This is a genomic window from Brevundimonas sp. (assembly GCF_029945885.1).
In the GTDB taxonomy this organism is placed as follows: domain Bacteria; phylum Pseudomonadota; class Alphaproteobacteria; order Caulobacterales; family Caulobacteraceae; genus Brevundimonas.
This window is the reverse complement of record NZ_JAQSDK010000026.1, coordinates 1-174,790: the sequence shown is the minus strand read 5'-3', so window position 1 is coordinate 174,790 and position 174,790 is coordinate 1. Positions and strand designations below refer to the sequence as shown.

General features: G+C 66.8%; 149 protein-coding genes, 1 tRNA gene, 9 pseudogenes and 1 other annotated feature. Of the genes and pseudogenes, 80 read left to right on the top strand and 79 right to left on the bottom strand.

Going from position 1 to position 174,790, the window contains the following annotated elements; genetic code table 11:
• A pseudogene (locus PSV00_RS10645) lies at positions 1 to 1,900 on the bottom strand (hypothetical protein); the annotation flags it as partial.
• Positions 1,901 to 2,166: 266 nt separating this feature from the next.
• On the opposite strand from PSV00_RS10645, the gene PSV00_RS10640 reads away from it, so the two are divergent.
• Positions 2,167 to 3,708 (top strand): tryptophan 7-halogenase, encoded by a 1,542-nt coding sequence (locus tag PSV00_RS10640; RefSeq protein ID WP_300446904.1) that lies wholly within the window; start codon positions 2,167 to 2,169, stop codon positions 3,706 to 3,708.
• 10 nt (positions 3,709 to 3,718) lie between these two features.
• Here PSV00_RS10640 and PSV00_RS10635 read toward each other — a convergent pair whose 3' ends face one another.
• From PSV00_RS10635 to PSV00_RS10585, 11 genes are all read right to left on the bottom strand, one after another.
• On the bottom strand, positions 3,719 to 4,420 hold the full coding sequence (locus PSV00_RS10635) for a DUF6445 family protein (protein WP_300446903.1): 702 nt from the start codon (positions 4,418 to 4,420) through the stop codon (positions 3,719 to 3,721).
• A 460-nt stretch (positions 4,421 to 4,880) separates the two neighbouring features.
• A complete protein-coding gene (locus tag PSV00_RS10630; RefSeq protein ID WP_300446901.1) occupies positions 4,881 to 5,009 on the bottom strand; it encodes a hypothetical protein in 129 nt (42 codons plus the stop codon).
• The gene (locus PSV00_RS10625; RefSeq protein ID WP_300446899.1) at positions 5,006 to 5,542 is read right to left on the bottom strand and encodes a sigma-70 family RNA polymerase sigma factor; all 537 of its coding nucleotides are present in this window, start codon (positions 5,540 to 5,542) and stop codon (positions 5,006 to 5,008) included. Before PSV00_RS10625 ends, PSV00_RS10630 begins: the two co-directional genes overlap by 4 nt.
• 35 nt (positions 5,543 to 5,577) lie before the next feature.
• Entirely contained in the window at positions 5,578 to 7,074 is a 1,497-nt protein-coding gene (locus PSV00_RS10620; RefSeq protein ID WP_300446897.1) for an NAD-dependent succinate-semialdehyde dehydrogenase, read from the bottom strand.
• Positions 7,074 to 8,357 carry a 4-aminobutyrate--2-oxoglutarate transaminase gene (gene gabT, locus PSV00_RS10615; protein WP_300446895.1) on the bottom strand — a complete coding sequence of 428 codons (1,284 nt, stop codon included), beginning with the start codon at positions 8,355 to 8,357 and terminating at the stop codon, positions 7,074 to 7,076. Before gabT ends, PSV00_RS10620 begins: the two co-directional genes overlap by 1 nt.
• A gap of 65 nt (positions 8,358 to 8,422) precedes the next feature.
• Positions 8,423 to 9,619, bottom strand: a complete 1,197-nt coding sequence (locus PSV00_RS10610; RefSeq protein WP_300446893.1) for a hypothetical protein — start codon at positions 9,617 to 9,619, stop codon at positions 8,423 to 8,425.
• Positions 9,616 to 11,784, bottom strand: a complete 2,169-nt coding sequence (locus PSV00_RS10605) for a hypothetical protein (RefSeq protein WP_300446891.1) — start codon at positions 11,782 to 11,784, stop codon at positions 9,616 to 9,618. The genes PSV00_RS10610 and PSV00_RS10605 overlap by 4 nt, the downstream gene beginning before the upstream one ends.
• The gene (locus tag PSV00_RS10600) at positions 11,784 to 13,157 is read right to left on the bottom strand and encodes a sulfotransferase (RefSeq protein ID WP_300446889.1); all 1,374 of its coding nucleotides are present in this window, start codon (positions 13,155 to 13,157) and stop codon (positions 11,784 to 11,786) included. The genes PSV00_RS10605 and PSV00_RS10600 overlap by 1 nt, the downstream gene beginning before the upstream one ends.
• Positions 13,158 to 13,173: 16 nt before the next feature.
• Positions 13,174 to 15,522, bottom strand: a complete 2,349-nt coding sequence (locus tag PSV00_RS10595; protein WP_300446887.1) for a TonB-dependent receptor — start codon at positions 15,520 to 15,522, stop codon at positions 13,174 to 13,176.
• A 61-nt stretch (positions 15,523 to 15,583) separates the two neighbouring features.
• Positions 15,584 to 16,471, bottom strand: coding sequence for a carbon-nitrogen hydrolase family protein (locus PSV00_RS10590; RefSeq protein ID WP_300446885.1), 888 nt, complete (start codon positions 16,469 to 16,471; stop codon positions 15,584 to 15,586).
• A gap of 140 nt (positions 16,472 to 16,611) precedes the next feature.
• The gene (locus PSV00_RS10585; RefSeq protein ID WP_300446883.1) at positions 16,612 to 18,432 is read right to left on the bottom strand and encodes a PLP-dependent aminotransferase family protein; all 1,821 of its coding nucleotides are present in this window, start codon (positions 18,430 to 18,432) and stop codon (positions 16,612 to 16,614) included.
• Between the two features lie 278 nt (positions 18,433 to 18,710).
• Between PSV00_RS10585 and cysD the strand changes: the two genes are divergently transcribed.
• The 5 genes from cysD (at position 18,711) to PSV00_RS10560 (ending at position 25,356) form a co-directional block, all read left to right on the top strand.
• On the top strand, positions 18,711 to 19,616 hold the full coding sequence (gene cysD / locus PSV00_RS10580) for a sulfate adenylyltransferase subunit CysD (RefSeq protein WP_300446881.1): 906 nt from the start codon (positions 18,711 to 18,713) through the stop codon (positions 19,614 to 19,616).
• A complete protein-coding gene (cysC, locus tag PSV00_RS10575; protein ID WP_300446879.1) occupies positions 19,616 to 21,445 on the top strand; it encodes an adenylyl-sulfate kinase in 1,830 nt (609 codons plus the stop codon). The genes cysD and cysC overlap by 1 nt, the downstream gene beginning before the upstream one ends.
• Before the next feature lie 224 nt (positions 21,446 to 21,669).
• Positions 21,670 to 22,557, top strand: coding sequence for a glycosyltransferase family A protein (locus PSV00_RS10570; protein WP_300446877.1), 888 nt, complete (start codon positions 21,670 to 21,672; stop codon positions 22,555 to 22,557).
• 99 nt (positions 22,558 to 22,656) lie between these two features.
• Positions 22,657 to 23,601: a class I SAM-dependent methyltransferase gene (locus PSV00_RS10565; RefSeq protein ID WP_300446874.1), complete on the top strand. Its 945-nt coding sequence runs from the start codon at positions 22,657 to 22,659 to the stop codon at positions 23,599 to 23,601.
• 15 nt (positions 23,602 to 23,616) lie between these two features.
• On the top strand, positions 23,617 to 25,356 hold the full coding sequence (locus PSV00_RS10560; RefSeq protein ID WP_300446872.1) for an ABC transporter ATP-binding protein: 1,740 nt from the start codon (positions 23,617 to 23,619) through the stop codon (positions 25,354 to 25,356).
• Here the strand turns inward: PSV00_RS10560 and PSV00_RS10555 are convergent.
• The 5 genes from PSV00_RS10555 to PSV00_RS10535 all read right to left on the bottom strand — a co-directional run bounded on the left by PSV00_RS10555 (position 25,308) and on the right by PSV00_RS10535 (position 29,862).
• Positions 25,308 to 26,402, bottom strand: coding sequence for a glycosyltransferase family A protein (locus tag PSV00_RS10555; RefSeq protein ID WP_300446870.1), 1,095 nt, complete (start codon positions 26,400 to 26,402; stop codon positions 25,308 to 25,310). The genes PSV00_RS10560 and PSV00_RS10555 overlap by 49 nt on opposite strands.
• A gap of 93 nt (positions 26,403 to 26,495) precedes the next feature.
• Positions 26,496 to 27,236, bottom strand: coding sequence for a hypothetical protein (locus PSV00_RS10550; RefSeq protein ID WP_300446868.1), 741 nt, complete (start codon positions 27,234 to 27,236; stop codon positions 26,496 to 26,498).
• 163 nt (positions 27,237 to 27,399) lie between these two features.
• Positions 27,400 to 27,687 carry a helix-turn-helix transcriptional regulator gene (locus PSV00_RS10545; protein WP_300446866.1) on the bottom strand — a complete coding sequence of 96 codons (288 nt, stop codon included), beginning with the start codon at positions 27,685 to 27,687 and terminating at the stop codon, positions 27,400 to 27,402.
• A 107-nt stretch (positions 27,688 to 27,794) separates the two neighbouring features.
• Positions 27,795 to 28,424 carry a response regulator gene (locus tag PSV00_RS10540; protein ID WP_300446864.1) on the bottom strand — a complete coding sequence of 210 codons (630 nt, stop codon included), beginning with the start codon at positions 28,422 to 28,424 and terminating at the stop codon, positions 27,795 to 27,797.
• The gene (locus tag PSV00_RS10535) at positions 28,402 to 29,862 is read right to left on the bottom strand and encodes an ATP-binding protein (RefSeq protein WP_300446915.1); all 1,461 of its coding nucleotides are present in this window, start codon (positions 29,860 to 29,862) and stop codon (positions 28,402 to 28,404) included. Before PSV00_RS10535 ends, PSV00_RS10540 begins: the two co-directional genes overlap by 23 nt.
• Positions 29,863 to 30,192: 330 nt before the next feature.
• On the opposite strand from PSV00_RS10535, the gene PSV00_RS10530 reads away from it, so the two are divergent.
• On the top strand, positions 30,193 to 31,320 hold the full coding sequence (locus tag PSV00_RS10530) for a chemotaxis response regulator protein-glutamate methylesterase (RefSeq protein WP_300446863.1): 1,128 nt from the start codon (positions 30,193 to 30,195) through the stop codon (positions 31,318 to 31,320).
• Entirely contained in the window at positions 31,317 to 32,150 is an 834-nt protein-coding gene (locus PSV00_RS10525; RefSeq protein ID WP_300446861.1) for a protein-glutamate O-methyltransferase CheR, read from the top strand. The genes PSV00_RS10530 and PSV00_RS10525 overlap by 4 nt, the downstream gene beginning before the upstream one ends.
• A 236-nt stretch (positions 32,151 to 32,386) precedes the next feature.
• Here the strand turns inward: PSV00_RS10525 and PSV00_RS10520 are convergent, their stop codons facing one another.
• The 3 genes from PSV00_RS10520 to PSV00_RS10510 form a co-directional block, all read right to left on the bottom strand.
• On the bottom strand, positions 32,387 to 33,991 hold the full coding sequence (locus tag PSV00_RS10520; RefSeq protein WP_300446859.1) for a PAS domain-containing methyl-accepting chemotaxis protein: 1,605 nt from the start codon (positions 33,989 to 33,991) through the stop codon (positions 32,387 to 32,389).
• A 62-nt stretch (positions 33,992 to 34,053) separates the two neighbouring features.
• On the bottom strand, positions 34,054 to 34,536 hold the full coding sequence (locus PSV00_RS10515; RefSeq protein WP_300446857.1) for a chemotaxis protein CheW: 483 nt from the start codon (positions 34,534 to 34,536) through the stop codon (positions 34,054 to 34,056).
• Positions 34,533 to 37,619 (bottom strand): chemotaxis protein CheW, encoded by a 3,087-nt coding sequence (locus tag PSV00_RS10510; protein ID WP_300446855.1) that lies wholly within the window; start codon positions 37,617 to 37,619, stop codon positions 34,533 to 34,535. Before PSV00_RS10510 ends, PSV00_RS10515 begins: the two co-directional genes overlap by 4 nt.
• Positions 37,620 to 37,942: 323 nt before the next feature.
• Here PSV00_RS10510 and PSV00_RS10505 point away from each other — a divergent pair, with 323 nt between their 5' ends.
• The 7 genes from PSV00_RS10505 to PSV00_RS10475 all read left to right on the top strand — a co-directional run bounded on the left by PSV00_RS10505 (position 37,943) and on the right by PSV00_RS10475 (position 45,009).
• A complete protein-coding gene (locus PSV00_RS10505; RefSeq protein ID WP_300446853.1) occupies positions 37,943 to 38,329 on the top strand; it encodes a response regulator in 387 nt (128 codons plus the stop codon).
• A 1-nt stretch (position 38,330) separates the two neighbouring features.
• Positions 38,331 to 38,699, top strand: a complete 369-nt coding sequence (locus PSV00_RS10500) for a hypothetical protein (protein WP_300446851.1) — start codon at positions 38,331 to 38,333, stop codon at positions 38,697 to 38,699.
• A gap of 7 nt (positions 38,700 to 38,706) precedes the next feature.
• Positions 38,707 to 39,276 carry a response regulator gene (locus PSV00_RS10495; RefSeq protein WP_300446849.1) on the top strand — a complete coding sequence of 190 codons (570 nt, stop codon included), beginning with the start codon at positions 38,707 to 38,709 and terminating at the stop codon, positions 39,274 to 39,276.
• A gap of 9 nt (positions 39,277 to 39,285) precedes the next feature.
• Entirely contained in the window at positions 39,286 to 39,753 is a 468-nt protein-coding gene (locus PSV00_RS10490) for a hypothetical protein (RefSeq protein ID WP_300446847.1), read from the top strand.
• Between the two features lie 389 nt (positions 39,754 to 40,142).
• Complete coding sequence (locus PSV00_RS10485) at positions 40,143 to 41,003, top strand: BLUF domain-containing protein (RefSeq protein ID WP_300446845.1); 861 nt, start codon at positions 40,143 to 40,145, stop codon at positions 41,001 to 41,003.
• A gap of 267 nt (positions 41,004 to 41,270) precedes the next feature.
• Positions 41,271 to 43,175 (top strand): ATP-binding protein, encoded by a 1,905-nt coding sequence (locus PSV00_RS10480; protein ID WP_300446842.1) that lies wholly within the window; start codon positions 41,271 to 41,273, stop codon positions 43,173 to 43,175.
• Between the two features lie 259 nt (positions 43,176 to 43,434).
• Positions 43,435 to 45,009 carry a radical SAM protein gene (locus PSV00_RS10475; protein WP_300446840.1) on the top strand — a complete coding sequence of 525 codons (1,575 nt, stop codon included), beginning with the start codon at positions 43,435 to 43,437 and terminating at the stop codon, positions 45,007 to 45,009.
• On the opposite strand, the gene PSV00_RS10470 is transcribed toward PSV00_RS10475, so the two are convergent.
• From PSV00_RS10470 to PSV00_RS10455, 4 genes are all read right to left on the bottom strand, one after another.
• Positions 44,993 to 46,069, bottom strand: a complete 1,077-nt coding sequence (locus PSV00_RS10470; protein ID WP_300446838.1) for a hypothetical protein — start codon at positions 46,067 to 46,069, stop codon at positions 44,993 to 44,995. The two genes, PSV00_RS10475 and PSV00_RS10470, sit on opposite strands and share 17 nt — an antisense overlap.
• Positions 46,070 to 46,218: 149 nt before the next feature.
• Positions 46,219 to 47,244: a hypothetical protein gene (locus tag PSV00_RS10465; RefSeq protein WP_300446835.1), complete on the bottom strand. Its 1,026-nt coding sequence runs from the start codon at positions 47,242 to 47,244 to the stop codon at positions 46,219 to 46,221.
• Positions 47,245 to 47,256: 12 nt separating this feature from the next.
• Positions 47,257 to 48,726 carry an MBOAT family O-acyltransferase gene (locus PSV00_RS10460; protein ID WP_300446833.1) on the bottom strand — a complete coding sequence of 490 codons (1,470 nt, stop codon included), beginning with the start codon at positions 48,724 to 48,726 and terminating at the stop codon, positions 47,257 to 47,259.
• The gene (locus PSV00_RS10455) at positions 48,723 to 50,000 is read right to left on the bottom strand and encodes a cytochrome P450 (RefSeq protein WP_300446831.1); all 1,278 of its coding nucleotides are present in this window, start codon (positions 49,998 to 50,000) and stop codon (positions 48,723 to 48,725) included. The genes PSV00_RS10460 and PSV00_RS10455 overlap by 4 nt, the downstream gene beginning before the upstream one ends.
• A 250-nt stretch (positions 50,001 to 50,250) precedes the next feature.
• Between PSV00_RS10455 and PSV00_RS10450 the strand changes: the two genes are divergently transcribed.
• The gene (locus tag PSV00_RS10450; protein ID WP_300446829.1) at positions 50,251 to 50,949 is read left to right on the top strand and encodes a hypothetical protein; all 699 of its coding nucleotides are present in this window, start codon (positions 50,251 to 50,253) and stop codon (positions 50,947 to 50,949) included.
• A gap of 58 nt (positions 50,950 to 51,007) precedes the next feature.
• On the opposite strand, the gene PSV00_RS10445 is transcribed toward PSV00_RS10450, so the two are convergent.
• On the bottom strand, positions 51,008 to 52,507 hold the full coding sequence (locus PSV00_RS10445) for an amidase (protein ID WP_300446827.1): 1,500 nt from the start codon (positions 52,505 to 52,507) through the stop codon (positions 51,008 to 51,010).
• Positions 52,441 to 54,774 (bottom strand): S9 family peptidase, encoded by a 2,334-nt coding sequence (locus PSV00_RS10440; RefSeq protein ID WP_300446825.1) that lies wholly within the window; start codon positions 54,772 to 54,774, stop codon positions 52,441 to 52,443. The genes PSV00_RS10445 and PSV00_RS10440 overlap by 67 nt, the downstream gene beginning before the upstream one ends.
• A 114-nt stretch (positions 54,775 to 54,888) precedes the next feature.
• Between PSV00_RS10440 and PSV00_RS10435 the strand changes: the two genes are divergently transcribed.
• Both PSV00_RS10435 and PSV00_RS10430 read left to right on the top strand, forming a co-directional pair.
• Positions 54,889 to 55,716, top strand: coding sequence for a ferredoxin--NADP reductase (locus PSV00_RS10435; RefSeq protein WP_300446823.1), 828 nt, complete (start codon positions 54,889 to 54,891; stop codon positions 55,714 to 55,716).
• Entirely contained in the window at positions 55,688 to 56,032 is a 345-nt protein-coding gene (locus tag PSV00_RS10430) for a chorismate mutase (protein ID WP_300446821.1), read from the top strand. The genes PSV00_RS10435 and PSV00_RS10430 overlap by 29 nt, the downstream gene beginning before the upstream one ends.
• Here PSV00_RS10430 and PSV00_RS10425 read toward each other — a convergent pair.
• A complete protein-coding gene (locus PSV00_RS10425) occupies positions 56,029 to 56,382 on the bottom strand; it encodes an Hpt domain-containing protein (RefSeq protein WP_300446819.1) in 354 nt (117 codons plus the stop codon). The two genes, PSV00_RS10430 and PSV00_RS10425, sit on opposite strands and share 4 nt — an antisense overlap.
• 193 nt (positions 56,383 to 56,575) lie before the next feature.
• Between PSV00_RS10425 and PSV00_RS10420 the strand changes: the two genes are divergently transcribed.
• The 3 genes from PSV00_RS10420 (at position 56,576) to PSV00_RS10410 (ending at position 57,983) form a co-directional block, all read left to right on the top strand.
• Positions 56,576 to 56,651: transfer RNA gene (locus PSV00_RS10420), tRNA-Lys, on the top strand.
• A 235-nt stretch (positions 56,652 to 56,886) separates the two neighbouring features.
• Positions 56,887 to 57,132 carry a DNA-binding protein gene (locus PSV00_RS10415; protein WP_300446817.1) on the top strand — a complete coding sequence of 82 codons (246 nt, stop codon included), beginning with the start codon at positions 56,887 to 56,889 and terminating at the stop codon, positions 57,130 to 57,132.
• A 215-nt stretch (positions 57,133 to 57,347) separates the two neighbouring features.
• Positions 57,348 to 57,983: a type IV secretory system conjugative DNA transfer family protein gene (locus tag PSV00_RS10410; RefSeq protein ID WP_300446816.1), complete on the top strand. Its 636-nt coding sequence runs from the start codon at positions 57,348 to 57,350 to the stop codon at positions 57,981 to 57,983.
• A 106-nt stretch (positions 57,984 to 58,089) separates the two neighbouring features.
• Here PSV00_RS10410 and PSV00_RS10405 read toward each other — a convergent pair.
• The 3 pseudogenes from PSV00_RS10405 to PSV00_RS10395 all read right to left on the bottom strand — a co-directional run.
• Positions 58,090 to 58,586 (bottom strand): annotated as a pseudogene (locus PSV00_RS10405) (ATP-binding protein); the annotation flags it as partial.
• Positions 58,583 to 59,043 (bottom strand): annotated as a pseudogene (locus tag PSV00_RS10400) (IS21 family transposase); the annotation flags it as partial. The pseudogenes PSV00_RS10405 and PSV00_RS10400, both read right to left, overlap by 4 nt.
• A 117-nt stretch (positions 59,044 to 59,160) precedes the next feature.
• Positions 59,161 to 59,580, bottom strand: a pseudogene (locus tag PSV00_RS10395) (IS110 family transposase); the annotation flags it as partial.
• Here PSV00_RS10395 and PSV00_RS10390 point away from each other — a divergent pair.
• Positions 59,564 to 60,516, top strand: a pseudogene (locus tag PSV00_RS10390) (IS5 family transposase). The pseudogenes PSV00_RS10395 and PSV00_RS10390 sit on opposite strands and share 17 nt — an antisense overlap.
• Here PSV00_RS10390 and PSV00_RS10385 read toward each other — a convergent pair.
• From PSV00_RS10385 to PSV00_RS10375, 3 genes are all read right to left on the bottom strand, one after another.
• Positions 60,484 to 63,000: a LuxR C-terminal-related transcriptional regulator gene (locus PSV00_RS10385; protein WP_300446814.1), complete on the bottom strand. Its 2,517-nt coding sequence runs from the start codon at positions 62,998 to 63,000 to the stop codon at positions 60,484 to 60,486. The pseudogene PSV00_RS10390 and the gene PSV00_RS10385 sit on opposite strands and share 33 nt — an antisense overlap.
• A gap of 370 nt (positions 63,001 to 63,370) precedes the next feature.
• Positions 63,371 to 63,793, bottom strand: coding sequence for a DUF2147 domain-containing protein (locus PSV00_RS10380; protein WP_300446812.1), 423 nt, complete (start codon positions 63,791 to 63,793; stop codon positions 63,371 to 63,373).
• A gap of 98 nt (positions 63,794 to 63,891) precedes the next feature.
• Entirely contained in the window at positions 63,892 to 65,121 is a 1,230-nt protein-coding gene (locus tag PSV00_RS10375; protein WP_300446914.1) for an FAD-dependent oxidoreductase, read from the bottom strand.
• A 227-nt stretch (positions 65,122 to 65,348) separates the two neighbouring features.
• On the opposite strand from PSV00_RS10375, the gene PSV00_RS10370 reads away from it, so the two are divergent.
• The 8 genes and pseudogenes from PSV00_RS10370 to PSV00_RS10335 all read left to right on the top strand — a co-directional run.
• Positions 65,349 to 66,557 carry an alkane 1-monooxygenase gene (locus PSV00_RS10370; protein WP_300446810.1) on the top strand — a complete coding sequence of 403 codons (1,209 nt, stop codon included), beginning with the start codon at positions 65,349 to 65,351 and terminating at the stop codon, positions 66,555 to 66,557.
• A 74-nt stretch (positions 66,558 to 66,631) separates the two neighbouring features.
• Positions 66,632 to 66,862, top strand: a pseudogene (locus PSV00_RS15315) (rubredoxin); the annotation flags it as partial.
• Between the two features lie 66 nt (positions 66,863 to 66,928).
• Entirely contained in the window at positions 66,929 to 67,105 is a 177-nt protein-coding gene (locus tag PSV00_RS10360) for a rubredoxin (RefSeq protein WP_300446913.1), read from the top strand.
• Between the two features lie 63 nt (positions 67,106 to 67,168).
• The gene (locus PSV00_RS10355) at positions 67,169 to 68,623 is read left to right on the top strand and encodes an aldehyde dehydrogenase family protein (protein WP_300446808.1); all 1,455 of its coding nucleotides are present in this window, start codon (positions 67,169 to 67,171) and stop codon (positions 68,621 to 68,623) included.
• Positions 68,624 to 68,666: 43 nt separating this feature from the next.
• Positions 68,667 to 70,295 carry a choline dehydrogenase gene (locus PSV00_RS10350; RefSeq protein ID WP_300446806.1) on the top strand — a complete coding sequence of 543 codons (1,629 nt, stop codon included), beginning with the start codon at positions 68,667 to 68,669 and terminating at the stop codon, positions 70,293 to 70,295.
• Between the two features lie 133 nt (positions 70,296 to 70,428).
• Entirely contained in the window at positions 70,429 to 71,115 is a 687-nt protein-coding gene (locus tag PSV00_RS10345; protein ID WP_300446804.1) for an OmpW family outer membrane protein, read from the top strand.
• 54 nt (positions 71,116 to 71,169) lie between these two features.
• Positions 71,170 to 72,795 (top strand): 3-(methylthio)propionyl-CoA ligase, encoded by a 1,626-nt coding sequence (locus PSV00_RS10340; RefSeq protein WP_300446802.1) that lies wholly within the window; start codon positions 71,170 to 71,172, stop codon positions 72,793 to 72,795.
• A gap of 118 nt (positions 72,796 to 72,913) precedes the next feature.
• Positions 72,914 to 73,380, top strand: a pseudogene (locus PSV00_RS10335) (IS3 family transposase); the annotation flags it as partial.
• Positions 73,153 to 73,267, top strand: a sequence feature (AL1L pseudoknot). Its footprint overlaps the pseudogene before it by 115 nt.
• 67 nt (positions 73,381 to 73,447) lie before the next feature.
• On the opposite strand, the gene PSV00_RS10330 reads toward PSV00_RS10335, so the two are convergent.
• From PSV00_RS10330 to PSV00_RS10300, 7 genes are read right to left on the bottom strand one after another with little or no spacing between them, the layout of a single operon-like run.
• Positions 73,448 to 75,031, bottom strand: a complete 1,584-nt coding sequence (locus PSV00_RS10330; protein ID WP_300446800.1) for an AMP-binding protein — start codon at positions 75,029 to 75,031, stop codon at positions 73,448 to 73,450.
• A 34-nt stretch (positions 75,032 to 75,065) separates the two neighbouring features.
• Positions 75,066 to 76,208 (bottom strand): acyl-CoA dehydrogenase family protein, encoded by a 1,143-nt coding sequence (locus PSV00_RS10325; RefSeq protein WP_300446798.1) that lies wholly within the window; start codon positions 76,206 to 76,208, stop codon positions 75,066 to 75,068.
• On the bottom strand, positions 76,205 to 78,004 hold the full coding sequence (locus PSV00_RS10320) for an acyclic terpene utilization AtuA family protein (protein ID WP_300446795.1): 1,800 nt from the start codon (positions 78,002 to 78,004) through the stop codon (positions 76,205 to 76,207). Before PSV00_RS10320 ends, PSV00_RS10325 begins: the two co-directional genes overlap by 4 nt.
• Complete coding sequence (locus PSV00_RS10315) at positions 78,001 to 79,965, bottom strand: biotin carboxylase N-terminal domain-containing protein (RefSeq protein WP_300446793.1); 1,965 nt, start codon at positions 79,963 to 79,965, stop codon at positions 78,001 to 78,003. Before PSV00_RS10315 ends, PSV00_RS10320 begins: the two co-directional genes overlap by 4 nt.
• Positions 79,962 to 80,786 carry an enoyl-CoA hydratase-related protein gene (locus PSV00_RS10310; RefSeq protein ID WP_300446791.1) on the bottom strand — a complete coding sequence of 275 codons (825 nt, stop codon included), beginning with the start codon at positions 80,784 to 80,786 and terminating at the stop codon, positions 79,962 to 79,964. Before PSV00_RS10310 ends, PSV00_RS10315 begins: the two co-directional genes overlap by 4 nt.
• A complete protein-coding gene (locus PSV00_RS10305; protein ID WP_300446788.1) occupies positions 80,783 to 81,955 on the bottom strand; it encodes an acyl-CoA dehydrogenase family protein in 1,173 nt (390 codons plus the stop codon). Before PSV00_RS10305 ends, PSV00_RS10310 begins: the two co-directional genes overlap by 4 nt.
• A gap of 19 nt (positions 81,956 to 81,974) precedes the next feature.
• Complete coding sequence (locus tag PSV00_RS10300; RefSeq protein ID WP_300446786.1) at positions 81,975 to 83,591, bottom strand: carboxyl transferase domain-containing protein; 1,617 nt, start codon at positions 83,589 to 83,591, stop codon at positions 81,975 to 81,977.
• Between the two features lie 102 nt (positions 83,592 to 83,693).
• On the opposite strand from PSV00_RS10300, the gene PSV00_RS10295 reads away from it, so the two are divergent.
• Positions 83,694 to 84,320, top strand: a complete 627-nt coding sequence (locus tag PSV00_RS10295) for a helix-turn-helix domain-containing protein (RefSeq protein WP_300446784.1) — start codon at positions 83,694 to 83,696, stop codon at positions 84,318 to 84,320.
• Here the strand turns inward: PSV00_RS10295 and PSV00_RS10290 are convergent.
• From PSV00_RS10290 to PSV00_RS10270, 5 genes and pseudogenes are all read right to left on the bottom strand, one after another.
• Positions 84,303 to 84,941 carry a glutathione S-transferase family protein gene (locus tag PSV00_RS10290; RefSeq protein WP_300446781.1) on the bottom strand — a complete coding sequence of 213 codons (639 nt, stop codon included), beginning with the start codon at positions 84,939 to 84,941 and terminating at the stop codon, positions 84,303 to 84,305. The genes PSV00_RS10295 and PSV00_RS10290 overlap by 18 nt on opposite strands.
• Positions 84,938 to 85,837 carry an alpha/beta hydrolase gene (locus PSV00_RS10285; RefSeq protein WP_300446762.1) on the bottom strand — a complete coding sequence of 300 codons (900 nt, stop codon included), beginning with the start codon at positions 85,835 to 85,837 and terminating at the stop codon, positions 84,938 to 84,940. Before PSV00_RS10285 ends, PSV00_RS10290 begins: the two co-directional genes overlap by 4 nt.
• On the bottom strand, positions 85,824 to 86,711 hold the full coding sequence (locus PSV00_RS10280; protein ID WP_300446760.1) for an alpha/beta hydrolase: 888 nt from the start codon (positions 86,709 to 86,711) through the stop codon (positions 85,824 to 85,826). The genes PSV00_RS10285 and PSV00_RS10280 overlap by 14 nt, the downstream gene beginning before the upstream one ends.
• A 321-nt stretch (positions 86,712 to 87,032) precedes the next feature.
• Positions 87,033 to 87,619 (bottom strand): annotated as a pseudogene (locus tag PSV00_RS10275) (IS5 family transposase); the annotation flags it as partial.
• 80 nt (positions 87,620 to 87,699) lie between these two features.
• The gene (locus PSV00_RS10270) at positions 87,700 to 88,557 is read right to left on the bottom strand and encodes an SDR family oxidoreductase (RefSeq protein WP_300446758.1); all 858 of its coding nucleotides are present in this window, start codon (positions 88,555 to 88,557) and stop codon (positions 87,700 to 87,702) included.
• Positions 88,558 to 88,695: 138 nt separating this feature from the next.
• On the opposite strand from PSV00_RS10270, the gene PSV00_RS10265 reads away from it, so the two are divergent.
• Both PSV00_RS10265 and PSV00_RS10260 read left to right on the top strand, forming a co-directional pair.
• Entirely contained in the window at positions 88,696 to 89,061 is a 366-nt protein-coding gene (locus PSV00_RS10265) for a helix-turn-helix domain-containing protein (RefSeq protein ID WP_300446756.1), read from the top strand.
• A gap of 138 nt (positions 89,062 to 89,199) precedes the next feature.
• Complete coding sequence (locus tag PSV00_RS10260; RefSeq protein WP_300446754.1) at positions 89,200 to 90,261, top strand: IS481 family transposase; 1,062 nt, start codon at positions 89,200 to 89,202, stop codon at positions 90,259 to 90,261.
• Positions 90,262 to 90,263: 2 nt separating this feature from the next.
• Here the strand turns inward: PSV00_RS10260 and PSV00_RS10255 are convergent, their stop codons facing one another.
• The 5 genes from PSV00_RS10255 to PSV00_RS10235 form a co-directional block, all read right to left on the bottom strand.
• Positions 90,264 to 90,743 (bottom strand): DUF883 family protein, encoded by a 480-nt coding sequence (locus PSV00_RS10255; protein ID WP_300446752.1) that lies wholly within the window; start codon positions 90,741 to 90,743, stop codon positions 90,264 to 90,266.
• Positions 90,744 to 90,798: 55 nt separating this feature from the next.
• Positions 90,799 to 91,404 carry a hypothetical protein gene (locus PSV00_RS10250; protein WP_300446750.1) on the bottom strand — a complete coding sequence of 202 codons (606 nt, stop codon included), beginning with the start codon at positions 91,402 to 91,404 and terminating at the stop codon, positions 90,799 to 90,801.
• Positions 91,405 to 91,511: 107 nt separating this feature from the next.
• Positions 91,512 to 94,799 carry an efflux RND transporter permease subunit gene (locus PSV00_RS10245; RefSeq protein WP_300446748.1) on the bottom strand — a complete coding sequence of 1,096 codons (3,288 nt, stop codon included), beginning with the start codon at positions 94,797 to 94,799 and terminating at the stop codon, positions 91,512 to 91,514.
• Complete coding sequence (locus PSV00_RS10240; RefSeq protein WP_300446746.1) at positions 94,796 to 95,890, bottom strand: efflux RND transporter periplasmic adaptor subunit; 1,095 nt, start codon at positions 95,888 to 95,890, stop codon at positions 94,796 to 94,798. Before PSV00_RS10240 ends, PSV00_RS10245 begins: the two co-directional genes overlap by 4 nt.
• Complete coding sequence (locus tag PSV00_RS10235; protein ID WP_300446744.1) at positions 95,880 to 96,473, bottom strand: helix-turn-helix domain-containing protein; 594 nt, start codon at positions 96,471 to 96,473, stop codon at positions 95,880 to 95,882. Before PSV00_RS10235 ends, PSV00_RS10240 begins: the two co-directional genes overlap by 11 nt.
• A 183-nt stretch (positions 96,474 to 96,656) precedes the next feature.
• Here PSV00_RS10235 and PSV00_RS10230 point away from each other — a divergent pair, with 183 nt between their 5' ends.
• The gene (locus tag PSV00_RS10230; RefSeq protein ID WP_300446742.1) at positions 96,657 to 98,075 is read left to right on the top strand and encodes an efflux transporter outer membrane subunit; all 1,419 of its coding nucleotides are present in this window, start codon (positions 96,657 to 96,659) and stop codon (positions 98,073 to 98,075) included.
• Positions 98,076 to 98,230: 155 nt separating this feature from the next.
• On the opposite strand, the pseudogene PSV00_RS10225 reads toward PSV00_RS10230, so the two are convergent.
• The 5 genes and pseudogenes from PSV00_RS10225 to PSV00_RS10205 form a co-directional block, all read right to left on the bottom strand.
• Positions 98,231 to 98,696: pseudogene (locus PSV00_RS10225) on the bottom strand (tryptophan 7-halogenase); the annotation flags it as partial.
• Between the two features lie 318 nt (positions 98,697 to 99,014).
• Entirely contained in the window at positions 99,015 to 100,055 is a 1,041-nt protein-coding gene (locus PSV00_RS10220; RefSeq protein ID WP_300446739.1) for a hypothetical protein, read from the bottom strand.
• 15 nt (positions 100,056 to 100,070) lie between these two features.
• Entirely contained in the window at positions 100,071 to 100,910 is an 840-nt protein-coding gene (locus tag PSV00_RS10215; RefSeq protein WP_300446737.1) for a sterol desaturase family protein, read from the bottom strand.
• Positions 100,911 to 100,912: 2 nt separating this feature from the next.
• Positions 100,913 to 101,353 (bottom strand): EF-hand domain-containing protein, encoded by a 441-nt coding sequence (locus PSV00_RS10210; protein ID WP_300446734.1) that lies wholly within the window; start codon positions 101,351 to 101,353, stop codon positions 100,913 to 100,915.
• 95 nt (positions 101,354 to 101,448) lie between these two features.
• Entirely contained in the window at positions 101,449 to 101,973 is a 525-nt protein-coding gene (locus PSV00_RS10205) for a hypothetical protein (protein WP_300446732.1), read from the bottom strand.
• Between the two features lie 87 nt (positions 101,974 to 102,060).
• Here PSV00_RS10205 and PSV00_RS10200 point away from each other — a divergent pair, with 87 nt between their 5' ends.
• The 4 genes from PSV00_RS10200 to PSV00_RS10185 all read left to right on the top strand — a co-directional run bounded on the left by PSV00_RS10200 (position 102,061) and on the right by PSV00_RS10185 (position 105,267).
• Positions 102,061 to 102,834: a response regulator gene (locus PSV00_RS10200; RefSeq protein ID WP_366944651.1), complete on the top strand. Its 774-nt coding sequence runs from the start codon at positions 102,061 to 102,063 to the stop codon at positions 102,832 to 102,834.
• Complete coding sequence (locus tag PSV00_RS10195) at positions 102,831 to 104,180, top strand: HAMP domain-containing sensor histidine kinase (protein ID WP_300446730.1); 1,350 nt, start codon at positions 102,831 to 102,833, stop codon at positions 104,178 to 104,180. Before PSV00_RS10200 ends, PSV00_RS10195 begins: the two co-directional genes overlap by 4 nt.
• Positions 104,181 to 104,348: 168 nt before the next feature.
• Positions 104,349 to 104,810, top strand: coding sequence for a MarR family transcriptional regulator (locus PSV00_RS10190; RefSeq protein WP_300446729.1), 462 nt, complete (start codon positions 104,349 to 104,351; stop codon positions 104,808 to 104,810).
• A 1-nt stretch (position 104,811) separates the two neighbouring features.
• Complete coding sequence (locus PSV00_RS10185) at positions 104,812 to 105,267, top strand: DUF1772 domain-containing protein (RefSeq protein WP_300446728.1); 456 nt, start codon at positions 104,812 to 104,814, stop codon at positions 105,265 to 105,267.
• A 135-nt stretch (positions 105,268 to 105,402) separates the two neighbouring features.
• On the opposite strand, the gene PSV00_RS10180 is transcribed toward PSV00_RS10185, so the two are convergent.
• Positions 105,403 to 105,702, bottom strand: coding sequence for a toxin-antitoxin system, antitoxin component (locus tag PSV00_RS10180; RefSeq protein WP_300446726.1), 300 nt, complete (start codon positions 105,700 to 105,702; stop codon positions 105,403 to 105,405).
• A gap of 194 nt (positions 105,703 to 105,896) precedes the next feature.
• Positions 105,897 to 106,139 carry a helix-turn-helix transcriptional regulator gene (locus PSV00_RS10175; RefSeq protein WP_300446724.1) on the bottom strand — a complete coding sequence of 81 codons (243 nt, stop codon included), beginning with the start codon at positions 106,137 to 106,139 and terminating at the stop codon, positions 105,897 to 105,899.
• A 482-nt stretch (positions 106,140 to 106,621) separates the two neighbouring features.
• Between PSV00_RS10175 and PSV00_RS10170 the strand changes: the two genes are divergently transcribed.
• The 8 genes from PSV00_RS10170 (at position 106,622) to PSV00_RS10135 (ending at position 118,363) form a co-directional block, all read left to right on the top strand.
• Entirely contained in the window at positions 106,622 to 107,104 is a 483-nt protein-coding gene (locus PSV00_RS10170) for an RNA polymerase sigma factor (protein WP_300446722.1), read from the top strand.
• A 10-nt stretch (positions 107,105 to 107,114) separates the two neighbouring features.
• On the top strand, positions 107,115 to 108,098 hold the full coding sequence (locus PSV00_RS10165; RefSeq protein WP_300446720.1) for a FecR domain-containing protein: 984 nt from the start codon (positions 107,115 to 107,117) through the stop codon (positions 108,096 to 108,098).
• Positions 108,099 to 108,245: 147 nt separating this feature from the next.
• Positions 108,246 to 111,137: a TonB-dependent receptor gene (locus tag PSV00_RS10160; protein WP_300446718.1), complete on the top strand. Its 2,892-nt coding sequence runs from the start codon at positions 108,246 to 108,248 to the stop codon at positions 111,135 to 111,137.
• Positions 111,137 to 113,587, top strand: a complete 2,451-nt coding sequence (locus tag PSV00_RS10155) for a prolyl oligopeptidase family serine peptidase (protein WP_300446717.1) — start codon at positions 111,137 to 111,139, stop codon at positions 113,585 to 113,587. Before PSV00_RS10160 ends, PSV00_RS10155 begins: the two co-directional genes overlap by 1 nt.
• Positions 113,588 to 114,709: 1,122 nt before the next feature.
• Complete coding sequence (locus PSV00_RS10150) at positions 114,710 to 115,336, top strand: TetR/AcrR family transcriptional regulator (protein ID WP_300446715.1); 627 nt, start codon at positions 114,710 to 114,712, stop codon at positions 115,334 to 115,336.
• Entirely contained in the window at positions 115,333 to 116,316 is a 984-nt protein-coding gene (locus PSV00_RS10145) for an HlyD family efflux transporter periplasmic adaptor subunit (RefSeq protein ID WP_300446714.1), read from the top strand. The genes PSV00_RS10150 and PSV00_RS10145 overlap by 4 nt, the downstream gene beginning before the upstream one ends.
• Positions 116,313 to 117,239 (top strand): ABC transporter ATP-binding protein, encoded by a 927-nt coding sequence (locus PSV00_RS10140; RefSeq protein WP_300446712.1) that lies wholly within the window; start codon positions 116,313 to 116,315, stop codon positions 117,237 to 117,239. The genes PSV00_RS10145 and PSV00_RS10140 overlap by 4 nt, the downstream gene beginning before the upstream one ends.
• The gene (locus PSV00_RS10135) at positions 117,239 to 118,363 is read left to right on the top strand and encodes an ABC transporter permease (protein WP_300446710.1); all 1,125 of its coding nucleotides are present in this window, start codon (positions 117,239 to 117,241) and stop codon (positions 118,361 to 118,363) included. The genes PSV00_RS10140 and PSV00_RS10135 overlap by 1 nt, the downstream gene beginning before the upstream one ends.
• A gap of 129 nt (positions 118,364 to 118,492) precedes the next feature.
• Here the strand turns inward: PSV00_RS10135 and PSV00_RS10130 are convergent, their stop codons facing one another.
• Together PSV00_RS10130 and PSV00_RS10125 are read right to left on the bottom strand one after the other, a co-directional pair.
• A complete protein-coding gene (locus PSV00_RS10130; protein WP_300446708.1) occupies positions 118,493 to 118,975 on the bottom strand; it encodes an MmcQ/YjbR family DNA-binding protein in 483 nt (160 codons plus the stop codon).
• 119 nt (positions 118,976 to 119,094) lie between these two features.
• Entirely contained in the window at positions 119,095 to 119,391 is a 297-nt protein-coding gene (locus PSV00_RS10125) for a VOC family protein (protein ID WP_300446706.1), read from the bottom strand.
• Positions 119,392 to 119,448: 57 nt separating this feature from the next.
• Between PSV00_RS10125 and PSV00_RS10120 the strand changes: the two genes are divergently transcribed.
• Complete coding sequence (locus PSV00_RS10120; protein WP_300446704.1) at positions 119,449 to 120,231, top strand: helix-turn-helix domain-containing protein; 783 nt, start codon at positions 119,449 to 119,451, stop codon at positions 120,229 to 120,231.
• Here PSV00_RS10120 and PSV00_RS10115 read toward each other — a convergent pair.
• A complete protein-coding gene (locus tag PSV00_RS10115; protein ID WP_300446702.1) occupies positions 120,206 to 120,484 on the bottom strand; it encodes a hypothetical protein in 279 nt (92 codons plus the stop codon). The genes PSV00_RS10120 and PSV00_RS10115 overlap by 26 nt on opposite strands.
• A 495-nt stretch (positions 120,485 to 120,979) precedes the next feature.
• Here PSV00_RS10115 and PSV00_RS10110 point away from each other — a divergent pair, with 495 nt between their 5' ends.
• Genes PSV00_RS10110 through PSV00_RS10100 form a run of 3 tightly spaced genes read left to right on the top strand, consistent with a single transcriptional unit; the run spans position 120,980 to position 124,189 of the window.
• Positions 120,980 to 121,414, top strand: coding sequence for a MarR family transcriptional regulator (locus tag PSV00_RS10110; protein WP_300446701.1), 435 nt, complete (start codon positions 120,980 to 120,982; stop codon positions 121,412 to 121,414).
• Positions 121,411 to 122,535 (top strand): HlyD family secretion protein, encoded by a 1,125-nt coding sequence (locus PSV00_RS10105; protein WP_300446699.1) that lies wholly within the window; start codon positions 121,411 to 121,413, stop codon positions 122,533 to 122,535. Before PSV00_RS10110 ends, PSV00_RS10105 begins: the two co-directional genes overlap by 4 nt.
• A complete protein-coding gene (locus PSV00_RS10100; protein ID WP_300446697.1) occupies positions 122,522 to 124,189 on the top strand; it encodes a DHA2 family efflux MFS transporter permease subunit in 1,668 nt (555 codons plus the stop codon). Before PSV00_RS10105 ends, PSV00_RS10100 begins: the two co-directional genes overlap by 14 nt.
• Before the next feature lie 17 nt (positions 124,190 to 124,206).
• Here the strand turns inward: PSV00_RS10100 and PSV00_RS10095 are convergent, their stop codons facing one another.
• Positions 124,207 to 124,887 (bottom strand): TetR/AcrR family transcriptional regulator, encoded by a 681-nt coding sequence (locus PSV00_RS10095; RefSeq protein WP_300446909.1) that lies wholly within the window; start codon positions 124,885 to 124,887, stop codon positions 124,207 to 124,209.
• A gap of 86 nt (positions 124,888 to 124,973) precedes the next feature.
• Here PSV00_RS10095 and PSV00_RS10090 point away from each other — a divergent pair, with 86 nt between their 5' ends.
• The 4 genes from PSV00_RS10090 to PSV00_RS10075 all read left to right on the top strand — a co-directional run bounded on the left by PSV00_RS10090 (position 124,974) and on the right by PSV00_RS10075 (position 128,923).
• Positions 124,974 to 126,176 (top strand): patatin-like phospholipase family protein, encoded by a 1,203-nt coding sequence (locus PSV00_RS10090; RefSeq protein ID WP_300446695.1) that lies wholly within the window; start codon positions 124,974 to 124,976, stop codon positions 126,174 to 126,176.
• 79 nt (positions 126,177 to 126,255) lie between these two features.
• A complete protein-coding gene (locus PSV00_RS10085) occupies positions 126,256 to 126,774 on the top strand; it encodes an acyloxyacyl hydrolase (RefSeq protein WP_300446693.1) in 519 nt (172 codons plus the stop codon).
• Between the two features lie 201 nt (positions 126,775 to 126,975).
• Positions 126,976 to 127,593, top strand: coding sequence for a TetR/AcrR family transcriptional regulator (locus tag PSV00_RS10080; protein WP_300446691.1), 618 nt, complete (start codon positions 126,976 to 126,978; stop codon positions 127,591 to 127,593).
• 847 nt (positions 127,594 to 128,440) lie between these two features.
• Complete coding sequence (locus PSV00_RS10075; protein ID WP_300446689.1) at positions 128,441 to 128,923, top strand: DUF4142 domain-containing protein; 483 nt, start codon at positions 128,441 to 128,443, stop codon at positions 128,921 to 128,923.
• A gap of 611 nt (positions 128,924 to 129,534) precedes the next feature.
• Here PSV00_RS10075 and PSV00_RS10070 read toward each other — a convergent pair.
• Positions 129,535 to 130,104: a helix-turn-helix domain-containing protein gene (locus PSV00_RS10070; RefSeq protein WP_300446686.1), complete on the bottom strand. Its 570-nt coding sequence runs from the start codon at positions 130,102 to 130,104 to the stop codon at positions 129,535 to 129,537.
• Between the two features lie 167 nt (positions 130,105 to 130,271).
• Here PSV00_RS10070 and PSV00_RS10065 point away from each other — a divergent pair, with 167 nt between their 5' ends.
• From PSV00_RS10065 to PSV00_RS10055, 3 genes are read left to right on the top strand one after another with little or no spacing between them, the layout of a single operon-like run.
• Complete coding sequence (locus PSV00_RS10065; RefSeq protein ID WP_300446684.1) at positions 130,272 to 131,480, top strand: efflux RND transporter periplasmic adaptor subunit; 1,209 nt, start codon at positions 130,272 to 130,274, stop codon at positions 131,478 to 131,480.
• Positions 131,481 to 131,484: 4 nt separating this feature from the next.
• Positions 131,485 to 134,736 (top strand): multidrug efflux RND transporter permease subunit, encoded by a 3,252-nt coding sequence (locus PSV00_RS10060; RefSeq protein WP_300446682.1) that lies wholly within the window; start codon positions 131,485 to 131,487, stop codon positions 134,734 to 134,736.
• The gene (locus PSV00_RS10055) at positions 134,736 to 136,199 is read left to right on the top strand and encodes a TolC family protein (protein WP_300446680.1); all 1,464 of its coding nucleotides are present in this window, start codon (positions 134,736 to 134,738) and stop codon (positions 136,197 to 136,199) included. The genes PSV00_RS10060 and PSV00_RS10055 overlap by 1 nt, the downstream gene beginning before the upstream one ends.
• A 368-nt stretch (positions 136,200 to 136,567) precedes the next feature.
• Here PSV00_RS10055 and PSV00_RS10050 read toward each other — a convergent pair whose 3' ends face one another.
• The 6 genes from PSV00_RS10050 to PSV00_RS10025 all read right to left on the bottom strand — a co-directional run bounded on the left by PSV00_RS10050 (position 136,568) and on the right by PSV00_RS10025 (position 142,783).
• Complete coding sequence (locus PSV00_RS10050) at positions 136,568 to 138,346, bottom strand: response regulator (protein ID WP_300446678.1); 1,779 nt, start codon at positions 138,344 to 138,346, stop codon at positions 136,568 to 136,570.
• 268 nt (positions 138,347 to 138,614) lie between these two features.
• On the bottom strand, positions 138,615 to 139,133 hold the full coding sequence (locus PSV00_RS10045) for a hypothetical protein (protein WP_300446676.1): 519 nt from the start codon (positions 139,131 to 139,133) through the stop codon (positions 138,615 to 138,617).
• Positions 139,134 to 139,372: 239 nt separating this feature from the next.
• Positions 139,373 to 141,166, bottom strand: coding sequence for an asparagine synthase C-terminal domain-containing protein (locus PSV00_RS10040; protein ID WP_300446674.1), 1,794 nt, complete (start codon positions 141,164 to 141,166; stop codon positions 139,373 to 139,375).
• Positions 141,163 to 141,798: a lasso peptide biosynthesis B2 protein gene (locus PSV00_RS10035; protein WP_300446672.1), complete on the bottom strand. Its 636-nt coding sequence runs from the start codon at positions 141,796 to 141,798 to the stop codon at positions 141,163 to 141,165. Before PSV00_RS10035 ends, PSV00_RS10040 begins: the two co-directional genes overlap by 4 nt.
• A 55-nt stretch (positions 141,799 to 141,853) precedes the next feature.
• Complete coding sequence (locus tag PSV00_RS10030) at positions 141,854 to 142,081, bottom strand: hypothetical protein (RefSeq protein WP_300446670.1); 228 nt, start codon at positions 142,079 to 142,081, stop codon at positions 141,854 to 141,856.
• A 72-nt stretch (positions 142,082 to 142,153) separates the two neighbouring features.
• Positions 142,154 to 142,783, bottom strand: coding sequence for a GntR family transcriptional regulator (locus PSV00_RS10025; protein ID WP_300446668.1), 630 nt, complete (start codon positions 142,781 to 142,783; stop codon positions 142,154 to 142,156).
• A gap of 233 nt (positions 142,784 to 143,016) precedes the next feature.
• Between PSV00_RS10025 and PSV00_RS10020 the strand changes: the two genes are divergently transcribed.
• From PSV00_RS10020 to PSV00_RS09930, 19 genes are all read left to right on the top strand, one after another.
• Positions 143,017 to 143,523, top strand: coding sequence for a helix-turn-helix transcriptional regulator (locus PSV00_RS10020; RefSeq protein WP_300446666.1), 507 nt, complete (start codon positions 143,017 to 143,019; stop codon positions 143,521 to 143,523).
• A gap of 59 nt (positions 143,524 to 143,582) precedes the next feature.
• Entirely contained in the window at positions 143,583 to 143,849 is a 267-nt protein-coding gene (locus PSV00_RS10015) for a helix-turn-helix transcriptional regulator (RefSeq protein ID WP_300446664.1), read from the top strand.
• 76 nt (positions 143,850 to 143,925) lie between these two features.
• On the top strand, positions 143,926 to 144,573 hold the full coding sequence (locus tag PSV00_RS10010) for a lytic transglycosylase domain-containing protein (protein ID WP_300446662.1): 648 nt from the start codon (positions 143,926 to 143,928) through the stop codon (positions 144,571 to 144,573).
• Entirely contained in the window at positions 144,570 to 144,872 is a 303-nt protein-coding gene (locus PSV00_RS10005; protein ID WP_292029749.1) for a TrbC/VirB2 family protein, read from the top strand. The genes PSV00_RS10010 and PSV00_RS10005 overlap by 4 nt, the downstream gene beginning before the upstream one ends.
• On the top strand, positions 144,872 to 145,051 hold the full coding sequence (locus PSV00_RS10000; RefSeq protein WP_300446660.1) for a hypothetical protein: 180 nt from the start codon (positions 144,872 to 144,874) through the stop codon (positions 145,049 to 145,051). The genes PSV00_RS10005 and PSV00_RS10000 overlap by 1 nt, the downstream gene beginning before the upstream one ends.
• Positions 145,044 to 145,394 (top strand): type IV secretion system protein VirB3, encoded by a 351-nt coding sequence (locus tag PSV00_RS09995; protein ID WP_300446658.1) that lies wholly within the window; start codon positions 145,044 to 145,046, stop codon positions 145,392 to 145,394. Before PSV00_RS10000 ends, PSV00_RS09995 begins: the two co-directional genes overlap by 8 nt.
• Entirely contained in the window at positions 145,387 to 147,762 is a 2,376-nt protein-coding gene (locus tag PSV00_RS09990; protein WP_300446656.1) for a VirB4 family type IV secretion/conjugal transfer ATPase, read from the top strand. The genes PSV00_RS09995 and PSV00_RS09990 overlap by 8 nt, the downstream gene beginning before the upstream one ends.
• Positions 147,759 to 148,493, top strand: a complete 735-nt coding sequence (locus PSV00_RS09985; RefSeq protein WP_300446654.1) for a type IV secretion system protein — start codon at positions 147,759 to 147,761, stop codon at positions 148,491 to 148,493. The genes PSV00_RS09990 and PSV00_RS09985 overlap by 4 nt, the downstream gene beginning before the upstream one ends.
• Positions 148,490 to 148,714, top strand: coding sequence for a hypothetical protein (locus PSV00_RS09980; protein ID WP_300446652.1), 225 nt, complete (start codon positions 148,490 to 148,492; stop codon positions 148,712 to 148,714). The genes PSV00_RS09985 and PSV00_RS09980 overlap by 4 nt, the downstream gene beginning before the upstream one ends.
• 2 nt (positions 148,715 to 148,716) lie before the next feature.
• Positions 148,717 to 149,637: a type IV secretion system protein gene (locus PSV00_RS09975; RefSeq protein WP_300446651.1), complete on the top strand. Its 921-nt coding sequence runs from the start codon at positions 148,717 to 148,719 to the stop codon at positions 149,635 to 149,637.
• 2 nt (positions 149,638 to 149,639) lie between these two features.
• The gene (locus PSV00_RS09970) at positions 149,640 to 149,879 is read left to right on the top strand and encodes a hypothetical protein (RefSeq protein WP_300446649.1); all 240 of its coding nucleotides are present in this window, start codon (positions 149,640 to 149,642) and stop codon (positions 149,877 to 149,879) included.
• Positions 149,876 to 150,559 carry a VirB8/TrbF family protein gene (locus PSV00_RS09965; RefSeq protein ID WP_300446647.1) on the top strand — a complete coding sequence of 228 codons (684 nt, stop codon included), beginning with the start codon at positions 149,876 to 149,878 and terminating at the stop codon, positions 150,557 to 150,559. Before PSV00_RS09970 ends, PSV00_RS09965 begins: the two co-directional genes overlap by 4 nt.
• The gene (locus PSV00_RS09960; protein ID WP_300446645.1) at positions 150,556 to 151,380 is read left to right on the top strand and encodes a TrbG/VirB9 family P-type conjugative transfer protein; all 825 of its coding nucleotides are present in this window, start codon (positions 150,556 to 150,558) and stop codon (positions 151,378 to 151,380) included. The genes PSV00_RS09965 and PSV00_RS09960 overlap by 4 nt, the downstream gene beginning before the upstream one ends.
• Positions 151,377 to 152,528 carry a type IV secretion system protein VirB10 gene (gene virB10 / locus PSV00_RS09955; RefSeq protein WP_300446643.1) on the top strand — a complete coding sequence of 384 codons (1,152 nt, stop codon included), beginning with the start codon at positions 151,377 to 151,379 and terminating at the stop codon, positions 152,526 to 152,528. Before PSV00_RS09960 ends, virB10 begins: the two co-directional genes overlap by 4 nt.
• Entirely contained in the window at positions 152,528 to 153,535 is a 1,008-nt protein-coding gene (gene virB11, locus PSV00_RS09950) for a P-type DNA transfer ATPase VirB11 (RefSeq protein ID WP_300446640.1), read from the top strand. The genes virB10 and virB11 overlap by 1 nt, the downstream gene beginning before the upstream one ends.
• Positions 153,501 to 155,369 carry a type IV secretory system conjugative DNA transfer family protein gene (locus tag PSV00_RS09945; RefSeq protein WP_300446638.1) on the top strand — a complete coding sequence of 623 codons (1,869 nt, stop codon included), beginning with the start codon at positions 153,501 to 153,503 and terminating at the stop codon, positions 155,367 to 155,369. The genes virB11 and PSV00_RS09945 overlap by 35 nt, the downstream gene beginning before the upstream one ends.
• The gene (locus PSV00_RS09940; protein WP_300446636.1) at positions 155,369 to 156,055 is read left to right on the top strand and encodes an LPD7 domain-containing protein; all 687 of its coding nucleotides are present in this window, start codon (positions 155,369 to 155,371) and stop codon (positions 156,053 to 156,055) included. The genes PSV00_RS09945 and PSV00_RS09940 overlap by 1 nt, the downstream gene beginning before the upstream one ends.
• Before the next feature lie 178 nt (positions 156,056 to 156,233).
• A complete protein-coding gene (locus tag PSV00_RS09935) occupies positions 156,234 to 156,581 on the top strand; it encodes a helix-turn-helix transcriptional regulator (RefSeq protein WP_300446634.1) in 348 nt (115 codons plus the stop codon).
• Positions 156,578 to 157,897, top strand: coding sequence for a type II toxin-antitoxin system HipA family toxin (locus PSV00_RS09930; protein WP_300446632.1), 1,320 nt, complete (start codon positions 156,578 to 156,580; stop codon positions 157,895 to 157,897). The genes PSV00_RS09935 and PSV00_RS09930 overlap by 4 nt, the downstream gene beginning before the upstream one ends.
• Positions 157,898 to 158,315: 418 nt before the next feature.
• On the opposite strand, the gene PSV00_RS09925 is transcribed toward PSV00_RS09930, so the two are convergent.
• The 3 genes from PSV00_RS09925 to mobC all read right to left on the bottom strand — a co-directional run bounded on the left by PSV00_RS09925 (position 158,316) and on the right by mobC (position 161,286).
• Entirely contained in the window at positions 158,316 to 159,095 is a 780-nt protein-coding gene (locus PSV00_RS09925; protein WP_300446631.1) for a DUF3313 family protein, read from the bottom strand.
• Between the two features lie 665 nt (positions 159,096 to 159,760).
• A complete protein-coding gene (locus PSV00_RS09920; RefSeq protein WP_300446629.1) occupies positions 159,761 to 160,768 on the bottom strand; it encodes a hypothetical protein in 1,008 nt (335 codons plus the stop codon).
• A complete protein-coding gene (mobC, locus tag PSV00_RS09915; RefSeq protein ID WP_300446627.1) occupies positions 160,765 to 161,286 on the bottom strand; it encodes a plasmid mobilization relaxosome protein MobC in 522 nt (173 codons plus the stop codon). Before mobC ends, PSV00_RS09920 begins: the two co-directional genes overlap by 4 nt.
• A gap of 228 nt (positions 161,287 to 161,514) precedes the next feature.
• On the opposite strand from mobC, the gene PSV00_RS09910 reads away from it, so the two are divergent.
• Complete coding sequence (locus PSV00_RS09910; protein ID WP_300446625.1) at positions 161,515 to 162,849, top strand: hypothetical protein; 1,335 nt, start codon at positions 161,515 to 161,517, stop codon at positions 162,847 to 162,849.
• Between the two features lie 60 nt (positions 162,850 to 162,909).
• Here PSV00_RS09910 and PSV00_RS09905 read toward each other — a convergent pair whose 3' ends face one another.
• The 4 genes from PSV00_RS09905 to PSV00_RS09890 form a co-directional block, all read right to left on the bottom strand.
• On the bottom strand, positions 162,910 to 163,206 hold the full coding sequence (locus PSV00_RS09905) for a DUF736 domain-containing protein (protein WP_300446623.1): 297 nt from the start codon (positions 163,204 to 163,206) through the stop codon (positions 162,910 to 162,912).
• A gap of 371 nt (positions 163,207 to 163,577) precedes the next feature.
• A complete protein-coding gene (chrA, locus tag PSV00_RS09900) occupies positions 163,578 to 164,684 on the bottom strand; it encodes a chromate efflux transporter (protein WP_300446621.1) in 1,107 nt (368 codons plus the stop codon).
• 989 nt (positions 164,685 to 165,673) lie between these two features.
• On the bottom strand, positions 165,674 to 166,795 hold the full coding sequence (locus PSV00_RS09895) for a hypothetical protein (protein ID WP_300446618.1): 1,122 nt from the start codon (positions 166,793 to 166,795) through the stop codon (positions 165,674 to 165,676).
• Positions 166,779 to 167,696: a HEPN domain-containing protein gene (locus PSV00_RS09890; RefSeq protein ID WP_300446616.1), complete on the bottom strand. Its 918-nt coding sequence runs from the start codon at positions 167,694 to 167,696 to the stop codon at positions 166,779 to 166,781. Before PSV00_RS09890 ends, PSV00_RS09895 begins: the two co-directional genes overlap by 17 nt.
• A 102-nt stretch (positions 167,697 to 167,798) precedes the next feature.
• Between PSV00_RS09890 and PSV00_RS09885 the strand changes: the two genes are divergently transcribed.
• From PSV00_RS09885 to PSV00_RS09875, 3 genes are all read left to right on the top strand, one after another.
• Entirely contained in the window at positions 167,799 to 168,074 is a 276-nt protein-coding gene (locus tag PSV00_RS09885; RefSeq protein ID WP_300446614.1) for a metal/formaldehyde-sensitive transcriptional repressor, read from the top strand.
• Positions 168,075 to 168,082: 8 nt separating this feature from the next.
• On the top strand, positions 168,083 to 169,021 hold the full coding sequence (gene dmeF, locus PSV00_RS09880; protein WP_300446612.1) for a CDF family Co(II)/Ni(II) efflux transporter DmeF: 939 nt from the start codon (positions 168,083 to 168,085) through the stop codon (positions 169,019 to 169,021).
• A 280-nt stretch (positions 169,022 to 169,301) separates the two neighbouring features.
• Positions 169,302 to 170,081 (top strand): hypothetical protein, encoded by a 780-nt coding sequence (locus tag PSV00_RS09875; RefSeq protein WP_300446611.1) that lies wholly within the window; start codon positions 169,302 to 169,304, stop codon positions 170,079 to 170,081.
• A 12-nt stretch (positions 170,082 to 170,093) separates the two neighbouring features.
• Here the strand turns inward: PSV00_RS09875 and PSV00_RS09870 are convergent, their stop codons facing one another.
• From PSV00_RS09870 to PSV00_RS09855, 4 genes are all read right to left on the bottom strand, one after another.
• On the bottom strand, positions 170,094 to 171,629 hold the full coding sequence (locus tag PSV00_RS09870; RefSeq protein ID WP_300446609.1) for a hypothetical protein: 1,536 nt from the start codon (positions 171,627 to 171,629) through the stop codon (positions 170,094 to 170,096).
• Positions 171,630 to 171,710: 81 nt separating this feature from the next.
• Positions 171,711 to 171,884 (bottom strand): hypothetical protein, encoded by a 174-nt coding sequence (locus tag PSV00_RS09865; protein ID WP_300446607.1) that lies wholly within the window; start codon positions 171,882 to 171,884, stop codon positions 171,711 to 171,713.
• 185 nt (positions 171,885 to 172,069) lie between these two features.
• Positions 172,070 to 172,540, bottom strand: a complete 471-nt coding sequence (locus tag PSV00_RS09860) for a thermonuclease family protein (protein ID WP_300446605.1) — start codon at positions 172,538 to 172,540, stop codon at positions 172,070 to 172,072.
• Positions 172,541 to 172,693: 153 nt separating this feature from the next.
• The gene (locus PSV00_RS09855) at positions 172,694 to 174,709 is read right to left on the bottom strand and encodes a ParB/RepB/Spo0J family partition protein (RefSeq protein ID WP_300446603.1); all 2,016 of its coding nucleotides are present in this window, start codon (positions 174,707 to 174,709) and stop codon (positions 172,694 to 172,696) included.
• Between the last annotated feature and the right edge of the window lie 81 nt (positions 174,710 to 174,790).

Below are 174,790 nucleotides of genomic sequence, written 5' to 3'. Positions count from 1 at the left end.
CGGCCAGGACCACGCCGCCCGTGCCGCTCAGGTCGCCGCTGTAGCCGCCGGCCACCGACTGGTCGAAGACCACCGCGCCGTCATTGACGATATTGCCCTGGATGCCCGTCGTCGTGCCCGTCAGGGTGCCGCCGGTATTGACGGTCGTGCCGCCCGAATAGGTGTTGGCCCCGGTCAGGGAGACGGTGCCCGCCCCGATGGTGATCGCGGCCCCCGGACCCGTACCGCCCGCAAGCGTGCCACTGCTGTCGTCACCGATCGAACCGGTCAGGGCGATGGTATGGCCAGCACCCGGGGCGAGTGTGGTGTTGGTGCCCTGGGTCAGGAACAGGTCGGACCCCGAGCCGGCACCGCCAGCACCGCCGAGTCCGCCGGTAGCCGCACTGCCCGAGCTGGAGACACCGGCCCCCAGCGTCAGACTGCCCGACCGCACGAAGATCGCGCCGCCCAGACCCGCGCCGCCGCCGCCGCTGGTGGTCGAACCCCCGGCTCCGCCGGTCCCGCCGAGACCGTTGACACCGTTCGTGCCACCGCTGCCGCCGCCGGCTCCGAAGCCGCCCGCGCCGCCGGTCCCGGCCTGTCCGTCCTGACCGGCACCGCCGCCGCCGCCGAAGCCGCCGGCACCGGCCGCGCCGGTGCCCACCGAGCCGCCGCCGCCGCCGAACAGCCCGCCGGTACCCCCCAGGGTGTTCGTATTATCGCCGCCACCACCGCCGGCGCCGAGGCCGCCGGTACCGCCGCTTCCTGCACCGCCCAGGCCAGTCAGGCCGCCGCCGCCGCCACCGCCGCCGCCGAGATAGGCGCTCGGCGCAATCGCTCCGGTGCCGCCACCTTCGGCACCGCCACCGCCACCACCGCCGCCGACCGCGACCTGGGTTACGACTGATCCGGATTGATACTGATAGTACCCAACAATCGCATGGCCAGCATAAACTTGATACGCCGTGTAGTAAGTATAGTACCCAAGACAATTACCAGACCAGTATGAATATCCGGCCGAACAATAAGAGTATCCGTAATACGCTACATAATAATACGGCGCATAGTAGGCACTATACGCATATGTGGGTGCATAGCTGGAGACGGAAATGGCCGCGCCGCCGCTACCGCCGGCGAAACCGCCGGCTCCCGCGCCGTTAACGCCGCCGGCACCGCCGCTACCGTCCGCGCCGGCCCCTCCGGCCCCCGCAGCGACCGGTGAATAGGTGTTGGCATAGTAGGAGGCCTCGGTGCTGCTGCCGCCGCCACCGCCGCCGCCGCCACTGAAGCCACCGCCGCCGCCCGCGGCACCGGCCGCCGATCCGCTGCCACCCGCGCCGCCCAGACCGCCACCGCCGCCGCCACCGACCGTGCCCGACACGGTGCCGCCGGCACCGCCGGTCGCGGCATTGTTCTCAAAGCTGACCTGACTGACGTTGACCATGCCGGAATTGACGAAGATGGCCCCGCCCGCTCCGAGACCGCCACCGGCCAGGTTGCCCCCGGCACCGCCGCTGGCCTGACCGCCGGAAAGGGAGCCGAAATTGGTGATGTCGATCGCGTTCGTACCGGCGTCGACATAGAAGATCCGATAGGCACCATCGCCGCTGAGACTGAAGCCGCCACCATTGATCACCAGGGTGTCGCTGAGGGTGGGCAGCAGCCCGCTCAGGGTCACGTCGCCGGTCAGCCGAATGGTGTCCACGCCGGGGTTCGCATTGGCGCTATTGATGGCTGCGATCAGGGAGGCGGTGCTGTTGGCCGTGAACTCGTCCGCCTGGGCGACACCTGTCGTCAGGGCAATACCGACCAGCGCCGTACTGCCCAGCAGCCCCATGCGCCGGAAACCATGGGATCGAGCGCGAAGGGCGTGCGGGTTCGCACGCGCGGCAAGGGAGCCGCGGACGGTGATCTTGGTCATGGTGGTCGCCCCTGGATCGGCTCCGGACGGAAAGCGACCCCAACATACAGACTCGCCGAACGAACGCGCGGGAGCAGGGCCAGTTAACCTGTCATCAAGGATTTAGATAGTCAGCAGTCGTCCCAAATCTGGGACGATCGCACTTATTCTCCTGTCAGGAGAATAAGTTAGGCGCAGCAAGGCCCGAAACGAGGCGCGATCCGGCCGGGTTGCTTGCGCAAGGACGCTCGCGGTGCAACTCAGGACCGCGTCACTGGAAATTCGTCATGCGCCCCGCCTCCTTTCCCGAACATCTGGTCATTCTCGGCGGCGGCAGCGCCGGCTGGATGAGCGCCGCCTATCTCGACCGGACCTTCAACCGCCCGGGCGATCGCCGCCTCAGGATCACGGTCGTCGAGTCCGAAACCATCGGCCGGATCGGGGTCGGCGAAGCGACCATTCCGTCCATCCGGGACTTCGCCCGCTTCATCGGTATCGACGAAGCCACGCTGATGGCCCGGACCTCGGCCACCTTCAAACACGGGGTCGAGTTCGAGGACTGGTCGTCGGTCGGAGAAAAATGCTTCCATCCCTTCGAGGCGCTCGACACTGCGATGGGCATGAACGCCGGGCCGTCCTGGCTCGCGCGCTGGTCGCAGGGGATCGCCGGCACCTTCGCGGATGAGGCGGGCATCCAGTGGAAGCTCGCCCGCGCCGGCCTGTCGCCCAAGCGCCTCATCGATCCCGACTACAGTTCGGTCCTTCCCTACGCCTACCACCTTGACGCCGAGGCCTATGGCGACCTGCTGGCCGAGGTCGCGCTCGCCCGCGGCGTGGAACGGGTCACCGGCGATGTCGTCGGTGTGCGGCAGAAGGACGGTGACGTCCTCGGCCTCGATCTCGGCGACGGGACGACGGTGGACGGCGACCTGTTCCTCGACTGCTCAGGGTTCAACGCCCTGCTTCTGGGCAAGGCCCTGAAGTCACCGTTCCTCTCCTATGCCGACCATCTTCTGTGTGACCGGGCCGTGGCGATCCGCGCCCCGCACGATCCGGAGACCCCGATCCCGCCGATGACCCGTGCCCGGGCCCTGTCGGCGGGCTGGATGTGGCGCATCGGCCTGCAGAACCGCGAGGGGCTCGGCTATGTCTATTCAAGCGCCCACATCAAGCCGGCCGAGGCCGAGGCCGAATTGCGGGCGGCGACCGGCCTGGCGGACGACGTGCCGGCCCGCCATCTGACGATGCGCATCGGCCGGGCCGAAAAGGCGTGGACCGGCAATGTCATCGCCCTCGGCCTCGCCGGCGGCTTCATCGAACCGCTCGAGTCCACCGGCCTGCACATGGTCGAATACGGGCTGGAGATGCTGGTCCGGCATTTTCCGCTGTCGGGGCTGAACCCCGACGCCCGCGACCGTTTCAACGAGGTCGTCGGCCAGCACTACGATGGCCTTCGTGACTTCATCTCCGCCCACTACGGACTGAGCGGCCGGCGCGACACCCCCTTCTGGCAGGCTGCAACCAGCCCCGAACACATGCCGCCCCGCGTCCGTATGCTGCTCGGCCTCTGGGCCGACCGCCACCCGTCGGTAGAGGACATCAGCTCGCAGCGCCCCCTCTTCGGACACGCCAGCTGGCAGCATATCCTGTACGGGATCGGTAAGCCGGGCCCGGCCGCCGCCGCCAATGCCGCCCGTTGGGTCGCCGAGCCCGGTGCCCATCTTCCGCAGCTCGAACAGGCCTGTGCGGACATCACCGCAAACCTGCCCTCCCACACCCTGTGGCTGGAGGGACTGGCGACCCTCCCGATTCAGAAGGACGGCTGGTAGCGCCTCATCGTCAGTAGGCGAACAGAAAGGCGGTGACCGTCAGCCGGCCGAGGCGCGGATCCGCTGAAAAATGCGAATCCTGATGAATGTCCGGGGAGTGCAGGATGCCGGCCCGGTAAACAACCAAACGGTCAAACCGGGCTTCAACGTGGCCGACCTTTTCATACAGGGGATGGTCCGCATCCGGAAACTGTGCCGGCAAGACCCGGGTCTTCAGCTCCTGGCTCAGGGCCATATCGTGGATCGACTGATTGTTCGGTGTCAGGCGCTGAAAACCCGTGGACCGATGGCGGAAAAATGCGGTGCCGCCGAACTCCGGACCACACAGGTAGTGGACCATCGCCAGATCATGCGGGCCCGTACGGTCGGTATGCGGCACCCGCTGAACATGCCGCATCTCCCGCGCGGGCTGGGTGATCATCGAATAGGAGGCGCTCAACGACATCGGCTGCTCCACCGGCACGCCGAACACTGACTGAAGCAGGGGCTTCAGCGCCCCATGGACATTGAGCATATAGGTTTCGGGGATGGTGCAGCGGATACCCGGATAGGCCGCCCCGGCCGGACCGTATGACCCCTCGTCAGCCGCGAAATCGACCATCCGGTCCGGCTCGGCCATCAGACCGTCGACCACGATCAGCGGCTCCGCCTCCGGGCCCAGATTGTAGACGTTGTAGGGGGCGTCGGGACTGAGACGGAAATCGTAGGCCATGGTCCGTCCATGCCCTGCGCTGACGGGTTTGTCATCCACCGCTTCCGGGTTTGCGACCCGCCCCCCTTTTCCATGGGGCGGGATGGCGTCGCTGTGATGCCCGGCACCGGGCGACCTGAAGGTTCGGATACCGAATGCGGTCAGCCCACCCGCCCCACTTCACGATCTGTCATCCCCGTCAGCGGTGCAGTCCGCCCCTGGTGGAGACCTGTCGGCGTTGGACTGACAGCACCCTTTATCGGATGCTTCCCCGGAACGAAGGATCGTCTCGATCATCAGCCTCGGCGATTGCCCAGGCCAACGCCAAAATCGCCACGCGCCCCATTGAGATGAAGAGCCCGATATCAGATACGGACGGATCTCCGGAGAACCAGCCCCGCCAACCCATATGGGTGATCGGAGCAGACCAAAGGCTGAACCCGCATGTCGCCAAACCGGCGACGGTTCCGGCAGTCGTGGGTCAATTAATGGGACGCCGTCGGGCGGGCAGCTGATCCATCACGCGATCGCAAAAGCCGCCGTCCGGCACCGGCCCTTCGAAATCTTCGCGCAGCATGGCGTCATAAACGTCTCCTATCTCCTCTTTCATTTCCGAACCTCCTCACGGGATGTCGCTTGCCAGTCCGCCAGCAGTGCGCGCAGCTTGGCTTTTCCGCGCTTCGTATGGGATTTCACCGTCCCGAGCGGCATTGCCAGGACACAGGCTACCTCATCGTGGCTCAAGCCGGGCTGCACAACATGCCGCAGCACGATCCGCTCGGTCGTGGACAATTGGCGGGTCGCGCGCTCGACATCAAGCCGCAGCTCGACCGCATCAGATGGCGACGTTCGCTGATCGAGCGCGTCACCATCCATGTCGACCTCAGCCGCCGACCGTTTTCGGCGGGCCTGAAGAAAGCAGACTCCACAGGCCGTCGCGAGGTATTCCGCATGGCATGGCGCGACGGCAGCGTTGCCCGGAACCGCCTTCGGGATTGTGTGGACCAGCGCGCGGGGTGATGCCTCCTCATCGTCCTGCGGCCGGCACCGGGCGCGGGTGGCTTTGACCGAATTCCGGGTTTTCGATTTCCAGATCTGCGCCTGAAGGGAACCGGCCGCCCGCCCTGGACCGAGGCGGATCATCGGCCGGAATGACAGCGGTCAGTGCCTTTGGAGGTCTAGCCGCCGTCGGCGGCGGGGCTGATGCCGAAGCACATCATCTTCAGCTCCAGGTATTCGTCCAGACCGAAATGCGAGCCCTCGCGGCCCAGGCCGGACTCCTTGATGCCGCCGAACGGGGCCACCTCGGTCGAGATCAGACCGGTGTTCAGCCCGACCATCCCGTACTGCAGCCCCTCCCCGACCCGCCAGGCCCGGTCGAGATCCCGGGTGAAGACATAGGAGGCCAGACCCGCCCGGGTGTCATTGGCCAGGGCCAGGGCCTCGGCCTCCGTCCCGAACCGCACCAGTCCGGCGACCGGCCCGAAGGTTTCCTCGCGGTTGAGACGCGCGTCCGGTGAAACCCCGGTCAGGACCGTCGGCTCGAACCAGGTTCCGCTTTCGCCACGACGGACCCCGCCGGTCAGGATCTTCGCGCCGCCATCCAGGGCGTCGGCGACATGCTGCGCCACCTTGTCGACAGCGGCCGCATTGATCAGCGGCCCCTGGTCGGTCGGCCCGTCGAGGCCGTCGCCGACCCGCAGTCCCTTCACGCGGGTCGCCAGCTTTTCGGCGAAGGCGTCATAGACACTACTTTGGACCAGCAGCCGGTTGGCGCAGACGCAGGTCTGGCCGGTATTGCGGAATTTGGAGGCCATGGCCCCCTCGACCGCCGCGTCGAGATCGGCGTCGTCGAAGACGATGAAGGGGGCATTGCCGCCCAGTTCCAGCGACACCCGCTTGACCGTGCCCATACAGGCGGCCGCCAGCATCTTGCCGACCGGCGTCGAGCCGGTGAAGGTGAATTTGGCGACACGGGAGTCCGTGGTCATCACCTCGCCGATCGGGGCCGGATGGCCGGTGACGATGTTGAACACCCCGGCCGGCAGCCCCGCCTCCTCGCCCAGCAGGGCCAGGGCCAGGGCCGAGAACGGCGTCAGTTCCGAGGGCTTCAGCACCACGGTGCAGCCGGCGGCCAGGGCCGGGCCGACCTTGCGGGTGATCATCGCCGCCGGGAAATTCCACGGCGTCACTGCGGCCACCACCCCGACCGGCTGTTTCAGGACCACGATCCGCTTGTCGGCCTGATGGCCCGGGATCACTTCGCCATAGGCGCGCTTGGCCTCCTCGCCGAACCATTCGATGAAGCCGGCCGCATAGGCCACCTCGCCCCTGGCTTCCGCGAGAGGTTTGCCCTGTTCGGCGGTCATTAGCCGGGCCAGATCGTCCTGGTGGGCCATGATCAGTTCGAACCAGCGGCGCAGGATGGCGGCCCGTTCCTTCGCTGCCCGCGCAGCCCAGGCCGGGAAGGCGGCGTGGGCCGCGGCCACGGCATCCTGCGTCTCCGCCGCCCCCAGCGCCGGCACCCTGCCCAGCACCTTGCCGGTCGCCGGATTGGTGACCGCAATGTCGGCAGCGCCCGTGACCCAGCGGCCGTTGATCCATGCCGCTTCCCGAAGCAGGTCGGGACGCGCCAGGGCCAGACGGGCCCGTTCAGCCGTGTCGTGAGTCGTCATCAGGATGCCATCTCCAGCGAGGCCTCGAGGATGTCCAGACCCTCATCAAGGATGGCGTCGGGCGTGGTCAGCGGGGCCAGCAGGCGGATGGTTTCCCCGAACACGCCGCACGACAGCAGGATCAACCCCTTCTCCAGCGCCCGGACCGTGACCGCCTTGGCGGCGGCTCCGTCCGGATCGTGGCTGCCGCGCGTGCGGACGATGTCGAACCCGACCATCGCGCCCGGTCCCCGGATGGCCGCGATCGGCAGCAGATCGTTGCGACGGCTCATGGCGTGCAGGCGGCCCTTGATATGCTCGCCCTGGGCATTGGCCCGCTCCAGCAATTTCTCATCGGCGATGACGTCCAGCACCGCCAGGGCGGCGGCGCAGGCGATCGGCGGCCCCGCATAGGTGCCGCCCAGACCACCCGGCTCGGCCGCGTCCATGATGGCGGCCCGACCGATGACCCCCGACAGAGGGAAGCCCCCGGCCAGGGATTTGGCCACGGTGATCAGGTCCGGCTCGACGCCGCTGTGCTCGATACCGAACATCTTGCCGGTGCGGCCGAACCCGGCCTGGATCTCGTCAGAGATCAGCAGGATGCCGTGCCGGTCGCAGATCTCGCGCAGGGCCCGCAGCAGTTCCGGCGGCGCGGGCTGGAAGCCCCCCTCCCCCTGCACGGGTTCGAGGATGATGGCTGCGACCCGTTCAGGCTCGACATCGGCGCGGAACAGGAATTCCAGCGCCCGCAGGCTGTCCTCGACGGTGACGCCGTACTGCGGCACCGGAAAGGGCGCGTGATAGACCTCGGCCGGCAGGGGACCGAACAGCCGCTTGTAGGGCGCGACCTTGCCGGTCATGGCCATGGTCAGCATGGTCCGGCCATGGAAACCGCCGGTGAAGGCGATGACCGCCGGACGGCCGGTCGCCGCCCGGGCCAATTTGACCGCGTTCTCCACGGCTTCTGCCCCGGTGGTGAACAGGATGGTCTTGGCCGGTCCCTTGAACGGGGCCAGGGCGTTCAGCCGCTCGGCGAGTGCCACATAGGGCTCATAGGCCACGACCTGGAATGCCGTGTGGGTATAGGCGTCCAGCTGGGCACGGACGGCCTCCAGCACGCGCGGGTGACGATGGCCGGTATTGAGCACGGCGATACCACCGGCGAAATCGACATAGCGATTGCCCTCGACGTCCCACAGTTCGGCATTCTCGGCCCGGGCGGCGAAAATCGGGGTGGCGGTGGCGACGCCGCGCGGCACGGCGGCCAGACGACGGGACAACAGGTCAGCATTCATGGACATGGGCGTGAGCTCCGATAGAAATTGTTGGATGGAGGACGCTCGGGCGTCTCCGGATTTGGGAAAGGTCAGGCCGGTTGTCGCTGTCGGTCGAGCAACAGGGCCGGGGTGAGCGCGGCCAGCCCACTGCACAGCAGTCCGACCGCCGCCAGGGTGATCAGTCCCTGGTATTCTCCCCCGCCGGCGACAAACGCAGCGACGGCGGGACCTGAAGCCAGGCCCAGTTTCGAGAAGAAGCCGCCCAGGGCCGCCATCTGGCCGGCCTTGTCGAAGGCGGCGCACATACCCAGCAGATAGGGAATGACGAAGGCCCAGGTGACCGCCGTGGCGATGTTGGCGACCAGAAAGACCATGGGGAGATGGGCGAAATGGAAGGCCCAGGTCCCGACCAGGGTCAGGGCCAGGCCCAGCAGCAACGGGCGGGCCCGGCCGAACCTCAGGCCCAGGATCACCACCATTACCGAGCCCAGGGCCCCGATCCAGTTGGCCGCCCCCAGCGTGTCGGTGATGAAGCCCAGGGTCAGGCCCGATGCCTTGCCCAGGCCGATGATATAGGCGGCCAGTCCCATATTGGCGGCCTGGAACAGGAAGATACCGGCAAAGGCCAGGACCAGGGGAATCCAGCGAACCACCGCCTTGGTGGCGGTCGGGGCCGGCCTGGGCGGGGCCCGGTATTCGCCGAGGAAGGGCAGCATGGCCAGGGTCACGGCACTGAAGGTCGCCAGGGCCATGAACAGGACGCCATGGCCGAACACCGGCACCAGACGCGGCAGGAACATCAGCCCCAGCCCCCCCAGTCCGAACTGAACCACCAGCAACATGCCGAAGGTTCGGTCCGGCGTCCGGGTCCGTGCGATGACCGCAAAGGCCACGCCGACCAGCAGGCCGCCGATGATCCCGTGCACGAAGCGGATCGCGATCAGCAGCTCGGGCACCTTGATCAGGGTCGAAACCAGATCGACACTGATCAGCAGCAGCAGCACGGTGATGGCTGTGCGACGCCAGGGCAGGCGGCGGATGATAAACACCGCCGTCAGGGCCCCCACGGCCGCGCCATAGACATTGGCCGAGGCCACCAGACCCGCCGCCTTCGGAGTCAGTCCGGCCCCGCTGATCAGTCCGTCGACCAGGGCGGCCATGATGTTCACATAGAACAGGCCGGCGGTGGCCAGGAAGGACAGCAGCACACTGGCCAGCAGGCTGTTCTCGGGCACCTTGGGAAAGCGGCCCGAAACGGCGGGCGCAGCGGGGGCGTCGTCGGTCATGGGCACATCCGCTTGATTTTGGCGATTTCCACGGCGGCCGGTGCCCAGTCGAAGACCCCGCTGTCACCGAAATAATAGAAGGTCATGTCCCCCGGCAGCAGGACCACCGAGATGCCGCCATAGCCGGACATGAACGGCGTCATCAGCGGCGCGCGGCAACCGAGAACCGGGGCGAGATCACGGGCCCAGAAGCCGGCCTTGTAGCGGAAGCCCGGGAGGCCGGCGGGCAGGCCCGACGGCGTCGGCTCCCGCTGCAGGGCGGCGGACAGCAGGCCTTCGTCCAGCATCGGGCGACCGTCGATCCGGGCTCCGTCGGCCAGCCATCCGGCGATGCGGACAATGTCGTCGGCATGATAGGTCAGTCCCCAGCCGGTGAAGGGCTGGCGCGCGGCATCCGCCGTCCGGCGTGTGTCCATGATGGTCGGGCTGAGCCCGAGTGACCGCCACACGGGCGCGATGAGATCGTCATAAAGATCAGCATCACCCCGTACCCGAACGATATCGGCCATGGCCGTGCCCAGCAGATAGGTGTCGGTCGTATGGTAGACGAAGGTCTGGCCCGGCGCGGTGCGACGTCCATGCAGACCGCACGCCTCGTCGATCTTGGTCGCGTGGTCCGGGGCGTCAAAGAACCGGCCCATCGACGGGGCGTTCTCGTCGGCCTCGAAGGCGGTCGAGCCATAGATGCCCGTGGTCATGTCGAGGGCGTGGGTCAGGGTGACTCCGTCCCAGGTCCGGCCGGTGGCACAGGCCGGGACATGGTCGCGAACCCGCGCCTCGGTCACGCCGGGATACAGGGCCGCCAGCCGCATCAGGCCCACCCCGCCGACAATCGACTTGGCGGTCGAATAGGACGGCAGGTCCAGCACCGCGCAGAACGGATAGTCGCCGTGCCGGGTCCGGCAGCCGCCGACATAGTGGGTCCCGTCCAGTACCAGCCCGAAGGCCGCCTGCGGATCGCCGTCGACCGGCGCGGCCAGCGCCAGCCGTGACGCATCGAAGCCGGGATACAGACTCTCCAGATCGGACAGCGGCCGCACAGGCAGACGGGCGGCGATCTCGGCCTCATAGGCCGCCACAACCGCATCCGCGTCCGTGTCTGCGGCCGGCTGCAGCCGCGCCGGAGCCTGCCCCCAGGCATCGAATTTCAGATAGGCGCAGGTCTCCGAGGCGACCTCGAACACGGCGGCTGATGTCGACCCGCCGGGCTTGAAGCGGAAGGTCAGCACGCCGTTATGCAGGCAGTTGGCGTTACGCTCCTCCAGCGCGAAGGGCAGCGCCGCCCGCAGCCAGCCGGGGTTATGATCGTCAACCCAGACCCGCCCCGGCTCGACAACCCAGTCCCACTCCGGATGCCCGCTGACGACCGGTCCGCGCCGCAGCGGGATCAGCCGTCCGCCGTCCTGAACAAGGGCGAAGTCGAAGGCCGGCAATGTGGCCCGATCAGCCTTCTCGACCGGACCGTCGTCGGTCTCGTCCTTCAGGACGTTCAGCGTCATATCGGCCCGGGCGACATCGAGCGTCAGCTGCCACGAGGCGCGACCGGCCGGAGACACGGCATCGTTCGGAGCCGCGAACCCCGACAGGTCCACCGGGGCCGAGAAACGCGCGCCCGATAGCACAGCGTCCACCGTTGGTCGCGCGTCCGGCGCGGCAGCCAGTGCCTCGCCCGTCACGGTTACGGCGTCGCCCCAGCACAGGGTCGTCAGGCCGCCCATGGCCCGAAACCGGATCATCAGCCCAGCATTGTCGTCGCCGCCGCTCGGGGCGATCTCGCCCCTCACCAGGGTGACACCGTCGTCGCCGTCATCTTCCAGCCGCACGACCGTCTGCCAGGTCGCGCCGCCGTCACCCGACACCTCCGCCAGACAGGCATCGCCCCGGCCCAGCGACTGTCCGGCAAGCGATGCCGCCACCACCACGTCACCGAAGCCACGCGTCGACACCGTCGTCAGCGCCTCGGCCCGTCGCGTGAACCGCAGTGAGATATTATCCTGATAGGCGGTCAGCCGCACGTCGCCGTCGCCGGTCGCGGCCCAGCCATCGGCCTGACCGTCCTGGAAGTCGTCGACGAAGATCGGCCCGGCCAGGGCCGGGCTCGCCAGGGCGAGCGCCGCGGCCAGACCGGCCATCCCGGACGTCAGGCAGGACATTAGGCGGGACATCAGGCCAGCTCCGCCGGATCCATGCCACCCGCCACGAGGGCGGTGGCCAGGGGCGTGAGCTGTTCGCCGTAGCGCCGCCACAGGCCGACCGATTTCGCATGAATGGGCTGGCGCACCTGGGCGGCGCTGGCCGTGGCCGCCGGTGACGTATTTTCGTGGAAGCGCAGACAGGCGTCCTGCCAGTCCAGCCCGCAGTGCGCGATGATCCGACGGCTCTGCGTCTCCTGATCCGTGACCAGGGCCTCATAGTCGACGTCCAGCACCCGCCCCGGCAGCACCGTGCGCCAGTGGTCCATCAGCCGTCGGTGGGCCAGCATATAGGCCGCGATATCCTTCAGGTCGTAGGAATAGGGGCAGCCCATCCGGAACAGCGTCTTGTAGAGGGCATAGCCGCTGTCCATTGGATGCCGCCGCAGATGGACGATCCGCGCGTTCGGCAGGGCACGGGCGATCAGGCCGACGTAGAGAAAATTGACCGGCGTCTTGTCGATCAGCATCGGTGCCGTCGCGCCATAGCCGGCCGTGCTGTCGATATAGGCCCGACCCAGCGCCTCGGGATCCAGCCTGGACGAACGTCGGATCAGGTCGCCCTTCCCCGCCGCATCGCCGGCCAGTCGCATCAGGCTGAGCGCGAAATCATTGATCTCGCCCAGGCTCTCGACCGCGCTGTGCGAGCTGATGATGCGATCGACCAGGGTGGTGCCGCTGCGTGGCAGGCCCAGCACGAAGACCGGTCCGGTGTCGGCGCAGCCGGCCCCTGGCTGAGCCATCAGCCCGGCGTCGAAGACGTCGGCGATCTGCGCCATGGCCGCGACATCCGCCTCGACCTGGTAGCTGAGCAGACTCCGCCGCCGGTCCGCGCCGCGCTTCAGCCAGTCAAAACTGGGACCGGCCTCACCGAGGTCCTCATATTCCTTGGCCAGGGCATGGCAGAGCGCCACCTCTTCCGGTCCCGGCCTCGCCCGGGCCACGGCCTCGAGCAGACCGGCGACATGGTTCGCCTCCGGTGTCTGGCGTCTCAGGGTCGAGCGGTTCTGCCAGGCGTCCCCGTCGCCGGGATTGAGCATGACGACGCGATCCAGAAGCCCCTCGGCCTCTTTCGTCTGCCCCGTCGCGATCAGGGCCGTGGCCAGATTATAGAGACAGCCGGGATCATCGGGCGTCAGCGTCACCGCCCGTCGATAGCAACGGGCAGCGTCCGCCGGCTTGCCGCAATGGGTGTAGTATTCGCCGAGGTGCTGCAGCAGGACGCCATCGCCGCCGGCGTCGGCCTCGATGGCGGTCAGGCGGGCGAGAGCCTCGCCGATGCGGCCGCTCCGGATAAGCCGGGCCACGTCGCCCAACTCCTCCATCACACCGCTCCTGACCGCCACGTCGACCATTTCCGTCCTAGAAGCTGTAGTCGAGCGACAGACCGATGGTCCGCGGCAGGGAGATGAACTTCTTGGACGCATTGCCGTAGTAACCGACCGAGGGACGCGTGCCCATGTAGGCCTCGGTGAACTCGCCGGTCACACCATCCTCGTTGAAGATATTCTTCACGAACAGGGTTGCGGCCCAGGGACCCCGCGAAATCGTGGCGGAGGAGTTCCAGAGCGTGAAGCCCGACAGCTCGGTATTGTACGTGGGGCCGCCGATCGCATTGCGGGTCGACGACTGGTAGTAGCCGCTGGCCCGGGCAACCAGCCTCAGATCTCCGGCCAGCGACCAGGTGTAATCGCCGGACAGGGTCACCGCATGCTCGGGCGTGCCGGGCAGCGAAGATCCGTCCGCTCCCAGCACCGTTCCAAGCGGACTGAGCACAGGCTCGCTCAGCTTGGCATTGGTATAGGTGTAGCCAACCGAATAGTGCAGCGCATCGGTCGGTCGTCCGTCGATCGAGGTCTCGAGACCATAGCTGCGCGCCTTGCCGCCGTTCTGGACGACATAGAAGCCCCAGTTCGGCGTCGCGGTGTTCAGCTGGATATCGTCCCAGTCGACATAGAACAGGGCGGCGTCATAGGTCAGATCCCCCCGTCGCCCCTTCACGCCCGCCTCGTAGTTGACCACCGAGTCCGAGCCGTAGATCTGCCAGCGCGGATCCTCGGCGAAATTGCCCGTCAGGGGGACGGCGTTCGAGCCACCGCGACGGTAGCCTTCCGAAATCGTGCCGTAGAACAGGCCACTGTCGCTGAAATGCCAGGACAGGTTGCCCTTGAACAGGGCCCGGCTTTCGGACGATTCAAAATGCGCCGTCACCGGCTGGCTCAGCGAGGTGTAGAGCGGCACGTCGATCACCGTGTCGTTGATCGCCTCATTGTCGAACCAGCGGACACCGCCGGTCAGGGACAGGGTGTCATTCGCGTGCCAGGTCAGCTCGCCGTAGACGGCCTTGTCGGTGAAGCTCTCGTGGCGGCGGTACAGGAAGTCCTGATCGCCGGACACCGCCGACGGGAAGCCGCTCCACAGATCCCACCAGCGCTTGAAGCCCTGCAGATAGCTATTCTGCGAGGAATCCAGCGTGTCGTCATTGTAGTAGGCCCCGACGACATAATCGAACGCCCCGCCCGTCGACGAGACCAGCCGCAACTCCTGGATCGTCGCCTCATCCGTATAGGCCCGCTCGGCCGTCGCCATCGGTCGGGGGTAGTTGTAATAGAAGCTCAGAAAGCCGAATTGTGCATAGAATCCAGTGTTTTCACTGAGACTTTCGCCCTCGTGCTTATAGTGCGAGGTCGACGAGGTCAGGGTAGCGAAGCCCAGATCAACATTCATCTCCAGACTGGCCAGGGCCACGTCGCGCGATGACGGCTCCAGCTGGACCGAGCCATTCTCGTACTCACCGTAGACATTACCGTAGCCGTCGGCACCGCGGGTTACCTGACGCCGCCCGCCGATTTCGTCGGACTGCTGGCTGTAGCTCAGCGTGGCGTTGAACTGGTCATTGGGCTCAAAGCGCAGGGCGGCACGCGCGAACCAGATCTCGACCGTGTCCGCGTCCGCCTTGCTCGTATAGGCCGCATCCGACGACAGCAGTCCGCTCGGCGCGACCGGGGCTCCGGTGGCGTCCAGCTGATAGATATTCACATAGTCCGTGACGCCCGGATAATCGATCTGGCTGGCCGTGGCCCGGAAGGCGAGCGTGTCACCCAGCGGTATGTTCAGCGTCAGGTCGGCGGCCCAGCCCATACTGCCCGATCCCTCGACCTGGCTGGCGGTAACCGAGGCTGCGCCCTCGAAGATTCCGAGTTTCGGGGCCCGGGTGATGTAGCGCACCGTCCCTCCGAGGGAACCGGAGCCATACAGGGTGCCCTGCGGGCCACGCAGGACCTCGACGCGATCCAGGTCCTTGAGCAGGAATCCCGCGAGCAGCGGCGTGTCATTGAGATAGGTCGAGACGGGCGCAACGCTGGAAACCGCGTAGTCACCCAGTGCATTGCTGTCGACGTTGATGCCCCGGATCAGAACGTTGTTGACCACGCCGGAGTTACGGTATCCGCGATCGACAACCGACACCCCGGGAATGCCACGCATCAGTTCGGCGCTGTCGGCCATCTTGGCCGCCTCGATCGCCGTCCCCGATACCGCCGAGATATTGTAGGGAACATCGAGGACGCTCGTCTCACGGCGCGTCGCCGTGACCACGATGTCATCGACCCGGGCCGGCGCACTGCTCTGGGCCATGGCCCCGCCCGCGCTGCCGAGACCCAACATCAAGGCACCGATCGATGCCGCATTCCTGAGATTTGACCTGTTCATTCTGCTTCCCCCTGATTGAAACGGTTGTTTGTGGTGTTCGATCTCGCGCCGCGGCGCGCCTCTAGGTCTTGACGACTCTTAACGCCGGCGGGGCCGGATGGGCGGACCGGGGCTTTTCCAGCGGCCCCAGGTCGGCGAAGGCGGGCGAGGCTGCGAAGCCGTCCCGATAGGGTGGAAATTCGATGGGCGTGTCGCGCAGACTCTTCAGCGGCTGCCCGAGGCCGTGCCAGCCGCGCTCGCGCACCCGGGTGACGTGGTCGAGGTCCAATTCCACCGCGATGACTTCATGGCCTGAGCCTGCCTCGTGGATCACCTCGCCACCGGGACCGAACACGCCGGACTTGCCGACCCCCAGGGAGCCCGCGACATTGATGTCGACGAAATAGACCTGGTTGGTCACGGCGCTGGCCCGCGCGATCGCCAGTTCGGCGTCGCGATCAATCGTATTGGTCATCCCGGGATGGAGAATGACCTCGGCCCCCATCCAGGTCAGGGTCCGCGTGGTTTCGGGGAACCACATATCGTAGCAGATCGACAGGCCGAACCGGCCGACATCGGGTACATCGAAGACCACGAACTCGTCCCCGGCCGTGACCCCCTGCTCATAGGGCCGGAACGGATAGATCTTGCGATAGCGGGCCACGACCTGACCACCCGGGTCGATAACCGGCGCGGTGTTGTAGACGCGGTCACCGACCGTCTCGAACAGCGAACCGGGAACCAGCCACACCCCGGCGGCGCGGGCTGCCTCGCACATCTTCGCCTCCGCCGGTCCGGGCAGGGACTGGGCGTTACTGACTCCGGCACCGAACAGCGCGAGTTCACCGATCACGATCATGTCCACCCAGGGCAGACGCGCCTTGACCGCCGCGATCTCGGCGACGATGCGATCGCAGTTGTCCGCCCTGGCCAGTTCAAGCTGCAGGCCGGCGATTCCGAAGGGTCGCATGTCATCTCCCGCATCGGACCTTTCGGCCCAGTGAAGGAACTGTGACGGCGAAGACCCGCGCTACATAGCGCCAGTCACGCTTGTTCTATGGTGCCAGATTTTGACGATGACGTCCGCATCCCGCCCTTTGGCCCCACGACCTATATCGTCCCCCCGCGGCGGATTACGGCTGAGTCCACAAGCCGGTTATCGGCATCGAACCAGCCGATCCGATCATCGACAATCATCGTCTGGAAGCCGGCGACCTCGCTATAGGACCACCGGTTCCACCGGCGGTTCCAGACATCGCCCTCCACCCACCAGCGGCCGACGTCGCAGTCCTCATTGGCATAGCCGGCCCGACCGCTCATCGAACCGTCCGGATGGAGCTCGATCGTGCAGGGGTCGCCATAGACCGTCTTGCACAGCAGCGTCGCCCCGGTCATGGCCAGCCGAAGGGCATCGCCACCGAGATAGCCGTCCGGCGAATGGGGGAAGATCGGCGACACCCCGGGAAGGTCGCGCATCAGATCAGCCAATATCGCCACCCCTTCGCGGATCCGGTCGAGGGGCAGGCTGGTGACCCCCAGGCGGAAGATGTTCCGGGGGGCTGTTCCGTCGGCATAATAGGGGCCGACCGGCTCGATCAGTACCCCTCGCCTCTCCGCGGCGACGGCCAGTCGATCGACGTCAAGGTGGTCGGGCCCCCGCACCCAGTAGGCCGCGCCGCCGTGCAGGGTTCCGATCGCCACCGACTGTTGCAGGTAGTGGTTCAAGGCATCGCGAAGGGCCGTGCGGCGCTCCCGGAACAGCCGCCCCAACCGCATCATCGTCGCATTGTAGTGACCCATCGCCAGGAAATGGGCCGCGATCCGCTGGTTGTTGAGCGGCGGATGACGCACCGCCAGCGTCCGCAGACGCCGGAGTTCGGTGATCACCTCCGCAGGAGCGACCACAAATCCCATGCGCAGGCCCGGCCCCAGAATCTTGGACAGGCTGGCGACATAGATGACCTGCCCGTTCGGATCGAGACTGTAGAGCGCCGGACAGGCTTCATCGAGGTAGTTGGTCTCGCAGTCGAAATCGTCCTCGATGACCACCATGTTCCGCGCCGCCGCCTTCTTGAGCAGGGCCTCCCGCCGCCCGCGGGTCATCATCACGCCCGTCGGAAACTGATGACTGGGGGTGACATAGAGGATGTCGCAGTCATCCAGCCGGCGATCGACCACCACGCCCTCGTCGTCCACCGGCTGGTAGATGGTCCGGGCCCCGCGGCTGGCCACCATCCGGCGCAGGTCAGGATAGCCCGGGTCCTCAACCGCCACGACCGTGGTTGCATCGATCAACATCTGGGTGAGCAGCGACAGCGCCTGCTGGGTGCCGACCGTGATCAGGATTTCGTCAGGCCGCGCCTGAATGCCCCGGCGCGGCAACACCTTGGTGCGAATCTCCTCGATCAGCATGGGATCGTCGGCGTCACCGGCGTCGATTGACCACTGGCTGATGTCATCGACCGTCAGCGCCTGGCGATTGGCCTCACGCCACTCGGCGACCGGAAACAGCGAGGCGTCGAAGACCCCGTCGATGAAGGGATAGGGGTACTGATGCCAGTTGGGCGTCCGGCGCGCCGCCGGTGCGCCGCCGTCACCGGTCTTGAACCGCCCCTGCCAACGCGATTCACGGACCGGATCCCGCCCCCCCGCCACGGTCTCGACGGCGGTCAGCCCCCGCACCATGTCCTGATCGATATAGATGCCGCTGCGCTCGCGGCTGACGAACAACCCCTCATCCAGCAGCTTTTGATAGGCCAGCGTCACCGTATTGCGGGCCACACCCAGCTGGGTGGCCAGGGCGCGCGACGACGGCAGCCGTTGTCCGGCCGGGAACGCCCCGGCGCAGGCCGCCTCGACCAGTTTGCGACGGACCTGATCCTGCAGGCTCAGGGCGCTGTCTGAATCCAGAAAGATGAGCGGGCGGGACATCTGCTGATCCTGACCCCTGATTGCGCGATGAGTCCAGTCCACGGGCGTCGCAGCGGATTGACACCCTCACGCCGCCAGAGGCGGCTTTCACGGGCCTCCGGATGGAGCCAGATGACGCACGGCTTGGCAAATTGACCCTCGCGCCGGCCGGGGCCCGGGCCAGTTAAAGTTGGACGGCCGGCCCGGTTTCGCGCACATCCTTCCCCGAAGCCGCCCCGCGGAATGGTCTGATGCTGTGCACGACCGGGCGACGGGTGGCGTGCGTTTCAGGGTGGGCCATGCGGCGGAACGATAATCTGGCGGACCGGCTCGAGGCCGAAGCCATCCACGTGTTTCGCGAAGTCGCATTCGAGCGCGAGCGGCCGGTCCTGCTGTTTTCAGGCGGCAAGGATTCAGCCGTCCTGCTGCATCTCGCCCGGAAGGCCTTCTTCCCCGCCCCCCCGCCTTTTCCACTCCTGCACATCGATACGATGTGGAAATTTCACGAGATGTACGCCTTCCGCGACCGGGTCGCGGCCGAGGCCGGAATGCAGTTGCTCGTCCATCGCAACCCCGCCGCCGAGGCGGAAGGCATCAACCCGTTCGACCACGGCCCCGGCGTGCACACCGACCTTTGGAAGACCCAGGGGTTGAGACAGGCACTGGAACAGAATCAATTCGATGCGGCCTTCGGCGGGGCACGCCGCGACGAGGAAAAGAGCCGGGCCAAGGAACGGATCATCTCCATCCGGTCCGCGACCCAGGGCTGGTCCCCCAAGGCGCAGCGGCCCGAGCTCTGGAACCTGTACAATACCCGGCTTGCACCCGGTCAGTCACTGCGCGCCTTCCCCCTGTCCAACTGGACGGAAATCGACGTCTGGAATTACATCGAGCGCGAAGGCCTGGCCGTTCCGTCGCTGTATTTCGCGGCCGACCGTCCGGTCGTGGTGCGCGAGGGGGCGCTGATCATGGCCGATGATGATCGCCTGCCCCTGCAGCCCGGCGAGGTGCCGCAGATGCGCCGCGTCCGGTTCCGCACCCTGGGCTGCTACCCTTTGACCGCGGCGGTGGAGAGCGAGGCGGACACGCTGGACGCTGTGCTTCGCGAAGTTCGCGAAAGCCGGCATTCCGAGCGCCTCGGCCGCGTCATCGACCATGGCCCGGCAGCCTCCATGGAACAGAAGAAGCGCGAGGGCTATTTCTGATGACCGGATCCAGAGCCCCGGCGTGCGACGTCCTGGTCCGGCTGGTGACCTGCGGCTCGGTCGACGACGGCAAATCGACCCTGATCGGCCGCCTTCTGTATGACGCGGGTGCCGTGCCCGAGGACCAGTTGCTGGCCCTCGGCGACGATCCCGACCTGTCCCGGCTGGTCGACGGCCTGTCCGCCGAACGGGAACAGGGCATCACCATCGATGTGGCCTATCGCTATTTCGACCTCGGCGACCGGCGCTTCATCCTGGCCGACGCGCCCGGACACGAGCAATACACGCGGAATATGGTCACGGCGGCCTCCGGCGCAGACGTGGCCGTGGTTCTGATCGACGCCCGCAACGGCATTCTGACCCAGACCCGCCGACACAGTCGTCTGCTGGCGCTGATGGGCGTGCGCAGACTGGTTCTGGCGGTCAACAAGATGGATCTGGTGGACTGGTCACCGGATCGGTTCGACGAGATCCGCGCCGACTTTCGCGGCTTCGCTGCCGAACTCGGGCTCGACGACGTTACCGCCATCCCGATCAGTGCCCGCCATGGCGTCAATATCGCGACCCGGAGCGACCAGGCCGCCTGGTATCAGGGCCCGACCCTGATGGACTGGCTCCGCGCCATACGGCTGGACGCCGCCGCGACGGGTCCACTGCGAATGATGGTCCAGGGCACGATCCGGCCCCATGCTGACTTCCGGGGGGCCGCCGGCTGGATCGCCGACGGCGAGGTTCGCCCCGGCCAGGCGGTGCATATTCTGCCGTCGGGCGTGGCCGCTACGGTCGACCGGATTGTCACCCGCGACGGAGATCTGGAAACCGCCGGCCGTCACCAGGCCGTTACCCTGGCCCTGATCCCCGATGTCGATGTCTCGCGCGGCGACCTCATCGTCGCAGCGGACAGGCAACCCGGGGTCGCCGACCAGTTCGAGGCCCATCTGGTCTGGATGTCATACCGGCCGCTGCTGCCCGGCCGCTCCTATTGGCTTAAGCTGGGCACCACGACCCTGCCGGCCCAGGTCAGTGACATCCGCCACCGCATCAACGTCGACACCGGCGAACACCAGGCCGCGCGCACGCTCGAACTCAATGACATCGGCTACTGCGTCGTGGCGGTGACCACGCCCATCGCGTTCGAACCCTATATGACCAGCCGCAGTCTGGGCGGCTTCATCCTGATCGACCGGATGACCGAGGAAACCGTTGGCGCGGGCATGATCACCCGCGCCCTGCATCGCTCGGCCAATGTGCGGCCCCAGGCCCTGCATGTCAGCCGCGACCAGCGCGCCGCGCTCAAGCGGCAGAAGCCGATGGTCCTGTGGTTCACCGGGCTGTCGGGTGCGGGAAAGTCCACCATCGCCAACCGGGTCGAACAGGCGCTGCTGGACCAGGGCCTGCACACGGTTCTTCTGGACGGCGACAACCTGCGCCACGGACTCAATCGCGATCTCGGCTTCACGGACGCCGACCGGGTCGAGAACATCCGGCGGGTCACCGAAGTGGCCCGTTTGATGACGGAGGCCGGCCTGATCGTCCTGGTGTCCTTCATCTCCCCCTTCCGTGCCGAACGGCAGATGGCGCGTGAACGCATGGCACCGGGAGAGTTCATCGAGATCTTCGTTGATGTCCCCCTGGCCGTCGCCGAACAGCGCGACACCAAGGGTCTGTACGCCAAGGCCCGGGCCGGTCAGCTGCCCCATTTCACCGGCATCGACAGCCCCTATGAGGCACCGGAATCGCCGGACCTTCACATCGACACCACCACCTGCTCACCCGAGGCCGCCTCCAGCCGGATTCTGGCCCTGGTTCAGTCCCGACAGGACGGCTGACGCCGACCCGATCGGTGGTTGACAGGCGTAGCGCCCCCTCACCAGGCCGCCGCCTTGATCACCCGTTGCACGGGTCCGGCAGCCTGTCCGGACGGGTCCCGGCGGTCGCAGGTTTGACTGTCCACGGCACCGGGCGCGGGTTACCCTCTGCGTCAGGCCACCAGAGGCGATACGTCTCTGTCAGGACCATCGTCGCGCGCGACCGGCCACCAGGGATCAAATCGATGGGCTCCATTTCCGTTGTTGTCACCGCACCCGGGGGTATCGCGGGATGCGGGTTTCTCGATCAGCTGATACCGCAGACCGACGCCGGAGGCGTGCAGATCGTCGTCGTCGACGGATCTCCCGACTTCATCGACCAGAGCCGCGACGGCCTGCTTCACATCGCGGCTCCGCAGGCGGACATCCAGGGCCTGGTCACGGAGGGCCTTCGGCAGGCAGCGGGCGACTGGGTTATCGTCACCGAGGACCATTGCCGGCCCCTGCCCGGCCTGATCGACAGCTACCGCAAGGCGATCGATGACCAGCCCGGCATCGACCTCTTTTCCGGGGCGGTCGATAATCTGACCAGCACCTCGCCCTGGTCCTTCGCCCTGTTTCTGTCGGGCCTCGGCCAGCAGTGGACCGGGGCGGAAACCGCGCCGCCCGCGCCGACCAACGCCAATCTCATGGTCCGCCGCAGCGCCATCCTCGCCGGCGAACTGACCCGGGCCGGGGGCTTTCTCAACCTGACCATCCCTCGCCTGATCGCGGCCGGACGTTACGGCCATTGCCCCGCCGCCGTCGTCGATCACATCCTGTCGCTCGACGGTCGCGCCGCCCTGACCTTTCAGTACCACTGCGCCGTCGGCGTCATCACCGCGAACCGCGAAACCACCCCGCCGCTGCCCTGGCCCGCCCGGCTGGCCCAGACCGGGCGGCAGCTGGTCAGCTATGTGCTGGTCGGCCCCTGGAGAACGGTCCGCAGCCTGCGTGGAACGCCGCATGCGAGGGGCGGTACGGGCTTGCGGCTCATGCTCCTCGGTCTCGCGGTCATGGTCGCGACCGTGACGGTGAACCTGCGACGTCCGGGCCAGCGCCCGATGTCGTCCGCCCCCGGCGAAGGCGGTTGATTTCAGGCTCCGGTCCTGACCTTTCATTGTGCCGTCGCTGCAGGCACGTCAGATCGGCAACGGGGATGATCACGCCAACATGGTATTTGGATTGAGACGATGAGCTGGCTGATCCGGATCATCGATATGATGATCGCATTCTGCGTCCCGGCACCGGCCTGGGTGGCGCGCGGCCTGAGGTTTCGTCTCCGGCATTTTCCGCGGACCCGGGCCGCCTTCGTCAAGGCCGGTGTGTTTCCGGTGATCGACCATTTCCACGATCCCTTCTATCGCCCCGACCTCCTGGAGAAGAGTCGGTCCGCGCGAACCCTGTCGGCGATCGACTTCAATCTCGCCGGCCAGGTCGCCCTGCTGGAAGCCTTTCCGGACGGGTCGGAATTCGAACATCTGGCCGCCCCGGGGGACCCGCGTCAGTTCCACCTTGCCAACGGCATGTTCGAACATGGCGACGCGGACCTCTGGCGGCAGGTCATCGGACATTTCAAACCGGCCCGGATTATTGAAGTCGGCTCCGGTCATTCGACCAAGGTGGCCCGACTCGCCATCACCGATCTGGAGCAGGCATCGCCCGGTTACCGGTGCGACCACGTCTGTATCGACCCCTATGCCCCGGCCTGGCTGGAGGATCTCGGCGCTCGGGTCCTGCGGCAGCCGGTCGAGACCGTTCCTCTCGAGATGTTCAGACAGCTGGAGAGGAACGACATCCTCTTCATCGACTCCTCCCACGTCATCCGTCCCCAGGGCGATGTGCTGTTCGAATATCTGGACGTGCTGCCCTCACTGGCCCCCGGGGTCATCGTCCATATCCACGACGTGTTTTCGCCGAGGGATTATCCGAACTCGTGGATGACGGATCGAATGTATTTCTGGAACGAGCAGTATCTCGTCGAGACCTTCATGTCCCACAACGATTCCTGGGAGGTTCTTCTCGGCGGAAACATGATGATGCATGAGCGATTTTCGCTCATGAAGTCGAAATGTGCCCACCTCGATCCCGATCATGAACCGCGATCCTTCTACATTCGCCGAACGACCGCACACTAGGGGTCGATCCAGACCATGAACCCGGGATTTCTGTCGATCTGGAAGGCCCTTGGCCGACGCCAGCGGGCGGCCGCCGCGCTGCTGTCCGGACTGCTGGTCATCGGCATGCTGCTCGAGATGGTCGGCGTCGGCCTGGTCATTCCCGTCTTCAGCATCCTGTCGGGCGACCCGGGGGCCTTCCGGAACATCCCGTTTGAGGCCTTGCTGCCGGCCGTTGACCTGCCCGACCGGCGCACGCTGACCAGCCTCACCATGGTGGGTCTGGTTGTGTTCTTCGGGCTGAAGCTGGCCTGTCAGGGTCTGATCGCGGCCCGGCTGGCGAAATTCCGTTACGACCTCCAGGCCGACCTGTCCCGGCGCCTGTTCGCGACCTTTCTCGGCAGCCCCTATGCCTTCCACCTCAAGCGGAACTCGACCCATCTGGCGGACACCGCGAACACCGAGGCCGCCAATGCCGCGCTGGGCGTTCATCAGGGGCTGACCATGGTCGCCGAGCTTCTGGTGGTGTTCGGCGTCATGGTCTTGCTGGTGGCGATTTCACCCCTGGCCGGCATCCTCATCGCCCTGCTGCTCGCCCTGGCGGGCTGGGCCATTCTGCGCGGAACGCAGAAGGTGCTGGATGTCTGGGGCATTCGACTGCGGCATCATCAGACGCTGAAGATGCAAAGCCTTCAGCAGGGCCTGGACGGTGTGAAACAGATCAAGCTGTACCGGCGTGAAGCGGCCATTCTCGATCAGTTCGAAGCCCATAATGCGGCCAGTGCCGCGGCCGGCCAGCATCATGCGACCATGCAGGCCCAGCCCCGTCTCTGGCTGGAGTTCCTCGCCATTCTCGGGCTCGCGGCCCTGGTGATGTTCGCGACCCCGTCCGCCTCCGGTGGCGGACCCCTGCCGCTGATCGCCCTGTTCGCCACGGCCGCGATCCGCCTGATACCCTCGGCGAACCGCATCATGAACGGCTATCAGAGCCTGCGCTATTTCGGCCCGACCATGGAGAACGTCGCCGACGAACTGGCCAGCGAGAGGCCCCTGCCGCGTCCACCGGCCGCACACGGGTCGCGGCGGCTCGACAGCGAACTGGTTCTCGACGGCGTCAGCTACGCCTACCCCGGGGCGGCCACGGACGCCCTGGTCGACATCAATCTGCGCATTCCGCGTGGCAGCGCCCTGGGCATCGTCGGTCGCAGCGGCGTCGGCAAGAGCACCCTGCTTGATGTCCTCGTCGGCCTGCTCGCGCCGACGGCCGGACAGGTGCGGCTGGATGGCCGGCCGATCGATCTGCACTCACCCGACTGGCAGATGGGCATCGGCTACCTGCCCCAGAATATCGCCTTGCTGGATGACACCATCCGCCGGAACGTCGCCTATGGACTGGACGATGGCGCCATTGATGATGCTGCGGTCATGACCGCCCTGGGCCAGGCCCAGCTGACCGATCATATCGCCGGCCTGCCTGCGGGACTCGACAGTATCGTCGGCGAACACGGCGTGCGCTTCTCCGGCGGTCAGCGCCAGCGTCTGGGACTGGCCCGGGCCCTGTACGGCGGACCGTCGCTGCTGGTGCTGGACGAACCGACCAGCGCGCTCGATCCCGAAACAGAGGCGGACCTGATGCGGACCATCTTCGCCCTGCGTCCGGACCTGACGATTGTTCTGGCCTCTCACAGGGGCGCGGCAATCGAGGGCTGTGACCTCGTCATCCTGGTTCAGGAGGGCCGGGCGACGCCCGTCACTTCCGGCGTGGTCGCCCTCTGAACCGACGGGATACGGCGGGATCCGGTCGCTCCGGACCGTGAGTTCCCGGCCGTAGCGCCGGTCCGGATCGCCATCTGGTCCCACAGGATCGACCGCAGGCGGCCGGCGACGGAGCCGGTCAACCACACGGCCCAGTATGCGGACCGGATGGGCAACCGTCTCAGCGTGGCGACGATCGCCCTGACGTCCGGCCCGGCGGATCCCATCCGGTCAATGGCCTCAAACGCCAGATCCCTGGAGGCCCAGTCCGCCTTGCTGCCCAGTCGGGCACCACTGACAAGCAGCGACCACGGGAAGCTCCGGTCGTCGATCTGTTGCGAACGTCCTTCCCGGTGGGCCCAGGTCTGAAAGGCGAGAATCGCACGCAGCACCGAACGGGCCTTCTCGTCGGCCGACAGGCCAATGCTGAGGTGACCCTGCGAATGCAGTCTGCGCGTGCCCAGTCGCTCGGCAAGAATATGCGCCCTGCCGTTGACGGCCATCATCCGCCACTGGAATTCAGAATCCTCGCCGACACGGAGGTCCTCATTGAATGCACCGGATGCGACGATGGCCGAGCGCCGGTAGAGCGCGCCATGCGTCATCCAGCGGCTGTCCATATAGCGGCCGGGGATCTGGCGCGGCACGCCATCGCGGTCATTGGCATAGGGATTTCCGGCCGCGTCGGCGTTGGACATTTCCGCCAGACAATAGGCTCGGCCACTGGCCTGAAGTGCCCTCACCAGTGCTTCAACGGCCTGGGGCAGCAGCAGGTCATCGGAATCGACGAACTGGATGAATTCGCCACGCGCATGGTGAAGGCCGCGATTTCTCGCCGACGCGGGGCCGGCGTTATCCTGCTTCAGCAGCACGATCCGGCAGCGATCCTCGACGGGCAGCCAATTTCCAACGATTTCGGCGGTGTCGTCGGTCGACCCGTCATCAACCACGATGATTTCAATCGGACGCCAGGTCTGGACCAGTATTGAATTGATCAGTTCGACAACCATCGTCGACCGATTGAAGGTTGGAACGATGATCGATACCGTTCCCGCCTCTCCGGTCATGGTCAATTCTCTACACTAAAATTGACCGAAGCTCGGTGCTTTGATGAGCGCCTGACATAACCGGCGAGCCGGCCCCGGCCCATTGAACGCAGATCACATGATGTTCGCAGGCGGCGCAAGGTCGTTCTGCCAGGGGTCGGTGCTGGCCGCAGATGCGGGAAGGCGGGCCGCCCGGCGACGCGCGCGCAGATAGGTGATCGGCGTCACCAGGGTCCGCAGGATGGCCAGAACAAAGGCCAGCCCATAGATCCGGATACCGACCAGAAAGATGTCGCCGTTGACCGTCGACGAGACCAGCGGCTCCGCGATGATCGCACTGGTGATGGGTTTCAGGTGGTCGGGTCCGAGAAAGAACAGAAAATAGCCGATCGACCCTGCGAGCCCTTCACGCAGGAAGGTCTCAATCGCCTGCATCGCGCCAAAGTCGCCGAACAACGTCTGCTGCACCGCTTTCGGCGCAAAGGCATAGCTTGTTCCCATCAGCGCGAAGATGACCAGGAACATCACCAGTCGCGCCGAATAGGCCCCGGACAACAGGGCGACCGTCTGACCCGGGCGCAGGCGCTGGATCAGGGAGGCGCGTTTCAAATCATCATCATCGAGCGCCGGGATCAGGTCAGGAAAGGTCGAACTGGCGATCGAGATGAGCTTGCCGAGCAGGTCGGCGAGGACGATCGCCAGCACCAGCAGGAACAGGGTCGACGGGACCGTTCGCTCGGCGAGCAGAATGTTGATCGTCTCCGAGGCTCCCAGCATCGCCACGACGGCAATGACCAGAATGGACAGGACCGATCCTTCGATCGTTCGGCGGACGAGATTGAAGATCCCCGGCATCGTGACCCCTCGGCGTCACAAGACAACAGCCGGTCATCTGTAGCATACCGTGCAGACCCTGGTCTCCCGGCGGCGCAGAGGCCTTCGGCTTTCCGGCTCTCGGCAAAGCGTCGCCGACGGCGGTCTGTCGGTCAGGATTCAGGAGGTGGGCTGTAGCCGCACATCAGTTGCCCTGCGTGGTGCCTGCGGCACCATAGGCCACGATCGGGTCCCGCAACCGCAGCCCCGGGCCCGCGCCGCCCTCAAGGTCGAACACCACGCCAGACTGATGGAAGGCCGTCATCAGGGCGTTCACCGTCCGGGTCGTGGTTTCGATCGGTCCCCTGAACCGCTCAAGCCGCTTGATCGTCTGCAGACTCAGACCGGAGACGCGGGCCAGTTCGCTCTGTTCAAGCCTTGCCAGCGCCCGCGCCGCGCGAATCTGTTCACCGGTCAGAACGCTGTAGGTCATGCGCGAAATCCATCAACTGTAGAAGTCAGCAACTCCACCCTAGCTAGCAGATTCGACCTGTCGGTCTGCCCCCGGACAATTCCGGGGTACAAATTGACGCACCCGCTCTACTTCGACCCCGACCCGGCGCGAAGTACAACCTGAACGAGCATTGAGAGATTCGGCACCCTCATCTTGGTCATGACATTGGCGCGATACTCCTCGACGGTCCGGTGGCCGATACCCAGGTCCCGGGCGATCGTCTTGTTGGACTTGCCCAGGACCAGACCGTCCACCACCTCACGCTCACGCCCTGACAGCGAGGCCAGGCCCTCCCGGGCGGCCACGATGGCCGCATCCCGATCCGCTCCGCTGCTCTGGCTGTCGATCGCCGCCCGGATACACCGCAACAGGGCGATATCCGAAAACGGCTTTTCCAGCAGGTCGACGGCTCCCTGCTTCATGGCCTCCACGGCAAGGGCCACATCGCCATGGCCGGTAATCACAACGACCGGATGGGGAACAGCCATCGCCTTCAATCTTGCCATCAACTCCAGCCCGCCCATCCCGGGCATGCGCATATCGGTGATGATACAGCCGGGAGGAAGCTCGGCGGCGACCGCCAGGAAGGCCTCGGCAGTCTCATAGGCCTCGACCTGCAACCCGGCGCTGATCAGGAGCAGCCGCAAGGAGGCCAGGACCGCCGGGTCATCGTCAATCACCTGGACGACGGGCTCAATCGCTGACGGTGACATCATCGGCTCCGGTTACAGGGAGGGTGAATTTGAATACGGCACCATGACTCGCGGAAAGGTCCAGCCACATTTTGCCGCCATGGGCTTCAATAATCTCCTTCGAGATCGAAAGTCCGATCCCCAGCCCCGTCTCCTTGGTCGACACAAACGGCTGCAGCAGTTTGTCGGCGATGTCCGGCGCGACGCCCGGACCGTTGTCGGAAACGGTAACCTGGACGAAGCCCGCGATTGATCGCGCGGCGATCCACATTCTCAACCCACTCCCGGACGCCTCCATCGCCTCAACCCCATTGCGGATGAGATTGAGCAGGACCTGCTGGATCTGGACCCTGTCGACCAGGACAGGGGGCAGGTCAGACGAAATACTGATGCTCAGCCAGCCCACCTGGCCGCCCGCCGCCGCCAGGATCGCCGCTTCGTCGACAAGGGGCTTGAGAGTCTGCAATCGGCGTCGGCCGTCGGTCTTGGAGACAAGACCCCGCAGCCCGATGATGATCTGGCCGGCCCTGAGCGTCTGGGCCGCCGCGGCGCGCAGCGCATCATCAACGAGGACCAGATCCGGGGGACTCTGCTGGATCAGGCGCGTGGACGCGGAGACATAGTTCGAGATGGCGAGCAGCGGCTGGTTCAGCTCATGCGCCAGGGATGTCGCCAGCTGCCCCATCACCGTCAGTCTCGACAGATGGGCCAGTTGATTCTGCAGCATCTTCAACTCGTTCTGGGCCACCTGACTTTCGCTCAAATCCCGGCAAAAGCCGGTGAACAGCTGCTCACGCACCGAACGGCGAGGCGAAACAGACAGTTCGACCTGGAACATCGATCCGTCCCGTCTGTGACCAACAGCGGTACGGGGAAGGCCGAAGCCCGCAGGTTCGCCCGTTCGGGAGGCCGAGGCCAGGCAGGTCTTGATCATCTCCTGGGATTCCGGGGCGAACAGAAGCCAGACAGGGTGCCCGATGATCTGCCCGGACCTCCAGCCGAACATCCTTTCCGCCGTTGCGCTGAAAAGTCTGACCGTTCCGGCGGCGTCGAACAGGAAGATGGCGGCCGGAACCCCGTCGAGTATCGCCTGCTGACGCTCCCGCAGCGTTTTGCCGGCCTCACGATGACAGGCATAACGGTCGGTCGCCAGCACAGCGGCCCCGAAAGACAGCAGCACAACCGCGATCCCGATGGCGTCCACCGGCTGCAAAAACAGGGCGATGCTCATCAGGACAAAGGCGACCAGCGGAGCCGCCACCATTACCCCCAAGGCGGTGTAAAACCCCCACAGGATGACGACAAAAACCATCACGGGGGCGATCAGGCCAAAGGCTGTTCGCGAGGGGAACGCATGGTGCAAGGCCAGCCAGACGCAGCCGCTGATCAGCAAGGCGGCGGCGATAACAGCGATCTGCCCACGGGACGACCGTCCGCGCGACACCCACCATTTCGCATGCACGACAGCCAAATCCACTTTCCGTCAGCCCCCCATTCGGGGGCCAGGTCGACGATATTTCCGCGACGCGCAATCACCCACAAAGAGTAATGCGCCACAAAGACTTATCATTACACCTGAAGGGCAACACCCACACCCCTCAAGGGCAACCCAATAACTGCAAAAACGTCATAGCGCCAGAAAAACTCGTTACACTACTTATATAAATACAGACGACATTAAACTCACCCTTCATCATTCGCGCGCATCCATTGGGTAGGCACGGACGTGATCCGGCCCACCCCGCCCCTGAAGAAGGTCGCGCGCCTGCCGTGCGGTCGAGATCGAGAATCCATGCAGCAACTCGCCGCTACAGCCGCCGAAATCCGCATCCTGGTCGTCGATGACTCGGCCGTCGTCCGCGGGCTGATCTCGCGCCATCTCTCGGCGGAAAACGGCCTGACCGTCGTCGCGACGGCGGCCAATGGCGAACTGGCCCTGACCGAACTGGGCCGTTCGGCAATCGACGTGGTGGTTCTCGATATCGAGATGCCCGTGATGGACGGGCTGACGGCCCTCAAACAGATCGTGGCGCGATATCCCGCGGTGCGGGTCATCATGGCCTCGACCCTGACCCGACGAAACGCCGAGATCAGCCTGACCGCCCTCAATCTCGGGGCCGCCGACTATGTGGCCAAACCGGAAAGCGGACTGGGCTCGGCGGCGGAATTCCAGCGGGAACTGGCCTCCAAGGTGCGGGCCCTGGCCCCGCGGCGACGCCCCGTGGTTGTCGCCCCCGCCGTGGCGATCCCGCCGGTCGGCCATGCGGTGCCGCCACCGGCCGCCCCGGCCGTCCGCCCCGCCACACCGGTACCACCCCACGGCGCCCGTCCGATCAAAAGCCGTCCCAACATCATTGCCATCGGCTCCTCGACCGGCGGCCCCCCGGCCCTGATGCAGGTGTTTGAATCCCTGCGCGGCGCAGTCGAACAACCGATCCTGCTGACCCAGCATATGCCGGCGACCTTCACCGCCCTGCTGGCGGAGCAACTGAGCCGTATCGGCGGCCGCCCCTGTGCCGAGGCCCGGGACGGTGAGCGCATCCTGCCCGGTCATTGCTATGTCGCCCCCGGGGGCTGGCATATGGTCGTGGCCCGGGACGGGGCCCATCCCATCCTGCGCCTGAACCAGGAACCGCCCGAGAATTTCTGCCGGCCTGCGGTCGACCCGATGTTCCGCTCCGTGGCCAAGGTTTACGGCTCGGGCGTCCTGGGCGTGATCCTGACCGGTATGGGGGCCGACGGGGCCCGGGGGTGCGAGGCCCTCGTCCAGGCCGGCGGGCATTTCATCGTTCAGGACGAGGCCTCGAGCGTCGTCTGGGGCATGCCGGGGGCCGCCGCCACGACCGGTCTTTCCGATCAAATCCTGCCTCTGAATCAAATCGGGCCCTGGGTCCGACGCATCTCTGGAATGACCTCATGACCGGCCCCGACTTCGATCATTTCTGTCGTCTGATCCGGCAACGCTCCGGCCTCGTCGTCACCCCGGAAAAGGCCTATCTGGTCGCCAGTCGGCTGAGCCCGATCGCGCGCGCCGAAGGCCTGGCCAGTGTCGAGGCCCTGCTGGCGGTTATCCGCAGCAGTTCGCCCGAACCGCTCATCCAGCGCTGCGTGGACGCCATGGCGACTCACGAATCCTATTTCTTTCGGGACGCCACCCCGTTCGAGCAGCTGGCCATCAATGTTTTGCCGCCCCTGATCGAGTCGCGGCAGGCCCAGCGCAGCCTGAGGGTCTGGTGCGCAGCCTGTTCCAGTGGCCAGGAGCCCTATTCCGTCGCCATGATCCTGCAGGAAATGGCCCCCCGGCTCGCCGGCTGGAAGCTGGAGATCCTCGCCACGGACATGTCCGAGCCGATCATCGAGAAGGCCAGGGCCGGCGTCTATAATGATTTCGAGGTCAAGCGCGGCCTCTCGCCCGAGCGCCAGGCCCGATGGTTCAAGCCGGTTCCCGACGGCTGGAAGGTCTCCAGCGTCCTGCAGCAGATGGTCCAGTTCCGGCCGCACAACCTGCTCCAGGGCACGACCGGCCTGGGCATGTTCGACGTCATCTTCTGCCGCAATGTGCTGATCTATTTCGATGTGGCCCACAAGCGCCAGATCCTCGACCAGGTGGCGCGCGCCATGCCCTCCGACGGAGCCCTGTTCCTCGGCAGCGCCGAGACCGTGCTCGGGGTCACCACGGACATCGAGTCGACCCCCGGTATCCGCGGCCTCTATCGCAAGGCCGGGATTCATCTCGCCAAAACAGCCTGATGGCATGAAACCCGCGCCAGTCTGCCCGGGTCACCGACACCCTCACGACAGAAACGCCGCCCCGGCCAGGCCGGGGCGGCGTTTTCGTTGCCGCGTGAAGCGCGCCGGTGCCCGGCCCATCGACCGAAGCCATCGCGAACGAAGACGGCCCGGCCCATCTGACGATGGACCGGGCCGGGCTTGGCGGGACAGGGTCCCACCCCGTGTCAGAACACGGGATGGGCCGTTTGCAGGGGCTAGAGCAGGCCGTCGACCTCGGTGCTCAGGGCCTCCGCCTGGGTGGCCAGTTCGCCCGAGGCGGTCAACAGCTGGGCCGAGGCGGCGCTGGTCTGGGCCACCCCTTCGTTCAGTCCCTGGATGTTGGACGACACCTCCTGGGTGCTGGCCGCGGCCTCGGTCACATTGGCCGAGATCTCGCCGGTGGCGGCGGACTGCTCCTCGACGGCGCTGGCAATCGCCGCAGCGATTTCAGCCACCTTGCCGATGGTATCGGCGATGCCCTGGATGGCCGAGACCGAGGTGCTGGTCGCCGCCTGCATGGCCGCGACTTCCGAGGAAATCTCGTGGGTCGCCTTGGCCGTCTGGTCACTGAGGCTCTTCACCTCGGAGGCCACGACCGCGAAACCCTTGCCGGCGTCGCCGGCCCGGGCCGCCTCGATGGTCGCGTTCAGGGCCAGCAGCTTGGTCTGGCCGGCGATGTTGTTGATCAGGGTGACCACATTGCCGATCTTCTTGGCCGCTTCGGCCAGGGTCTGGATCGCCGCCTTGGTCGTGTCCGTCTCGCTCACCGCGCGCTGGGTGATGTTGGTGGATTCCGCGACCTGCCGGGCGATCTCGGAGATCGAGGCCGACAGTTCCTCACCGGCGGCGGACACCGTCTGCACATTGCTGGAGGCGACCTGGGCGGCGTTGGCCACGGCGGCGGCCTGGGTCGTAGCCTCGGCGGCGGTGCGCGCCATCGACTCGGCGGTGGCCCGCATTTCCGACGAGGCCGAGGAGACGATGTTGGAGATCTCCTTGACCCGCTCCGCGACCTTGCGGGTCAGGGTGACGTCCGATGCGTATTTCATCACCTTCATCGGCTTGCCGCTGGCATCGCAGATCGGATTGTAGCTGGCCTGGATCCAAACCTCGCGCCCGCCCTTGCCGATCCGCTTGTACTGGCGCGTGTCGTGCTCACCGCGGTTCAGCTTGTCCCAGAACGCCTTGTATTCAGGGCCAGTGCGCTCGGACGGATCGACAAACATACTGTGATGCTGGCCCCGGATCTCCTCCAGCGAATAGCCCATGGTCGTCAGGAAATTGGCATTGGCGGACACGATGGTGCCGTCCATCTGGAACTCAATCACGGCCTGGGCCTTGCTGATCGCCTCCATCTGGTTGGCCAGGTCGGTGTTCAGCGCTTCCTGGGCCCGCACTTCCGTAACATTCGACCACTCGAGGGAGTTGCCGACGTGAGCCCCCGCTTCATCAAAGGTCGCATTGACGCAGAGATGGATCTTCAGGTCGGCAATACGAATGTCGGTCTCGTAGGGCATCCTGGAAGGGTCAGCCAGCAGCCGACGCTGATGCGACGGGTCCTGATGGAAATTATCGATACAGACCCCGATCATATGATCGGGATCGAAATTCGCCCACAGGGTCCGGATGGCGGGGGCGACGCTTCTCAGCAGCTTCGTGGTGCTGTCGTTCACATAGGTGACGATCAAATCCCGATCGACCATCATGACCGAGCTGGTCAGGTTATCGAGCGCGCTCTTGATGCGGCCGAGCGCTTCAAAGTCGGAGAAGTCTTCGGTCTCATGGCTGAGATCTTTGGCGATGGCGGCGGCGGTCGACATGGCGTGTCCTTCTGGGTGTCTGCCGGCCCGGTGGGCGGCGATGATGTTGGGAAAAGGTGGCGTCAGGCGGCGAGGCTGGTAGGCGCGGTCAATGTGAGAACCTGATCGATGTTCAGAACGAGCAGCAGATCATCCTCGAGGCGGTAGAGGCCGCTGCACACCGCCCGCCACAGGGGCGTTAGGGTTGCCGGACCCGGTTCGTGTTCGCTGGGCTCAAGCCACAGGACGTCACCGACATCGTCGACGACCAGGGCGTAGAGTTCGCCACCATGTTCGACGATCACACTCATGGAACGATCGTCGCCTTCACGCGGCGGCATGCCCAACCGGCAGCGCATGTCGATCGCTGTGACGATACGACCGCGAAGGTTGAGCGATCCGGCGACCTCCGGCGGGCTGAGCGGGACCCGGTTGATGGGTGTCTCCGCGATCACGTCCTGAACGGAAAGCACAGGGACACCGAAGGCCTGTTTCCCGACCTTGATCGAGACAAGTCCCTCCGTGGAATCGGTGGCGACCAGCGAGTTTTCGGCCCGGATCGTCATGCAGCACCTCTCATTTCACCCAGAGCACCCGACACGGCGTCCAGCAGCGTGGCCTGATCCAGGCCGCTGGGAGCGCCGGCGGTTACAGCATTGTGGAAGGCCAGGCTGAGCAGCGGCGTCTTGTGCCAGTTGGCCGCCCGGCCGAAGGCCGTGGCGAAGTCCCGCGCCTCCTCGGGGCTGGAGGTGTCCGCCATGATCAGGTGGAAATGCTCGCCCGCGTCATAGAGGTTGAGCGCAGCCTCCGGATCCGCCGCCACCGTCACCTCATAGCCGGCCTGGGCCAGAAGGGGTCGCAACAGCAGTTGTGAGAACGGACTTTGATCCACCAGCAACAGGCGTCGACTGGCGGCTGCGGCCGGCGTCACCGCCGGTGACGGTGCCACGGCCTGAGCCGCCGTTACCGCCGCCGCCGGGGCCGCCGGTGCGGCCTCTGCCTGCGGGTTGAACGGCGGCGCCGCCTGATCCTGAAGCGCCTGACGCCAGTAGTAGGACACATCGATCAGCTCGGTGGCCACACCGCCGATGATGAGACCACCGAGGGCCCCGGCACCATTGGCGACCATGTCGGTCTTGATCACGCTCTCGACAATGTCGACGATCTCGTTGACCAGAAGACCGACGGCGCGGTCCTCTTGGGCAAACACCAGCAGCGGCCGCTTGTCGGGACCGTCCCACGCCGTGGCCGGTGCCGCGTCCGAGCCGATGATCGGCATCAGCTTGCCGCGATACTGAATGACGCTTCGACCGTCGATCCACTCGATCTGGTCGACACCCAATTCCTCGATCCGCGCCACACTCGCCAGCGGGGCCGCCTTGAGACTGTCGTTGGCGGCCCGGAACACCAGCAGGGCGGACAGGGCCTGGGCCTTGGCCGCATCCTCCTGCTTGTCGTCCACCAGACTGCCGGCCCCCTGACCGGCCCCGGCCTCAACCGACACACCCTTCAGGTCGAGGATCAGAATGACCGCGCCATCCCCCAGGATGGTCGCGCCCGAATAGAGCTTCAGATGGCGCAGCACCGTCGCGACCGGCTTGACCACGATCTCTTCGGTATCGAAGACCCGGTCGACGATCACCCCGAAGTTGAAGGACCCGACACGGGCCACGATGATGCAGGTTTCACCCGAGGGTTCACCGGCCGGCTCGAGGCCCAGCAGGTCCTGCAGCGAAATCAGGGGCAGAAGCCGGTCGCGCAGGCGCAGGACGGCGACTCCGTCGATATATTCGATGGTCCGGCCCGAGCCGTCACTGGCGCTGACCAGTTCGACCAGGCTGGATTGCGGCATGGCAAACCGTTCGCCGCAGCATTCAACGATCAGGGCCGAGACGATGGTCAGGGTCAGGGGGATGCGGATGGTGAAACAGGTTCCGCTGCCCTCGACCGAGGACAGTTCGATGGCCCCGCCGATTTTCTCGATATTGGTGCGGACCACGTCCATGCCGACGCCACGGCCGGAAACCGACGTCACCTCCGAGGCGGTCGACAGCCCCGGCAGGAAGATCAGCTGGCGGGCCTCGATGTCGGACATCTGCTCGGCCTGGGTTGGCGTCACAATCCCCGAGGCCAGGGCCTTGGCCCGCAGCTTTTCGGCCGGCAGTCCCCGCCCGTCATCCGAAATCTCGATGACGATCGCCCCGCCTTCATGACGGGCCTGCAGGGTAATGCGCCCGGCCTCCGACTTGCCGGCCGCCAGACGCTCGGCCGGGGTCTCCAGACCATGATCCGCAGCGTTGCGGATCATATGGGTCAGGGGATCCTTGATCAGCTCGAGAACCTGACGATCCAGCTCGGTGTCCTGACCGTGCATGCTCAGGTCGATGGTCTTGCCCAGATCCTGGGCCAGGTCGCGAACCAGGCGCGGCAGCTTGGCCCAGGCCCCGCTGATCGGCTGCATCCGCGTGGTCATCACGCCTTCCTGCAGCTCGCTGGTCACCTGGTTCAGCCGGTTCAGCGGCGCGGCGAAAGCGCTTTCGGGTTCAAGACGCAGGGTCTGGATCAACTGGTTCCGGATCAGCACCAGTTCACTGACCACCGTCATCAGGTGTTCAAGGGCATCGACGCTGACCCGGATCGTCTGGGCCGGCGCCGCCCCCTCCCCGTCCGGCTTGGTCGCGACGGCGGCTGACGGGGATGCGGACGCGGTTACTGCTGCAGGCATGGGAGAGGGCATGGGATCCGGAACTGGGATTGGCGGGGAGGCCACGGAGGAAGCGGCGGGATCGACCCCGGGCTGCGCGTCGCCCTCCGGGGCAACAGGGACAGCCGGTTCGTCGTCCGAACAGACCGGGGCTGCGGCGGCAGGCAGGGCGAGGGCTCTCAGCTCGGCGATGGGGCCCTCGGCAACGTCGAGCTCCCCCATGGCCGCCGCCATCATCTCGAACAGGGTGACGACATGATCACCCATAACCAGACCGTCGCTGATATCGGCCAGGGCCCGGACGAAGGCATCAGAGGCCTCCCGCTTGCGGGCCAGACCGCAAAGACTGTCGCGCACGGCGGCCTGCAGCCGGTCGGGATCGGCGTGACCCACCAGAAATCCGAACTGCCCCTCTGACTGCAGGCGAGTCAGGACAGATTCCGCAGCGGCATCTACCGTCGCGTCGCCCCCCAGCTGTTCAATCAGATTGCGTCCGTCCACCATCGCAGCCGGAACCGGGTCGGCTTCCACTTCCGCCGCTGCCACCCCTGCCGCGGCCGAGGCTCCCTCGCCCTCGAGGAAGGCCTCCATCCGGGCGATCAGAACGGAGTCATCGCCGGCAGGCTCGCCACCGGTGGCGGCCAGGGCGTCCGTGATCGAGCGGATCAGGTCGACGGTATCGAGCACGGCCGAGACCGCCCCCGGTGTGACCGCCAGATCGCCGTCACGGAAGGCCCCGAGAACATTCTCGGCGGCGTGGGCGACATTTTGCAGGCGGGAAAGCCCCAGGAATCCGCAGGTCCCCTTGATCGTATGAATCAGCCGGAAGATTCCGCCGAGCGTTTCCGGGTCATCCGGCGACTGCTCAAAACGGACCAGTTCGCTGTCGAGAGCTTCAAGGCCCTCGCGCGTCTCAGCGATAAAATCTGCAACCAGGTCGTCCAAGAGCCGCTCTCGCTTCAGGATCACCGGGCCAGACCGGCATCGCCATTGAGGGCTAGCTTTGGTGAATCAAAGGTTAATTATAGCCACTAATCTTGCACCATAAAGAAATCACCAGTTCTATAATAGCTGTTAGTGATGATTTATTACTCCGAAAAGGCATTTTCTGGACTTCTGGAGCTGATATTTTACCCCCCAGGATCAACATCTATTCTTTGCTGATCTTGAAATTGGCGGCAAATTGGTCGGCCGTTACCTTTTGATTAGATATTTTTGGTCATCGATCACCTCTAGTTTTTGCCAGATATATTCAGGAAGAAACCCGTATGGCCGTCGACAAATCCATGAATGTGCTCGTCGTCGACGACTACAAGACGATGATCCGCATTGTCAGAAACCTGCTGGAACAGCTGGGCTTCAGGAACATCGATGAAGCCCTCGATGGCCCGACCGCGCTCGAGAAAATCAAGACCACGGACTACGGCCTGATCCTGTCGGACTGGAACATGATGCCGATGACCGGATACGAGCTTCTCAAGGCCGTTCGCGCCGAGCCCCGGACCCGCAACATCCCGTTCGTCATGGTGACGGCGGAAGCGAAGACCGAGAATGTCGTCGCCGCTCGCCAGGCCGGTGTAAACAACTACATCATCAAGCCGTTCACCCTGTCAGTGTTGAAGCAAAAGCTGACCACTGTACTCGGGGAGCTCTGAGATGGCTGACGACGCAGCGGGCGAAATCATCGCAACGATCCGGCGGGAGATCGAGGAGGCTGCGGACGTCATGCTGGCCTCGGTTGAAGCGGGTCTGGAACAGGTCACCGCCGCCCGCGAGGGCGATGACGCGGCCCTGGATCGTATCCAGCAGAGCCTGTTCGCTATTCTCGAGGCGTGCGCGTTTCAGGACCTGACCGGACAACGCCTGACGAAACTTCGGGACATGCTTTCAGCGACGTCGTTTGAGGCCGTCGAAGCGGACCCCCTGCTGAATGGTCCCGCCCTCGCCGGTCAGGGTCTGGACCAGGCGTCCGCCGACGCCCTGCTGGGTGCAGCGGGGGCCTGGGACCGTGGCGCGAAGCCCTGATCTGACCATGGCGACCGCTCACCAGCGCCTCGATCTCCGCAAGGCCAAGGCCCTGCTGGTTGATGACAATCCGCAGTCCCTGGAGCTGTTGTCCCAGGTCCTGACCGGGTTCCGCTTGCGCGAAATGAAGACCTGCCGCTCTGTGGCCGAGGCCCGGGAGGTCCTGACCACCCAAAGGTTTGATGTGATCCTCGCTGATCTCGACATGCCCGACGAGGACGGCCTTTTTCTGGTGCGCCATATTCGCTCGGAAAGCCGGGCCCCGAACTACACGACCCCGATCATAATCCTGCACGGCTTCACCCCCGCCGGCATGGTCCACAGCGCCCGCGACGCCGGGGCCAACATGGTCGTCCGCAAACCGATCGCCCCGTCCGTCCTGCTCAGCCGGCTCGAATGGATCGCCCGGAACAATCGCGAGTTCGTCACCGCCGACGGTTACAACGGACCCGACCGCCGGTTCCGGCAGTTACCGCTCGCCGAGGACCAGCAGGAGCGCCGCGCCGAGGCCCTCGCCCTCATCGCCGACCCCACGCGCGCCCTGTCGCAAGACGATATCAGCGCCCTGTTCGACTAGGAGTCCCCGATGAACAGCGCCCGCGTTTTCACCCCGGAGAACCACCTGGCCCGCCACATGAGCCGTGGCGGCCCGACGTCGGCAGAACTGATTGCCGACGCGGACAAACGCGTGTCGGCGCTGGCCGACTCCATTCGTGGGTTTGTCGTCGGCAAATTGCAGGAGATCCGACCCTTTGCGGATCAAACCGACGATGACCTCCTCGCCGAGATCGATGTCATCTCCGGCCTTGCGATGAACATCGTCGAAGTCGGCGATGCCGCCGGGCTGAACGCGCTCGCTGATCTGACCCGGGGAATCGTCACCATGATTGACGGCTTCAGGACGCTCGGCGTCTGGCACACCGCCGCACTCCGCCTGCATATTCGCGCCCTGGGCCTTTTGAGCCCGGACGCCCCGCCCCTCAGCCGGCAGGATGAAGCCAGGATCGTGGAAGACCTGCAGAACATGCGCCGGTCGATCGGCCTGACGGACTGAAGTCGGCGAAATGCGCCGGGCCGGACCAGCCATGCCGCGCGCCGGACATCCCGACGCCGTCCGGCCCCGGCCTGGGCTGAGCTGAGCTGAGCTGAGCTGAGCTGAGCTGAGCTGAGCTGAGCTCAATCGAGCCATGGCTGGAGTCCAGATCAGTTGCCCCTCATCTCAGCGGCATTTTCTCCCATTGCGTGTATACGTGACTGTATATCAAACTCATTGGTCGAAATATTGCACTCATTTAAGTAACTTTTGAAAATACATCCAAGTTGTGTCATATCTGTACAAAGTAGAGTTCTTTTAGCCCAACAGATCCTCTCGGCAACCTGTTTGGGGCATAAAAATATACTCAGGGCACAATTTCTATCCGGGGCCACCTAATGCAATCCAGTATGTCGGCGCTTTCCGGCGAGCAGATCAGGGCGGCCCGGGCTCTCATACGTATCGACCAGGCGGATCTGGCCAGGCGCTGCGGCCTCAGTCTGGAAACGATCAAGCGGCTGGAGCGTATCCGGGGGCCGGTGGACGCCAACAGCCGAACGCTCCGGGCGCTCTTCGAAGTGTTTGCTGCGATGGGCGTAGCCTTCGACAACTGCGAGGATGGCGGCGTCGGCGTCTGCCGTTCAGCGGGAAAGCCGTTTCGGACGGCCCTCGACACCGCGCGGCCAACCGCGACACCCCGGCAGATGGATCAGCCACCTGCCGAAACCGCCTGCCATCGCCTGATCTACTACAGCACCGCGAACCGGGAGAACGCCCCTCCCCTTCACGAACTTCTGGAACAGATCCAGACCAGCGGGGCGCGGCGAAAGGCGACCCTGGACGTCACGGGCATCCTCTACGCCCAGGCCGGCCGGTTCCTCAGCGTGCTCGAAGGCACGAGAGACAGTGTCAGGCAGGTGTTCGGGGCGATTTCCTGTGACCGTCGTCATTCCTCGCTGTCGATCATCAGCGACCAGTCTGCACCCGTGCGGTATTTCCCGGACTGGAGTGTCTGCTGTGGCCGGTTCCCGTCGGACGCCCAAATGGTCGGCGACGAGCCGTCCCTTCGCAAAGGCTTCCACCCCGAAAGCCTCTCCCCGGCCTCCGCCCTGGGATTGCTGAACGTAATGCGCGACCTCCAGGAGGCGTCCCCCCGCAACGACCTTCGCTCACGGTCTCCATGTCCGCTGGCCGGAACCTGTCTGGACCGGGCCTGCGCGGAGCGGGCCGCCATCTCCACGGCACCTGGCCCGGCCAACGCCCGGATGTGACAATACGTCGCACACGACGCCACGTTAGTCCTGCGGGGCAAGACTCTGACCCTGAAAGGGTCTCGATGCGTCACCCACTGTAAGACTCGACGATTGCGCCCCCTACCGGCCGGCTTCGCATGCTGACCGTCCGTTTGCAGCGCCGGCAAATCGCTTCACGTGGGTGGGATGGAATCAATCGGGCGGGCTGACACTGTGAATGGAGCGGACCGACAAACGCCCTTCCACGCGCCCCCCGCATTCGGACAGAACGAACTCCTCTGGCATGTGGAAAAGACCCAGTCCACGGCCCAGATCGGGAGCTGGAAATGGGATATCCGCACGGGCGAACTGCTCTGGTCCGACGAGACCTTCAGGCTGTTCGGCCTGGAGAACGACGGGCGCGGCATAAACTATTCCGGCTTTCTTGAATGCGTTCACCCCGAGGACCGCGCCGGGGTCGAGCAGGCGGTTCGACTGGCTGTGGACGAACATGCGGACTATGCGATCGACCACCGGATCCTGCGGCAGGACGGTGAAATTCGTTTTCTCCGTGAGCTCGGTGAGGTCGAACGCGATGCCGCCGGAAATCCGCTGTGCATGCGCGGCATCGTGCAGGACGTCACCCGTTTGCGGGCGATCGAACGATCCGCAGCACGCAATCGCGACATGCTGTCGGGGCTGATCCGGATTTCACCGGAAGCGATCATTGTGGCGAATCTCGAAGGCCGCGTCATCATCTTCAGTGCCGGGGCCCAGACGGTGTTCGGCTACGCGGCTCACGAGATCGTCGGGGACAGTATCGAACGCCTCATGCCCGAGCGTTTTCGTGGCGGGCACGGCCAGCACCTTGCCAGCTTTGCCACAGGACGTCAGGAGAGCCTTCAGATGGCCCAGCGCAGGCCCGTTTACGGGCTGCGGAAGGATGGCGTGGAAATCCCGATCGAGGCGTCTATCGCCCGCGTGGTGGCCGGTGGGGAGACCCTGTTCACGACCATCGTGCGGGACCTGACCGAGCGGTACGAAACCGAAGCCTGTCTGATCGAGGCGCGGGACCTCGCCGAAAAGGCCAACCAGGCGAAATCGGACTTTCTCGCCAATATGAGTCACGAGCTCCGCACACCACTCAACGGCATTCTCGGTGTCGCCGAAGCCCTGGGCGACTCCTCCACGGACGCTCACCAGAGAGAGATGGTGGACCTGATCGCGACTTCGGCGCGCGCGCTCGAGGCCCTGCTGACGGACATCCTTGACCTGGCCCAGATCGAGGCGGGTCGCATGGCGATCCAGCATCAGCCCTTCGATCTGGGAGCCATGGTCGAGAACGTGGCGGCATTGTTCAGCACAGCCGCGCAAAACAAGGGCCTCGCTTTCGACCTCAGCCTGCCGGAACTCGTTCGGACGGGGTTCGTCGGTGACGAAAAGCGACTGCGCCAGGTGCTCAACAACCTTCTCAGCAACGCCGTCAAATTTACCGAGACCGGCCAGGTCAGATTGTCGGTGGAGATCGTCCACCAGGAGCCCTGCCGCGTCCGGTTCACCGTGGGGGACACCGGCATCGGATTTGACGAACAGACCCGCGCCCGGCTTTTCAGCCGGTTTGAACAGGCAGACAGTTCAATCACCCGCCGGTTCGGCGGCACGGGTCTCGGTCTCTCGATATGCAAGATGCTTGTCGACCTGATGGACGGAACGATCCGGGCTGAATCCCGCCTGGGCGAGGGCGCAGCCTTCATCTTCGAGGTTCCGCTGGTCCCCGCAGGGCCCCAGGCCCTGCCGGTCGCAGCCGGGACAGACCCGGTCCGCCCCGTTGCCGGGCGACCTCTGCGTATTCTGCTGGCGGAGGATCATCCGGCCAACCGCCGGGTCGTGGAGTTCATCCTGAAGCCGCTCGACGTGGATCTTCACAGCGTGGAAAACGGCGCGCTGGCCGTGGCCGAGGCCGCGACCGGAAATTTCGATCTGATCCTGATGGACATGCAGATGCCGCTGATGGACGGGCTGGAGGCCGTGCGGCGTATCCGCGACCGGGAGCGTGAAGAAGGCGGAGATCGGGTGCCGATCTGCATGCTGACGGCGAACGCCCTGCCCCAGTTCAGGACCATGGCCCAGGAAGCGGGGGCCGATGACTTCCTGACCAAGCCCATCAGTGCCTCGGACCTGATCGGAAGGGTCATCGGAATGTCAGCCTAGCCGGAGCGCACTGAAGCCGGCGGGCCGGGTTTGGGCGATGTCTGCCCCACCCCCATTCGCATGGGCGCAGCCGCTCCAGAGAACATCCTTCCCCCTCAGGCCCGCCTCGCCTGCTTCCCACGGCCGGAGAGGGCCGGCTGGATCGCGGGCGCTGGTCACCGGATCGACGGCGGGCGTGCATCGACGCTCCCGGGCCAAGGCTTCTGTGGCGCTACCCCGCCGCCCGGTGTAGCACCCCTGCAAGGGGGACATCCGGACAATGCCACGGTTCTTGCTGATCGCGCCGCGCCCTCACTGGGACGCCGACTTCGCCGGTATCGACCTGTCCGGCGGGACGTCCGTGACCCGGGTCGCCCCGATCGCGATCGCGACCGTCGCCGCCATGGCCCCGGACGGCATCGAGGTCGTCCTGCATGACGAAGCCCTGGCCCCGGTGGATTTCGACGATCCCGCCGACTTCATCGGGATCACCGCCAATGTCTCCCAGGCACGCCGGGCCATCGAGATCGCCCGGGAATATCGCGCCCGTGGCAAGCCGGTTATCATCGGCGGCCCCCATATCACGCTGGACCCGGCGGCCTTCGCCGGCGCGTGCGATGTGGCGGTGACGGGTGAGTTCGAGGCGATCGCCGCAGGCTTCTATGCCGACATGATCGCCGACCGGCTCCAGCCCCACTATGCGGGTGGTCGCCCTGAACTGACCCTGTCACCGACCCCGGCCTGGGAGCTGTTCGACAATGACCGCGCCCTGGTCGGTGTGGTCCAGACCAGTCGCGGCTGTCCGTTCGAGTGCAATTTCTGCGACGTCATCCAGTATCTGGGCCGCAATCAGCGGCACAAGTCGAACGACCAGGTGATCACCGAGGTGCAGCGCCTGTATGACCTGGGCTACAACCGGATCGCGCTGGCCGACGACAATTTCACCGTCTATCGCAAGCGCGCGACCGGATTGCTGGAGGCCCTGAAAGCCTGGAACGGCACGGAGGGCCGGGACTTCATCACCTTCGCCACCCAGGTCTCGATCGATCTGGCCCGGGACGACGATCTGCTGACCCTGTGTGCCGAGGCCGGTGTGTCCAACCTCTTCATCGGCGTGGAGTCCGTGAACGAAGAGAGCCTGAAGGCCAGCAAGAAGCGCCAGAACCTCAATACCGACATGGCGGGACAACTGCGCAAGGTCGTGTCCCACGGCCTGAAGGTCGAGGCCGCCCTGATGGTCGGGTTCGATGCCGACAGCCGGCTGATCTTTGAGCAGCAGCATGATTTTGCCATGACCCTGCCGGTCGGGACCTTCAAGGTCTCAGCCCTGGTCGCCCCCATGGCCACCCCCCTGTACGATGAGATGAAGGCGGCCGGCCGGCTCGATTTTACCGGGGAACAGGCCCATTTCCCCGGCGCGGACATGGTCACCAACATTATCCCGGCCCAGATGTCGAAGCAGGAACTCTACACCGGCACCAAATGGCTGATCAGCCGGCTCTACAGTCCCGCCGCCTTCTGGACCCGCTTCCAGGACATTGCCGGGCGGCTGGGTCCCAATCCCCTGCTGAGTCGTGGTTCCGGGCGGCTGTACAATCCTCCGGGACGCGAACAGGCCAATCGTCATTTCGGCCGGATGATCCGCACCATCCACCGCGAGCATGCCGACGTGGCCCGGGTCATCGCCCAGGCCTCCCGGTTGATGCGCCGACATCCGGACATCCGCGACGGACTGACCGACATCCTGACGACCTGGCTGCTGTCCCTCTACGTCCACATGGAAAAGGGCGTCTATGACGCCGAATGGGCCGCCATGGACGCGCCCCCGTTCGAAACCCTCAGGCAGTCGGCCTAGGGGCCGACGACGCCAGATCCGGCCGGTTCACCGCAAACGCAGGGGCCGGTGCCGGGGACTCGATCAGGAAGATCCGTCCAAGGGTGGCGATCATGCCGAGCCAGGCCGAAAACGCGGCCGCATCCCGCAGGTCCTCGTCCCGCGGCTCGAATTTCGATGACCAGCCGCCGCTGTACATCCGGCATTCGGAACAGACGGCGTCCGAGGTGCCGCATTTCTCGTCGCCCGGCTCCATGTCGGCCCGGAAATAGCGCATCTGCCCGACCATCCGGGAATGACAGTCGCGGGCGACGCCGGTTTCGGGATCGATGTCATAGAGGGGGCCCGAGCGGGTCGCCCAGTCGTTGTAGGCCTCCGAATAGACGATGGTCTCGGGATACTCTTCCATCAGCCTCGGGATCATGGACCGAACCTCGCCCAGACTCTCGTCGTCCCAGCAAAGGTTCGATTCGGCATTGGAGATCCGGAAGAAGGACCGGTCGTTCCCTTCGCCTTCCTGGAGCTTCCTCAGATAGGTCTGGGTCGGCGAATACATGTTGAAGGTCAGCGGCAGGTCGTTGTCGCGGCAGATTTCGGCCAGCTTGCGCGTGTCGCCGAGGTTCGATCGGGTCAGGGTGTAGAGAATGATCGCGCGCGGATCGCCGGCATAGTTGCGGATGGCCTTGCCGAAGGTCCGCCCGCCGCGGAGGCTGACGTCGACCTCGGCATCGACCCCCCAGACCGAAACGCCGATCCTGTAGGGTATGGCCGGGTCGATACGAACGGTGCCGTTGGTGCCGATATTGCCATGCGGAAAATACTGGCTGGCGGCATGAAGCCGATCCTGCTCCAGCGCCGGTTCGGCCCCGACAAAATAGGCCATGGTCACCCCGCGCTCACCCTCGGCGGCGAAGAACCGCTCCCAGGCGGCAAGGTCCTGGACCTCTTTTGTCGGGGTGAAATTGTCCGAGAAATAATAGCAGCCTTCGCAGAACAGGTTGCAGCGGGTGGCGACCTCGTAAAAGGCCGGCTTGCGAAAGGCGCGGACGACCCGCTTCGCCTCGTCATAGGCCACGGACAAGCCAGGATCCGCGTCAAGCAAATGGCGAAGCCTGATCAGCCTGTTACGTCGAATATTCATACTGCCGCCGAAAACCCGCTGATCGCCTTTGGCACCCTACCATCCCCGGGAAGGCGTCGAAACGCCCAGTCTGGCACCGAGAGGAACACTCACCGCGAACCCTTACCGGCAGCAGCCGGTTCCGCCGGACATTCGGTGACCGGGATTGCCCCGGTAGCGCGCAATTCGGCGGCCAGCTGGCGCGAGAATCGCGCCGCCCCCGCGCGGTTCAGATGGGTATTGTCGTAGAAGAGATCGAAACGATCTGCCCAGTCCGGATCGTCCCAGTGCCGGGAAACGACAACGCCTTCACCGGCCAGACCGTCGAGCAGACGATCAAAGGCCGCGACTTCGGGACCGAGCCGCCGGTTGGTCTGCGACCGGATGGGCTCGGTCATCGGCGGAACGATGATGAACAGGGTGCCGCCCCGGCTGCGGATGCGCTGGTTCATCCGATGAAGGGCCCGGCCGGCCCGCGCGGCCACTTCGGCGTCCCGATAGGCGATACTGTGCAGATAGTCGGCCTGGCTCTCTGCCGATGTGACGGCGTCCACGGCCGCCTGGGCCGGGTCCAGTCCGGTGTCCGGCCCGAGCGTCCAGGGCACCGGTCGAACCGGTGCCTTCCCCAGGCCCAGCCTGTACAATGCCACCCGAATACGCTCGCTCCAGGCCTCAAATCCCAGGGCCGGCGTCACGGCGGTCACCACGGCCTGTCGCCAGTCTCCGTCAATCGGATTCAGCCGCCCTGACTCCAGCATCAGCTGATGGACATTGCGCCGGTGCTCAACCGATCGGCTCGCCGCTGCCCCGTTGTTGTAGGCCTGGGCGGTGGGGGCCAGGACAAGGAACCAGAGCCGCGGCGGCGACGGACGCGCCAGCATCAGGTCGACCATACCGGCGACCTCGAAGGTGTCCTGGGAGTTCCAGAAATACTCCGTCCCGTCCAGACACAGGGCGGAAAAATCCACGGCGCGCGCAACAGACCCGCCAAGACTCACGGCCTGACGCCCCTCGACCCGGGCCAGACCGGCCCTCATGTCCGCGAGTTCGGGTCGATCGTCCAGCAGCCGCCCCAAGCTGCTCAGGCCGAGCAGCAGGGCAAACCCCAGGGCGAAGAAGACGATTATGTGCCGCATCGCCGTCTCCCGTCAGAATTTGAAATAGATGAAGTCGGGACGCGAAAACGTCCCGAACACGAGAATGAGGGCAATCAGTCCGTAGTAGAACGCCCAGGCAAAGGGCCGTCCGCGGCCGGATACCCGGTCGAAGACCGGCTTGCGGACATCCAGCCACTGGTAGATTTCCAGGCCGATGATGGCGACCAGAACCGCCCGGGAGATGTTGCCCACGCCGGTCAGGTCGACGCTCAATGTCGCCAGCTGACCCGGCAGGGCCGCCATCTGCTGCCACATGGCCCAGGCGGCGGGCCAGGACGGCGCATTCACCAGCGACCCCAGCAGAATGAGGAACAGCCACAGGACCATCCGATTGGTGTTGTTCTGCACGAAGCGGATGGATCGGGGTCCCATCCGGAGCGCGCGAAACACCACATGGGCTGCACGGGTGATCGGCCGACTGCGACGGACGGCCCCCTCGGCGATCATGACCAGTCCCGCGATCAGACCGGCCGCGAGCCAGGTCCAGGCCGCGCCATGCCAGAAGGAAACGATCACGATCGTCAGGATCGTGGCGGTCGGCTTGCGCCAGCCCCCCCGGCCCCGCCGGGCGATCGGCAGATAGACATAGTCCCGGAACCAGTTGGTCACCGTGATATGCCAGCGCTGCCAGAATTCGCTGATCGACACCGCTGCCAGCGGCCGGTTGAAATTCTGGGTCAACCTGATCCCGAGCACCAGGCTCGAGCCGATGGCGATGTCGGCATAGCCGGAAATGTCGGCGTAATACTGATAGATGCTGCCGAACGAGGTGAGCGTCACCATCAGGGCCGAATAGTCCTGCGGATGGGCCATCACCGCCGGAATGGTCAGGGCCAGGCGGTCGGCAATCACCAGCTTCTTGAAATAGCCGACGAGGATCAGGGCACCACCGGCGGCTGCCCGCCGGGCATCGAACACCTGGGCCTTCCGGAGCTGCGGCAGGATATGCCCCGGGCGCTCGATCGGACCGGCGATGAGCTGCGGAAAATACATTACATAAACAGCAAAGTAGCCCAGATGCGTCTCGGGCTTTCGCTTACCGCGATAGACGTCGATCACATAGCCCAGCGTCTGGAAGGTGTAGAAGGAAATCCCCAACGGCAGGATGATGCTGATCGGGTCGAAACTGCCCGGCGCGTTTCCGTAGATCAGCCCCATTCCGGTATTGGCGACCAGGGCGAAATATTTGAAGAACAGCAACAGGCCCAGATTGCTGGCCAGGCTCAGCGCCATCAGGGCCGCCCGCAGGCGCGCGTCGGGCACCCGCGGCATCAGCCGCGCAACCCCGTAGTCAATGCAGGTCGTCAGCCACAGGAGCGGAACAAATTCCAGCCGCCAGCTGGCGTAGAACAGATTGCTGGCCACCAGCAGAAACAGCCAGCGCAGCCGCACCGGGGTCCAGAAATAGAGACCCACGATGACCGGCAGAAACAGCAGATAGTCGAGCGAGTGGAAACTCATGTCGCCCGGGTTTCGTCAATCGGGCGGACCAGCAGGGTCTGGCGGCCCACCGGCCGGAGAACAAAATCGACGCGGCAGCCCATGGGGTGTCCCGGATTCGGCAAAAGTTCGAACCGCTCGAGGATGGAGCCGACCGCCAGGATCAGCTCGGTCCGGGCAAACATCGACCCGACACAGCCGCGCGGGCCGGTACCGAACGGAAGCCATACCGACCGGTGGCGCACAGTGTTGCCGCCTTCAAGGAAGCGGGACGGCTCAAACGCATCCGGCCGGTCCCACCACTGCTGATTCCGGTGCATCGCATACAGGCTCAGCACGGTCGTGAAGCCGCCGGCGAGGGTTTGGCCCTCGACCTCGATGTCGGTTGTGACCTCACGGATCAGATGCATGATCGGCGGATACAGGCGCAGGGTCTCGCTGATCACCGCACGGCTCAGCGGATAGGCTCCGCTGTCCAGGCCGCCCCGCGCCCGCTGCGCCCGGCCGCGCCGCCATTCCTCGCGAACCCGCGCCTGCGCCTGCGGATACTGCGCCATCAGCCAGAGGACCCAGGCCAGGGTCGCGGCGACATTGTCGTGCCCGGCGTGCAGGAACAGCAGCATCGTATTGAGATCCAGCCCGGAATCGTCGGCATCGGTCCTGCCCGAAAGCCGGGCCTGTTCCCGCTGCCGGGCCAGGGCCGCCAGAGGGCGCAGGTCCTCCAGATGACGGATCAGGGGCGCGTCCTCATGCGCGTCTATCGTCACGGCCGTTTCCTCGACCAGCGGCTCGACCACGCCGCATGAGGTCTCATCGCAGAAGAAGCTCCGCCACAGACTGTCGAGAGTCAGCCGCCGGGCGTCGCGCAGGATGTCGACCGGCTGCCCGTCTGCCGCCGCGCCCCACTCATCGACAATCCGCCTGCAGGCCATCGCGATCCGGGCCTCCGGGGCCGCGGCCTCCGGGGCCTGGAACGGAGCCATCACCTGTCGACGCTGCTGCCGCCAGTCGGCCCGGTCGCCCCGCACGAGATTATCGCCGTAGGAGGCCCCCAGCATCCGGTCATGCAGACGCGCTCGCGGGAAACCTCCCCCCTGGTTGAGCAGGATTTCACTGACGCTTTCGGGCGAGGCCAACAGCACCAGTCGCTTGCCGCCCGCCCGCGCCTCGGTCACCGACTGCTGCAGAATCTCCGGTGGCCAGTAGCGGGTTGGATCCCTGATCACCCGCCCCACGCCCGGAAACACAAGCGGAAACTGACCGTGGAACTCAAGCCGGGGAAGTTCAGCGGCCATGGTGGTGAAGCATCCTTGAAATCCACGCTCCGCTGAATGGACTCATGTCGGAACCACCCGTTCGCCTTCAACCATACACCGGTTGAAATCCAAACTGTGCCATTCGGCAACCCCGTCGTCTTCTGGATCAGACACGGGGCTCATCCCTCGTATGGTGCCGGCCCGCCCCGGGGGCCGGACGATCAACACGTGCATCGTACGGGCCGATGGTCGATGGTGAGGCTCCGCATCTGTCTTCAGGAGTCATCGTTTGTCGCGTCTGATCGAGGAACTGGACTACCGGCCCACCCCGATGGGGCCGATCATCCTGAGACGACGCTGGGTCTCGGCCCTGGATCGCGATGTGGTCGAGGTCATCCTCGGCGAGGAACATCTGATGTCGAGCCTGTTCACGGTCGGCGAGACCGAACTGGCCACGCTGGGCCTGGCCCGGGCGAGCGGCACCGATCTCAAGGTTCTCGTCGGTGGTCTCGGCCTCGGCTACACGGCCCAAGCCGCCCTGGCCGATCCGCGCGTGGCCTCCGTCGAGGTCGCCGATGCGATCGAGGCCGTGATCGACTGGCACCGGGCCGGCATCGTGCCGATCGGCGAAAGCCTCGGGGCCAACCCACGCTGTATCCTGACCCATGCCGACTTCTTCGGCCTGTTCGACGCCGAGCCCGGCGAAGACGATCGTCTGGACGTCATCCTTCTGGACATCGACCATTCGCCCTACCGGCTGCTCAACCCCGCCCATGCCCGCTTCTATACGGCCGAGGGTCTGGCCCGGATGAAGACCTGGCTGACGCCGTCCGGCGTGTTTGCGTTGTGGTCCGACGACGCGCCTGACGCGGACTTTCTCGCCCTGCTCGGCACCGTCTTCACCAACCCCACGGCCCAGGTGGTCCCCTTCGCCAACCCGCTGACCGGCGATTCCTCGACCTGCACCATCTATGTCGCCGGCTGCTGAACCGCCCGAAAGGGCGAGGCAATAGGCGGACGGAGTCGCGCCAGGCTCCAGCCAAGGCCTACTGAGACGGCTCCGGCGCGCGCCGGGCATGGGTCGCCTGCTCATAGGCATGGCCCAGGGACAGGATGCGGGCGTCGTCCCATTGGCCGCCGATGAAGCTGATCCCGACCGGCATGCCCCGGTCAAACCCCATCGGTACGGTCAGATGCGGATAGCCGGCGACGGCCGCCAGCGAGCTGGACGAGCCCTGCGAGCGGTCATCATCCGTCGGATCATTGGTCCAGGCCCGCGACGTCGTCGGCGCGATCAGGGCCGCCACGCGGTTTTCGGCCATCATCCGGTCGATGCCTTCAGGTCCGGCCATACGCAGCGAACCGGCGCGGGCCTCGATATAGGCCGGGTCGTCCAGCCCCCGGGTGGCCTCGGCCAGCAGGAACAGTTCCTGGCCGAACAGCACCGTCTCGCGCGGCTCGGCGCCGTTGAAGGCGATCAGGTCGGCCAGGGTCCGGGTCGGCACCTGCCGCGGATCGGTCGAGGCCAGATAGGCGTTCAGATCGACCTTCAACTCGGTCATCAGCACCTGAAAGGCGGCGGTGCTGATCGCCCGCATATCCGGCCCCTCGGTGATCTCGACCAGTTCGGCCCCGGCATCGCGCAGCGCCTGCAGGTTCTGCTCGAACACCGCCCGGGTCTCGGCGGAATAGTTGGCCAGCAGGAAACGCATGACCCCGATCCGCGCGCCACGCAGACTCCCGGCGTCCAGGGCCGCGCGATAGTCGACCTTGCGCGCATCGGCCTCGACCGTGGCCGGATCCAGCGGGTCCGAGCCGGCGATGACCGTCATGATGATGGCCGCATCCGCGACCGTGGTGGTGATCGGCCCGGCGGTGTCCTGCGAATGGCTGATCGGAATGATGTGGGTGCGCGACACCAGGCCGACGGTCGGCTTGAACCCGACCACGCCATTGACCGAGGCCGGACAGACGATCGAGCCATTGGTCTCGGTGCCGATCGCCGCCGGGGCCAGGCCGATGGCCACCGCCACCGCACTGCCCGCCGACGAGCCGCATGGCGTCCGCGTCGGGTCATAGGGGTTCAGCGTCTGCCCCCCGACCGCGCTCCAGCCGCTGATCGAGTTCGACGACCGGATATTGGCCCATTCCGACAGATTGGTCTTGCCGAGGATGACCGCACCGGCCTCGCGCAGGCGCGCCACCAGCGGCGCGTCACGGCCGGGGGCGTTGCCCACCAATGCCAGCGAGCCGGCCGTGGTCGGCATGTCCGCCGTCTCGATGTTGTCCTTCAGCAGAATGGGCAGGCCCCGCGCCCCGTCCGCAGTCGTCCAAGCAACCGCGTCGGAGCCCGCGTTCCAGGCGATGACGCTGTTGCCCATCGCCGCATCGTGCCCGGCCAGGCTTGCGCCGTACAGGGGCGGATTGATGGACGGTGTGGCACAGGCGGAGATCAGGGAGGTGAGCAGCGCCGCCGCGATCAGTCCTGCGCGGCGGGGGCCCGTGACCCGATCGTGCGATCGAGGAAGTCCAGATAGGTGCGCCATTGTTGCAGTTGTCTTTCGTTGCCACGCACGCCGTGGCGTTGACCGGGATAGAGCATCATCTCGAACGGCTGGCTGTTGGCCTGCAGCGCATTGATCACCCGCGTTGAGTTCTCGAATATAACATTGTCGTCGGCCATGCCGTGCATCAGCAGCAGCCGCCCGGTCATGTTTTCCAGCCGCGGAATGGCGTCCGAAGCGGCATAGCCGGCGATGTTCAATTCCGGCGTCGACATGAAGCGTTCGGTATAGTGGGTGTCGTACAGGCTCCACTCGGTCGGCGGGGCCCCGGCGATGGCCGAGGTCAGCCCCATCGCGGGCTCGGTGATGGCCATCAGACTCATGAACCCGCCATAGGACCAGCCCATCATGGCGATACGCGAGTCGTCCACATAGGGAAGCGATCTCAGATAGTTGGCACCCAGAACCTGATCCTCTATCTCCGGCTGCCCCATCTTCAGATAGAGGGCCTGTTTGAAGGCCGCGGAGCGGTCGCCCTCGCCGCGGTTGTCGAGGCGGAACACGATATAGCCGGCCTCGGTCAACAGTTGATTGGTGGTGCCCTGCCAGGCCCGTTTGACCCCGCCGCCGGACGGACCGCCATAGACCTGCATGACCACCGGATACTGTTTCGACGGGTCGAACCCAGGCGGGGTTGTCATCTGCCAGACCAGCATCTCCCCATGACTGTCGAGGGCACCGAAGGCCGGCGTCTGACGCCGCGCGGCATAGGGCCAGAACGGATGATCCGCATCCAGCCGGTTCTCCTCGATCCAGCGCACGAAGGTCCCGTCGGCGCGGTAGAGACCCGACTGGGTCGGCGTGTCGAGATCCGAATAGTTGCCGACGAAGGCGGTGCCGGTCTTGTTCATCGAAACAGACCACCAGCCGCCGTCGGGGGTGACCGGCTGGAACCGGGTCGGTGCCTGGTCCAGCGAGCCCCGCCACAGGCGCTGGATCGTCGGCCGCTCGCCCTGGACGTCGCACATGGCCCCGCGACCGTCGAGGGTGGGGCAGAAGCTGTGCCCGCCCGTCACGCCCGGGGGTCGCTCGGCATAGCCGAACGACGCGGTGAAGAAGACCTCGCCGGTCTGCTGGTTGACGCCGTTCAGGCTCTTCACCGGCCACGGGCCGTAGGTGATCGGCCGGATCAGGGTCCCGTCGCGCTCATGGAGATACAGATGCTTCCAGCCGGTCGCTTCCGACGACCAGATGAAGCGGCCGTCGTCCAGCGCCCGGAAGTCGTGGTTCAGCGGCACCCAGGCGTCCGAGGTCTGCGTCAGGATCACCCGCGAGGCCCCCGTGGCCGGATCGACGCTCAGCAGGTCCAGCGTCTTCTGGTCGCGCGACTGGCGCTGGACATAGAGGGTGCGGCCGTCGACCGACCAGTCCACGCGGGCCAGATAGATGTCGCGGTTCTCGCCCAGATCGACCTGGGTCCGCCGTCCGCTCTCGCGGTCATGGACGAACAGTTCGACCACGGCATTGGGGCGGCCGGCGCGCGGATAGCGCTGCTCGACCACCGTCGCCCCGCCGCCGGTGATGTCGAGACGCGGGATCACATCGACCGTACTCTCGTCGGTGCGTTGCAGGGCGATGTAGCGTTCGTCCGGGCTCCACCAGTAGCCGGTGTCGCGATCCATCTCCTCCTGGGCGATGAACTCGGCCGTGGCCCAGGTGATCAGGCCGTCACCGTCCGTCGTCACCTCGGTCTCGCTGCCGGCCGACAGGTCATAGACGACCAGGTCCTGATCGCGGACAAAGGAGACATAATTGCCCCTGGGCGAGACCTTGGCGTCGATCTCGTCGGCGGCCGTCTCGGTCAGCCGACGCACCGTCCCGTCGGACCGGCTGGCCAGGAAGACGTCGCCTTCCAGCGGGGCCAGGATGTAGCGGCCCTGCTGGTCCCACGAATATTCGACCACGCCGCGCTGGCTGATGCGCATCCGCTCGCGCCGCGCCTTCTCGGCCTCGGACAGTTCGCCGGCGTCGGGGACCAGGGCCCGGGCGTCGATCAGCTTGAACGGCTCGCCCTCGCCGGTCGGCGCGGCCCACAGGTCCAGCACATCGACGTCATCCTCGCGCGAGCGCAGGAAGGCGACCAGCTCCCCGTCCGGCGACAGGCTGACCCCGCGCGCGACCGGCCCCGACAGCGACGGATTGGCGAACACCCGTTCCGGGGTCAGGATTTCGGTCCCGCCCGCCGGTGTCTGTGCGGCGGCCGATCCGGCGGCGAGAAGGATGGTGGAGGCGAGAAGGAGTGTGCGCATGGTCGTGACGCTAGCCGGGCTTTACGCGACCGTCACCCGGATTCGGTGCGACGTCCGGTCCCGATTGCGCGCCCTGCCTTTTCCTCGCCCGTCCAACCGCCTAGTTAGGGCGCAATGACCGACACCGCCGTCTCTCCCGCCCCCGCCAGGGCCTCCGCCTTCCATGAGCTGAAGGTCCTGTGGGTGCGCCACTGGACCGATCAGCTGTTCAGCTTCGCCCTTGAGCGGCCCGACGATTTCCGTTTCCGCTCGGGCGAGTTCGTGATGATCGGCCTGCCGGGCGAGGCCAAGGATGGCGTGTCGGGCAAGCCGGTGCTGCGCGCCTATTCGATCGCCGGGCCGACCTGGGCCGAGGAGCTCGAGTTCTTCTCGATCAAGGTGCCCGACGGCCCCCTGACCTCACGCCTGCAGAGGATCCAGGCCGGCGACACCGTGCTGATGGGCAGGAAGCCGACCGGAACCCTGGTGCTGGACGCCCTGACCGGCGGCGAGCGGCTGTTCCTGATCGGTACCGGCACCGGCCTGGCCCCGTGGCTGGCCGTGGCCCGCGATCCCGAGACGTATCAACGTTTCGGCCAGGTGGTGGTCTGCCACACGGTGCGCAGCGTCGCCGACCTGGCCTATCGCGACTTTCTCACCACCGGCATCCACGACGACCCCCTGGTCGGCGACGAGGCGCGTGAGCGGCTGGTCTATTATCCGACCGTGACGCGCGAGCCGTTCGAGACCCCCGGCCGGATCACCGACCGCATCGCCTCGGGGGCCCTTTTCGCCGACCTCGGCCTGCCGCCCGGCTTCTCGCCCGGGCGCGACCGCGTGATGCTGTGCGGCTCGATGGCCATGATCAAGGAAGCCGCCGCCCTGCTGGAAACCTTTGGCCTGAAAGAAGGCTCGAACGCCGAACCGGGCGACTATGTGCTGGAGCGCGCCTTTGTCGGATAGCGTCACGATCGATCCGCGCACCGCGCCGGAAGCCTGCGCCTCCATGGCCGAGGTCCGTCAGGGCGTCGACGCGCTCGATCGCGCCCTCGTCACCCTGCTGGCCGAACGCCAGCGCTATATGCACGCCGCCGCCCGCATCAAGCCCAGCCGTGACGTGGTCCATGACGACGCCCGCATCGAGGATGTGGTGGCCAAGGTCCTGACCGAGGCCGGCCGCTCAGGCCTGTCGCCGGCCATAGCCGAACCGGTCTGGCGCACCCTGATCGACCGCTGCATCGCCCATGAACTGGGCGTCTGGGACCGGACCCGGACCTAACCTTTCAGCGACCGCAGCATCAATTCGTGCCGGTATGCCGCCACATCGGCCAGGGCCACGTCCAGGGCATCGCGGACCCGGTTCAGCAAGGGCGGAGCCCCGGCCTTCTCCGAGGCCTCGGCCATCGCGCAGGCCTCGGCCAGGGCCCCGGCCCCGATCCCGGCCGCCGCGCCCCGGATCGTATGCACCCCGTCACGCCAGCCGTCCTCGCGCACGTCCAGCATCGGCGACCACATCGACGCCTGCTGGGTGAACAACCCCAGCACCTCCTCGCTGATGCCGTCGTCACCACCGGTCATGCGTTCCAGCACCCCGAAATCGACCGCCCCTGACAGATCGCGCCTCGCCATAACCGCCGCCTCCACGGGCACCCGACAGGGTCCCTGATTCCCGAACCGAGGGTAGGCCGACGCGCGTTCAGGAGAAATCCATACTTGCACTGTAGGTGTCTAACCCTTAGTACGGCCGCCCTCCGTCCGGACCTGTCCAGACACTTCCGGCGGCAACAGAACGCCCCTTCCATGGGCGTCTGACGATTGGTTCGGGTGATTAGCTCAGTTGGTAGAGCAGCTGACTCTTAATCAGCGGGTCGTAGGTTCGAACCCTACATCACCCACCATCGTCCCGCTTTAAAATCAATAAGTTAGTAGCGCGGTAGAGCACGCTTCCGTTCTAGCTTGGCCGTTTAGAACGGTATTTAGAACGGTGCATTCGGCGGCGTTTTTGTACCGCAATCCGCCGGTGACTTCTTCGTGAACAAGCGACCCGACCCGTCACTTCGCGGTGCGAGCCAACCGGGTCGCCCGGACGGTCGGCTGGGAGGATGATCGGCCAAACGGAGACGGAGGTTCGCTGTGAGCGGACGTGTTGGTCAGCGGTTTCTACGGACCCCACAGGCAGGGGAATATCTCGGCCTCTCAAGTCGAACCCTCGAGAAACACAGAACCTATGGGACCGGACCTGTGTACCGAAAGCTCGGCGGGCGAGTGGTGTACGACTTGGATGATCTCTGCACTTGGGCCGACAGAGGGCTCCGCGCATCAACCTCAGATCCGAACTCGGGTACACACCCCGCCTCCCCCCGCTCCTACCCCCCGTAGCGACTCGCTGATCCACGATACGCTGTATGTGATCAGAGGCGGCGGGTTCCGGGAACGATAGGAGCCGGGGGGGCGCGACAGCGTCGACGGCGATCGGCGGCGAAACGCCGGGCTTCATCGCAGAAGTTCCTAGCCCGCCCCCTTCTCAAGCCGGATCGATCAGTCCGTCGCGGACGGCGGCCGCGACCGCTTCTATCCGAGTGCGCATCCGCAATTTGGCGCAGACCTTCTCAAGATATCTCGGAGCAACGCCGGACAATATGCTGCGTGTCGCGCCCCTCTATGGGCTGCTGTTCCAGCAACTCGTCGATCTGAGCAGCCGAACCCTCCCCGGTCCGTCGGATCGGCTCGTGCTGGTTCTGCTGGACGAGTTCGCGCGACTGGGCCCGGCCCCTGTCCTGGCCCACGCCTTCGCCTGGGCCGCGGGCTACGGCCTGCGGCTGCTGCCGGTGATCCAGAGCCCTGCCCAGCTCCGCGCGCTCTACGGTCCCGGTGTCACCGAAGAGATTCTGACCAACTGCGGCCTCGAAGTCGTCTTCGCGCCAAAGGAGTTGAAGGTCGGCCAGGACCTCAGCGAACGGCTCGGCTATTACACCTATCGCGCTCGCAGCCGCAGTCGGCCGAGCGGTCTCGCCGCAGGGCGGCGCAGCCTGACGGACTCGGACCAGCGCCGCGCCCTGACGCTGCCGCAAGAGCTGATGCAGCCGCCCGCTGACAGGCTCATCGTGCTGAAGGCCGGGCTGCCGCCTGGCTGGGCCCGCAAGATCGTCTACTACCGTGATCGGGCGTTCGTGTGTCAATCGGCGTCTAAAAGGCCCCCCTATCGGCGTGCAATAGGGACCCCCTTGTGAGGTTGGGCATGAACGTCACAAGCGCCCCTCTTGCGAGGGTTGGGGCGTAGGGAGGGCGTAGCCCGACCCGAGGCTCAACCCTCGCTTGGCGTTCATTCTGGCGGGGTCAGCTGCGGTGTTTGAAGCGCCAGCTGTCGTTGCCGGTCTCGACGATGTCGCAGTGGTGGGTGATGCGATCGAGCAGCGCCGTGGTCATCTTGGGATCGCCGAACACGGTCGGCCATTCGCCGAAGGCGAGGTTGGTCGTGTCGACCACCAAGGTCCGCTCGTAGAGCTTGCTGATCAGGTGGAACAGCAGCTGTCCGCCCGAGCGGGCGAACGGCAGGTAGCCGAGCTCGTCGAGGACGACACGTCGAGCCGGCAGAGGTAGGCGGCCAGCGCACCGGCCTTGCCGAGGCGGGTCTCCTCCTTGAGGCGGTTTACCAGGTCGACGGTGTTGACGTAGCGGCCACGCGCCCCGGCGCGCACGACGTTGGAGATGATGGCGGTGGCCAGGTGGGTCTTGCCCGTGCCCGTGCCGCCGACCAGCACGATGTTGCGCCGGTTCGCCAGGAAGGCGCCGCTGTGAAGCGAGCGCACCAGCCCCTCGTTGACCGGCGTGCCACCTTCACCCGCATCGGCTTGCCAGCGATCTCCACGTCCTCGTGGCTCCATTCGACTAGTAGGCCCCGCCCGGCTGGAACATCAGCGGGATGAACGACAGTGCATCCGCCACGCCCCGGCGTCGCTTCAGCCGCCAGCCCGCCGCTTAGCGCCGGACCGCGTTGTACGATCCGTCGAACCCCTCGCGCAGCAGCAGGTCATGAACCCGCGTCATCCACAGCTTCTCGCGCCGCGGGCGCGCCTCGTCCTCTTCCAGCAGTTCATCGAGCCTGACCTGGAACGGCGCCAGCCTCGGCAACGGCTGCACCGCCCGCCGATAGGCGAACTCCGCATCCGGCTCCCGGATCGCCTTGCGCACCACCTTGCGCGACAATCGAAGGTCACGCGCGATCGCCTTGATCGCCTTCCCTGACGCAAACTCGCGCCGGATCTTCAACACCGTCTCCAACACCAACATCCCGAACTCGCCGCCTGACATCCGCCAAGCCACCACCGTTAGACATCAGGAATGAGGGGTCCTTATTCGACGCCGATCACACAGCTAACGGGGTCCCTTTTCCACGCCGATCCACACGCGCAGGGCATTGGCGAGCATGGTGCGCTGGCGCACGAGCAGGGATCTGGCGCGATGGGTCATGAGGATGCCCTGTTGCTCCACCGTCTTGACCGGCACGAACCGCATCGTCGGCCGCTGGACAGCTTCGCAGATCGCTTCGGCATCCAGCGCGTCGTTCTTGCCGCGCTGGACATAGGCCTTCACGTAGGACGGCGGGATCAGGCGAACCTCGTGCCCCATCGCGGCGAGCGTACGCGCCCAATAGTGCGCCGTGCCGCACGCCTCTACCCCGATCAGGCAGGGTGACAGCTTCGAGAAAAACGGCAGCATCTGCTTACGGTGCAGCCGCTTCACGAGCATCGTGGCGCCGTTCTCATCGACGCCGTGCGCCTGAAACACGCTCTTCGCCAGATCCAATCCAATGGTCGTGATCGTCATCGTAAACGCTCCTCTTCCTGCTTTGGGGACGGGTCGGCATCATAGCTCCGTCCGGTCAGTGCAGGGGCGTCCTCATCATCAAGGCTGTTCTTTGCGGAGAGCAGCGTTGGTTCGTGGTTTGATGTCGGATGCGGAGTGGGCGTTCTTTGAGCCTTTCGTGGTCGAGACGGGGCCAAGGCGGGGGCGGCGGCCTCGTGACCATCGCCGGGTGCTGGACGGGGTGTTGTGGATCGCCCGGACGGGGACTGCATGGCGTGATCTTCACAGCCATTTCGGGACATGGAACTCGGTCTATCGACAGTTCCGGCGCTGGACGCAGGCGGGAATCCGGGACGTCATGCTGGAGGCACTGAACGAGACCGGCGAAGGTCACGCCTGCGTCCAGATGATAGATTCCACCATCATTCGCGCCCATCAGCACGCCGCCGGCGCGCTAAAAAAAGGGATCAGGACCAGGGTCTTGGCCGCTCGCGCGGCGGCTTCTCGACCAAGATCCATCTCCGCAGCAACGCTCTGGGCCTCCCTGTCGCGGTCACGCTGAGCGGCGGGCAGGTCTCCGATGTGAAGGGCTATGCCCCGGTCATGGACCAGACCGGTCCCCAGCCCCGTGTCCTGCTCGCAGACAAGGGATACGACGCCGACTTCATCCTTGCCGACCTGGCGGCCCGAGGCGTCGCCGCCGTCATCCCCGCCAAACGAAACCGAAAGGTCCAGCCCGTCATCGACGGCCACATCTACGGACTGCGAAACCTCGTCGAGCGCTGCTTCTCAAAGCTAAAAACAGCCGACGACTGGCAACCCGATACGACAAGACCGCCGAAAGCTTCCTCGGCTTCGTCCTCGACGCATCCATCCGACTGCGGATCAGACACTTTGTCCACGCCACCTACAATAATATTATGTTCACCGCAGGATGCCGATCTGTTCAGCCTTTAGAAGCGCTTGAACCCTGTTCTTGACTTTCAGCTTCGAAAATATATTCCTAATGTGCCATTTTACAGTGTCTTCGCTTATGCGATGAATGATCGCGATCTCCCGGTTCGAGAGACCTTCTCGTATTCTTTGAAGCATTGCCAGTTCTTTTCTTGTGAGAACAATAGAAGTCTCGCCGCTTGGCGAACGAACGTTACGGTCGCCCGGCCTGGGCTCGCGGCAACCTACTAATTCCGACTCGGTCGGAATTAGGTTCAACAGCGGCGTCGAGATCGATCCAAACGCCTCCAGGTGCCACCGCTCATCGAGGAGTGTGCGGTAACACCCAAGTCGGCGCGCAATAGCGATTGCATCGACTGCGCGTTGTTCGGAGAGGGCGGCCCTTCCTGTTCCCGCACAAGCAACGGCGGTGCACAGTAGGGCTGCAATTTCGAGTCTGCCTAATTCTGATCCGCGCGCATGGTTTAAAGCGACGTTCGCAAGGCGGTTGGAAAGATGAAACTTCCCCTGTCGAGCCGCAATGCGAGCTTCGGTCAACGTTTGTCGCGCGCGCAGATACGGACCGTGAGACGTGAGAAAGATAGGGTCGCTGCGGTTCGGTAAAATGGCGGTCGCCTGTTCCGCTCTCTCCACAACGATTAGATCCGCGAGCGCCAATCGCGCGAGGACATCAAGCCGCGAGAAGTCGAATTTTTCCGCTATAGCTCGCACATCCTGGAGAAGACCGACTGCACTTTCGAAATCACCATTCTTGCGGGCGATGGCCGCGGCGGTTCGATAAGCTGAAAACGTAAAATCAACAATGCCGTGCTGTCGCACGAAACCGAGAACCTCATCGACGCGCGTTTCGATGCCGTCCAGTTGGTTTGCTTCGTATTGGAGCTCTAACTCTAGCGTGTTCAAGAGGTTTACAGAGAACGGCGTACGACTGACCTGAGCATTTTCGTCTGCATGGGCTATCTTGAGAAGATCAGCACCGATGTGAATTTCACCTTTGGAAAGATGCGAGAAAATTGTAGCGCTATAAAGCCAACCCAACGCATAGCGATGATCGGCGATTCTGTTTACAGACATTGCTTCTACACTCAACCTCCGTTGATCATCGAATCGGTGTTCGCTGGCCGCAATGAAGCAAAGACATGTGAGGATGGCGCCTTTGCAGACGAGATCCGCGTCGCCATAGAGTTTCATCCAAGCTTCACACTGACGCCGACTTTCTGTCGGATTGTCGCCGGTCGCCTCGCCAATGGCGGCGATGAGATCGCACCAGCGCTCCATTTGGCGGCGGGTTTGTTGATCAAGATCGCCAAGGTCAACGGCACGCAAATCGGCCAACAGGCCGCCCGCCCGCTGGTGGTCGTGACTAAAAATCTGGGCCCAGGCCAGGCCGAGAGCGATTGTCGGAGCGCCAGAAACGACAGCAGCGGAAAAACCGCCTTGCCATAATTGGATTTGATCTATCTCGCCCTGTCGCAGCGCAATATCCATCATGTTCTCGGATGCGATCTCAGCGGCCGATTCCTTCTCGCCCGCGCGCAAGGAAAGGCTGATGCTCTCGCGATCATTGCTGTTTTGTCTTTGCCACTGGGCGGCGCGGGCGAACAGGTTCGGCTCCGAGCCGCGATGCCCTATCGAGAATCTGTGCTCGAGAAATTCGCGAAGCAACGGGTGGAATTCATACGCCGTCTGTGATCGGTCCAGCGGTCGCAAAACCATCTGCTCGACGGAAAGCTTGTCGATATAGTAAGCCCCATCGTTCCGGCTGAACACATGGTTGAAATAGTCTGCCGATACCGATCCAAGAATTGATGCGCAAACACAGAACTCAAGGACGTCATCGGCGAGTGAGTTCAGTATTATGTGCCGGAAATATTTGTCCAGATCAATGTCGCTGCCTGTGACACGGTCCGCTACAAGGCGGTCGGGCGAGGATCGGCTTTCTGATGCCGCTCGCATCAAGAGGCAAAAGATTTCAGGCCAGCCTTGGGCGCGCTTCCAGAGCGAATGAATTTCAGCTTCCGAGACGACTGGCCTTTCCCAACCGCACGCGACCGCTTTTGCTTCGTCGAGCGAGAAGGCAAGCGCATCGCCCCTCAACTCCTGGATTTCTTGTCGGGCTTTCATGCGCGCAAAGCCGGTGTCTGACGAGGTCGCCGCGATGAATTCCACTTCGTCCGGCGCCGCCAGCATAAAATCCTCGATCTGGTCTATCGAATGCAGATCAAACTCGAGATCGTCGAAACAGATGAGAACCTTTGATGCCCATCTATCTTTGGTCCCCCAGAGCCGATCGGCGAGTTCATCCAGGCTGGAGGGCCGGTTCCGGGCAGGGACCGGCGGCGCGCCCCGACCGACGGCGTCGCGGGTCGGGGAAAGTTGCTCGCCGATGCGTTCCGCGGCGATCCGCAGATCGCCGCGGCATTCCTTGATGGAAACCCAGGCCGCCGCCCTGTGGACGCGACGATGGTCCAGCCAGCATTGGGCCATGGCCACGCTCTTGCCGTAGCCCCTCGGGGCGCGCAGCAGACGGCAACGCGTCGTCTCGTGTCCGGCGGCGAAAAGGCGAGGACGCGCGAGACATCCCGAGACGAGAGGCGCGAGCCTGTCCTCGACCGATCCCGCGGGCGACGCGCCCCGGCGAGGGCCAGGGTCGCTCGCCGGGGGCCTCGCCCCGGCTCCGGACGGATGGGCTATCTTGTCGTCATCCATGCCATCGCCCCCGGCCTTCGCGGACGCCTGTCCGCCTTCGCGTGTCTCGACAAGGCCGCGCCACGATCGCCGGCCTTTCCGACGCAATTCAACCCCCCGCCCCAAACAGGGGCGGGGAGGTCGTGCGCGGCGCGCGCGACGGCCCGGATCAGCGCAGCCGGGTCCAGGTCTGGCTGCGGCAGAGAGGGGCCACGACGCAGCCGCGCAGGCGCAAGGTGTTGTCGCCGTCCATCGTGATCGTGCCGCGATAGATGCGGCCATCCTCCGGATTGTAGATCGAGCCCCCGCTCCATTCGGTCCCGCCGCCGGTGAAGCCGCTGAGCATCGGCAGGTTGCGCAGGGCGCGGCCGCGCAGGGAGGCGTCGCGGTTGCGCGCATCGCGCAGATCCGGATCGGCGCGAAGGCTGTTCGAGGTCGCCAGCGTGCCGCACAGGGCCGGGCCGCAGCGGCCGATGCGCACCTGGCTGCCGTTGGTCGGCGTCTGCCACAGGCCGGTGGGATCGCCGGCCATGGCCGGGGAGGCGAGCGCGCCGGCCAGGAGGGCTGCGGCGAGGATCAGCTTGGTCTTCATGGTCGTTTCCTCATTGGTTATCGTTGGAACGTTCAGGCGATTTGTAACACCCGAACATTTTCGGAAGTCGTGGTTCCGGCGTCCCACCCGGCGCCGGATCAGGCGGTTAACTCCTTCATGGTTGTCGCCGGGTCTGCGAGCTTTTCGACATCGACGGCCTTTCGACTGGCGATCAGTTGTCTGCCGATCACGAATTCCTGCGGCGAGTTGACCGCCTCGACGGATTGAAGCCGGTCGCCCTTCAGATGGAACACGGCGAATCGGGCGGTGTCGGGATCGCCGCGAAGAAGGACGCGATCGACGTCGAAGGCGTAGCCGGCGATCTGCAGCTTCAGATCGTACTGGTCCGACCACTGCCATGGCGCTTCGCCCGGCGGGGGTGCGCGGCCGACGATGGCGCCGGCCGCCTGTTTGGCCTGTTCGATCGCGTTGGGCACGCTCTCCATGCGAAACATGCGATCATAGATAGGCATCGGTCGGCGGGCCACGTCGCCGATGGCGAAGATGGCCGGATCGGCGGTGCGGGCTTCCAGATCGACGATGACGCCCCCGGCGGTGTCCAGCCCCGCTTCGCGCGCAATCTCATCATTGGGCGTGGCGCCGATACCGACCAGGGCGGCGTCGCAGGCGATCGTGCGGCCGTCGTCGAGCTTGACGCCGGTGACGTGTCCGTCCCGCCCCTCGAAGCCGGTCACCGTCGCCCCCAACTCGAAGCTGACGCCCCGCTTCCTGTGATAGTCGAGGAAGAAGGTGGAAAGCTCCGGGCCGGCGACCCGGGCGAGCAGCCGCGCCTCGCGTTCGATCACCACCACCTCCGCGCCGAGCGCGCGCGCCGACGCCGCGACTTCCAGACCGATATAGCCGCCGCCGATAACGGCCAAGCGTTGGCCATACCGAATGACCGCCCTGAGCCGTTCGGCGTCCGCGACCGTGCGCAACTCCAGCACCCCGGCGAGGTTCGAACCCGCTACCGGCAGTTTGACCGGCCGCGCGCCCGTGGCGATGATCAGGAAGTTGTAGGTCAGAATTTCGCCCGTCGACAGCGTCACCGTCTTGGCCCGGCGCGCCAGCTTTTCCGCGCGAACGCCGGGCCGGAAGTCGATGCCGTGCCCGGCGTAGAACTCCGCCGGCTTCAAGGGGAGCGACACGGCGCCGGGGCCGTTCCTGAGCCAGGCCTTGGACAGCGGCGGGCGATGATAGGGCGCGATGGGCTCCTCGCCCACGAGGGTGATGGGTCCTTCAAATCCATACTGGCGAAGCAGGGCGGCGGCCGTTCCCCCGGCGTGGCCTGCGCCCAGGATCAACACATGTGGATCCGATCGGCTCATAGAAGTCCTTCTCCAAAGCCGGAAGCACCGTTTGTTCGGAGCCCCGGCGCGACCTGCGGATGGCCATCCGCAGCAGATAAATGCCAACGACCCGAAAAAAAACCCCACTTTAGTGGGGTTGTTTCGCGAGCTTGAGGGATCGAAATGGTCACCTTCGGCCAATAGCGCCAACGCCAAAATACTTAGAACACAGTGAATGTGTCTTCCTTAGGAGAGGTGAACGCCAGATGAGCACCATCGCTAGAATTTTGCCCGCTGATGACGCGGCAGATCGCTATGTGGACAGAAAACGCTATCTGTGGATGTTGTCGGTCGTCTGGCCGGCGGCGCCATTGATCGGCCTTTACCTTGTCAGCTTGACAGGATGGGGCATCTTTTACGCCTTCACGCTGGTCGTCTGGTATGGCGTTATTCCGGCCTTGGATGTCATGTTCGGAAACGATCCGAATAATCCTCCGGAAGCGGCGGTGGCCCGTCTTGAGGCGGACCGATACTACAGAATTCTGACCTATCTTACCGTCCCTGTGCATTACGCCTCCCTCATCGTCTCGGCATGGTGGGTGGCGACCCAGCCGATGGCCTGGTGGGAGGTCGTGATGCTCGCCCTTTCCTTGGGCATAGTCAACGGCTTGGCGCTGAACACCGGCCATGAACTGGGCCACAAGAAGGCCGCCTTCGAGCGCTGGATGGCCAAGATCGTTCTGGCCGTGGTCGGCTATGGCCATTTCTTCATCGAGCACAATAAGGGTCACCATCGCGACGTAGCGACCCCGGAGGATCCCGCCACATCCCGGATGGGCGAGGGTATCTACAAATTTTCGCTGCGCGAAATCCCGGGCGCCTTCAAACGCGCGTGGAATCTGGAAAAGGTGCGGCTGGAGCGCGCGGGCAAGGGCGTCTGGAGCCTGGACAACGAAATCATCCAGCCGCTGTTGATTACCGTGGTTCTCTACGCCTCCCTGTTACTGGCGTTAGGACCCGACCCGAAGCTGCTGGTGTTTTTGCCCATCCAGATCGCCTTCGGATGGTGGCAGCTGACCAGCGCGAATTACATCGAACACTATGGGCTGCTGCGCGAGAAAATGGCGGACGGACGTTATGAACGCGCCCAGCCCCGGCATTCCTGGAACAGCAATCATATCGCCTCGAATCTGATCCTGTTTCATCTTCAAAGGCATTCCGATCACCACGCCCACCCGACCCGCAGATACCAGTCTCTCCGGGATTTCCCCAACCTGCCCGTGTTGCCGGCCGGCTATCCCGGCATGTTCTTCATGGCGATGATCCCGCCCGTGTTCCGGTCTGTGATGGACCGCCGCGTGGTGGAGTGGGCCGGCGGCGATCTTGCCAAGATCCAGATTGATCCGGCGCGCAGGAAACAGATCATCCGCAAGTTTGGCGCATCGCGCCAATCTGCTCGGATTGCTGCCGAGTAACCGTCGGTCCGAGTTGGCGATCCGAGGAGGCGTGTGTGCCTCCTCGGAGAACCGCCGACAGGCCTGGCGGCGAGATGGTCTCCAGCCCAGGAACCCGGGCGATGGCGTCATCGTCGGCGACCGCCCTCTCGGGGGTGTTTTCACAACCCATGTCTATGAAAGAAAGCGGCGTCATGGCGCGGTACCAATGTCCCGATTGCAGCTACGTCTACGATGAAGAAAAGGGGGAGGCCCACGAGGGCTTCCCGCCCAATACGTCGTGGGCGCAAATTCCCGCGGATTGGGCCTGCCCCGATTGTGCGGTGCGCGACAAACCCGATTTCATTCCCTTGGGCCCGGGCGGCCAGGGGCCGGAACCGTCTGTGGCCGGCGTGGAAACCGAGCCATTCGCGAAATGGCACTGCGTGACCTGCGGCCACATCTACGACGAGGCCCTCGGTGATCCCGACACGGGCGTGGCGCCCGGCACCCGTTGGGCGGACGTCCCTGACGACTGGTACTGCCCGGACTGCGGCGCGACCAAGGAAGCGTATGAACCTTATGGGTGATCCATTCGAGCGGACGATCGTCTTCCGGCTCGGCAATCTGGCGAATTCCTTGGGGAGGGCCGAATGAGCGTTCGTGCAGTCACCGGCCCGGCGCCGGTTCATCCCGGCGCCGGAGGGTCGATCGAGTCCCTGTTCGCATCGCAGCGCCGATCAGCCATGGAGAACAGGGCGAAATTCACGCTGAAGGCGCGGCTGGCCATGCTGTCGCGTCTGAAGGCGACGCTGAAGCGCCGGGAAAACGACATCATCGAAGCGCTCTACGCGGATTTCAGGAAGCCGGAATCCGAGGTGCGTCTGACCGAACTCTTTCCGGTCTATCAGGAAATATCCCATGCCCGGCGCCACCTCCGATCCTGGCTGAGGCCGCACCGGGTTCACGGCTCGCTGGGGATGTTCGGAACCGCCGCGGAGGTCCGCTATCAGGCCAAAGGCGTCTGCCTGATAATTTCCCCGTGGAACTACCCGGTCAATCTCAGCTTCGGCCCCCTGGTGTCGGCCTTGGCGGCCGGAAACACCGCCATCATCAAGCCCTCCGAACTGACGCCGGCGACGTCCGCCCTGATCAAAGACATTGCCGAGGAGACCTTCCCCAGGGATCTCGTCGCCGTCTGCGAAGGCGACGCCCAGGTTTCGCAGGCCCTGCTGGATCTGCCCTTCGACCACATCTTCTTCACCGGCAGTCCCCAGGTAGGCAAGATCGTCATGGCGGCCGCGGCGAAACATCTGACATCCGTGACGCTCGAGCTGGGGGGCAAGTCCCCGACCATCGTCGGCTCGACCGCGAATATCGAACACGCGGCCCGCAAGATCGTCTGGGGCAAGTTCGCGAATAACGGCCAGACCTGCATCGCTCCGGATCATGTCTATGTCGCTCGCGACCAGGCCCCGGCTCTGGTCGATGCGCTCCGGCGCGAGATCAAGCGGGTCTATGGGCAGACAGACAGCCAGCAGAAAAGCGGTCCGGACTACTGCCGGATCGTAAATCGGCGGCATTTCGAACGTCTGAGCGCCCTGACCGACGACGCCACATCGCGCGGCGCGACCGTCCTGGAAGGCGGGGTGCGAGATCCGGGCCAGAACTACTTCTCACCGACCATACTCGGCGGGACGACGCCTCAGATGGCGATTTCCCAGGAAGAAATATTCGGTCCGGTTCTTCCCGTCATCGAATATGATGACATCAGCAGCGTCATCGACGCCATCAACGCCGGTCCAAAACCACTCGCCATATACATCTATAGCGAAGACGACTCTATCCGGGAATATATCATCGAACGAACCAGTTCCGGTGGTGTCTGCGTCAACAACAACGTCGTCCATTTCCTGCATCCAAATCTGCCGTTTGGCGGCGTCAACAACAGCGGTATCGGAACCGCGCACGGTTTCTACGGCTTCAAGGCATTTTCGCACGAACGCGCTATTTTGAGGGACAAGTTTTCTATCTTGGGACTTCTTTTCCCACCCTATACAACACGCGTGAAACAACTCATCGATCTGACTGTTCGTATCCTTGGATAATGACAAGAAGATAATGAAATAACGCATGGACATGGGGGAAGTTATGTTTGACTACATCATTGTGGGGGCGGGATCCGCCGGATGTCTGTTAGCCGAACGCCTGTCGGCGAATCCAAAGACCCGTGTCTGCCTGCTCGAGGCGGGTCCGCCGGATCGCAGCGCATTGATACACATGCCCATCGGGATCGCCCTTCTCTCGAAGAGCAAGACGCTCAACTGGGCCTTTGACACGGAACCCCAGGCCAATCTCGACGATCGCCGGCTGTTCTGGCCTCGCGGCAAGACGCTCGGCGGGTCCAGCTCGATCAACGCCATGATCTACATCCGCGGCCATCCGGACGACTATGATGCCTGGGGCGAGGCGGCCGACCCGATCTGGTCGTACGAGAATGTGCTTCCGCTATTCAAGCGGATGGAGGCCAATGAAAGGTTCGGGAACGACGAGTTTCATGGCGGCGGCGGCGAGCTTCACGTCAGCGATCTGCGAACGTTCAACCCCCTGAGCCGGGCCTTCGTCGAAGCCGGACAGGAAGTCCAGCTCCCGCACGTCCCGGACTTCAATGGAAAAACCCAAGCCGGCGTCGGCCGCTATCAGGTTACGCAGCGCCGGGGCCGACGCTGGAGTTCCGCGCGCGCCTTTCTTTCAAAGGCCAGGAACCGCCCGAACCTGACGATCGTCACGGGCGCGCGGGCGACCCGGGTCATTCTGGAAGGCCGAAGGGCAGTCGGGGTGACCTATTCGGCCGGGGGCAGGCTGGTCGATGTGCGCACCGACGGCGGCGAGGTCATCCTGTCGGGCGGGGCGGTCAATTCGCCCCAGCTGCTGTTGCTGTCGGGAATCGGCGACGCCGCCGAGTTGAAAGCCCACGGCATTCCGGTGGTCGTGGACAGTCCGGAGGTCGGAAAGAATCTGCAGGATCACCTCGACATCACGATCATGCATGAATCGAAAGACCGCACGCCGATCGGCATCGCATTGTCGTTCATTCCACGGGCCCTGGCGGGCGTCCTTTCGTACGTCCTGTTCGGAAGAGGGCTTCTGACGAGCAATGTGGCGGAATCCGGCGGGTTCACGAAAAGTTCGCCAGAGCGATCGCGGCCGAACATCCAGTTCCATTTCCTGCCGACCCTGTTGAAGGATCATGGCCGGGAGCTGGCGTTCGGATACGGCTACACCCTGCACGTCTGCGATCTCCTGCCCAGGAGCCGGGGAAGGATCGGGCTGAAAAGCTCCGATCCGCTCGACGACCCGCTGATCGACCCGCGGTACCTGTCCGCCCCGGAAGACATCCAGACCATGGTCGCGGCGGTGAAGCTGGGGCGGCGAATCCTATCGGCGCCGTCGATGGCGGCCTATTCCAGGACCGAACTGGTTCCGGGGGCGGCGGTCCAGACCGACGCGGACATCGTGGCGGACATCCGTCGGCGGGCCGAGACGATCTACCATCCCGTGGGAACGTGCCGGATGGGGCGTGATCCGGCCTCGGTCGTCGATCCGGCGCTCCGGGTGCGCGGGGTGCAGGGCCTTCGGGTCGTGGATGCGTCCATCATGCCCACGCTGGTGGCCGGCAACACCAACGCCCCGACGATGATGATCGCGGAAAGAGCCGCGGAACTCATTCTCGGCAAGACGAAACTCGCGTCCAGCGCTTCCGGGGAGGCACCTCATTAGTCCAGCGTCAAAAAAAGACGGGCCGGATTCTCGCGCGGGACAGTCGCGGCCCCAGACACCGGAATTTACCGCGAACCATCAACAAACGCCGATCCCGTCAACAGGGACGAAGCACTTTAGGGAGGACAGTTCCATGAGTCAGAATGGCAAATCCATGTCTATACGGCTTTCACAATTCGCCGCGGCGGTCGCCGCCTTCAGCGCATTCTCAGCCTCGGCCGCTGCGGCCCAGGATGCGGGAAATTTCAGGCGGTGGGCCGTCAGCGTGAATGCAACCCAGGTCTTCGTGGATGAGGAGGCGTCGGACATCACCCTGGGCGGCGGACCCGTCCCCGGTTCCAACATCAGCATCGACGACGTGAGCTCGGTGACCGTCGATGTGGGATATTTTTTCACACCCAATGTCGCGGTTGATCTGTTTCTCGGCGTGCCGCCGACCGCGGAAATCGACGGCGCCGGTTCCATCGGAGCTCTCGGAACGCTGGCCGAGGTCGATTTCGGTCCAGTGATCCTTTCGGCCCAGTACCATTTCAACGGTCTCGGCCCGGTCCATCCCTATCTCGGACTGGGCGTGGGACGAATCGTCTTCCTGAAAAAGAAAGACAGGGCTCTGACCGACTTCGACATCGACGACAGCTGGGCCCCGGCGGTCCAGGCGGGCGTTCGTTATGACCTCAATCCGGCATGGATGCTGAACGCCGACGTCCGCTACGTCCCCTTTTCCACGGACGCGTCCGGATCGCTGGGGGGCGCGCCGGTGCAGGCGACCCTGGATATCAAGCCGATCCTGGCGAACGTTGGATTGACTTACCGATTTTAGGTTCACTCGGGCCGCCCGTCGATGATGGATTTGAGTAATTAAGGATGATCCCAAATGTTGGGTCTCATGATGGACCGACCGCTGCTGATCTCGCAGATCATCGAGCATGCGGCTGAGTATCACGGCGACAACGAGATCGTGTCGCGGTCGGTCGAAGGCCCGATTCACCGGTACACGTATGCCGACGCCGCAAGGCGCTCGCGCCAACTTGCCAATGCCCTCAAGGCGCTGGGCGTCGTGCCGGGCGACCGGATCGGCACCCTGGCGTGGAACGGCTATCGCCATTTCGAGATCTATTTCGCGGTCTCCGGGAGCGGCGCCATCTGCCACACGCTTAATCCGCGCCTCTTTCCGGAGCAGATCGCCTATATCATCAACCATGCCGATGACAGGTTCATCTTCGTCGACCTGAATGTGCTCGCCATTCTTGAAGGGCTCTGCGGTGATCTGGACGACGTGCAGGGTATCATCGTGATGACCGACCGCGCGCACATGCCGGCCGACAGCGTCCTGCCCAATCTGCTGTGTTACGAGGACCTGGTGGCCGCCCAGGACGAGGCGTTTGACTGGCCAGAGTTCGATGAGAACACCGCCGCGTCGCTCTGCTACACCTCCGGGACCACAGGGGAACCGAAAGGTGTGCTTTACAGCCACCGCTCAACGATCCTGCATGGCTACGCCGTCAACGGCGCCGATGCGATGGGCTTCACGGCCGACGACACGATCCTACCGGTCGTGCCGATGTTCCACGCCAACGCCTGGGGCATTCCTTATGCAGCCCCGATGGTCGGCGCCAAGCTTGTGTTCCCGGGTTTCAAGATGGACGGCGCCAGTCTGTTCCAACTTTTCGAGAGCGAAGCCGTCACCATGGCCGCCGGCGTGCCCACGGTTTGGCTCGAACTGTTGCACTATTGCGAAGCCAATGGCCGACGCCTGGACAAGCTGAAGCGCACGCTGATTGGCGGCTCGGCGCCGCCGCGCGCCATGGTCGAACGCTTTGACAAGGAGCACGGGGTGCGCGTCCTGCAGGGCTGGGGCATGACAGAGATGAGCCCGCTGGGTACGATCACCTCGATGCGGCGCGGTGAGCGCGATCTCCCGGCGGAGGCGCAATACGACCTGATCGCCAAGCAGGGTCGACCGATCTTCGGCGTCAGCTTGAAGATCGTCGATGACGCGGGTCGCGAGTTGCCCAAGGACGGCGTTGCGTTCGGAAACCTGCTGGTCCGAGGTCCCTGGGTCGCAAGATCCTACTTTCGTGGCGAAGGCGCCTCGGCGTTCACCGGCAATGGATGGTTTCAAACCGGCGACGTCTGCACCCTCAATCCGCATGGCTATATGACGATCACCGACCGCTCGAAGGACGTTATCAAATCGGGCGGTGAGTGGATCAGTTCGATCGACCTGGAGAATATCGCCATGGGGCATCCTGCTGTCCAGGAAGCCGCAGTGATTGGCATCGTCCACCCCCAATGGGATGAGCGTCCGCTGCTCGTCGTTGTGAGACGACCTGATTCTGTGGTGACGCGCGAGGGGTTGCTGAATTGGTTCGAGGGCAAGGTCGCAAAGTGGTGGATTCCAGATGATGTCGTCTTTGTTGATAGCTTGCCGCATACGGCCACCGGCAAACTTCTCAAGACGAAACTCAGGGACGATTTTCGCGGATACAAAGCGCCCTAACCCGGATTTCTCAACCACGGTCCAGCGTCGGGCTGACTGAAGGCCGGAGCGACCGGGTTTTGGTTTTGACTGGCGTCTTCGGGCGGGGTGATTTTCGCGTGAGCGGCTGGATTCGGCGATTCGCCCGGAGCGTGTCAGGACAATCTTTCGCCGAGGTCCGCGAGCGGTTCGGACGGTTGGTGAGCACCGGGTGGACTACGGTTCTGAATAGGCCGCAATGACCTCGATTGCAGCGAAGATCGGCTGCACGGCGGGGCCGGTGCCGCAGCCGTCTCCGGCGAACGCAGATCGGCTCAGGCTGCTTGAGCGCGAGGTGAAAGAGCTTCGCCGGGCGACCGAGATCCTGCGAAAGGCCTCTGCGCATTTTGCGCAGGCGGAGCTCGACCGCCAAGGCAAATGGTGATGTCGTTCATCGACGATCATCGCAAGGAACTGGGCATCGAGCCGATCTGCCGCAAACTGGCAATCGCCCCCTCTTCCTACCACCAACACGCCATGCGCCTTGTTGACCCAGGCAAGCGCTCGGCTCGTGCCCGCCGCGCTGACGAGATCAGAGAGCAGATCAGGCGAGTCCATGAGACCAGCTTTGGTCTCAAGGAGGAAAGATGGCGCGGTGATGGTTCGTTGGTTACGGCGCTCCAGGATCACCGACTCAAGCGTTTGCGAACCAATGGCCATACTTGTCGCGCAGCGCCTGCTTCTGGATCTTGCCCGTCGCCGTCATTGGAAAGGCGACGAGTATCTCGACCAGCTTGGGCGTTTCGTATCCGCTCAGATGCGCGCGGCAATGCGCGATGAATTCCTCCCCGCTGGCTGATGCTCCGGGCTTCAGCGTCACGAAGCCGGCGACCGCCTCGGTCCAGTGCGGGTGGGACAGGCCGACCACGGCGGCGTTGGCGACCGCGGGATGCCGCAACAGCACCTCCTCGACCTTGACGGAGGCGACATTTTCGCCGCCACTCTTGATCATGTCCTTTTTGCGATCGACGAACAGCAACTGCCCGTCAGGATCGATCATGCCGAGATCGCCGGTATGGTGCCAGCCAAAGGCGCTCGCGGCGTCTGTTGCCGGCTGATCCTTCAGATAACCGATCATCGCGTTGGGGCCGCGATGAACGATCTCGCCCACGACACCATCGGGCACGATCTCGCCCTTGTCGTCCATGATCACCATGTCGTCGATGATTCCGACCTCACCCCAGTAATTGCCGAAGCGCCGCGATTGCTCGGCGGGCTTGAACAGGGTGGTCATCGGAAAAATCTCGGTCTGGCCCGAGCCAAGCGCGAACCTGGGACAGAATTCCTCGATCAGGCGCAGCAGTAGCGGCTTCGGCATCGGCGCCATCGCGTAGAGGCAATGCCGCAGCGAGGCCAGATCGCGCTTCTCGCGTTCGGGATGCGCCAGCAACGCCGCGTACATCAGCGGCAACGCGAAGACGAAGCTGATGCGTTCCGCCTCGATCGCCGCGATCAGGCGATCGGCAGCGAAGCCCTTGAGCATCACCATCGTGCAGCCGGCGGCGAGATAGCTCAGGCACAGCGAGTGCTGCGCGCAGTGGAACATCGGCATCATGCAGGTGCCGATGTCACCCCGCACGGGCCCGTCCTCGACGATGTTGCCGAGCGTCGCGAAATAGACCGCCAGATGGGTGTGCATCACGCCCTTGGGCCGGGACGTGGTGCCGCTGGTGTACATGATGAGCGCCAGGTCGCGATCGCCGATCACGACATCGGGCTCGATCTCCGACCGGCCGGGTTCGAGTGCCGCGACGGGCGACCCCGCCGCGGCGCCGCGCCGCGCACTGCCGCCGCATTCACGAAGCGGAATGCCCAGGCCGACGAGCATCGTGGCGAACCCAGTCCGTTCGAGAAACACCGTATCGACGATCACCAGTTCGGCTTCGCAATGTTCGATGATGTAGCGAATGTCGTCCGTCGCCAGCATCGCGTTGACGGGCACCCAGACGCGGCCGGATTTGTGGATGCCGAAGATCGTCGCGAGGAATTCGGTCGAGTTTTCGCACAGCGTGACGATCTTGGCGCCGGGCGTCAGCGACTCGGAACACAGTGCGTTGGCGACCCGGTTGGCTGCGCGGTCCAGTTCGGCGAAGGTGGTCGTCCGGCCATCCTCGCGCGTTGCCGGGTGCGCGCCATAGCGTCGCCCCGCGCGGCGGAGCAGATCGCCGATCGCGACGCGATCGATGATCGATGGGCGCATCGGGGATACCGCGGTCATGACCCTACTCCTCGGACTTTCTGATTTGTACTGCTCACCAGCCCAGATGCCGGCTGGCCAGATCCTTCATGATCTCCTCGGCACCGCCGCCGATCGCGTTGACCTTGACCTCGCGCGCGATGCGCTCGACCCGCGAGCCGCGCATATACCCCGCGCCGCCCAGGATCTGGACGGCTTCGGAGGCGCAGTGCGCCAGGGTCTGGGTGGCGTGATTCTTGAGCATGCACAGGTCCGCGATCGGCGCTTCGCCTTGATCGACCCGCCATGCGATCGATTCCAGATACGCTTCGCCCGCGGCGATCCGTTGCGCCATGTCGACCAGTTTGTGACGGATCACCTGCCGCTCGATCAGCGGGGCCCCGAAGGTGTTGCGCAAACGCGCCCAATCCAGCGCATCCTCATACGCCACCTTGGCAAAGGCGAGCGAAGACGCCGCGAGTCCCATGCGCTCGTCGTTGAAGTTGAGCATGACGCCGCGAAAGCCGTCATTCTCGCTGCCGATCAAATTGTCGGCCGGCACGCGGCAGTCATCGAACCACAAGGTGGCGGTGTCCGAAGCCCACCACCCGGTCTTGGCGAGCTTGGTGCGCGTGAAGCCCGCGCGATCACGTTCGATCAGCAGGAGCGACACGCCGCGCGCGCCGGGCCCACCGGTTCGCACCGCCACCGTGTAGTAATCGGCGCGCATCCCAGAGGTGATGTAAGTCTTCTCGCCGTTGACGACATAGTCGTCGCCGTCGCGGCGTGCCGTTGTCCGCAGCTGGGCGACATCGGACCCGCCGCCCGGTTCGGTGATCGCCAGCGCGGAGATTTTGCGTCCCGTCAATATATCAGGCAGCACTCTGCGCTTCATCGCGTCGCTGCCCAGCGCTGCGATCGGCGGAGCGCCGATCGAGTGGCTCATCAGTCCCGCCGAAACGCCGCCGCTGCCGGCGCGCGCCAGTTCCTGCGAAGCGATGATCCGAAAGTGGCGGTCGGAGGCGATTCCGCCATATTCCTCCGGAAAGCCTAGCCCGAGGAGACCGATTTCCGCGGCCCGCGCGTAGAGGGCGCGCGGAAATTCCTCGGCCTCGTCCCATTCGGCCGCAAAAGGCGTGATCTCGTCGGCAACGAAGCGGCGCACGGATTCTCGAAAGGCCTGGTGCGCCTCGGTGTGATGGGGAGACGCGTGAGTCATGCGGCGGTTTCCTTGTTCCGCGCCGCGGCGATCGCGATCGGGACGGGTATCGGGTGGTCGAGCAATATCTGCGCCAGGCCCTTGCCCTGCGGATCGTTGCGCAGCGATGCGGTGCCGCCGCCGCCCAGGGCATCGTGCAGCAGGAAGTTCAAGCCGCCGATTCCGGGCAGGAAGAACCGCTCGACCGATCCGATCCCGAGGTACCCGAAATGTCGCGCGACCGTATCGGCATCCAGCGCTGCTGCGATCCAGGGGAGGTTGCCGGCAGCACGGGCGATGACACCGATATTGGCATCGTTGCCCTTGTCGCCGCTGCGCGCCCACGCCAGGGCCACCAGTGGAACCTCGACCATTTCACCGACAGGTTGTTCGGGAGCAGGTAAAAATGCCGGCGGCGGGCTCGGTGGCGACCCCGGCGACACGGCATCGGGGCACATGACGGTCTCGCCGCCGACGTGGATCGATGGTGTCACCTCACGCTTGTCGATCAGAAACGAGAACAGCCGGACCATCGGCATCGGCTTGGGGCGATTCCCGCCGACGCCGGTAATGCCGGGAGTCATTGAGGTTCCGCTCGAGGTCGCCTCGCGCAACAGCGCGGCGAGCGCCGCCGGCGACCCATGCCGTGCGGCGATCTTCAGGATGACCTCGCGCGGCGCAACGATCCGGCCGTGGGGGCCATAGGAGGCTTCTGCCCCGAGCACTTCGACTGAAGTCGCGGTGAACGGCGGCGCGCCCGCCGCCGCAAGCCGCCGCGCCATCCGGGCGAACACAGCGTCGGCAACCGCGCGCGCCTTGCGATCGGCGTCGATGCCGCAGATCGCCAGCGTCAGCGCGAGGCGGTGGCCATCGACGTGCGTCGCGCAGACCTTGTAGGACGGTGGTGCAGGGCGACCACGAGCGCCCGTCACCCGCACCCGGTGCGGTGCCGCCTGTGCGATCTCGACCGCGCTGAAATCGCATGTGACATCGGGCAGAACATAGGCTTGGGGATCGCCGATTTCGTAGAGCATCTGCTCGGCAACCGTTCCCCGTGACACCAACCCGCCGGTGCCCTCCGGCTTGGTGACCGTGAAGCTTCCGTCCTCGTCGATCTCGGCGATGGGATAACCGATCGCGGCATAATCGGGAACATCCTCCCAGTCGGTGAACACTCCGCCGGTTGCCTGCGCGCCGCATTCCAGGATGTGCCCCGCCAGGCTGCCCCCTGCGAGCCGATCGAGCGCGTCCGGAGTCCAACCGAAATGATGGATGCACGGCCCCAACGTCACCGCGCTGTCGACGCAGCGTCCCGTCACGACGATATCGGCACCCCGATCGAGCGCGGCGGCGATCGGAAACGCGCCGAGATAGGCGTTGATGCTCAGCGGCCGGGCTGGAAACGGCGCCTTCGAGAACATCTCCTGCACGCCTTGCTCGGCAAAGCGCGCGGCGTCGCCGAGCAGATCGTCGCCGGTCACCACCGCCACGGTCAGATCGAGGCCGAGTTCGGCGACGAGCGCCTTGATCGCCTCGCCACAGGCGATCGGATTGACCCCGCCGGCGTTCGACACGACCCGGATCTTGCGGCGGGCGATTTCGGAAAGCGTTTCGCGAAGCGTGACATCGACGAAATCGGTCGCATATCCGAAGCGGGGATCCTTGACGCGCGCGCGCGCTAGGATCGCCATCGTGATCTCGGCGAGATAGTCGAATACCAGAAAGTCGATCGCTCCCGACGCGACGAGTTGCGGTGCCGCCGTCATGCTATCGCCCCAGAAGCCCGAGGCGCAACCGATCCGCAGCAGGCCGGTCATGGGCCGGTTCCGGGAGCGGGAAGCAACGTCACGAGCGTCTGCCGGGTCGCGACCTGGTCGCCGGCGACGACAGCGACCGTTTCCACGATCCCGTCGATTCCCGCGAGCAGCGGCTGCTCCATTTTCATCGCCTCGAGGACCAGCAGGACGCTGTCCTTTGTCACCGCATCGCCCGGCGCGACGTTGACGGTGGTGATCAGCCCGTTCATCGGCGCGCGCACCGTGCCGTCGCCGCCCCCGCCATCGCGTTCGGCGGCGCGATAGGTCAGGTCTTCGAAACGGTGCACATGGCGGCCGTCATCGAGGTGCACGACATCGCCATCGTGGGCCACAGCGAACCGCAGCGCGCGCGCGCCGCGGACAATCGTCACTTCACCCCCGGCCACGCTCACCCTATCGATCTTCCTAAGGTCGCCGCCCTCTTCGATCATCCAGTCTGCCCCGCTGCGCGATACTGCTATCGGCGACGTGCGGTCGCCGGTGCGCAGCGTCATCAACGTGCGCTGCGTGCCGGTCGACGACCAGCCGGCCAGTTCGTCCGCCCGCCCGCCCGATGCGAGCAGAACGGCCGCCGCTGCCAAGGCATCGCGGTGATCGGGGGCGTCGGTCAACGCAGCGCCCGCCCGATCGAGAAAGTCGGTCGACACGTCGCCCGCGGCGAACACGGGATGCTCGAGGCAATCGATCAGGAACCCCTTGTTGGTGACGACGCCGAGCAGCCGCGTCGCACCGATCGCTGCGATCAGCCGCGCACGCGCCTCCTCGCGCGTCCGGCCATGCGCGATTATCTTGGCGAGCATCGGATCATAGTCGGCGCCAACGGTTGCGCCGGGAAGAATGCCGTGATCGGTTCGAACGCCTTCGCCTTGCGCGGGCGCCCACACGATGACCCGCCCGGCCTGCGGGAAAAAGCCCGATGCCGGGTCTTCGGCATAGAGCCGCGCCTCGATCGCGTGTCCGTCGAGGACGACGTCGTTCTGGTCGAGCGCGAGCGGCATGCCCATCGCGACGTCGATCTGCATCCCGACCAAGTCGAGTCCAGTGATCATTTCGGTCACGGGATGCTCGACCTGGATGCGCGTATTCATCTCGAGGAAATAGAAACCGCCATCGTCGCCGAGTAGCAACTCGACCGTACCCGCACCGACATAGTCGATCGCGCGAGCGGCGGTCACCGCGACCTCGCCCATCCGCGCGCGCAGTTCGGCATCAACCGCGGGGCTGGGCGCCTCCTCGATCACCTTCTGGTGGCGGCGCTGGAGCGAACAGTCGCGCTCGCCGAAATGAATCGTCGCGCCCGCCTGGTCGGCCATCACCTGGATTTCGACATGCCGCGCGCCGAGAATCGCGCGTTCAAGGATCAGTTCAGTCGATCCGAACGCGTTCTGCGCTTCAGAGCGGGCCGATGTGATCGCACCCGCCAGGTTGTCCGCCGCGCCCACCAGACGCATGCCCCGCCCGCCACCGCCCGCCGCCGCCTTGACCATCAGCGGAAAGCCGATCCGATGCGCTTCCTCCACCAGCGTGACATCGTCCTGCGCGGCGCCATGATACCCGGGAACGCAGGGAACCCCCGCGTCGAGCATCAGCCGTTTGGCCGCCGCCTTGTTGCCCATCGCCGCGATCGCGCTTGCGGGCGGGCCGACGAACGCCAGCCCGGCGGTCTGGCAGGCTTCTGCAAATGCCGCGTTCTCGGAAAGGAACCCGTATCCGGGATGCACCGCTTGGGCACCGCTGGCGCGCGCCGCGGCAAGGATCGCGTCGATCGACAGGTAGGAGAGCGCCGCCAATGGCGGGCCGATCCTGACCGCCTCGTCGGCCAGCGCCACATGCCGGGCCTGCGCATCGGCATCGGAATAGACGGCGATCGTCCGCAGCCCTCGGTTGCGCGCCGCTGCGATGATCCGGCAGGCGATCTCGCCGCGATTGGCGATCAGCAGGCTGGTGAACCGCCCGCTCAACCCACTTGCTCCGCCCAGAGCGGGACACGCTTTTCGAGAAACGCGGTCACCCCCTCGCGCCCCTCCGCACCAGCCAGCGCAGCGGCGAAAAGGTGCGAAGCATGATCGAGCACGCTGCCGAGTGGTTCGGTATCGATCCGCGCGATCAGCGCCTTGGTTGCGGCGACGGCTTCGGGCGCGCGCGACAGGGCCGTTTTCAGCAGTTTCGCCAGCCGCGCCTCGAGTGCCTCCGTCCCCGTCTCAACATGATGAACAAGGCCGATCGCCGCCGCGCCTCGCCCGTCGAGCCGCTCCCCGAGCAACGCGAGCCGCCGCGCCTGACTTCGCCCGATGCGCGCCGCGACGAAGGGCGCGATCTGGGCGGGCACGACACCCAGCCCGGTTTCCGACATCGCGAAGCGTGTGCCGGCCTCGCAAAGCGCGATGTCGGTGACGCACACCAGTCCCACCCCGCCGCCGAACGCGGCCCCCTCGACCACGCCGATCAGGATCTGCGGGAGCACGTCGAGGCGTTCCAGAACACGACCGAATACACGGTTGTCCCCGGCGAGCGCGGCCGAATCGAGCTTTTGACGGCTCAGAAAACCTGTCAGGTCGCCGCCCGCGCAAAACGTCCCGCCCGCCCCGCGCAGCACGACGACGCGGGTCGTGCGATCAACCTCGAGCGCCGCCGCCAGCCGGTCGAGATCGGCGACGACGGCATCGCTCAAGGCGTTGCGCGTCGCCGGACGGTCGATCAGCGCGTGCAGCACCGGCCCCACACGGCGCAACGCCAGCGTTTCGCACACCGGCAATTTAGCCAAGTTGGTTTCGGCGCTCACGCCGCCCGACCCGGGGCGATGCCCATATATTTGCTGATGATCCCGAGCATGACCTCGTCGGCGCCGCCGCCGATCGAACTCAAGCGCCCATCGCGGTAGCGCCGCGATACCGGCGTTTCTTCCATGAAGCCCATGCCGCCGAAATATTGCAGGCAGGCATCGTTGACTTCACGCCCCAGGCGGCCGCCCTTGAGCTTGGCCATCGACGCGAGCTTGGTGACGTCGTCGCCCGCGACATGGCGTTCGACCGCGTTCCACGTCAGCGCGCGCAGCAACTCGACCTCGGTCGCAAGCTCGGCAAGGCGAAAATGCACCACCTGGTTGTCGAGCAGCGGCTTGCCAAAGGCGCGGCGCTCGCGCGTGTAGGCGATCGTCTCCTCTATGGTGCGCTCGCACCCGGCGAGGCAGCTCAGCGCGGCATAGAGCCGTTCCTCCTGGAACTGCATCATCTGGTAGGTAAACCCCATCCCTTCCTGCCCGATGAGATTGCGCACCGGCACCCGGACCTCGTCGAAATAGAGTTCGGCGGTGTCGGACGACCGCATCCCCATCTTTTCGAGCTTGCGTGCGACCGTGACGCCCTTGGCGCGCTTTGCGCCGTCCCTGAGCGGGACGCAGATCAGCGACTTGTTGCGATGCCCGCTTCCCTCGCCGGTGTTCGCCAGCATGCACATCCAGTCGGCCTGGGTGCCGCTGGTAATCCACATCTTCGACCCTGTGATGACATAGTCGTCGCCGTCGCGCCGCGCATGGGTGCGGATCGCGGCGACATCGGATCCGGCAGTGACTTCCGACACGCCGATGCACGCGACCATCTCTCCGGCGATCGAGGGCGCGAGAAACTCGCGCTTGAGTTCGTCGGTTCCGAAGCGCGCCAGCGCCGGGGTCGCCATGTCGGTCTGCACGCCGATCGCCATCGGGACGCCGCCGCAGTTGATGTAGCTGGTCGCTTCGTTGAAGACCGCGCCGTAACTGTAGTCGAGGCCGGAGCCGCCATATTCGACCGGCTTGGTGATGCCCAAAAGCCCCAGCGATCCCATTTTCCGGAACACTTCGTGTGCCGGAAAAATGCCGTCGCGTTCCCATTCATCGACATGCGGATTGATCTCGTCCTCGATGAAACGGCGCGCGGTCGTGCGCAGTTCGCCATGATCGGGGGTCAGTTGCATGTTCTGGTCCTTCCCTGCGTCACATCCGGGCGACCCCGAAGCTCGATGCGCTCGGGCGGCGCGCCTCGGCTTCGCGGCACGTGTCGAGGCAGAAGATGAGCATCCGGCGCGTGTCGCGCGCGTCGATCAGGCCGTCGTCCCACAGCCTGGCCGTCGCGTACAGCGCCTCGCCCTCGGTGCGGTAGGCCTCGACGACCCTTTGCCGCATGGCGTCAAGCGCTGCGTGATCGGGCTCGATCCCGCGTTTGCGCGCGGCGTCTTCAGCGACGATCGCCATCGTCCCGGCCGCCTGTTCGCCGCCCATCACCGAAATGCGGTGGTTTGGCCAGGAGAACAAAAATCGCGGATCGAAGCCACGCCCGCACATGCCATAATTTCCCGCGCCGAACGACGCGCCGATATTGACGGTCAGCCGCGGGACGGTGGCATTGGTCACCGCCTGGATCATTTTCGAGCCATGCTTCACGATGCCGCCGCGTTCGGCGTCGAGCCCGACCATGAAGCCGGTGGTGTTCTGAAGGAACAGCAGTGGCCGGTCGGATTGGCAGCAGATCTGGATGAACTGGGCGGCCTTGGCGGCGCCGTTGGCGTCGATGGGCCCGTTATTGGCAAGAATGCCGATCTGGTGACCACCGATCGCGGCATGGCCGGTTACCGTGTGCGGACCGTATCCCGCCTTGAACTCAAGAAAGTCGGAGCCATCGACAAGCCGCGCCACCACCTCGCACGCGTCATAGGGCTGGCGATAATCCACCGGCACGATGCCGAGCAGGTCCTCGCTCGGATAGAGCGGCGGCACGACAACCGGGGGCACGCGCTCGGGCGCGCGGGCGTTCCAGCCGAGCCGGCCGATCACGTCGCGTGCGATGCGCACTCCGTCGGCATCGTTCTCCGCCATATATTCGCCGGTCCCGGCGACCGCGTAATGCATTTCGGCACCGCCCAAATCTTCTGCGTCGGCAATTTCCCCGGTCGCGGCTTTCAGCAACGGCGGGCCGGCGAGGAAGATGCGCGTCCGGTTGCGCACCAGGACGACATAATCGCTCAGTCCGGTCTGATAAGCGCCGCCAGCGGTCGACGACCCGTGCACGACCGCTATCACCGGCAGGCCGAGTGCCGACATCCGGGCGAGATTGGCGAAGCTCCTGCCGCCGCGAACGAACATGTCGGCCTGACGAAACAAATCGGCGCCCGCGCTCTCGATTAACTGGACATAGGGGAGCTTGTTTTCGATCGCGATCGCCTGCGCCCGGAGCCCTTTTTCCATTCCCATCGGGGTCGCGGCGCCGCCGCGAATTCCGGCATCGGACGCCGAAACGACGACTCGCACGCCCGCGACGAAGCCAATTCCCGCGATATTGCCGCCGCCAGCGATGTTGCTGTCGCCATCGTCGTCGTGCATCCGGTAGCCGGCCAGTGTCGAAAGCTCGACAAAGGGCGCGCCGCGATCGAGCAGCAGCGCGATCCGATCGCGCGGAAGGAGCTGACCGCGCTTTTCGAATTTCGCGCGCGACTTGTTCGACGCCGCCTGCACCTTCGCCTCGAGCACGCGTAGCTGCTCGATCAGCGCGAGATGATCCTCGACATTGCGGGCAAAGCTCGCGGTCTTGCGATCCACCCTCGATTCGATCCGCACCTTGGATCCTCCCCGCCGGTTGAGCCTTGCTAAAACAGTATGGTTGGCTTGTTTTTTTGTCCAGTGGGTTTTCGCGAGGGGAACGGGCGATTAGGAAGAATAATGGCTAGCGTCGTCGAACAACCCGGCAGACAGGAAGCGAAGCGATTGAAAGCGCAGGATGCGATCCTTCGCGCGGCGATCACGTGCCTGGTCGAGCGGGGATATCCCGAAACCACCATCGCCCGAGTCGCGGAACGGGCTGGCGTATCGAAGGGCGCGCTCCAGCACCATTTCCCGACCAAGGAAGAACTGATCACCGCCGTCGCCGACCGGTTGCTACAGCGTTCGATCGACCGGTTCCTGCCCAGCGAGCCGACCAAGCCCGGGGGGCATAGCGGGGTTGCGACCGATCTGATGGCGATATGGACCTCGCTGATCGACACCGATGCATATCGCGCGCTGCTCGAGATCCTCGTCGCCGCGCGGACAGACGGGGGACTCCAGGCGCGCATATCGCCAACGCTGCACGGGTGGAACACCGCGATCGACCGCGCGATGTCCGACCGCTACGAAGCCTTCGCGGGCGGTGCCGGCGAGGTGGAACTGCTGATGCTGATGAGCCGCAGCCTGATGCGCGGGCTGCTGCTTCAGGAGCGCTATGCCGATGACGCCGGCCAAACGCTCGCGGCGATCAGGCGCTGGATCGCGCTCGTCGCGCCCCTGCTCCGGTCACGCGACGGTTCCTAGCGTGTCGGCAGCGCCCTGGCGCGCGCGTGCGCGGACGAGGCCGGGGCGCGCCAGAATCCGGTCCAGATACGCCGTCACTGTGTCGGGGTAGCGTGCCGACAGGCCGACTGCCCGGCCGAGGAACAAGGCATAGCCGATCGAGATGTCAGCCATCGTGAATCGCTGCGCCGCGACGAACGGTTCGCGCTCGAGCGTATCGGCCAGCACGCGGAGCCGCCCGAGAAACCATTGGCCGTAATCCTCGACCACCGTCGGCAGGCGACGTTCGGGCGGTTCGAAACGGCCGTATCGTAACACGAGCGTCAAAGGAAAGGTCAGTGTCGCCTCGCCTTGGTGAAGGCCGTTGAGATACGCGCCATAACCCGGTTCTTCGGGGGCAACGACCAGATCGCTTGGTCCAAAGCGATGGCCGAGATAGTCGCAGATTGCCGCCGATTCCGACATGCGCGTTTCGCCGTCGACGAGCAGCGGCACCGTGCCCAGCGGGTTCTGTTCGAGAAACGCCTTGTCGCGTACGCGCGGCGGGAACGGCAGCGTGACCAGTTCGCAATCGACGCCCAGTTCCTCGATCGCCCAGAGCGCGCGAAGCGAGCGTGCGTCGGCACAGTGATAGAGTTTCAAGACGCGATCTCCCCCAGTGAAATTTCCGCGGGCACGAGCGCGAGATCGATCGCCTGGTGGACCAGTTCAGGCGCCTCCATCGGCAAGAAATGGCTCCGTCCCGGAGAGACGAACATGCGCGCCTGCGGCGCGAGTTCGGCGAACGCGTCGGCATCGGGATTAGCAATGGTGCTCATCACCGTCCCGCGCACCACCGTTAGCGCGCCCCTGTAACGGGTCAGCCGCCGCCAGATTTCGGTCGTAACCGCGCTGAATGTCGCCTGTTCCCATGCGGGCGCGCAGGCTAGCTCGACGCTGCCGTCGGCTTGACCAATGAGCCCACCGTCCAGATAGTCGTCGAGCCACGCCTCGGGCCAGGAAGCGAACATCCCGCGCCCCCGATACGCCGCGTGAATCTCGTCGCGGCTGCTCCACCGGTGGCGTCGCTTGCCCGCAATCCGCGCGAGTTCGAATTCGAACGGCAAGCCCTGTCGTCGTTCTTCATCGACGCGTGCGACGTCGGCGAACGGAATGAACGAGGGTTCGGCCATCGCGACGCCCAGCGCCAGCTCGGGCCTGCGCGCCGCCAGCATTCCGCTGACAGTGGCGCCGATCGAATGACCGGCGAGCAAGGCCGGCTCGCCCAGTGCCTCGATCAGCGCTTCGAGATCGTCCTCGAATTGTTCCCAGCCTCGTAGCTCGCCCGGCTCTGCGCGGAGTGTGCTGCGCCCGTGGCCGCGCAGGTCCGACGCAATGATGCGGTAGCGTGCGGCAAGCGGCTCGAGCAATCGCCGGTAGGTCAATGCGTTCAACCCCGTGGCATGCGCGAAGTGCAGCAGCGGCGCAGCGGGGCCAGCTTCGTTCCATTGCAATGCCGCGATCGCACCGCCGGGGATCGGAACACTAATTTCGCGCAAGATCGCGCCCCTCGGCTGGCGCGGAGCCGCTGTTCGCGACGAGGAACGCGACAGCGGCTTGGGAAAAGGCATCGTTTTGATCGCCCGCAACCATATGGCCCGCGCCCGCGATATCGGTATAGACCGCGCCTGGGACAAGCGCCCGGAAAGCGGTCAAGCCCTCGTCGCTCACCATGTCGCTCATTCCCCCGCGGATCAAATGCACCGGCAGGTCGAGGTTCGCGGCCGCGCGCGAAAGCGTCCCGATCGAGTCCGCCGGGGCGCCCCCAAGCAGAACTCCGTCAATGAAACGGGGATCCCAATGCCAGCGAAGTCGGCCATCGGAACCCGAGCGCAGATAACGCCGGAGGCCGTCAATGCTCCCGGTGGACCGCGGTTTGCCGGGCGCGTATCGAGCGACAGCGGCAGCTGCATCCTCGACAGTGGCAAACCCCTTGTCCAAATGCGCGCGCATGAAATCCATCACGCGAGTGACGCCCGTAGCGTCCAGGTGGGGCGCGATATCGACGAGAGTGAGGGTTTCGAACGTGCCGGATCGCTGCTCCCCTTCCGCAACCAGTCCCGCCAGACCGCCCAGCGAAGCGCCGATCAGGTGCGGGCGAATGTCCAGTTGGTCCGCCACCGCAACGAGATCGGCGGCGAAATCGCCGATGGCGTATCGTCCGTCCGGCGACCACGCGCTTTCACCGTGCCCGCGCAGATCAAGCGCCACGGCCTTGAAACCTGTTTCGGAGAGAAGCCGGATCGTTCCGCGCCAGGCGCCCCGTGTTTGCCCGCCTCCGTGTGCCAGCAGTACGGGAATACCATCTGGCTCGCCCATCACGTCGGCAACGAGCGTTTGGCCGTGGGCGCCGGTAAAGATGACTTGCTGCATCAATTTCTTTCGTATGGTGCAAAGTGGCTGGCAGACAACAGGTGCTGTCATCTGTGGATGGCTCCTGCGCTACTAAGGCGAGCTTGGTCCCGCAGCCACGAGATCGCCCGCCGAACCGTAGCTGAAACCTCGGCGCCCATCGTGGTTGCGACAAGTCGGCCTCCATCAGCGACAAAGCCATAAGAGTCTGACTTCTGTAATGGGTCCTCCAGTGTCAATCCCGTTTGAACCTCATCCTGTCGTCGGGTCGCGCAGCATCCGATGCAGCACAACAGAAAGCTTGCGCGCGAGGGCCACTTTCTCCTTACGCATGCCGGCGCGGATCGAAGCCAGGACGTCGGGCGCGCCATCGCGGTCCCCCGCCTTCGCGGGGGCAGGGTCTGGATATCGGCCGTATGGACTCGCGCGGCGACCAGCAGACCGCCGGTATCGGTGAGGATGTGACGCTTGCGGCCTTTGATCTTCCTGCCGACGCCCCCCGGGTCCAGCCTTCGGCTGGCCCGAGAACAGGCTCCGCCCGTGGGACCGCCGCTTTCCGTGGTCTTGACGCTCTGGCTGTCGATCACCCCGGCGCTGGGCGAGGCCTCGCGCCCGACCGCCTCGCGGAACGCCGTCAGCAGCAAATGGTTGATCGTGTTCCATGCCCCGCTGTCGCGCCAGGCGTAGGAATACCCATGCACCGTCGTCATCGGCGGAAAATCCCCCGGCAGCATCCGCCACGGCTGACCGCCGGGCAGAATATACAGCAGCGCGTCGGTGATCGTCCGCAACGACCATTTCGCCGGACGCCCCAGACGAAACCGCGCCGGCAGCAACGGCTCCAGCACCACCCATTCCGGATCCGTCAGATCGCTTGAATAGCGCAGCCCCTTTCGGGCATGCTTACGCCGGGTGATCTCAGTCCACATGTCGATATCCGTTGATGGCTCGCACCTTCAACCGAATCACAAACGACTGATTTCACTCAACTTCATTTCAGATCAGCCTCTCAGCCCTTAAAGGCCGCCGCGTGATCTTCGGCAAACTGGCGGAAGCTGCGCGGGGCATGCCCCGTCACCGTCTCGACCGTATCGGCGACATGGGCCAGATGACCAGCCGGCCCGAGAGCGTAGAGCTCGTTCATCATGTCGGCGAGCTTCTCCGGCATTCCAGCGGCCGTCATGCCCTCCTTGGACGCAGCCAGGGAAACGTCGATGAAGGTCACCGTTCTGCCAAGCGTTCCGGAAAGTGTCTGCGCCATCTCGGCGCAGTTGATCGCCTCGCCACCGGTGATGGGATATTCCTTATTCTCGTGCCCGGCCTCGGTCAGCGCCACGACGCCGACTTCAGCAATGTCACGTGCATCGACCCAACTCGCCTTGCTGTCGCCGAGTGGCAGATAGAATGCGCCCTGCGCACGGATCGAGTCCGCAAACATGAGCATATTCTGCATGAAAAAGGTGGGCTGAAGGAAAGTATAGGCGAGGCCGGTCCCCTTGACCTCTTCTTGGCTCTTGCCATGCCAGCGTCCGATTTCAACACCCGCGTCCGGCCCTGCGCCAATGCCCGTCGACATGACGATATGCTTGACGCCGGCCTGCTTCGCCGCCTGGATCGCCGCGGATTTCATGGCGATCTGGTCGAGAGTGAGCGGCGTGACGAGGAACAGCTTGTCTACGCCCGCCATGGCGCCGGCCACCGTCTCGGGGCGAGACAGATCGCCCTCCATGACGTGAACCTTTGGTCCCAGCGCGGCGCGGGCCTTGGCTGTGTCGCGCGCCAAGACCCGGACATCGGCCCCGTTTGACACGAGTTGCCGCGTCACCTCGGATCCGATGTTGCCAGTCGCACCGATCACCAAAATCATCTTCCCGCCTCGCTCATGCCCTCATCGGGTCCCGGTCTTTACCGAATTGGCGGGAGGCCAGACGCCTCGCATGCCCTATATGGATAGCTATATAAGTTCGGTTCCTTTTGAGAAGTAGGTACCTTGGAGTAACTGCCTATGACGCGCTTTTCGCACGAGCCATCCTGTCCCGTCGAAGCGTTGTTCCGCGTCCTCATGGGCCCCTGGACCATGTATATCCTTTGGACTTTGAGGGAGGACGGTCCCCTCAGGTTCGGCGTCTTGAAACGGCGGCTCCATAATGTTTCTGCCAAGGTTCTGACCGATCGCCTGCGCCTGCTCGAACGTGAAGGGCTGATCTATCGTGAGCACAAGCCGACCATCCCGCCCCAAGTCACGTATGGATTGACGGACAACGGAAGTGAGCTTGGCGATGCCCTGGACGCCCTAGACGCCGTCGCACGCCGCTGGAAACAGCCGGATGCAACCGAAATGGCGCTCAGACCCCTTATCAATCATGCGTAACGAACGCTGCCCAAGCGACCGCGAGATGATGTCGAACTGAGAACGCAGTCGAACGCTCGAACGCGGCGGCATCCCTAGGTGTTCAGTCCCGGAGTGTGGGGGAATCAGTCAAACTGATCCTTCATTCCGGGAGGCATTATGGGCCAGATACTCCACGGCAGCGCCACGACTACGCACGCTGTCCGAGCGGCGATACAGCGATCGAAGGCTCCGCTCAAAGAGCTAGCGGCGCGCCACGGCCTCAACCACAAGACAGTCGCCAAGTGGCGCAGGCGGGCCTTCGTTCATGACGCGCCGATGGGGCCGAAGACGGTTCGTTCGACTGTCCTGACAGCCGAGGAAGAGGCGATCGTCGTCGCCTTCCGCAGACATACCCTGTTGCCGCTGGACGATTGCCTCTACGCGCTCCAGGCGACCCTGCCGAACCTGACCCGGTCGTCCCTTCACCGCTGCCTGAAGCGCAACGGCATCAGCCGCCTGCCGGAGATCGCCGGCGACAAGCCAGCCCGGCAACCCTTCAAACGCTATCCGATCGGCTACTTCCACATCGACATCGCCGAGGTCAGGACTGACGAGGGCAAGCTCCACCTCTTCGTCGCCGTGGACCGCACGTCCAAGTTCGCCTTCGCCCAGCTACACCCGGCCGCCACCGTCCAGATCGCCGCTGACTTCCTGAAGGCCGTGATCGAGGCCGTGCCCTACAAGATCCACACGGTTCTGACCGACAACGGCGTGCAGTTCGGCGACATGCCCCAGCATCGCTCCGGCCCCACCGCTCGCTACAGGGTCCACAAGTTCGACCGGGTCTGCCTCGAACACGGGATCGAGCACCGCTTCACCAAGCCCAACCACCCTTGGACCAACGGCCAGGTCGAGCGGATGAACCGAACGCTGAAAGAGGCCACCGTCCGCCGCTATCACTACGACAGCCATCAACAGCTCAGGCAGCACCTCGCCGCCTTCCTCGACGCCTACAACTTCGCCAAGCGGCTCAAGACCTTACAGGGCCTTACGCCCTACGAAGCCATCTGCAAGGCGTGGGCAGACGAGCCAGACCGCTTCAGATACGATCCAACCCACCTCACCTCGGGACTGAACACCTACGGGTCCACGGGCTTCCGCCACTTGCCGGAGGTGGACTGGATACGCCCCAGAAGGCGAGGAGACACTGAAGGCGGCGACCGGACCGGGTTTTTTTGAAGCTACTCGTTGATAAGATCTTTGGCCTTCCTGGCCATTTCTCCCACTGCATCTAATGCTTTGACAGCCGTCTCTCTGGCTGCCGCCGCCGCTTTCTGAGCCGCATCTCTCGCGGCTTCAGCAGCGTGCTTCGCGGCGTCCTTGCCAAACTCGGCCGCCTTTTGGACTGCTTCCTCGGCCTTCTGCGCCGCCTCCCCGGCAGCTTCAGAAGCCTTGTTGGCGGCTTCCGAGGTTACCAACGCTGACGCAACCACGGCTGCGCGGAAGGTTTCTGTAGTCGCGTCCACAAGCGTCGTTTCCGCCTCGGCAAGTCGATCCTGGGCCGCCTTCAGGTTTGCCTGAAGGCGGGCGCGCAAGTCTGCGACCTTCTCTTCCGCTTGATCGGCGGTGGCGTGCACAAGCGCCTCGGCATCGGCGACGATGAGCTTCACATCAGCGATCAGTTTATCTTGGATCGTGGTGGGCCGGTTGGATTCAGACATGGGAAACCTCTCGATCAGCGATTTAAGGAAAAGTATAGATTTCTACGTGGCCTCTTCACCCAGCCTTGGCCGGTTCCTCTTTGGCGGCTTCCTCGGCCTTTCGAGCCGCTTCCCCGGCGGCCAGGGCCGCCTTATCGGCGGCTTCGACGGCCTTTCGGGCGGCCTCCCTTGCCGCGGCCACAGTCTGGGCTGAGGCGTTCAGCCGGGCCTCAGCCGCTGTCCTGGCCGCGTCCGTCGTCCGGGCGGAAGCTTCCTGAGCCGCGGTCGCCGCTCTCCCCGCCGCCTCGGATGCGGCTTGGGCGGCGACTCTGGACTCCGCGCCCGCCTGGCGGTGGGCTTCTTCCGACTGACGGGCGGCAAGCGCGGCGGCGGTCTGCGCTTCCTCGGCCGCCTGCACCGCCGCGGCCCATGCTTCCGAGGAAGCTTCGCTCACCGCCTTGCGCGTCCTTTCGGCATTGCGTGTCGCTGTCTCAACAGCCGCCTGCGCCGCCGTTCGCGCCTCCTCCACAGCCACCCTAGCGGTCGCCGCCGCGTCCTGGACCTCGCCTCTCGCGGCGTCCGCCGCCTGCTTGGCGGACTCCTCGGGATTTTGGGCTTGGCAACCGGCGCTTGCGAACACGCCAGACATCGCTGAAACGAACAGCAGCTTCTTGAGCGTCATGGGCCAGTATCCTCAATGAGTTCAGGCTTTTCGTGACAGGTTTCGTCGTCGTGGTCTTTGCGCCAAATCAAATCGGGCTGAGACGGGGCGTCTTACCCGCCCACGGTTCATTCACCGATCGCCGCACCCTTCGGACCTCGCGTCGCGCTCAACTGGTAGAGAATGGGGACAACGAACACCGTCAGGGCCGTGGACACGAGCGTTCCGAAGATCAGCGAAATGGCGAGACCGCCGAAGACGGGATCGCTCACCATGATCGCCGACCCAAGGACGATGGCGAGGGTCGTCAGGATGATCGGGCGCAGCCGGACGGCGCCGGCCATTCGGACCGCCTCGTCCAGCGCCATGCCCTGCTTCAAATTCTCCTCGATGAAGTCGATAATCAGCAGCGAGTTGCGGATCACCACACCCGACAACGCTATGATGCCGACGATGGACGTGGCCGAGAAGTCGACCCCAAGGATCCAATGGCCCGGAAAGATCCCGATGATCCCGAGCGGAACGGAGGACATGGCGATCATCGGAATCAGGAATGACCGATAGTAGGCCACCAGCAACAGATAGACCGCCGTCAGGGCGACGCCCAGGGCGACGATCATGTCGCGATAGATATCGAGGGTCATGCGCATCTCGCCATCCCACAGCAATTGATAGCCGTCGATGGTGTCGGGCGCCCGGGGGTTGAAACTCAGGTTGCCGGTCGTAAGCGGCTGCCCGTCGGGCCCGTTGATGCCGGAAAGGCGCCGGTTCAGATCGAGAACGGCATAGAGCGGTACGCTTTGCGACAACTCGCCCCCGACAAAGGCGACGCGTTCGTTATCCTTGCGCTGGATCGGCCGATCGGCGGTCGAAGATGAGACTTTCACCAGCTCGGACAAGGCCACGGGCTGACCCGACGTGTTGTTCACGAACAGGCCGTCCAGTTTTGTCGGATCGACGGCGTGTCGACGCGGGACATAGGCGCGAATATCGACCGGGTTGCGCTCGTCGGCCGGGTGCGCCCGCCCGACCAGGTCACCGCCATAGACGAGCCGCAGCAACTCGGCGATCTGCGCCACAGAAACGCCCGAGAGGGCGGCCTTTTCCCTGTCGGGCACCAGCACCCGCTCGACCACGTCGACAGGTTCGGTGTTCGAGATGTCCACCATGTCGAACGTCATGGCGAACTCCGTCTCGACCTTGGTCGACAGGCGCCTCAGTCCCTCGGACTCTGGTCCGTATATCTCGGCCAGCACCGTCGCGCGCACCGGCGGCCCTGGAGGATCCTCGACCAGACGGACGCGCGCACCAGGGTAGCTGGCCCGGATCTCGTCCACCTTCGGCCGCATCGCCCGCACGATCTCGATGGAGCTCAGGCGCCGTGCATGCTTGTCGACGAGATTGACCCGGATCTCGGCGACATTGCCGCCCCGCCGGTCGGCGGTGCCCTGCAGCAGACCGTTGAAGTCGACGACCCCCGATTGTCCGATCCAGCTTTGATAGTTGGAGACGTTCGGATTTGTGGAGAGCAAGCGGCCGATTTCACGGACCATCCGGTCGGTTTCCTCGACGGGGGTGGTTTCCGCCATGCTGATGACGATGTTGAAGGTGTTCTTGTTGTCCTTCGGCATGAAGCCGAGCGCGACACCGAGCGGCGAGACCGCGCCGCTGACGCCGGAAGGGCGGATGAACTGCCAGGCGCCCTGGAGCGACGAAGCGAGGATCAAGGCGAAGATGGCCAAGGCCAGCCCCCGACGAGCGCGCCGACTGAATTGGAGCGGACCGATCAGGCGCAGATAGAGGCGCTGCATCCAGTCGCGACGACCATGGCCGTGGCCATCGTCGGGCTCGTCATGGTCGGCGGCGGGATGACGACGGAGCCAGCGATTGGCCGCCCATGGCGTCACGATATAGGCCACGACGATCGAACCGGCCATGGCGATGGGGACGTTGTAGGCGACGGGATAGAAATAGTCCCCCGCCATGCCCGTCACGAGGAAGAGCGACCCGAACACCAGCATCACCGCCAAGGTGGCTAGATTGGTCGCGTTGCCAATCTCGTTGGTGGCCAGGATCGTCGCCTGTTGCTTGGTCAAGGATGAGGCGGAGTTATAGTGCCGGTGAATGTTCTCGATGACGACGATGGCCGCGTCGACCAGCAGGCCAAGGGCAAGGATGAGGGCAAAGAGCGTCACCCGGTTGATGGTGACGCCGCCGAAATAGTCCGCGGCGAGCGTGATCGAGAAGATCAGCGGCACGGTCAGCGTCACGATCAGCGCTTCACGCCAGCCAAGGAACAGCACCATGATCAGGCTCACCGTGAACAACGCGATGGCCAGATGCTCGATCAGGACATTGACGGCGGCGTCGGCCTTCTTCCCGTCATCGCGGGTCACGACGACATGGATACCCTTCGGCACAAAGGATTGCTGCATCCGATCTATTCGATCGACGACACTCCTGGAGACGAGAACCGCATTGGCGCCCTTCTTCTTGGCGACGGCGATGGTCACCGCCGGCATTTCCCCCGTGCCCGCATGTTGGGCGCGCGCGTCGGCGGAACCGAAGGCGAACCGGCTCTGCGCCGTGATCTCGATGGGGGGGCCGTCGGTGACGATGGCGACGTCGCGCACATAGACCGGGCGGCCGGCGTGGACCCCGACGACCAGATCGCGCACGTCATCGACAGACGAGAACGCGCCGCGTAGCTGGACCGTCTCGACCTTGCCGTTGCGCAGCGGCCCGGATAGCGGTGTGGACAGGTTGTTGGCGGTGATGGCCGCATAGGCTTGCGGCAGCGCGATGGAGAAGGCGACAAGCCGTTCAGGATCGAAGGCGACGCCGATCTCCCGGTCACGGCCTCCGCGAACGCTGACGACGGAAACATTGGGCAGGCTTCGCAGACGCTCAGCCATACGATCGGCGACGCGCTTGAGCCCATAGTCATCATAGGCGTTGGACGCGAGCGTGACGGTGACGACCGGAACGTCGTCGGCATCCACCGCCCGGATCGTCGGAATCCCGGCGCCCGCCGGTAGGCGTTCGCGGTTCGCCATCACTCGATTGTAGAGTTTGACGAGGGAATCCTCCGGGGATTCCCCGACCTTAAACTGAACCTGCACCGCGCCCAGTGAATTGCGCGCGACACCGTATGTATGGTCCACGCCGGACATCTCGCTGAGAATGCCTTCGAGAGGACCGACAATCAGCTGATCCACCTCTCGCGCCGAAGCACCCGGCAGCGCGACGGTGACAACCGCGCCGGGGACGACGATTTGCGGGTTCTCTTCGCGCGGTGTCAGCACAACGGCGAAGACGCCAGCCATCAGGACGCCGACGATGAAGACGATCGTCAACTTGGATGTGATGAAGGTGCTGGCCAGCCGCCCCGCCAGATTCAGCCGAGGAACACTCATCGCGTTCGCGGCCCTTGAACCAATCTCGCGCCGTCACGCACAGAAGCATCGGCGCGAGCCAGGATCGTCTCGCCGCCCACCAGGCCCGAGGCGATCTCGACGTATCCGTCCGCCTCCCTGCCCGTCCGCAACCACCGGAAGGCGACGCGGCCGTCCTTTCCAACCACGAAAACACCGGTCAGTCCCCCGCGCTCGACGATGGCGCTGGCCGGGACCCGCGGCGATTGCCTTCGGCCGGTCACGAGCCGGGCGCGGCCGAACATGCCCGGCATGAGACCGGGGTCCGGCGGCAGTGCGATATCCACCTCATAGCGCCGCGTTGTGGTATCGCCCGACGGTACGATGCCGCGAACGACGCCGCTCAGGGTGCGGTCGCCCAAGCCGTCGAGGCGCACCTCGATGGGCGTGCCGACGGCAATGCGCCGGACATCGGCTTCCGGCACAAACATCTTGAACAGCAGGCGGCGACGCGCCTCGACGGTGACGAGCGTGCGCCCGGGCGTCGCCAACTCTCCGGCTTGTCCGGGCCGGGCGACAATGACCCCGTCGATCGGGCTGGCGATCGTGACATAAGGCCGCTGGGCCTCGGCGGCGCCAAGCGCGGCCTGCGCCCTGGCGACCGTCGAGCGCGCGACGTCACGCCGCAAGCTGGTGCCACGGAACACATCTCTCGATATCGCACCCGTCTGCGCCAGAGGTTCCTGAGCGACGACATCCTCTTCGGCGTGGGCAAGGTCGGCCTGGGCGGCTGAAAGGCCGGCGCGCGCTTGTCGTATCGCTTCATCGATCTCTCTGGCGTCGATCCGCGCCAGCACCTGGCCTCGCCGAACGGATTGGCCTTCATGAACGGCGATCAGGAGCACATAACCGGTGACGCGCGAGGAAATATCGACCCTGTCGTCCGATGTGACGGTGCCGGGAATGGCGTCGAAATCGGGCAGATCGGCGCGCTGGACCACAGTGGTCGGCAGCCGCACCGTCGGCGGCTCCCGATCGACCGCTTCCCCGTGTTCTCCGCAACCGGCCAGCATCGTCAGCACCAGGCCAAGCGCCGGCAAGGTCCGCCTCTTCGCATGATCCCTAAAGGGCATCGGATTGGTCCTTGAGCGCGCGCTGCAGGGTGGAGAGAACATGTGCGGCGATGATTTTCGGATCGGCGTGATCAGCGTGGCCGCTGGACAGATATGGAAGAATGCGCGCCATCTGGACGTGCCCGATGATGAGGGCGATGACGGACGCCGTCGTCAGGGCTGAGTTCTTGCCGGGCGAATAGGCTGAGACGATCCCGTCAATCAGCGAGAACGGCTTGTCGAAGACCGCTCTCGAGAGGCGCGCGACTCTTTCCACATCGCCGTCGATCAACTCGCGCAGCATCAGTTGAGTAAATATCAGATCATTGAACAAGAGCGTCACGAACCACTCAACAAAAACCCGCAACTGATATTCCGGAGAAGAAGTCGTTTTGAACAAATCATCCAGCGGTGACATTCTGGTAACCAGGACATGCGCGAGCGTATCCTCGACCAGCTGTGCCTTGTCTCGAAAATGATAGTATAGGTTAGCCTGTGTCATCGATACTTCGGCGGCGACGTCACGCATGGAGACGGCGGAATAACCGTCCGCCGCATAGAGCCGAGCGGCGGCATCGAGAATTGCGGTACGCGTGTCGGTCAATCCGACATCCCCTTGTTGAACGGCCGTTAAGTCGATAACTATCTGCCCGTCACAGCGTTGTCTAGGCCGCAGATTCGGTGTCGTCAGATTGGCTGGCGGTCCCGAGCCGAACCGAAGCCGGGATGTGACGCCGTTCAGCGGACCTCGCGCGCAAGTGTGCGGTCGCCAAGCAAAGAGATGCCCATGCGCACCTATTGGCTCTTCGCCCTGCTTCCTGTGCTGTCCGCCTGCACGGTCGGTCCCGACTATGTCGGCCCGCCGGGGATTTCATCCCGCTTCGTGCGCATGGGGGACACCGCCGTCATCGCAACGCCTCTCGTTGCCCGGTGGTGGGAGACGCTGGATGACCCTATCCTTGACGGAATTGAAGAGCGGGCGCTGCGGGCAAATCCGAATATGGCGGCTTCCCAGGCCCGCTTGCGTCAAGCGCGCGCCATGCTGCGGATCGAGCGAGCCAACGCGGCGCCGAACGTCGCCGCCGGTGCGCTGGCTGGCCATGGCCGCGTGCCGGAGAGCGGCTCCAGCGCTGCCGGCGCCATGATCCCGGCTCTGGTCGGAACCGGGGAGAATTCCTTTGATCTATATACCGCCGCCTTCGACGCCAGCTGGGAGATCGACCTGTTCGGCGGGAGGCGGCGCAGCATCGAAGCCGCGACAGCGACCGCGCAAGCCACAGAGGCCACTTTGGCTGACGCGCAGGTGAGCCTGACCGCCGAGGTCGCCCATGCCTATATCGGCCTTCGAGCCACACAGACGCGGATCGCGTTGGCGCGACGGTCGGTGGAACTCCAGCAGCAGATGCTCGACCTCACGCGCCAGCAGTTCGAAAGGGGCGTCGCTTCCGCGCTCGATGTCGAACGGCTCAGCATGCAGTTCGAGACCGCCAATGCCAGGGTGGCGCCACTCGTGGCCCAGGCCGAGGGCTATATGAACGCCCTCGCCTTGCTCTGCGGAGAGCAGCCGGGCGCCCTTGATGCAATGCTCGATCCGCCCCGGCCGGCGCCGCTGCCGCCCGCCGCCGTTGCCATCGGCGATCCGGAAGCCATGCTCAGGCGGAGGCCCGACGTGCGCGCCGCTGAACGCCGGCTCGCCGCCGATACCGCTCGGATCGGGGTCGCGGAAGCCGCCAGGTTCCCGCGGCTCAGCTGGATGGGCGTGATCGGGATCGGCGGTACGCAACCTTCCGACTTGACGCATCTCGATGATTTCGTCGCGTTGGGCGCCCCGACATTGCAGTGGAGCGTGCTGAATTTTGGTCGTGTGCAAGGGCAGATCAGGCAGCGCGAATCGGCGCGAGACGAAGCCGAAGCCCTGTATGACGCGGCGGTCCTCGGGGCGTTACGAGACACGGAAGATGCCTTGGCGCGGTTCCGAGCCAGTCGTGCAACCGTCGCGATTCTCGCGCGGGCGAAGGCGTCGGCCGACCGATCAGCCAATTTGACGCAGCAGAATTACCGAGCCGGCAAGGTGTCGCGCATCGATGCGCTCGGCGCAGAGCGGCAGCGGATCGATGCTGAGGACGGTCTCTCCGCGGCCACGGCCGGTTTGACCGCAGACTATGTTGCGCTTCAGAAGGCGCTGGGCCTCGGATGGCTCGGCTGAAGCGAATCGACCACTTGAGATGGGCGAAGCTGATCATGGCGAAGCCTCGAGCCGAGAGCCGAGGATGACCTGAGAACGGGCCGGAGCCGATTCACGGACCAATGATCGTCCACATCACTGAGACCCTGTGTGTGGGTCCCGACGCCGATCCACACGCGCAGGGTGTCGGGCGCCTCCATGTCGCGGCAGTAGCGCCAGAAGGCCGAGTCGTCCCGCGCCGTGGCTTGTAGTGCAGGATGAAGTCGCGGACCCGCTCGTACTCGAAGTCGGTCTGGCCGTTAAACTCGGCGATGGTGGCGGGGTCGAAACCGGCGTCGGGCAGCAGCCGGACCATGCGGATGATGGCCGACTGGATCAGGTGAATGCTGACTCGAACGGCTCTAGGAAGCCGGCGGCGAGGCCGATGGCCACGCAGTTCCTGTTCCAGCCCTGCTTGCGCTTACCGGGCCGGAAGCGGAGCCGGTTCGGCTCGGCCAGCTGCTCGCCCTCGAGGTTCGCGAGCAGGACCCGTTCTGCCTCGTCATCCTCGATATGGGCGCTGGAATAGACGTGGCCTTTGCCGGTGCGGTGTTGCAGCGGAATGCGCCACGGCCATCCCGTCTCGCGGGCGGTCGCGCGAGTCGCGTCTGTTGCCGAGGTCAATATCCTGGCCAAGAGCAACGACCTTCCGATCAGCACCGCATACGGCCGTTGAGACCGATCCCGGACCGAAGTCGAGACCAGCGCGTGGACCGAGACAGATCGTCCGCCGCCTGGTGCCGGCCTGGCCGGCATCGTGCACCGGTCCAGCGGTCGGGTGATCAATCGCTGGACGATGGAGTGAACCGGATTCGACCCGTGGCTCGGCTCCAACGATGCTGGATGTGTCCGCCCCGCTGCGCCGCGGGATCTTCGCCAGCAGAGTTGAGCCCGATCGGGCAACAACGTGAAGATCGGAACTCAGCCATCCGGATCGCACCGGGGAGCCTTGACCTCGGCGTGCGCGACGTCGGCCACACTCCGGGGCAGCTCGCACAGGGCGTTCTGAGCATCGACGTCGCCCAACAAATGCGCGCGCCAGAACATCAAGGACTCGCGCACGATCGCCCCGGTCTGCGCCGTCTGGGTCGACGTCATCCCTCGCCTCGCCTGCACCCTTCCGCCAAAGATCTGATGATCACCGCCGGTCAGGACAACCAGGTACTGATCGGCGCCCGTGATGGTGCGGAACGGAAGCGTTCGCCCTTCCGGGGTGTCCTCCAGATCGAACGGCGTCCGATCCTCCGTGCCGGTGAAATGCAGGATCGGCGTCCGGATTCCGGCCAGGGCCGTACCGGGATCCTGGTTCCGCGGGGCGTTGGGGCTGTAAACAATCCCGGCGTCGATCCGGGGATCCCGGAACGGGCCTGGTGCGCCGTCGGATGAGCCCTGACCCAGCACGACCAGCGTGGTCAGGGCCCCGTATGAATGACCGGACATGCCCAGCCGCATGAGATCGAACCGGCCGGCGAAGCGTCCGCTGGCGTTCTCGGCCTCAAGCCGGTCGATCACGAAGCGGACGTCGCCGAAGCGCGCCACGGCGCCGGCGCGGGCGCCGGGACCGCGCGTGAGCCGCGCCAACGCCTGGCGGCCTTCGCCGGGTCGGAGGTCCGCGAGAATGGATTCATCGGTTCCGGGGTGCTGGATCGAGACCGCCGCAAAGCCGGCCTCGGCCAGGGCCTCCAGAAGGAAGCCGGCGGCCTCTCGCGAACCGCCGAGGCCATGAGAGAACAGCACCACCGGCGCCGGCCCGGACCCTGAAGGCAGGTAGAGCTTGTAGGGAACGGTCCGGTCCCGCGCGTCGTCGCGCCATTCGCCATCGATCACCTCGACGGACGCGGGGTCCGGGAGCCGCCCGGCCTCGACGACCACGGAGCCGGCGCCGACCGGCGACGCCATCGCCAGGGCCAGGCCGGCGGCGAGCGCCACGCCAATTCCGCGAAGGCTGTTTGCATCGGTCATACGTCGGTCTCCCTATCAGACATGATGATGCCCCTCCGGACGCTTCCCGGGATAGCCCAGCGCCACGCGAACGGCGGACACGGGTCCGCCCGCCCGCGTCATGTCGCCCAGCAGCCGGCCCCATTCGTGGAAGGCGATGCGGACCGGATTGTTGCTGCCGACCGGTTCGGTCAGGCCGTAGCGGCACGGCTCCTCGGGCCGCTCGCGCGCATAGGTGCCGAACAGTCGATCGAAGACGATGAGCACCCCGCCGTAGTTCCGGTCGAGATAGCTGGCGTTTGAGGAGTGGTGGACGCGGTGCGCCGACGGGGTGTTGAAGATCCACTCCAGGGGCCCCAGTCGAGGCGGCAACTCGCTGTGCAGGAAGAACTGGAAGCGCAGGTTGAAGGCCAGCACCGCCGCGACAGCGGCGGGGTGCCAGCCGAGCGCCGGCAGCGGCAGGAAGAACAGCCAGAGCCCGGAGATCGAGCCGGTCCATCCGAGACGGAAGGCGGCCGGCAGGGTCAGTTCCTCGGCCGAATGATGCACGCTGTGGCTGGCCCAGAGCCAGCGCACCTCGTGGCTGAGGCGATGCTGCCAATAGTAGAGAAACTCGAAAAGCAGGAAGAGCGCGGCCCAAGACCAGGCCGAGTCCAGCGGCTGGCGCAGCGGCGTGGCCGACCAGACGGCCATATAGACCGCCCCGATCCCGATCCCCGCCAGCCCGTTGAACAGGATCTGTCCGCCCGCGACTCCCAGTGTTCCCAGCGCGGCCGACCGGTCATACCCACGACCGGACCGGCGCCGCAGCCAAGCTTCGAGCACGGCGAAGGCCAGCGCCACGCCGAGGAACCACAGGGCGTACTCTCCGCGCATCGTCAGTCGCCCATGCCCATGGAGCGGCCAAAGGCGGCGATTTCGCCCCGCGCGATGTAACCGTCACGGTCGATGTCGGCCGCGGCGAAGCGCTGGCTCCCCAGGACGCGGAACTCGCCGATGTCGATCGCCCGATCGTTGTTGCGATCGATGCTCCGCAGGGCCTGGATCGCCTCGCGGCTCGGCCGCCGGCGTTCGCGCGATCCACCCTCGGGTCGTAGCGCGCGCGCTTCCGACATCGTCAGCCGGCCGTCGTCATTCGCATCTGCCCGGGCGAACAGGGTCTCGCGGGCGGCGTGGAACTCGGCCGGCGACAGCAGGCCGTCGTTGTTGAGGTCGGCGCGCCCGAACAGGGCCTCGACCATGGCGGGCGCGGACTGGGCGGCGGCGGGCGAACCGGCCAAGAGTAGGGCGAGCGCGGCGAACGGAACAAGGGTCTGCATCGGTTTTCTCTCTGAAAAGGCGCCCCGGTCGCCAGGGCGACCGGGGCATCGGGCGGACGTCGCGGCGGGTGAAGCGCCGCCCGAAACGGGAAAGGTCAATCCGGGCGGGTGCGGACGACAGTGCTGGAGGAGGAGGCGCCGCTGTTGGTCGTGACGCCGCGGGTGATCACGGCGCCGTTCTCGTCGCGGTAGACATCGACGTCGCGCTCGTAGCCGTAGCCGCCCGAGGTCTGGACCTCGGAGGAGCGGCTGTAGCCATTCTCGTCCACGGTCACCTGACCGGTGCGGGTCTGGGTGTTCCCGGCCGGGCCGGTGCGGGTCGCGCTGGTGGCATAGCCGTCCTCGGTCGCCACGGTGGTGCGGCTGCGGGAGCTGGACCAGTGCTGGCCATCGACCGTGCCGGACCGCGACACCGAAGTGGAGCCCGGGCTGCGATAGATTTCGGCGCTTCGGCTGGCGCTATGGTTGGGGCCGCTGACGGTGGCCGAGCGGCTTCGCGAGCGGGACTGGGCGTCGGCGCTCTCGGCCGTGACGGCGACGCCGGCGAGGGCGAGAACGGCCGCTGAAGTGGCGACCATCGCGCGTCGGGGCAGGCGGGAGGTTCGTTCGAGGGAGGTCATGGGAGATGCCTTCGGTTGGGACCGGTCTGAACCGGACGCCCTCACCATGCACCCGCCGCCCGCCACGGGTTTTTCACGCCGGCGCCAGTGCGTAACAGCATGTATCCGGCGCTGGTCGCCGTTCCCGTCCTGCGCCAAGCTTCGCGCATGGCCCGGGGCGCGCTCATCTATCTCGTCGAGGACGACCCGGAGATCCGGCGGCTGGTCTGCGACCTGCTGGCGCGGGAGGACTTCCGCTGCGAGGCCGCGCCCGACGCCGCTGCCTTCTGGGCCCTGTACGAGCGGCGGACGCCGGATCTCATCATTCTCGACATCATGATGCCCGGCGAGGACGGCCTGTCGATCTGCCGGCGTCTCCAGAGCCGGAGCCCCGTGCCGGTCCTGATCGCCTCGGCCCGGGGCGAGGCGATGGATCGGGTCGTGGGGCTGGAGGTCGGCGCCGACGACTATCTGGGCAAGCCGTTCGAACCGCGCGAGTTGGTCGCCCGCGTCCGCGCCCTGCTGCGCCGTCGCGAGCGGCCCACAGCGGCGGGATCGCCCCGGATGTACGCTTTCGCGGGGTGGCGTCTCGACCTGGCGACCCGGGCCCTGACCAACCCGGCCGGCGAACCGCTGGAACTGACCGCCGGGGAGTTCGACCTGCTGGCGGCCTTGCTGGGGCGACCCCGGACGATCCTGTCCCGCGACGACCTGATGGACATGCTGAAGGGGCGCGCCGCCGACGTCTTCGACCGGTCGATCGACATCCAGGTTTCGCGCCTGCGCCGAAAGCTCGGCGACGATCCGCGGGAGCCGCGCCTGATCCGCACCGTGCGCAACGCAGGCTATCTGTTCACCCCCGAGGTGGAGGCTCTCCCGTGAAGCAGCGTCTCCCCCTCCCGCTTTCGACGCGGCTCACGCTGGTTGTCGTGATCGTCCTGGCCACCGTCCAGGTCATGGGCCTGATCGGCTTCCTCAATCTTCAGCGCGAGACCGGCGGCGGCTGGCGATTGCCGCTGCCGTCCCGGGTCGCCGCCGCGGCCGATCTGCTCGATCGCACCCCGTCGCGGGAGCGCGACCTGCTGCTGATCGCCATGAACGGCGATCAGACCCGGTTCTTCCTGAGCTCCGGCGTCCCCTCCGGCTACGTGGAACGCCGGGGCATCCGACCGATGGCCTATTCGGCTTATGGCTCGGCGCTCGAGCGACGCACGGTCCGGATCCTCGTTCCCCAAAAGCGGCAAGACCGCTGGCGACCGCTCAGGGATCGGCGCGCACCCGCCTACCCCTTCTCGGTTCAACTGGCCGACGGTCAACGGCTGATCGTGGCCCCAGGACCGCAGCAGCGGCGGCGTGGCCGGATCGCGGTCCTGCTGATCCTCAACTTCACGGTGGGTCTGATCGCATCCCTTCTGGTCTGGCGAACCATCCGCCGCGCCACTCGCCCGTTACAGGTCATCGCCGACGCAGCGGACAGCTTCGCCGCGGACCTGAACGCACCGCCGATGGACGAAGGCGGTTCGGCCGAGGCCCGGCAGGTGGCGCTGGCCTTCAATCGCATGCGCGCCGAAATCCGCCGGCTGATGGCCGAACGGATGCGGATGCTGGCCGCCGCCGCCCACGACGTGAAGACCCTTCTCACCCGTCTGAGGCTGCGCGTCGCCCTGATCGACGACGACGAGCAGCGGGCGCGCGCCGATCGCGACATCGCCCTGATGGCGACCCTCGTGGACGATGTGCTGCTGGTGGCCAAGGGCGAGGAAAAGCCGGCGGTGGTCGCCCCGATGGATATCGTGCCCTTGCTCGCGGACACGGCGCGCGAACGGCGCACCCTCGGGCAGCCGGTGACGCTCGGCGCCATGCCGGACTCCGCCTTGGTGCTGGCTGATCCCCCCGGCTTGCGGAGAGTTCTCGAGAACCTCCTCGAGAATGCGGTGCTGTATGGCGGGGGCGCGGATCTGGAGCTGCATAATGCCGGAACCGTCTGGCGCATCGCGATCGTCGACTATGGGCCAGGCCTTGGGGACGCCTTCGAGCCTGACGCTTTCGAACCCTTCGCCCGGGGCGAGGCGTCGCGGAGTCGGGAGACCGGCGGAGCTGGCCTCGGACTGTCCATCGCCCGCTCTCTGATCAGGCAAATGGGCGGGGAGATTTCTCTGGAGAAGACCCCCGGCGGAGGTTTGACTGTCATCGTCGCGCTGCCGGTTGCGCCCCGCCCGCAGGGTTGAGCTAATGAACGGCGTAGGGGACGTCTGGGGCATGACGGGTGGCCGGGCTATCTGCATCTATGCTGCAGCGTTGTTTTTGACCGCGGCCCGTGGACGGCAAGGACCGAACGTACAGAGGTTCCTACGCGCGCTGTTGACAGTTCGCTGTCATATGGACAGTATGCTGCCATGATGAATGATGCGACGGTTCTCAGCCGCCTGATCTTGACTGCGTTCCGGGCCAACGGGGCCCTGGTTGAGGCAGGCGACGCGTTGGTGCGGGACATCGGCCTAACCAGTGCGCGCTGGCAGGTGCTGGGGGCGCTGGCGGAGCAAGCCGCGCCACGGACGGTTTCACAGATCGCGCGGACCATGGGCCTGACCCGCCAGTCGGTGCAGCGGGTCGCCGACGACCTACGCCTGGCGGGACTGATCGACTTCCTGCCCAATCCCGACCACGCACGGTCGAAACTCATGTCCATGACCCTAGCAGGGCAGAGCGCTTATGCGGAGGCCCTGCGCAGACAGGCTCCTTGGGTCACGGGTCTGGCGGCCGGCCTTTCCCTCGAGGACGTGGCCGCGGCGATCCGCGTCCTGTCGGTCATCGCGGATCGGCTTGACGCCAACCTTCAACCTCCTCTGGAGCTGTGACATGATTGCCTTGACCCTGCTGCTGCCCATCATCCTCAGTTCCCTCTTCGCGGGCGCAGCCCTGTATATCAACGTGGCCGAACAGCCAGCCCGGCTGAGGCTCGACGATCGGGCCCTGCTCGAGCAATGGGTCCCAAGCTACAAGCGCGGCACGCTCATGCAGAGCAATCTGGCCTTGGCATCGGGCGCTGCGGGCGTGCTGGCCTTCTGGCTGAATCCGAACGCGCTGTGGTTGGTGGGCGCGTTCCTTATCGTCGCCAACTGGCCCTTCACGTTCGTTGTCATCATGCCGATCACCCGCCGCCTCGAAGCCGCCGCCATCGATCAGGCCGGGAGCGACACTCGCGCGGCCATCCGCCGGTGGGGCGGCCTCCACGCCGTCCGCACCGGTCTCGGCTTCGCAAGCCTCGCCGTCTACGTTTTGGCCAGCGCCTGGACCTTAATCTCCGACCACTGAACGGCTCAGATGCGGCGATCGACTGTTGCGCAAGATGAAGGCCGAGTTCATCGCCCCCCGCGCCAGCGTCATCGGGCATGCCAGCGCCCGTGGGACACGCCGAACACAACTGGAACTGTCGGCGGTGTTCTGAAGTCAGATGGCACCGCCTCGATCCTCGGCCCGCTCCGTGTCGGAGTGATATCTGGCGGCGTCCAGTCGGACGAAGTGCACGGTTTCGGCTCGCGCTTGCGGTTCGGCGACAAATCCGGCGTCGGCGAAAGCAATGTGTTGGGGCATCAACTGCCCGGATGGATCCGCTCGCCACCATCCGTCCACGGCCGCCGCTTTGGGCAGGATGCCGCCTACGATGCGTTCGATGTCCCGGAACGTCAGGTCCACTTCGGCGCGTTTCTGCCGGCGGAGAAAGGATGTGAGGGGCGCATATTTGGCCATCGATGTGTTTTCCGCCTTCTCCGTGGTGGGTCAAGCCCGACTGGCGAGACCAGTGATAGGCGGTGTAGGATCGTTTGCGGCGGGTTCCGGGAACGATAGGCGCCGATCTTGAGCCAGGGGACGTGAGAACGTCGGCGGCGATCGGCGCCGAAACGCCGGGCTTCCTCACAGAAGTTCCTGGCCCGCCCCCTCCCCTAGCCGGGATCGATGAGTCCCTGCCGGACCGCGGCGGCCACCGCCTCGATGCGGGTCCGGACGCGGAATTTGGCGCAGACCTTCTCGATGTAGCTATCCACCGTGCGTGGCGACAGCGAGAGAATCGTCCCGATGTCGGCGGAGCTCTTTCCCAGGCTCGCCCATTGCAGACATTCCTGTTCCCGCGGGCTGAGAGTGACTTCGGGCTTCGCCGGATCCGGTTCGGTTGACAGCGCGTCCATACTCACACCGCAGGTTGTCAAGCCTCCTTGCGTAGCCGCGGCCGCCCGACTTCGGCAACGTCGATGTTTTGCGGGCTGGCCGCAGATTTATTGCGGCGGGCCTCGCCGCCGGGTGGGTTGAACCGCTGCGATGCGGCCCCTACAGGCGTCCGGTCGGGCGCCGTGAGACAGGCGCGCAGCCGGAGCCGGGGTTCGCCCCAGGGCGGAGGCGGCGCTGCGCGCTGAAGTAGCGGGCCTCGTTTCGCAGAGGATTCCAACGCCCGACCCCTCCGCCTTGCGTCGCGATTCCGTTTGATTCATGGTGGGGCGTCGGCGCTTGCGCCGGCAGGGGCCTGGAATCCCCTGTGCGAAGTCAAACACAACGACGCGCGCCCACGCGCCTGTCGCCAGCGGCGGTCCGATCCTGCGCACGCCCGCGCCGGGTCGGCGCCGACCCCTCGCGCCTGAGGATTCCGGTTCTGCCCCTCGGACGGAGAGGCGTGTTGACCGACACCAGGCAGCTGGACCCGGAAGCGGCGGAGGGGCTGAACAGCCTCTATCGCCGCTATGCGGGCTGGCTCGACGGCCGGCTCAGGGCCCACGTCGATGCGGACCGCGCCGCCGATGTGGTCCAGGACACCTATCTGCGCGCCGCGCCCTACCGGATCGGCGACATCCGCCACCCGCGGGCCTTCCTGCTGCGAATCGCCATGAACCTCGTGCGGGACGAAAGCCGCCGCGCTAGGCGACAGGCCCCGGCGGCCGAGCCCCCGGCTCTGGCCGAGGCCGCGTCCCAGGCAGACCAGTTGCTACTGAAGCAGATCGTGCTGACCATGCCGCCCCTTTACCGGGACGTCTTCGTCCTGAGCCGCTTTGGCGGTATGACCTATGCGGAGATCGCCGCCGCGCGCGGGCTCAACGTCAAGACCGTCGAATGGCGGATGTCGAAGGCGCTCGAGCACTGCGTGGCGCGACTGGACGATTAGGCAGGGTATGATGACGGTCGACGACGACCTCGACATCCGGCGGCGGGAAGCCGCCGCCTGGTTCACGCGGCTGAGCCAGCGCCGGGTGTCGACGAACGACGTCAAGGCATTCAGCGCCTGGCGGCGGGACCCCGACAACGCCCGGGCCTACGACCGGGTGGAATCCGTCTGGGAGTCGAGCCGCGAGCTTGCCGGCGACGCCGACATGACCGCGCTGACGACCGAGGCCCTGGGCCGGACGCGTCCCTCGCGGGCGCGGGTCTCCGCCGCGGGCCTGCTCAAACCCTTCGCCGGTCTCGCCGCCGCCCTCATCATCGTGGCCGCGGCGGGGATGTGGATGGTCAACCGTCCGCTCGCCTATGCGACGGAGGTCGGCGAATTGCGGACCATCCAGCTTGAAGACGGGTCAAGGCTGACCCTGGACACGGACACCCGCGTCCAGGTCCGGCTGGGCGCCGGCCTGCGGTCGGTCACCCTGGTGCGGGGGCAGGCCCTGTTTGACGTCAAGGGAGACCCGAACCGTCCCTTCGTCGTCGCGGCGGGCGACACCCGGGTCACGGCGATCGGCACCCGCTTCGAGGTGCGGCGGGTCGGCGACGGCGCCCGCGTGGTCCTTGTCGAGGGACGCGTCAAGGTCGGCGATCAGCGCGCGCCCCGCGGCGACTGGACCCTGAAGCCCGGCGAACAGGTCGTCACCACCGCCGACCGTCCCGAGGTCACGCCGGTCGACGCCACGCGCGCGACCAGCTGGACCACCGGCCGTCTCGTCTTCGACGGCGTGCCCATACGGACGGCCGTGGCGGAGGTCAATCGCTACAGCGCGCGCAAGGTGGAGCTCCAGGCGCCGAATATCGCCGACATAGCGGTTAGCGGCGCCTTCGACGCCGGCGATGTCGACGGCTTCGTCGCCGCCCTCGAGGATCTCTATCCGGTCGCCGCCGAACGTCGGGCGGACGGCACGGTGATCCTGTCGGGTTCGTCCCCGCCAAAATAATCCGCCTACCGACTTAGGGTCGCCCGACCGTCACAGCGTCTCTTCCCCGGCCCGCGCTTTCGCGGGTAACCAGAGGGGGACATGATGCACAGAGGATTGGGTTCAACGGCGCTTTCGGCGCTGATGCTGGCTTCGGCGTCGCCGGTCATGGCGCAGACCGCCGAACCGGTGCGGCGCTATGAGATCGCGGCCGGACCGCTCGACGTGGCCCTGACCGCCTTCGCCCGCCAGAGCGGCGTCCAGATCCTGTATCCCGCCGCCTTGGTCGCGGGTCGACGATCACCGGGGCTGAGCGGCGAGCACGCCCCGGACGGCGCCTTGGCGGCCCTGTTGCGCGAGACCGGTCTCGCCCACCGGCGTTCGCGTCCCAACGTCTTCGTCCTCTATGATCCCGCCGCCCGGGCGGCGATTCCGGAGGAGCCGGCCGAGCTGGACGACGTCGTGGTGACGGGCAGCCTGATCCGCGGCGTGGCCGACGGACCCTCGCCCGTGGTGATGATCCGCCGGGATGACATCGATCGGGCCGGCCACGCCACCGTCGCCCAGGCCCTCGCCGCCCTGCCCCAGAATTTCGGGGGCACGGCCAATGAGGGTGCGCTGCAGAACGGCGCGGATCGCACCGCGACCAACGGCAGCTTCGCCTCCGGCGTCAATCTGCGCGGTCTTGGCAGCGACGCGACCCTGGTGCTGATCAATGGCCGGCGCATGGCCGGAACCGGCGCCATGGGGGACTTCGCCGACGTCTCCACAATTCCCACGAGCGCCATCGCCCGTATCGACGTCCTGCTCGACGGGGCCTCGGCCCTGTATGGCGCCGACGCGGTGGGCGGCGTCGTCAACATCATCTTGCGCGACGACTATGACGGGGCGGAAACCCGTCTGCGGCTCGGTGGGACCGCCGACGGGGCCAGCGACGAAGTCCAGCTCGGTCAGACCCTCGGCCGGCGTTGGTCTTCCGGCAGTCTGATGGGGACCTATGAATATTACGACCGCGGGGCCTTGCCGGTCTCGGCGCGGCGGCTCGCGGGGGACGCAGACCTGCGATGGCGCGGCGGATCGGACCGCCGGCTCAACTACGCCGCGCCCGGTAATCTGGTGGTCTTCGACCCGGTGGCGGGCGGCTATGTCTCGACCCACGCCATTCCGCCCGGCCAGGACGGCACGGATCTGGACCCTGGCGACTTCCTCGCCGGCCAGACCAACCTCAGCAACCAACGGCGCGGGATGAACGTCCTGCCGCGCCAGACGCGCCACAGCCTGTTCACGGCGCTGCGTCAGGACCTGGGATCGCGCCTCGAACTCAGCGCCGACGCGCGCTACGGCCAGCGTCGCTACGAGACCGTCTCGGCGCCGACGGCCACCTTGCTCACCGTCAACGGCGGTCATCCGTATTTCGCCTCCCCCACCGGGGCCGCCTCCCACACCATCGCCTATTCGTTCGAGAACGACCTGCCCAATCCCGGGATCCGCGGCGAGGCCGAAAGCTTCGGCGCCTCTGTCGGCGCCCGGATCGACCTGTCGGACGAGTGGACCCTGGACGCCTATGTCGCCCATGCCTCCGAACGGACCGACAACGAAACCTTCGGCGCCCTCAACTCCACCTTCCTGCGCGAGGCCCTGGGCGCCATCGCCGACAATCCCGCGACGCCCTACAGCGCCGCGCGCGACGGCTTCTTCAACCCGTTCGGCGGCGGCGGCGTCAGCTCGCCCGCGGCTCTGGCCTTCATCAGTTCCGGCTGGACACACAGCCAGGCGGAGACCGGCGTCAGCTCGGCCAATCTGCAGCTCGACGGCCCGGTGTTCGGGCTGCCCGGCGGCGATGTCCGGCTCGCCGCCGGCCTCGCCTTTCGCGAGGAGACCTTCTGGCGGCGCAATGACAGCTTCAGCAGCGGGCTGAGCCCAACCACCGGCGTGGCGACCGACACCAGCCGCCAGGTCTCGGCCGTCTTCGGCGAACTGCGCGTGCCGCTGTTCGGCCGCGACAATCGCCGGCCCGGCTTCGAGCGGCTCGAACTGTCGCTGGCGGCCCGGTTCGAAAGCTATGAAGACATCGGCGAGACCACCAGCCCGAAGATCGGCCTCGTCTGGGAGCCCACGACGGAACTCGTCGTGCGGGGCAACTACGGCGCCTCCTTCCGGGCCCCGGCGCTGCGCGAGCTGAACGACGCGGCGCGGCAGAGCCCGACCTTCCTTCCGCGCGGCGCCCAGCAGATCCTCTCGATGATCCTGTATGGGGGCAATCCCGACCTGAAGCCGGAAGAGGCCGACACCTGGACGGTGGGCGCCGACTATGCGCCGCAGACCCTTCCCGGGCTCAAGCTCGGCTTCAACTGGTTTCGCACCGAGTTCGACAACCGGATCGGCCAGCCGACCTTCGAGAATATCCTGACGGCCCTGTCCGATCCCGCCCTTTCCTCCTTCGTCCGCATCGTCGATCCGCTCAACAACGCGGCGGACCGCGACGCCGTCCAGGCCATTCTCGACCTGCCGACCACCAATTTTCGCGACGCCTATCCGGCCTCCTCCTACGGGGCGATCGTCGACGCCCGCTACGTCAACGCCGCCCGCGTCGAGGTCGAGGGGATCGACGCCAATGCCCGCTACGCCTTCGATCTCGGTCCCGACGCCTTCGATCTGGGCCTGACGCTGTCGTATCTGGCGCGGTTCGACAGCTGGACGACCCCGGACGCCTCGCCGCAGTCGCTGCGCGATCGTCCCAACTATCCGGTCGGCCTGCGGGGCCGCGGCTCCCTGGGCTGGGCGCGCGGCCCCTGGAGCGCCTCGGCCTCGCTGCAGTACGTCGATTCCTACCGCGACCTCGCCGGGTCGCGCATCGGCTCCTGGACCACGGCCGACGCCCAGATCCGCTATGCGCCCGAGACCGGGCCGTTCCAGGGGTCGGCCGTCGCCCTGACGGTGCAGAATCTGTTCGATCACGATCCGCCCTTCTACGATGCGCCCGAAGGCATCGGCTATGATGCGGCCAACACCAGCGTCATCGGCCGCTTCATCGCCCTGCAGCTGACCCGGACCTGGTGATGCGTGGGGTCGGTCTGCTGCTGGCCGCCGTCCTCGGGACGGCGGCCAGCCCGGCCGTCGGCGAGACGCCGCAGCCGGTCACCATCGAGGCCGTGCTGGGCCAGGAAAGCCTCGGCCAGGTCCGGATCGGACCCGGCGGCCGTTGGATCGTCGTCGAGCGCCGCGCCGCCTGGTCGTCGGCGGCCAGCTACCGCTTCGGGCTGATGACGACACAGCTGTTGAGCGGTCTGGAGATACACGACGCGACATCCGACGCGCCGCCGCGGGTCATTTCCGACCCCGGCCACGCGACCGGCTATGTCTCCGGGCCCTTCTCCCCCGATGGCGAGCGGATGCTGGTCTTCCGGTTGACCGAGACGAGCTGGCGCCTCGGGGTCCTGACCCTGGCGACCGGCGAAGCCCGGTGGTTCGCCCTGACACCGGAGTACACGGGCCTCGGCCGCACGGTCGCCTGGCGCTCGCCGACGGAGGTGATCGTGATCGCGCGCGCGCCCGACGATCTTCCCCTGGTGTTCCGTCTCGGCGGCCAGACCCAGGCGCGCAAGGCGGCCCTGTGGCGACGGTTCGAGACCGGTCACGCGCCCTCCGCGGTCTCCATTCCCGGCGGCGCGCGTCGCGGCGACCGCGATCGCGCCGCACCGGCGCGCCTGGTCCGGCTCGATCTCGGCACGGGCGCCCAGACCGAACTCGCCGTCGGGGCGCTCTTCGACTTCGAGCTGTCCCCGGACGGAAACACGGTCGCGGTCCTCGCCGACGCCGAGGACCTGCAGGCGAGCGGCGACGCCCCGGTGCGCGTCGGGACGCCGGCGCGGCGGAGACGGTTGCTGCTGGTCGACGTCGCCGAACGCCGGGTGCACGAGCCCCTGCCCGATGAGGATTTCCTGTCGCATCTGCTGAGCTGGTCGCCGGACGGACGGGCCGTGCTGGCCTTCGGCCGGACTCCCGGCGGGTCGTGGGACGACGGCCGCTTCTGGCGTCTCCTCCGCACCGGGCCAGCCCGGGCCGCGCCGCTCGGGGACGCCCGGCCCTGGGTCGGCGAACAGGCCGACGGCATGCCCTTCGTGCGGGCCGGCTGGGACGGCGGAGCGCCCGTCGTCCAGGTCCGTACGACAGACGGCGCCCGGATGTGGCGCCGCGCGGCGCCGACCCCCCGGACCATCCCCGTGCGCGAACCGTCGGAACGCCTGCTTCAGGCCGGCGGTCATGCCTGGATCGAACGCGGAGACGGGCTGCATCGCCTCGACGCGTCCTCGGACGCTCCGGGTCTTCCCGGGGGCTTGCAGAGCCCCGAGCGCGCCGCCGACAGCGGCGGCCGGGCGCGAACCAACCCGGCCGACATCGGCCCCGCGCCGGGCATCCTGCTGCAGGCCGGCTGTCTCGCCCGCCTCGGCGCGTCGCGATCCGGCGCCTGCCTGCCGCCCCTGGGCCCGGACGAGAGCCTCGTCGCCGCCAGCCCGGACGCGCGCTTCGCGGTCGTCCAGAGCCTGTCGGCCACGGGATCGACCCGCCTGCTGCGCCGCGACCTGAACGGCGACCATCCGCTCGCCGTGCTTAACCTCGCGCTCGACCCGCTGGCCTGGGGCCGGATCGAAGCCGTCACCCACCCCGGGCCGGACGGCCAGGTCCTGACCAGCTGGCTGCTGCTTCCGCCGCCGGACCCGGGCGGCGGGACGGCGCCCGTGGCGGTGGTCCTCTACCCCGGCGCCGACTATGCCGCCCCGCCGTCCTGGCTCCGGCCGGGTGGGGAGCGGCGACATATCAATCCGGCTGTCCTGGCCGCCCACGGCTATGCCGTGCTCGTGCCCTCCCTGCCGCGCCCCGCCGGCGCCGGGACGGGGCTCGACGATCTGGGCGGACGGATCGGCGCCGTCGTCGACCAGGCGGCGCGCCAGGCGCCGGTCGACCCCTCCCGCGTGGCGCTGATCGGCCACAGCTATGGCGGTCACGCGGCCCTGCTGACGGCGGCCCGGAGCGAGCGCTTCCGCGCGGTGGTCGCCTCGGCCGGATACGCAGACCTCTCTCGGGTCTATGCCCTGACGCCGCATTTTCTGGTCTCCCCCGACGACGGGGTGCCGATCAACGCCCTGGCGGGCTGGGCCGAGAGCGGTCAAGGCGCGATCGGCGCCAGCCTGCCGGCGCGACCCGACGCCTATGTCGAAAACAGTCCGATCTACCTCGCCGATCGGATCCGCACACCCATTCTGCTGATCGAGGGCGACCTCGATCCGGCCGGCGGCGATGTCCTGTTCGGGGCCCTGTACCGGCTGGGACGCGAGGCCGATCTCGTGACCTATTCAGGCGAAGGCCATGTGTTTGTCAGCCCCGCCAATCTGCGCGACCTCCACGCGCGCATCCTCGCCTGGCTGGACCGCTATCTGGGCCCGGCGCAGCTCGGCGACGCCGCCCGGGCTCCGGGGCCGGCCGCTCAGATTCCCGGCTCGCCGCCCTGAACGCGCGTCGGCTTCCGGTCAGCGAGCATTCCCTCGAGCTGAGCCGCCCGCTCGGCGAGCGCTTCGCCAGGCCGGCAGACGATGGAACGCTTCGTCCGATGCGCCCGGCGAACGTCGGCGAGGCGATCCTCCCCGTGCAACGTCCATTCCTCCAGCGAGACCCCGACCAGCAACCGGTTGTAGTGGGACCGACGATCAGCCGCTCCTCCCCCAGATCGCGCTCCACGGTCTTGCCGCCCAACAGCCCCTGGTTGACCTGAAGGTCGCTCTGCAGCAGCGGCCTCGGGGTCGCGAGACTGCGCGGTGACACGGCCGGATCGGGAATCCCGAGCTGGAGGTCATGAAACGGCGGCGGGCGGACATCGAAACGGTGCGAAACGCGCGTAAAAGATGTCAAGCTAGGCGCAGGCCGCCGATGGAGGCGACGCGTCCAGGCGTTGTCAACGAAACCCCCGGGCCCATTGAAGGCTTTGGGGGCGGGTGTGACGAATGTAGTTTTCTCGAGGAGGCCAGCCATCCATGTTCAAGCCACTTCGCCGACTAATTTGCAGGCATAGCTTTTCCTGGTCGGAACGCCGTCAAATGGAGGTCTGCCGAAAGTGCGGGGCCACACGCCCGACGCTTCCCCCCCGGTAAATGGGGACGCGCCCCGGAGTCGCCGGACATCGGAAGGCGTTTCGCCGACCATGGTGCACGCGAACTTCCAGCCCACCGCGACCCGCCGGAGAGCGGAGGCCGGCCGAGATCAACCTTGATCCTCTCGCCAACCTCAAACTCACGCCGGGAACGCCGGGATCGGCGCCGGACCTACGGAGGACGCCGGGGGATCAAGACGGTGGCTTGCTGCCGTGGCGGCTCAATGCAGCGCCGGGGGCCGTCTGCGCATGGCGCCGCCATGCCTGAGGGAGATCGTTCCAGGCATGCGGCGCTGCTTCGGCGACGGCTCTGTTCGCCAACGCCAGGGTGGGTGGCCGCTCCCCATCGATGCTCGAGCAATCAACCCGGCGGCTACGGCTGGAGGTCAGGCCGACCCGGTGTGGGCCGCAGCCCCAAATGCCCCGGCCCCTTGCTCCGGGAGCGCGAGCACGCTAATAACCGACTGATCAGTTATTAGGACCCTCGATGTTGCCTCCTGGTGAACCCAAATGGCGCCGCCGCGCGGCTGACCGGCCGAAAGAGATCATCGCGGCCGCGCTTGAGGTCTTTTCCGAGCACGGCTTCACCCGCGCCCGGCTCGACGACATCGCCAAGGCGGCCGGTGTCTCGAAAGGCGCGCTCTACCTGTATTTCGAAACGAAACAGGATCTGTTCAAGGCCGTGGTGCAGGACGCCATCGAACCGAGACTGCTGAAGATTCGAACCGGAGCCGGGACCGAAATCCCCTTCGACGAAGCCGCGCGGCTGGGCGTCGGTGTTCTCGTCTCCGCGATCCAGTCGAATCCCCGCATTGGCGGAGTGTTGAAGCTGATTGTCGCGGAAAGCCGGAACCTGCCCGAACTGGCCCTGATCTGGCATCAAACCGTGATAACGCCGCTGCTTTCGCTGGTCTCAGACATCATCCGTCGCGGTCAACGGTCCGGCGAAGTCCGGTCGGGCGACCCCGAATTGTTCGCCATGGGGCTGTTGGGTCCACTGGTGCTGGGGCTGCTGTGGCGGGAAACCTTCGAACCCATCGGGGCCGACAGGTTGCCGCTTGAGGCGCTCGCATCCCAGCATCTGGACACGGTCCTCAAGGGGATGAAGGCGTGAGGCGCCGGCTCATCTACAGGATCGCCGCAGTTGTCGGTGTCGTCGCGACGGGGGCTGCGGTCTGGTCGTTTCTACCGACCGACCAGACGAACCGGCCCCTTTCCGGCTACGTCGAAGGCGAGTCGGTCTATCTCGCGGCGCCCGCCTCCGGCGCGCTCGAAGCCCTGTATGTACGGGAAGGCGACCGCGTCCTGGCCGGCGCGGTGACCTTTCAGATCGACGCCGGCGTACAAGAGGCCCAGGAGCGCGGCGCCAGCGCGTCCGTCGAGGCGGCCAGAGCCCGGGCGGACGACCTCCGCACGGGCCAGAGGGCGCAGGAGCTCGAGGTGTTCGACACCGAACTCGCCGCCGCCCAGGCGCAGCTCCGCGAAGCCGAAGCCAGCTATGCCCGGATCGAACCCCTGGTGCGCCGGGGTATCTACGCGCCGGCCAGGCTCGACCAGGAGCGAGCGAACCGGGACACGGCAAGGGCGCAGGTCGAGGCCGTCCGCCGTCGCCGAGAGGTGGCCACGCTTGGCGCACGGGAAGACGCGTTGCGGGCCGCCGAACAACAGATCCGCCAAGCCGAAGGCGGGCTGAACGAAGCCGAGGTTCGCCTTCGCACCCTCTCTCCCCGGGCGCCGGTGGAAGCCCGTGTCGAGGAAATCTTCTTCCGCCAGGGCGAATTCGTCCCCGCCAATCAACCCGTCCTTGCGCTGCTGCCCGACGCCGAGGTCAAGTTGCGGTTCTTCGTGCCGGAAGGCGAGTTGATCCACTATCGACCCGGGGGCGTGGTCAGGTTCAGCTGTGACGGCTGCGGTGCGCCGCGCAAGGCCCGGATCACCTGGATCAGCCCGCGACCCGAGTTCACCCCGCCTATCCTCTACAGCCAGGGCAGCCGGGATCGGCTGGTCTTCATGATCGAGGCGGCGCCGGAAAATCCACGCTCGCTCCAGCCGGGTTTGCCGGTCGATGTTCAGCGGTTGCGGGGCTCAAGATGACCGTTGCAAGTCCGGTTATCGATGTGCGGGGCCTTAACAAGTCGTTCGGAGCCCTCCACGCGGTTCAGGACTTCGGCATTACCGTCGAGCGGGGGAGAATATGCGGATTTCTCGGTCCGAACGGGGCCGGGAAGACGACCACGCTTCGTCTCCTTTGCGGCCTGCTGACTCCAGACAGCGGCGAGGGCGAGGTTCTTGGCTACAACGTCATGAGCCAGTCCGAGTTGATCAAACGTCGGGTCGGCTACATGACGCAGAAATTCTCGCTCTATGACGACCTGTCCATCGAGCAGAACCTGGTGTTCACCAGCCGGGTTCACGAACTGGACCGCCGCGCCGCCCGGGTCGAGGCCGCGCTCGAACGTCTGGGGCTGGTCAAGCGGCGCCGACAGCTGGCAGGCACCCTCTCCGGCGGCTGGAAGCAACGTCTGGCGCTGGCCGCCGCGACGCTGCACGAACCCGAGTTGCTCCTGCTCGACGAGCCGACCGCCGGCGTCGATCCCGAAGCCCGGCGGACCTTCTGGGACGAAATCCATGCTCTCTCCGACGAGGGCATGACCGTTCTGGTTTCCACGCATTACATGGACGAGGCGGAACGGTGTCACGAGATCGCCTATATCGCCGGAGGTCGAACGCTTGCCCGGGGTACGGCCGACCAGGTCATCGATGAGTCTGGCCTGACCACATTCCTCGCGGAAGGACCGAACGTCGGGCGGCTTATTGCACGCCTCCGGAACCAGGCCGGCGTCGAGATGGCGACGGTGTTCGGCACGACCTTGCACGTCTCCGGCCGGGATCGCCCGGCGCTCGAAGACGCCATCGCGCCCTTCCGCGGCCCGCAAGTCGTCTGGAAGGAGACGCGGCCCACCCTGGAGGACGTGTTCATCCAGTTGACGGCCGACCTTCAGCGAGAGTCGGACTGATGCTCTCTGCGACTCGCATCTGGGCTGTGATGGCCAAGGAATTCATCCAGCTCACGCGCGATCACCTCGCCTACGCCATGATCCTCATCATGCCGATCCTTCAGTTGGTCTTGTTCGGCTATGCGATCAACGACGATCCCCGGAATCTGCCGACCGCCGTCTACGTCCAGGATCATGGGAGCTTCTCTCGCTCGTTCCTGAGCGCCCTGACGAACAGCGGCTATTTTCGCATAACGCAGTCGGTGAACAGCCAGGCCGAGCTGGACAGGTCCCTGGCTCGCGGCGAGGTCCAGTTCGCCGTGGTGATCCCGCAGGATTTCACGCGTCGGGTTGTCCGCGGGGAAAATCCCACGATCCTGATCGAAGCCGACGCCGCGGATCCTTCGGCGACGGGCGGGGCTCTGGCCGCGCTCGCCGGCCTTCCGGGCCAAGCGCTGGCTCGCGACCTGACCGGTCCGCTGGTCCGGTCGACCCCGGGCGCCCCGTTCGAGGTCATCGTTCACAGGCGTTACAATCCGGAGGGCATAACCGCCTTCAACATCGTTCCCGGCCTGCTCGGGGTCATTCTGTCGATGACCCTGGTCATGATGACGTCGCTCGCCATGGCGCGCGAGCGGGAGCGCGGTACGCTGGAAAGCCTGCTGGCGACGCCCGTGCGGCCGCTCGAAGTCATGATCGGCAAGCTCGCCCCCTATGTCGGGGTGGGCGTTGTCCAGGTGACCCTCTTCCTGGTGATGGCTCGGCTCCTGTTCGACGTCCCCATGGTCGGCGGCTGGGACGCCCTTGTCGTCGGCGTCATGCTCTTCATCGTGGGATCGTTGGCCCTCGGCTTCTTCCTGTCCACCCTCGCCCAGACCCAGATGCAGGCCATGCAGATGTCCATCTTCTACATCCTGCCGTCCATGCTGCTCTCCGGATTCCTGTTCCCCTTCCGCGGCATGCCGGACTGGGCCCAGGCCCTGGGCTCATTGATCCCGGTCACCCATTTTCTGAGGATCGTCCGCGGCGCCCTGCTGAAGGGCGTCGGTCTGGCCGACGCCTGGCCAAGCGTGATGGCGCTGGCCGCCTTCGTCGTCGCGGTGACCGCCCTCGCCATCGTGCGCTACCGGACCACGCTCGACTGATCCCAATTCCGGGTGGCCGTCGAATTGTCCGGCCGTCCGGGTTGCGGGACCCCGTCTCACATCCCACCCCGACGAGAATCCTTTGGTGGCCTGGGCCGTTGGAGTTGGCTTCAGTCGCGCCGCCGAGTCTCAGGCATCACGCGAGCGGGCGGCGGAAACCAGCAGAATGTTTCGCTCGCCCGCGTCTTCTCCCGGAGCCTGCCGTCGTTGAAGCTCTCGTTGAATCGGTTCTGCTGCGGCCCGGCCCGGCGGGATACAATGCCGGCCCACGCTGGAGCGCGTCAGCTTTGCCATCACCAGGGCGTAGGAGTGGTCGATCAGGCGTTCCAGTTCGCCACGAGGCACGTCCCGGTCCAGCGCCACGCTGATCCAATGGCGCCGGTCGAGATGATAGCGATGCCCGATGCCTGAATATTGCTCGCGCAACAGGTCGGCCCGGTGGGGATCGCACTTCAGGCTGACGGCGGCATCGCCGCGCGCCGAGAGGATCGCGAACATCTTGCCCATCAGCTTGTAAGTGGTCACGCCGTGGACGCGCGCCGGTTCGGCCGCGGCGCCCGGCATCGCGTCCAGCAACGCCTTGGCGAGGGCGACCTGACCTGCGGCGTTCATGCACTCAAGCCCCGGACCCGGATCGCGCAATCAGGTATGCGGCTGCGTATCATACTGCATGGCGCCCATATCGTTGCCCTCTGTATCGAGGAAGCGGATCAGTGCGCCGACGGTCGGGATCACCGACCTGGGGAAGATGATCTTTCCCCGTTCGCTTCAACTGCGAGCGCGACCGCATCGACGTCGTCGACGGCGAAGGTCGCCTCGATCCCGTTCAGGCCGCCTTCGCCGCGAGGACTTCGCCGGACGTGCATCAGTCCCTGGATGCCCGGTGACGCCTCGTCTCCGGTATGGATCAGGTAGAAGCCGGGCGGCCCCCAGGGCTCGGACGCCCAACCAAACACGGCCTCGTAGAAGGCGCGGGCCCGATCAACGTCGTCGACGTGGATGGCGAAGGAGGCGAGGTTGCTTGGCATGGCGCGAACGCTATCAGCGATGGCCGAGCCGCCGCAATCCCGCTACACGCTCAAACGATGTCGCGAAAACGTCGCTCTGCCGCCGACGAGCCTTTCCTGCTCGTTCGTTCGTTCGCATCGGAGCAGGCGAGCGGCGCCGTGATCGCCCACCACCGTCACGGATGGAATCAACTCGTCCATATCGCTTCCCGCGTGATGGCGGTGGACACCGAAAGGGGGTCGTGGATCGCGCCGCCCGACTGGGCGGTCTGGGTGCCGGTCGATAGCAGGCATGCAATCCGCTTCATCAGCCGGAGCAGCCTGCGAACGATCTATCTCCGACCGGATCAGCGCCCTGAACTGCCCGAAAATAGCTGTTCGCTCGCCGTGTCACCGCTGCTTCGGGCGCTCATCCTGCGAACTGTGGAGCTGGGCATGCTGGATGAGCGCAATGAAACGGAGGCGGCGATGTCGAGACTTCTGGTCGCCGAACTTGGACTGGCGGGGCCGCCGCCCTTTACGCTGCCACAGCCGACCAGCGAGGTCACGGTGCGGGCGGCCCGGTTGATCACCTGCGCCGCGCCGGGCACAGGCAACCTGGCGTCGGTCGCCAGGATCGTCGGTATCGGCGCCCGGACGCTCGAGCGTCGCTTCCGCGCGGAGACCGGCCTCACGCCCGGGCGCTGGCAACAGCAAGCGAGGCTGCTCAAGGGGCTGGAGCTCATCGCGTCGGGCGCGCAGGTCAAGACCGCGGCGGCGGACGCGGGGTTCGCGTCCGCGAGCGCGTACATCGCCGCGTTCAGGCAGTCATTCGGTACGACACCCGCGCGCTACTTCAAAGTCCAAGCTTCCAGCCTCTGACGTTCATCAACGGTTCCTGCTCCGGCGCGATTGTTTTGATCTTCTTCTCCAAACGATTGTTTTGATCTTCTTCTCCAAAATTGAATCTCGACGGCTCCAATGCCGACCGGGCCGTCGCCCCATTGAGATGGCATTGTTCTGGAACGATAATCCTCGCATCTTGAAGTCCGCCCCTTCCGGTCACGCCGGTCGTCGGATCGACGATCTGGACCCGACCCACGCCGGCGGCCTGTGCGGACACGACCGTCGTCATGATGACGCTGACCGCCTTTGTCGTCGTGGTGGCGGCCCTCGCGATCGTGCCCTACCGGACCCCGCTCGACTGATGTCACCGCCCGCCGAGCCGTCCCATTCGGCCGCTTAAGCGGCGATGCTTCTCGATTCCGCGGGCTCTGACGACCACCAGCGATGCATCGCCCCAAGTGCGGCCTGGCATTCATTCAGGCCCGTTTGGGTCAAGGCGTATCCCGATTTTGACCGTGTGCGGATGGCGCCAGGATCAAGCGCGGTGCGCAGATCTGAAACGTAAACATAAGTGCTACGGCGACTGAGACCGAATGAGCCGGCGCTCACGATCTCGCCTTGGGCTCGCCAGAGCATGGAAAGGACCCGGGCGCGGCCTGCGGAAAGACCGAACCATTGCACGAATGCAAGGTCTTCGGCGACCAGGACATCGTTCGCAACGAACCCAAAATGCATGCGCACAATATGATTTGCCTGCTATTTATTTGCAACCTATATGGCGGGAATGACCACCACCACCAACATCCCGCTCGGCCGCGCGATCGCCTTGGCAAGCCGCAAATGGCGTCTGCGTCTGGATGAACGCCTCAGGCACCTCGACCTGACCCAGGCCCGTTGGCATGTGCTGCTTGAACTCAGAAAAGCGGACAAGATGTTGAGCCAAAAAGATCTGGCGGCGCGCATCGGCATCGAGCCTCCCACGCTCGTCCGTCAGCTGGACGACCTCGAACGGCGCGGACTTGTTCGCCGAGAGGCGATCGAAGGAGACCGCCGGGTCAACGCTGTCTACCTGACAGAGGCCGCCGGGCCCGTTCTGGATGCGATTCTGGAGATCGCCGAACAGGTCCGGCGCGAGATCACCGGGGGATTGTCCAGGGACGACCTGACCACCGCCACCCGGGTCATTGCGCACATCAACGAAAGACTAGACGACAAATGAGCGACGCTCCCTCGCCTCCCCCCGCCGCCCCGAAGGAAAAGTCCAAACGAGGGCGGCGCAGGCTGATCATCCTCGTCGGCGTCGTCGTAGCCGTCGTCGCACTCGTTTTCGGCTGGATGCACTTGCGGGCGGGAAAGGTGTCGGCCAACGACGCGCGCATCGCCGCTCACGTCGTCGCCGTCAGCAGCGAGGTCTCGGGACGGGTGGTTGATCTTCAGGTCCGCGCGGGCCAACGGGTCCGCGCCGGGCAGCTCCTGGCGCGAATTGATCCCGCGGACTCTCGACTGGCCCTCGAACGGATCGATGCGGAGATCGCGCGGATCGAGGCCCAGCAGAGCCAGCTCCGGGCGCAACAGGCGGCGGTGGTGAGACGCGTCGGAGAGCAGATGGGCGTGTCGGCGGCCGGAGTGTCAGCGGCCCAGGCGGAGGCTCTGGCCCGTCAGGCGGAAGTCGCTGCGGCGCGCAGCGCCTTCGAGCGGTCAAGGACCCTGTTCGAGCGAGGCTTGGTGGCCCAAAGCCGTTTTGACGAGGATCAGGCCCGGCTTCGCGCGGCCGAACAAAATGCGGCGCGGGCCCAGGCGCAGATTGCGGGGTCGCGGGCCCAGGTCGGCGTCACCCGCGAAGGCTCCAGCGAGGTCGAGGTGCTCGAGGCGCAGGTCGCCGCCCTCGAGGCTCAGAAGCAAGGGTTGCGGGCTCAACGCGGTCAGCAGAATCTGGATCTCGGCCGTCGGGAAATTCGCGCCGCGTTCGACGGCGTGATCGATCAGACGTTCGTCGATCCGGGAGAGTTCGTCGCCGCCGGCACGCGGCTGCTGATGTATCACAACCCGTCGGAGATCTGGATCGATGTTAACGTGAAGGAGACCGATGTCCGCAAGATCACCATCGGGGCCCCTGCGCGGGTGAAGATCGACGCCTATCCCGGCCAGACTTTCGAGGCTCGGGTCTCTCAGGTGGGCGGGGCCGCGACCAGTCAGTTCGCCCTGCTTCCCAACCCCAATCCCAGCGGGAATTTCACCAAGGTCACCCAGCGTATCCCGGTTCGCCTGGAGGTCGCCCAGCAGGAAGGGCGGTTGCGTCCTGGCATGATGGTCGAGGTGACGATAGATGTCGTCGACTGACGCCTTCTTCGTCCGCTTCGGCCCGGGCTACCGCTGGCTGGCCACCCTGACCGCGATGGTCGCCGCCGTCGCGGTCGTGCTGTCGTCGACGATCGTCAATGTCGCGATCCCCGCGATCATGGGCCAGTTCGGCATCGACTCGATCCAGGCCCAGTGGCTGTCGACCGGTTTTCTGGCGGCCATGACGGTGACCATGCTGATGACGGCATGGTGCGAACGCGCGTTCGGCCAGCGGATGACGATGATCGGCGCGCTGGCGCTGTTCCTGTTCGGCTCCGTTGTCGGCGGCGTCGCGCCGGATCAGACGGTGCTGGTCATTTCACGCATCCTTCAGGGTCTGGCCGCCGGCCTCGTCCAGCCGCTGGCCATGGTGGTGATGTTCCAGGTCTTCCCGCCGCAGCAGCGAGGGGCGGCGATGGGCATTTTCGGCATCGGGGTCGTGCTGGCGCCGGCCCTCGGTCCCTGGGTGGGCGGGGTGCTGATGGACAATTTCGATTGGCGCTTCCTCTTCTATCTGGGGATTCCGTTCGGGGTCGTCGGCATCGTTCTCGCCAACCTGTTCCTGCCGGGTCGGAATCCGGACCTCGAGCGGCGCCGGCTCGACTGGCCGGCCATCGTCTATCTCTCCGTGTTTCTGCTGTCGGTCCTCCAGGCCATCTCGAGCGGCCAGCGGCTGGGTTGGGATTCCAACATCGTGATCGGTGAGATCGCCCTGGCCGTCGCGGCCGGCTGCGCCTTCCTCTGGCATGAACACCGAACCCCGCACCCGATGCTCGATCTGCGACTGTTCTCCAACGGGCCGTTCGCCGCAGCGTGCGTCGTCAGCTTCGTCCTGGGGGCCGGACTGTTCGGCTCGACCTATCTCCTGCCCATCTTTGTCCAGCAGATCCAGAATCTGACGCCGACCCAGGCCGGGCTTCTGCTGATGCCGGCCGGGTTCGCCCTCGTCATCGTATTTCCCCTCGCCGGCAAGCTCAGCGACACGGCCCCGCCGGGCGTGCTCATCGGTCTCGGCATGGCCATTTTCGCCTATGCCTCGTGGTTGCTCTCGCATGTCAACGTCGATACCGCCTTCTGGACGTTGGCCTGGTGGACGGTGATCAGCCGGGTCGGCATGGGGTTCGTCTTTCCGTCGCTGAGCGCCGGTTCGCTGACCGTCCTGCCGCCACAGCTCCTCAGCCAGGGGTCAGGCGCGATGAATTTCACCCGACAACTCGGCGGCGCCCTCGGCACCGGCCTGCTTGCGGTCATCGTGGAACGGCGCACCTCCTTCCATGGCGATCTCATCGCCGCAACCCAGACGCCGGACAACGTCGCCACCTCGGCCTATGTTCAGGGCGCCGGCCGGGTGATCGGCGAACTCGGCGTCAGCGGGCTGGACCAGGCCGCCGCCTCCGGTTGGCTGTTGGGCCAGACGGTCGTCTATCAGGCCGCGGCCGCCGCCTATCGCGACGGGTTTCTGATCACGGCGGTCGTCTTCGCGGGAGCCCTCCTGCCCACTTACATTCTTCATCGCGCCCTGCAATCGAACCGCAAGCCTTCCGCCGCACCGCCGACGGCGCTGGAGGCCGAGGGCGACATCGAAGCCGGGTTCGCGCTCGAACCGGTCCTGGCGGATGATCCCGGTCCCCAGGGAAAGCGCGGCGCGGCATGACGACGTCGTAGAGCGCTTCAGTCGTTTTCCGGGCGAATGGATGAGGACTGAATGTCCACCAAGGTGCGCACGACGGCGGTGAACCGGGGGCCGCGCGCCCGGATTTGCTCGCGCGCGAAGTGCGGCTGCAAGGCGTTGAGTCGCGTGGCGAAGCCGATCATCAGATCGAGCACGGCGAGAGCGATGTCCTCGGCGAGCTCGGGCGGCAAGCCGGGGGTCCGCTGCGCCAGCAGCGCCGAAAATACGCCCACGCTTTGCCCGACCGACGTCGCGACCGTTTCCCGGACGGTGTGAAAGGTCTCGTCCTCGGTGAGCAGGAATCCCATGAGGGCACACCCTTCCGGCGCGACCAGGATCTCAAGACACCGACGCACGAACTCCTCCAACCAGTCTTCCCCTTGGCCCGCGTCCGTCAGGGATGCCCGAACATGCGAGCGCCAACGCTCCAGCGCGTCCCGGATGGCGGCCTCGATGAGCTGGTCCTTGGAGTTATACCGTTGATAGATCGTCCGTTTGCTCATGCGCGCATGACGCGCCACCGCTTCGATGGTGGTGCGGGAATACCCCTGGTCGACGAAGATCCGCCACGTCGCGGCCAGCAGGTCCGGCTCTATGAGCTCAGCCTTGTCGTGTGGCGGACGTCCGACCCTGGGAGCACGCGCGGTCGACTTGTCAAAAGCGGAGGCGTTCGGAGGCATTTCCACGTTGTAGGGAACTCGGCCTCAATGAGCGAGTTCCAAGGCGGTAACGGTACGGCGTATTACCCTTGTTGATGGACGAGCCCATGCAGAACCTTCGTGCCGCGCTGATTGCATTTCTTGGGTTGACCCTGAGCGCCTGCGCGACCGTGGATCGCGCGCCGGAAATGTCGCTTGCGGAGCTGGAGCGGGGCCTGATCGCCACCCAGGATCCGAGAATCGCCCCTGGCGATGAAGCCCGGCTGGAGCGAATCGCCGAGGACTTCCGGAGGCGGCTCGCGGGCAGCGATCATCGCCGATCCATCCTCGCCCTGTCGGGAGGGGGTGCAAACGGAGCGTACGGCGCAGGCCTTGTGGTCGGCTGGACCCAGCGGGGCGACCGGCCCGAGTTCGACATCGTGACGGGCGTGAGCACCGGCGCGCTTGCGGCGCCCTATGCCTTCCTCGGCCCGGACTGGGACGACGAGCTGGCGGCGGCCTATTCCGAAGGCAAGACGGAGGGGCTGCTGAGCTGGCGCAGCTTCGCCGCCTTTCTCTCCCCGGGGCTTTTCAGTCCCCGAACGCTGGAAGCCCTCGTCGAAGAGCACGTGACGCCAGCCTTGCTGGCGGAAATCGCTCGGGAGAACCGGGAGGGTCGAAGGCTCTTTGTCGCCACCACCAATCTGGATTCAGGCGAAACGGTCATCTGGGACATGGGACTCATGGCGGAGGCGGGCGACGAAAACGCTCTGCGCCTGTTCCGCCAGGTTCTGCTCGCGTCGGCGAGCATCCCGGGCGTCTTCCCTCCGGTGCTGATCGCGGGGGTGACCGAGGGCGGGACGGTGCGTCAGGAGATGCACGTCGACGGGGGCGTGAACACGCCCTTCCTGGGGGTTCCGGAAGGCATGATCCTGAGCGCGGAAACGCTGCCCGGCTGGCGTGGCAGCGAGCTGTTCATCATCGTCAACGGCAAGTTGGCACAGGAATCCCGCGAGACACGGGGAAGTCTGCCGGCGGTCCTTGCCCGTTCGTACAACAGCATGAGCCGGGCGTCGCTGCGCACCAGTCTCGCCGCCCAGGGAGCTTTCGCGCGCCGCAACGGCATGCGCGTGAGCGTGGCCGCCATTCCGCCGGAGGTCGAAGCGTCTGCGCTCGATTTCGATCAGAACGCCATGATGACCCTCTTCGAAGAGGGTCGCCGCCGCGCGGCGAGCGGCGCCGCCTGGGACCCGTTGGACATCGAACTGGTGGAGCCCCCCTCCCCGCCGGACGTCGCCCGCCCCGCCGAACCGGCTTCCGAACACCAGTAACCCCCGGCACAAAATGACAGAGACGAGAAGAACTCCCCGACGGATTCCGTCGGAGGCCGCGGTCGCTTGCCTGGCCGTGATGGCCCTCTCAACCACGGCCAGCGCCCAGGAAGACACCCGCGAAGTCCGGGTCGCCGTGATGCAGCACGACGTTCTTCACCCCGGGTCCGCCGATCGCGAAGGCGGAGCCAATCTGGAGGTGGCGCTGCTGAGCCGTCCCATCACCGCCCTCGACGCGGTCGGCCGGCCCCGGGCCTATCTGAGCGGCTCGCTGAACAGCGACGGCGACACGAATTTCGCTTCGATCGGGCTGTCCTGGCGCCGCGCCGTCTCGGACCGGGTCAGCGGGGAGTTTCAGTTCGGTTATGCCGTACATGACGGGGTGCTGGACACGGACGATCCCGTGGAGGCGCGGTCCCGGCTTCTGCTGGGCTCGCGAGATCTCTTCCGGACCGCCCTGGGTCTTGACTGGGAAGTCTCCGCGGACGTCAGCATCGGGGTGCAATGGGTGCATCTGTCCCATGGACAGGTCTTGGGAGATGGACGCAATCAGGGGATCGACACCGCCGGCCTGGTGATGACCTACCGGTTTCGATGACGGACAGGGATGCCTGCCCAGGAGATTCCACTCCGCCGTGGCGGCTCCCGGGCAGTCAAGACTTTCGCCCGCCTGAGTTGACGGAGACGGAAGAGGGGCGTCAACTCAGCGCTTCGGTTGTCCTCGCCTTTGGCGCGCGAGCGCGGTCTCGCGGAGCGTCCTGGACCTTCGGGAGGCCGGTTGATCGGCGGAGGCCGCAGGTTGAGTCGACAAAGCGGAGCGATCGACCGGGACAAGCAGAAAGCCATTCTTGAGGCGGCGATCGATGTTGCGGGCGGCGCAAGGCCCTCCCTGGCCGCGGTCGCCAGCAGGGCGCGGGTATCACGCCAGACCGTATACAATCAGTTCGGCGACGCGCAGGGCCTGAGGCGTGCGGTTCTCAACTGGTGCGAGGCAGCGCTCCGGGAACCGTTTGAGAACTTTCCCGCCCAATCGGACACCCGAACCACCTTGGCCGCCTATGCGGAATCCGCCTTGAGGCATATGCGCACCGCCCGGTACCAGCGCGCGATCCGCGCCGTCGGCCGGGTCCTGCCCGACGACAAGACCCTGGCGAATGCGATTTGCGCTGAAATCTCGGAAGCGTGCACGTCGAGCCTCAGAGACTTCCTTGAGCGGGAGATGAGAGCAGGACGCCTGGAGGGCGCGGATCCGGACGAGGCCGCCGCTGAGTTTCGCGCCATGACGTTGACGCGGACCCAACTGCGCATGCTCGCGGGCTTGTTCGACGCCGCCGAGATCGGCGACGCCTCAAAAGAGGCCCGCACCGCCGCTGACCGATTTCTACGGCTGTATGGGTGCGGGCGCGAGGAAACATAGTCCCTCTTCACGGTGGGACTCCAACGACCGTCGGGTGGAACGCCAGCCTTCGCGCAGGGGGCGAACGCCCAGCGGCGCGGCCGACGGCCGGCGGCAGTTTCTTTGCCGGCCCATGCCATGGAGGAACGATCGGCGCACCAACCCCGCCTGAGTCGATACTGAACCCGTCGGCTGTGGTGTTCCGCGCCGCACAAAAACGGCGCACCCGGCTACGCATGCGAATGAAGTCCGTGACCGTGTCTCGCACGACGTCCGTCGCCGCGCCACGGGCGATGCCTTCCGCTCGTTCGACGCTCCCCCATTCAGGATCGCCGATCGGGGCCCAACGCCTCGCCAGGCGTGAGACCCCGGCCGATATCGGTCGGCGCCCGCTGGGGCCTGCAAGCTGATAGGGATGGGCGCTTGCTTCGGTCAGAACGGCCGGAATGAGGTCGCGGCGCACATTCAGATCTTCAAGCGGTGCGCTGCGGCGTCGCCGACACCCGCCCTGACCGTCTGCATCCTCCGGTCAATGGACATGCCGCATTGCGGGCCGCCTGCGGGACGACGAGCAGGAGTAACACCATGGATTTCTTTGTGTGACGAATCGGGCGGCCCAAGCGCAGGAAAACCCAGCGCCGAGGACCGCGCTGGCCTCGGGGGAAAGACACCCAGACAAGGGCATTGACGAACTGATTAGGGTACCCGAGCGTTCCATTTCGGGCCTTCGTCTTGAAGGCGCTTTGCGGCGGGTTACCCTGTGCGGAAAATTAGGATGCTGATGGCTTGCGCTGTGGTGGGCGTCGCGGCCTGCGAACAGAAGAATGGGGGTCCGGAACCGGTCGACGCGGTTCCTCTGGAGACCCCAATGGCGGCCACCGCTGACCCGGTGATCAAGGACGTCCATACGCCCGAGGGATATCTTGTCGCGGCCTGCTATGACGACCTCTATGTCCTCGCAGCGGCAAAGGCGATCAAGGCCCGATCCCCGGACCCAGAGATCAGGGCTCTAGCCACCCTCCTGGAGACACAACACGTCCAGTCGCTGGCGATTCAGTCAACCTTTCTGGCGGATCTCGGCGGGGCAGCGGTCCCCTCGCGCCTGTCGGCCCGACATGCCGCCTATGTCGCTGATCTCGAAGCCGCCGCTCCGCGGGAGCGTGATCGGCTCTGGTTGGCGCAGCAAATCACGGTGTTGCTCGAATCCTCTCTGCTGCACACCACCTTCTCCCTTCACGCCGACGATCCGCGGCTGAAGTCTCACGCCCAGGCAGCCAGCCTCTCGGCCCAGAACCATCTGGACGAAATCCGTCGCCTCGGGGGTGACAAGCTGCGGCCCCTGGCCGCCTGAAACACTTGGTGATCGGGGTGAACTGGGTGCGGCACACGCGTCCGGACGTCTCCACCTGACGGTGTCGGAGGTTGAGGGGGGCCAGGGGAAGCAGAACTTTCCGACGCCGGCGTCACCGTGTCGACGGCGACCCGGGCGGAGGTGCGGAGGGGCCTTCTCACTTCTACACTTGAAAATGGACATGGAAGGGCTCTGCCCTCGCGCGGGCCGGGGCGAAGCGGTTGCGTCGCCGGCCGGCCAGTCTCCCCGACCTTGCACGCCGTCGAGGGGCGTCATGTCCTCATCGGGGTCAGGGCTTTGACAGGTCGGGCGATAACCGCCTCCGGCCGGTCCGCCCGGGCCCTTCCTTCCCCTGGACCGCGCGGTTCCGCAAAGCTCACGACGAAGCGGCCGCCGCCGACCCTGAGGACGGCCAGGTTCGTGGGCGTCCTCAGGGTCGAGCAGCCGCACCTTGCGGCGCCGTTCGTCCTGGAGCGCCACCTCGACCTCCGCGGCCCAAGGGCGGGCCCCCGGCAAGAGACCGGCCCCGTGGCGGGCAGACCCACTCCGGCGAGCACACCCCGGTGACCTTCCCGGGCGAGATCCGGAAATGCGGGCCGCGCCGCTGACCGTCAGCCGTCCACGATGTCCTGGAGGATGGTCGCCATCCGGTCGCACATCCGTTTGCACTCCGCCGGCTTGAGGCCGAACCCGCCGGTGATCTCGCGGCTGACCACCATGCCCATCACGAAGGCGGCGGCGAGCCGGGCGCGGACGGCCGCGTCGCGCCCCCCCACCCATTCAGCGAAGGGATTGAAGAAACGCTCGTTCCCGGTGCGTTGGACCAGTTCCATCGCCTTGATCGATCCGACCGACCGCAGCAGAACCAGCAAGCCCCTGAGCTTGCTCTCGTTCATGGCCTCGTAGATCACCTCGTGGGCGACGCGCCGGCCGAAAGTCGATCGGTCCCCCGCCATCAGCTCCGCGCCGTTCTCATAGCTGTCGAGGACGGCGGTGAAGAGCTCAGCCTTGGAGCCGAAATAGCGGGGAACCAGAGCCGCGTCGACGCCTACGTCGCGGCAGATATCCCGCGTGCCGACGGCGTCGTAGCTTTCGCGCGCGAACCGTTCGCGCGCGGCGTCCAGGATAGCGGCGCGGGTCGCCCCGGAGTTTCTCGGCCGGGGCGCGACATGACGAAACAATGACTTGGCTCCTTGAGCCCTTCGTCCATAAGCCTCTGGCATCAGCCATTGACAACCGCAACCCCGGTTACCATTAAATCATCCGGCGTTGACTACGCGGCTCCTCCCCGATAACCGCCGTCAACAAAGACAGGGAATTCCCTCTTCCCACTCGGAGACTGGCCTTCATGCACACGGCGAAACTCGTGGCAGCGTCCACCCTTGTGGCGGCCGCGCTCTATGGCTGTTCTCCGAGGAGCGAGGCCCAGGCCCCGCCCGCGCCGTCGGTGACGGTGGCGGTTCCGCTGGTCCAGGCGGTGCAGGACTGGGACGAGTTCACCGGCCGGTTCGAGGCGACCCAGTCGGTCGAGGTGCGGGCGCGCGTCGGCGGCTATGTTTCGGGCGTCCATTTCCGCGACGGCGACTATGTGCGGCGCGGCCAGCTGCTGTTCTCGCTCGACCCGCGTCCCGCCCAGGCGGCCCTGGCCTCGGCCCGGGCGCAGCTGGCCCAGGCCCAGGCCCAGCTGACCCTGGCCCGGAGTGAGCTGACCCGGGCCGAGACCCTGCTGGAATCTCAGGCCATCTCGCAGGCCGAGGCCGACACCCGCCGCGGCGCCCTGCAGACGGCGCAGGCCGCCATCGCCGCCGGCAACGCCAACGTCCGGGCGCGGCAGCTGGACCTGGAGTTCACACGCGTCACCGCGCCCATCTCTGGCCGTGTGTCAGACCGTCGGGTGGACCCGGGCAACCTCGTTGCGGGCGGCTCCTCGGCCGGCGACGTGCTGACCACCATCGTCTCCAGCGCGCCGATCCACTTCGTCTTCGACGGTTCCGAGGCGGTGCTGCTGAAATACCAGCGCCAGGCCCGCAACGGCGCCGCGCCGATACAGGTCCGGCTGCAGGACGAATCCGGTTTCAGCCGATCGGGCACGCTGGACTTCACCGACAATGCGATCGACGGTTCTTCAGGCACCGTGCGCCTTCGCGCGGTCATCGCGAACGCCGACGGCTTCCTGAAGCCCGGCATGTTCGGGCGCGGCCGGCTCGCCGGGACGACGACCTATTCCGGCATGCTCGTGCCCGACGCCGCCATCGTCACCGATGGCGCCCGCAAGGTGGTCTATGTCGTGGCCGCCGATGGGACCGTCGCGGCCAAAGCCGTCGAACTGGGCCCGCTGGCCGGCGACCTGCGGGTCGTCCGCTCCGGTCTGGCCCCCACAGATCGGGTTATCGTCACCGGAGTCCAGAGGGCCCGGCCCGGCCAAAAGGTTACGCCGCGGGCGACTCGCATCACGGCCAGGCCCACGACGACGGAGGTTCCCACGACGACGGCGCCGCCCGCCTCGGCGGCGACGCTGACCGGCTCCCTCCCGGCAGCCTCCGTTTCGGGCGACTGAGCCGATGAATGTCTCGCGTTTCTTCATCGACCGGCCGATCTTCGCGATCGTCATCGCGGTCTTCATCACCCTGATCGGCGCCTTCGCCTATCCGGCCCTGCCGCTGGCGCAGTACCCGGAGATCGCGCCGCCCACGATCAGCATCCGCACGGCCTATGCGGGAGCCTCTGCGGAGACGCTCGCCGAGACCGTGGCGGCGCCGATCGAGCAGGAGGTCAACGGCGTCGAGGGCATGCTGTACATGACCTCGTCCTCGACCTCCGACGGAGCGGTGAGCCTGACCGTGGCCTTCGAGCCCGGCACCGACCTCGATACCGCCCAGGTGCTGATCCAGAACCGGGTCGCCCGGGCCGAGCCGAGGCTGCCCGAGCAAGTGCGCCAGTCTGGAATCTCGGTGACCAAGCAGTCCACCGGCTTTCTGATGCTGGCGGCCCTGACGTCCAGCGACCCCGGTCTCGACGTCAACTACCTAGGCAATTTCGCCAACTCCACCATCCGCGACCGGATTCTGAGGCTCGACGGCGTGGGAGAGGTTCAGGTGTTCGGCGGCGGCAACTATTCCATGCGGATCTGGATCGACCCGGCCAAGGCCGCCGCGCGAGACCTGACCGCGACGGAAATCGTCGCGGCCCTGCGTTCGCAGAACGTCCAGGCCGCGGCCGGCGCGATCGGCCAGCCGCCGTTCGCCACCAACGCCTCCGCCTTCCAGCTGCCGGTGCAGGTCCAGGGCCGCCTGACGGATCCGGAGCAGTTCGCCGACGTGGTCCTGAAGACCGACGCCCAGGGTCGCATGACGCGCGTCCGTGACGTCGCGCGGGTCGAACTGGGCTCGCAGGACTACGGCATCAACGCCTACTTCACCGGCAAGCCCGGGATCGCCCTGGCCGTCGTCCAGCAGCCGGGCGCCAATGCCTTGTCGACAGCAGAGGCGGTGTTGGCCGAGCTGGACGCCATCGCGGCCGACTTCCCGCCCGGCGTCAACTACACCATTCCCTACAACCCGACCGAATACGTCGCGGCCTCGGTCGAGGCGGTGCAGCACACGGTGATGGAGGCGGTCATCCTGGTCGCCCTCGTCGTTCTGGTCTTCCTTCAGACCTGGCGCGCCGCCATCATTCCGGTGCTCGCCATCCCGGTCGCCCTGGTCGGCACCTTCGCCGTGCAACTCGCCCTGGGCTATTCGATCAACTCCCTGTCCCTTTTCGCACTGGTGCTGGCGGTCGGCATCGTCGTCGACGACGCCATCATCGTGGTCGAGAACGTCGAGCGCTATATCCGCGAGGGCCTGACGCCGCGCGAGGCCGCCCACCGGTCGATGAAGGAGGTGTCGGGCGCCCTCGTGGCGATCGGACTGGTCCTGACCTCCGTGTTCGTGCCGACGGCCTTCATCCCCGGCATTCCCGGCATTTTCTTCCGTCAGTTCGCCGTCACCATCGCCTCGGCGACGCTGATCTCGCTGCTGATTTCGCTCACGCTGTCGCCCGCGCTGGCGGCTCTGCTGCTCAAGCCGCACAAGCCGCACGACCATTCCGCTCGCAAGAAGGGACCCATCGGCACGGCGTTCCACTACCTCGGCGCGGCCGGGGCCCGATTCAACGAGGGTTTCGATTGGTTGTCGGACCGCTACGGGTGGCTGACGGCGCGGCTCGTGCGGACCGTCGGCATTATGCTGATCATTTACGCGGGTCTCTTGGGCCTGACCGGCTGGCGCCTCATGGACACTCCGGGCGGCTTCATCCCGGATCAGGACCAGGGCGTGCTGATCGGCGTGGTCCAGTTGCCCGCCGGCGCCTCGCTGGAGCGCACCACCGAGGCGCTGAACGAAGCCGTGGCCATCATCCGCGAAGCCGAAGGCGTGACCGAGGTCACGGCGCTGGCCGGCCTCGACGGCTCCAGCTTCTCAGCCGCCTCAAACGCGGCGACCATGTTCATCAAGCTGGACGACTGGAGCGAGCGCGAGACGCCCGAGTTGCAGGCGGCGGCGCTGGCCGGCGCCCTGAGCGGCGCCACCGGGGTGATCGAAGAAGCGAACATCTTCATGATCTCTCCCCCGGCCGTGCCCGGCCTCGGCGCCGGCGGGGGCTTCAAGATGATGATCCAGGACCGATCCGGCGCGGGCTATCAGGCGCTGGAAGGCGCCACCATGGCCATGATGGGCGCGGCGGCGCAGTCGCCGGAGCAGGTGCAGCAGGTGTTCTCCACCTACAACACCGGCTCGCCGCGGGTTGAGGCCGATGTCGATCGTGAGCGCGCCCTGATGATGGGTGTCCAGCCGGCGGATGTGTTCAGCACCCTCGGCACCTATCTCGGCTCCAACTACATCAACGACTTCAACCTGCTGGGCCGAACCTTCCGGGTCACCGCCCAGGCCGAGCCTGCCTATCGCGACGACCTGGCTGACATCGCCGACCTGGAGGTGCGCTCGGCCTCCGGAAACATGGTGCCCATCGGTTCGGTGGCCACGCTGCGAAACGACTCCGGCCCTGCCCGCGTCGTCCGCTACAATCTGTTCCCGGCCTCCGAGCTGCAAGGTCAGGCCGCGCCGGGCGTGTCATCGGGCGAGGCGCTGGCGATCATGGAGGCCATGGCTGCGGAAACCCTGCCCGACGGCTTTGACTTCGAATGGACGGAGTTGGCGCTGCAGGAGAAGGCTGCGGGCAGTTCGGCCGTCCTGGTCTTCCTGCTGGCGGTGGTGTTCGTCTTCCTGGTGCTGGCGGCGAACTATGAATCGCTCACCCTGCCGCTCGCCGTCATCCTGATCGTGCCGATGTGCGTGCTGGCCGCCCTGATCGGGGTCAACGTCAACGGCCTCGACAACAACATCCTGGTGCAGGCGGGACTGGTGGTGCTGATCGGCCTCGCGGCCAAGAACGCCATCCTTATCGTCGAATTCGCCAAACAGGCCGAGGACGAGGAAGGTCTGAACCGTTTTGATGCCGCGGTGCAGGCGGGTCGGCAGCGGCTGCGCCCGATTCTCATGACCTCCTTCGCCTTTATCTTCGGCGTGCTTCCTCTGGCCATCGCCAGCGGACCGGGCGCCGAGATGCGGCAGTCGCTGGGCATCTCGGTCGTCTGGGGCATGATCGGCGTCACCTTCTTCGGCCTGATTTTCACCCCCATCTTCTACGTCGTATGCCGCTGGCTTGCCTCCAGGATGCCCAAGGCCCCGGAAAAGGAGCGGACGATTCCGACCACCGAGGGCATGCCCCCTCACCTCGAAACCCAGTCCGCCTCGCCGCGGACGGGAGACGCCTGATGATCCACCGACCCTCTCTCCGGTTCCTGACCGCGGCCGCCGGCGCCAGTCTGGTCCTGGCGTCATGCGCGGTCGGGCCGACGGCCCCCGACGCGGCCCTTCCCCCCTCCGCGTCGGGCGCCTTCATCGGCGCGGTCACCCCCGCCGTGTCCGCCGAAGCGGCGCGTGACGACTGGTGGCGGCTCTACCAGGACCCGGCGCTGGACGCGCTGGTCGCCGAGGCGCTGGCCAACAACAACGAGCTCGAGGCGGCGGCCGCGAACCTGCGCCGGGTCCGCGCGGCGCTGGGCGAGGCGCGCACCGCCCGCCTGCCCGGAACCACGACCAGCGCCGCCTACAGCACCGGCCGCCCCTCGGCCGCAACCGTCCCCGGTCTCCCGCCCGGGACGGAAGCGCCCGAGACGGACACCTATGACGTCGGCCTCGACGTCGCCTATGAGGTCGATCTGTTCGGCCGGGTCGGGTCGGTCATTCGCGCCGCGCGCGCCGACGCCGATGCGGCCGCGGCGGCCCTCGACGTGGTCCGCGTCAGTGTCGCCGCCGAAACCGCCCGCGCCTACGCCGACGCCTGCTCGGCCAACGCCCGCATCGACGTGGCGCAGCGCACCGTCGAGCTGCAGACCCGGACGATGGAGCTGACCCGGACGCTTCTGGACGCCGGTTCCGGCAACGGCCTGGACGTCGCCCGCGCCCGCTCGGCGCTGGAGACCACCCGTGCGTCCCTGCCCCCACTGCGCGCCGAACGCGACGGCGCCCTGTTCCGCCTCGCTACCCTGACCGGCCGGACCCCGGCGGAGAGCAGCGAGGCGGCGCGGAGCTGCGCCCGGCCGCCCCAGCTGACCCAGCCCGTCCCCATTGGCGACGGCGCCCGACTGCTGGCTCGTCGCCCCGACGTTCGCCGGGCGGAGCGTGAACTCGCCGCCGCCGCCGCGCGGGTCAACGTGGCGACGGCCGACCTGTTTCCGCGCATCACGCTCGGCGGCGGCCTCGGCGCCACGGCCCTGGACGCCGGCGGGTTGGGCGACAGCGAGAACTTTCGCTTCAGCGTCGGCCCGCTGATCACCTGGTCCTTCCCCAACGTCTTCGCCGCCCGGGCGCGGATCGAGCAGGCCGACGCGGCCTCCGAGGCGGCGCTGGCGCGCTTCGACCAGACGGTTCTGGTCGCCTTGCAGGAGACCGAGACGGCGCTGGCCAACTATGCCAACGAGCTGGACCGCCGCGTCGCGTTGCAGGCCGCGCGCGATCAGGCCGCCGAGGCGGCGCGGTTGTCGCGGCTGCGCTTGGACGCCGGGGTGGACAGCTTCCTGTCGGTGCTCGACGCCGAGCGGACCCTGGCCGCCGCCGACGCCCAGCTGGCCGCCTCGGACGCCCTGGTGACCACCTATCAGATCGCCCTGTTCAAGGCGCTGGCGGGGGGCTGGGGTCAGGTGTTCGGTCCCGAGGGAGCGGGTGAGGCCACGTAAGGTCTTGAGCCGTTCGGCGAAGTTGCGGCGTCGAGGCAGGCGGCGACGATCGTCCTTTCTTCCGACGTCAGAACCGTCCGCCGGACCGTCTTCGGCCCCATCGGCGCCTCATGAACGAAGGCCCGCCTGCGCTGTTTGGCGACGGTCCTGGGGGTTGAGGCCATGCTGCGCCGCCAGCTTTTGAGCGGAGCCTTCGATCGCCGCATCGCAGCCCGGACAGCGTGCGTGTTCGCGGGGCCGCCGTCCATACGCACGATCTGCCCGTCGCCAGCATGAATGCCAAGGTGGGGCCGCCGGGTCTGCGCTCCGAGCATGGCCGCAACAAGCGTTGCCGTCCGGGCGGCGCGCCGTCGAACCAGGGACTCTCGTCAGGCGGCCTGATTGGCGTCGCGTCTCAGGGCGTCTCGTCCGTCCCCGGCCTGGCTCAGCACCGCGGATAATCTGGCGAAATCGACCGGTTTGACCACATAGCTGTCGGCGCCCGCAGCCCAGCCCTGCTCCAGATCCTCGGGTCGCGCCGAAGCCGAAAGGATGACGATGGGCGTGTGCCGGTTGGCGCCCGCCTCGCTGCGAATTCTGCGCGTCGCCGTCAGGCCGTCCATCACCGGCATGTTCACGTCCATGACGATCATGTCGAACGCCTGTCCCGCCGCCATCTCCAGCGCGATCTCGCCATTCTCGGCCGTAAACACGCTGTGCCCCTGGCCCGTCAGCCAGGTCTCCAGGATCAGCCGGTTGACCGGATGGTCTTCGACAACCAGCACCCGGAGTGCGACGGTCCCCTCGGACTGGGCGGCCGCCATTTCAGGGAGGTTCGATCCCGTCCAGGCCTCGACCGGGAATGGCGCAACGAAGGTGAAGGTCGCCCCTTCGCCGGGCCTGGAGGCCACGGCGATCTCGCCGGCCAGCATGTGCGCCAGCCGCCGGGAAATCGTCAGCCCCAGTCCCGTCCCGCTCGCCTGGCGGGTGCTCGAGGTGTCGACCTGGGTGAAGGGCTGGAACAGGCGGGCCTGATCGGCCTCGCTGATGCCCGGTCCGGTGTCGGTGACGGCGAAGCTCAGTCGCACCTCCGCCTCAGCGAGCCGCTCGCCGGTGATGGTCAGACGCACCGTTCCGACATCCGTGAATTTGACCGCATTGCCGAGCAGGTTGGTGAGGATCTGGCCGACGCGAAGGGGGTCGGTGATGACGCGGTGTGGGATGTCGCCCCGCAGGTCCACTTCGACGGCCATATCCCGGGCCTCGGCCTGGGCCCGGCAGATCCTGACCGCCTGTTCCCACGCCTCGGTCGTCGGCGTGGATCGCACTTTGAGGTCAAGACGCCCCGCCTCCATCTTGGTCACGTCGAGAATGTCGTTGAGCAACGCAAGCAGCCCCTCGCCGCTGGTGCGGATCATCGAGACGTAGCTCCGCTCGACCTCGCCGATCGGACGCGCCTCGAGCAGCTGGGCGGCGCCGAGCACCCCGTTCATGGGCGTGCGCAACTCGTGCGAGATGATTCCGAGGAAGCTCGACTTGGCCTGATTGGCCGCCTGGGCCTGATCCCGAGCCTGTTCCAGATCGGCGATCAGTTCCCGCTGGCGGCCGACGACGGCGGCGATCTCGTTGTCCTTCATCAGGGTGACCATCAGCTTGATCAGCATCGCCAGCCCCAGCACCGGCGCGACGGCCATCAACTGCCAGAAGCCCGGCTGCCCCCAGAGGCTGAGAATGATCAGCAAGACCACCAGACTGTACGGCGAGGAAACGATGAGCGCCTCCTTCGGCGCGGCCCGCATCTGGGTGAACACCAGGGTGAACCCCGCGCACAGCAAACCGATGGCGAGCGCCTCGCCATGGGTCGCATCGCTGAACCAGACCAGCAGGGGCGCAACCGCCCAGGCGATGCAGGACACTGTCGCCACAGGCAGGCGCAGCCGGGGCGCGCCGCCGACGGGTCTGTCCACCAGGCCGCGCAGCAATCCCAGGGCGGTCGTGATCCCATACCAGATCAACGCCGTCCGCCAGGGCACGGCGGTGACCAGCGCAAGCGCCCAGCTGCCGATGATCCAGTAGCGCAAATGGCCCGCGGCCACGACAGCGAGCATCCGGCGGGTCACCGGTCCGATCGGTCGTGTCTCCAGCTCGGCCATATCCGACGCAGCCACAAGATGTCTCCCATCACAGGACCATGATGGCGGCAATCGACTAAGTCATGATGAACAGTACAGGTCGATTCTGAAGCCCTGCGACGGTTTTGGCGCCCGGGGGGTTGCATACGCCCTCACGATCTTCGCAGCACCTGCCGGACGTAATCAGGGCGTCTACACGGCGGGATCGGGATGACCGATCGACTTCGGTGAGGCGCCGCCCCACCCCCAAGCCGGGAGCACGGACGACCCGAGGGGCTGCGCTCGGAGCGCGTGTCCGATGAAGCTACCTGAGAGGGCGAACGCCGAGCGGAGCGGCGGGCGGCCGGCAGTGTCTTTGCAGGCCGACCCCTTTCAGGAAGGATCGCCGCACGAGCCCGGCCTGGATGGATTGCTGAACGCGCTGGCTATGCTGCTCGGCTCCGGTCAGACGACGCACCCAGCTCCGCATCGGAATGAAGTCCGTTACGGTGTCTCGAACCACATCGAGCGCCGCTTCGGCCGCCACATCCTCCATTTGCTCCGCTTGAACCCGCGTCGGATCGTCGAGATCAGGTCCGAGCGCCTCATCCAGGCGCGTGATCTCGGCCGATATGGCGCTGCAGCGACCAAGGCCGGCCAAGTCATAGGGCCGTTCAGCGGCCTGAATCAGCACCGTCGGGATTTCAGCGGGCCGTATGTTCAAATCCTCCAGAGGCGTCGCCGCCGCGCCGCCCACGCCCTGGCCGAAGGTCTCTATCCCTCGGTCGAGAGACTGCCCGCCGTTGCACGCCGCGAGCGCTCCAGCGGACAGGATGACGGCCATCGAATGTCGCGCTCTGATCATGGTTCGCCTGATGGCTGAAGCGGGGGTGGACCGGCACGATCGTCAACCGTGCCGGTCCGGGAGGAAGGACGTTCACTTTGAACTGACTGGAAACGTGGACGGGTACCCAACCGTTCCATTTCCAGATCCGATTTTCAGCGACGACTGTCGCCGGGGTCATGGTCAGGTCCAGGCGCGCGGCTGCATCGCTGCCCCTGGTCCGTCCATCGGGGCTGTCGTCAGCCCGGCCGGTCTGCGCCGCCTCCCCTCCTGATCCTCGCCGGGCGGAGCCGCGATCCGGACGACCGGATGTCGGCGATCCGTCCCTCCCAGTGCTGCGCCCAGACCTCCAGCACGGCCCCGACCAGCAACCGGTTGTAGCCCGGCCCGACGATCAGCCGGTCCTCCGCCAGGTCGCGCTCCAGGGCCTTGCCGTCGAGCAGCCCCTGGTCGACCTGAAGGCCGTTGAGCAGCAGCGGCCTCAAAGTCGCGAGACTGGCGCGGGTGACATGGCCGTAGAAGCAGCTGAGATCGCCCTTGTTGCGGCGCTCGATCAGCATCGGCGGCAGGCGGCCGCAGAAGGCCTGACGCGCCAGGCCGCGATCGCGCACGCCCGCGATCAGCCGGTCGGCGGGGATGGCGAGGCAATGCTCGACCACCGGCTGGCTCAGTAGCGGATGGAGCAGATCCCCGGCGCGGGCGCGCAGGCAGTCGCCCCAGAACAGCTGGGCGTTGACGAACTGGCGCAGTTGCCCGGTCTTGGCCGGCGGCAGGTCCTCGATGTCCTCCAGCCAGGGATGCCGCCGCCCGGATGCGGGCCGGGGTCCGGTCGCGCGCAGCCCGAGGGCGCAGCCGAGCACCGTCCAGGCCGAATGGCGCGTCCAACGTCCGACCGCCGCAAGAAAGGCCGGGGACAGGCCGGGCGGTCCCTCGCGCCGGAACCGGTCGGCCGCCACGGCGGGATCGGGCGCCTGGAAGAAGACCGCGTCGCCGCCCTGCCCCGTCACCAGGGCTGTGGCGCGGCCCCGGCGCATGCGCGCGGCGACCTCGCCGTCATAGGTGACGTCGACCCCCTGGAGCGCCGGCCGCACGCTTTCACCGAGGGGGCGGAGCTGGCGCACGGTGATGGCCTCGACCGGCTTGCGGACCCTGACGAGGTCGAGCTCCAGCCTCCGGGCGACCGCCTCGGCCCATGGCCGCTCGTCGCCTTCGCGCCAGTCGCCATGGAAGTTGAGGAACCGGGCCCGCCCGGCCAGCCCGGTCGCAGCCAGACTGCCGGCGACGATAGCCGAATCCAGTCCGCCGGAGAGTTCGGCCACGACCCGGCGGTGCGGATCGACCAGGTCGACGACCGTTTCATCCACCACCCCGGCCAGGCCGCCGAGGCTTTCGTCCCACCCGGCGCCCGACCGGCAGAAGGTCGAGGGCCGCCACACCGGCACGGACGCATGGTTCCCGGAGATCAGGGCGAGCGTCCCGGGGTTGACCGCGGTCAGCCCCGTCAGCGCCAGACGGTCGCCGAGCAGCTCGGGCGCCTCGGCGATCTCCCGCAGCACGGTCCAGTCGATGGCCAGGTCCGCGGGCAGGAGGGGATCGAGTTCTCGCGGCGGCTCCGCGACCGCCAGCACAGCCCCGCCATGGCGCCACCAGACGCAATCGATGGCCCCGGTGGGATCGCGCAGCAGGGCGAGACGGCCGTCGTCGTCCCGCCAAGTCAGGATGTAGCGCCCCCAGCCGGCGCCGACGACCGACCGGGCAAGGTCCGCCGGTCGGCTGTTGACGGCCACAAGGGTCGACAGCGGTTTCGGCCCGCGCCAGTCGCCGATCAGGAAATGACGACGGCCGACCTGGCGGACCTTGAGACGCGCTCGCGGACCGAGCAGGACCTGCAGGTCCTCGACCGCGTGCGATGCGCGCCATCCCTGGCGCACCAGGTCCGCGACCGCAGCCTCGAAGGGCGCGCGGTACGCCTCGCCGAGGCCGCGCCGGTCAAGGATCAGATAGCCGTGGTCTGCGGGCCCCGGGACCGTCATCGGCGGTACAGGGGCGTATAGGGCCACAGCCGCTCGACGTCGTCGTTGAGACAGACCTCGCCGAACTGCACCCAGCAGTGGGCGGCAAAGGGCCAGAGCCGGACCCCGAACACCCAGTCCGCGGAAAGGCCCATGCGGCGCAGGAAGGCGACCAGCATGGCGGAGCGCACCAGACATTCGCCCTCGATCGGCAACCAGGCGCCGACGGTCCAGAACTGCCGCGCCGCCGCCTCTACCGCCTCCGCATCGCGCGACAGGGGACGGCGGGCCTCGGCGAGCGCCAGCCAGGCGGCGAGCCCCTCGCCCCGTCGGGCCCGGCGGATGTCCGCCGGCACGGCGACGGCGGCGGCGAGAACCCGGGGCGACACGGCGCGGGACAGGGGCTGATGGATGAGGGTCCGCGTCGGAAGCGGCGGCGGGGCGGACCGCGCGGCCGGCGGCTCCGGACCCAGCACGCCCCCGGCCAGCAGGGCGTCGGCCACCGCCCCCGACCGTATCACGTCCCGGGCGCCCGGCTCCAGGGCGACGGCGCCGCCGGGCAGGCAAAGATAGGCGTCACGCGCGAGGTCGAGCAGGGCGAGATCCTCGCCGATGGCGACGGCGTGGACGTCATGTCGGAGATACAGGGTCATCGCCGAAGCGGTCGGACAGACGAGGGGCGCCGGCGCGAAGCCGGCGCCCCCGCCGTCAGCCCTGCTGCCAGAGCCGCACCGGGATCTGTTCGAAATCCCCGGTGGTGGAATCGGCGCGGGTGGCCTGTTCGGCCGAGCCGAGCCGGACGAGATCGGCGCGGACGCCGGCGCTCTCATAGAGTCGCACCGGAATCTGCTCCATGTCGCCTTCGGTGGCGTCCGCGCGGGTGGCGATCCGGGCGGAGCCCAGACCGATCAGGCGCGGCGTGGTCGCGGTCTTCATGACGTAACCTCCTGTCAACGGGGCCCATCGCCCCGTCGCGCCAGTCCGCGCCCGCCAGGTCCTATTTTCAAACTATATTCGGTCTATACTTTCCGCCGACCGTCGCATGACTGAAAACACGGACTGGGCGGCCGCGATCCGGTTGCGATGGTAGGCGTCGATCGCCGGCCTGAGATCGCTGATCCGGCCTTCGAGAAAGAGTTGCTCCTGACGCGCGACCGCCTCGTCGGCGATCGGATCGACGACGCGCTCGACCCGGCGGACCGGACGCAGCTGAAGCGCCGTGCGGCGGTAGACCCGGTCGAGCACATCATTGCCCGCCCAGGCCAGCAGGTTGTCGTAGAAGGCCTCGATCCGGGGGCGAGGCGACGCCTCCAGGCGCGGCGGCCGCGCGCCCGGCGGAATCCGCTCGATGGCCCATCCGGCCAGCCGCCAATGCAGTTCATAGAGATCGGCGATGTCCGACGCCGTCGGGCTCGGCGCGAAATAGCCGTGCCCGGGTCGGTGCTCCAGCACGCCCTCGCCGGAAAGTCGGGCGAGGGCCTCGCGGACCGGCGTGGGGCTGAGGCCAAGTTCGGTCGCCAGGGCGGTGGCGACCAGCGGCCGGCCCCAGCCGAACCGGCCTTCGGAGGCGAAATCCGTCAGGGCGGCCACGGCGAGATGATAGGGATCGCGCGCCTTCACGGCCCCCGGTCCGGCCACGCCGCTCCGGCCCGGGCCCCGTCCGGCGACTCATGGTCGGCGAGTGATCGTGTATCCATTAACGCTCTTCAAGGTCTCGCAAGGTGCGCGCAGGTTTCTTGCGCACGCGCGCAAGACTTTCGGCCCCGTGGCTTTCACGACTTTCATTTGAAGCGCGATTGCCCCATTTTTCAACCAGCAGGGGTACGGAAGGACGAGTCCGGCGACCTCATGGATGTGGAAGAGTCCGGACGATGGATCCCGCCGAACGTCAGTCGCAGAGCGAGACCCTGTCTTCGGCCCTGCGTCTGATCCGCGCCCATCGCCGGATGAAGTCCGCCGAGGTCGCGGAGGCCATGGGCATGGCCCAGCGGTCCTATGAACATTTCGAGGCCGGCGGCGGCCGCATCAATCTGGAACGCATCCATCGCTTTGCGGAGGTTACGGATTCCGACCCCTACGCCATCCTCGCGGCCCTCGCCCTGGGCTCGCCCAGGTTCGCCCTGCGGAGCGCCGACAACAAGCTGATGACCATCCTGACCGTCGCCCTGCAGGAGTTCGACGAGACGCTCGGCGACGTCATCGTCGAACTCGACGCCCGCACCCTGATCAACGCCTTCACCCGTACGATGAAGGACCTGGCGCTGCAGGCGGTCCGCCGCGACAGCGCGGCCCAAGACTGGCTCGAGACACGGGTCGCGAAGCTGGTCACCCCCGCCGGGGGCGAGGACGAGGGCGGCGCCGGGAATTCGCGACCGTAGACGCCCCGCCGGAAAGCTGCGGTCTGGCCGTGGATTTCGTTCGGCCGTCTGCTGGGGCCATGACGCCGCCGTCTCCGCGCCCGCACGCCGCGCCACCCGCCTCCGACGAGCCCCTTTCGGCGCGGCAACGCGACTGCCTCGCCCTCGCCGCGCGCGGTCTGACCTCGGCGGCGATCGGCGAGCGTCTCGGCATCTCCGGACGCACCGTCGACGAACACCTGATGCGGGCCTGCCGAACTCTGGGCGTGCGCACCCGGATCCAGGCGGTCGCCCGCCTCGCCGCCCGCACCGGGCCGGACCCGGAGTCCCGCAGCTTCCTACCGTAGATCTCCGACGGGCCGCCCGCGGGTCGCGAGCGGCGGGCGGGATCGGGTTTGCTGGGGGCCCTGAACGGAGCCCGCCTTGCTGGACCTCAATCTCATCCTCGCCCTGTCCCAGGCCTGCGCCCCCCAGGCGGCGCCGCAGACCATGGCCGCCATCGCCTGGACCGAAAGCCGGTTCGATCCGCTGGCCATCGGGGTGAACCGCGGCCCCCGGCCCGCCCGGCGGCCCCGCGACGCCGTCGACGCCGCCCGGATCGCCCGCGATCTGCTGGCGCGGGGCGCCAACCTCGACCTCGGCCTGGCCCAGATCAACAGCGCCAACCTGGCCTGGCTCGGCCTGTCGGTCGAGGCGGCGTTCGATCCCTGCCGCAACCTGTCCGCCGCCGGCGTCGTGCTGCGCGCCGGCTACCGGCCCGCTCGGGACGGCGACCGCCAGGCGGCGCTGCGGGTCGCCCTGTCGCGCTACAACACCGGACATCCCGACCGTGGCTTCCGCAACGGCTATGTCGCGCGCGTCGAGCGAGCCGCCGTCGCCCTGTCGCTGGCCCCGCCCCGACCCGCCGCAGAAACCGCCCCCGCCGAAGCGCCGGTCGTCCTTCGCCTGGCGACGCCGGCCCCCTCGCCGCGGAGGTCCGACACGCCGGCCTGGGACGTGTTCGGCCGCGCCCGCTTCAGCGCGACCCTCGCCTTCGCGCCATCCGAACCCAGCTGGAGAGACCCGAGATGACCCCTCGCCCCGCCCGCGCGCGCCGCGTCTGCGCCACCGGCGCCATCGCCGCCGCCGCCACCCTGATCCTGGTCCAGCCGGCCTTCGCCTCGGCCAATGTCGAGGGCCTGCTGCAGAACGTCGTCGACATGCTGACGGGCAACACCGCGCGCCTGCTGGCGGTGCTCGCCGTGGTCGTCGTCGGCATCCTGTGGATGTTCGGCCTGTTCGACCTGCGCCGGGCGGCGATCGTGGTGCTGGGCATCGTCGTCGTCTTCGGCGCCGCCGAGATCGTCAACCTGATCACGGGCGGCGCCTGATGGAGCCGTTCGTCCCCTGGCTGATCACCACCGGCGCGGCCGTCCTCGGACCCGGACTGATGCTGGGCCAGCGACTGATCTCCCCCGGCCGCTTCGCCCGCATCGTCGCCGGCCTGCTGACCGGACTGTTACTCGGCTTCGTCGCCGCCCGCCTCGCGCCGGGAGGGCCCCATGGCTGAGGCCCGCCTGATTGAGGAGAAGCTGATCGAGGATCCGCTTTTTCTGGCCTGCACCCGTCCGGCCATGGTCATGGGGGTGCCGATGGAGGCGATGGGCGTCAACCTCATCGTCTCGGGCATCGTCTTCCTGGTCGGCGGCAGCCTGCTCTATCTGCTGGTCGCCCCCGCCGTGCACCTGGTGTTCCGCGCCATCTGCCGGGCCGACCACAACGCCTTCCGGCTGCTGCTCGTCCATGTCGACACCAAGGGCCGCGCGCGCAACGGCGCCCTGTGGGGCGGCAGCTCGGCCTCGCCCCTCCCCCTGGCGCGGCGCTATCGTCCGGCGGAGCTGACTCGTGGCTGAGGGCGCCGTCTCCGTCGCCCGGCTGCGGCGCGAGGGCGAGGTGCGCCCGAACCTGCCCTATGCGCGCCACGTCAGCGACCATGTCGTCGCGCTCGACAGCGGCGCCCTGATGATGGTGTTCCAGATCGACGGGGCCAGCTTCGAGACCGCCGACGCCCGCGATCTCAACGACTGGCACGTCAAGCTCAACCAGGCCTGGCGCAACCTCGCCGATGAACGTCTCGCGGTCTGGCAGCATGTGGTCCGGCGCGAGGCCGCGCCCCTGCCATCGAGCGGCTATCGCTCGACCTTCGCCGCCGAACTAGGCGCGGCCTATGACGCGCGGATCGCCGAGCGCCCGCTGCGGGTCAACGAACTGTTCGTCACCCTGGTGCTGCATCCCGGCCGGGACGCCGGAGACCGCGCCGCGGCCCTGTTGCAGCGGCTGAAATCGGCCCGCCGGGACGGGACCGAGGCGCTGCACGACCACATCCGGCGCCTCGAGGAGGCCGGGCGCGATCTGGTTCAGTACCTCGGCCGCTACGCCCCGCGGCGGCTGGGCCTGTACGAGCGGTCGGGCCTGTGGTTCTCCGAACCGATGGAGGTGATGCGGCTGGTGCTGACCGGCCGCCGGTCCGCCGTCCCCCTCGTCCATGGCCATCTCGGATCGGCGATCTACACCGTCCGCGCCATCTTCGGCCGCGAGACGCTGGAACTGCGCGACGTCTCGGACGCCCGTTACGCCGGCGTCCTGGCCATCAAGGAATATCCGGCGGCGACCCGCCCTGGCCTTTGGGACGCCCTGCTCAGCGCCCGGTTCGACTTCGTCGCCAGCCAGTCCTTCGCCTTCCTGTCCAAGGCCTCCTCGCGCGCCGTGATGGAGCGCAAACAGAACCAGATGGTCTCGGCGCGCGACCGCGCCGCCTCCCAGATCGCAGGCCTGTCGGAGGCGCTCGACGACCTGGTCAGCAACCGGTTCGTCATGGGCGAACACCACGCCTCGGTGCTGGTGCACGGCGACACCCCGTCGGCCCTGGCCGATCATCTGTCGCGCGCCCGCGCCATCCTGGCGGACTCCGGCCTGGTCGTGGCGCGCGAGGACCTCGGTCTGGAGGCGGCCTTTTGGGCCCAGTTTCCCGGCAATTTCGCGCGCCGCACCCGGCCCGCCGCCATCACCTCGCGCAATTTCGCGGCGCTCGCCCCCTTCCACGCCCATCCGGTCGGCAAGGCGCGGGGCAACCACTGGGGCGAGGCGGTGGCGACCCTGCGGACCACGGCCGGCTCGCCCTTCCACTTCAACTTCCACGTCGGCGATCTCGGCCACACCTTCATCTGCGGCCCGTCCGGCTCCGGCAAGACCGTGGTGCAGAACTTCATGCTGGCCCAGCTCGAACGGTTCGACGCCCGGCAGCTGTTCATTGACAAGGACCGCGGCGCCGAACTGTTCGTGCGCGCCTGCGGCGGGACCTATCTGGCGCTGCGCAACGGCGAGCCGACCGGCTTCGCCCCCTTCAAGGCCCTGGCTCCGTCACCCGCCAATCGCGCCTTTCTGGTGCGGCTGGTGCGCGCCCTCGTCGCGCGGCCGGGCGAGACCCTCGGCGTGGCCGAGGCGCGCGCGATAGACCAGGGCGTTGCGGCGCTGGAGGCCCTGCCGCGCGAACGCCGCTCGATCGCCGCCCTGCGCAGCCTGCTCGGCCAGGGCGACGCCGGCGGCGTCGGGGCCCGGCTCGAACGCTGGCAGCGCGGCGGACCTCTGGGCTGGGTGCTCGACAATGACGAGGACGCCCTGACCCTGGACGCGCGCTTCGCGGGCTTCGACATCACCCAGCTGCTGGATCACGACGAGGTCCGCACCCCGGCCATCCTCTATCTGTTTCACCGCATCGCCGAACGCGTCGACGGGCGCCGGCTGGTTCTGGACATCGACGAGTTCTGGAAGGTGCTGGGCGACCCGGCCTTCACCGACCTGGCCCAGGACGGGCTCAAGACCTGGCGCAAGCAGAACGCCTTCATGGTGTTCGGGACCCAGTCCCCGGCCGACGCCCTGCGCTCGCCGATCGCCCACGCCATCCTCGAACAGTGCGCGACCAAGATCTTTCTGCCCAATCCGCACGGGCAGGCGCGCGACTATGTCGAGGGCTTCGGCCTGACCGGGGAGGAGTTCCGTCAGGTGCGCGAGGTGCTCGTGCCCGGATCGGGCCGCTTTCTCGTCAAACAGGGCCACGACAGCGTGGTCGTCGAACTGGACCTGGCCGGTCTGGACGACGCCCTCGCCATCCTGTCCGGCCGCACCGAGACCGTCGCCCTGCTCGACCGCCTGCGCGGCGAGACCGGCGACGCCTACGCGCAATGGCGCGATCGCTTCCACGCCGAAAGGAGATTGCTGTGAAACCCCGCTCCCTGCTCGCGGCCCCGGCCGCCGCCCTTGTGCTCGTCCTCGCCGCCGCGCCGGGCGCCCGGGCCCAGCAGATCGTTCACGATCCCACCGCCTACGCCAAGATGGTCGAGGAGGCCCGCACGGCCCTGCAGCAGCTCCAGGCCCTTCAGGCCCAGGTCGAACAGGGCCGTCAGCTGTTCGACAGCCTCAACGACCTCTCCGACGTCAATGCGCTGGCCAGCGCGCTCGGCCTGCCCGAGGTCCGCAACCCCCTGCCGGACCTGGCGGCCCTGCGCGCCGCCGCCGACGGCGACCTGTCGGCCCTGGGCCGGCTGGCCGAGCGCGCCGATGCGATCCGCGCCGAGCACCGGCTCTACACGCCGCCGTCCGGCGATTTGCCCGCCGCCGAGGCCTGGTATCGCGACAGTCTGGAACGGGCCGGGGCGCGCGGCGCCCGCGACCTCGCCGTCGGGGAGGCGATCGGCGAGGCCGCCGACCACAGGCTGGAAGGTCTGGAAACGCTCAGGCGCGCCCTCGACACCGCCCCCAACGCCCGTGCGGTGATGGACCTGGAGGCGCGGCTGGCCGCCGAGCAGGCCCTGGTCCAGAACGAACAGGTCCGGCTGCAGGGTCTGGCCCTGACGCGGGAGGCCGAGGCCCGGCTGGAGGAACAGCGCGCCCGCGAACGGGCCGAGGCCGCCCGCGCCGCCCGCCTGGACGCCTATGAGCGGGCCTTCCGGTGAAACGCGCCGCCGGACTCGTCCTCGCGGCCCTGTGCGGCTGCACCGCGCCGGAGCGCGGCGTCGAGGCCTTCGCGGCTGATCCGGCGGCGGCGAAGGCCGTCATCGCCGCCTGCGACGCCGGCCGGACACGCCGCGACTGCGAGACGGCGCGGCGCGGCCTGGGCGAAGCCAGGCGTCGTGATCGCCTGGCCGCCTACGCGCGCACGGCGCAGGGAGGGTGACGATGAGCTTCCGGGTCTTCGAGCCGAGCTACGATTTCATCGACGCCCGGCTGAATGAATTCCTCGGCGAGCGCCTCGCCTCGGTCATCGCCGAAGTCGACGGCCCGCTGCGGATCGCCCTGGTTCTCTATGTCGTCCTCTACGGCTTCGCCATCCTGCGCGGGGCCATCAGCGAGCCGGTGATGGATTTCGCGGTCCGCTCGATCAAACTGGCCCTGATCTACGCCCTGGCGACGACGGCCGCCTATTCGACCTTCGTCACCGAACCGCTGTTCACCGGCCTGCCCAACGCCCTGACCCGGGCCGTTAGCGGCGCCGAGACGCCGGGCGTCGGCCCCGCCTTCGACCAGTTCCTCGCCTACGCCGGCTATCTCGCCGAGACGATCGCGCGCGAGGGCTCGGCCTTCGATCCCGGCCCCTGGATCGTCTCGGCGGCCGTTCTGGTCATCGGCGCCCTGGCCTGCGCCCTCGGCTTCGGGGTCGTCATGCTGGCCAAGCTGGCCCTGGCCCTGCTGGTCGCGCTCGGACCCATCTTTGTCGCCTGCACCCTGTTCGACGCCACCCGGCGCTTCTTCTTCGGCTGGCTGGGCCAGGCGGTGAACTATCTCGTCCTGTTCGCCCTGATCATCGTCATCTTCCAGCTGGTGCTGTCGCTGGTGCGCGACCAGTGGGGCGCCATCCAGGGCCAGGACCCGATGATGGGCGGTCTGATCTTCATCGCCCTGTGCCTGCTCGGCGGCATCTTCTTCCTGCAGACCCCGGCCATCGCCGCCGGCATCGCCGGCGGGGCCAGCGCGGGCCTCGCCGACTTCGCCAATGCGGCGGCGCTGGGCTCGAGCGGCTCGGGCCGCGCCCGCGGCCCCCTCGAGGCCGACCGCCGGCCGCCGAAGGGCGGCGGATCCATCCGACCTTCCGGAGCCTGACCATGTCCCATCGCCTGATCCTGATGCTCGCCTGCGCCGCGCTCGGCGGCTGCGCCGGCCTCGCCCGTCCCGACCTGCCGGTCTGCGACGGCGCCGCCCGCCGCCCGGCCAATCCCCACGGCTCGATCCTGCTCTCGCCATCGGCGCCGGCGCCGGTCCTCCCCACCCCGCCGGCCGCGTCCCCCCCGGCGCCGGCCCCGGCGCCGACGTCGCCCGGGGACGCGTCGGGAGGCTGCGCATGACCGGCGCCCCCTCACCCGAGCTGAAACGCTATTTCGCGGAGGCGCGGCGCTGGGACCAGGACCGGCTCGCCGAGGCCCTGCGCTCGCGGCGCCTCGCCTGGATCGCGGCCGGCGCCGCCACGGCCCTGGCGGCGTCGGCCACCCTCGCCGTCGCCCTGCTGACCCCGCTGAAGACGACCGAACCCTTCGTCATCCGCGTCGACCAGGCCACCGGCGCGGTCGACGTCGTCCGGGGCCTGTCCGGCGAGGATGGGCCGGCGCGCTACGACGAGGCCGTCAGCAAATATTTCCTCGCCCAGTACGTGAGGGCCCGCGAGGGCTACCTCGATCCCGCCGCCGAGGACGCCTTCCGCCTGGTGTCGATCCTTTCGGGCCCCGCCGAACAGCGCCGCTGGGCCGACCTCTACCGAGGCTCCAATCCGCAGAGCCCGCAGAACCTCTACGGTCCCGACGGCGAGGCGGTCATCGCCATCCGCGCCATCGGCTTCATCAATGACGAGGTCGCCAACGTCCGCTTCCGCCGCACGGTCCGCCAGGCCCGGCAGACGGTGGAGAGCGACTGGATCGCCACCATCGCCTTTTCTTACACCCGCGCGCCGATGACCGAGGCCGACCGGCTGAGAAACCCGCTCGGCTTCCAGGTGGTCTCCTATCGCGCCGATCCGGAGGTCATCCGATGAGATTTCCCGCCGCCGCCCTCGCCGCCGCCCTCCTCGCCGTCGCCTCGCCCGTTCTGGCCCAGGCGCCGACCGATCCCCGCGTCCGCGAGGTCGCCTATGAGCCGGGCGCCGTCTATCCGGTCTCCGGGGCGTGGCGCACCGCGACCCAGATCATCTTCTCGCCCCGGGAGACGATCCGTCACGCCGCCATCGGAGACAGCGTGGCCTGGGAGGTCGCGGCCGAGGGCTCGGTCCTGTTCCTGAAGCCGCGCGAACGCCACCCGGCCACCAATCTGCTGGTGGTCACCGACCGCGATGGCGAGGCGCGCCACTACGCCTTCGAACTCCAGGCCCGGGACCCCGACGCGCGCGGCCCCGTCGCCTGGCAGATCCGCTTCCGCTATCCCGGCGACGACCAGACGGCCGCCGCCGGGGCGCTCGCCGCGGCGGCCCGCGCCGCCGAAACCCGGCTGATCGGACTCGAACTGGCGCGAGGCGCGCTCGAAGGCCCCCGCAATCTGGCCTGGTCGGCCCAGGGCGATCCCGCCCTGCAGCCGTCCGAGGTCAGCGACAACGGCAGCTTCACCGTTCTGCGTTTCCCCGGAAACCAGGCCGTGCCGGCTCTGTTCGAGGTCGGCGAGGACGGCGGCGAGCGCCTCGTCCCCTATGACGTCCGCGGCGAGTTCGTCGTCATCCACGGCGTCCCCCGGGGCCTGCGCCTGCGCCGCGGCCGTTCGGTCCTGTGCCTGTTCAACGAGGCCCGGGACGGGCGGGGCCGGGCCGTCGGGACCGGCACCGCCTCCCCCGTCGTCGAGCGCGCCCCCGCCGGAGACCGGCCATGACACATGAACACCCTTCGCCGTCCGAACCGCCGCCGGGTGCGGACGGTCCTGAGCCCGTCCAGGACCGGGGCGTCTCGCCCATCGCCGGTCGGCTCGGCGGGCGACACAGCAAGATGACGGCCCTGGCCGCCCTGGCCCTGGGCTGCGGCGTCTTCCTGTTCGCCACATGGGACCGGGGCGACGCCGGCCGCCGCGACCCTGCGTCCGCCGACGAACCGGTGCGCCCGTCGACTCCGTTCGAGCCGGCGCGCCGCCCCGTGGATCCGCCGCTGCTGAGCGAGGCGGCCTCCGATCCCTCGGCGCCGCTGTTGATCGACGAAGCGGACCGCATCCCCGCGCTGGACGGCGCGCGAACGTCCGACCCGGTCCCGGCGGGCGGACCTTCGCCCGCGGACGAGCGCCAGGCGCTGGCCGAAAGCGCCCGCCGCGCACCGGTCCTGGCCTACAGTCGGCCCGGCCCGGCCGGGTCCACGACGCCGGAGCGGCCCGCGCGAGCCCCGGCCCGGGCGGACGATCGGGTGGCGGACCCCTCCTCGCTCGACCAGTTGCGCCGGGTCAGCCCGATCGCCCTGAGCCAGGCCGGCCGCCTGCCCCACCGCAACCTGCTGCTGACCGCCGGAACCAGCGTCCCGTGCGTGCTGCAGACGGCAATGGATAGCGCCACGCCCGGCTATGTCAGCTGCGTCCTGCCGAGCGACGTCTGGTCCGACAACGGCGCCGTCGTCCTGATGGAGCGGGGCAGCCGGGTGCTCGGCGAGTACCGCGGCGGGCTCGAGCCGGGCCGCGGACGGCTGTTCGTGCTGTGGACCCGCGCCGTCACCCCCGGCGGCGTCGCCGTCTCCCTCGCCTCCCCCGCCGCCGACGCCCTCGGTCGCGCGGGCTTCGACGGGTCGGTGGACGCCCATTTCTGGGACCGCTTCGGCGGGGCCCTGCTGCTGTCGATCGTCGACGACGGCGTCCAGGCCGCCGCCGGCGAGGACCGCGGCGTTCAATCCACCGCCCGCGTCCCGTCGGACGCCGCCGCCGTGGCGCTGCAGAACTCGGTCGGCATCCCGCCGACCCTGCGCAAGGCCCAGGGCGCGGAGGTCTCCATCTTCGTCGCCCAGGACCTCGACTTCTCCGGGGTCTACCGGCTGCGGGCCCGGTGATGGACGACACATCGGTCCTCGATCACTATCTGGCCCCCTTGCGGCCTTTTCTCGAGCCGGACGACGTGACCGAAGTGGTGATCAACCGTCCGGGCGAGGTCGGGGTCGAACAGGCCGGCGGCTGGCGCTGGCACGAGACGCCCGGGCTGACCGAGCCCTGGCTGCGCACCCTGGCGGTCGCCGCCGCCGCCTACACCAAACAGGACGTCGACGCCGAACGGCCGATCTGCTCCACCGTCCTGCCCGGCGAGGCCCGCTGCCAGATCGTCCTGCCGCCCGCGGCGCCCGCCGGAACCGTGTCCCTGACGATCCGCAAGCCATCGCACCGGCGCATGGGCCTCAGCGACTTCGAGACCGCCGGCCTGTTCGCCGACACGCGCGCCGCCGACGTCGGCGGCGTTGACGATGTGGACGCCGCCCTGATCGAACGCCGGGCCGCCGGCGACTGGACCGGATTCTTCCGCCTCGCCGTCGAGGGCCGCCGCAACATTCTGATCTCCGGGGCGACGGGGTCGGGCAAGACCACCTTCGCCAAGGGACTGGTCGAGCTGATCCCCGCCCACGAGCGGCTGCTGACCATAGAGGACACCCGCGAACTGACCGTCCCCCACCGCAATGTCGTCCACCTGCTCTATTCGAAGGAGGGACAGGGCCTGGCCCGGGTCGGCCCCAAGGCGCTGCTGGAGAGCGCCCTGCGCATGCGGCCGGACCGCATCCTGCTGCAGGAACTGCGCGACGGCACGGCCTTCTTCTATCTGCGCAACGTCAACTCCGGCCATCCGGGCTCGATCACCACGGTGCACGCGGACTCCGCCGCCCTGGCCTTCGAGCAGCTCACCCTGCTGGTGCGCGAGTCCGAGGGCGGACGCGACCTGCCGCGCGAGGACATCCGCGCCCTGCTTCATCTGCTCGTCGACGTGGTGGTGCAGATGAAGAAGATCGACGGCCGGTTCCGCATGACGGAGGTCTGGCATGAGCCGGCTCGCAAGCGTCAGCCCCGCGGCTAGGGCCGCCCTCGTCGCCCTCGCCTTCGCCGCCCTGCTGGCGATCGCGCTTTCGGGAACCGCGCTCGTCGCCCTCGCCGGCCTCGGCCGACTGGAGGCGGATATCGACCTGGCCCGCGTCCCCGGCTGGTTCTGGTATTATCGCGACGATCCGCTGGTGCGCCGCTGGCTGCGCATCGGCGCGGCCGGGCATGGCCTGCTGCTGCTGATCCTCATCGTCGTCGGCATCGCCAACCGCCGCCGCCCCCTGCACGGCGCCGCGCGCTGGTCGACGGCGGGCGAGCAACGCCGCGCCGGCCTGCGGGCGCGACAGGGCGTTGTGCTGGGGCGCGCCGGGGGAGGCCTGCTGATCTCGGACGGGCCCGAGCATGTGATCGTCTACGCCCCGACCCGCACCGGCAAGGGTGTCGGCGTGGTCATCCCCAATCTGCTGGCCTGGCCCGGCTCGGTCGTCGTGCTCGACATCAAGCGCGAGAACTTTCTGGCCACGGCCGGCTTTCGCGCCGCCTCAGGCCAGAGGGTGCTGATGTTCGACCCCCTGGCCCTCGACGGCCGCACGGCTCGCTACAACCCGCTCGGCCATGTCGCGCGCGACCGGCCCGAGATCGTGCTCGACGAACTGCAGCGGATGGCGGTGATGCTCTTCCCCGGCCATGACCACGCCGACCCCTTCTGGTCGGAAGCGGCCCGCATCGGCTTCATCGGCGTCGGCGCCTTCGTGGCCGAAACCCCCGCCCTGCCCTTCACCCTCGGCGAGATCTTCCGCCAGCTGACCCGGGGCGATCCGCGCACGCGGTTTCCGGCCCTGATCGCCGAACGGCGGCGCGCCGACCGGCCGCTGTCGGGCCCCTGCGTCTCGGCCCTGACCGACTTCTGCAGCGCCGGCGAGAACACCTTCGCCTCGGTGCGCCAGACCATCACCACCCGCATGGGCCTGTGGCTGAACCCGGCGGTGGACGCCGCCACCGCCGCCAGCGACTTCGACCTGCGCGCCCTGCGCCGCGGCGGGATCTCCCTCTATCTCGGGGCCGCCCCCGACAATATGCAGCGGGTCGCGCCGCTCTACAGCCTGCTGTTCCAGCAGCTCGTCGATCTCAACAGCCGCGCCCTTCCCGGCCCCGGCGACCGGCCGGCGCTGGTGCTGCTCGACGAGTTCGCCCGCCTCGGCCCCGCGCCGGTCCTCGCCCACGCCTTTTCCTTCGTCGCCGGCTACGGCCTGCGCCTGCTGCCGGTGATCCAGAGCCCGTCCCAGCTGCGCGCCCTCTATGGCCCCGACGTCGCCGAGGAAATCCTCACCAACTGCGGCGTCGAGGTCGTCTTCGCCCCCAAGGAGCTCAAGGTCGCCCAGGACCTCAGCGAGCGGCTCGGCTTCTACACCTACAGCGCCCGCAGCCGCAGCCGGCCCACGGGCCTGGCCCCGGGGCGGCGCAGCACCACCGCCTCAGACCAGCGCCGCGCCCTGATGCTGCCGCAGGAACTGATGCAGCTGCCGCCCGGCGACCTCATCGTGCTCAAGGCCGGCCTGCCGCCGACTCGGGGGCGCAAGATCGTCTCCTGGCGCGAGCGCGTCTTTGTCCGCCGCCGCCGCCCACCGCCGCTCGTCCCCGTCGCGCCGCGCGTCGATCCGCCCACCCCCGAGCCGGTCGATCCCGTCCCCGCCGCCGACGAGACTGCGATGTTCGAGTTCGACGCCATCGCCCGCGCCTTCGCCGCGGAGGGGGCGCCCCCGCCGGCGCCGGGCGCCGACGAGGCGGCGGTGGGCGACTGGCTGGACCGGATGATCGACGCGGGCGTCCGCGCGCCCGCCCCGGCCCTCGATCCCACGCGTGACCGCTGATGGCCGCCGCCGCGCCCTCATCCGACAAACCCGAACGGGACGCGCCCGCCGAAAGCCGGCTGACGCCGGCCGGCCCGGACCGCGCGACGGTCTCGCGCATCAAGGGCGACCTGCCGCCGTCGATCCTCGACCGCTATCTGATCGAACACGACGGCCGCGGCCGGGCCGAGCGCTTTTTTCGCGACCACCGCGCCGACGCGCCGGCCTTCCGCGACGCGGGCCGGGCCCTGACGGCCGCCAGCGCCTATCCCGACGTCGTCGCCGACATGCTCACGATCGCGCGCCATCGCGGCTGGACTCAGGTCCGCGTCGAGGGCGATCCGGCCTTCCGCCGCGAGGTCTGGGTCCAGGCCCAGGCCATGGACATCGCGGTTCAGGGCTATCGCCCCACCGAACGGGACCGCCAGGCGGGCGGGGCCCGGACCACCGCCCGGGACCCCGATCGCCCACGCCCCACCGAGCGCCCGTTCGTCCCGTCCCCGCCGCTCGAAGCCCGGATGCGGCTGGCCGCCGCGGCCGTCCAGACCCTGGTCGCCGATCCGGCGGCGCGGACGCGACTGCTCGAACGCGCCTGGGCGCGGGCCGCGGCCCACCTCGAACGCGGCCATGCGTTCCGGCCGCCGCCGGACCTCGAACGGTCGCCGACAAGGGACCGCCCGGATGCTGACAGGCGCCGCAAACGCTGACGGGCGGGTTGCTCGGGATGGTCCGCAAATATCCATAACTGGGTGCTTATGATCCCTAACGCCATGAATCACCCATGTATGGGCCTTTATATATTCTCTCTTGATCGAAACCATAAGCACCCATACATTAGCGATAATAGCTCATACTGCCGACAAACACCCGTATGAGGGTTCTTGAATGTCAACCGCCGAAGCCACCCTCCTGACCCGTGCGGAGCAACTGGGCGACCGTCTGGCGGCGCAGCGGCTGAACCGCAACCTGACCCAGCGCCAGCTCGCCGACGACGCTGGCGTCGCCCTCAACACCCTGCGCCGGCTCGAGGCCGGAGAAAACGTCTCCCTCGACACCCTGATCCGGGTGCTGGAAGCGCTCGGCCTGGGGGACCGGCTGGAGGCCCTCGCCCCGCCCGCCGACATCCGGCCGGTCGACCGGGTGCGCATCGCCGCCGGGCGCGAACGCCGGCGCGCCAGCGGCGCGGGCGCCGGGGGCCCCGCCACGCCCTGGACCTGGGAAGACGACCAGTGACCGACGCCACCATCCGCCTGTGGGGCCGCGACATCGGCGCGGTCAGCTGGCTGGAGGACCGCGACCATGCGGTGTTCCAGTACGTCCCCGAGTTCGTCGCCAGCCGCATCGCCGTCTCCCCGCTGGTGATGCCGCCGAGCCTGGCCCCCTACGCCTTTCCCGAACTGCCCCGCGACGCCTTCAAGGGCCTGCCCGGCCTGCTGGCCGACTCCCTGCCCGACAAATACGGAAACGCCCTGATCGACGCCTGGCTGGCCCGGCAGGGCCGTGACGTCCGGTCGTTCAACCCGGTCGAACGGCTCTGCTACATCGGCGCCCGCGGCATGGGCGCGCTGGAGTTCCATCCCACCCTGATGAAGGCCGCCCGCCGCTCGCGCCGGCTGCAGATCGAGGCCCTGGTCGATCTGGCCAACCAGGTCCTGTCCATGCGCCAGGACATGAAGGGCGTGCTATCGGGCGAGGACGACCACGACACCCTCGAGGAGATTCTGCGGGTCGGCACCTCCGCCGGCGGCGCCCGCGCCAAGGCTGTGCTGGCCTGGAACGAGGAGACCGGCGAGTTCCGCTCCGGCCAGGCCCCGGCGGGCGAAGGCTTCTCCTACTGGCTGATGAAGTTCGACGGCGTCAGCAACAACCGCGACAGGGAGCTGGCCGATCCGCAGGGTTTCGGCCTGATCGAATACGCCTTCTCCAGGATGGCCGCCGACGTCGGCATCGACATGGCCGAATGCCGCCTGCACCACGAGGGCGGGCGCAGCCATTTCATGACCCGGCGCTTCGACCGCACGCCGGACGGCCGCAAGCTGCACATGCAGTCCCTCGGCGCGCTCCGGCATTTCGACTTCAACGCCGCCGGCGCCTACAGCTACGAACAGGCCGTCGAGACCCTCCGCCTGCTCGGCCTCGGGGCCGCCGATATCGAGCAGCAGTTCCGCCGCGCCGTCTTCAACCTGTTCATCCGCAACCAGGACGATCACGTGAAGAACATCGCCTTCCTGATGGACCGCTCCGGCGGCTGGCGGCTCTCCCCGGCCTTCGACGTCGGCTACGCCTACAATCCGTCGGGCCCCTGGACCAGCACCCACCAGATGACCTTCAACGGCAAGCGCGACGGCTTCACGCTCGAAGACCTGGTCGCCTTCGGCGCCCACTGCGGTTTCAAGCGCCGCAAGACCCTCGGCATGGTGCAGGCGATCGCCGGCCGCGTCCGCGACTGGCGCGCCTACGCCGACGCCGCCGGCGTTCACGAGCCCGACGCCGTCCGCATCAACCGCTCGCTGCGCCTGGATCTCACGCCGGCCGCCTCAACCTCGTGAGGGTGAAGCTTGAGGTGTCTTCTGCGCCAGGCGGATTCGCCGACGCCCGGAGACCAGACGTTCAGGGAAGCCAGGAGCGATCCTCTGCTCCGACCCCAGGCTGACCAGCTATTCGGCACGATCAGGGCGTGGGCGAGCGGCACCTGACCTGACGCATGAAGCCCCCGTGCAGGAGGGCGGTTGGACAGACTGATCCGAGGCGCCTCGGCGTTTGTGCCTTGGGACGCAACGCGCACGGCCTTGTCCTCGTGGGCAAGCCCGACCGTCTCGACGATTTCAGCCGTTGGTCTGAGCGGCTGCCGCGCTTCGGCGAGGACTTCGCTCGTGCGGACAACCACAGCGGTCGCCTGTCGCAGTCAGACGTTTGTCACGCCGTCTGACGACGGAAATTTGATGCCGCCGCGTAGCTGATCTCTGGTCACTGCGGTCGGACACCTTCGGCCTCCGGCACGTACAGGCCGGTCACAAGACGGGTCAGGAAACCGGCGGGCCGGTCTCGCGATCCGAAGCGGCCGCAGGGATCCGGCGTAGGAATAGGCCGAACCGGCCGGTCTTCGGGCGCGAAACTGTCGCCGACCTGATCCCCGAACACTTCGGCGAACTGGAGCGCGTCACCGACCCGAGACAGGGATGGCGTGTCCATGCCGATCACATTCGCCGACCTCGCAAAGGCGACCGCGGCAGCCTGGCGGCCATCAACGGCAAGAAGCTCTGCCTCGGCGGCAAGGCCGCCTGTCGAGCCCGGCGCGCGTACGCCCACGGGTCCTGGGATGAAGACGTTCACTACAGCCGCCGCACCGGAGGACACGGGCTCCGTAGGCGCGATGCGCGTCACCGCGACACGAACCGTGGAGGTGTCCGCGTCCGCCCCGGAGCGGATCGTGAACCGCTCGCTCAGTTCGTAACAGACTTGCCGATCGACCTCGCCCAAGACTTTGGCGACATCCTCGGCGCTCAAGCCTTCGCCGGCCGCGCCGGGGACAAGCTGCGCCGGTTCGATGACGATATGGTCGATCTGAGACGCGAGCGCTTCGTCGCGGCGATCTCGAACCGCCACCCTCAATGTCCCCTCCTTGGTCTGAAGCCCTTGGTATGAGGTCAGGAACCCTGCATTGGCGACAGGCGTCGTCTGACAGGCGCCGACGAGCAGTGCGAATCCCAGTGGCAGTGCGCAACGCACGATGGTTAAGCGGGTCATCCAAATCCTTGCGGGTGAGAGAGCACGGCGCGGGTGGCGCGACATCCACGAACGGCTCAACCTCATGGATGATCCGCACCATCCGACCATCACGTCGATTTTTCCTGAGGCGGCAGTCGTTTTCCGCATCATTTTGGACCCTCGCGCCTGGAGTCTACACTCCAAAAAGGAGGACCCGGCGCACCAGAACAAGGGGCCTGGGAGGACATCGAGCAAACTGAACGGGCCGTTCCAACCAACCGCCAGTCACAATTGGCGCGTCGCCGCTCCGTTCCCTGGCCGCTCGTATCGCTACGGGGAGAGATGCATGCCAATTGCCGGTCCTGCAAAAGGACCTGACCCGGCCGATGTCCGCCAAGCCGGAAGCCCCCGTGGTGGCGCGCGTCCCCCGCGCTTCGCCTGCGGCCGCCGGGAGAACGCTCCGGTACGCCGCGCTCATGGATGCGCGGGACGGAGCGTCGGTACATGATCGCGCCGCCTGGCCTCAGATCCGCCGAACGGGCGTTGGCCGCCGTGGCTGGACCCCGCGGGGATTGGCGAGAGCCTGCTGGTTCATTCGGATTTCCTCGAAAGCCGGAGACGTCCAACCGATGAGCAACCTCCTCCGCCTGTCCCGACCATTCCCCTCCCTCAGCCGCTCGGCGGCGCCATGCTCGCTCTCTGGTTCACCGGCGCCGAGGTCGCTCCGACCGATGGTCCACATCGGTTTCCTTGCCACCGAGCCGCCGCGCAATCCGATCCCGCTGCGTTTCGACGGCCGGCATGGTCCGCACGAAGCGCTCCACGACCTCCGCGGCGACGCGATCGCCGGCCTTCTCTGATCGACCCAGTCTCAACACTTCCGCAACGAGGGAGCGGCGGATCCCTAGCTGGCGTTCGCGGACGGCGTCACGCCAGGGCCCGGCATCATCTCCCGCCCGGCTCGCCTCGGCCGCAGCCCCGGCCAGGACGCGCGGGATCGGTCCCTCTCCGCTCACATAGCGCTCCCTGAGCTTCCGCACTGATATGCGCTCCGGTTTCCTCACGACGCCGCGTGCCCGGCGAGGCGTCGCCTCGGCCTCGACCCCTCTGGCGCGCAGGGCCCGGGCAAACCCCTCCCGCCAGGCCTGAAGATCGGCCTTGCGCGGGTTCAGCCGCTCGCCGTCCCGCCCCAGCATGCGGACTGTCAGATGGACGTGGGGATGACGGTCGTCGGTGTGCAGGGCGAACACCCAGGGAAAGCGATCGCCGAAGCTCGCCATCGCGAAGGCGCGGGCGCTGTCGCGCACGCGCAAGGGGTCGGTCCCGGCCGGCATGCTCAGGACGACCGACAGGGACACGGGCGCGTCGCGACGACGTCCCGGCTCGACCGCCCGTTCGGCGGCCCAGTCCTCCCCCAGGGTGCGGACGGCGGCCCGCCCCTCCAGCCGTTCGCCGTCAGGCCCCTCCAGCACAAGCTTGCCGTTGCGGGAGATGTAATCCAGATGCCGCTGCAGATGACCGCCGTCGCGGGTGCGGCCGGTGATCTTGACCATCACCTCCGGAACCCGCCGCGCGACCCTCATCAACTGGGCCCGGGCGTCCTCCCCGGCCGCTCGCCGGCCGAGAACGCCGGGCGTCACCCGGGCGCGCCGGACGTCGACCGGGGGCCGCAGCGCCTCCTCGAATCCGATGGGAGTCCGGAAGTCGCTCATGTTCCGTCGGACCAGTAGGCGAGGTTGCCCTCGAAGGCCGCCCGCAGGCCCGTCAGGTGCGCCCGGATTTCGTCCCCGAAGGCGGCGAGCTGGGCCACCTCCAGATCGAGCACCGTCCCCTCAAGCACGGCGGTGTTCATCGCCCGGGCGATCTGGTTGATGTTGACCCCGATCCGCCGCAGCTCACGCTGCACCTCGATGAAGGCGACCGCCTCCGGCGGCGTCAGCTGCGGCCGGCGTTGCAGACGGCGCCGGATCAGGGCGACGCTCCACTGGGTGCGGGACAGGCCCAGGACCGCCGCCTCGGCCTCCAGCAGGGCCAGGTCCGCCTCGGCGAGGCGCAAGGTCAGCTTGCCCGTCCGGCCCGCCGGCGTCGCCGCAACGGGCGCCGGCAGCGGGGCCTGGGCCGCCTCTTCCATAAGCCGGCGCAGAAACCGCGAGCGTCCGCCCCGGCCGGCCGCGGCGGCGTCGAAGCGGCGGACCAGATCGGGCGGAAGGCGAAGGGTGAGGCGGTCCATGGGAATTGGGGTCTGTCAGACATTGCCGGCGCAAAGCCTATCCTGCCCTAGACCGCGATCCCCTCCGCCCCGTAGGTCTCCGGTGCTCCCCGCCCTCCCCTCGGCGTCCGTTCCACGGCCGCTCGCCCGCCGCCCTGAGGGGCACCCCAGCCGGGCGGGCACTCGACAAATGTCCGCGCCTGCAGGCACGTCACGGTCCCATCTGGTACGCCGCAGGTCCACCTCTTCATGTCGCTCCTCGACGACTTCTCCCGCTTTGCTGAATTCCCCGCGACCCACCCCTTCCCTCGCATGTGGCTGATGGCGGGCGATCACGAACCTCACCTCGTAGTGGGCTCGGGCGAGCTGCGGATCGTCTCCCCCACCCGGTTCGAGTACACCTTGGTGGGCGTCCCCGAGAACCCGGGTTACGTCATCGAGCAGATGCGTCGGCAGCGGGACAATCGGTATGATGGTCTGAAGCGATTTCGCCTCGTGCTCGAAGACGCAGACGGCAAGGAGTATTCCGGCGGTTGGACGGTGCCGCGCATCGACACCGGGGCGGAGGGCTGGTCGTTCGAGGGTGTCGGAGAATCTCTTATCGGTGACGGGCAGACAGAGCCGTCGCCGTCCGGCTCCACCGAAGCGCGATTCGACATTCCCAAGGATCACCACGTGTCCCTGATGCTCGCCCGGTTCGTTTCGACTCCGCAGGAGGCTGGGCGGCCAGTCCCGAGATACGAGCTCGAGGTTCTCGGCGAGACGGTAACCTTCGTCTTCGACAGCCACGCGAGCACCCTGACGATCTCGACGCCCGCCTCCGAGGCCTTTCCCCTGACCTATACCGAGAACTGGCTAGGCGAGCCGCTGCGGATTCTGTTCGGGCAGTTGATCTTCCCCCGGCTCGTGGCCCGCATCTTCAAAGAAGGAAGCGCCATGCTGTCCGTCCGACGAAGCCCGTCCTGGTCGCCGGATTCCGACTGGACGGCGCTTTGGATGGGCGGTCGGGCCGAGCGAGACAAGGCTGACTTCTGGGCTCTCTACGCCAAGCTGCTCGCCCATATCGCCACCGCCCGCACCGACGAGGGTCCAAATTTCGAGGCCAATCCCGTGACGCATTTCCACGAAGAGGTGATCCAAGCCGTACGGGGATCACGCTGGGTTTGGGCCATGACCTTGGCCAGCAGCATCGAGGGGCTGGTGACCATGCTCTATCCGCGCAACTCTCGGCGCGACGACATCGACATGGAGGCGAGCACCGCACTGATCTGTCACATCCGAGCTTGGTCGGGGAACCATGCGCTGAAGGAGGCCGCCATCCGCGCGGTCCAGCGCACGGCGGAGGTGACGGTGGCGGTCGCGCTGCGGACCTTGGTCGCGCAGGGCGTGATCACCCGCGACCAGATGAAGGCCTGGCAGAAGATCAGAAACGCGGTGATGCATGGGAATCTCGTTTCACCCTATTCGAGCCGCGAGGATGACGAGACCCTCGTGGCGCTCGCTGATTTGCTGCGCTCGCTTATCCGCCGTGTAGTGGGAGCGGACCCTGTTCCGACCCCGGAACACACACTCGCGGCGTCTTAGCCGCGCCCTCGGTCCCCTCGGAAGAAGCGGCGGCGCTTCGTCAGCGCCCCCGCGGCACGGTCAGCGGGACCAGATCAGGCTGTGCCCGCCGTCGATCTCGACCAGGGAGGCGTAGATCGGAGCGGGGAAGCTGGGGTCGTCGAGCTTGACCGAGAGGTAGTCGCGGTTCTGCTGGCTCGTCTTCTTCCAGGCGGCGCCGAACTCGGTCTGACCGGAGAAGATGCGGAAGTCGGGAGCCTTCTCGTCGGTCTTCTCGTTGGCCCGCAGCTGGGCCGACTTGACGTTGAGGGTCAGGGTCTTGATCGAACCGCTGTAGGCGCCGTCCGCTTGCTGGGTGAAGGTGCCGATGGTGGCCATGGTCGTCTCTCCTTGCTGATCTCGGGCCACGCCTGCCGCGGCCTCGATGGCGATCGGTGGACCGGGAGACGGGCGGCCCGCAGGTCGGAGCGCCGCAGGCGAGAGAGACCCCGCAGCGCACGAGGAGGACCGGACGGGGCGTGTTTCTTGGCTTGCGCGAGGAGGCCGCCAGGCCGGGGAAGAAACTCGCCCCGCCCGGTTGCGGAAGACGACCGGCTTTCGGTCAGATCAAGCCCATTGAGAGGCCGCACAAGGCTGAGCCCCGCTGCCAGGAGAGCCGGCCTGTCCGCGCCTCGGTCACCCGGCAACGGGCGGCCTCCGGCGATCGACATCCTGCCTTCGCTCTAGGCACGCGCCCCCAATGCTTAGGCTCAGAGAAGAATGGCGCCGGCGACCCCCGCCGCCGCGATCACCGCCACGATGTTCAACCTGCTGGTCCAAACGTAGAGCACCGCCAGCGACGCGGCGAAAATCCCCAAGCCGATGACCAACGGGGATATGCGCTCGCTCGTCGCCAAGGCGAGGTCCACGGTGGTCGCCGCGATCAGGCCCACCACGGCGGCGGCGACGCCCTCCAGCAACGCATGCAACCGCCTGTCCTCCAGAACGGCCTCCAGGCGGTCATACAGGACCAGGGAGAAGCCGAACGCCGGCAGGAACACCCCGGCCGTCATCACCACGGCGCCGATCGGCCCGCCGCCGACATAACCGACGAAAGTAGCGAAGATGATCAGCGGCGCGGGCAGCACCCCCGACAGTGCCAGGCCGTCGAGAAACTGTCCATCGGTCATCCAGCCTCGCCCCACGGCGTCGTTGCGGATGAACGGGATGGCCGTATAGGCGCCGCCGAAGGTGAGCAGCCCGGCCTTCAGCCCGGAGGCGAACAGGACGAGAAGGGCCACATCGCCGTCCCCGGCGATGGCCTCGACGGCGCCTGGCCCGGCGGCGGGAGTCCCAAGCATGAGGATCAGGGCTCCCGCGAGCGCGACGATCGCGACCAGCGCCGCAGCAACAGGGCGGCGCAGCTTCAAGAGGGCGTAGACGAGTCCGGCCGCGGGCAAGGTGATCCAGAAGGGCGTGCCGAGGTAGGCCGCCAGGCCGCAGACGATGGCGATGATCCAGAGGGCGGCATCACGCAGGACATGCGCGCCGATCCGGTGCACGGCCCGGACGATCAGGGCGATGACGGCCGCCTGAACGCCCAGGAAAACGGCGCCCAGCGCCGTGCCGTCGATATCGAGGGCGAAATAGGCCCATGACAGGGCCAGCATCAGCAAAAACCCCGGCAGCATGAAGCCCAGGCCAGCCAGGATGCCGCCGACGCGCCCCTTGGCCCGCATGCCCAGATGGACGCAAAGCTCGTGCGCCTCTGGCCCCGGCAGCACCTGCATCACCGCCAGCAAGCGGTTGAAGTGTGCGCTGGAGATCCAGCGGTCTTCCTCCACCAGTTCGCGGCGGACCATGGCGATCTGCGCCACGGGTCCTCCCCAGGCCATGAGCCGAAGCCCAAAAACCGAACGAACAGGGCTCCGTATGAAATCTCGGGGGGGCGCAGGCTCTCCGCCGGCGGTCGGCGCTGGGGATTCCGCTCCGGCTCTTGAATCGTCCGACATCACACGCGCTCCCTTCCGCGCCGAAGGCGCAGGCTGGAGCGGGTCTTGGACGACGTCGCCGCCATCTTCCGGGCGCCCGCGTCGGCCCGGTGATAATCGCCAGTTTAACATTCTGCCTCGGCAAAAGCATCGACAAGTTGATGCCTTTGCCGAGTCTCGGGAACCGGCGCTCCCTCACCCTCTCACTCACCCGTGCGGATGAATCGGACAGCCTCTCTCTCTTCAGATCGACCTCGGCCACGAAATGCGCCGAGGTCCAGGCCTGTTTCTGCGGCGCGTCGTCGGCGTCGCCTGCGCTTTGGGACCACCAACGGGAATCGTTCGACGCCTTCGGCAGGATGCCGCCGACGATCCGTTCGATGTCGCGAAAGGTCAGGCGAACTTCGGGTTCATGCCGACGCCGCAGATAGCCCAACGGATCATACTTGCCCATCTCGTCATCTCGGCAATGGGAGGGGGCCCGTCAAGCCGATGGCGCAGGACCTATTTGAACCTGCCCTGAGAAGTCGGATAGGTTAAGGCTGACCGCCCGCGCTCCTGGACGGCGAGGGACGGAGTAATCCCTTGGCGACACATCCTGACACCATCCAGTTCACGGTGGCGGCGGCGACTGGCGAGTCCTGCGCGACGGTCAGAACTCCGGGCATTTCGACTTCAGCGTCGACGCCATCGAGTCCGCGCTTGTGAAAGCGACAACCCTGATCGACAGGGGCGAGCGGGTCGAGGTCTTCGTCCAGGACGCGGTGGGCCAGTTGCGCCAGGTCGATCCGGTCGGCGGGGAAGTGCTGCACTAAGGCTGAGTAGGGCGCAGCGGCCGACGCCACGCGTCTGATCGGCAGGCGTTCCGTGAGCCTCTAGCCCGCCCACTCGAGATCGAAGTCCGGGGTGAGCGCGAGCAATCCTGTTTCGATCTGGTTCCACGTCAGGCGCAGCGCCTTGAGATCGTCGGGCGTGAACAGGTGCGCATGATGCGACGCGGCGCGCAGCTTTCCAGCCTGTTTCAGAAGATCGAATACCGCCGTGGGATCGTCGAACCCGGCCTCGAAGATCGCCTGGAAATGTTCCGGATGGCTCATGATCCGCGCGTAGTGGGTGTAGTCGGCGTGGTCGAAAACCTCGCCTCCCCGGTTCTTCCACTTCCCGAGCAAATCCTTGCAGTCGCACAGCGGCAGACGCTCATCCGGCCAGTCCTCACCGTAGGTCTCAGCCATCACCGCATCCAGGATTTCGCGGAGGGTCAACTCGTATCGGTGCACCAAGGTCTTGGCCCGCTTTACATGCGGCGGGGCGGAGTTGGCCTGGAGCCGCGCCTTCAGCCGGCGCCGCTTCTCGGCCATCGTCAACAGGCGCCGTCGCGGCCAGTGCGAAAGCCGCAGACCGGCGGCGTCGAGGAAGTTGCGATAGCCGGCCAGGTTGGCGAACTGCGGCATGTCCGTGATTGAGAAGACGCCGACGGCTTCTCGCATGCTGCGCGTCAGCCGGTCGCTTTCGGCGAACATATCGGCCATCGCCGACGCCCGGGCGAAAGCCTCGATCTGCGGCCGTTCCGACAGAGCGATGGAGGCGACGCCCAGACCGCTGTCCGACATTCGCAGGATGCGATCGACGAAGTCGTCTGTCGGCGTCCGGAACTGCTCCAGCACGCTGGGCAGGGCGTAGCCTGCGGCCAGTTGCGCGATGCGCTCGGCGCGATCGACAAAGGCCGGTGCGAAGGCGGCGCGATAGAGACGGTCCGACTCCTCCTGCGCCCGCATGATGGCGCTCAGGCCCTCGATCCGCTCATACGATGGCCAGGCTCCGGCCGCCGCCATGGCGATCGCACTCTCGCGCGCCGCCAAGCCGGTCGCGCCATAGCCTGCGGCCGCTCTCATCAATGCGGTTTCGCGCCGTATGCTCTCGAACGGCTCGGCGGCGAGCCGCGCCGCCTCCATGGTCGCCAACAGGCGTGAGTCGAACAGGTCACGCGGCAGGGTCATTGACGACCTCGTCGCGTAGCTGGGTCAGGCGCTCCTCGCATACGGCGGTCGCCAAGCCGCGCAACACCTCGACCCGTTCAGTCAACCAGGCCAACTCTTCAGCGCTGATCTTGTAGTGTTTGGAGTACCGCGCCTTGACGTAGGCTTCGCGCAGCAGCTCGAAGCAGCGCCGCTCGAACTTGGTCTCGCGCGGCCAGGCCTCAGCCAGACGCGCGTCGATCGCCTCGCCCTTCTTGCGCAGGAAGGCGAGGTTGTGGGCCTTGGCGCTGTAGAGCGTCACCACCAGCAGGATGCAGTGGTAAAGATGCTCGGCGGTCTGGTGGAGCATAAAGGCGGCCCAATTGGGCTGGTTCGTCTCAATGGACAGCCGCGCAACGTTTTGAGCGCCTGCGGCGCTGGACATCCACTTTTCGAAGTGCTGCTCGGCCTCTTCAAGCGCCACGGCCGCTTTCAAGTCCGCCGGCTTGTGTAGCTTAGCGCCCGGCGTGTCGTGCAGGGCGACGCCTTCCCGCACGATGTCCGCGAAGAAGTAGCGCCCGCGATCCAGTTGCTCGTTCACGTCGTCCAGGCCGTGAACGATGAGGCTGACGGGCGTCCGGATGTCCGGCCCGAGAGGCATCAGGCGGTTCTCGGCGTCATGCCAGAACTCGCCGTCGGTCAGGTCCTCATGATTGACGACGATCAGCAGGTCGAAGTCCGAGAAGTAGCGGCCGACCGGATCATGCACCCAGTCGCCGCGCGCATACGATCCGTACAGGATGATCTTGAGGATCTTGCCGTTCTTCAGCCTCGCCGCGCGACGTGTGGAGATCGCCTCCTCGAACGACTCGCGAACCACCTCGACCACGCGGCGCAGTTCCGCCTGCTTCCGCAGCGGCAGATGATCGAGACTCTTCTTCATCGCCGGAGTCTCCCTGATGGCGGCTCTAACGGCAAGCCTCGCGTCCAAGTGGAACGCGCGCTGGTGTGGCGCCAAACCGCCAGGTACTCTAGGGGAGTATCCATGGCGCACACAATCACCAACAAGAAGAAGCTCGTCGCCCGGGTCCGGCGCATCGCGGGACAACTGGGCGCGATCGAACGCGCGATCGAATCCGAGGCGGGCTGTTCGCAGGTCCTGCAGCAGGTCGCGGCGGCCCGCGGCGCAATGGGCGGGCTGCTCGAGGAGCTGGTCGAGGATCACCTGCGCCACCACGTCGCCCACCCTGAACTCAGCGACGAAGATCGTCAGAGCGGCGCCGACGAACTGATCGCCATCATCCGCCGCTATTCGAAGTAAGCCCTGACATGGCCGCCACCGACCATCTGACCCACGACCACAACTTCCTCAGCCGGTCGCACGACGACAGCGCGCGGCGCACGCTGTGGGTCGTCGGCCTGACGGCGGTGATGATGGTCGGCGAGATCATCGCCGGCCTGGTCTACGGCTCCATGGCCCTGCTGGCCGACGGCTTCCACATGGCGACGCATGCCGGCGCCCTGGCGGTAGCGGCCGGCGCCTATGCCTACGCCAAGCGCCATTCAGCCAATCGCCGGTTCAGCTTCGGGACCGGCAAGGTCGGCGACCTGGCGGGCTTCGCCTCGGCGCTGGTGCTGGGCATCGTCGCGCTGGGCATCGCCGGCGAGTCGGTCGTCCGCCTGCTCGATCCCCGGTCGGTCGCCTTCGGCCAGGCGACGCTCGTCGCCGTCCTGGGCCTTGCGGTCAATCTGGTCAGTGCCCTGCTGCTGGCCGGCGGTGGTCACCATGGTCATCATGGCCATCACCACGGGCATGATCATCACGATGATCACCCTCATGGCCACGAGGGCCATGGCGGCCATCGGGACAACAACCTGCGCTCCGCCTATTTCCATGTCCTCGCCGACGCCCTGACCTCGGTCCTGGCCATCGTCGCCCTGGTCGCGGGCCGCTATCTCGGCTGGGTCTGGCTGGATCCGCTGATGGGTATCGTCGGCGCCATTGTCATCGCTCGCTGGTCATGGACCCTGATGCGCGACACCGCCGCCGTGCTGCTGGACACGACGGACAAGGCCATCGAGGCCGAGGTCCGCGAGTTCGTGGAGGGACCGGGCGACGCCCGGATCACCGACCTGCACGTCTGGCGGATCGGCCCGGAAGCCCACGCCGCCATCGTCAGCGTAACTGGCGGCGTGGATGGCGAGACCGTGCGGGACCGGCTGAGGCCGGTCCACGAGCTCGGGCACCTGACAGTTGAGTGTCGCTGACGGACGGCCCTTCGTCGTCCGCGGGCTGTCCGCGTATGGCAAGCCCTGATCGTGACGCAGCCTGAGATCATTCGATCTCTCGCCCCCGTTCTGGCCGCGTCAGCCGCGCTGACTACACGCCGATCCTTGAAGCCGGATCGGATTTCAGGCAAGCTGTCCGCAGGCAGCCTCGCCTGACTTGTCGCCGGGTCAAAGCGGGCATTTGAAGACCAGACGGCTCCGACCTTCATCACGGTCGATGGGTAACCGGCGAACATCGATCATTTGAAGGACGGCCCCCATGACCGCTATCGCTCTCACCGAATTCGCCCTGCGCGCCACCAAGCGCGCGCTCGCCGACGCCTATCCCGACGCCCGTTCGGCCCATCTCACCGAGGCTCTCGCCTCGGCGTGCGGGTTCGGCAGCCACGCCGCCCTGCTTGCTTACGTGCGCGAGCAGGATCCGCACGATCCTCACATCGTCCTTCTGGACGACAAGGCCTTCATCGACCGTATCGGCCGGATCGATCCGTCCATGTCCGACCTGGCCGATGATCCGATCTGGTTCGACTGGCTGTCCTTCCCGGACCATCCGGACATCATCCGGACCCAGGCCTTGCGCGGCGACGAAATTCCTTACGCCAACGCGCGCGACCGGGCGTGGCGCAACGCCATGATCGCGGCGGTGAACGCGGGCGTCGAACAACGCCTGTTCACCGTGCGGCCCGGCGACGACCGCTGGAAGACCGCCCCGAAGACGCGCGCGCATGGCGCTGTTTACCGGTTCGAGATCGACGGCATCCCCGGGCTCGCCCATGTCGATGACGCGGGCTTCGACGAGTTGACCGTCCATGTCGCCCTCTGGCCCAGCCCCGAGGCCGAACAATGGATCGGCGCGGCCAATGCGGGCTTCCTGACCGGCGACCTGTTCGCCTCCGGCTGGGTGGAGCGTCGCGACGGCGCCTGGCTCCAGTTCAATGGCCACCCGGTCATGAACTGCCGCCGTCACCGCCTGCAGACGGCGGCGGCGCTCGGAGTGCGCCCCTCCAGCTTTGCGGAGACTGGCCCGTTCAAGATGTAGAGGGCCGCCGGTTCAGGCAGGAAGCGGGGTTGATGGCGGCTGGTGCGGGCGCCTGGCGTTTCGGCGGCCAGCGATAGCGGTCATAGGCCGCCGCGAAGGCCGCCGCCTCGCCCAGCCGCCAATCGAGCAGAGCCGGATACTCCGAGGCGTCCAGGTGATGGTCGTCCACCTCGGACACGAGCCAATCGCGCGCGTCCGTTTCGGAGAGGCCGCCGCGGCGCAACTGCGCCCGTCGATCCGCGAGGGCCCAGCACACCGGGTCCGGTGCTCATGGAGATCGGCGACGCCGTCGACATGGTCGGCGCTCTCCGCCGCGCGCAAGGCGGCGGCTGTCCTGTCGTAATCGGGACGTTCATGGGGCCGCACGTCGGTCAGCACCGCGCGAAGATCCTCGAGCGTCAGGCAGTCGTCGGTCAGACCGGTCCCGGCCGTCTTGGTGTCCGTGATGATCTGGCGGCAGTCCTTGCATATCCAGGCGGTCTCCTCGCCCCGGTAGGTCGGTCCGGCGCCATACCAGCCATGCCGGAAATGCAAGGCCTCCGGTCGGTCCTCGGCGATCTGCACCGCACGGCGATGGGCGCCGGCGGTCCATTCGCCGGCGTTGGAGATACGCAACATCTGGAAGCGGGTCCGGTCGCAGCCTGCGCATGTCCAGTCCGGGCCGCCCGCCCACCACTGGGAGTCCGCAGGGTGGGTGGCGTTGAACGTAGCCAGGTCTGCCTCGGTCGGAAGCCGCAAGCGGCGTCGGGCCTTCGGTTTGGACGAGGTTCCCGCCGCGTCGTCGCAGGTTGATCTCGCCGTGAACTCATACCTGAAACTGTAGACGCTGGACGATGGCTCAGTCTGGGCCTTCGTAAGGTCGGCCAGCAGCGCGAGCGTTTCATTGGGTCGATAGTTCGAGCCCTCCCGCACATGGCGTCCGGCCGTCACCCGCTCGGCGAGGTGTCCCATGAAGGCGAGCCGGTCCCCGATATCGTCGGCCACGCGATCCCAGATCGCTCTCGCCTTCGCCTCGTCGACCTCGTGAGGCCTGTTCGGCGTCACAACGATGAACCGGGCGATCTCCGACGGCGAGAAGCTGAAGTCCGGGTGGACCACCCCCTTCAAAAGCGCTTTGGCGCGCCCGTCGGCAGTGTTGCAGTCCTCGCAGACCAGCCGCTCGTGAAAGCGCTCAGCGGAGGTCTTGCAGGCCGCGACGGCGCTGAACTGGATCGCCCGGGCGGCGGAGTCGTCGAGCACGGGGACACCCCGGCGCAAGGTCTTCTCGCCGCAGTCGCGCAGATGGTCGTGGTGCCGGTGAAGCCGGCACAGGAGGACGTTCTGAGCCGAGAGGCGGACCAGTTCGGGCTTGTGCCGGCCGCAGACCGGACAGAACCAGTTCTGCGGGGTGCCTGCCCAGTTGTCGTTGAGGCTCAGCAGGGCCGTCCCGTGCTGAGCGAGCAGCTGATGCGTCTGCTGGCTCCAGCGTCCGTCGAAGGACGGGAACAGCCGCTGCATCTCATCGTCGGGCGTGGCCGCCAGGTCCGGGAGTTCGAGGATGAGCGCCATGCGTCCACTAGCCTGCCGATTCTCCGGCGGAGACCAGTTTCAAGACGCGATACGTCAGATTTGGTCGCGGGCCGCAGCCCATCAGGTGTGAATCGCCGTCGCCGTTGTCGCCGGGAAAACAGAACGGCCCCGGCGCTGTCCGCCGGGGCCGTCGATGGTCGCGATCACCGCAGTCGTGAAGTTGAGGCCGATCTCGGCCGCACAGTGCGGAACGTTACGAAGCTTGGTCTTGGTCCAGGTGTTCAGATTGGTCATGGTCGTTCCTCCCTTGATGCGCAGAATTGCGTCGGTAGCGGTGCGGAGAAGGACCTGAACAATGAAGGTCAGGATGAAGGCAGGCAGGTAGGTGATCGACCCTCCGGTGAGGAATGGGCGCCCAACGTTCCAAGGCTATACAGGGAGATAGTTCGATCTCGCCGCAGCGCAAGAATGGCCAGGCTTCATCGCCCGCCGCTTTGCGCGCGGCGCCAGTCTTCGGGGTTGGTGAACCGCCCGGACCAGAGGCCGGCGCCGTCCTGCTTCGCGGCGGCCTCCTCGGCGAGGTAGGCCGTCCCGGCATAGCGGGCGTAGCGAACGGCATGGCCGTGCCGCACGAGCCATGCGCCCACGTCCTCGCCATCGACCTCGCAGCGGGCGACCATCCGGCCATAGCGGTCCGTGTCCTCCTCGAAACAGGCGACCGTCTTGTCCTGAAGGTGTTGATCGAGCCGATTGGCCGACAGTCGGCCGCAGGCGTAGACCGCGCCGTCGGCGGCGTCGCACGACTGCCGCCCTTCCGGCGCGTCCACGCCCCACAGCCGGATGCGTTGGTCGTGGATTTCGAGGGTGTCGCCGTCGATCACGGACGCCCGGCCCATGACGGTCGGCGCCGCCGGCGTGCAGGCGGCGAGGAGAACCAGAACGAGAATCATTGCGCGCATCGGACCACCGTCATACCGCATGGCGGGAACCATGCAGCCATCGCATCGCGAGCGCCTCCGCAGGGGGCGCGAGCGCCGGGGCGGCGCGAAACAAAGCGGCCGCGCGCCCGCAAGGGACGCGCGGCCTACCTCTGGCTTCTCAGATCACTCCGCCGCGAACGAATAGCCGTCCTCGGTCACCGGCGCATCCGCGCCGTCTCCGCCTTCCGTTTCGGGCGGCTCAACGCGCAGCACCGCAGGCAGCCAGCCCTTGGCCTCGACCAGCCGTTCCGCCGCCTCGGCCATGTCGCCCTTCTTCAACCCGGTGATCCGGGTCGCTTCCTCGGCGTTGACGGCCTCGGTCACCGCCTCCAGCACCCGCGCCTTGGACACGCGGGTGAAATAGCTGGCGGCGGTCGCGGTCCACGTCCCGGTCATGTCCAGCTCGACCGCCGTCGCCAGCGTCTCGGCCTGCGCCAAGGCGCCCGGCCTCCGGTCGTGCGGATCGCGCACGGCGTAGAGGCCGACCCCGGCGCAGCAGGCCATCAGGTCCAGTTGCTCCGACGGCGGCAGACCTTCCACCACGCCCCAGAGGTCTTCGGCCCGCTCGGGCAGACGCGCGCCCCACGCCTCGCACCGGTCGCTGACCCGGCGCCCGGCGGGACCGCCCCCCACCCCCGGCGCCAGCCGCTCCAGCCCGGTGACCGTCAGCCGAAGCTGCAACGGCGTCCAGACGCCGTAGGTCGGGTAGAAGACCTGCAAGGCCAGGGCGTGGACCACCGTCGCCAGCGCCGCCCCCATATCGGCCTGCACCGCGTCGCGCAGCCCCATGGTCTTGTGGGCTGTCAGGTCGATGACCAGCCGATCCGACAGCGACGGCCCCACATCTTCGGCCTCCACCGCGTCACCACCGGCGTCCGGTCCAGTCCCCGTCTCGCCGTCCTCGGCGGCGCCGTCTTCCAACGGCGGTTCCACCACCACATCCTCCACCCGAACCAGACCCCGCTCGAACCGGGCGAGGCCGTCATGGCCCAGCATCACCACGACTCCGGCCTTGGCCTTGGCCTCGGCGACGTAGTCGAAGTCCGGGCCGAAGGCTTGCAAGGCCTTGTCGATCTCCTCCAGCCGGGCGTCCACCTCGGGCGGCAGCATCTCCGCCGCGTCCGTCTCCGAGACGAGACGGTCGTATTCTTCGGACAGAACCGTGATCTCGGCAGCGTCCGCTTCGGACCGTTCGACCGCCACCGGATAGACCCGTCCGAACGCCGAAACATCCGGATAGTCGATGCTGACCTCGGCCCATTTCCAGCCCTCGCGCTCGCGCGCCTCCTCGGCCAGCCCGGTCAGCTTGTCGCTGACCAGCCGGTCCAGAAGGACCACGTCCTCCAACCAGCCGCCGCCGTCCTCGGTGAACAAGTCACGCAGGACTCCGCCGCCCTCGGCCTCATAGGCTTCGACGCCGACGAAGCGGACCCGCCGGTCATCGACGCGAACCTTGGCCTCGGTCATGGCGCGACGGATGGCGTAGGCCGGGGTATGGGGACCGATCTGCTCCAGCACCTGCCGCTGGCGGTCCTGATCCTCGCTGACGCAGAAGGCGGTCAGCTGGTCCAGCGCGAGCGTCCCCGCCCTGTAAGCCGCCATCAACTCCGGCGCCGCCGATCCCAGCCGCAGCCGCTGGCGCACCACATGGGCCGACACCCCGAACCGGGCGCCGATCTCCTCCGGCCCATAGCTCTTTTCCACGGCCAGCCGCTGGAAGGCCTCGAACTGGTCGGCGGGGTGCATGGCCTCGCGGGTCATGTTCTCGTCGAGGCTGATCTCATGGGCGTCGTTTTCGGCGTCCACGATCACCCGGACCGGATGGGTCCGCTTGATCGCCTTGCGCTTGGCCAGAAGCCGAAGCCCCTGCCGACGACCCTCGCCGATGCTGACGAGGTAGTTCCCCGTGGGCGCGCCCTCCCCGTCCCGCTCGACCTCGACCACGGGCGGCTGCAACACCCCCTTGACCTTGATGGAGGCGGCGAAGGCCTCGATGGTCGCCGGGCTGTGCGGCGTCTTCCTCGCATTCTTCGGCGAGGCCTTGAGCCGGTTCAACGGCACGATGAGCTCCGCGCCGTGCTGCGGCGTGGTCGCCTCGGTCGCCTCAATCGCGACGGTTTCGATGGATTGAGCAGTCATGTCTGCCTCCTTTGGGCATGGGTTGCAGGCACGCGAACTGCGCGCCTGAAACCCTGCCCGTCGGCGAGACCGGGGTAGCAA

Excerpts from the sequence above, each read along its gene's own strand:
- PSV00_RS10640 (WP_300446904.1), top strand. The coding sequence starts at position 2,167 with ATGCGCCCCGCCTCCTTTCCCGAACATCTGGTCATTCTCGGCGGCGGC.
- PSV00_RS10635 (WP_300446903.1), bottom strand. The coding sequence starts at position 4,420 with ATGGCCTACGATTTCCGTCTCAGTCCCGACGCCCCCTACAACGTCTAC.
- PSV00_RS10630 (WP_300446901.1), bottom strand. The coding sequence starts at position 5,009 with ATGAAAGAGGAGATAGGAGACGTTTATGACGCCATGCTGCGCGAAGAT.
- PSV00_RS10625 (WP_300446899.1), bottom strand. The coding sequence starts at position 5,542 with ATGATCCGCCTCGGTCCAGGGCGGGCGGCCGGTTCCCTTCAGGCGCAG.
- PSV00_RS10620 (WP_300446897.1), bottom strand. The coding sequence starts at position 7,074 with ATGACGACTCACGACACGGCTGAACGGGCCCGTCTGGCCCTGGCGCGT.
- gabT (WP_300446895.1), bottom strand. The coding sequence starts at position 8,357 with ATGTCCATGAATGCTGACCTGTTGTCCCGTCGTCTGGCCGCCGTGCCG.
- PSV00_RS10610 (WP_300446893.1), bottom strand. The coding sequence starts at position 9,619 with ATGACCGACGACGCCCCCGCTGCGCCCGCCGTTTCGGGCCGCTTTCCC.
- PSV00_RS10605 (WP_300446891.1), bottom strand. The coding sequence starts at position 11,784 with ATGTCCCGCCTAATGTCCTGCCTGACGTCCGGGATGGCCGGTCTGGCC.
- PSV00_RS10595 (WP_300446887.1), bottom strand. The coding sequence starts at position 15,522 with ATGAACAGGTCAAATCTCAGGAATGCGGCATCGATCGGTGCCTTGATG.
- PSV00_RS10590 (WP_300446885.1), bottom strand. The coding sequence starts at position 16,471 with ATGCGACCCTTCGGAATCGCCGGCCTGCAGCTTGAACTGGCCAGGGCG.
- PSV00_RS10585 (WP_300446883.1), bottom strand. The coding sequence starts at position 18,432 with ATGTCCCGCCCGCTCATCTTTCTGGATTCAGACAGCGCCCTGAGCCTG.
- cysD (WP_300446881.1), top strand. The coding sequence starts at position 18,711 with ATGCGGCGGAACGATAATCTGGCGGACCGGCTCGAGGCCGAAGCCATC.
- cysC (WP_300446879.1), top strand. The coding sequence starts at position 19,616 with ATGACCGGATCCAGAGCCCCGGCGTGCGACGTCCTGGTCCGGCTGGTG.
- PSV00_RS10570 (WP_300446877.1), top strand. The coding sequence starts at position 21,670 with ATGGGCTCCATTTCCGTTGTTGTCACCGCACCCGGGGGTATCGCGGGA.
- PSV00_RS10565 (WP_300446874.1), top strand. The coding sequence starts at position 22,657 with ATGAGCTGGCTGATCCGGATCATCGATATGATGATCGCATTCTGCGTC.
- PSV00_RS10560 (WP_300446872.1), top strand. The coding sequence starts at position 23,617 with ATGAACCCGGGATTTCTGTCGATCTGGAAGGCCCTTGGCCGACGCCAG.
- PSV00_RS10555 (WP_300446870.1), bottom strand. The coding sequence starts at position 26,402 with ATGACCGGAGAGGCGGGAACGGTATCGATCATCGTTCCAACCTTCAAT.
- PSV00_RS10550 (WP_300446868.1), bottom strand. The coding sequence starts at position 27,236 with ATGCCGGGGATCTTCAATCTCGTCCGCCGAACGATCGAAGGATCGGTC.
- PSV00_RS10545 (WP_300446866.1), bottom strand. The coding sequence starts at position 27,687 with ATGACCTACAGCGTTCTGACCGGTGAACAGATTCGCGCGGCGCGGGCG.
- PSV00_RS10540 (WP_300446864.1), bottom strand. The coding sequence starts at position 28,424 with ATGATGTCACCGTCAGCGATTGAGCCCGTCGTCCAGGTGATTGACGAT.
- PSV00_RS10530 (WP_300446863.1), top strand. The coding sequence starts at position 30,193 with ATGCAGCAACTCGCCGCTACAGCCGCCGAAATCCGCATCCTGGTCGTC.
- PSV00_RS10525 (WP_300446861.1), top strand. The coding sequence starts at position 31,317 with ATGACCGGCCCCGACTTCGATCATTTCTGTCGTCTGATCCGGCAACGC.
- PSV00_RS10520 (WP_300446859.1), bottom strand. The coding sequence starts at position 33,991 with ATGTCGACCGCCGCCGCCATCGCCAAAGATCTCAGCCATGAGACCGAA.
- PSV00_RS10515 (WP_300446857.1), bottom strand. The coding sequence starts at position 34,536 with ATGACGATCCGGGCCGAAAACTCGCTGGTCGCCACCGATTCCACGGAG.
- PSV00_RS10505 (WP_300446853.1), top strand. The coding sequence starts at position 37,943 with ATGGCCGTCGACAAATCCATGAATGTGCTCGTCGTCGACGACTACAAG.
- PSV00_RS10500 (WP_300446851.1), top strand. The coding sequence starts at position 38,331 with ATGGCTGACGACGCAGCGGGCGAAATCATCGCAACGATCCGGCGGGAG.
- PSV00_RS10495 (WP_300446849.1), top strand. The coding sequence starts at position 38,707 with ATGGCGACCGCTCACCAGCGCCTCGATCTCCGCAAGGCCAAGGCCCTG.
- PSV00_RS10490 (WP_300446847.1), top strand. The coding sequence starts at position 39,286 with ATGAACAGCGCCCGCGTTTTCACCCCGGAGAACCACCTGGCCCGCCAC.
- PSV00_RS10485 (WP_300446845.1), top strand. The coding sequence starts at position 40,143 with ATGTCGGCGCTTTCCGGCGAGCAGATCAGGGCGGCCCGGGCTCTCATA.
- PSV00_RS10475 (WP_300446840.1), top strand. The coding sequence starts at position 43,435 with ATGCCACGGTTCTTGCTGATCGCGCCGCGCCCTCACTGGGACGCCGAC.
- PSV00_RS10465 (WP_300446835.1), bottom strand. The coding sequence starts at position 47,244 with ATGCGGCACATAATCGTCTTCTTCGCCCTGGGGTTTGCCCTGCTGCTC.
- PSV00_RS10460 (WP_300446833.1), bottom strand. The coding sequence starts at position 48,726 with ATGAGTTTCCACTCGCTCGACTATCTGCTGTTTCTGCCGGTCATCGTG.
- PSV00_RS10455 (WP_300446831.1), bottom strand. The coding sequence starts at position 50,000 with ATGGCCGCTGAACTTCCCCGGCTTGAGTTCCACGGTCAGTTTCCGCTT.
- PSV00_RS10445 (WP_300446827.1), bottom strand. The coding sequence starts at position 52,507 with ATGGCGCACCTATCTGGACTTCCTCGATCGCACGATCGGGTCACGGGC.
- PSV00_RS10440 (WP_300446825.1), bottom strand. The coding sequence starts at position 54,774 with ATGCGCACACTCCTTCTCGCCTCCACCATCCTTCTCGCCGCCGGATCG.
- PSV00_RS10435 (WP_300446823.1), top strand. The coding sequence starts at position 54,889 with ATGACCGACACCGCCGTCTCTCCCGCCCCCGCCAGGGCCTCCGCCTTC.
- PSV00_RS10430 (WP_300446821.1), top strand. The coding sequence starts at position 55,688 with ATGTGCTGGAGCGCGCCTTTGTCGGATAGCGTCACGATCGATCCGCGC.
- PSV00_RS10425 (WP_300446819.1), bottom strand. The coding sequence starts at position 56,382 with ATGGCGAGGCGCGATCTGTCAGGGGCGGTCGATTTCGGGGTGCTGGAA.
- PSV00_RS10385 (WP_300446814.1), bottom strand. The coding sequence starts at position 63,000 with ATGGCCCAATGCTGGCTGGACCATCGTCGCGTCCACAGGGCGGCGGCC.
- PSV00_RS10380 (WP_300446812.1), bottom strand. The coding sequence starts at position 63,793 with ATGAAGACCAAGCTGATCCTCGCCGCAGCCCTCCTGGCCGGCGCGCTC.
- PSV00_RS10375 (WP_300446914.1), bottom strand. The coding sequence starts at position 65,121 with ATGAGCCGATCGGATCCACATGTGTTGATCCTGGGCGCAGGCCACGCC.
- PSV00_RS10370 (WP_300446810.1), top strand. The coding sequence starts at position 65,349 with ATGAGCACCATCGCTAGAATTTTGCCCGCTGATGACGCGGCAGATCGC.
- PSV00_RS10355 (WP_300446808.1), top strand. The coding sequence starts at position 67,169 with ATGAGCGTTCGTGCAGTCACCGGCCCGGCGCCGGTTCATCCCGGCGCC.
- PSV00_RS10350 (WP_300446806.1), top strand. The coding sequence starts at position 68,667 with ATGTTTGACTACATCATTGTGGGGGCGGGATCCGCCGGATGTCTGTTA.
- PSV00_RS10345 (WP_300446804.1), top strand. The coding sequence starts at position 70,429 with ATGAGTCAGAATGGCAAATCCATGTCTATACGGCTTTCACAATTCGCC.
- PSV00_RS10340 (WP_300446802.1), top strand. The coding sequence starts at position 71,170 with ATGTTGGGTCTCATGATGGACCGACCGCTGCTGATCTCGCAGATCATC.
- PSV00_RS10330 (WP_300446800.1), bottom strand. The coding sequence starts at position 75,031 with ATGACCGCGGTATCCCCGATGCGCCCATCGATCATCGATCGCGTCGCG.
- PSV00_RS10325 (WP_300446798.1), bottom strand. The coding sequence starts at position 76,208 with ATGACTCACGCGTCTCCCCATCACACCGAGGCGCACCAGGCCTTTCGA.
- PSV00_RS10320 (WP_300446795.1), bottom strand. The coding sequence starts at position 78,004 with ATGACCGGCCTGCTGCGGATCGGTTGCGCCTCGGGCTTCTGGGGCGAT.
- PSV00_RS10305 (WP_300446788.1), bottom strand. The coding sequence starts at position 81,955 with ATGCAACTGACCCCCGATCATGGCGAACTGCGCACGACCGCGCGCCGT.
- PSV00_RS10295 (WP_300446784.1), top strand. The coding sequence starts at position 83,694 with ATGGCTAGCGTCGTCGAACAACCCGGCAGACAGGAAGCGAAGCGATTG.
- PSV00_RS10280 (WP_300446760.1), bottom strand. The coding sequence starts at position 86,711 with ATGCAGCAAGTCATCTTTACCGGCGCCCACGGCCAAACGCTCGTTGCC.
- PSV00_RS10270 (WP_300446758.1), bottom strand. The coding sequence starts at position 88,557 with ATGATTTTGGTGATCGGTGCGACTGGCAACATCGGATCCGAGGTGACG.
- PSV00_RS10265 (WP_300446756.1), top strand. The coding sequence starts at position 88,696 with ATGACGCGCTTTTCGCACGAGCCATCCTGTCCCGTCGAAGCGTTGTTC.
- PSV00_RS10260 (WP_300446754.1), top strand. The coding sequence starts at position 89,200 with ATGGGCCAGATACTCCACGGCAGCGCCACGACTACGCACGCTGTCCGA.
- PSV00_RS10255 (WP_300446752.1), bottom strand. The coding sequence starts at position 90,743 with ATGTCTGAATCCAACCGGCCCACCACGATCCAAGATAAACTGATCGCT.
- PSV00_RS10250 (WP_300446750.1), bottom strand. The coding sequence starts at position 91,404 with ATGACGCTCAAGAAGCTGCTGTTCGTTTCAGCGATGTCTGGCGTGTTC.
- PSV00_RS10245 (WP_300446748.1), bottom strand. The coding sequence starts at position 94,799 with ATGAGTGTTCCTCGGCTGAATCTGGCGGGGCGGCTGGCCAGCACCTTC.
- PSV00_RS10240 (WP_300446746.1), bottom strand. The coding sequence starts at position 95,890 with ATGCCCTTTAGGGATCATGCGAAGAGGCGGACCTTGCCGGCGCTTGGC.
- PSV00_RS10230 (WP_300446742.1), top strand. The coding sequence starts at position 96,657 with ATGCGCACCTATTGGCTCTTCGCCCTGCTTCCTGTGCTGTCCGCCTGC.
- PSV00_RS10220 (WP_300446739.1), bottom strand. The coding sequence starts at position 100,055 with ATGACCGATGCAAACAGCCTTCGCGGAATTGGCGTGGCGCTCGCCGCC.
- PSV00_RS10215 (WP_300446737.1), bottom strand. The coding sequence starts at position 100,910 with ATGCGCGGAGAGTACGCCCTGTGGTTCCTCGGCGTGGCGCTGGCCTTC.
- PSV00_RS10210 (WP_300446734.1), bottom strand. The coding sequence starts at position 101,353 with ATGCAGACCCTTGTTCCGTTCGCCGCGCTCGCCCTACTCTTGGCCGGT.
- PSV00_RS10205 (WP_300446732.1), bottom strand. The coding sequence starts at position 101,973 with ATGACCTCCCTCGAACGAACCTCCCGCCTGCCCCGACGCGCGATGGTC.
- PSV00_RS10190 (WP_300446729.1), top strand. The coding sequence starts at position 104,349 with ATGATGAATGATGCGACGGTTCTCAGCCGCCTGATCTTGACTGCGTTC.
- PSV00_RS10185 (WP_300446728.1), top strand. The coding sequence starts at position 104,812 with ATGATTGCCTTGACCCTGCTGCTGCCCATCATCCTCAGTTCCCTCTTC.
- PSV00_RS10180 (WP_300446726.1), bottom strand. The coding sequence starts at position 105,702 with ATGGCCAAATATGCGCCCCTCACATCCTTTCTCCGCCGGCAGAAACGC.
- PSV00_RS10175 (WP_300446724.1), bottom strand. The coding sequence starts at position 106,139 with ATGGACGCGCTGTCAACCGAACCGGATCCGGCGAAGCCCGAAGTCACT.
- PSV00_RS10165 (WP_300446720.1), top strand. The coding sequence starts at position 107,115 with ATGACGGTCGACGACGACCTCGACATCCGGCGGCGGGAAGCCGCCGCC.
- PSV00_RS10160 (WP_300446718.1), top strand. The coding sequence starts at position 108,246 with ATGGCGCAGACCGCCGAACCGGTGCGGCGCTATGAGATCGCGGCCGGA.
- PSV00_RS10155 (WP_300446717.1), top strand. The coding sequence starts at position 111,137 with ATGCGTGGGGTCGGTCTGCTGCTGGCCGCCGTCCTCGGGACGGCGGCC.
- PSV00_RS10150 (WP_300446715.1), top strand. The coding sequence starts at position 114,710 with ATGTTGCCTCCTGGTGAACCCAAATGGCGCCGCCGCGCGGCTGACCGG.
- PSV00_RS10140 (WP_300446712.1), top strand. The coding sequence starts at position 116,313 with ATGACCGTTGCAAGTCCGGTTATCGATGTGCGGGGCCTTAACAAGTCG.
- PSV00_RS10135 (WP_300446710.1), top strand. The coding sequence starts at position 117,239 with ATGCTCTCTGCGACTCGCATCTGGGCTGTGATGGCCAAGGAATTCATC.
- PSV00_RS10130 (WP_300446708.1), bottom strand. The coding sequence starts at position 118,975 with ATGAACGCCGCAGGTCAGGTCGCCCTCGCCAAGGCGTTGCTGGACGCG.
- PSV00_RS10125 (WP_300446706.1), bottom strand. The coding sequence starts at position 119,391 with ATGCCAAGCAACCTCGCCTCCTTCGCCATCCACGTCGACGACGTTGAT.
- PSV00_RS10120 (WP_300446704.1), top strand. The coding sequence starts at position 119,449 with ATGTCGCGAAAACGTCGCTCTGCCGCCGACGAGCCTTTCCTGCTCGTT.
- PSV00_RS10115 (WP_300446702.1), bottom strand. The coding sequence starts at position 120,484 with ATGACGACGGTCGTGTCCGCACAGGCCGCCGGCGTGGGTCGGGTCCAG.
- PSV00_RS10110 (WP_300446701.1), top strand. The coding sequence starts at position 120,980 with ATGACCACCACCACCAACATCCCGCTCGGCCGCGCGATCGCCTTGGCA.
- PSV00_RS10105 (WP_300446699.1), top strand. The coding sequence starts at position 121,411 with ATGAGCGACGCTCCCTCGCCTCCCCCCGCCGCCCCGAAGGAAAAGTCC.
- PSV00_RS10100 (WP_300446697.1), top strand. The coding sequence starts at position 122,522 with ATGTCGTCGACTGACGCCTTCTTCGTCCGCTTCGGCCCGGGCTACCGC.
- PSV00_RS10095 (WP_300446909.1), bottom strand. The coding sequence starts at position 124,887 with ATGCCTCCGAACGCCTCCGCTTTTGACAAGTCGACCGCGCGTGCTCCC.
- PSV00_RS10090 (WP_300446695.1), top strand. The coding sequence starts at position 124,974 with ATGCAGAACCTTCGTGCCGCGCTGATTGCATTTCTTGGGTTGACCCTG.
- PSV00_RS10085 (WP_300446693.1), top strand. The coding sequence starts at position 126,256 with ATGGCCCTCTCAACCACGGCCAGCGCCCAGGAAGACACCCGCGAAGTC.
- PSV00_RS10075 (WP_300446689.1), top strand. The coding sequence starts at position 128,441 with ATGGCGGCCACCGCTGACCCGGTGATCAAGGACGTCCATACGCCCGAG.
- PSV00_RS10065 (WP_300446684.1), top strand. The coding sequence starts at position 130,272 with ATGCACACGGCGAAACTCGTGGCAGCGTCCACCCTTGTGGCGGCCGCG.
- PSV00_RS10060 (WP_300446682.1), top strand. The coding sequence starts at position 131,485 with ATGAATGTCTCGCGTTTCTTCATCGACCGGCCGATCTTCGCGATCGTC.
- PSV00_RS10055 (WP_300446680.1), top strand. The coding sequence starts at position 134,736 with ATGATCCACCGACCCTCTCTCCGGTTCCTGACCGCGGCCGCCGGCGCC.
- PSV00_RS10045 (WP_300446676.1), bottom strand. The coding sequence starts at position 139,133 with ATGGCCGTCATCCTGTCCGCTGGAGCGCTCGCGGCGTGCAACGGCGGG.
- PSV00_RS10040 (WP_300446674.1), bottom strand. The coding sequence starts at position 141,166 with ATGACGGTCCCGGGGCCCGCAGACCACGGCTATCTGATCCTTGACCGG.
- PSV00_RS10035 (WP_300446672.1), bottom strand. The coding sequence starts at position 141,798 with ATGACCCTGTATCTCCGACATGACGTCCACGCCGTCGCCATCGGCGAG.
- PSV00_RS10030 (WP_300446670.1), bottom strand. The coding sequence starts at position 142,081 with ATGAAGACCGCGACCACGCCGCGCCTGATCGGTCTGGGCTCCGCCCGG.
- PSV00_RS10020 (WP_300446666.1), top strand. The coding sequence starts at position 143,017 with ATGGATCCCGCCGAACGTCAGTCGCAGAGCGAGACCCTGTCTTCGGCC.
- PSV00_RS10015 (WP_300446664.1), top strand. The coding sequence starts at position 143,583 with ATGACGCCGCCGTCTCCGCGCCCGCACGCCGCGCCACCCGCCTCCGAC.
- PSV00_RS10005 (WP_292029749.1), top strand. The coding sequence starts at position 144,570 with ATGACCCCTCGCCCCGCCCGCGCGCGCCGCGTCTGCGCCACCGGCGCC.
- PSV00_RS10000 (WP_300446660.1), top strand. The coding sequence starts at position 144,872 with ATGGAGCCGTTCGTCCCCTGGCTGATCACCACCGGCGCGGCCGTCCTC.
- PSV00_RS09995 (WP_300446658.1), top strand. The coding sequence starts at position 145,044 with ATGGCTGAGGCCCGCCTGATTGAGGAGAAGCTGATCGAGGATCCGCTT.
- PSV00_RS09975 (WP_300446651.1), top strand. The coding sequence starts at position 148,717 with ATGAGCTTCCGGGTCTTCGAGCCGAGCTACGATTTCATCGACGCCCGG.
- PSV00_RS09970 (WP_300446649.1), top strand. The coding sequence starts at position 149,640 with ATGTCCCATCGCCTGATCCTGATGCTCGCCTGCGCCGCGCTCGGCGGC.
- PSV00_RS09965 (WP_300446647.1), top strand. The coding sequence starts at position 149,876 with ATGACCGGCGCCCCCTCACCCGAGCTGAAACGCTATTTCGCGGAGGCG.
- PSV00_RS09960 (WP_300446645.1), top strand. The coding sequence starts at position 150,556 with ATGAGATTTCCCGCCGCCGCCCTCGCCGCCGCCCTCCTCGCCGTCGCC.
- virB10 (WP_300446643.1), top strand. The coding sequence starts at position 151,377 with ATGACACATGAACACCCTTCGCCGTCCGAACCGCCGCCGGGTGCGGAC.
- virB11 (WP_300446640.1), top strand. The coding sequence starts at position 152,528 with ATGGACGACACATCGGTCCTCGATCACTATCTGGCCCCCTTGCGGCCT.
- PSV00_RS09945 (WP_300446638.1), top strand. The coding sequence starts at position 153,501 with ATGAGCCGGCTCGCAAGCGTCAGCCCCGCGGCTAGGGCCGCCCTCGTC.
- PSV00_RS09940 (WP_300446636.1), top strand. The coding sequence starts at position 155,369 with ATGGCCGCCGCCGCGCCCTCATCCGACAAACCCGAACGGGACGCGCCC.
- PSV00_RS09935 (WP_300446634.1), top strand. The coding sequence starts at position 156,234 with ATGTCAACCGCCGAAGCCACCCTCCTGACCCGTGCGGAGCAACTGGGC.
- PSV00_RS09925 (WP_300446631.1), bottom strand. The coding sequence starts at position 159,095 with ATGACCCGCTTAACCATCGTGCGTTGCGCACTGCCACTGGGATTCGCA.
- PSV00_RS09920 (WP_300446629.1), bottom strand. The coding sequence starts at position 160,768 with ATGAGCGACTTCCGGACTCCCATCGGATTCGAGGAGGCGCTGCGGCCC.
- mobC (WP_300446627.1), bottom strand. The coding sequence starts at position 161,286 with ATGGACCGCCTCACCCTTCGCCTTCCGCCCGATCTGGTCCGCCGCTTC.
- PSV00_RS09910 (WP_300446625.1), top strand. The coding sequence starts at position 161,515 with ATGTCGCTCCTCGACGACTTCTCCCGCTTTGCTGAATTCCCCGCGACC.
- PSV00_RS09905 (WP_300446623.1), bottom strand. The coding sequence starts at position 163,206 with ATGGCCACCATCGGCACCTTCACCCAGCAAGCGGACGGCGCCTACAGC.
- PSV00_RS09895 (WP_300446618.1), bottom strand. The coding sequence starts at position 166,795 with ATGACCCTGCCGCGTGACCTGTTCGACTCACGCCTGTTGGCGACCATG.
- PSV00_RS09890 (WP_300446616.1), bottom strand. The coding sequence starts at position 167,696 with ATGAAGAAGAGTCTCGATCATCTGCCGCTGCGGAAGCAGGCGGAACTG.
- PSV00_RS09885 (WP_300446614.1), top strand. The coding sequence starts at position 167,799 with ATGGCGCACACAATCACCAACAAGAAGAAGCTCGTCGCCCGGGTCCGG.
- dmeF (WP_300446612.1), top strand. The coding sequence starts at position 168,083 with ATGGCCGCCACCGACCATCTGACCCACGACCACAACTTCCTCAGCCGG.
- PSV00_RS09875 (WP_300446611.1), top strand. The coding sequence starts at position 169,302 with ATGACCGCTATCGCTCTCACCGAATTCGCCCTGCGCGCCACCAAGCGC.
- PSV00_RS09870 (WP_300446609.1), bottom strand. The coding sequence starts at position 171,629 with ATGGCGCTCATCCTCGAACTCCCGGACCTGGCGGCCACGCCCGACGAT.
- PSV00_RS09865 (WP_300446607.1), bottom strand. The coding sequence starts at position 171,884 with ATGACCAATCTGAACACCTGGACCAAGACCAAGCTTCGTAACGTTCCG.
- PSV00_RS09860 (WP_300446605.1), bottom strand. The coding sequence starts at position 172,540 with ATGATTCTCGTTCTGGTTCTCCTCGCCGCCTGCACGCCGGCGGCGCCG.
- PSV00_RS09855 (WP_300446603.1), bottom strand. The coding sequence starts at position 174,709 with ATGACTGCTCAATCCATCGAAACCGTCGCGATTGAGGCGACCGAGGCG.